This is a genomic window from Mycobacterium sp. IDUB_17 (genome assembly GCF_055419465.1).
Genome location: NZ_JBVAXS010000008.1, coordinates 55,275 through 285,960, shown reverse-complemented (window position 1 = coordinate 285,960; position 230,686 = coordinate 55,275). Strand labels below are relative to the sequence as shown.

184 protein-coding genes, 1 tRNA gene and 1 pseudogene (2 of these 186 only partly in view) are annotated in these 230,686 nt (G+C 65.6%); 105 read left to right on the top strand and 81 right to left on the bottom strand.

The window, feature by feature from the left end; genetic code table 11:
- A protein-coding gene (locus ACZYZ7_RS29405) for an HNH endonuclease signature motif containing protein (protein ID WP_463742354.1) crosses the window boundary here: on the top strand, nt 1–140 show its 3' end. 1,390 nt of this gene lie to the left of the window's left edge; only the last 140 of its 1,530 coding nucleotides appear in the window; the start codon falls outside the window, past its left edge; its stop codon occupies nt 138–140.
- A gap of 10 nt (nt 141–150) precedes the next feature.
- Here ACZYZ7_RS29405 and ACZYZ7_RS29400 read toward each other — a convergent pair whose 3' ends face one another.
- Genes ACZYZ7_RS29400 through fadD3 form a run of 5 tightly spaced genes read right to left on the bottom strand, consistent with a single transcriptional unit; the run spans nt 151 to nt 5,869 of the window.
- Entirely contained in the window at nt 151–1,308 is a 1,158-nt protein-coding gene (locus tag ACZYZ7_RS29400; RefSeq protein ID WP_463742353.1) for a pyridoxal phosphate-dependent aminotransferase, read from the bottom strand.
- Nucleotides 1,309–1,318: 10 nt separating this feature from the next.
- Nucleotides 1,319–2,254: an acyl-CoA dehydrogenase IpdE2 gene (ipdE2, locus tag ACZYZ7_RS29395; protein WP_135458810.1), complete on the bottom strand. Its 936-nt coding sequence runs from the start codon at nt 2,252–2,254 to the stop codon at nt 1,319–1,321.
- Nucleotides 2,251–3,207 carry an acyl-CoA dehydrogenase family protein gene (locus tag ACZYZ7_RS29390; RefSeq protein ID WP_463742352.1) on the bottom strand — a complete coding sequence of 319 codons (957 nt, stop codon included), beginning with the start codon at nt 3,205–3,207 and terminating at the stop codon, nt 2,251–2,253. Before ACZYZ7_RS29390 ends, ipdE2 begins: the two co-directional genes overlap by 4 nt.
- Nucleotides 3,204–4,334, bottom strand: coding sequence for an acyl-CoA dehydrogenase family protein (locus tag ACZYZ7_RS29385; protein WP_463742351.1), 1,131 nt, complete (start codon nt 4,332–4,334; stop codon nt 3,204–3,206). The genes ACZYZ7_RS29390 and ACZYZ7_RS29385 overlap by 4 nt, the downstream gene beginning before the upstream one ends.
- Nucleotides 4,325–5,869, bottom strand: a complete 1,545-nt coding sequence (fadD3, locus tag ACZYZ7_RS29380) for a 3-((3aS,4S,7aS)-7a-methyl-1,5-dioxo-octahydro-1H-inden-4-yl)propanoate--CoA ligase FadD3 (RefSeq protein ID WP_463742350.1) — start codon at nt 5,867–5,869, stop codon at nt 4,325–4,327. The genes ACZYZ7_RS29385 and fadD3 overlap by 10 nt, the downstream gene beginning before the upstream one ends.
- Nucleotides 5,870–5,916: 47 nt before the next feature.
- Between fadD3 and ipdE1 the strand changes: the two genes are divergently transcribed.
- Both ipdE1 and ipdF read left to right on the top strand, forming a co-directional pair.
- Complete coding sequence (ipdE1, locus tag ACZYZ7_RS29375) at nt 5,917–7,065, top strand: acyl-CoA dehydrogenase IpdE1 (RefSeq protein ID WP_368572524.1); 1,149 nt, start codon at nt 5,917–5,919, stop codon at nt 7,063–7,065.
- Between the two features lie 2 nt (nt 7,066–7,067).
- Nucleotides 7,068–7,859 carry a (5R,7aS)-5-hydroxy-7a-methyl-1-oxo-2,3,5,6,7,7a-hexahydro-1H-indene-carboxyl-CoA reductase gene (gene ipdF / locus ACZYZ7_RS29370; protein ID WP_135458799.1) on the top strand — a complete coding sequence of 264 codons (792 nt, stop codon included), beginning with the start codon at nt 7,068–7,070 and terminating at the stop codon, nt 7,857–7,859.
- A 38-nt stretch (nt 7,860–7,897) separates the two neighbouring features.
- On the opposite strand, the gene ACZYZ7_RS29365 is transcribed toward ipdF, so the two are convergent.
- Entirely contained in the window at nt 7,898–8,755 is an 858-nt protein-coding gene (locus ACZYZ7_RS29365; protein WP_463742349.1) for a helix-turn-helix transcriptional regulator, read from the bottom strand.
- Nucleotides 8,756–8,846: 91 nt separating this feature from the next.
- On the opposite strand from ACZYZ7_RS29365, the gene ACZYZ7_RS29360 reads away from it, so the two are divergent.
- The 5 genes from ACZYZ7_RS29360 to ACZYZ7_RS29340 all read left to right on the top strand — a co-directional run bounded on the left by ACZYZ7_RS29360 (nt 8,847) and on the right by ACZYZ7_RS29340 (nt 14,410).
- Complete coding sequence (locus tag ACZYZ7_RS29360) at nt 8,847–9,521, top strand: DNA alkylation repair protein (protein WP_135458777.1); 675 nt, start codon at nt 8,847–8,849, stop codon at nt 9,519–9,521.
- A gap of 38 nt (nt 9,522–9,559) precedes the next feature.
- Nucleotides 9,560–10,162 carry a TetR family transcriptional regulator KstR2 gene (gene kstR2, locus ACZYZ7_RS29355; RefSeq protein ID WP_135458775.1) on the top strand — a complete coding sequence of 201 codons (603 nt, stop codon included), beginning with the start codon at nt 9,560–9,562 and terminating at the stop codon, nt 10,160–10,162.
- 17 nt (nt 10,163–10,179) lie between these two features.
- Nucleotides 10,180–11,328: a steroid 3-ketoacyl-CoA thiolase FadA6 gene (gene fadA6, locus ACZYZ7_RS29350; protein WP_135458773.1), complete on the top strand. Its 1,149-nt coding sequence runs from the start codon at nt 10,180–10,182 to the stop codon at nt 11,326–11,328.
- Between the two features lie 143 nt (nt 11,329–11,471).
- Complete coding sequence (locus tag ACZYZ7_RS29345) at nt 11,472–13,775, top strand: FdhF/YdeP family oxidoreductase (protein WP_450072938.1); 2,304 nt, start codon at nt 11,472–11,474, stop codon at nt 13,773–13,775.
- Nucleotides 13,775–14,410: a DUF1345 domain-containing protein gene (locus ACZYZ7_RS29340; RefSeq protein ID WP_450072939.1), complete on the top strand. Its 636-nt coding sequence runs from the start codon at nt 13,775–13,777 to the stop codon at nt 14,408–14,410. The genes ACZYZ7_RS29345 and ACZYZ7_RS29340 overlap by 1 nt, the downstream gene beginning before the upstream one ends.
- Nucleotides 14,411–14,427: 17 nt before the next feature.
- On the opposite strand, the gene ACZYZ7_RS29335 is transcribed toward ACZYZ7_RS29340, so the two are convergent.
- The 5 genes from ACZYZ7_RS29335 to echA20 all read right to left on the bottom strand — a co-directional run bounded on the left by ACZYZ7_RS29335 (nt 14,428) and on the right by echA20 (nt 18,661).
- Nucleotides 14,428–15,099 carry a class I SAM-dependent methyltransferase gene (locus ACZYZ7_RS29335; RefSeq protein WP_450072940.1) on the bottom strand — a complete coding sequence of 224 codons (672 nt, stop codon included), beginning with the start codon at nt 15,097–15,099 and terminating at the stop codon, nt 14,428–14,430.
- A 96-nt stretch (nt 15,100–15,195) separates the two neighbouring features.
- Nucleotides 15,196–16,266: a (3aS,4S,5R,7aS)-5-hydroxy-7a-methyl-1-oxo-octahydro-1H-indene-4-carboxyl-CoA dehydrogenase gene (gene ipdC / locus ACZYZ7_RS29330; protein ID WP_135458766.1), complete on the bottom strand. Its 1,071-nt coding sequence runs from the start codon at nt 16,264–16,266 to the stop codon at nt 15,196–15,198.
- A gap of 3 nt (nt 16,267–16,269) precedes the next feature.
- Complete coding sequence (gene ipdB / locus ACZYZ7_RS29325; protein WP_450072941.1) at nt 16,270–17,019, bottom strand: cholesterol ring-cleaving hydrolase subunit IpdB; 750 nt, start codon at nt 17,017–17,019, stop codon at nt 16,270–16,272.
- On the bottom strand, nt 17,016–17,903 hold the full coding sequence (gene ipdA / locus ACZYZ7_RS29320) for a cholesterol ring-cleaving hydrolase subunit IpdA (RefSeq protein WP_450072942.1): 888 nt from the start codon (nt 17,901–17,903) through the stop codon (nt 17,016–17,018). Before ipdA ends, ipdB begins: the two co-directional genes overlap by 4 nt.
- Complete coding sequence (gene echA20 / locus ACZYZ7_RS29315) at nt 17,903–18,661, bottom strand: (7aS)-7a-methyl-1,5-dioxo-2,3,5,6,7,7a-hexahydro-1H-indene-carboxyl-CoA hydrolase (protein WP_135458761.1); 759 nt, start codon at nt 18,659–18,661, stop codon at nt 17,903–17,905. The genes ipdA and echA20 overlap by 1 nt, the downstream gene beginning before the upstream one ends.
- Nucleotides 18,662–18,720: 59 nt before the next feature.
- Here echA20 and ACZYZ7_RS29310 point away from each other — a divergent pair, with 59 nt between their 5' ends.
- A complete protein-coding gene (locus tag ACZYZ7_RS29310) occupies nt 18,721–19,500 on the top strand; it encodes an SDR family oxidoreductase (RefSeq protein ID WP_135458758.1) in 780 nt (259 codons plus the stop codon).
- A gap of 12 nt (nt 19,501–19,512) precedes the next feature.
- Complete coding sequence (locus tag ACZYZ7_RS29305) at nt 19,513–20,418, top strand: SDR family oxidoreductase (RefSeq protein WP_029108221.1); 906 nt, start codon at nt 19,513–19,515, stop codon at nt 20,416–20,418.
- 150 nt (nt 20,419–20,568) lie between these two features.
- Here the strand turns inward: ACZYZ7_RS29305 and ACZYZ7_RS29300 are convergent, their stop codons facing one another.
- The 5 genes from ACZYZ7_RS29300 to ACZYZ7_RS29280 all read right to left on the bottom strand — a co-directional run bounded on the left by ACZYZ7_RS29300 (nt 20,569) and on the right by ACZYZ7_RS29280 (nt 26,079).
- Nucleotides 20,569–21,948, bottom strand: a complete 1,380-nt coding sequence (locus ACZYZ7_RS29300) for a histidine phosphatase family protein (protein WP_450072943.1) — start codon at nt 21,946–21,948, stop codon at nt 20,569–20,571.
- Between the two features lie 478 nt (nt 21,949–22,426).
- Nucleotides 22,427–23,863, bottom strand: a complete 1,437-nt coding sequence (locus ACZYZ7_RS29295; protein WP_463742348.1) for a histidine phosphatase family protein — start codon at nt 23,861–23,863, stop codon at nt 22,427–22,429.
- A gap of 200 nt (nt 23,864–24,063) precedes the next feature.
- Entirely contained in the window at nt 24,064–24,543 is a 480-nt protein-coding gene (locus tag ACZYZ7_RS29290; RefSeq protein WP_450072945.1) for a nitroreductase family deazaflavin-dependent oxidoreductase, read from the bottom strand.
- Nucleotides 24,544–24,553: 10 nt separating this feature from the next.
- Entirely contained in the window at nt 24,554–24,928 is a 375-nt protein-coding gene (locus ACZYZ7_RS29285) for a hypothetical protein (RefSeq protein WP_450072946.1), read from the bottom strand.
- Nucleotides 24,928–26,079, bottom strand: a complete 1,152-nt coding sequence (locus ACZYZ7_RS29280; protein ID WP_135458751.1) for a steroid 3-ketoacyl-CoA thiolase — start codon at nt 26,077–26,079, stop codon at nt 24,928–24,930. The genes ACZYZ7_RS29285 and ACZYZ7_RS29280 overlap by 1 nt, the downstream gene beginning before the upstream one ends.
- A 167-nt stretch (nt 26,080–26,246) precedes the next feature.
- Here ACZYZ7_RS29280 and ACZYZ7_RS29275 point away from each other — a divergent pair, with 167 nt between their 5' ends.
- From ACZYZ7_RS29275 to ACZYZ7_RS29235, 9 genes are all read left to right on the top strand, one after another.
- Nucleotides 26,247–27,497, top strand: coding sequence for a cytochrome P450 (locus ACZYZ7_RS29275; RefSeq protein WP_135458749.1), 1,251 nt, complete (start codon nt 26,247–26,249; stop codon nt 27,495–27,497).
- Between the two features lie 35 nt (nt 27,498–27,532).
- Nucleotides 27,533–28,537, top strand: a complete 1,005-nt coding sequence (locus ACZYZ7_RS29270; protein ID WP_450072947.1) for an acyl-CoA dehydrogenase family protein — start codon at nt 27,533–27,535, stop codon at nt 28,535–28,537.
- Complete coding sequence (fadE29, locus tag ACZYZ7_RS29265; protein ID WP_135458745.1) at nt 28,537–29,700, top strand: acyl-CoA dehydrogenase FadE29; 1,164 nt, start codon at nt 28,537–28,539, stop codon at nt 29,698–29,700. Before ACZYZ7_RS29270 ends, fadE29 begins: the two co-directional genes overlap by 1 nt.
- Before the next feature lie 15 nt (nt 29,701–29,715).
- Nucleotides 29,716–30,687, top strand: a complete 972-nt coding sequence (locus ACZYZ7_RS29260; protein WP_463742347.1) for a bifunctional MaoC family dehydratase N-terminal/OB-fold nucleic acid binding domain-containing protein — start codon at nt 29,716–29,718, stop codon at nt 30,685–30,687.
- The gene (locus ACZYZ7_RS29255; protein WP_167858004.1) at nt 30,684–31,091 is read left to right on the top strand and encodes a MaoC family dehydratase; all 408 of its coding nucleotides are present in this window, start codon (nt 30,684–30,686) and stop codon (nt 31,089–31,091) included. The genes ACZYZ7_RS29260 and ACZYZ7_RS29255 overlap by 4 nt, the downstream gene beginning before the upstream one ends.
- A complete protein-coding gene (locus tag ACZYZ7_RS29250) occupies nt 31,091–32,248 on the top strand; it encodes a lipid-transfer protein (protein ID WP_090518404.1) in 1,158 nt (385 codons plus the stop codon). The genes ACZYZ7_RS29255 and ACZYZ7_RS29250 overlap by 1 nt, the downstream gene beginning before the upstream one ends.
- Nucleotides 32,249–32,331: 83 nt before the next feature.
- Nucleotides 32,332–33,444 carry a hypothetical protein gene (locus tag ACZYZ7_RS29245; protein ID WP_135458739.1) on the top strand — a complete coding sequence of 371 codons (1,113 nt, stop codon included), beginning with the start codon at nt 32,332–32,334 and terminating at the stop codon, nt 33,442–33,444.
- A 47-nt stretch (nt 33,445–33,491) separates the two neighbouring features.
- A complete protein-coding gene (locus tag ACZYZ7_RS29240; RefSeq protein ID WP_463742346.1) occupies nt 33,492–34,256 on the top strand; it encodes a hypothetical protein in 765 nt (254 codons plus the stop codon).
- A 603-nt stretch (nt 34,257–34,859) separates the two neighbouring features.
- Nucleotides 34,860–35,708, top strand: coding sequence for a LuxR C-terminal-related transcriptional regulator (locus ACZYZ7_RS29235; RefSeq protein ID WP_450072950.1), 849 nt, complete (start codon nt 34,860–34,862; stop codon nt 35,706–35,708).
- Nucleotides 35,709–35,744: 36 nt separating this feature from the next.
- Here the strand turns inward: ACZYZ7_RS29235 and ACZYZ7_RS29230 are convergent, their stop codons facing one another.
- Both ACZYZ7_RS29230 and ACZYZ7_RS29225 read right to left on the bottom strand, forming a co-directional pair.
- Nucleotides 35,745–36,482, bottom strand: coding sequence for a GAF and ANTAR domain-containing protein (locus tag ACZYZ7_RS29230; protein WP_450072951.1), 738 nt, complete (start codon nt 36,480–36,482; stop codon nt 35,745–35,747).
- Between the two features lie 57 nt (nt 36,483–36,539).
- Nucleotides 36,540–37,184, bottom strand: a complete 645-nt coding sequence (locus tag ACZYZ7_RS29225) for an ANTAR domain-containing protein (protein ID WP_450072952.1) — start codon at nt 37,182–37,184, stop codon at nt 36,540–36,542.
- 778 nt (nt 37,185–37,962) lie between these two features.
- Between ACZYZ7_RS29225 and ACZYZ7_RS29220 the strand changes: the two genes are divergently transcribed.
- The 19 genes from ACZYZ7_RS29220 to ACZYZ7_RS29130 all read left to right on the top strand — a co-directional run bounded on the left by ACZYZ7_RS29220 (nt 37,963) and on the right by ACZYZ7_RS29130 (nt 61,342).
- Nucleotides 37,963–38,838, top strand: coding sequence for a LuxR C-terminal-related transcriptional regulator (locus ACZYZ7_RS29220; protein WP_450072953.1), 876 nt, complete (start codon nt 37,963–37,965; stop codon nt 38,836–38,838).
- A 187-nt stretch (nt 38,839–39,025) separates the two neighbouring features.
- Nucleotides 39,026–40,762: a glutamine--fructose-6-phosphate transaminase (isomerizing) gene (glmS, locus tag ACZYZ7_RS29215; RefSeq protein WP_450072954.1), complete on the top strand. Its 1,737-nt coding sequence runs from the start codon at nt 39,026–39,028 to the stop codon at nt 40,760–40,762.
- Between the two features lie 71 nt (nt 40,763–40,833).
- A complete protein-coding gene (locus ACZYZ7_RS29210) occupies nt 40,834–42,414 on the top strand; it encodes an AMP-binding protein (RefSeq protein WP_463742345.1) in 1,581 nt (526 codons plus the stop codon).
- A complete protein-coding gene (locus ACZYZ7_RS29205; RefSeq protein WP_135458730.1) occupies nt 42,411–42,632 on the top strand; it encodes an acyl carrier protein in 222 nt (73 codons plus the stop codon). The genes ACZYZ7_RS29210 and ACZYZ7_RS29205 overlap by 4 nt, the downstream gene beginning before the upstream one ends.
- A complete protein-coding gene (locus tag ACZYZ7_RS29200; protein WP_450072956.1) occupies nt 42,629–44,017 on the top strand; it encodes a flavin monoamine oxidase family protein in 1,389 nt (462 codons plus the stop codon). The genes ACZYZ7_RS29205 and ACZYZ7_RS29200 overlap by 4 nt, the downstream gene beginning before the upstream one ends.
- Entirely contained in the window at nt 44,014–45,459 is a 1,446-nt protein-coding gene (locus tag ACZYZ7_RS29195) for a KamA family radical SAM protein (RefSeq protein WP_135458725.1), read from the top strand. The genes ACZYZ7_RS29200 and ACZYZ7_RS29195 overlap by 4 nt, the downstream gene beginning before the upstream one ends.
- Nucleotides 45,460–45,621: 162 nt before the next feature.
- A complete protein-coding gene (locus ACZYZ7_RS29190) occupies nt 45,622–47,067 on the top strand; it encodes a sugar transferase (RefSeq protein WP_167858192.1) in 1,446 nt (481 codons plus the stop codon).
- An 8-nt stretch (nt 47,068–47,075) separates the two neighbouring features.
- A complete protein-coding gene (locus tag ACZYZ7_RS29185; RefSeq protein ID WP_450072957.1) occupies nt 47,076–48,362 on the top strand; it encodes a glycosyltransferase in 1,287 nt (428 codons plus the stop codon).
- Nucleotides 48,344–49,369 carry a GDP-mannose 4,6-dehydratase gene (gmd, locus tag ACZYZ7_RS29180; protein ID WP_135458718.1) on the top strand — a complete coding sequence of 342 codons (1,026 nt, stop codon included), beginning with the start codon at nt 48,344–48,346 and terminating at the stop codon, nt 49,367–49,369. The genes ACZYZ7_RS29185 and gmd overlap by 19 nt, the downstream gene beginning before the upstream one ends.
- Before the next feature lie 16 nt (nt 49,370–49,385).
- Nucleotides 49,386–50,000 (top strand): LbetaH domain-containing protein, encoded by a 615-nt coding sequence (locus ACZYZ7_RS29175; protein WP_450072958.1) that lies wholly within the window; start codon nt 49,386–49,388, stop codon nt 49,998–50,000.
- Nucleotides 49,990–50,928, top strand: a complete 939-nt coding sequence (locus tag ACZYZ7_RS29170) for a GDP-L-fucose synthase family protein (protein WP_135458713.1) — start codon at nt 49,990–49,992, stop codon at nt 50,926–50,928. The genes ACZYZ7_RS29175 and ACZYZ7_RS29170 overlap by 11 nt, the downstream gene beginning before the upstream one ends.
- Nucleotides 50,929–50,942: 14 nt before the next feature.
- Entirely contained in the window at nt 50,943–51,680 is a 738-nt protein-coding gene (locus ACZYZ7_RS29165) for an acyltransferase (protein WP_463742344.1), read from the top strand.
- The gene (locus ACZYZ7_RS29160) at nt 51,677–52,816 is read left to right on the top strand and encodes a glycosyltransferase (protein ID WP_135458709.1); all 1,140 of its coding nucleotides are present in this window, start codon (nt 51,677–51,679) and stop codon (nt 52,814–52,816) included. The genes ACZYZ7_RS29165 and ACZYZ7_RS29160 overlap by 4 nt, the downstream gene beginning before the upstream one ends.
- A gap of 1 nt (nt 52,817) precedes the next feature.
- Nucleotides 52,818–53,591: a hypothetical protein gene (locus tag ACZYZ7_RS29155; RefSeq protein ID WP_463742343.1), complete on the top strand. Its 774-nt coding sequence runs from the start codon at nt 52,818–52,820 to the stop codon at nt 53,589–53,591.
- Nucleotides 53,592–53,596: 5 nt separating this feature from the next.
- Nucleotides 53,597–56,446, top strand: a complete 2,850-nt coding sequence (locus ACZYZ7_RS29150) for an MATE family efflux transporter (RefSeq protein ID WP_450072962.1) — start codon at nt 53,597–53,599, stop codon at nt 56,444–56,446.
- 154 nt (nt 56,447–56,600) lie between these two features.
- Nucleotides 56,601–57,194: an SGNH/GDSL hydrolase family protein gene (locus ACZYZ7_RS29145; protein WP_167858001.1), complete on the top strand. Its 594-nt coding sequence runs from the start codon at nt 56,601–56,603 to the stop codon at nt 57,192–57,194.
- Entirely contained in the window at nt 57,191–58,498 is a 1,308-nt protein-coding gene (locus tag ACZYZ7_RS29140) for a hypothetical protein (RefSeq protein ID WP_463742342.1), read from the top strand. Before ACZYZ7_RS29145 ends, ACZYZ7_RS29140 begins: the two co-directional genes overlap by 4 nt.
- 31 nt (nt 58,499–58,529) lie before the next feature.
- On the top strand, nt 58,530–59,795 hold the full coding sequence (locus ACZYZ7_RS29135) for a Wzz/FepE/Etk N-terminal domain-containing protein (RefSeq protein ID WP_450072964.1): 1,266 nt from the start codon (nt 58,530–58,532) through the stop codon (nt 59,793–59,795).
- 104 nt (nt 59,796–59,899) lie between these two features.
- Entirely contained in the window at nt 59,900–61,342 is a 1,443-nt protein-coding gene (locus tag ACZYZ7_RS29130; RefSeq protein WP_463742341.1) for an endo-1,3-alpha-glucanase family glycosylhydrolase, read from the top strand.
- Between the two features lie 22 nt (nt 61,343–61,364).
- Here the strand turns inward: ACZYZ7_RS29130 and ACZYZ7_RS29125 are convergent, their stop codons facing one another.
- Nucleotides 61,365–62,225: a MaoC family dehydratase gene (locus ACZYZ7_RS29125; RefSeq protein ID WP_135458694.1), complete on the bottom strand. Its 861-nt coding sequence runs from the start codon at nt 62,223–62,225 to the stop codon at nt 61,365–61,367.
- Between the two features lies 1 nt (nt 62,226).
- Entirely contained in the window at nt 62,227–63,912 is a 1,686-nt protein-coding gene (kstD, locus tag ACZYZ7_RS29120; RefSeq protein WP_463742340.1) for a 3-oxosteroid 1-dehydrogenase, read from the bottom strand.
- A 73-nt stretch (nt 63,913–63,985) separates the two neighbouring features.
- Between kstD and ACZYZ7_RS29115 the strand changes: the two genes are divergently transcribed.
- The 4 genes from ACZYZ7_RS29115 (at nt 63,986) to ACZYZ7_RS29100 (ending at nt 68,982) form a co-directional block, all read left to right on the top strand.
- The gene (locus tag ACZYZ7_RS29115) at nt 63,986–64,771 is read left to right on the top strand and encodes a 2-keto-4-pentenoate hydratase (RefSeq protein ID WP_450072968.1); all 786 of its coding nucleotides are present in this window, start codon (nt 63,986–63,988) and stop codon (nt 64,769–64,771) included.
- 24 nt (nt 64,772–64,795) lie between these two features.
- Nucleotides 64,796–65,713 (top strand): acetaldehyde dehydrogenase (acetylating), encoded by a 918-nt coding sequence (locus ACZYZ7_RS29110; RefSeq protein ID WP_463742339.1) that lies wholly within the window; start codon nt 64,796–64,798, stop codon nt 65,711–65,713.
- Nucleotides 65,710–66,762, top strand: coding sequence for a 4-hydroxy-2-oxovalerate aldolase (gene dmpG, locus ACZYZ7_RS29105; protein WP_450072970.1), 1,053 nt, complete (start codon nt 65,710–65,712; stop codon nt 66,760–66,762). The genes ACZYZ7_RS29110 and dmpG overlap by 4 nt, the downstream gene beginning before the upstream one ends.
- A 144-nt stretch (nt 66,763–66,906) precedes the next feature.
- On the top strand, nt 66,907–68,982 hold the full coding sequence (locus ACZYZ7_RS29100) for a RecQ family ATP-dependent DNA helicase (protein WP_463742338.1): 2,076 nt from the start codon (nt 66,907–66,909) through the stop codon (nt 68,980–68,982).
- Between the two features lie 439 nt (nt 68,983–69,421).
- On the opposite strand, the gene ACZYZ7_RS29095 is transcribed toward ACZYZ7_RS29100, so the two are convergent.
- Nucleotides 69,422–69,925 (bottom strand): DUF2505 domain-containing protein, encoded by a 504-nt coding sequence (locus ACZYZ7_RS29095; RefSeq protein ID WP_463742337.1) that lies wholly within the window; start codon nt 69,923–69,925, stop codon nt 69,422–69,424.
- Nucleotides 69,926–70,127: 202 nt separating this feature from the next.
- Between ACZYZ7_RS29095 and ACZYZ7_RS29090 the strand changes: the two genes are divergently transcribed.
- From ACZYZ7_RS29090 to ACZYZ7_RS29080, 3 genes are read left to right on the top strand one after another with little or no spacing between them, the layout of a single operon-like run.
- Nucleotides 70,128–70,358: an MbtH family protein gene (locus ACZYZ7_RS29090; RefSeq protein ID WP_135458681.1), complete on the top strand. Its 231-nt coding sequence runs from the start codon at nt 70,128–70,130 to the stop codon at nt 70,356–70,358.
- Between the two features lie 49 nt (nt 70,359–70,407).
- Nucleotides 70,408–93,174, top strand: a complete 22,767-nt coding sequence (locus tag ACZYZ7_RS29085; RefSeq protein ID WP_463742336.1) for a non-ribosomal peptide synthase/polyketide synthase — start codon at nt 70,408–70,410, stop codon at nt 93,172–93,174.
- Nucleotides 93,171–104,588, top strand: coding sequence for an amino acid adenylation domain-containing protein (locus ACZYZ7_RS29080; protein WP_463742335.1), 11,418 nt, complete (start codon nt 93,171–93,173; stop codon nt 104,586–104,588). Before ACZYZ7_RS29085 ends, ACZYZ7_RS29080 begins: the two co-directional genes overlap by 4 nt.
- A 10-nt stretch (nt 104,589–104,598) precedes the next feature.
- Here the strand turns inward: ACZYZ7_RS29080 and ACZYZ7_RS29075 are convergent, their stop codons facing one another.
- The 4 genes from ACZYZ7_RS29075 to pks2 all read right to left on the bottom strand — a co-directional run bounded on the left by ACZYZ7_RS29075 (nt 104,599) and on the right by pks2 (nt 115,109).
- Complete coding sequence (locus tag ACZYZ7_RS29075) at nt 104,599–105,933, bottom strand: WS/DGAT/MGAT family O-acyltransferase (RefSeq protein WP_450071225.1); 1,335 nt, start codon at nt 105,931–105,933, stop codon at nt 104,599–104,601.
- 80 nt (nt 105,934–106,013) lie between these two features.
- Nucleotides 106,014–107,906 carry a molecular chaperone HtpG gene (htpG, locus tag ACZYZ7_RS29070; protein WP_463742334.1) on the bottom strand — a complete coding sequence of 631 codons (1,893 nt, stop codon included), beginning with the start codon at nt 107,904–107,906 and terminating at the stop codon, nt 106,014–106,016.
- Between the two features lie 9 nt (nt 107,907–107,915).
- Nucleotides 107,916–108,734: a GAP family protein gene (locus ACZYZ7_RS29065; RefSeq protein ID WP_286175170.1), complete on the bottom strand. Its 819-nt coding sequence runs from the start codon at nt 108,732–108,734 to the stop codon at nt 107,916–107,918.
- Between the two features lie 48 nt (nt 108,735–108,782).
- Nucleotides 108,783–115,109 (bottom strand): sulfolipid-1 biosynthesis phthioceranic/hydroxyphthioceranic acid synthase, encoded by a 6,327-nt coding sequence (gene pks2, locus ACZYZ7_RS29060; protein ID WP_463742333.1) that lies wholly within the window; start codon nt 115,107–115,109, stop codon nt 108,783–108,785.
- Nucleotides 115,110–115,445: 336 nt separating this feature from the next.
- Here pks2 and ACZYZ7_RS29055 point away from each other — a divergent pair, with 336 nt between their 5' ends.
- The 6 genes from ACZYZ7_RS29055 (at nt 115,446) to ACZYZ7_RS29030 (ending at nt 124,980) form a co-directional block, all read left to right on the top strand.
- The gene (locus ACZYZ7_RS29055; protein ID WP_463742332.1) at nt 115,446–117,188 is read left to right on the top strand and encodes an AMP-binding protein; all 1,743 of its coding nucleotides are present in this window, start codon (nt 115,446–115,448) and stop codon (nt 117,186–117,188) included.
- Nucleotides 117,189–117,210: 22 nt separating this feature from the next.
- Entirely contained in the window at nt 117,211–117,990 is a 780-nt protein-coding gene (locus ACZYZ7_RS29050) for an alpha/beta fold hydrolase (protein ID WP_463742331.1), read from the top strand.
- A gap of 356 nt (nt 117,991–118,346) precedes the next feature.
- The gene (locus tag ACZYZ7_RS29045; RefSeq protein WP_463742330.1) at nt 118,347–118,766 is read left to right on the top strand and encodes an MmpS family transport accessory protein; all 420 of its coding nucleotides are present in this window, start codon (nt 118,347–118,349) and stop codon (nt 118,764–118,766) included.
- Nucleotides 118,763–121,651: an MMPL/RND family transporter gene (locus ACZYZ7_RS29040; protein ID WP_463742329.1), complete on the top strand. Its 2,889-nt coding sequence runs from the start codon at nt 118,763–118,765 to the stop codon at nt 121,649–121,651. The genes ACZYZ7_RS29045 and ACZYZ7_RS29040 overlap by 4 nt, the downstream gene beginning before the upstream one ends.
- 31 nt (nt 121,652–121,682) lie before the next feature.
- Complete coding sequence (locus ACZYZ7_RS29035) at nt 121,683–124,565, top strand: MMPL/RND family transporter (RefSeq protein WP_463742328.1); 2,883 nt, start codon at nt 121,683–121,685, stop codon at nt 124,563–124,565.
- 85 nt (nt 124,566–124,650) lie between these two features.
- Nucleotides 124,651–124,980 carry a hemophore-related protein gene (locus ACZYZ7_RS29030; protein WP_450071217.1) on the top strand — a complete coding sequence of 110 codons (330 nt, stop codon included), beginning with the start codon at nt 124,651–124,653 and terminating at the stop codon, nt 124,978–124,980.
- 11 nt (nt 124,981–124,991) lie between these two features.
- Here ACZYZ7_RS29030 and ACZYZ7_RS29025 read toward each other — a convergent pair whose 3' ends face one another.
- Nucleotides 124,992–125,897, bottom strand: a complete 906-nt coding sequence (locus ACZYZ7_RS29025) for an IclR family transcriptional regulator (RefSeq protein WP_450071216.1) — start codon at nt 125,895–125,897, stop codon at nt 124,992–124,994.
- A 100-nt stretch (nt 125,898–125,997) separates the two neighbouring features.
- Between ACZYZ7_RS29025 and ACZYZ7_RS29020 the strand changes: the two genes are divergently transcribed.
- From ACZYZ7_RS29020 to ACZYZ7_RS29005, 4 genes are all read left to right on the top strand, one after another.
- Nucleotides 125,998–127,125, top strand: coding sequence for a hypothetical protein (locus ACZYZ7_RS29020; protein WP_463742327.1), 1,128 nt, complete (start codon nt 125,998–126,000; stop codon nt 127,123–127,125).
- A 3-nt stretch (nt 127,126–127,128) separates the two neighbouring features.
- A complete protein-coding gene (locus ACZYZ7_RS29015; RefSeq protein WP_450071214.1) occupies nt 127,129–127,911 on the top strand; it encodes an SDR family oxidoreductase in 783 nt (260 codons plus the stop codon).
- Nucleotides 127,912–127,942: 31 nt separating this feature from the next.
- Entirely contained in the window at nt 127,943–129,088 is a 1,146-nt protein-coding gene (locus ACZYZ7_RS29010) for a sulfotransferase family protein (protein ID WP_450071213.1), read from the top strand.
- 81 nt (nt 129,089–129,169) lie between these two features.
- A complete protein-coding gene (locus tag ACZYZ7_RS29005; RefSeq protein WP_463742326.1) occupies nt 129,170–130,192 on the top strand; it encodes a TIGR03617 family F420-dependent LLM class oxidoreductase in 1,023 nt (340 codons plus the stop codon).
- 8 nt (nt 130,193–130,200) lie between these two features.
- On the opposite strand, the gene ACZYZ7_RS29000 is transcribed toward ACZYZ7_RS29005, so the two are convergent.
- The 3 genes from ACZYZ7_RS29000 to ACZYZ7_RS28990 form a co-directional block, all read right to left on the bottom strand.
- Complete coding sequence (locus tag ACZYZ7_RS29000; RefSeq protein WP_450071212.1) at nt 130,201–130,683, bottom strand: hypothetical protein; 483 nt, start codon at nt 130,681–130,683, stop codon at nt 130,201–130,203.
- On the bottom strand, nt 130,683–131,846 hold the full coding sequence (locus tag ACZYZ7_RS28995; protein ID WP_450071211.1) for a Rieske 2Fe-2S domain-containing protein: 1,164 nt from the start codon (nt 131,844–131,846) through the stop codon (nt 130,683–130,685). The genes ACZYZ7_RS29000 and ACZYZ7_RS28995 overlap by 1 nt, the downstream gene beginning before the upstream one ends.
- Nucleotides 131,847–131,953: 107 nt before the next feature.
- Nucleotides 131,954–132,589, bottom strand: a complete 636-nt coding sequence (locus tag ACZYZ7_RS28990) for a hypothetical protein (RefSeq protein ID WP_450071210.1) — start codon at nt 132,587–132,589, stop codon at nt 131,954–131,956.
- Between the two features lie 61 nt (nt 132,590–132,650).
- Between ACZYZ7_RS28990 and ACZYZ7_RS28985 the strand changes: the two genes are divergently transcribed.
- Nucleotides 132,651–133,175: a gamma carbonic anhydrase family protein gene (locus ACZYZ7_RS28985; protein ID WP_450071242.1), complete on the top strand. Its 525-nt coding sequence runs from the start codon at nt 132,651–132,653 to the stop codon at nt 133,173–133,175.
- On the opposite strand, the gene ACZYZ7_RS28980 is transcribed toward ACZYZ7_RS28985, so the two are convergent.
- From ACZYZ7_RS28980 to ACZYZ7_RS28960, 5 genes are read right to left on the bottom strand one after another with little or no spacing between them, the layout of a single operon-like run.
- Nucleotides 133,172–133,591 carry a nuclear transport factor 2 family protein gene (locus tag ACZYZ7_RS28980; protein ID WP_450071207.1) on the bottom strand — a complete coding sequence of 140 codons (420 nt, stop codon included), beginning with the start codon at nt 133,589–133,591 and terminating at the stop codon, nt 133,172–133,174. The two genes, ACZYZ7_RS28985 and ACZYZ7_RS28980, sit on opposite strands and share 4 nt — an antisense overlap.
- A 1-nt stretch (nt 133,592) precedes the next feature.
- Nucleotides 133,593–134,471: a TIGR03619 family F420-dependent LLM class oxidoreductase gene (locus tag ACZYZ7_RS28975; RefSeq protein ID WP_450071206.1), complete on the bottom strand. Its 879-nt coding sequence runs from the start codon at nt 134,469–134,471 to the stop codon at nt 133,593–133,595.
- Between the two features lie 5 nt (nt 134,472–134,476).
- Nucleotides 134,477–135,661, bottom strand: coding sequence for a thiolase domain-containing protein (locus ACZYZ7_RS28970; protein WP_450071205.1), 1,185 nt, complete (start codon nt 135,659–135,661; stop codon nt 134,477–134,479).
- Nucleotides 135,661–136,722: a thiolase domain-containing protein gene (locus ACZYZ7_RS28965; protein ID WP_135458631.1), complete on the bottom strand. Its 1,062-nt coding sequence runs from the start codon at nt 136,720–136,722 to the stop codon at nt 135,661–135,663. Before ACZYZ7_RS28965 ends, ACZYZ7_RS28970 begins: the two co-directional genes overlap by 1 nt.
- Nucleotides 136,723–136,730: 8 nt before the next feature.
- The gene (locus ACZYZ7_RS28960; protein WP_463742325.1) at nt 136,731–137,720 is read right to left on the bottom strand and encodes a Zn-ribbon domain-containing OB-fold protein; all 990 of its coding nucleotides are present in this window, start codon (nt 137,718–137,720) and stop codon (nt 136,731–136,733) included.
- 58 nt (nt 137,721–137,778) lie between these two features.
- Between ACZYZ7_RS28960 and ACZYZ7_RS28955 the strand changes: the two genes are divergently transcribed.
- A complete protein-coding gene (locus ACZYZ7_RS28955; RefSeq protein ID WP_463742324.1) occupies nt 137,779–138,816 on the top strand; it encodes an LLM class F420-dependent oxidoreductase in 1,038 nt (345 codons plus the stop codon).
- A gap of 22 nt (nt 138,817–138,838) precedes the next feature.
- Here the strand turns inward: ACZYZ7_RS28955 and ACZYZ7_RS28950 are convergent, their stop codons facing one another.
- Entirely contained in the window at nt 138,839–139,669 is an 831-nt protein-coding gene (locus ACZYZ7_RS28950; RefSeq protein ID WP_463742364.1) for a class I SAM-dependent methyltransferase, read from the bottom strand.
- 280 nt (nt 139,670–139,949) lie between these two features.
- Here ACZYZ7_RS28950 and ACZYZ7_RS28945 point away from each other — a divergent pair, with 280 nt between their 5' ends.
- From ACZYZ7_RS28945 to ACZYZ7_RS28930, 4 genes are all read left to right on the top strand, one after another.
- A complete protein-coding gene (locus ACZYZ7_RS28945; protein ID WP_463742363.1) occupies nt 139,950–140,657 on the top strand; it encodes an acetoacetate decarboxylase family protein in 708 nt (235 codons plus the stop codon).
- A complete protein-coding gene (locus ACZYZ7_RS28940; protein ID WP_463742323.1) occupies nt 140,654–141,859 on the top strand; it encodes a cytochrome P450 in 1,206 nt (401 codons plus the stop codon). Before ACZYZ7_RS28945 ends, ACZYZ7_RS28940 begins: the two co-directional genes overlap by 4 nt.
- A gap of 103 nt (nt 141,860–141,962) precedes the next feature.
- Nucleotides 141,963–142,802: a hypothetical protein gene (locus ACZYZ7_RS28935; protein WP_463742322.1), complete on the top strand. Its 840-nt coding sequence runs from the start codon at nt 141,963–141,965 to the stop codon at nt 142,800–142,802.
- A gap of 184 nt (nt 142,803–142,986) precedes the next feature.
- On the top strand, nt 142,987–143,328 hold the full coding sequence (locus ACZYZ7_RS28930; RefSeq protein WP_463742321.1) for a hypothetical protein: 342 nt from the start codon (nt 142,987–142,989) through the stop codon (nt 143,326–143,328).
- A 79-nt stretch (nt 143,329–143,407) separates the two neighbouring features.
- Here the strand turns inward: ACZYZ7_RS28930 and ACZYZ7_RS28925 are convergent, their stop codons facing one another.
- A complete protein-coding gene (locus tag ACZYZ7_RS28925) occupies nt 143,408–144,208 on the bottom strand; it encodes a crotonase/enoyl-CoA hydratase family protein (protein WP_135452291.1) in 801 nt (266 codons plus the stop codon).
- Nucleotides 144,209–144,241: 33 nt separating this feature from the next.
- Between ACZYZ7_RS28925 and ACZYZ7_RS28920 the strand changes: the two genes are divergently transcribed.
- From ACZYZ7_RS28920 to ACZYZ7_RS28910, 3 genes are all read left to right on the top strand, one after another.
- Nucleotides 144,242–145,927, top strand: coding sequence for an acyl-CoA synthetase (locus ACZYZ7_RS28920; RefSeq protein WP_210115463.1), 1,686 nt, complete (start codon nt 144,242–144,244; stop codon nt 145,925–145,927).
- Complete coding sequence (locus ACZYZ7_RS28915) at nt 145,927–147,048, top strand: NAD(P)H-dependent flavin oxidoreductase (protein WP_135452295.1); 1,122 nt, start codon at nt 145,927–145,929, stop codon at nt 147,046–147,048. Before ACZYZ7_RS28920 ends, ACZYZ7_RS28915 begins: the two co-directional genes overlap by 1 nt.
- 108 nt (nt 147,049–147,156) lie before the next feature.
- Entirely contained in the window at nt 147,157–147,993 is an 837-nt protein-coding gene (locus ACZYZ7_RS28910; RefSeq protein ID WP_463742320.1) for a class I SAM-dependent methyltransferase, read from the top strand.
- A 53-nt stretch (nt 147,994–148,046) separates the two neighbouring features.
- Here ACZYZ7_RS28910 and phaZ read toward each other — a convergent pair whose 3' ends face one another.
- From phaZ to ACZYZ7_RS28895, 3 genes are read right to left on the bottom strand one after another with little or no spacing between them, the layout of a single operon-like run.
- Nucleotides 148,047–148,853 carry a poly(3-hydroxyalkanoate) depolymerase gene (gene phaZ / locus ACZYZ7_RS28905; RefSeq protein WP_463742319.1) on the bottom strand — a complete coding sequence of 269 codons (807 nt, stop codon included), beginning with the start codon at nt 148,851–148,853 and terminating at the stop codon, nt 148,047–148,049.
- Nucleotide 148,854: 1 nt separating this feature from the next.
- On the bottom strand, nt 148,855–150,543 hold the full coding sequence (locus ACZYZ7_RS28900; RefSeq protein WP_463742318.1) for a PHA/PHB synthase family protein: 1,689 nt from the start codon (nt 150,541–150,543) through the stop codon (nt 148,855–148,857).
- A gap of 2 nt (nt 150,544–150,545) precedes the next feature.
- The gene (locus ACZYZ7_RS28895; RefSeq protein WP_463742317.1) at nt 150,546–152,063 is read right to left on the bottom strand and encodes a long-chain-fatty-acid--CoA ligase; all 1,518 of its coding nucleotides are present in this window, start codon (nt 152,061–152,063) and stop codon (nt 150,546–150,548) included.
- A 144-nt stretch (nt 152,064–152,207) separates the two neighbouring features.
- Between ACZYZ7_RS28895 and ACZYZ7_RS28890 the strand changes: the two genes are divergently transcribed.
- The gene (locus ACZYZ7_RS28890; protein WP_463742316.1) at nt 152,208–153,395 is read left to right on the top strand and encodes a PucR family transcriptional regulator; all 1,188 of its coding nucleotides are present in this window, start codon (nt 152,208–152,210) and stop codon (nt 153,393–153,395) included.
- 1 nt (nt 153,396) lies between these two features.
- Here the strand turns inward: ACZYZ7_RS28890 and ACZYZ7_RS28885 are convergent, their stop codons facing one another.
- Both ACZYZ7_RS28885 and ACZYZ7_RS28880 read right to left on the bottom strand, forming a co-directional pair.
- Nucleotides 153,397–154,509, bottom strand: coding sequence for an agmatine deiminase family protein (locus ACZYZ7_RS28885; RefSeq protein WP_463742315.1), 1,113 nt, complete (start codon nt 154,507–154,509; stop codon nt 153,397–153,399).
- 9 nt (nt 154,510–154,518) lie between these two features.
- Nucleotides 154,519–156,072, bottom strand: coding sequence for a succinic semialdehyde dehydrogenase (locus ACZYZ7_RS28880; RefSeq protein ID WP_463742314.1), 1,554 nt, complete (start codon nt 156,070–156,072; stop codon nt 154,519–154,521).
- A 127-nt stretch (nt 156,073–156,199) separates the two neighbouring features.
- Between ACZYZ7_RS28880 and ACZYZ7_RS28875 the strand changes: the two genes are divergently transcribed.
- Entirely contained in the window at nt 156,200–156,595 is a 396-nt protein-coding gene (locus ACZYZ7_RS28875; RefSeq protein ID WP_463742313.1) for a VOC family protein, read from the top strand.
- Here the strand turns inward: ACZYZ7_RS28875 and ACZYZ7_RS28870 are convergent.
- Nucleotides 156,532–157,257 carry a DUF6597 domain-containing transcriptional factor gene (locus ACZYZ7_RS28870; protein WP_463742312.1) on the bottom strand — a complete coding sequence of 242 codons (726 nt, stop codon included), beginning with the start codon at nt 157,255–157,257 and terminating at the stop codon, nt 156,532–156,534. The genes ACZYZ7_RS28875 and ACZYZ7_RS28870 overlap by 64 nt on opposite strands.
- Before the next feature lie 42 nt (nt 157,258–157,299).
- Here ACZYZ7_RS28870 and ACZYZ7_RS28865 point away from each other — a divergent pair, with 42 nt between their 5' ends.
- On the top strand, nt 157,300–157,854 hold the full coding sequence (locus ACZYZ7_RS28865) for a helix-turn-helix domain-containing protein (protein ID WP_463742311.1): 555 nt from the start codon (nt 157,300–157,302) through the stop codon (nt 157,852–157,854).
- Here the strand turns inward: ACZYZ7_RS28865 and ACZYZ7_RS28860 are convergent.
- Nucleotides 157,840–158,814 (bottom strand): NAD-dependent epimerase/dehydratase family protein, encoded by a 975-nt coding sequence (locus ACZYZ7_RS28860; protein ID WP_463742310.1) that lies wholly within the window; start codon nt 158,812–158,814, stop codon nt 157,840–157,842. The genes ACZYZ7_RS28865 and ACZYZ7_RS28860 overlap by 15 nt on opposite strands.
- A gap of 37 nt (nt 158,815–158,851) precedes the next feature.
- Here ACZYZ7_RS28860 and ACZYZ7_RS28855 point away from each other — a divergent pair, with 37 nt between their 5' ends.
- A complete protein-coding gene (locus ACZYZ7_RS28855) occupies nt 158,852–160,015 on the top strand; it encodes an NADH:flavin oxidoreductase (RefSeq protein ID WP_463742362.1) in 1,164 nt (387 codons plus the stop codon).
- Here ACZYZ7_RS28855 and fadD17 read toward each other — a convergent pair.
- The 3 genes from fadD17 to ACZYZ7_RS28840 are packed head-to-tail and all read right to left on the bottom strand — an operon-like array spanning nt 160,012 to nt 163,815.
- Nucleotides 160,012–161,523: a long-chain-fatty-acid--CoA ligase FadD17 gene (fadD17, locus tag ACZYZ7_RS28850; protein WP_463742309.1), complete on the bottom strand. Its 1,512-nt coding sequence runs from the start codon at nt 161,521–161,523 to the stop codon at nt 160,012–160,014. The genes ACZYZ7_RS28855 and fadD17 overlap by 4 nt on opposite strands.
- 2 nt (nt 161,524–161,525) lie before the next feature.
- Entirely contained in the window at nt 161,526–162,623 is a 1,098-nt protein-coding gene (locus ACZYZ7_RS28845) for an acyl-CoA dehydrogenase family protein (RefSeq protein ID WP_463742308.1), read from the bottom strand.
- Nucleotides 162,624–162,636: 13 nt separating this feature from the next.
- A complete protein-coding gene (locus tag ACZYZ7_RS28840; protein WP_463742307.1) occupies nt 162,637–163,815 on the bottom strand; it encodes an acyl-CoA dehydrogenase family protein in 1,179 nt (392 codons plus the stop codon).
- A gap of 165 nt (nt 163,816–163,980) precedes the next feature.
- Between ACZYZ7_RS28840 and ACZYZ7_RS28835 the strand changes: the two genes are divergently transcribed.
- The 14 genes and pseudogenes from ACZYZ7_RS28835 to ACZYZ7_RS28770 all read left to right on the top strand — a co-directional run.
- A complete protein-coding gene (locus ACZYZ7_RS28835; protein WP_064933094.1) occupies nt 163,981–164,172 on the top strand; it encodes a ferredoxin in 192 nt (63 codons plus the stop codon).
- Between the two features lie 14 nt (nt 164,173–164,186).
- Nucleotides 164,187–165,104 (top strand): 3-oxoacyl-ACP reductase, encoded by a 918-nt coding sequence (locus ACZYZ7_RS28830; RefSeq protein ID WP_135452324.1) that lies wholly within the window; start codon nt 164,187–164,189, stop codon nt 165,102–165,104.
- Nucleotides 165,105–165,376: 272 nt separating this feature from the next.
- Nucleotides 165,377–166,141 (top strand): MlaE family ABC transporter permease, encoded by a 765-nt coding sequence (locus ACZYZ7_RS28825; protein ID WP_135452326.1) that lies wholly within the window; start codon nt 165,377–165,379, stop codon nt 166,139–166,141.
- On the top strand, nt 166,138–166,980 hold the full coding sequence (locus tag ACZYZ7_RS28820; protein ID WP_135452328.1) for an ABC transporter permease: 843 nt from the start codon (nt 166,138–166,140) through the stop codon (nt 166,978–166,980). The genes ACZYZ7_RS28825 and ACZYZ7_RS28820 overlap by 4 nt, the downstream gene beginning before the upstream one ends.
- A gap of 15 nt (nt 166,981–166,995) precedes the next feature.
- A complete protein-coding gene (locus ACZYZ7_RS28815; protein ID WP_135452330.1) occupies nt 166,996–168,201 on the top strand; it encodes an MCE family protein in 1,206 nt (401 codons plus the stop codon).
- Nucleotides 168,201–169,250 (top strand): MCE family protein, encoded by a 1,050-nt coding sequence (locus tag ACZYZ7_RS28810; protein ID WP_450071190.1) that lies wholly within the window; start codon nt 168,201–168,203, stop codon nt 169,248–169,250. Before ACZYZ7_RS28815 ends, ACZYZ7_RS28810 begins: the two co-directional genes overlap by 1 nt.
- Nucleotides 169,243–170,301 carry an MCE family protein gene (locus tag ACZYZ7_RS28805; protein ID WP_135452335.1) on the top strand — a complete coding sequence of 353 codons (1,059 nt, stop codon included), beginning with the start codon at nt 169,243–169,245 and terminating at the stop codon, nt 170,299–170,301. Before ACZYZ7_RS28810 ends, ACZYZ7_RS28805 begins: the two co-directional genes overlap by 8 nt.
- Entirely contained in the window at nt 170,298–171,683 is a 1,386-nt protein-coding gene (locus ACZYZ7_RS28800) for a virulence factor Mce family protein (protein WP_463742306.1), read from the top strand. Before ACZYZ7_RS28805 ends, ACZYZ7_RS28800 begins: the two co-directional genes overlap by 4 nt.
- The gene (locus ACZYZ7_RS28795; protein ID WP_463742305.1) at nt 171,680–172,876 is read left to right on the top strand and encodes an MCE family protein; all 1,197 of its coding nucleotides are present in this window, start codon (nt 171,680–171,682) and stop codon (nt 172,874–172,876) included. Before ACZYZ7_RS28800 ends, ACZYZ7_RS28795 begins: the two co-directional genes overlap by 4 nt.
- Nucleotides 172,876–174,576 carry an MCE family protein gene (locus tag ACZYZ7_RS28790; RefSeq protein ID WP_463742304.1) on the top strand — a complete coding sequence of 567 codons (1,701 nt, stop codon included), beginning with the start codon at nt 172,876–172,878 and terminating at the stop codon, nt 174,574–174,576. The genes ACZYZ7_RS28795 and ACZYZ7_RS28790 overlap by 1 nt, the downstream gene beginning before the upstream one ends.
- The gene (locus ACZYZ7_RS28785) at nt 174,576–175,274 is read left to right on the top strand and encodes a mammalian cell entry protein (RefSeq protein ID WP_463742303.1); all 699 of its coding nucleotides are present in this window, start codon (nt 174,576–174,578) and stop codon (nt 175,272–175,274) included. Before ACZYZ7_RS28790 ends, ACZYZ7_RS28785 begins: the two co-directional genes overlap by 1 nt.
- Nucleotides 175,274–175,759, top strand: a complete 486-nt coding sequence (locus ACZYZ7_RS28780) for a mammalian cell entry protein (protein ID WP_135452347.1) — start codon at nt 175,274–175,276, stop codon at nt 175,757–175,759. The genes ACZYZ7_RS28785 and ACZYZ7_RS28780 overlap by 1 nt, the downstream gene beginning before the upstream one ends.
- 499 nt (nt 175,760–176,258) lie before the next feature.
- Complete coding sequence (locus ACZYZ7_RS28775) at nt 176,259–177,647, top strand: cytochrome P450 (RefSeq protein WP_463742302.1); 1,389 nt, start codon at nt 176,259–176,261, stop codon at nt 177,645–177,647.
- A pseudogene (locus ACZYZ7_RS28770) lies at nt 177,644–179,806 on the top strand (aminotransferase class III-fold pyridoxal phosphate-dependent enzyme); the annotation flags it as partial. The gene ACZYZ7_RS28775 and the pseudogene ACZYZ7_RS28770, both read left to right, overlap by 4 nt.
- Here ACZYZ7_RS28770 and ACZYZ7_RS28765 read toward each other — a convergent pair.
- On the bottom strand, nt 179,711–181,132 hold the full coding sequence (locus ACZYZ7_RS28765; protein WP_463742301.1) for a wax ester/triacylglycerol synthase family O-acyltransferase: 1,422 nt from the start codon (nt 181,130–181,132) through the stop codon (nt 179,711–179,713). The pseudogene ACZYZ7_RS28770 and the gene ACZYZ7_RS28765 overlap by 96 nt on opposite strands.
- 301 nt (nt 181,133–181,433) lie before the next feature.
- On the opposite strand from ACZYZ7_RS28765, the gene ACZYZ7_RS28760 reads away from it, so the two are divergent.
- Nucleotides 181,434–181,835: a nitroreductase family deazaflavin-dependent oxidoreductase gene (locus ACZYZ7_RS28760; RefSeq protein WP_463742300.1), complete on the top strand. Its 402-nt coding sequence runs from the start codon at nt 181,434–181,436 to the stop codon at nt 181,833–181,835.
- Here the strand turns inward: ACZYZ7_RS28760 and ACZYZ7_RS28755 are convergent.
- The 6 genes from ACZYZ7_RS28755 to ACZYZ7_RS28730 all read right to left on the bottom strand — a co-directional run bounded on the left by ACZYZ7_RS28755 (nt 181,832) and on the right by ACZYZ7_RS28730 (nt 186,256).
- Complete coding sequence (locus ACZYZ7_RS28755) at nt 181,832–183,151, bottom strand: cytochrome P450 (RefSeq protein ID WP_463742299.1); 1,320 nt, start codon at nt 183,149–183,151, stop codon at nt 181,832–181,834. The genes ACZYZ7_RS28760 and ACZYZ7_RS28755 overlap by 4 nt on opposite strands.
- Nucleotides 183,152–183,306: 155 nt before the next feature.
- Nucleotides 183,307–184,782 carry an alpha,alpha-trehalose-phosphate synthase (UDP-forming) gene (locus ACZYZ7_RS28750; RefSeq protein WP_450071182.1) on the bottom strand — a complete coding sequence of 492 codons (1,476 nt, stop codon included), beginning with the start codon at nt 184,780–184,782 and terminating at the stop codon, nt 183,307–183,309.
- On the bottom strand, nt 184,783–184,947 hold the full coding sequence (locus ACZYZ7_RS28745) for a hypothetical protein (protein WP_090426445.1): 165 nt from the start codon (nt 184,945–184,947) through the stop codon (nt 184,783–184,785).
- Between the two features lie 45 nt (nt 184,948–184,992).
- Entirely contained in the window at nt 184,993–185,382 is a 390-nt protein-coding gene (locus ACZYZ7_RS28740; protein WP_135452355.1) for an intersectin-EH binding protein Ibp1, read from the bottom strand.
- Between the two features lie 95 nt (nt 185,383–185,477).
- Complete coding sequence (locus ACZYZ7_RS28735; RefSeq protein ID WP_450071180.1) at nt 185,478–185,816, bottom strand: hypothetical protein; 339 nt, start codon at nt 185,814–185,816, stop codon at nt 185,478–185,480.
- Between the two features lie 56 nt (nt 185,817–185,872).
- On the bottom strand, nt 185,873–186,256 hold the full coding sequence (locus tag ACZYZ7_RS28730) for an intersectin-EH binding protein Ibp1 (protein ID WP_135452357.1): 384 nt from the start codon (nt 186,254–186,256) through the stop codon (nt 185,873–185,875).
- Nucleotides 186,257–186,512: 256 nt separating this feature from the next.
- Here ACZYZ7_RS28730 and ACZYZ7_RS28725 point away from each other — a divergent pair, with 256 nt between their 5' ends.
- Both ACZYZ7_RS28725 and ACZYZ7_RS28720 read left to right on the top strand, forming a co-directional pair.
- Nucleotides 186,513–187,421 (top strand): enoyl-CoA hydratase, encoded by a 909-nt coding sequence (locus tag ACZYZ7_RS28725; protein WP_135452359.1) that lies wholly within the window; start codon nt 186,513–186,515, stop codon nt 187,419–187,421.
- A 2-nt stretch (nt 187,422–187,423) separates the two neighbouring features.
- Nucleotides 187,424–188,257, top strand: a complete 834-nt coding sequence (locus ACZYZ7_RS28720) for an SDR family oxidoreductase (RefSeq protein ID WP_135452362.1) — start codon at nt 187,424–187,426, stop codon at nt 188,255–188,257.
- A 65-nt stretch (nt 188,258–188,322) separates the two neighbouring features.
- Here ACZYZ7_RS28720 and ACZYZ7_RS28715 read toward each other — a convergent pair whose 3' ends face one another.
- Both ACZYZ7_RS28715 and ACZYZ7_RS28710 read right to left on the bottom strand, forming a co-directional pair.
- On the bottom strand, nt 188,323–189,210 hold the full coding sequence (locus tag ACZYZ7_RS28715; protein WP_450071179.1) for an NAD(P)-dependent oxidoreductase: 888 nt from the start codon (nt 189,208–189,210) through the stop codon (nt 188,323–188,325).
- A 64-nt stretch (nt 189,211–189,274) separates the two neighbouring features.
- A complete protein-coding gene (locus ACZYZ7_RS28710; RefSeq protein ID WP_450071178.1) occupies nt 189,275–189,754 on the bottom strand; it encodes a MarR family winged helix-turn-helix transcriptional regulator in 480 nt (159 codons plus the stop codon).
- Between the two features lie 205 nt (nt 189,755–189,959).
- Here ACZYZ7_RS28710 and ACZYZ7_RS28705 point away from each other — a divergent pair, with 205 nt between their 5' ends.
- From ACZYZ7_RS28705 to ACZYZ7_RS28695, 3 genes are read left to right on the top strand one after another with little or no spacing between them, the layout of a single operon-like run.
- A complete protein-coding gene (locus tag ACZYZ7_RS28705; RefSeq protein ID WP_450071177.1) occupies nt 189,960–190,442 on the top strand; it encodes an MmpS family transport accessory protein in 483 nt (160 codons plus the stop codon).
- The gene (locus tag ACZYZ7_RS28700; RefSeq protein ID WP_450071237.1) at nt 190,421–193,291 is read left to right on the top strand and encodes an MMPL/RND family transporter; all 2,871 of its coding nucleotides are present in this window, start codon (nt 190,421–190,423) and stop codon (nt 193,289–193,291) included. Before ACZYZ7_RS28705 ends, ACZYZ7_RS28700 begins: the two co-directional genes overlap by 22 nt.
- 1 nt (nt 193,292) lies before the next feature.
- Nucleotides 193,293–193,751 carry a hypothetical protein gene (locus ACZYZ7_RS28695; protein WP_450071176.1) on the top strand — a complete coding sequence of 153 codons (459 nt, stop codon included), beginning with the start codon at nt 193,293–193,295 and terminating at the stop codon, nt 193,749–193,751.
- On the opposite strand, the gene ACZYZ7_RS28690 is transcribed toward ACZYZ7_RS28695, so the two are convergent.
- From ACZYZ7_RS28690 to ACZYZ7_RS28675, 4 genes are read right to left on the bottom strand one after another with little or no spacing between them, the layout of a single operon-like run.
- The gene (locus tag ACZYZ7_RS28690) at nt 193,737–194,243 is read right to left on the bottom strand and encodes a (2Fe-2S)-binding protein (RefSeq protein WP_450071175.1); all 507 of its coding nucleotides are present in this window, start codon (nt 194,241–194,243) and stop codon (nt 193,737–193,739) included. The two genes, ACZYZ7_RS28695 and ACZYZ7_RS28690, sit on opposite strands and share 15 nt — an antisense overlap.
- Complete coding sequence (locus ACZYZ7_RS28685) at nt 194,236–195,120, bottom strand: FAD binding domain-containing protein (RefSeq protein WP_450071174.1); 885 nt, start codon at nt 195,118–195,120, stop codon at nt 194,236–194,238. Before ACZYZ7_RS28685 ends, ACZYZ7_RS28690 begins: the two co-directional genes overlap by 8 nt.
- Nucleotides 195,117–195,821: an SRPBCC family protein gene (locus ACZYZ7_RS28680; protein WP_450071173.1), complete on the bottom strand. Its 705-nt coding sequence runs from the start codon at nt 195,819–195,821 to the stop codon at nt 195,117–195,119. Before ACZYZ7_RS28680 ends, ACZYZ7_RS28685 begins: the two co-directional genes overlap by 4 nt.
- Before the next feature lie 2 nt (nt 195,822–195,823).
- Nucleotides 195,824–198,193 (bottom strand): xanthine dehydrogenase family protein molybdopterin-binding subunit, encoded by a 2,370-nt coding sequence (locus ACZYZ7_RS28675; protein WP_450071172.1) that lies wholly within the window; start codon nt 198,191–198,193, stop codon nt 195,824–195,826.
- A gap of 101 nt (nt 198,194–198,294) precedes the next feature.
- On the opposite strand from ACZYZ7_RS28675, the gene ACZYZ7_RS28670 reads away from it, so the two are divergent.
- The 3 genes from ACZYZ7_RS28670 to ACZYZ7_RS28660 all read left to right on the top strand — a co-directional run bounded on the left by ACZYZ7_RS28670 (nt 198,295) and on the right by ACZYZ7_RS28660 (nt 200,974).
- Complete coding sequence (locus tag ACZYZ7_RS28670) at nt 198,295–198,948, top strand: M15 family metallopeptidase (protein WP_450071171.1); 654 nt, start codon at nt 198,295–198,297, stop codon at nt 198,946–198,948.
- A 99-nt stretch (nt 198,949–199,047) separates the two neighbouring features.
- On the top strand, nt 199,048–199,749 hold the full coding sequence (locus ACZYZ7_RS28665) for a cutinase family protein (RefSeq protein ID WP_463742298.1): 702 nt from the start codon (nt 199,048–199,050) through the stop codon (nt 199,747–199,749).
- Nucleotides 199,750–199,894: 145 nt separating this feature from the next.
- The gene (locus ACZYZ7_RS28660; protein ID WP_463742361.1) at nt 199,895–200,974 is read left to right on the top strand and encodes a glycoside hydrolase 5 family protein; all 1,080 of its coding nucleotides are present in this window, start codon (nt 199,895–199,897) and stop codon (nt 200,972–200,974) included.
- A gap of 7 nt (nt 200,975–200,981) precedes the next feature.
- Here ACZYZ7_RS28660 and ACZYZ7_RS28655 read toward each other — a convergent pair whose 3' ends face one another.
- A complete protein-coding gene (locus ACZYZ7_RS28655) occupies nt 200,982–201,785 on the bottom strand; it encodes an enoyl-CoA hydratase/isomerase family protein (RefSeq protein WP_463742297.1) in 804 nt (267 codons plus the stop codon).
- 140 nt (nt 201,786–201,925) lie between these two features.
- On the opposite strand from ACZYZ7_RS28655, the gene ACZYZ7_RS28650 reads away from it, so the two are divergent.
- Nucleotides 201,926–202,294: a DoxX family protein gene (locus tag ACZYZ7_RS28650; RefSeq protein ID WP_463742296.1), complete on the top strand. Its 369-nt coding sequence runs from the start codon at nt 201,926–201,928 to the stop codon at nt 202,292–202,294.
- Here the strand turns inward: ACZYZ7_RS28650 and ACZYZ7_RS28645 are convergent.
- From ACZYZ7_RS28645 to ACZYZ7_RS28635, 3 genes are all read right to left on the bottom strand, one after another.
- Nucleotides 202,291–202,695: an HNH endonuclease gene (locus ACZYZ7_RS28645; RefSeq protein WP_463742295.1), complete on the bottom strand. Its 405-nt coding sequence runs from the start codon at nt 202,693–202,695 to the stop codon at nt 202,291–202,293. The two genes, ACZYZ7_RS28650 and ACZYZ7_RS28645, sit on opposite strands and share 4 nt — an antisense overlap.
- A 46-nt stretch (nt 202,696–202,741) precedes the next feature.
- Nucleotides 202,742–202,816: transfer RNA gene (locus tag ACZYZ7_RS28640), tRNA-Thr, on the bottom strand.
- A gap of 27 nt (nt 202,817–202,843) precedes the next feature.
- On the bottom strand, nt 202,844–203,659 hold the full coding sequence (locus ACZYZ7_RS28635; protein WP_450071166.1) for a hypothetical protein: 816 nt from the start codon (nt 203,657–203,659) through the stop codon (nt 202,844–202,846).
- 96 nt (nt 203,660–203,755) lie between these two features.
- Between ACZYZ7_RS28635 and ACZYZ7_RS28630 the strand changes: the two genes are divergently transcribed.
- Both ACZYZ7_RS28630 and ACZYZ7_RS28625 read left to right on the top strand, forming a co-directional pair.
- Nucleotides 203,756–204,475, top strand: coding sequence for a response regulator transcription factor (locus ACZYZ7_RS28630; protein ID WP_135452394.1), 720 nt, complete (start codon nt 203,756–203,758; stop codon nt 204,473–204,475).
- Between the two features lie 29 nt (nt 204,476–204,504).
- Nucleotides 204,505–205,938 carry a sensor histidine kinase gene (locus ACZYZ7_RS28625; RefSeq protein WP_463742294.1) on the top strand — a complete coding sequence of 478 codons (1,434 nt, stop codon included), beginning with the start codon at nt 204,505–204,507 and terminating at the stop codon, nt 205,936–205,938.
- On the opposite strand, the gene ACZYZ7_RS28620 is transcribed toward ACZYZ7_RS28625, so the two are convergent.
- Complete coding sequence (locus tag ACZYZ7_RS28620; protein WP_450071164.1) at nt 205,898–206,314, bottom strand: HIT family protein; 417 nt, start codon at nt 206,312–206,314, stop codon at nt 205,898–205,900. The genes ACZYZ7_RS28625 and ACZYZ7_RS28620 overlap by 41 nt on opposite strands.
- Nucleotides 206,315–206,468: 154 nt before the next feature.
- Here ACZYZ7_RS28620 and ACZYZ7_RS28615 point away from each other — a divergent pair, with 154 nt between their 5' ends.
- Nucleotides 206,469–207,437, top strand: a complete 969-nt coding sequence (locus ACZYZ7_RS28615; RefSeq protein ID WP_135452401.1) for an acyl-ACP desaturase — start codon at nt 206,469–206,471, stop codon at nt 207,435–207,437.
- A 7-nt stretch (nt 207,438–207,444) separates the two neighbouring features.
- Here ACZYZ7_RS28615 and ACZYZ7_RS28610 read toward each other — a convergent pair whose 3' ends face one another.
- From ACZYZ7_RS28610 to ACZYZ7_RS28570, 9 genes are all read right to left on the bottom strand, one after another.
- Complete coding sequence (locus ACZYZ7_RS28610; protein ID WP_450071235.1) at nt 207,445–208,272, bottom strand: SDR family NAD(P)-dependent oxidoreductase; 828 nt, start codon at nt 208,270–208,272, stop codon at nt 207,445–207,447.
- Nucleotides 208,273–208,301: 29 nt separating this feature from the next.
- Entirely contained in the window at nt 208,302–208,727 is a 426-nt protein-coding gene (locus ACZYZ7_RS28605; RefSeq protein ID WP_463742293.1) for a nuclear transport factor 2 family protein, read from the bottom strand.
- 74 nt (nt 208,728–208,801) lie between these two features.
- Nucleotides 208,802–209,935 (bottom strand): NDMA-dependent alcohol dehydrogenase, encoded by a 1,134-nt coding sequence (locus tag ACZYZ7_RS28600; protein WP_135459823.1) that lies wholly within the window; start codon nt 209,933–209,935, stop codon nt 208,802–208,804.
- 93 nt (nt 209,936–210,028) lie between these two features.
- Nucleotides 210,029–210,568 carry a nuclear transport factor 2 family protein gene (locus ACZYZ7_RS28595; protein WP_463742292.1) on the bottom strand — a complete coding sequence of 180 codons (540 nt, stop codon included), beginning with the start codon at nt 210,566–210,568 and terminating at the stop codon, nt 210,029–210,031.
- A 2-nt stretch (nt 210,569–210,570) separates the two neighbouring features.
- Nucleotides 210,571–210,777: a ferredoxin gene (locus ACZYZ7_RS28590; RefSeq protein WP_135452408.1), complete on the bottom strand. Its 207-nt coding sequence runs from the start codon at nt 210,775–210,777 to the stop codon at nt 210,571–210,573.
- A gap of 10 nt (nt 210,778–210,787) precedes the next feature.
- Complete coding sequence (locus ACZYZ7_RS28585) at nt 210,788–212,146, bottom strand: cytochrome P450 (RefSeq protein WP_463742291.1); 1,359 nt, start codon at nt 212,144–212,146, stop codon at nt 210,788–210,790.
- An 8-nt stretch (nt 212,147–212,154) separates the two neighbouring features.
- Nucleotides 212,155–212,964 carry an SDR family oxidoreductase gene (locus ACZYZ7_RS28580; protein ID WP_450071160.1) on the bottom strand — a complete coding sequence of 270 codons (810 nt, stop codon included), beginning with the start codon at nt 212,962–212,964 and terminating at the stop codon, nt 212,155–212,157.
- A 26-nt stretch (nt 212,965–212,990) separates the two neighbouring features.
- Nucleotides 212,991–214,193 carry a cytochrome P450 gene (locus tag ACZYZ7_RS28575; protein WP_463742290.1) on the bottom strand — a complete coding sequence of 401 codons (1,203 nt, stop codon included), beginning with the start codon at nt 214,191–214,193 and terminating at the stop codon, nt 212,991–212,993.
- Nucleotides 214,190–214,801 (bottom strand): TetR family transcriptional regulator, encoded by a 612-nt coding sequence (locus ACZYZ7_RS28570; RefSeq protein ID WP_135452418.1) that lies wholly within the window; start codon nt 214,799–214,801, stop codon nt 214,190–214,192. The genes ACZYZ7_RS28575 and ACZYZ7_RS28570 overlap by 4 nt, the downstream gene beginning before the upstream one ends.
- Before the next feature lie 188 nt (nt 214,802–214,989).
- On the opposite strand from ACZYZ7_RS28570, the gene ACZYZ7_RS28565 reads away from it, so the two are divergent.
- The 5 genes from ACZYZ7_RS28565 (at nt 214,990) to ACZYZ7_RS28545 (ending at nt 219,806) form a co-directional block, all read left to right on the top strand.
- Nucleotides 214,990–216,459 (top strand): aldehyde dehydrogenase, encoded by a 1,470-nt coding sequence (locus ACZYZ7_RS28565; protein ID WP_463742289.1) that lies wholly within the window; start codon nt 214,990–214,992, stop codon nt 216,457–216,459.
- A gap of 78 nt (nt 216,460–216,537) precedes the next feature.
- A complete protein-coding gene (locus ACZYZ7_RS28560; protein ID WP_135452422.1) occupies nt 216,538–217,290 on the top strand; it encodes an SDR family oxidoreductase in 753 nt (250 codons plus the stop codon).
- Nucleotides 217,287–218,135, top strand: coding sequence for an NAD(P)-dependent oxidoreductase (locus ACZYZ7_RS28555; protein WP_463742288.1), 849 nt, complete (start codon nt 217,287–217,289; stop codon nt 218,133–218,135). Before ACZYZ7_RS28560 ends, ACZYZ7_RS28555 begins: the two co-directional genes overlap by 4 nt.
- 11 nt (nt 218,136–218,146) lie before the next feature.
- Nucleotides 218,147–218,590: a carboxymuconolactone decarboxylase family protein gene (locus ACZYZ7_RS28550; protein WP_039325318.1), complete on the top strand. Its 444-nt coding sequence runs from the start codon at nt 218,147–218,149 to the stop codon at nt 218,588–218,590.
- The gene (locus ACZYZ7_RS28545; RefSeq protein ID WP_463742287.1) at nt 218,580–219,806 is read left to right on the top strand and encodes a hypothetical protein; all 1,227 of its coding nucleotides are present in this window, start codon (nt 218,580–218,582) and stop codon (nt 219,804–219,806) included. Before ACZYZ7_RS28550 ends, ACZYZ7_RS28545 begins: the two co-directional genes overlap by 11 nt.
- 4 nt (nt 219,807–219,810) lie before the next feature.
- On the opposite strand, the gene ACZYZ7_RS28540 is transcribed toward ACZYZ7_RS28545, so the two are convergent.
- Genes ACZYZ7_RS28540 through ACZYZ7_RS28525 form a run of 4 tightly spaced genes read right to left on the bottom strand, consistent with a single transcriptional unit; the run spans nt 219,811 to nt 221,716 of the window.
- Nucleotides 219,811–220,302: a hypothetical protein gene (locus ACZYZ7_RS28540; protein WP_450071155.1), complete on the bottom strand. Its 492-nt coding sequence runs from the start codon at nt 220,300–220,302 to the stop codon at nt 219,811–219,813.
- 9 nt (nt 220,303–220,311) lie between these two features.
- Nucleotides 220,312–220,770: a hypothetical protein gene (locus tag ACZYZ7_RS28535; RefSeq protein WP_450071154.1), complete on the bottom strand. Its 459-nt coding sequence runs from the start codon at nt 220,768–220,770 to the stop codon at nt 220,312–220,314.
- Nucleotides 220,771–220,784: 14 nt separating this feature from the next.
- Complete coding sequence (locus ACZYZ7_RS28530; RefSeq protein ID WP_450071153.1) at nt 220,785–221,405, bottom strand: sensor domain-containing protein; 621 nt, start codon at nt 221,403–221,405, stop codon at nt 220,785–220,787.
- Complete coding sequence (locus tag ACZYZ7_RS28525; RefSeq protein WP_463742286.1) at nt 221,402–221,716, bottom strand: EspA/EspE family type VII secretion system effector; 315 nt, start codon at nt 221,714–221,716, stop codon at nt 221,402–221,404. Before ACZYZ7_RS28525 ends, ACZYZ7_RS28530 begins: the two co-directional genes overlap by 4 nt.
- A gap of 118 nt (nt 221,717–221,834) precedes the next feature.
- Between ACZYZ7_RS28525 and ACZYZ7_RS28520 the strand changes: the two genes are divergently transcribed.
- On the top strand, nt 221,835–222,542 hold the full coding sequence (locus ACZYZ7_RS28520) for a M15 family metallopeptidase (RefSeq protein WP_463742285.1): 708 nt from the start codon (nt 221,835–221,837) through the stop codon (nt 222,540–222,542).
- Nucleotides 222,543–222,556: 14 nt separating this feature from the next.
- Here ACZYZ7_RS28520 and ACZYZ7_RS28515 read toward each other — a convergent pair whose 3' ends face one another.
- Together ACZYZ7_RS28515 and ACZYZ7_RS28510 are read right to left on the bottom strand one after the other, a co-directional pair.
- Entirely contained in the window at nt 222,557–223,186 is a 630-nt protein-coding gene (locus ACZYZ7_RS28515; protein ID WP_450071150.1) for a TetR/AcrR family transcriptional regulator, read from the bottom strand.
- Nucleotides 223,187–223,235: 49 nt separating this feature from the next.
- Nucleotides 223,236–224,462, bottom strand: coding sequence for a cytochrome P450 (locus ACZYZ7_RS28510; RefSeq protein ID WP_463742360.1), 1,227 nt, complete (start codon nt 224,460–224,462; stop codon nt 223,236–223,238).
- Between the two features lie 109 nt (nt 224,463–224,571).
- Here ACZYZ7_RS28510 and purD point away from each other — a divergent pair, with 109 nt between their 5' ends.
- Complete coding sequence (purD, locus tag ACZYZ7_RS28505; protein WP_463742284.1) at nt 224,572–225,840, top strand: phosphoribosylamine--glycine ligase; 1,269 nt, start codon at nt 224,572–224,574, stop codon at nt 225,838–225,840.
- Here purD and ACZYZ7_RS28500 read toward each other — a convergent pair.
- A complete protein-coding gene (locus ACZYZ7_RS28500; protein ID WP_450071233.1) occupies nt 225,837–226,670 on the bottom strand; it encodes an alpha/beta hydrolase in 834 nt (277 codons plus the stop codon). The two genes, purD and ACZYZ7_RS28500, sit on opposite strands and share 4 nt — an antisense overlap.
- Nucleotides 226,671–226,795: 125 nt before the next feature.
- On the opposite strand from ACZYZ7_RS28500, the gene ACZYZ7_RS28495 reads away from it, so the two are divergent.
- Together ACZYZ7_RS28495 and ACZYZ7_RS28490 are read left to right on the top strand one after the other, a co-directional pair.
- Nucleotides 226,796–227,434 carry a TetR/AcrR family transcriptional regulator gene (locus tag ACZYZ7_RS28495; protein WP_450071148.1) on the top strand — a complete coding sequence of 213 codons (639 nt, stop codon included), beginning with the start codon at nt 226,796–226,798 and terminating at the stop codon, nt 227,432–227,434.
- 10 nt (nt 227,435–227,444) lie between these two features.
- The gene (locus ACZYZ7_RS28490; RefSeq protein ID WP_135452445.1) at nt 227,445–228,884 is read left to right on the top strand and encodes an APC family permease; all 1,440 of its coding nucleotides are present in this window, start codon (nt 227,445–227,447) and stop codon (nt 228,882–228,884) included.
- Here ACZYZ7_RS28490 and relZ read toward each other — a convergent pair.
- On the bottom strand, nt 228,881–230,605 hold the full coding sequence (gene relZ / locus ACZYZ7_RS28485) for a bifunctional ribonuclease/(p)ppGpp synthase (protein WP_463742283.1): 1,725 nt from the start codon (nt 230,603–230,605) through the stop codon (nt 228,881–228,883). The two genes, ACZYZ7_RS28490 and relZ, sit on opposite strands and share 4 nt — an antisense overlap.
- Nucleotides 230,606–230,655: 50 nt before the next feature.
- On the opposite strand from relZ, the gene purB reads away from it, so the two are divergent.
- Nucleotides 230,656–230,686, top strand: partial view of an adenylosuccinate lyase gene (gene purB, locus ACZYZ7_RS28480; protein WP_135452449.1) — the start only. It continues 1,388 nt past the right edge of the window; only the first 31 of its 1,419 coding nucleotides appear in the window; its start codon is at nt 230,656–230,658; its stop codon lies off the right edge, out of view.

The window sequence follows — 230,686 nt, the reverse complement described above, 5'->3', positions numbered from 1 at the left end:
GCCAAACCCGCGAACAAGACCGCCGAGACCGGATCAACGCCGAACGACGGCTACGCGCCGAACTCAACAACGACCTCGAAATCGAACGCCAATATCAGGCCTGGCTCGCCGAAGAATACGGACCACCCCCACCCTTCTGAGGGACGGGCGTCAGCCCAACCACGCACCGATCCGGCGCAGCGCCTCTTCGATATCGCTGGTCGGCCCGGCGAAGGACAGCCGGACATAGGAGCCGCCACGCACGGTGTCGAAGTCGATGCCGGGCGCGATGGCGACTCCGGTGTCGGTCAAGAGCTTCGAGCACCAGGCCAAGGAGTCGTCGGTGTACTGGCTGACATCGGCGTACACGTAGAAGGCGCCGTCGGTCGGGGCAAGCCGGTCGATGCCGATGCCGCGCAGCCCGTCCAGCAGCAGCGTGCGGTTGTCGCCGTAGTGAGAGAGCAGGCCGTCGGCCTCGGCCAGTGACTCCGGGGTGAACGCGGCGACCGCGGCATGCTGGGCCAGCGCGGGCGGGCAGATGGTGAAGTTGCCGGTGAGCCGGTCGACCGCGCGCTGCAGTCCGGTGGGCACCAGCAGCCAGCCCAGCCGCCACCCGGTCATCGCGAAGTACTTCGAGAAGCTGTTGACCACAACGGCATTGCGCGAGGTCTCCCACGCGCAGCTGGTCTCGGGCGCGCCGGGGTAGACCAGGCCGTGGTAGACCTCGTCGCTGATCAACCGCACACCGGAGTTGTCACACCACGTCGCGATGGCGGCCAACTCGGCGGGCGGAATCACGGTGCCGGTCGGGTTGGCCGGGCTGGCGACGATCACACCGGCCACCGGGGGATCGAGCGCCTCGAGCATCGCGACCGTCGGCTGGAACCGGGTCTCGGGGCCGCACGGGATCTCGACCACCTCACAGCCCAGCGCAGTGAGGATGTTCCGGTAACAGGGGTAGCCCGGGCTGGCGATCGCCACCCGATTGCCGGCGTCGAAACATGCCAGGAAGGTCAGCAGGAATCCGCCCGACGATCCGGTGGTGAGCACCACCTCGTCGACGCCGACCTCGACGCCGTACTTGCGGTACGACGCGGCGATCTCGGCGCGCAGCTCGGGGAGACCGAGCGCGACGGTGTAACCGAGCGAGCCCTGGTTCAGCGCGGCGACGGCGGCGTCGCGCACCGCCGTCGGTGCCCCGGCACTGGGCTGCCCGGCGGACAGGTTGACCAGGTCGCCGTGCGTGCGCTGGCGTTCGTCCGCGGCCAGCCACACATCCATGACGTGGAACGGCGGAATCCCGGCTCGCAGTGCGACGTGATCAGTCATGTCCTGGAGGCTAGAACACTTCGGCTTCGAGGCGGCGCAGCTGCTCGCGCGGCGGCCCCAGCAGCTGGGCGCTGCCGTGCGCCCGCTTGAAGTACAGCTGGATGTCGCTCTCCCAGGTGATGGCGATACCGCCGTGCAGCTGGACCGCCTCGGCGGCCACCGCCGACAGCGCCTCACTGGCGAAGTAGCGGGCCAGGGAAGCCGTGGTGGGCGACGGAGCGGCGATGGCGTCGTTGACGACGGCGCGCGCCGAGGACACCTTGACGTACAGGTCGGCCATCCGGTGCTTGAGGGCTTGGAAGCTGCCGATCGCACGTCCGAACTGCACCCGGTCCTTGGTGTAGGCGACCGTGAGGTCCAGGCAGCGTGACGCGGCACCGATCTGCTCGGCGGCCATCAGCAGGGCGGCGGTGTCGGCCAGGCCGGGATCGGCGCCGAGGACGACGGTGTCACCCGGGATCACCGCGGACAGCCGGCGGGTCAGATCCATGGTGGATTTCGGGGTGGCCGTGAACGTGGTCCAGCGGGTCAGGTTCTCCCCGTCGGCGGCGATGACGACATCGGCCACATCACCGTTGATGACGTAGTCGGCGTCGAACGCCACGGTGCCGATGGACGCGCCTTCGGCCAGCCCTTCGAGCGGCTCGTGATCGTCGACGGCCAGCAGGGCGAGTTCAGCAAGCGTGGTGCCGAGCAACGGGGTCGGCACCAGGGCCTTGCCGAGCTCTTCGAGAACCACTGCGGCATCGGCGAGTTCGCCTCCGGCGCCGCCCAGTTCCTCCGGGACCACCAGAGCGGCCGCGCCGACCTGCTCACACAGCAGGCTCCACAGTTTCTCGTCGTAGCCGCGTTCGGATTCCATCGCCGCACGCACGGCCTCGGGGGAGGCGTGTTTGTCCACCAACGCGGCGACGGTTTCGCGCAGCAGTTGCCGTTCTTCACTCACGAGAGGACCTCCAGCAGTCGACGACGGTGCAGAGTGGGATCGCCCCAGGCGCTGCGCAATGCCTGCACGCGCAGCAGTGAGAGGGACAGGTCGTGTTCCTGGGTGAACCCGATGGCCCCGTGGGTCTGCAGCGCAGAGCGGGCGGCCAGCAGCGCGGCGTCGGCGGCGGCCACCTTGGCGGCGCTGATGTCCCGTGCGGTGTGGGGTGACCCCTCGGCTAGCGACAGTGCCGCGCCGTAGACCAGCGGGCGGGCCAGTTCGACGGCGATGAGCACGTCGGCCAGCTTGTGCTTGATGGCCTGGTACGAGCCGATGATCCGGCCGAACTGGGTGCGCTGCTTGGCGTATTCGACGGACTGGTCGAGCATGGCCTGCCCGGCGCCGACCAGTTGGGCGGCGGTGGCGAGGACACCGAACTCGTAGGCCCGCGCGGTGTCGGCGGACTGGGTGTCGCCAGATGCCGTGACGTCGAACAGCTTTCGGGACGGGTCGACGGAATCGTGTGCAGCGCCGACGGTGGCGTCACCCACCTGACCGTCGGTGGCCAGCAGGGTCAGGCCTGCGACGTCGGCGTTGACGGCGCGCGGCACCTGCGGAGGCATGGCGACGGTGGCGATCAGCTCGCCGGAGGCCAGTGCTCCCGCCCGCTCGTCATCGGCGAGCAGAATCGGTGCGACGGCGATGGATTCGGTCACCGGACCGGGTACGGCCCAGTAGCCCAATCGCTCCAGGGCGACGACGAGGTCGACCGGGTGGGCTTCGATGCCGTCGTACTTCTCGGGCACCAGCAGTGCGGTCACCCCGAGGTCGGTCAGCTGTGCCCACACCTTGCGGCCGGGTGCGGTGTCCCCGTCACCCCAGGCGCGCACGGCGGCCGGGACATCAGCGGCGCCGAGCGCCGCGTCGATGCTGGCCGCGAAGTCTCGCTGCTGTTCGTCAATCTCGAAGTTCACTTCGGCTCCCGGGGCAGGCCAAGAAGGCGCTCGGCAATGATGTTGCGCTGGATCTCGTTGGTGCCGGCGTAGATCGGGCCGCCCAGCGCGAACAGCAGACCTTCGGTCCAGTGATCAACCAACTCGGCGTCGGGACCCTGCATGTCCAGTGCGGTCTGGTGTAGGGCGACGTCCAGGTCGGACCAGAACACCTTGGTCACCGAGGACTCGGCGCCCAGCTCACCGCCGTTGGCCAGCCGGGTGACGGTGCCGAAGGTGTGCAGCCGGTAGGCCTGGGCCTTGATCCAGGCGTCCGCGACGCGGTCGGTGAACACCGGATCGGGGTTCGACTTCCACTGCGCGACAAGCCGTTCGGCGGGGGCCATGAAGCGGGCCGGGCTGCGCAGCGACATGCCGCGCTCGTTGCTCGACGTGCTCATCGCCGCGCGCCAGCCCTCGTGCACGCCGCCGATCACATCGTTGTCCGGCACGAACACGTCGTCGAGGAAGATCTCGCCGAAACCGGTGTCTCCACCCAACTGGGCGATCGGGCGCACGGTGATCCCGGGCGCCTTGAGGTCGAACATGAAGTAGGTCAGACCCTTGTGGCGCTGGGCCTCCGGGTCGGAGCGGAACAGGCCGAAGCCGCGCTCGCCGAACGGTGCGCGTGAGCTCCAGATCTTCTGTCCGTTGAGCTTCCAGCCGCCGTCGACCTTGGTGGCCGTCGAGCGCAGGGAGGCCAGGTCGCTGCCCGACTCGGGCTCGGACCAGGCCTGGGCCCAGATCTCCTCGCCACTGGCCATCTTCGGCAGCACGCGCTGGAGTTGCTCTTCGGTGCCGTGCGCGAACAGTGTCGGCGCCAGCATTGCGGTGCCGTTGGCGCTGGCCCGGCCGGGCGCGCCGGCGTGGAAGTACTCCTCCTCGAACACCACCCACTGCAGCAGGGTGGCGTCGCGGCCGCCGTACTCCTTGGGCCAGGCGATCACCGACAGTCCGGCGTCGAAGAGCACCTTGTCCCAGCGGCGGTGCTGTTCGAACCCCTCAAGGGTGTCGTACGACTTCGTCGGGAAGGACTCCCGGTTGGCCGTCAGGAAGTCGCGGACCTCGGCCCGGAAGGCCTCGGTCTCGTCGTCGAATGTCAGGTCCATTGCACCCCTTCTCGGGTCCCTCTGCTGCGCAGCACCGGTTTGATCACCTTGCCGCCCGGATTTCGCGGCAGCACATCCAAAAACTCAACTGATCGCGGCGCTTTGAAGTTCGCCAGATGCTCACGTGCGTAAGCGATCACGGCGGCCTCGTCGAGCGTCGTGCCGGGCTTGAGCACAACGTAGGCCCTGCCGACTTCGCCGAGACGCTCGTCGGGCACGCCGATCACCGCGGACTCGGCCACCCCGTCCAACCGGGCCAGAACCTGCTCGATCTCGGCCGGGTACACGTTGAACCCGCCGCTGATGTACATGTCCTTGAGGCGGTCGGTGATGGTCAGGTTGCCGCGCGCATCGAGCGTGCCGATATCGCCGGTGTGCAGCCAGCCGTCGGCGTCGATGGTCGCCGCGGTGGCCTCCGGGTCGTCGAGGTAGCCGAGCATGACGTTGGGTCCGCGCAGCAGCACCTCGCCCGAATCATCCAGGCGCAGTTCGAAATCGGCGATGGGACGGCCGCAGGTGGTGGCCACGGTGACGGCGTCGTCTTGCGCGCGGCACATGGTGCCGAATCCGGCCGCCTCGGTCAGCCCGTAGGCGGTCAGCACGATGTCGATGTCGAGTTCGGACTGCATCCGCTCGATCAGGACCACCGGGACGACGGCGGCGCCGGTCACCGAGAAGCGCAGCGAGGACAGGTCGTAGTCGGCGCGCGTGGGCTGGTCCAGCAGGGTCTGGAAAATGGTCGGCGGGCCGGGCAGAACGGTAATACGCTGTTCGGCAATGGTTTTCAGCACCTGCTCGGGCTTGAATGTGAGCACCGGGTACAGCGTCGCGCCGGTCTGAAGGCAGGCCAGGATGCCGGCCTTGTAGCCGAAGTTGTGGAAGAACGGGTTGATGCACAGGTAGCGGTCGGAGCTGGTGACCTGCCCGCACTCGGCCCAGGCCGCCGATCCGTCGAGGGACTGCCGGTGCGCGCACCGCACACCCTTGCTGCGTCCTGTGGTGCCGGAGGTGAACAGGATGTCGGAGACGTCGTCGGGCTGCACCGCGGCGGCGCGTGCATCGACGGCGTCGAGGTCGGTGCCGCGGGCGACGAACTCGTCCCACGTTCCGTCCTGCTTCTCGATCGGCACCCGCACGATGTGGCGCAACGCAGGCAGCGCGTCGCGATCCAGTTCGGCGGCGCGGTCGGAGCCGAGGAACTCGCCCGAGGCGATCAACAGTGGAGCCTCGGTGCGGGCCAGGATGTCGGAGGCCTCGCTGGCGGTGTAGCGGGTGTTCAGCGGCACCATCTGCGCGCCGGCGTAGTGCGTGGCCAGGCAGGCCACCACCCAGTGCCAGGTGTTGGGCGACCAGATCGCCACCCGGTCGCCGGGTTCGACGCCGAGGTCGATCATGGCCGCGGCGGCCTGGCGTACGTGCGCGCGCAGTTCCGAATAGGTGAGGCGCTGATCGTCACTGACCAGGGCTTCATGGTCGGAAAACTGCACGGCAACCCGGTCCAGCACCGCTGGAACGGTGCGGCGATCGCTCGTCATCGATGCTCCCTTAACAAAGCAAGTGCTTGGTAGGTTAGCCTACAGGGGTGATAGAGGTCCAGGAGTTCCGGGCCGAGGTCCGGCAGTGGCTCGCAGACAATCTTGTAGGCGAATTCGCAGCGCTCAAGGGCCTGGGTGGACCGGGGCGTGAACACGAAGCCTTCGAAGAACGTCGGGCGTGGAATCAGCATCTGGCCGCGGCGGGATTGACCTGCCTCGGCTGGCCGGTGGAGCACGGCGGCCGTGGGCTGTCGGTCGCGCATCGCGTCGCCTTCTACGAGGAGTACGCCCGCGCGAACGCTCCCGACAAGGTCAACCACCTGGGCGAGGAACTGCTCGGGCCGACGCTCATCGAGTACGGCACCCCCGAACAGCAGCAGCGGTTCCTGCCCAAGATCCTCGACGTCACCGAGCTGTGGAGCCAGGGCTACTCCGAGCCCAACGCCGGCAGTGACCTGGCCAACGTCGCGACGACGGCCGAGCTGGTCGGCGATGAGTGGGTCATCAACGGTCAGAAGGTGTGGACGTCTCTGGCCCACTGGGCGCAGTGGTGCTTCGTGGTGGCGCGCACGGAGAAGGGCTCCAAGCGGCACGCCGGACTGTCCTATCTGCTGGTGCCGCTGGATCAGCCGGGCGTCGAGATCCGCCCGATCATCCAGCTGACCGGAGACTCCGAGTTCAACGAGGTATTCTTCGACGACGCCCGCACCGACGCATCGCTCGTGGTCGGTCAACCCGGCGACGGCTGGCGCGTGGCGATGGGCACGCTGACCTTCGAGCGCGGCGTGTCCACGCTCGGCCAGCAGATCCGCTACGCCCGTGAGCACTCCAACCTCGTCGAGCTGGCCAAGCGCACCGGCGCGGCCGACGATCCGCTGATCCGTCAGCGGCTGACCGAGTCGTGGACCGGCCTGCAGGCCATGCGTTCCTACGCGCTGGCGACCATGGATGTCGAACAGCCCGGCCAGGACAACGTGTCGAAGCTGTTGTGGGCCAACTGGCATCGCGAGCTCGGCGAGATCGCCATGGACGTGCAGGGGATGGCCGGACTGACGCTGCCTGATGGCGAGTTCGACGAGTGGCAGCGGCTCTATCTGTTCTCGCGTTCGGACACCATCTACGGCGGGTCCAACGAAATTCAGCGCAACATCATCGCCGAGCGGGTGCTCGGTCTACCCCGAGAGGCCAAGGGCTGAGCATGAGTGATCTGTCCGTAGCTCCCAAAGAGGTTGAGGGCCACGGCCTGCTGAAGGGCAAGGTCGTCCTGGTGACCGCCGCCGCCGGTACCGGCATCGGCTCGTCCACCGCGCGCCGAGCGCTGCTGGAGGGCGCCGACGTCGTGGTGTCCGACTACCACGAGCGGCGACTGAACGAGACCCGCGACCAGCTGGCCGAGCTCGGCCTTGGTCGGGTCGAGGCCGTGGTCTGCGACGTCACCTCCACCGAGGCGGTTGACGCCCTCATCGCCCGGTCGGTCGAAAAGATGGGCCGCCTGGACGTTTTGGTGAACAACGCCGGCCTCGGCGGCGAAACCCCGCTGATCGACATGACCGACGACGAGTGGGACCGGGTCCTGAACGTCACGCTGAACTCGGTCATGCGAGCCACCCGCGCCGCCCTGCGCTACTTCCGGGACGTCGAGCACGGCGGCGTGATCGTCAACAACGCCAGTGTTCTCGGCTGGCGCGCGCAGCACTCGCAGTCGCACTACGCCGCCGCCAAGGCCGGCGTCATGGCGCTGACCCGTTGCAGCGCAATCGAAGCCGTCGAATTCGGAGTGCGGATCAACGCGGTCTCGCCGAGCATCGCGCGGCACAAGTTCCTGGAGCGCTCGGCCGATGCGGCCCTGCTGGACCGGCTGTCCTCGGACGAGGCGTTCGGCCGCGCCGCCGAGCCGTGGGAGATCGCGACCACTATCGCCTACCTGGCCAGCGACTACTCGAGCTACCTGACCGGCGAGGTCATCTCGGTTTCCAGCCAGCGGGCCTGACCTGGTTCCTACCTGGTGGTGATCCTGCCGCCGCAAACTCAACGACCGAGGCGGTACCGGCGTGGCGTGACGCCGACCCTGCGGCCGAACGCGGCGGCAAAGTGACTCGGGTTCGAGAACCCCACCGCTGTGCCGATTTCTGTGATCGACAGCGAGGTCGTCAGCAGGAGAGTCTTGGCCTGCTCGATCCGGCGATCCAGCAGGAACTGGTACGGGGTGGTGTGGAACGCCCGCCGGAAAGCGTTGACGAACACTCCGGCCGGCATCCCGGCCACTTGCGCCAGTGAATCCAGGTTGATGTCGGCATCCAGGCTGTCGTTGAGGTACTCGACGATCGCAGTTTGGGTGGCGGTGTCCAGCGTGTGTCGTTCGTGCCGATGCCGAGGCGGCGTCACCATGTGGGCGTCGATGGTCAGCAGCCGCAGTGTTTCTGCCACTGACTCCTTGAGCAACTGCGCAACGGTGTCCTCACGACCGGCGACGCTGCAGATCTCTTCGACCAGGTAGTGGACCAGAGGGTTCCGGTACTTGACCCGAGGGATCAGCGCCGGATCGCCGATCGCGTGACCGGGAATGGCGATCTCGCAGTATCCCGCCGTGTCGCCTTGCATCAGTACGGATGACGCGACGCCCGCGGGCTTCCACCAGATGTCGCCCGGGCTGGGAGGGGTTCGACCGGACGGCCCCCAGTCGAGCAGCGACTCCATCGAGTGAATCGCACCGTGTCGATACACGTACAACCAATGGTGGTCGCTCTCGGCGCTGCACCAATCAGTGGGTGCGGAAATGCGCTCGGTGACGAACGTGAAGGCGAGTCCGCGAGCAGCAACCTTCTTCTGCTCAACGAACGTGCGCTGGGTCTGGGGCCGATCCCCATTCCACGGCTTCATAGCCACGGGCGGGAGTGTAGCCACGTGGACCGGCGGGCAATGGGAAAATGAATGCATCAGTCGTCCGGCCGGTGCAGCTGAGGAACGGGAGGCGGATGTGGCCGAGATCGAGCTCGCCGACGTCGTGGCCGAGTTGGCCGGGCTCGAAGACCCGAAGATGCGCGAGGTCAACGAGAGACATGGCGATGACCATGGCGTGAACCTCGGCAAGCTGCGCGCACTCGCGAAGCGACTGAAGACGCAGCCGGAACTCGCACAACAGCTCTGGGCGACGGGCGACACCGCGGCGAGACTCCTGGCGCTGCTCATCTGTCGACCGAAGGCGTTCGGGCGTGACGAGCTGGACAGCATGATGCGCGAAGCCCGCGCGCCCAAGGTTCAAGACTGGCTCGTGAATTACGTGGTGAAGAAGAACCCGAACGCCGAAGACCTGCGCGTGGCCTGGTCCGTCGACCCGGATCCCGTGGTCTCCGGCGCCGGCTGGTCCTTGACCGCCGATCGGGTGGCGAAGAAACCCGACGGTCTCGATCTCGAGGCGTTACTCGATGTCATCGAGGCGGAGATGAAAGAGGCCCCGGATCGCCTGCAGTGGGCGATGAACAACTGCCTGGCTCAGATCGGGATCGAGCACGCCGGGCATCGCGCGCGTGCGATCGATATCGGGGAGCGTCTGGCGGTGCTCAAGGACTACCCGACGTCACCGGGATGCACATCTCCGTACGCACCCACCTGGATCGCCGAGATGGTGCGTCGGAAGTCGGAATCCGCCTGAATGTGACCTAGCAAGCGCTTGGTTGCTATGCTGTGACGATGGCGCCGGATACGCCCAGCCAACCGGCAAGCAGACGCGACGAGCTTCTGGACCTTGCCGCGACGATGTTTGCCGAACGCGGCCTGAAGGCGACGACAGTCCGCGATATCGCTGACTCCGCAGGAATCCTGTCGGGCAGCCTGTATCACCACTTCAAGTCCAAAGAGCAGATGGTCGAGGAAGTGCTCAAGGACTTCCTCGACTGGCTGTTCTCGCGGTACCAGGAGATCCTCGACCAGGAGGCCAGCCCGCTGGGCCGGCTCACCGGCCTGTTCATGGCGTCCTTCGAAGCCATCGAGCACCGGCATGCGCAGGTGGTGATCTACCAGGACGAGGCCAAGCGGCTCTCGTCGATCCCGCAGTTCGACTTCGTTGACGAGCGCAACCGCGAACAGCGCAAGATGTGGATCGACATCCTGCAGCAGGGCATCTCCGACGGCTCGTTCCGTCAGGACATTGACGTCGACCTGGTGTACCGGTTCATCCGCGACACCACCTGGGTTTCGGTCCGCTGGTACCAGCCGGGCGGACCGCTTTCGGCCGAAGAGGTCGGCCGGCAATACCTCGCCATCGTCCTCGGCGGAATCACCGCCGCCCGTTAGGTCAAAGGAGACAAACAATGCCTGAGGCATACATCGTCGACGCGGTGCGTACGCCGGTCGGAAAGAAGAACGGCTCGCTGGCCGAGGTTCATCCGATCGATCTCGGCGTGCACGCGTTCCGTGCCATCTTCGACCGCGTCGACGTCGACCCGGGTGCCGTTGACGACGTCATCGTCGGCTGCGTCGACGCCATCGGCGGGCAGGCCGGCAACATCGGCCGGTTGACCTGGCTGGCCGCCGGCTACCCCGAGGCCGTCCCCGGCGTCACCGTCGACCGGCAGTGCGGTTCCAGCCAGCAGGCCATCTCGTTCGGCGCCCAGGCCATCATGTCCGGCACGGCCGACCTGATCCTCGCCGGCGGCATGCAGAACATGAGCTGGATCCCGATCTCCTCGGCCATGGTGGTCGGCAAGGAGTTCGGATTCACCTCGCCCACAAACGAATCCAAGAGCTGGCTGCACCGCTACGGCGATCAGGAGATCTCGCAGTTCCGCGGTTCGGAAATGATCGCCGAGAAGTGGGACATCTCCCGCGAGGAGATGGAGGAGTTCGCCTACAACAGCCACCAGCGGGCGTTCGCCGCGATTCGGGCCGGGCATTTCGACAACGAGATCGTCCCGGTCGGCGACTTCGGCATCGACGAGGGACCGCGTGAATCGACGCTCGAGAAGCTGGCCTCGCTCAAGCCCCTGGTCGAAGGCGGCCGACTGACTGCCGCGCTGGCGAGCCAGATCTCCGACGGTGCGGCGGCGGTGCTGCTGGCCTCTGAAGAAGCGGTCAACAAGTACAACCTCAAGCCCCGCGCCCGTATCCACCACATCAGCGCGCGTGGCGACGATCCGGTGATGATGCTGACCGGCCCGATCCCGGCCACCCAGTACGCGCTGGAGAAGACCGGCCTGTCCATCGACGACATCGATACCGTCGAGATCAACGAGGCCTTCGCGCCGGTCGTGCTGGCCTGGCTCAAGGAGACCAAGGCCGATCCGGCCAAGGTCAACCCGAGTGGTGGCGCCATCGCCCTGGGCCACCCGCTCGGCGCCACCGGTGCCAAGCTGTTCACCACCATGCTCAACACCCTCGAGCGCACCGGCGGCCGCTACGGCCTGCAGACCATGTGCGAGGGCGGCGGCACAGCCAACGTCACGATCATCGAGCGCCTCTGATCTGACGGAGTCTCTGCGCGAGCAGACGCAAAGTGCCCTGAAACACCAGTTTCGGGGCACTTTTGCGTCTGTTCGTCAGGCCTTCGAAACTCTGCGCAAACATTCCTTGGACGCGGCTGTTCGTCCGCGCGCAGACTTGACTCATGACAGACCGGGGCACCGAGCAGCGCACCGACGCCGAGGGGCATGACCAACCGGAATTCCACCCCTACCATCACCCCGCGGCCGGATGGGGCGCGGCGAAGAGCGTCACCAGATTGCTGATCCGCGAGCGCGAGCCCATCGACGGCCCCCGCGCGATCATGAAGATGAACCACGAGAACGTCGGCTTCGACTGTCCGGGCTGCGCTTGGCCCGACGACATGAAGGGCCTCAAACTCGACATCTGCGAGAACGGCATCAAACACGTCACGTGGGAGATGACGCACAAGCGCTGTGGTCCGGAGTTCTTCGCCCAGCACACCGTCTCCGAGCTGGCGACCTGGAGCGATTTCGCCCTCGAAGACCAGGGGCGCCTCACCGAGCCGATGGTCTACAACTCCGAGACCGATCACTACGAACCGATCGGCTGGCGTGATGCGTTCGATCTGGTGGGCAAGGCCCTGGCGGATCTGGACGACCCGGACCAGGCGTCGTTCTACACGTCGGGCCGGCTGGGCAACGAGGCGACCTTCCTGTACCAGCTGATGGCCCGCGAACTCGGCACCAACAATCTGCCGGACTGCTCCAATATGTGCCACGAGGCGAGCGGTCGCGCCCTGACGGCCTCGCTGGGTACCGGTAAGGGCACGGTCGACCTCGAAGACTGGGAGACCGCGGACGCGCTGTTCATCATCGGTGTCAACGCGGCCTCCAACGCGCCGCGCATGCTCACCGCACTCGCCGAGGCCTACCGCCGCGGCGCGCAGGTCGTGCACATCAACCCACTGGTCGAGGCCGGTGCCACCAAGACGATCATCCCGCACGACTTTCTGCGGATGGCCACCTTCAAGTCCACCAAGACCAGCACGTTGAACCTGCAGCCCCGGATCGGCGGGGATATGGCGCTCATCCGTGGCATCGCCAAAGCCGTTCTGGAACAAGCGGAAACCGACCCCAAGGCGCTGGACGCCGAGTTCATCGCCCGCTACACCGCGGGATTCGAGAACTACCGTGCGGTCTGTGAGGCCACCTCATGGGACGAGATCGAGTACAAGTCCGGTGTGCGCCAAGCCGATATCCGCAAGGCGGCCAAGGTCTACTGCGATGCCGACCGCAGCATCATCAGCTGGTGTCTCGGCGTCACCCAGCACGAACACGGCGTGGACAGCGTGCGGGAGATCGTCAATCTGCTTCTGCTGCGCGGCAATCTGGGCCGTGAAGGCGCCGGGCCGTCGCCCGTCCGGGGACACAGCAATGTGCAGGGCAACCGCACCTGCGGTATCGATCACCGGCCGGCCGGGGCCTTCCTCGACCGGCTTGCCGAGGTGTGCGGGATCGACCCGCCGCGCGAGCACGGAATGGACACCGTGCACACCATCGAGGCCATGCACCGCGACGAGATAAAGGTGTTCGTCGGGATGGGCGGCAATTTCGCCAGTGCCGCCCCGGACACCACGTACACCTTCGCGGGACTACAGAAATGTGATCTCACCGTTCAGGTGAGCACCAAGCTCAACCGCAGTCACGTGATCCACGGTCGTCGCGCCCTGATCCTGCCGTGCCTGGGCCGTACCGAGAAGGACCATCAGAAGGCCGGGGTTCAGTCCACCTCGGTCGAGGACTCGATGAGCATGGTGCACCTCTCGGTCGGGATGAAGAAGCCCGCCTCGCCGCACCTGAAGTCGGAACCGGCGATCATCGCCGGGATCGCGCAGGCCGCGCTGCCCGCCAGCGGCACCCCGTGGAGCTGGTACGTCGAGGACTACGACCGGATCCGAGACACGATGGCCAAGGTGCTCAACGGTTTCGAGGATTTCAATCGGCGGGTCCGGCTTCCGCTGGGATTCCGCATCAAGCAGCCCGCGCGGGAACTGATCTTCCTGACCCCGTCCGGTCGGGCCGAGTTCTCGGCGGTCGACCTACCCGACGGCAGCACCGAGTCGGGCACACTGATCCTGGCTACGCTGCGCTCACACGATCAGTGGAACACCACCATCTACTCCGACAATGACCGCTATCGGGGCGTAAAGAACCTGCGCACACTGATTTTCATGAATGCGCAGGACATGGCCGAGCGCGGGATCAGAGAATTCGACGACGTCGACATCGTCGCCACCGCGCGGGACGGCAGCACGCGGTCGCTGCAGCGCTACAAGGCCATCCCGTACGGCATTCCGCACGGCTGCGCCGCGGGGTACATGCCCGAGATGAACGTGCTGTGCGCCATCGGCGATTACAGCACCCAGAGCGACCAGCCCATCATGAAGAACGTCAAGGTGCGTGTGACGCTGTCGGCGCCCGCCTGATGGCAGCACCGTGGTTGCTCTCTCCGGTCACTCGGCTCGGGGGCTCGGTGATCGTCGGTGTGCTCGCGGGCCAGATAACCGGATCGCTGACCGACGCGTCTCTCGGGGTTCTGGTCGGGATCGCCTGCACTGGAGCAGTTTTCGTCGCGGGTGGATGGCTGCTGCTGTGGCCCATGGATGCCGGGGCCACCCGAGACCATGCGCGCCAGGAAGCCTTCAACCCGGTGGTCGAGGAGCTGGTGATCGTGGCGGCCGCGCTCGGTGCGTTGGTCAGCATCGTCGTCATGCTGGTTCGCGGCGGTTCGCACAGCGATCCGAGTGCGGCCACCGCGGCGCTGGCCGGGGTCTTCATGGCGTGGGCCGGTATGCACCTGATGTACGCCGCCCGCTACGCGTATCTCTACTACACACCGAAAGCCGGTGGCATCGACTTCAATTCCGACGAGCTGCCGGCGTTCCGGGATTTCTTCTACTTCAGCTACAACCTCGGCATGACCTATCAGGTGTCGGACACCGGCGTCACCGATTCGACGATCCGCGCGGTGGCGCTGCGACACTGTCTGCTGTCGTACCTGTTCGGCACCGTGATCCTGGCGACCACGATCAACCTGGTCGTCGGCATCGTGTCCAGCTGAAACCCCGTCCGGGCAGTTCAGCCGGGTTTCGTCCAGCAGATGGTGTGCCGGAACGCCAGCCGACGGCGCATCGCGGCGCCCGGCATGACTTGATGGGCAACAGCTTGAAGCTCATCGAAGCTGAGCTGAGGATCGCGGACCGGGAACGGCGGGGGTACCGGATCACCGGGCACCGGGCGCGGATGTTTGATCAGGCCGATGATCGGGTTGGTCACCGCGGACGCCAGATCCCATGCGGTGTCACTGATCGAGGCGGGCGCGGCCAGTCCGACGGCCAGAAACCGTCCGCCCGGGCTCAGCAGCCGTCGGACCTCGATCAGCGCTTGCTCGACGTCGAGGTGGTGCAGCACTGCCACCATGGTGATGACATCGACCGGTCCGTCGAGGTGGGCGAGTTGGCTGTCGTCGATGGTGACGTTGGCCAGGCCGGCGCAGCGCTGGGCCGCTTCGGCGCGCATGCCCGCATCAAGATCCGTACCGCGGACATGTGTGAACCGAGCGGCCAGTTGAGCCACCAAAGCGCCCTGGCCGCATCCGATGTCGATCGCGCTGCCGCGGTGTGCGGGCAGGTTCGCCAGGATCCAACGGTGGAAATGGTCGTTGTGACTCCACGGGTGCCTGCTGTTGAAGTTGTGCAGCCCCTCGGCGGCTCGCCTGACCACTGGGTGTTCGACGCGACGGATGTCCATGCCTCCACTGTGCCCGGCGTTCTCCCGTGAGCAGACAAAAAACTGCCCCTCTTCACGTGAAAAGGGGCAGTTTTACGTCTGCTCGCGCAGGGAAGGTTACTGAATGTAGGACGACGCGGACTGCAGGTGTGCGACGGCGTCGTCGACGATCTTCTCGACCAGCTCAGCACACGACGGCAGGTCGTTGATGATGCCCGCCACCTGTCCCGAGGCCAGCACGCCGGCGTCGGTATTGCCCTCCACCAGGCCGGCTTTGAGCAACATCGGGGTGTTGGCCGCCATCACGACCTGCGACCAGGTGAGCTCCTTGCCGTGCCGCATCGCGAGGCCGTCCTTGACCATCGACAGCCACGTCATGCCCGAGAGCTTCTTGAACTTCTGGGCGTTGCCGATCGCGGCGGCGAAACCGCGTGCCCGCGAACCGCTCTCCAGCTTCTCGACCAGACCGGTGCGCAGCACCCGGTGCGGCATGCCGTCGACGCGGGTGGACACCACGGTGCCGTCCAGCGCGGACTGCAGGTACCGCTCCTTGACCGCGTCGGGCACGGTGGAATCCGAGGTCAGCAGGAACCGGGTTCCCATGGCAACCCCAGCGGCACCGTAGGACAGTGCGGCAGCCAGGCCGCGGCCGTCGAAGAAACCGCCGGCGGCGATCACCGGCATGCCGGTGTCCTTGACGGCATCGAGCACCGAGGGCAGCAGGAGCGTGGTGGCGACGGGACCGGTGTGGCCACCGCCCTCCCCACCCTGCACGATCACCGCGTCAGCGCCCCAGCCGGCCACCTTCTTGGCGTGCTTGGCCGCACCGACCGACGGGATCACCACGACACCGGCATCTTTCAGCTTGGCGATCAACTCGGGCTTGGGAGCTAGAGCGAAGGAGGCGACTTTGACTCCTTCGCGGATCAGGAGGTCGACACGCGCACCGGCATCGCCCGCGTCGGCACGCATGTTGATGCCGAAGGGTTTGTCGGTGGCGGCCTTGACCTTGGTTACGGCGGTCTGCAGTTCCTCGAGCGTCATCGTCGCTGACGCCAGGATGCCGAGCCCGCCGGCATTGGAGGTTGCGGCGACCAGTCGTGCACCGGCCACCCAGCCCATTCCCGTCTGCACGACGGGATGCTCGATACCGACCAGTTCGGTCAGCGGAGTCTTGAGCTTGCCCATTCTTTAGACCTTGACCTCTTTGTCGCGCAGCGACTTCGGATCGATGACCTCGCGCAGGAGCCTGAGCTCCTCATCGGTGGCCAACCGGGTGGTCTCGGCCTCCTCTAGGCCGTGCACCTCGAAGGAGGTGTTGTCGGCGACCTGATCGGCCTCGACGCCGGGGTGCAGCGAGACCGCCCGCATCTGGTGGTCGGGGCCGTTGAAGTCGAACACGCCCAGGTTGGACACCACGCGGTAGATGTTCGCGAAGCGGTAGGCCGGATTCTCCGGATCGACCTTGTCCCAGCCGATTCCGGACACGATGTCCACCGAGTCGCAGAACACGCGCTTGGAGTGGTTGCCCACGAAGTAGCTCGTGGCGTGGTTGATGCTGTTGCCGGGCGCGCCGCGGACTCCGAACATCTGCCGGGTCGGCTGCTGGATCGGACCGAACGCCGACAGGTTCTGGTTGCCGTAGCGGTCGATCTGGTTGGCGCCCATCACCACATGGCGCTTGCCCCAGGCCAGGGTCTCGAAGACCCGGTTGAACGGCATCCAGCCCTCGACGGTGAAGGGGGCGCCGATGGCCGGGGTGTCGGCCAGGATCCGGGCCTCACCGTCGGTCAGCACAATGTCGGGGGAGAAGGTCAGCCGGGCCAGCCGGGCACCGATCTGGACGACGGTGGTCATCGGGCTGGCCATGATCTCGCCGGCGTCGCGGAACAGTTCGGCGCAGGCGACGGCGCACACCTCAGCACGGGTCACGGCAATCACTTGCTGGCCTCCTGATCTTCCTTGAACTTCCGCACGGCCGCCTGGTAGTCGGCTTCGCTGCCGGACAGATACGTCTTGACGAACTCGGCCCAGGTCTCGTCGGAGCCGGCGGCCTCTGCGTAGTGGCGCTGGAACTTCTCGTCGCGCCGGTAATCGGGCTCGTTGGTGGTGAAGTGGGCGCCGTTGGGGGCTTCCACCACGGAATCGACCATCATCCGGTTGATCAGCAGGGCCTGCGTCGGGACGGCCTTGACCAGTTCCTCGGTGGTCACCACGCGCTCGACCGAGAGGAAGCGGCGCTGCGCCGACATCAGGAACAGGTCATCGAAGTACGGGTCGATACCGGTGTAGGCCGCATTGCCCTGGGCATCACCGAGATTCATGTGCACAAACGCCGCGTCGAGGTTCAGCGCGGGCATCGCGATCAGTTCCTCGTAGGCACCGTCGGTCGGGTACGGGGACTTCACGGTCTTGAGCTCGTCGCCCCAGAACGTCCGGACATCGCTACCGAGGCCGGCGCGGATCGGCAGGAACGGCAGCCGCTGGGCGGCAGCCTGCAGGCCGCAGCGCAGCATGCCCTCGTCCATCTCGCGGGCCTCGATGGCACCGGTGGTGCGGGCCTTGGCGAACCACGGGTCGTAGAACGGCGGCGAGTCCAGGGACACGAAGCCGTAGTAGACGCGCTTGACCTTGCCGGCCGAGCACAGCAGGCCCAGATCGGGACCGCCGTAGGTGACCACGGTCAGGTCTTTGACGTCGGTGCGCAGCAGGGCGCGGACGAAGGCCATCGGCTTGCGCCGCGAGCCCCAGCCGCCGAGGCCGATCGTCATGCCGCTCTCGATCGAGGCGACCGCCTCGTCGAGAGTTGTTCGCTTGTCTGCCATTACTTCGTGTCTCCCTTTGAGGTTCCGGCGAAGGCGTCGCGGTGCTCGTCGGACACACCGGACAGGTTGAGTTCGAAGGTGAAGCCCTGCTCCATGCGGTAGCGCGCGTTGACTGGCTGCACGTCGATGAAGTTCAGCGCCTCTTTGGCCGCCCGGATCACCCGGGTGTCCTTGCTGGCGATGTCGCGGGCGACGCGCAGGGCGGCCTCGTCGAGATCCTCACGCGGGACCACCTCGTGCACCGAACCGAAGTGGTGCAGCGTTTCGGCGGGAACGGTGGCGGCGGTGAAGAACAGCCGGCGCATCAGGTGCTGGGGGACCAGCCGGGACAGATGGGTGGCGGCTCCGAGCGCGCCGCGCTCCACCTCCGGGAGTCCGAACTTGGCGTCATCGGAGGCGACGATCACGTCGGCGTTGCCGACCAGGCCGATTCCGCCGCCGACGCAGAAGCCGTTGACCGCCGCGACGACAGGGACCTCGCACTCGTACACGGACTTGAACGCGTGGTAGCAGCCGCGGTTGGCGTCGATCAGCGCGCCGAAGCCCTCGGTGTTCTGCATTTCCTTGATGTCCACACCGGCGTTGAAGCCACGGCCCTCGGCTCGCAGGATCACGACGTGCGTGCTGCGGTCGCGGCCTGCCGCGGTGATCGCATCGCCGAGTTCGAACCAGCCGGCCGACGGGATGGCGTTGACGGGCGGGTAGTTGACGGTGACCGAGACGATGCCCGGCTCGACTGTCTTGGTGGTGATCGTCATCAATCCACTTCCTGAAGGGGTCGCTACCTAAGCAAGCACTTGCTTGGTACGCTAGCACAGTGACCGATACGCCAGAAGCCGGTGCCATCAATTTGGGTTTGACCGGCAAGGTGGTCCTGGTGACCGGCGGAGTGCGAGGGGTTGGCGCTGGAATCAGCGCGGTTTTTGCTGGTCAGGGCGCCACTGTGGTGACCTGCGCACGCCGTCCGGTCGAGGGGCTGCCCTACGAATTCCACAGCTGCGACGTCCGTGATGACGACTCGGTGGCCGCGCTCATCGAGGCCATCGTGGCCAAGCACGGCCGGTTGGATGCCGTGGTGAACAACGCCGGCGGATCGCCGTACGTGGCCGCCGCAGATGCGTCGGCCAAGTTCAGCACCAAGATCATCGAGCTCAACCTGCTCGGGCCGCTCTCGGTCTCCCAGCACGCCAACGCCGTGATGCAGAAGCAGGAGACGGGCGGGGTGATCGTCAACATCTCCAGCGTCAGTGCGCACCGGCCCACCCCGGGTACCGCCGCCTACGGCGCGGCCAAGGCCGGTATCGACAACCTGACCACCACGCTGGCCGTGGAATGGGCGCCCAAGGTGCGGGTGAACTCCGTGGTGGTCGGCATGGTCGAGACCGAGCAGTCCGAACTGTTCTACGGCGACGCCGAGTCGGTGGCCGCGGTGGCCGCCACCGTCCCGCTGGGCCGGCTGGCCAAGCCCACCGATATCGGCTGGGCCGCAGCGTTTTTGACCTCTGACGCGGCGTCCTACATCAGTGGGGCGGCGCTGCAGGTGCACGGCGGTGGTGAACCGCCGACCTACCTCGACGCCTCAAACGCCAATAAATAAGGAGATACAGGTATGGGATTGCTCGACGGCCGCGTGGTCATCGTGACGGGTGCCGGTGGCGGTATCGGGCGTGAGCACGCGCTCGCGTTCGCTGCCGAAGGCGCCCGCGTCGTGGTCAACGACATCGGGGTCGGCCTGGACGGTTCGCCCGCCGGCGGCGGCAGCGCCGCGCAGAATGTGGTCGACGAGATCGTCGCTGCCGGAGGCGAAGCCGTCACCAGTGGCGCCAACGTCGCCGACTGGGCGCAAGCCGAGGGCCTGATCCAGACCGCCGTGGATGCCTTCGGCACCCTGGACGTGCTGGTGAACAACGCCGGCATCGTGCGCGACCGGATGTTCGCCAACGCCACCGAAGAGGAGTTCGACGCCGTCACCGCCGTGCACCTCAAGGGGCACTTCGCCACCATGAAGCACGCCGCCGCGTACTGGCGGGCCAAGTCCAAGGCCGGCGAAACCGTTGACGCGCGCATCATCAACACCAGCTCCGGCGCCGGCCTGCAGGGCAGCGTCGGCCAGGCCACCTACAGCGCCTCGAAGGCCGGCATTGCCGCGCTGACGCTGGTGGCCGCGGCCGAGATGGGTCGCTACGGCGTCACCGTCAACGGCATTGCGCCCTCGGCCCGGACCCGGATGACCGAGACCGTCTTCGCCGACATGATGGCCACCCAGGACCAGTCCTTCGATGCCATGGCCGCGGAGAACATCTCCCCGCTGGTGGTGTGGTTGGGCAGCGTCGAGTCCAAGGACGTCACCGGCAAGATGTTCGAGATCGAGGGCGGCAAGATCCGCATCGCCGAGGGCTGGGCCCACGGTCCGCAGATCGACAAGGGCGCGAAATGGGATCCCGCCGAGCTGGGCCCGGTCGTCAACGACCTGCTGGCCAAGGCTCGCCCCGCGGTCCCGGTTTACGGCGCGTAATTTCTTCTTGTTTCGTCGAGACTGCGCTCAGATCGTGAAATCCGCCGGATTCGCGATCTGAGTGCAGACTCGTTGTCCTAGAAGCAGACTCGAATACAAAAGGTGCCCCAGACCAATTGGTCTGGGGCACCCCTTGAAAATGCCGACTGGTCAGGCGGCGTCCTTCTTGCCAGCGGTGTCGCTGCCGGCACCGTCGTTGTCACCGGCCGACTTGCTCGGCTGGCCGGTGGCCTTCTTGACGGCGTCGCTGAGCTTCTTGATCGACGACGACACCTGGTCCTGGGTTTCCTTGACGGCGGTCCGGACCTGCTCGCTGCTACGGTTCAGCGACTTCGTGACGCCCGGCAGAGCCTTGTTCCCATCGGACAGATCGGTCGCGCCACGGGGCTTGACGATGCCGTCGACAGCGGCCTTGAGCTTCGACTTCGCCCCCGCGAGGGATGCGGAATCAGCCGGTTTCGTTGTGTCCGAGGCGGTCTCCGTCTCCGGAGCGGACTGAACCTTCTGCTCGATGCTGTCCTTGGTCACGTTCAGCGTGCTCTTGACGTCCTCGACCCCGGTGGACACCTTGTCCTGCAGATCGTTGGTCTTGCTCGGGAATGCATCGCTGACGCGCTTGATGATCTCCGCGTTGACAGCACGGTTGAACTTGGTGACCGAGAAGGTTGCGTCGGCGACACTGTGGTTGATGGCCGTCGCGATGGTCACGAGGTCACCCGTCTTGAAGGCCTCCTTGACCTGATCCGCAGCGGCGGTCAGCTGGCGGGTCAGCGTCCGGAGCTGGAGTTTCACTTCGTATCCGAAGGTCCGTTCCGGGCTGAACTGCTGGCCGTTCCAGTTCACCAGGGTCCAGCCGTCCTCGTTGTTGCCCTCGATGACGACGTAATCGGTGTTGTTCAACTGGGCTGTCTGCAGCAGCTGGAGCTTCTGCATCACGGTGATGTTCTCAACGTTCATCAAGGTCCAGAACATGATGGTGCCGCCGTGCGAGAACACCACGGCGTTGCGGTCGCCGTTGTCGTACATGGTCTGCAGCGCGCCCCGGACCCGTTCGTCGAACACGTATCCGTTGACGTTGGTACCCGGCATGTACGTGCCCTTGTTGAACGGGATCTGCGGGATCACGCCCGGGAGCGCCCATGCGATCGGATACAGGCCGTACCCGCTGGAAGCGTTCGCTTCCGGGGTGCCCTCGAAGACACCGGCCTCGATCTCCTGCAGGCCGGGAAGCACCTGGATCGGCAGGCCGAGGCGCTGCGACATCGGTGCGGCGGTGAGCTGCGTGCGCACCATCTGGGACGCGTAGATGGCGTCGTAGTTGTTGTCGCCCAGCTTGTCGGCTACGGCCTGGGCCTGCTGCTGGCCCAGGGGGGTCAGCACCGGACCCGGGGTCTTGGTGTCGATCAGGCCGGAGGCGTTGCCCTCCGATTGCGCGTGACGTATGAACGTCACACGCATGACCTCGGCGGCATGGGCGACGGGCATCGCCAGGAAGAAGGCGAGGAATGCCAGGGCGACGCCCCCGAGCATTGTTCGTTTTCGTGGCGCAGGTGCGCCGCGTCTGAGGTGAATCATGTACTTTCGCCCTTTCGTTTGGTGTTCAACGGTTTTGTCTTGACTCATGGAAAAAGGGATGTTCGAGTGACCTCCTCTTCGAGAGGAAGCGGACCGACTCAGGCCCGCGGTTAGGCTTCTGGCACTGGCGATTTCACGCGGCGGGGCTCAGCAAGGATCAATGTCCTTGCCGCCGAACTTCTTTGCTGCGCCGCGAATGCTGCCCGTCATCCTGGCCCCCCGGTTCTCAGTGGATTATCAGCGATATTCGCTTGACAGTCAGATGCATTCTGCGGTTGGGGGTAGACGTCGATGCGTAGCTATCCCACTGTGTGGGAGGGTATTTGACAGATTTGAGGTGCTGCTCTAACCGGGTGCAGACACGACTCAGTCCCCCTCCCGATGCGAGGAGGGGGACCGACCCGGTTGGTATTACCTTGCGCTACACGCTATTTCACGCGGCATCTTTCGATGCGGTCTTCGGTTTGCTGGTGCTGCTGGCCTTGTCGGCCTTGTCGGCCTTGTCGGCGCCGGTGAGCTTCTTGACGTTGTCACTCGCCTGCTTGACCGAGGACTCAACTCCGCTGCGCACGTCGTCTGCAGCCTGCTTGACCCGGTCGCGAACCGCCGACACAGCCTTACCCGGTTCTGCCTTGTTGCCGTCGGTCAGCTTGGTTGCGCCGTTGGCGGTACGGGCGGCGGTGATCTTGGCCTGCACCGGCTCGGTCACCTTCTCGACGGTGGAGCCGGCGTCCTCGGTGGCGTTCTCGACGGCAGTCTTGACGACGGCGAGATCCTTGACCGACGGGGTGTCGCCGACGGCGGTCTTCTCCGTGCTGAGCTTGGAAACCTGGTTCGTCGGCTGCCCCAGCGAGCCCGGGATGCCGGTGATCGCGTTCACGGTGTCGGTGATCGAGTCCTTGACGAACTTCACGCCGGCGTTGGCGACGTCCTGCACGCCCTGCGCCCCGGTGGTGACGATGCCCTGGGCGTCCAGCGACAGGACCGGGATGCGCATGTTGTAGACGGCCTTCTGCGGCGCGACGATCAGATCCCGGAAGTTGACGAACATCTGGGTCGGGTAATTGGCCGCGCCGACCTCTTGGCCGGCCCATTCCTTGAGGGTCCAGCTGCCGTCGGCGTTCTTCTCCACGACCACCGTGTCGGTGTTGTTCAACGGATGCTGCACGATCAACAACAGGTTCGGGTTGTCGACGTTCATCATCGTCCACATCATGATGGTGGCGCCGTGCGAGAACACCGCGGCGTCGACCTTGCCGTCGCCGTTGGTGTCGGAGGTGCCGGACTCCACGTCGGCAAGTGCATTCGTCACGCGCTCGTTGAACTCCAGGCCGCTCTCGCCGCCGGGAACCGAGATGAACTGCAGGCCCAACGTCCAGGCCAGCGGCGCGAGGATGTAACCGATGCGGCCGATGCCCTCACTCTCGGGCAGGCCCTCGAAGATGCCGGCACTGATTTCCTGCACACCGGAGTTCCGCTGCGGGTTGGCCGGGTCGAACTGACCGAGGATCGTGACCGGCAGCCCGCGCTTGGCGGCGAACGGCGCCGCGGTCTCCTGGGTGCGAATCATGGTCGAGGCATAGAGCGCGTCGTACTTGGTGCACGAGGCGGTGGGGCACTGAGTGTTGGCCCAGTTCTGCGCCTGCTGCTCGCCGGTCTCGCCACCGTTCTGGTTGATCTGGTCATTGGTCAGGTGCGGCCCCGGGGTGCTGGTGTCGATGTACCCCGAGGCGTTGCCCTGCGACTCGGCGTGCCGGATGAACGTCACGGTCATCGCCGCGGCGGGCAGCGTCGCTGCCGCGAACAGAGAGCACGCCGTCAGGGTTGTTGCGGCGGCACCGGCAACCCGGCGTCGGTTGGGTCGTTGCATAGGGTCTCCATCGGTTCACGAAATCGTGGGCTGCCGCTCACTTGCCGTTCAACTGTGTGCGTGCTCACAGAACATAATCAAAATTCTGTTCACCCGTCAATTCTGCTACCGAGAGTTGCGTAATTGGCCGGCTCCAGGACACCTGGCAACGCAAAACGCCCCCGACCTCAAGGTCAGGGGCGTTTCGGGTGAAGGTCAGGTCATGCCGGGTCGCAGATCACGATCGGGATCTTGCGGTCGGTGTAGGACCGGTAGTTCACGAAGTCGGCATACATGGCGTCCAGCTTGGGCCAGTACACGTCGCGCTCGGCGTCGGTGGCGTCGCGCGCGGTGAGCTCCAGGGTCTCGCGCTTGGTCTGGAACCTCACCCGGGGATTGGCCACCAGGTTCAGGTACCACATCGGGTTGGTGGCCCGGCCGCCCTGCGAGGCGACCAGCACGATGCGCTTGCCTTCCTGCAGGAACAGCAGCGGGCTGTCGCGCTCCTCGCCCGACTTGCGCCCGATCGTGGTCAGGATGCCCACTTCCGCGCCGCGCAGGAACTTGTCGCCGAAGCGCCCGCCCGTCTTCTTGAAGATCCAGGTCTGGGCGCGCGACATCCACTTGATGGCGGTGCCGGTCGATTTCGCGTTGAGCCGTTCGACCTGTTTGGGGTTCAGCGGGCGCGGGGTGTTGGCCATGCGGTGGACCTTAGCGGCTGATGAACGGGGTCAGGGAGGCGCGGATGTGGTGGATCTTTCCGTCGGATGCCGGGATCAGGAACGTCTCGTCGACGTGCGAGCACACCCGCCACCCGAACAGGCGCGGCTTGGTGAGCACGTCGAACCGAGCGCGGACCTGATCGCCGTCGACGGTGAATTCCGGCGTCGTCGTCTTCTCGATCAACTTGAACTGCGGGCCGCTGTTCAGGCTGCGCCGCAGATGATCTCCGGAACGGCCGGTCTTCAGCCCCATCTCGATGCGGATGCAGTCCGGTGTGAACGGGACTGCATCCGCCTGATGGCTCACCAGCGCATCGATGTAGGCCTGTGCGGCCGCGATGCGCTCGGCGTCGCTGAAGGTCACTAGATGCGCTCGATGATCGTGCCGGTAGACAGCGCGCCGCCGGCGCACATGGTGATCAGCGCCGTGCTCTTGTCGGTGCGCTCCAGCTCGTGCAGGGCCGTGGTGATCAGGCGGGCGCCCGTCGATCCGACCGGGTGGCCCAGCGCGATGGCGCCGCCGTTGACGTTGACCTTGTCCATGTCGGCGCCGTGCACCTGAGCCCAGGACAGCACGACAGAGGCGAAGGCCTCATTGATCTCGACGAGGTCGATGTCGCCCATCTTCATGCCGGCCTTCTCGAGGACCTTGGCGGTGGACTGCACCGGGCCGTCGAGGTGGTAGTAGGTCTCGGCGCCGACGTTGGCCTGGCTGATGATGCGGGCGCGCGGCTTCAGGCCGAGGGCCTTCGCCTTGTCCTCGTCCATCCACAGCACCGCCGCGGCGCCGTCGGAGATCTGCGAGGACGTACCGGCAGTGTGGATGCCACCTTCGATCACCGGCTTCAGCCCGGCCAGGCCCTCAGCGGTGGTGTCGCGCAGACCCTGGTCGCGGCTGACCGTGTTCCATTCGGCGGTCGGCTGCTTGTTCTCGTCGATGACCGGTGCCTCGATCGGGGAGATCTCGCGGTCGAAACGACCCTCGGCCCAGGCCTGTTTGGCCTTCAGCTGCGACGCCAGGCCCAGCGCATCCACATCGGCGCGGGTGATGCCGCGGCGCTTGGCGATCCGCTCGGCGGCCTCGAACTGGTTGGGCAGGTCGATGTCCCAGGACGCGGCGCGGGCGCCGCCGCCGTTGGCGCCGAGCCCGACCCGGCTCATCGCCTCGATGCCACAGGCGATGCCGATGTCGATGGCGCCGGTGGCGATCAGGCCGGCGACCAGATGGTTGGCCTGCTGGGCGCTGCCGCACTGGCAGTCGACGGTGGTGGCGCCGACGTGCTCGGGCAGCCCGGCGACCAGCCAGGACTGCCGGGTGACATTGTTGCCCTGCTCGCCGAACTGCGTGACGCAGCCACCGATGAGCTGCTCGACGCTGCCGGGGTCGATTCCGGCCTTCTCGATGAGGGCCTTCTGGACGGCTCCGAGAAGCTCGGTGGCGTGCAGGCCGGACAACCAGCCGTTGCGCTTGCCGATGGGGCTGCGGGTGGCTTCGACGATGACAGGGTTACCCATGAAGCCAGGCTAGAACACGTTTCATTACTCTGACAAGCGCGGATGTATCACTGCCTTTGATCTGCGGTCAAGCCGTGTTTCAATGGTCACAATTGGTACTAGACCACGTTGTTTCAAGCATCGCTGGCTACCCGCACGGCTTGCTGCAGACACTAGGAGTTAGACACATGGGCTGCCCCAACATCCCCAAGGAATTCGACTTCCTCGATTCCGAGCTGAACCTCAAGGGCCTGCCGGTCGAGGAACTCGCCGAGCTCCGTAAGGCCGAGCCGGTCCGCTGGGTCGACGTCCCGGGCGGCACCGGTGGCTTCGGAGACAAGGGCTACTGGTTGGTCACCCGGCACGAGGACGTCAAGGACGTCTCGCTGCGCAGCGACGTGTTCTCCAGCTCGATGAACGGCGCGATCCCGGTCTGGCCGCAGGAGATGACCCGCGAAGCGGTCGACCTCCAGCGCGCCGTCCTGCTCAACATGGACGCACCGCACCACACCCGTCTGCGCAAGATCATCTCCCGTGGCTTCACCCCGCGTGCGCTCTCGCGGCTCGAGGACGAGCTGAACAACCGCGCGCAGCAGATCGCCAAGAACGCCGCCGCGTCCAACACCGGCGATTTCGTCGAGCAGGTCTCCTGCGAGTTGCCGCTGCAGGCCATCGCCGAACTGCTCGGTGTCCCGCAGGACGACCGCGACAAGCTGTTCCGCTGGTCCAACGAGATGACCGCCGGCGACGATCCCGAGTACGCCGACGTCGATCCGGCCATGTCCTCCTTCGAGCTCATCTCCTACGCCATGAAGATGGCCGAGGAGCGCGGCAAGAACCCCACCGACGACATCGTCACCAAGCTGATCGAAGCCGACATCGACGGCGAGAAGCTCAGCGACGACGAGTTCGGCTTCTTCGTCATCATGCTTGCGGTCGCGGGCAACGAGACCAGCCGTAACTCCATCACGCACGGCATGATCGCGTTCTCGCAGAATCCCGATCAGTGGGAGCTTTTCAAGCGGGAGCGGCCGAAGACCGCCGTCGACGAGATCATCCGTTGGGCCACGCCGGTTTCGGCCTTCCAGCGCACCGCCAGCGAGGACACCGAGATCGCCGGTGTCAAGATCAAGGCCGGTGAGCGCGTGGTGATGTCCTACCGTTCGGCGAACTTCGACGACGCGGTGTTCGAGGACCCGTTCACGTTCAACATCCTTCGCGATCCCAACCCGCACGTCGGCTTTGGCGGCACCGGGGCGCACTACTGCATCGGCGCCAACCTGGCCCGCCTGACGATCAACCTGATCTTCAACGCCGTCGCTGATCACATGCCCGACCTCCAGCCGACCGGCGATCCCGAGCGGCTAAAGTCCGGATGGCTCAACGGCATCAAGCACTGGCCGGTCGATTACACCGGGCAGTGCCCGGTCGCGCACTGAGCTACTGACCGCCTAACGGATCAAGGAGGATTCGGGTGGATTTCACACCGAACCCAGAGCAGCAGGCTGTTGCCGATGTGGTGACCTCTGTTCTGGAACGCGACAACACTTGGGATGCACTGGTTTCCGGTGGTGTCGCGGCGCTGGGAGTACCGGAACGACTCGGCGGTGACGGTCTGGGTCTGCCCGAGCTGTCGACCGCGTTGACCGAGATCGGTCGGCACGGCACCATCGGCCCGGCGCTGGCCACCGTGGGCCTCGGTCTGGTGTCGTTGCTCGACCTCGCCTCCGACGCGCAGCAGGACCGGTACCTCGCCGATGTCGCGACGGGTGCGGTGCTCTCGGCGGCGCTCAACGAGCCCGGACAGTCGCTGCCGGAGCGTCCCGCGACCAACTTCGCCGAAGGCAAGCTCAACGGCACCAAAGTCGGTGTGCCCTATGCCGAGACGGCCAAGTGGCTGGTGGTGACCGCCGACAGCGCAGTGGTGGTGGTCTCGCCCGCGGCCGACGGTGTGACGGTCACCAAGACCCCGACCTCCAACGGTTCCGACGAGTACGCGGTCACCTTCGCCGACGTCGCGGTCGACGCGGCCGACGTGCTCGACGGCGCGAGTGCTCACCGGGTCAACCAGTTGGCGCTCGCTGCCACCGGGGCGTTCGCCGCCGGTCTGGTTGCCGGCGCGCTCCGGTTGACCGCCGACTATGTGGCCACCCGTGAGCAGTTCGGCCGTCCGCTCTCGACCTTCCAGACGGTGGCCGCACAGCTGTCCGAGGTCTACATCGCCTCGCGGACCATCTCGTTGCTGTCCACCTCGGCGCTGTGGCGGCTGTCCGAAGGCCTTGACGCCGACGAGGATCTGAACATCCTGGGCTACTGGCTCAGCTCGCAGGCCGCTCCGGCCATGCGGCTGTGTCATCACCTGCACGGCGGTATGGGTATGGACATCACCTACCCGATGGACCGCTACTACTCCTCGATCAAGGACCTGACCCGCCTGTTGGGTGGTCCGTCGCATCGCCTCGATTTGGTGGGAGCGTAATGTTCATCGACCTGACGCCCGAGCAGCGCGCGCTGCAAGCCGAGCTGCGAGAATACTTCTCGACTCTCATCACGCCCGAAGAGGCCGCGGCGATGGAGTCCGACCGGCACAACGAGGCCTACCGTGCGGTGATCAAGCGCATGGGCAGCGACGGCAAGCTCGGCGTCGGTTGGCCCAAGGAGTACGGCGGCCTGGGCTTCGGCCCGGTCGAGCAGCAGATCTTCATCAACGAGGCCAACCGGGCCGACATCCCGCTGCCGATGGTCACGTTGCAGACGGTGGGCCCCACCCTGCAGGCGCTCGGCACCGAGGAGCAGAAGAAGAAGTTCCTGCCCGGAATTCTCGCCGGTGAAGTGCATTTCGCCATCGGGTACTCCGAGCCCGACGCCGGAACCGACCTGGCGTCCCTGCGTACCACCGCGGTCCGTCACGGTGACGAATACATCGTCAACGGACAGAAGATGTGGACCACCGGCGCGCACGACGCCGACTACATCTGGCTGGCCTGCCGTACGGACCCCACCGCGGCCAAGCACAAGGGCATCTCGATCCTGATCGTCGACACCAAGGATCCCGGCTATTCCTGGACCCCGATCATCCTTTCGGACGGGGCGCACCACACCAACGCCACGTACTACAACGATGTGCACGTGCCCGCCGACATGCTCGTCGGTGAGGAGAACGGCGGCTGGAAGCTCATCACCACCCAGCTCAACCACGAACGGGTCGGCCTCGGGCCCGCCGGCCGTATCGCCGGCATCTACGACCAGGTGCACACCTGGGCATCGAAGCCCGGTTCGGACGGTGTCCCACCGATCGAGCAGAACGAGGTGAAACACCTTCTGGGGCAGATCAAGTCGATCTGGCGGATCAACGAACTGCTCAACTGGCAGGTCGCGGCCTCCGGCGAGACCATCGCCGTGGCCGATGCCGCCGCGACCAAGGTGTTCTCCACCGAACGGCTGCAAGAGGTTGGCCGGTTGGCCGAAGAGATTGTCGGCGGTTACGGCAACCCGGCGGACTCGGAGACCGCCGAACTATTGGTCTGGCTGGACAAGATGACCAAGCGCAACCTGGTCATCACCTTCGGCGGTGGCGTCAACGAGGTCATGCGCGAGATGATCGCGGCGTCGGGCCTGCGGGTGCCGAGGGTGACCCGGTAACAGCGAGGGATTGAGATGAGCGTGAATCTGCAGGCCGGTATCGACCAGATCATCGCGTCCGGGACGAGCAAACCGACGGTGGCTCGGGACCCGGTGAATCAGCCCATGATTCACCACTGGGTCGACGCGATCGGTGACAAGAACCCGATCTACGTCGACGCGGAAGCCGCTAGAGCTGCGGGTCATCCCGGCATCGTGGCGCCGCCGGCGATGATCCAGGTCTGGACCATGATGGGGCTGGGACGCACCCGGTCCGACGATGATCCGCTGGGTAGGGCGATGAAGTTGTTCGACGATGCCGGGTATGTCGGTGTCGTCGCCACCAACTGCGACCAGACCTACCACCGCTACATCCAGCCTGGCGAACAGGTGGTGATGAGCGCCGAGATCGTCGGCATCGTCGGTCCCAAGCAGACCGCACTGGGCGAGGGCTACTTCATCAATCAGAAGATCCGCTGGCATGTCGGTGACGAGGAAGTCGCCGACATGGACTGGCGCATCATGAAGTTCCTCCCCGCCGGTAAGCAGGCAGCCGCGGAAGACTCTGAAACCAACGAGATCCCAGAAGATCTCGACCCGGACAAGCTGATGCGGCCGTCCTCGTCGCGGGATACCAAGTTCTTCTGGGACGGTATCAATGCCCACGAGCTGCGGATCCAACGCCGCCCCGATGGCACCTTGCAGCACCCGCCGGTGCCCGCGGTGTGGGCCGACAAAGATGCCCCCGTCGATTATGTCGTGGCCTCCGGCAAGGGCACGGTGTTCAGCTACGTCGTGCACCATGCGCCCAAGGTGCCCGGACGCAGTCTGCCGTTCGTGATCGCCCTCGTTGAACTTGAGGAGGGGGTCCGGATGCTCGGCGAGCTGCGCGGGATCGCTGCCGACCAGGTGAAGATCGGAATGCCGGTCACCGCAACCTATATCGACTTCCCGGACAGTGAGATCAGCCCGGCCTGGACGTTGTACGCATGGGAGCCACAAGCATGAGCCTGACTGTCTCCGACGTTCGGGTCGGCACCAAGTTGCCCGAACTCAAGATCTACGGCGACCCGACGTTCATCGTCTCCACCGCCATCGCGACGCGCGACTACCAGGATGTGCACCACGACCGGGACTTGGCGCAGGCCAAGGGGTCCAAGGACATCTTCGTCAACATCCTCACCGACACCGGGCTGGTCGGTCGGTACGTGACCGACTGGGCCGGTCCGAACGCGTTCGTCAAGTCGATCAAGCTGCGCCTCGGGGTGCCCTGGTACGCCTACGACACCATCACCTTCACCGGGGAGGTCACGGAGATCGAGGGCGACCTGGTGACACTGAAAGTGGTGGGCAGCAACAGCCTTGGCAACCACGTCATCGCCACGTCCACACTTACTTTGGGGGACAACTGATGCTCTCCGGCAAGGCAGCCATCGCCGGTATCGGCGCCACCGACTTCTCCAAGAACTCCGGTCGCAGTGAACTGCGTCTGGCCGCCGAGGCGGTGCTCGACGCACTCGACGACGCCGGCCTCAAGCCGTCCGACGTAGACGGTCTGGTGACGTTCACGATGGACTCCAATCTGGAGACCGCCGTGGCCCGCTCCACCGGGATCGGAGATCTCAAGTTCTTCAGCCAGATCGGTTACGGCGGCGGTGCCGCGGCCGCGACCGTCCAGCAGGCGGCTCTGGCCGTCGCGACCGGTGTGGCGGAAGTCGTTGTGGCCTACCGGGCGTTCAACGAGCGCTCCGAGTTCCGGTTCGGCCAGGTGATGACCGGCCTGACCGTCAACGCCGATTCGCGCGGCGTGGAGTACAGCTGGTCCTACCCGCACGGGCTGAGCACCCCGGCCGCCTCGGTGGCGATGATCGCGCAGCGTTACATGCATGAATACGGCGCCACGAGCGCGGATTTCGGCGCGGTGTCGGTGGCAGACCGCAAGCATGCCGCGACCAACCCGAAGGCGTTCTTCTACGGCAAGCCGATCACCATCGAGGATCACCAGAACTCGCGGTGGATCGCCGAACCGCTGCGGCTGCTGGACTGCTGCCAGGAGAGCGACGGCGGCGTGGCCATCGTCGTCACCACCCCCGAGCGGGCCAAGGACCTCAAGCACCGGCCGGCGATCATCGAGGCCGCCGCCCAAGGTGCCGGCACCGACCAGTTCACCATGTACTCGTACTACCGCGACGAGCTCGGGCTTCCCGAGATGGGTCTGGTCGGCCGTCAGCTCTGGCAGCAGAGTGGCCTGTCGCCCGACGACATCCAGACCGCGATCCTCTACGACCACTTCACCCCGTACACGTTGATCCAGCTCGAGGAGCTCGGTTTCTGCGGTAAGGGTGAGGCCAAGGACTTCATTGCCGGGGGCGCCATCGAGCTCGGCGGACGGCTGCCGATCAACACCCACGGCGGTCAGCTCGGCGAGGCCTACATCCACGGCATGAACGGCATTGCCGAGGGCGTGCGCCAGTTGCGGGGGACCTCGGTCAACCAGGTCGAGGGCGTCGAGCATGTACTGGTCACCGCTGGAACCGGTGTGCCGACATCCGGATTGATCCTCGGATAAAAGGTGCATCGCCACCCCTGATTGGCACGGTAATGTTTGCTCCGGATGTGCATCATCACGGGTAGATAGGGGGGGGCCGCGGCATGGCGATAGAGCGCGACAGTAGCCCGTACGGGTCGCAGACCTTGCTCGGGCCGGGTTGGCCGAGCGTCGACGAGGAACAGCTGACCGCGGCGGCGGCGTCGTATCAGAAGATCGCCGCCAAGATCAGTGGCACAGTCGTCCCGCAACAGACCAGCCAGCTCTCGAAGCTGCAGGGTTCGTGGGAAGGCGGCGCGGCGTTGGCCGCCTCGGGTGAGGCGACCACGATGATCGGCGGACACGAGGCCAATGGTCTACAGGCGCAGGCCATTTCCACCGCGTTGATGAAAATGGCAGCGACCGTGGCGGAGACCAAGACGATCGTGAATGCGGCCGCGGAAGAGGTCCAGCAGGAGGTCATGGGCATTTTGGCCCTGGGGCCGCTTGCCGGCCCCAATGCGCAGGCGCTGATCGAGAGCCGGGTCAAGGCAGGTTTGGCGCAGAACACCGCGACCGTCTCGGCCGCCTCCGCGGAAATGGCGGACAGCCTCAGCACGGTGGCCAACCTCCCGCAGGTCGGCACCCCGCCGACGGCGCAAGCTCAGCAGGCGGCCCAGAAGGGCGCCGATTCGATGATGCAGCTGATCAGCCAGCTGCCGCAGATTCTGGGCCAGTTGCCGCAGATGGCCGGCCAGATTCCGCAGCAGCTCTCCCAACCGCTGCAGCAGTTGTCGCAGCCCCTGCAGCAGCTGACGTCGATGTTGGGTTCGGGTGGCAAGGGCACCGGCGGTGGGCCCAGCCCCTTCTCGGCGTTCTCTAACCATCCGGCGGCCGGCGGCTCCGGTCCCAGCAGTGGTGCGGGCATGGTCAAGGCCGCGGGTCTGCCCGGGGGCTCCGGTGGCGGCAGCCCGCAGACGCCCTTGCTGGCGAAGATGGTGGGCGGTGGCAGCACCGCACCGGTCTCGGTCGACCCCGGTGCCAGCGCCGCTGTGGTCGGCGGTGTCGCCCCGGTGGCAGCGGCCAATGCGACGGGCGGCGGCATGGGCGGCGGCATGGGCATGATGGGCGGCGGCCAGCGTGCCGGTGGCGGTGGGGGCACCGCGACCGGACTGGCGGTCCCGGCTCCTTTGGAACACGACACGGGGGATGGTGGCGATGACTATGACGATTGGTGATCGGTCTCGACGGGAAGGGGACAACCGTGAGTAGCCCGGGAAGCCCGATGTCAATGAAAGGTCCGCTCAGCTGGGACGCCGCGTCGTTGAACCTGCCTGACATGCCGCCGATTCAGCCCGGTGAGGATGCGATGAGCATGACCATCGCCGGCATCGTGCCGACCCTGGCGGCCTCGCTGACCACGAATGTGACGGCGTTGTCGGCCAAGGAAAACATGTTCAACGCCAAGCTGTCGGATGCCCAGGGGGCCTACGAGAAGGCCGACGACTCCGGCGGTCAGGGCGTGGGTCAGCTCAGCCAGATGATGGGGCAGCTGGGACAGATGGGCCAGATGGCCAGTGCGCCGTCGCAAGCTATGGGCCAGATGGGCGGGCAGTTCGGCTCATTGATGGAGCCGCTGATGAAGGCCATGGAAGGCGCCAAGGGCGGCGGCTCGGAGAACGGCGGCGCACCGGGTGCCGGCCAGCCCGGCGGCCCGGGTGGTCAAGGTGGCCCGAATCCGCAACAGCAGCAGGAAGAGCGCGAGGCCAAGCTCAACGATCGGGACAAGCAGCAGGACGATCGCGAGACGGCGCAGAACGACCGCGACGTTGCGCAGGACCGACGCGAAGCCGGCCTGGATGCGCGGGAGACGCAGATGAACGCCCCGTCCGGTGGGGCGGCGTCGGCGGCTCCGCACTCGGCGCCCCCGGTCACGCATTCGGCTCCACCCGCTGCGTCGGCACCGCCTGCCTCCGCGCCCAGCCCGGTTCCGGTGGCACCCGAGGCCCCCCGTCATTCCGGCGGGGACGATCTCTGGAAGCGGATGTAGGCGGCTCCCCGCACCGCGCCTTGATGTGTCAGCAAATTTTGGTTTGTTGACTCGGCATATTCAAGATCATTGCCAGTTTTGCATCTCGCGGAGATTCTTCAACAGTCGTGATGTGCTGAACGGTGTCCTGTGAAGCGCGTTCGCAGCGTATTCCCAGACTGGCAGCGTTCGGGGCCGGGTCGGAAAACCGACTTTGGGTACGAAAATACGGGTTCAATTCGACTGAACGTTTGCTGAACTCGCGCTAGCAGGGTCGATGCCTTCAGGGGTTTCCCATGGCCTGCTATTCCTACCCAATGTGCTCTTTTGATCGCAATCTTTGCCGTCGACCGCCGTCCAGAACGGTTGACCGTGAACCTAGCAAATGCATACCATCGGCCAAACTCTGGGACACAAGTGCTAGACGCGCAACCTGTCCGGAGGAAGGGCTGGACACTATGCGATTGATTGGGCGTGCGACAGGACCGGCCTCGGGATCTACGGGGACGGTGCGCCCCTCCGTAGCGTGCGATTGAACAGATCACCGTCATGGATGAGATTTCAGTTCGTCAATCAATTTCGTCATCTCGGAGCGCGGTGGCGTTGACGGATGATGGAGAGCCCGTGGTGACGGTCGTCGCCGACCGGGGCAACTCGGTCTACGGTCCGGGGAGGGGCAACGGCAACGGTCACCACTCGGGAAGAACCCCGACATTTCCGATGCAGCTCGACGAATTGCATGAGTGGGAACGTTCGTTTGCCGTTGGCGGACGACTCGACCCATATAGCGCTATGGTCGATGGACGCGGTTTGCTCCGGGATGCGGAAGTTCTCATCGTCGATGACTGCACGTTGTACCGCGACTATCTCGTCGCAGTCCTGCTGTCGCATGGCGCGGTGTCCCCCGGGGTTGCCTGGGATGTTCCCTCCCTGATCGCAGCGTTCGAGGCGAGGCTGCCTCGAGTTGTAGTGCTGAACATGGGGACTCGCGACAGTGCGATTCTGCTAAGGCGCGCGTTGAGCTTGGGGCCGCAGGTCCGAGTGGTGGTTCTGGGCGTCTCCGAGGACGACGAATCCGAGATTGTTGCGTGTGCTGAGGCCGGAGTGGCCGGATACCATCTGCGCACCGAAACGCTTCAGGATCTGATCACATTGCTGCACAGGGTCGCTGCGGGGGAATCGCTGTGTTCGCCGCGGGTTTCGGCGATCCTGTTGAGGCGACTATCGGCGCTCGCGTCCCAGCGCCCGTCGGCCGCAAGGGAATTGGTCCTCACAGCCCGGGAGGTGCAGGTCCTCAGGATGCTGGAACTTGGGCTTGCGAACAGGGATATCGCCGACGAGCTGTGCATTGCGGTCCATACCGTCAAGAATCACGTGCACAGCCTGCTGACCAAGCTCGGTGTCAGCACTCGCGCACAGGCAGCGGTGGTGGCCCGGACCATCGTGGCCGCTGAAGACAGGCCAGGGGCCTAGTCCGGGATTCTGGGCCATCGTTGGTCGCGAATCGGGCTATTGCTCGGACCGAGGTCGGATGTTGAGAATCTCGGAGGTGTCCGCTCCCGCGACCACGGCGCGAGCCAGGTCGGCCAGTCGCTGATTGGTCTTCCTGGCGTACGTGCGCAGGAGGTTGAACGACTCGTCCATCCCCATCCCCCCGCGCTCTGCAAGCACCCCTTTGGCCTGCTCGATGATCGTCCTGGTGTTGAGGGCGCCCTGTAGCTGCTGATTGATGATCTCGGCACGGGTGATGATGCGCTGGTGAAGTATCCCCACGGCAGCTACATCGGACAGCCCTTGTCCCACTGCGATATCGCTGTCTGACATTTGACCAAGTTCAGTTCTCAGTAGATTCACTGCGCCGATTCGTTCGTCGCGCAGCCGAAGCGGCAACGCGAACGCCGAACTGAACCCGTACTCCGCGGCGCGTTGGGCGAACGCGGGCCAGCGCTCCTGCTCTCGCTGGATATCCGGCACCAGCACGGTCTCCCGGGTGAGGTAGGCCTCCAGACACGGCCCGGAGTTGGCTTCGATCTGGAGCAGTTCGAGTAGCCGGGTGTGCTCGCTGCTGGACGCGAACACGTGCAGGCGTCCGTGCGCGTCTCCGAGCATGATTCCGGCCGCGGTGACCGGCAGCAACGTCGTCAGGTCGCCAACGAGGCGTTGCGCGAACTCAACGACGTCGTAGTCGGCGACGAGCGTGTCCGCCAGCCCGACGAATGCATTCGCGAGTTGTTCATAGCGGTTCATCATGTCCCCCTTGCATAATGAAGTCTTCCCTCGATGTTTGCGTTGGTCAACGTTCGCTCACGACGTCACCGAGGAACCCGGGGTCGCGCCCTCGCCTGGGTCTGCGTTGGGTTCCGGCGCGAACCTGAGTCGCCGGTGTACGACGTCGTGGGCGACTTCACTGAGCAGACGTCCATTGGCATAGGCGTATGCCTGAAGGCGGACATAAGCTTCGCGGGCGCCGACCCCGAGTTGTGCAACGACCATCCCGGTCGCCTGATGCACTTCGCGACTACCTAGGGCCTGGTCCCATAGTGAATTGAGCGACTCGACGGGCACATCGCCCAGTCCTGCGCTGAGCAACATCGACGTGATCATCTCGGCGATGGCGATGGCATCGGCGAAGTCGAGTGCCGTCAGTTCGGGGGGTGCATCGCGATACAGATCGAGGACACCTACCTGGATGGCACCAACTTGCAGCGGAAATGCGTACATCGCGGATACGCCGGAGGTGACCGCCTCGCTGGCGAACATCGGCCACTGCTCGTCGGCCTCGGACAGTTGCGCGACCATCACCGGCGTGCCGGCCGAGATCGCATCCACGCCGGGCCCCTCTCCGAGGGTGGCCTGGGTCCATTCCAGTCGTTCGGCGATGTTGTCGCTGGAAGCGAGAACATCGATGCCTATGCCCTCCACGTTCACTGAGATGCCTGCGCGTGTCACCGGGAGAACCGATACGCACGCCTTACACAGGCGTGCTGCGTCATCCGGGTCTGCGGCGCTCGTGCGGACTGCCTCGAGAAACCTGGTCCGCACACTCCGCGGATCAGACTCGTTCACGGGACGCTCCACTCTGTGCATCGAGTCGGATTTATGCACAACCACTGCTTGGGCGCTGCCGGGGCTGATGTGGTGCGAGGTCTCGATGATCGGTGGATTGTGCCCGTGACAGGAGACTACCGCGAGCATGGCGCGGGTGAGGCAGCACGCGCGTGATTGACGCGTGGGAAATATATTTCCTGAGCAAGGATTGTGTTTGCCAAGACTGCTGCCAGATACGAATATTTCAGCGTGGTCAACAGGTGTCACGGCATGCGCCAAGGTGTCTGACGGCAAACATGTCACGCCGCGTGAGGCGTGCAATCGGCGGGGTGTCCCCTGATCGGATATCGCGGTTCTCGCCTGCTTACTGCGGAAACTGTGGCCGGAATGGCCTGGATGGCCCCCTCGACTGCTAGCTACTTGCGGAGGGGAGGGCTTTGCTCAAACTTGGCGTGACCTTTGCTTCGGGGTGGTCGCTCCTTGGAAGTCCCTGAATTTTACGCGCGCGATGGCAAACTTCATTAAGTGTGCTAGTTTCGCGTCCACGGCCCTTCGTGACCTATGGCAGCTGAGAAGGGGATGTTCGTCGCCAGGACCCCGCGACAGGTGAAGTGCGGCGGTTTGAGCGAGCGGAGTCGGGGGGCATGGTCGTGGTAGCTGATTTGCTCAGGTGGACGTGTTGACCGCCGACCCGGCCGTTTCCTCCGACGGCGTGATTGAGCCGGATCTGTCAGTCGATGCGGATGCCGATCTGGCTGCCGTGGATCGCCGCCATACGGTCGGGTCCGGACGCCGCCTGTCGAACTCCCGGTCGTTTTCGGCTCTACCGGGCGGACTGGCTGACTGGCGCACGCCGTCGACGAGCGCCGGTGATTCGGGACTGCTCCGGGATACGCGGATCCTGATTGTCGATGACAGCACGCTCTGTCGCGAGTTCCTGGCGGGGGTGGTCACCGCCCACGGCGTGCTGGCACCGGGCCTCGCCTGGGATGTGCCTTCGCTGACCGCGGCCCTCGAGAGCACGTTGCCGCGTGTTGTCCTGCTGAATATGGCGACTCGCAACAAGGCGGTGTTACTGCGTCATGCCCTGGAATTCAGTCCGTCGGCGCGGGTAGTCGTTCTGGGCGTATCCGAGACCGACGAATCCGAGATTGTCGCGTGCGCGGAGGCCGGTGTGGCCGGCTACCACCTGCGTAACGAATCGCTCGATGACCTACTCATATTGATACACAACGTTGCTGCGGGGGAGTCGCTTTGTTCGCCGAGAATTTCCGCAATCCTGCTGCGCCGATTGTCGGCGCTGGCTTCCCAGCGGCAACCGGCGGTAAGAGAACTAGTCCTTACGTCCCGTGAGGCCCAGATCCTCAGGATGCTGGAATCAGGCCTTTCGAACCGGGACATTGCAGCAGAGCTGTGTATCGCTGTCCACACTGTCAAGAACCACGTGCACAGTCTGTTGAACAAACTCGGTGTCAGCTCGCGTGCGCAGGCTGCCGCACTCGCCCGCACCATCCTGCACGCCGATAGCGCTCCCGGGGACCAGTCGGGGATCTAGTCCGCGATCCAGACCGCGGTCTAATCCAAAAATCGATCTATCGGTCCATGTACCAACGGCTTTCGGCCATCGATAGTGATTGCATGTTTACGGGGGTTAGCTCAAGGCCAGGCGAAGGCATCGCTGGCGATCGAGTTTGCGGGTCCGGTTCGACGGCAATCGCTGTCGCTGCTTCGGGAATGGTCTGATGTGCGGCATCATCGCCTGCCGGACAGATCGCCCCGCAGTCGACTACCTGCGAGTGGGACTACGCCGGCTCGAGTACCGCGGGTACGACTCGGTCGGAGTCGCCCTGCAGACCACAACCGGCCCCGTCGTCCGTCTGCGGACGACGGGGCGTGTGGCGGCCCTCGAAGGGCTGCTGGACCAGTGGCCCGGCCCGCAGTTCAACGGGGTGGGAATCGGCCACACACGCTGGGCGACCCGCGGTTCGGTGACCGAGGGCAACGCCCACCCGCACATCGACTGTCGAGGGCAGATCAGCCTGGTGCACAACGGAACGATCGAGAATGAGGCCGGGCTGCGGACGGAGCTGGCCAGTACCGGGCACGAGTTCGCGACGACGGTCGACAGCGAGGTGTTGTGCCACCTGATCGAGGATGAGCGGTATCGCTGCGGGGATCTGGTTCTGGCTGTGCGGAATGCCCTCGCCAGGGTTGAGGGATGCTGGGCTCTTGCCGCGCTGGAGCAGGGCACGGGCCGAATCGTCGTCGCTGCCAAGGGGTCCCCACTGCTCGTTGCGCACACCGCACACGGCGACTTTGCGGCAAGTGACATCGCGGCGATCGCCGACTGGGTCGACGAGTTCCGGATACTCGACGACGGCGACGTCGTCGAGCTGACGAATGCCGGTCGGTGGCGCGGCCGCGAGGTGGAACTGAATGGCTACACCGACGACATGGCCAAGGAGATCGACGAACAGCCGCAAGCGGCCGCTCGGATCTTCGATGACCTGGTGGACGGAATCGCGACCGGGCGGGTCTGGAACCAACTCGGGCTGCCTCCGTTCGAACGTCTGAAGGTGATCGGCTGCGGAACATCGCTGAACGCAGGCAAGGCGATCGGCAACCTGGCGCGAGAACTCGGCGGAATACCGACAACTGCCATCGCCGGGAGCGAAGCTGCTGCCGAGGTCCCTGATGAGTGCCAGCTGTGCATCGCCGTCAGCCGGTCAGGTGAGACCACCGATGTGCTGCGCGCGGTCGAGGGTCCCGCCATGGGTGACTCGCCATTGCTCGCACTCACCAGCAACTCGCATTCCACACTGGCCCGGCTGGCAGATGCCGTCATCGGCTTTTCGGCCGGGTCTGAGACCGGTGCCGCAGCCACCAAGACATTCGTGTGTGAGGTGGTTGCCGGTGTGGCTCTGATGATCTCGGCGCTTGTAGCTATGAAGCGCCTGCCCACCGCTGCGGCAACTGGACTCGTCGACGATCTTCGCCGACTGCCGGATCAATTGGCCGCGGCCGGTGCGATCGCCAAGTGCGTCATACCGCCGATCGCAGACGAATTCGTATCCAGGGGCGGGTTCATCTTCATCGCACGCGGATCGGGGCTACCGTACGCCGCCGAAGGTGCCCGCGAGGTAACGGAACTCACCCATCTGTGGGCCGGGCATTACCCGGCCGGCGAGTTGAAGCATGGACCACTCGCGTTGGTGCGCGACGGAACCCCGGTCGTGGTCGTCGGCCATGGAGACCATGAGCTCGTCAGGGATGTCGGGGACGTGCGGGCCCGCGGCGGTCGGGTCATCTCGATCGGGCCGGCGGGTAGCGATGTGCCGGTAATCGGCAACCTGAATGCGCCGTGGGGCCCGATCGAGGCAATTGCCCCGATGCAGATTCTGGCCCGCACCCTGGCCAAGGAGCTGGGACGCGATGTCGACAAGCCAGAACATGACCTGAAGGCGGTGATGGTCGAGTAAACCCGGGGGACTCGTCGCCCACGCAAAACAGATCAAGGACCCAACCGGTCCTGCTCACCACATAGGAAATTATGGCTCAGACTGCTTTTCCCAACGCCGATATCTGGCCGCGTGAGGCCGATATCGACCCCGGCGGTGACGTGGTTGCGGACTTCGCCGCGGTCGTCCGAGCTTGGCCACACCGCGCAGCCATCATGCACAACGGGACTGTCATCACCTATCGTGACCTCGCCGACCGGGTCCGTCGTACTGCATTGCACTACAGGGCAACTCGATTCGGTGACGATGAAGACTCCCGTCTGATCGGTGCGGTGGTTGCACACGTACCCGCTGTGGTTGATCTTCTGCTCGGAAGTCTGCAGGCTCGGGCGGCCTATTGCCCGATCGACGCTGCGCTTCCGGCGGCCCGCAAGCAGGCGCTCGCTGCGGCACTCGGCGTGGATCGACTGTTTGCGGTAGCCCGGGACCCGGACGACTCGACGGACCTTCGGATCGAAACGCTCGACGAGGACCCGGTTCTTGTGGACACGGATCTGCCTGAGCCGAGATGTCGCCCCAGTGATCCGGCGTATGTGCTGTGCACCTCGGGTTCCACGGGGAAGCCGAAGCCGGTGGTGGTTTCGCGACGTGCCCTCGCGGCCACGGTGAGGGCACTACGTCACCTTTTCGGGATCACGCCCGACGACCGAGTGCTTCAATTTGCGTCGCTCGGCTGGGATACCTGTTTGGAGGAGATCCTCCCTGCGTTAACAGCCGGCGCGACATTGGTTTTCGACGATGCCGCCCATTCTGTTGCGTTGCCCCGCTTTGTCCGCATGTTGGCAGAACGAGAAATCACCGTACTCGACCTGCCGACGGCGTTCTGGCACGAGCTGGTGCTGTTTCTCCACGAGGAGCAGGCGTCATTGCCGGCCTGTGTCCGGCTGGTGGTGATCGGCGGCGAACGGGTTGATCCAACCCGACTACGGCAGTGGCGCGATGTCGATGCTGGGCACGTCAGGTTGCTCAATACCTACGGATGCACCGAGACGACGATGGTGACTCACGCGGTGGACCTGTGCGGACCTGACACCGAACCGGAAGTGGCGAGGTGCGACGGCGAGATTCCGATCGGGCGTGCATTGCCCCATGTGCGCGATCACGTCACCGACGAAGGGGAACTGCTGGTGTCGGGACCGGGCCTCGCCACTTGCTACCTCGGGTTGCCGGAGCTCACCGAGTCCGGATTCCCCGTCGCCGACCACGGCTCCGGTCCGACCCGGTGGTTCCACACCGGAGATCTGGTTGCCCGCGGTGAACGGGGGCTCCTGTACTCGCGCGGCCGCACTGACGAACAGGTGAAAGTCCTTGGAGTGCGGGTGCATCCGGCGGAGGTGGAGGCTCAGCTGAACACCCACCCCGCAGTCGGGGGTGCCGTCGTGACAGGTGAACGGCTACTCGGCCGCACCGCACTGACGGCGTACGTAGTCCCGGTCGGGACGATTACCCAGGTTGAGCTGAAGCGTTACCTGGGCCAGCGCTTACCCGCCCAATTCGTACCCAGTCGAGTGAGATTCGTTGACTCACTGAGCTATACGTCCAGCGGAAAAATTGATCGGGCGGCAACACGTCGCGCCGCAAGAGACCACGACGGCAAAGGAGCGGGTCAATGAGTGCCGGCCACATCGTCCAGATCTTTCGTAGGGTCCTCAACACTCCTGAGGTGAAGACGGACTCCGACTTCTTCGAACTCGGCGGCGATTCGCTGTTGGCGACCAGGGTGCTCAGTGCGATCGCCCGGGACTTCGGGACGGAATTGTCGTGGGAGGACTTCATCGAAAGACCTTCGGCAGAGGGCCTGTTCGCAAAAGTCTGTGCTGTCGTGCCATGAGCAGGGAAAACATGCGTGTCGTCGTCGTCGGGGCCGGCCTGGCCGGGCTGACGGCTGCTCTCGACCTGAAGGCCGCGGGTGCGGACGTCACCGTGCTCGAGGCGCGTGATCGGGTAGGTGGACGGATGCACGGCGTCCCGATATCCGGGTCCGTGGTCGCCGACGGGGGTGCTGCCTATCTGGGCGTGCGGCACACCGAGCTACGTGCATTGCTACGGGAGCACGGACTCGATGTGGCTTCCACGGGGATGGCCGGCGACAGCACGTTCATGCTCTCGAACCGCCGGACGACAACTTCGAGTCGGGTCCCTCCGTTGGATGTGGTGGCACTTGGCGACTTGTTCGACCGGCTGGAGGAACTCGTCGCGCGGATACGGCCGGATGCGCCATGGCTGAGCCCGCAAGCCGGCGACCTCGACCGACTGACTGCCGCGCGCTGGCTTGCCGATGAGGTCAAGCATCCGGACGCGCAGACATTCTTCCCGCTCTTCATCGGCGAGATGATGGCGGCCGATCCCGAAGCGGTTTCGGTACTGCACATGGCTTTCTACCTGCGTTCTGGCGGCGGCATCCGCTATCTCAACGCCTTCGAGGGTGGAGCCCAGCAATGGCGGATCGATGGCGGCGCCCATCTGCTGTCCGAGGCGCTCGCTGTACAACTTGGGACGCGGGTGCGGTTGGGTCATCCGGTATGCGCGATCGATCAGAGCGCCGACGAAGTGGTGGTGCAATGCATTCCGCACAGCGATGGCATGCTGTCCGAGTATCGAGCCGATCGGGTGGTTGTCGCGATACCGCCAATACTCGCGCAGCGGATCGAGTTTCGGCCGGCGCTGAGCGCGCCGCGCGCGACTGCGGCCACCGGCCGGGGTTGCGCGGTCAAGGTACACCTGGGATATCCGACTCCGCTGTGGCGCGAGTACGGCCTGTCCGGTTGGTCGGTGAGTTCCAACGGGCCGTTGCTGTCGACGGTCGACGATTCTCCGCCGGATGAATCAGCAGGTGTGCTCACCGGATTCGTCACAGGCGCCGAGGCAGCGACGTTCTCGGCGATGTCGGCGGCTGAGCAGTACGAGGCGGCGCTGAACCATGTCGGACAGCTCTTTCCTCAGCTGCCCCCGCCGACTCAGTACACCGTCACCGACTGGTTGACCGAGAAGTACAGCAAGGGATGCTATTCCGCGCTGTTCGGCCCCGGCGACTGGTTGCGGCTCGGACCGACACTGACCGAGCCTCATGGCCGCGTTCATTGGGCGGGCACCGAAACCAGCTTGGAATTCTTCGGGTTGATGGAGGGGGCGATCAGGTCCGGCCGACGGGTCGCGGACGAATTGATCCACGCCGATGAACCGGCAACCGCCTCGCGAAAGGTGCTGTCACGATGACAACGCTCAGTGAACGCAGCCAGGCCAGATCCACTGTGGTCGATGACCAGCCGTATACCTACGTGCGCACAGAGTTGACCGAGCCGGATTGGCGGCGCTACCCAGGATGGGCGACGGTCACGGCATCCGATTGGCGAGATCCGCAATGGCAGCGCGCGCACTCCGTCAAGAACATCGCGCAACTGCGTGCTGTGGTGGGGGACCTTCTCGACGAACGATTCTATGCCGACCTGCTCGCCGACCAGCAGCGGGAGGCGACCATGTCGATGTTGATGCCGCCGCAGATGCTGAACACCATTGCCCCCCACTGCACATCGGGCCGCCGCAGCCTCACGGAGGCGTTTTATGCCGATCCGATTCGGCGTTACATGCTGCCGGTGTTCACCGATCGTGACCGCAGATGGCGCTCACACCCTTACGCCGAGCGAGATTCGCTGCACGAAAGCGACATGTGGGTGGTCGAGGGGTTGACTCATCGGTACCCGACCAAGGTCCTTGCCGAAATGCTCTCGACCTGCCCGCAGTACTGCGGGCACTGCACCCGGATGGATCTGATCGGCAATTCGACGCCCGCGGTGAGCAAGGCCAAGCTGACCCTGCGGCCGGCGGACCGGCAGGAGCGCATCCTCGAGTACTTGCGCGCCACACCGACCGTAAGGGACGTCGTGGTTTCCGGTGGCGACGTGGCCAACATCCCGTGGCCACGGCTGGAGTCCTTTGTCATGAAGCTGCTCGAGATCGACACCATCCGGGATATCCGCTTGGCCACAAAGGCACTGGCGGCGTTGCCGCAGCACTGGCTGCAGCCGAAGGTGGTCGAAGGCGTCAATCGCGTGGCACAGGCCGCCTCCGCCCTCGGAGTCAACCTGGCGATGCATACCCACATCAACCACGTGCAGTCGGTGACACCGCTGGTCGCGGAGGCGGGGCGAGCCCTGCTCGCCGCCGGGCTGCGGGATGTTCGCAATCAAGGTGTGCTGATGCGCGGCGTGAATGCGACGACTGAAGACCTTCTCGATCTGTGCTTTGCGCTTCAGGGCGAAGCCAACATTCTCCCGTACTACTTCTATATGTGCGACATGATCCCCAACGCCGAACATTGGCGCACCCCACTGTGGCAAGCCCAAGAGTTGCAGTTGGCGATCATGGGGTACCTGCCCGGGTTCGCGACTCCGCGCATCGTCTGCGACGTCCCCTTTGTCGGAAAGCGTTGGGTCCATCAGGTAGTCCGGTACGACCGCGAATTGGGCATCTCCTACTGGAGCAAGAACTATCGCACCGTACTCGACAAGGCGGATCGTGACGCGTTGAACCGTGTCTACCCGTTCTACGACCCGATTGACACCCTGCCGAGGTCCGGGCAGCGATGGTGGCTCGCGACACGCGAATATCCAAGTACTGCAAAAGTTTCAGTGCAGGTGTCCCAGTACGTGGACCCGTGAGTTGGGGGTAACGCCATGCAACAAGACGAGATCCAGACCGTCACCCGTCGTTCCCATCCGAACAATGGGAGCGGGTGGCTGACCGCGGTCGGCGACACCGCCGCAGGTCCGCCGAAACCTGAGACAACCAGCGGTCGGGTTGCATTTGCCGCACAGAATCTGATGCCGAGCGAGGTGTTCGAGCGCACCACCTGGCAACGGCGTTACGCGGCGAAGATACGGCTGACGGACACCATGGTCGTCTGCTTCGCTGTGGGCCTGGCGCAGTACATCCGATTCGGAACCAACCACTCCGCAGACGCGCAATTCAAGTATTTCGTCCCGGGTTTCTCGGTCGCGTTCATCGTCGTGTGGCTCACCGCGCTGGCTGGATCGCACACTCGGTCGCCGCGAATCATCGGTTCCGGCATCGACGAGTACCGGCGGGTGATCGCGGCATCCTTCTGGACTTTCGGAGCGATCGCGATCATCACGTTGCTCCTCAAGATCGACGTGGTGCGAGGGTATCTGGCGGTCGCGCTCCCCACCGGGATCATCTGTCTGGTTCTGGGCAGGTCGTATTGGCGTGGAAAATTGGCGCATTGCCGTGCGTCGGGCAGGAACCAAACCGCCGTCCTGGCCATCGGAGAGCCCGGCGCGGTGCAAAGCCTGGGGAACGAGCTGACCCGAAATGAGTCGGACGGCTATCGCGTAGTGGGCGTCGGCGTTCCGGGCTATGGCCCTCCGCGGGGCGAGCAGATCACCATCAACGGTAGGGAAATTCCGATCATCGGCGGGGAGACACAGGTTCTGGAGGCCATCCGGACGTGTGGCGCGGACACCGTCGCCATTGCCGGTACGGAACACTTCGGCGTCCGAGGCATCCGGCGACTCCTGTGGGATCTCGAGCCGCTCGGAGTCGACCTCGTTGTCTCCACCGGGGTGATGGACGTCGCGCTTTCTCGTCTCGTGATGCGTCCCATCGCCGGACTTCCATTGCTGCACATAGAGAAACCGCAGTATCTCGGCGCCAAGCGATTTCAGAAACGGGCGTTTGACGCATGTTTCGCATCGGCAGCGCTCATCGCGACGCTGCCCATCTTGATCGCCACCGCCATTGCGATCAAAGTCGGAAGTCGGGGACCGGTCTTCTATCTGTCCGAACGGATCGGTATCGACGGCAAGCCGTTCTCGATGGTGAAGTTCCGCACCATGGTGAAGGACGCCGACAAACAGCTGGCAGGGCTGTTGAGCGCCAACGAAGGCGGCGGCTTGTTGTTCAAGATTCATGACGATCCGCGCATTACCCGTGTCGGTCAGGTGTTGCGGCGCTTCAGCATCGACGAACTTCCACAGTTCCTCAACGTGTTGCGGGGGGAGATGAGCGTCGTCGGCCCGCGGCCACCGTTGCGCCGTGAGGTGGAGGCATACGACTGCGACGTGTTGCGCCGGCTGCTGGTGAAGCCGGGCGTGACAGGCCTGTGGCAGGTGAGCGGACGATCCGATCTCTCCTGGGAGCAATCCGTTCGCCTGGATCTCTCGTACGTCGACAACTGGTCGATGATCGAAGACGTCCTGATCATCATCAAGACCTTGCGAGCGGTTTTCCGACGCACCGGGGCCTACTGAGGTTTGCCATGAGCGATCAGACAGCGGTCACGGTTCTCGGGATCAACTACTCTCCGGAACCCTTTGGCATCGCGCCATATACGGCAGGACTGTGTCGCGGACTCGTCAGCAGAGGCTACCGGGTCAACGTGGTCACCGGAATGCCCCATTATCCCGAGTGGAGGCTGCCCGAGGAATACCGCTGGAAGTGGACGTCGAGTGAAGCGATCGACGGTGTGTCCGTGAAGCGGGTACGACATTCGATTCCGGCAAGGTCGTCGAACGTTCGCCGCCTTCTCATGGAGGTGACCTTCGGTATCCGGGCCGCAGCATCGCGGTGGAACCGACCAGACGTCGTTATCTGCACAACTCCGGCACTGATCTCGACCGCGGTTCAATGCCTGCGACTTCGCGGATCGATCGGGCACAGGCCGGCACTGGGTGTCTGGGTTCAGGATCTCTACTCGGTCGGCCTGAGCGAAACTCAGAACCCGGCCGCCAACGCTGCCGGACTTGCCCGCCGACTGGAAAGCTGGGTCATGCGGGAAGCTGATGGCGTCGTGGTGGCGCACAATCGATTCCGATCCCAACTTGTCCGGAGCATGCAGGTTGACCCCGCCAAGATCACGACGATCGGGAACTGGACTCACGTTCAGTCCGCCGGCGCGAGTGACCGTATTGCGAGTCGCAGATGTCTCGGTTGGTCAGACAACGAGACCGTGGTCCTGCATGCCGGAAGCATGGGTGTCAAGCAGGGGCTCGAGAACGTCGTGCGCGCTGCGCAGATCGCCGACAAACAGAATCTGAACCTGCGTTTCGTTCTCATGGGCGATGGGAATCAACGAAGTGCGCTCGAGGCGATGGCGCGTGAAACCACTCGCCTGGAGATCCGTGACCCGCTTCCGCAGCAGGATTTCGTCGCGGCGTTGAGGGCTGCCGACATCCTGCTGGTCAACGAACGGCTCGGGGTGGCTGAGATGTCGATACCGAGCAAGCTCACCTCGTACTTCCAGAGTGGCACTGCAGTGTTGGCCTCGACGAGCCCTGAAAGTACTGCAGCGCAGGAGATCAGAAAGTCAAAGGCCGGAGTTCTGGTCGCCGGAGGAGATCCGGGAGGGCTTGTTGAGGCCGCCGCGGCGCTCGGTAGGGACGCAGATCTGCGGATGAGGTTGGGAGCGAGCGGAATCAGGTACGCCGCCGCTGAACTCAGTGAAAAGGCATCGATAGACAAGTTCGACAGTTGGATCCAGCACATGTTGGCAACGCAAGGCGTTGAGGAATCGGCAAGGGGGCGGCGATGCGCAAGCTGGCACTGATTACCGGGATCACCGGGCAGGACGGCTCATATCTGGCGGAGTTGCTGTTGGCCAAGGGATATGAGGTTCACGGCCTCATCAGACGGGCCTCGACATTCAACACGGTCCGTGTCGAGCATCTCTACCAGGACCCGCACCTCCCCGACGCCAGGTTGTTCCTCCACTACGGCGACATGTCCGACGGTGCCAGGCTGTCGATGTTGTTGAGCAAGATCAATCCTGACGAGGTCTACAACCTCGCAGCGCAGTCACATGTGCGGGTGTCGTTCGATGAGCCGGAGCACACCGGCAGCGTCACGGGTGTGGGCTCTGTCCGCCTGCTCGAAGCGGTGCGGCAAGCCGGACTGTCGTGCCGGTACTACCAGGCGTCGAGCTCTGAGATGTTCGGTGCCTCCCCACCCCCGCAAAGCGAAAGCACACCGTTCTATCCACGGTCTCCTTACGGGGCTGCGAAGGTGTATTCGTACTGGGTCACAAAGAACTACCGCGAAGCCTACGGAATGTTCGCGGTCAACGGGATCTTGTTCAACCATGAGTCACCTCGACGCGGCGAGACGTTTGTGACCCGGAAGATCACGCGCGCCGTGGCCCGGATCAAGGCCGGCATACAAGACGAGCTGTTCCTGGGCAATCTTGATGCCGTGCGGGACTGGGGGTACGCGCCGGAGTTCGTGGAGGGAATGTGGCGGATGCTCCAGGCACCTGAGCCGGACGACTTCGTACTGGCGACCGGACAGGGATGTACCGTGCGTGACTTCGTCCGAATCGCGTTCGATCGAGTGGGGTTGAACTGGCGCGACCACGTGAGGTTCGACCCGAATTACGTGCGCCCCACCGAGGTTGATGCACTCATCGGAGATTCATCAAAGGCCGCCCGACTGCTCGATTGGAAAGCGCAGGTGTGCGCCCCCGAACTCTCGGCCATCATGGTGGACGCCGACATCGCTGCGCTCCGGTGTGAAGGAAAGCCGTGGGTGGACAAGCCGGCCCTGGCCGGCTGGGAATAGCCGAGAGGCCACAACCATGACCGTCGCAGAGCCTTCCGGAGACATCCGATCTGTGGATGCCGGCAATCGCTTCCGTCTCAGTGCTTTTTCGGGGCACGGATACCGTCGCGGCCGTCCGGTGCCGATCCAGGTGCTGTGGCTGATGTCGCGCGGCCTGTTGATGCAATGGTGGTGTCCGAACGGGGTCCGCATCGGGGTATTGCGGCTGTTCGGAGCGAGAATCGCTGCGGGAGTGATCGTTCGACACGGAGTCAAGATCCACTGGCCCTGGAAACTGGTGATCGGAGACAACTCCTGGATCGGCGAGGAGGCCTGGATCCTGAACCTCGAACAGGTGCGGATCGGATCGAACACGTGCATCTCGCAGGGAGCGTTCCTGTGCACCGGGAGCCACGACAGGAGAAGCGCGACATTCGAATTCGACAACGGCCCGATTGTCGTCGGCGATTCGGTGTGGGTTGCGGCACAGGCGACGGTGCTGCGCGGTGTCTGCATCGGAGACGGCGCGACCGTCGGGGCAACGGCGATCGTGACTGACGACGTTCCCGCGGGGGCGACGGTGCTGGCGGCTCGCCCCCAGGTGCAATGGCCCCGAGAACCCCACCCAAACGGAGACTTTCATGGAGACTGATTCCCTCATCTACGTCGCCGGTCACCGCGGCATGGTCGGTTCCGCAATCACGCGTCGCCTGCATGACACCGGTTACCGGAATGTTCTGACTCGCACCCACGGTGAGCTTCCGCTCGACGACTGTGGGGCGGTGGAAGAGTTCTTTGCCTCGCAGCGTCCTGAGTACGTGGTGCTCGCCGCGGCGAAAGTCGGTGGAATCATGGCCAACTCGACCGAAGGCGCCGACTTCATCCGGGAGAATCTCAAGATCCAGACCAACGTGATCGATGCCGCATACCGCCACGGCACACGTAAGTTCCTGTTCCTGGGGTCGAGCTGCATCTATCCCAAATTCGCTGAACAGCCGATCGTGGAGGAGGCGCTTCTCTCCGGCCCGCTGGAAGAAACGAATCTGCCGTACGCAATCGCGAAGATCGCCGGAATCACGATGTGCGAAGCGTATGCACGGCAATACGGCTTCAACACATTCGCGGTGATGCCCTCGAATGTGTACGGGGTGGGTGACAACTTCCATCCGGAGCATTCTCATGTGATCGCAGGTTTGATGCGCCGATTCCACGAAGCCAAGCTGTCGAACCTGCCCGAGGTGGTGGTGTGGGGGACAGGTTCGCCGCTGCGGGAGCTGATCGACGCCGACGACCTCGCCGACGCCTGCGTCTTCCTGCTACGGCACTACGACGCCGGGGGAATCATCAATGTCGGTTCCGGACAGGAGATCTCGATCCACGACCTGGCGCTGATGATGAAATCGGTCGTGGGTTTCGAGGGTGAGGTGACGTTCGACTCGACCCGGCCGGACGGTACTCCGCGCAAGATCATGGACAACAGCAAACTGCGGGCAATGGGATGGCAGCCCACCCTCACCATCGAAGCAGGACTGAAGAAGATGTACGCCTGGTTCGTCGGGTCGCAGGCCGACGAGCATTGAGTAGGGGGACCACCATGAGGTTGATCGAGACGTTGGTGTGGCTTCTGCCCGGCAGGGCGGTGAAGAACTCCTTGCTGCGGATGTTCGGCCACCGCATCTCGCGGTCCGCGCGGATCGGTCCGGTAGTGGCATTGAATGTGGGCCGCGCCGTCATCGGAGAAGGCGTAACGATCGGGGCTCTGAACCTCTTCCGGTCTCTTCGGCTACTGGAGATGGGCGATGGCGCGACGATCGGTTCACTCAACTCGATCTCGGCGCACCCGGCCTATCAGGCGTTGCACGCGGATGTCGGAGCTCTTGTGATGGGCGAGGGTGCTGCGATCACCAGTCGACACAACGTCGACTGTTCCGGGGTGGTCCGGATCGGCGACATGTCCGCCATCGCCGGCCAGCGGACAACGATTCTGAGCCACGAGATCGACATAACGCTCAACATCCAGTCGGCGGGGCAGGTCATCATCGGTGAACGCTCGGCAGTTCTGACCAACTGCCTGGTCTTGAAGGGTGCCGTCCTCCCAGCCCACTCACTGCTCACGGCGAACTCGATGTTGATCCGGAGCAGGCAGCTCAATCCCGCCCCGGGTATCTACGGAGGTTCTCCCGCCACGTTCATCAGGTCCAATCCTCCCGAGGATGGGAGTTGGTTCGAACGGCAGAAGTGCGCCACCACCCAATTGCGGATCGATCTGCCTCGTTGCCGAAGTGCCCGAGGAGACGGTGCCTCGGACCATGTGGAGGCGATCCTCCTATGAGGGTCTTGCAGGTGCTGACACTGGTGTCGCCGGACGGTGCGTATGGCGGTCCGGCCCGGGTGGCACTGAATCAATGTGCCGCTCTGGCGAAGGCCGGTCATGAGCCGATCTTGCTGGCCGGGGCGCGCGGCTATTCGGTACCGCCGCAACTGATCGACGGCGTCCCGGTCCGACTCCTTCCGGTTCGGCGAGTACTGCCGTGGGTGGGCTACGCCTCGACGTGGTCACCTGCCATGGTCGGTTGGCTCAAGCGCCACGCATCCGCGTTCGATGTGGTGCACGTTCACCTGGCGCGTGACCTGGTGACCATTCCGGCGGCGCGGGCTGCGCTGCAAGTCGGGCTACCCGTCGTCGTGCAGACGCACGGGATGATCATCACTGGTACGCACCCACTTTCGCCGCCGGTGGATGCACTGTGGACGAAGAAGCTGCTGCGGGCGGCCGGCGCGGTCTTCTACCTGGATGATGCCGAACGTGCTGAACTCGGTGCCATCGGTGGCCCTGGCCTGCGGCTGGTTCCATTGACAAACGGTGTCCCGGTGCCTGCGGAAGCCCACGCGGACACCCGTTCCACCCCTCCGGAAGTCCTGTTTCTCGCGCGTCTACACGAGCGGAAGCGGCCGGAGGTTTTCGCCGCGGCGGCACTTGAACTGCTGCGCAAGGGTATCGACGCGCAGTTCACCCTCGTGGGTCCGTCGGAAGGGGCCGAGGCAGCGGTCGACCGGGTCATCGCGGAGGCGCGGGCGGACGGCTTCGGCAAGTCACGCCTGCGCCGTGAACCTGCGGTATCTCCCGGGCAGGTGGCCGAGCGGATGAGTGCGGCCTCCGTGTACGTGCTGCCTGCCGTGCGTGAACCGTTCGGGATGTCCATCATCGAGGCCCTCGCCGAGTCTGTGCCGGTAGTGATCAACGCCGACGGTGGTCTCGCCGGCTTCGTGGAACAGAGCGGTTGCGGTGCGGTTGTGGCGGGTGGCCCGCACGACTACGCGGGCGCCATCGCGAGCCTGCTCGCTGATCCGGTGGCCGCCCGAACTCAGGGCCAGGCAGGCCGAGTGGCGGTGCGCGAAATGTACGGCATGGCGCGAGTGTGCCGGCGACTTGAAGACGTCTACGAATCGATCATGGTGCGAGGGTGAGATGAGCAAACGAACTACCCGCGGTTCTCTTCGGCTGGGTCTACAGGTTGTCTGGGCGGTGCTGCTCGCCGTCGTGGTGACAGGCGCACTGTGGTGGGGGTTCGTTCGTGGACGCGTTTCCGTTGCCGCACAGGGGATCAGCGTCGAAGCCACCTTTGCGGACCAGCCCAATGGGCCCGCGCCGGGCAGGTTCGACGGTGGTCAGCCGGCCCTGGTCACGGGCACCCCGGGAGACCCGGGCGCCCGTCCCCGGCTGGTCGATGGGCGACTCACCTATCAGCCCACCGAGCCGGACAGTGCGGCAGGATTCTTCAGTACGCCGGACCTGGGTGCACCCCTGCGGTCGATGGGGGCACGGTTCGTATTCCGGCCGGGTAACGGCACCAAGGGAGCTATGGCGTTCGTCGTGTCCCGCGGCGTCGACTCCAGCTTCCCGCCGATGGTCCGTCCGCTGCCGGTGCATTTCGTGTTGACCCCGGTGAACTGGAACGTCAGTGTGTCGCATTCTGCCGGAGACCCTTTGGATGTCATAGCGGCGGGCGAATTCCCGGCGCCGTTGGCTGAAGATGGGGCCACGCCCTACGAGGCGCGGCTCACACTCAATGGTTCCGATCTGACCCTGGATCTACCGGGGGACGTGCATCGGACCATCTCAGATCCCCGGATCTCGGAATGGCGAGGCAGTTTTGGAAATTTCGAACTGTTCGCCAATCACGGCTTGACGGATTCACTGCCCGCCTTGGAGAAGGTGTGGGCGTCGGCGGCCGAGGGGTAGCGGACATGGAGCGGCCGTCGGCATTCAGCAAGACGCGGGCAATGGCCGGCGGGATGGATCAGGTGTTCTCCAGCCTGAGCAACGGCCTGATCATCTATGCGATCGCCGTTGTGACGTCAGTCGCGGACTTCGGGCGGATCGGCCTGGTGATGACGCTGCTGGCGGCAGCTATCGGCGTGTTGCGCGGGGCGCTGGGCACGCCGCTCCTGCTCAGGTCAGCGAAGTCCGCCGGCGATATCCGTCAGGAAGGTGGATATGCCGTAACCACGGCGTTGCTCATCGCACCCGTCGTCGGAATCGCGATGGTTGCCGTCGGCGGTTCGGCGGTCCGTACCGAGGCAGTTCTGCTGCTGTTGGCCGTGCCCGTAGTGCTCGTGCAGGATGTGTTGCGCTACATCGCTATTGCTGAGGGCCGCTCGCAGATCGCGGCCATCTGGGACGGTGTGTGGTTTGCCGGCTCGGCACTGCTGCTGGCGGGCGCCTGGCTCAAGCTGCCCTACATCACGGCCACACTGCTGGTGTGCGCCTGGGGTCTGCTGGCGCTCGTCGCCCTGGTCGGCCTGGCCGTCAACGTCCGGGTGGGCCCGCGGCTCACGAGCTATCGCGAATGGATGTCCGACGGTTGGCAACACCGCGTCCGATACGGCACTGAGGCAGGACTGGAGCAGGCCACGGTTTTTGCGGTGTTGTTGTTCGTCACGCTGGTGCTCGGTCCGGCAGTCACGGCCGCAATTCGGGGGGCGACGGCGGTTTTGGCTCCCGTGGCCATCCTGGCCGGCGCGGTGCCGCTGATCGTGATATCCGAGGGCGCGCGCGCGACGATGCGGCCGATCCAGGTGTGGCGCAACTTGGTCCGCATCATGTCGGTGATGTCGCTGGCCGCCGCCACATTGGGTATCGCCTTGTTTTTTCTGCCGCTGAAGTGGGGGGAATTTCTTCTCGGTGCGACGTTCGGCGCGACGCAACAGATCGTGCCGATCATTGCGTTTGAGTACGCCCTCGGCGGCTGGGCGACCGCAGTTGCCATCTACCTCCGCACCTTCAACCGCAGTCGTGAAGCGCTCGGATTGAAGGTCGGCTATGTGGCAGTGGTACTCCTGACTTCACTCGGAGCGGCAGTGTGGACTCGCACGGCATCCGGGGTGTCACTCGGCATGGCCGCCGCATCGACTTTTGCGGCGGCGATGGCTCTGCTGTGGTTCCGCCCGTGGGCCGAGGACGTCGCCGTGAATCCCCGAATGCCGCAGCTGCGTTCGCCGGCTGACCCGAAACGACGGGTGTTGCGCCTTACCGTTGATCCGGTTGCTCGACGCCCGCTGCCGAACACGGTCGCCGTGCGCCTGGCGTCGCGCGTTCAGACCTCCAGCGGGCTCCTGACGTTGTGGGTCGGCGCAATACTCGTGGTCTTCGGCCCGGTGGCGATCATCCGATACACGGGAGCTCCGGACAACCGACTCTGGATGTGGTCGCTGCCGGTGATCGTCGTGGCAGGCCTCAGATTCGCATGGTTGATCGGAACCGGTGAGCGTCGACTCTTCGAAATGATGTACTGGGCCTTCGCTTACGCGTTCTTGGGGCTCGCCCCGATGGCCCAGCTTCGGCTGGACGCCTTCCCTTCCACAGTTCCCCGAATGGATCACAGCTTGGTCGGAGTGGGGGCGCTCATCGCGATCGTCGGCTGCGGCACCTTTTTGCTCGGCGCCCTCGCGGATAACGCACTTCTGTTGCGTGGCAAGGCAGAAACGGTCGGGCAGGCGGGGCGGGTTTCTCGCGTGTTCACCATCGATCACCCGCGCCTGTTGTTGTTGGTGGCGTTCGCGGTCGTGTTCAACGCCTACTATCTGTCCAAGGTCGGGTGGATCCAGTTCACCCGAAGCCGTGACGAATCTTTCGCTGCGTATAACGCGATATGGCAACCCGGCACGTTGGGGTCCATGGTTCGTGGCTGCTCCTACATGGCGCTGCTCGTGGCTTTTGTTGCGCTCGTTCGGTTTCGTCGAGAGTTGAAGCAGTTTGCCGGGTTGGGATTCCCAGCCTCCGGCAGTGTGCTCAGGCTGAATCTCGCGCTCATCTTGCTGACCGGCGTGTTACTGGCCAACAGCATGAACCCCATATCGAATGCCCGGTATCTCTCTGGCACGGCCATCCTGGGCGCAGCGACTGCGTTGGGATTGGCTTCGACCAGAACCAGATTCCGAATAATGGCGGCGTCTTTCCTGGCGGGTCTCCTCGTCGTGTTTCCGCTGGCCGACGCATTCCGATACGGCCGCCAGGCCGATTTCAAGGCGGCAAATCCGATCGAGGCATTGATATCCCCCGATTATGATTCGTTCGCGCAGTTGGCAAATGGATATCTCGTGGCCGAGCGCGACGGAATAGTTCCCGGCAGGCAGATGCTCGGTGTTTTCCTGTTCGCCGTTCCCCGGAGCTTTTGGACCGACAAGCCCGTTGATTCGGGGATTCTCATCGCAAACGTACGCGGCTACCCCTTCACGAACCTCTCGGCGCCGCTCTGGATCGAGTTCTACCTGAACGGCGGTTGGGTCCTGCTGATACTCGGGATGTTCGGTCTCGGGTGGTGGTTGCACCGCGTCGATACGGGAATCGAACGACAGTTCAACACAGTGGGTATGCCGACTCTGCTCAGTTGCGTTCTGCCGTTCTACATGATGATCCTGTTGCGCGGCTCGCTCCTCCAGGCGGCTTCGTACCTGTTCTTCATCCTGGTGTTTGCGACCTTCTTGCGGACATCCTCGGCACGGAAAGAACCGATCGGTGGTATCGACCGAAGACCGGACGATACCGATGACCTTGAAGTGCCCCCTCGGCCGAGGGGGAACCATGTTCGGGTTTAGCGGGAAGTCGGCCGGCGCGGCGCGTGCGTCAGCGGGGCTGTTCTGTGTGGCCCTCCTGGCCTGTATTGGAGGTGCCGGATACGTGCAATGGCTGCGAAACGATGTGTCTACCCATAGGCAGGCATCTGGTTCCACTGTGTCCTCGATCGGGTCGATGTTCGACTACAAGCCGACGCTGCTGGTTGTCGGCGATTCCTTCGCCGGTGGTACCGGCGATCCGACGTTCCGCACGTACCCGTATCTGCTCGGCGATCGGCTCGGCTGGAGTCTCACCGTGGATGCGCAGGGGGGTACCGGATTCATCAACGTGGCGGGGGGTCCGGAGACGCACCGTGTCCCCTTCATCGATCGTCTCGCCAGGGATGAACAGGAATACAACGCGGACTACGTTCTGATCGACGGCGGTCGTAACGATCTCGGACTGCAACCCGCCGACGTCGTCGTCGCTGCCGACGAATACATAAAGAAAGTGCGTGCCACGTGGCCGAATGCCAAGATCATCGTGGTCCTGCCGTCTTATGTTTCGGCACAGGAGGCGTCGAACTTTCCCGCAGTTTCCAGTGGCATGAGGCGCAGTGCCGAAGAGGTGGGTGCGTACGTCATCGATCCCGTAGCGGAAGGCTGGTATCGCGGGAAAGACCTCGCGCCCTTCCTCTGGAAGGATGGCGTTCACCTCAATGGCGAAGGTAATGCGTATTACGCCGATCGGATCATCGGCAGCCTGAGGGCGATGGGGTTGGCGAAATGAAGAGTATCGGCACCCTGCTCGCGATTGCCCGGCGTAATTTTCTGGCGATGCTGTGCTGGGCACTGCTCGGCGGTGCCGCCGCCGGCGCCTTTACCTTCACTCTGCCGGTGGAATATCAGGCGACTGCCCGCGTGATGATCGTGGCGCCGTACTGGAACGATTCGACGGCCATCGCCGACCCCAATATCAGCGGTGCCGTGCTGGCTTATGGCGACGAGTTCACTCAGCAGAGGCTGGCGAGCTACGCACGCCTGGTCGAAACCCCGTTCATCACCGGGCCGGTGAGTGAACGTCTGGGTCTGGGGATCTCGGCGGGGGACCTGAGCCGCAAGGTGACCACGCACGTGATACCGGATACCGTCATCGTCGAGGTAGAAGCGATCGACGGGTCTCCGACGAGGGCAGCACTGATCGCCGACGAGACAGCCGAGCAATTGGTCGGCGCGGTCAAAGAAGTCGAGCGACCGCCCTTCACGCGGGTGTCACCGGTCCAGCCGTTGTTGGTGGACTCGGCCTCGGTTCCCGACCGGCCGGTGTCACCTCGGACAATCCTCATTATCGGATCGGGATTGCTGCTGGGGTTCCTGATCGGATTGACCTATGTCGCGATGCGGGAAGGCCGGGCAATTGCGGAGCTCGTGGGCTCTGCGGGCGACGCCGACGACGTACTCGGGATTCTGTCGGCGGATGAATCGGGTACCGACGTCGTCGACAGGGACGCGGGGCTGGTCGGTCTCCAGATCGAACGCTTGCGCGGTGATGCGTCGGCGCCTTTGGTTTTCGCTGCGCCCCGGGGTACGCCGGCCGTCACGTTGGCTGCCCGGCAGCTCGCCGCGGCCATGTCGGCCGACCGGGATCGGCACCCGATCGTCGTCGTTGCCGATCCGTCGGTGGTTGCCGGAGCAGCGGGGCGGCCGGGCCTTCTGGACGTGGCTGCGAATCGGTCGGCGCTCGATGACGCGATCATGTTCGACGACGTCGGGGGATTCGACTGGCTGCCGTTCGGAGGCTCGAGCGAGCCGGAGGTGCGTCCGCCTTGCGACGTACTGAACGGTGTGATCAATCTGCTGGCCGCCACGCGCGAGGTGATCGTCATTGCGCCGGCGGTGCTGGAATCGGTTGACGCGGTCGATCTCACGGGCTCCGGCACTGTGAACGTGCTGGTGACCGAGGCACCGGGAACGTCGAATTCCGATGTGCAAGAGGCTGAACGGCTGCTGCGATTGGGCCGGGGACGTTACCTGGGGCGCGTCATCGTGGCCGCGCCTGCATTGGCGCACAACGCCCTTGCCGACAGGTTGTAGGCGGCACTACGAAACGAAGTCCGGGGAGATCATGGAACTGTTGAAGCGCTGGTGGATCGTATTACGTCGACGTTGGCTGGTCGTTGCCATCTGCTCGGTCATGGCGTTGGTGGGGATGAGTGCCTATAACGTCACGGCCCACAGGCAGTACACGGCCTCTACTGAACTGTTCCTGCGGGCGCCCGACGTCAAGACTTCGGCTGGTGCATACCAGGGTGACCTCTTCTCGCGGCAGCGTGTGCAGACGTACGCGAAGATGTTCAAGAGTGACGACCTCGCCCAACGTGTCATCGACCGGCTGAAGTTGACGTTGTCCCCTCAGGAGCTGGTCAGTCAGGTATCCGCCTCGACGGTGAAAGATACTGTCCTGATGGTGGTTTCGGTGACCGATGCGAGTCCTGAGCGGGCAGCCAATATCGCCAACGGTTACGGAGACGTGCTCGATTCCTACGTGGCAAAGATCGAGTACATCGACAACAACCCCGATATACCACCGTTGGTTCAGGTGGTGGCTCGGGCGAATCCGGCGACGGCGGTTGCGACCGGGTTTCCGTTGTGGCTGGTAGGCGCTGCTGCGCTTACTTTCGGCTTGAGCGTGGCGCTGGCGTTGATTCAGCTCCTGGAACGCTTCGACACGAAGGTGCGGTCTCGTCGCGCTGTCGAGGACATCACCGGTAGCGAGGTGATCGGCCAATTCGCGCGCGACAAGGTACTCGCCCAGAGTGGCGATGTGGAGGCTGTTTTCGACACCGACGAGGGTTTCCGGCAGGCCGCGTTGCGCCTCAGCGTCAACGTCGAATCGGTTCTGCACCGTCTTCCCGACCTGAGCAAGCCACCGGTGTTGGCGGTAGTAGCCCCGCGTAGTGGGGATGGTGCGACCTTCGTGTCGAGAACGCTCGGTCGAGCGTTCACCGAACGCGGAAGATCCGTTGCGGGGGTTCAGTTCGGGTTGGAAGATGCGGTGTTCCAGCCGCAGCATTCGGATGGCGGTTCCACGACTACGACGACGGTCAGCTCCACGTCCTTGCTCGCCGCTGAAAGCTTCGACTTCCGCATGGACGCCGCGAAGGAAGGTGCTGACATCGTCATCGTCGATTGCCCGGCATTCACGGATTCCGTTGAGGCACAGGTGTTGGTCGGGGCGGCGGATGTCGTCGTCCTGGTGGTCGATGCCGGTGCGACGAAGCGTTCCTTGACCGAGACTGTGGCCGGCGTAAGGGTCATCGGTACCCCCGTCGTCGGAGTGGTTGTCAACTTCGCTCAAGGATCCACGACGGTCGACGGCCGCTATATGTGAGGGCGAGGTCGACTGGAAGCCGTGCAGAGACGACGCGAGCGATGGGCGCCATGACTAAAAGCAGGATCGCGGTGCAGGTCACCCTGGTCCTCGCGTTCGTGCCGGTGCTCGTGGCCACGAGCCTCGTTTTCACGCATCCGAATCCTCAACAGTCGCAGTCGCAGTCGCAGTCGCATCCCGAACGCGCTGTCACCGCGTACCTGCCGTTCGAATTGCCCAGCCGCCCGACGCCTCGCAAGGTATTCGCCCACTACGTACCGAACTTCCCTATTTCCATCGACAACAGGGACGGCGACAGTGACTACTACCAGCTCCAATATCTCTCCCCGGACGGCGAGGGGGGAATTCACGCTGACTACGGCGGACTGCTCCGAGACCGGCCTCTGCCTCGCAAACATATCGATCAACCAGATTGGCAGACAGAGGATTTCACCACAGAGATAGGTCAAGCCAAGTCGGTGGGCATCGATGGATTCGCGATAGATGTCATCAAGCCGCGGGCGGAGTCCGACATCGTGGACAAGCTGCTGGCGGCTGCTGCCCTGAATGCCGGCTTCGACATCCTCGTCACCGCCGATATGTCCGGTCCCCTGTTGGATCTTTCCGTCGACGAGCTCGTCGCAGATCTCTCGACGTATCTCGCTGCGCCTGCGGCATATCGGCTCGCGGATGGTCGTCCTGTGCTCAGCGCGTTCGCCGCCGAGCGCCGTCCGCCCCAGTGGTGGGCAGCAGTCTTGGCAGCCCTGAGCGCGAGATTGCATTCCGAGATTGCGTTCGTCCCCGTCTTCGTCGACGTCTCGAACATCGCGGCATACGATTCGATCTCCTACGGGTTGTCCGCCTGGGGCGGGAGGAACCCCCGCGGAATGGCGCCGACGGATCACGTCGATGGATCGCCTGGTGACCTGATCAAGCAAGCGCATCTTCGCGGGAAGATCTGGATGCAATCCGTCCCGTTCCAGGACAGCCGGCCACGGAACGGCATCTTCGAGGAGTCGTTGAACGGAACGACCAATCGAATGGCGTGGCAGCTTGCGATCGAGAAAGGGGCCGAATGGGTTCAGCTGATCACATGGAACGACTACGCCGAATCAACAGCAATGGCTCCATCGATTGCCCACGGATGGCGAATGCTCGATCTCAACGCGTATGACATCACCGTGTTCAAGTGGGGCGAGATTCCCAGAATCGTCCGTGACTCGATTGTTGTCTCGTACCGTACGCAGCCCGTCGCAGCTCTTCCGACATATCCCGAAACGCTCCTGATGCGTCCGGTGCCCCACACCACCGAACCGCGTGACGCCGTCGAGGTGGTCAGTTTTGCCGCCGCACCCAGCCGAGTCGAGATCGCTGCCGGCGATCAGAAGACGTCGTGTTTCGCCGGCACCGGCCGCGGGGTATGCGTGGCGCCGCTGCGCCCCGGATCTTTCACGGTGACGATGTCACGCGATGGCGTCGTGGTGGCGTCAGCGGACGCGGATGTCCCGGTGGTCGAGCAACCGTTCATTCAGGACCTGCAATACCGACTGGTTGGAGGCTTACGCTAGCGGCAGCGCCCGTCCCGACGGCCTAGGCCGGGACGAGCTCCACTCCGGACAGCACGACGGCGTTGTCCCGCGACGGTGCCGTGAGCACGCCGATGAACTTGCCGTCTTCCTTCCAGATGTTGGCCTGCAGCGTCTCGCCGGGGATCACCACGCCGGCGAACCGGGCACCGTAGGAAGCCACCTGGGAGACGTCGCCGTCGAGCAGGTTGTCGACGATGGCCTTGCAGCCGATGCCGTAGGTGCACAGCCCGTGCAGGATCGGCCGTTCGAAGCCCGCCGCCGCGGCGAAGGCCGGGTCGGAGTGCAGGGGGTTGCGGTCACCGCACAGCCGGTACAGCAGCGCCTGCTGCGGCAGCGTCGGCAACGAGATCTCGATATCCGGTGCGCGATCGGGCAATTCGGCGGACGTCGCGGGTCCGCGCTCACCGCCGAATCCACCCTCGCCGCGGGCGAAGATCGACCGCTTGGTGGTCCACAGAACCTTGCCGGATTCATCGGTCACCGTGGATTCGCTGACGATGACGGCGGCCTTGCCCTTGTCCCAGATCTCGGTGAAGCGCTGCACCGACTTCGCGGTTCCGCTGGTCGGGATCGGGCCGGGCACGCTGACGGCCTCGCTGGCGTGCAGCACCTTCGACAGCTCGATGTCGATGCCGGGGAACTGAACCTTGGGCGGCTCGGTCATGTGGAAGCTGACCGCGACATTGCCGAACGTCGGCAGCACCTGTGGGGTGTCGTCGACGAGATAGCGCAGCTCGCGGGCGTCCATCGGGTCGGCGCCGGCGCCGAGGCCCAGGTGGTACAGCTGGATGTCGCTGCTGGTCCAGGAGAACTCGATGGGTTCCAGCTCGGCGCCCAGCGCCTTGTCGAGATCGATCGGCATGTCAGGCCTTTCCAGCCGCGGCGATGTCGAGTGCCGCGAGGTATCCGAAGGTCATGGCGGGGCCGATGGTCCCGCCCGGGCCGGGGTAGGTGTGACCCATCACCGGTGAGCTGACGTTACCTGCGGCGTAGAGGCCCTCGATCGCGGAGTCGTCGTCGCGTAGCACCCGGCCGACGAGGTCGGTGCGGACACCGCCCTTGGTGCCCAGGTCGCCCGGCACCATCTTGGCCGCGTAGTACGGGCCGTGCTTGATCTCGCCGAGGTTGGGGTTGGGTTTGTTCGTCGGATCGCCGTAGTAGCGGTCGTAGGCGCTCTCGCCGCGGTGGAAGTCCTCGTCCACCCCGGAGCGGGCGAAACCGTTGAACCGGTCGATGGTCGCGGCGAACCCGTCGGCGGGCAGACCGGTCTTGGCGGCCAGCTCCTCGAGCGTGTCGGCCTTGACGATGACGCCAGACTCCAGCCACTTCTTCGGAATACGTTGTCCGGGTTGCAGACCCGCGAAGATGAAGCGGTCGCGATATTGCTGGTCGAAGATGAGCCAGGCCGGGATGTTCTCGCCGGGGCCCGCGCCCTGGCCGTACTCGCCGCCGTACATGTGGTGGCAGGCCTCGACGTACGGCATCGATTCGTTCATGAACCGCTTGCCGGCCATGTTGACGATGATCGAGCCGGGGGAGTTGCGCTCGGACAGGGCGAACCACGGCGAGTCGGTCAGCGGGACCGTCGGGCCCCACCACGAGTCCTCCATGAATTCCAGTGCAGCACCCTGCTTTTCGGCGGCCAGGATGCCGTCGCCGGTGTTGGCGACCGCGCCCACGGTCCACTCGGTGGTGATGGGGGCGCGCTGGTACTTCACCCGCATCTGCTCGTTGTGCTCGAATCCGCCCGAGCCGAGGATCACTGCGCGGCGTGCGCGGATCAGTTGCGGCTCGGCGGAAGCGTCGCGGGGATCGACAACGTAGACGCCGCGGACGGCGCCGTCCTCGACATAGAGATCGGTCAGTGCGGTGTTCAGCTGGACCGGGACTCCGGCCTGCTGCAGGCCGATGCGCAGTGGCGCGATCAGCGCTCGGCCCATGCCGACCAGGTTCTTGCCGGTGGCGTTGGCCCACACGGAGCGGACTCCCACCTTGATGCTGCGCAGAACGCCGCGGGGATGACGCTTGAGCTGGTTGAGCCGGACGTAGTCCTGCTGCATCACCACCATGTTCATCGGGACCTTGCCGTACGGCGGCTCCAGGCCCTTCTCGTCAACCCCGAGCTTCTTGGCGTTGAACGGCTTGGGCTCGACCGAGCGGCCGGTGGGCTTGCCGCCGGGAGTCTCGGGGTAATAGTCGGAGTATCCGGGCACCCAGCACAGCTTGAGCGGGGAGTTCTTCAGGACGAACGACAGCATCTCCGGCGAGCGGTCGAGGTAGGTGTCGATCTTCTCCGCCGGCACCACGTCACCGATGATTTTGTGCAGGTAGGTGCGGGCGGCCTCGGGGGTGTCTTTCACGCCGTCGCGTTTGAGAATCTCGTTGTTCGGGATCCACACCCCACCACCTGACCGCGCAGTGGAACCTCCATAGTGCGGCGCTTTCTCTACGACTACTGTCGAGAGGCCCTGATGGGCTGCGGTGAGGGCGGCGACCATGCCGGCAGCGCCGCTGCCGACCACGACAACGTCGTACTCCTGTCCAGTCATGTAGAACACGTTATAGAATTGACCGGCAATCCAACAACCGCCCCGGTCAAAGAAGTGAGGGGAATTCACCAGAATGCTTAGCGACGAGGTACGCGCCCAGTTGGCGGCCGACCTGGCCCAAGCCGAGCGCAGCCGGGTCCCGATGACTCCGTTGACCGACGGCCACCCCGACATCGATGTGGTTGATGCCTACGAGGTCCAGCTGATCAACATCCGTCAGCGGGTCGCCGAGGGCGCCCGGATCGTGGGTCACAAGGTCGGACTGTCCAGCAAGGCGATGCAGGACATGATGGGTGTCGACGAGCCCGACTACGGCCACCTTCTCGACGAGATGCAGCTTTTCGAAGACAAGCCGGTCAAGTCGTCTGAGTACCTCTACCCGCGAGTTGAAGTCGAGCTCGCATTCATTCTGGCCGACGACCTGCCGGGGGCGGGCTGCACCGAGGAGGACGTGCTCGCCGCCACCGCCGCGTTCGCCCCTGCGATCGAGCTGATCGACACCCGCATCACCAACTGGCAGATCAAGTTGTGCGACACGATCGCCGACAACGCCTCGAGCGCCGGTTGGGTGCTCGGGGAAACGCGCGTCTCGCCCAAGGACATCGACGTCAGCAATATCGACGCAGTGTTGACCAACCGGGGTGAGTTCGTGGCCCAGGGGAACAGTGAGGCGGTGCTGGGCAATCCGGTCACCGCGGTGGCCTGGCTGGCCCGCAAGGTGGAGAGCTTCGGGGTGCGCTTGCAGGCCGGTGACGTCGTGTTGCCGGGGGCGTTCATGCGTGCGATAGATGCACCTCCGGGCAGCGATTTCGTCGCCGAGTTCACCGGGTTAGGTTCTGTACATCTTTCCTTCGAATGATGTTTCGAGTAATAGGGAGCCAATATGGCTGATAAGGCATCTGTCGCGATTGTCGGGTCGGGCAACATCAGCACCGACCTGCTGTACAAGCTGTTGCGTTCGGAGTGGCTGGAGCCGCGCTGGATGATCGGCATCGATCCGCAGTCTGAGGGGTTGGCCCGGGCTCGCAAGCTGGGCCTGGAAACCAGCCACGAGGGTGTGGACTGGCTGCTGGCCCAGGACGAGAAGCCGGACCTGGTGTTCGAGGCCACCAGTGCCTATGTGCACCGGGACGCGGCCCCGCGGTACGCCGAGGCCGGCATCCGGGCCATCGACCTGACCCCCGCTGCCGTCGGGCCCGGCGTGATCCCGCCGGCGAACCTGCGCGCGCACCTCGACGCCCCCAACGTCAACATGGTCACCTGTGGTGGCCAGGCCACGATCCCGATGGTGTACGCGGTGAGCCGAGTGGTGGACGTTCCTTACGCCGAGATCGTCGCCTCGGTGTCGTCGGCCTCGGCCGGTCCGGGCACCCGGGCCAACATCGACGAGTTCACCAAGACCACCAGCGCGGGTGTGCGCGACATCGGTGGGGCCCGCAACGGCAAGGCGATCATCATCCTCAACCCGGCCGAGCCGCCGATGATCATGCGCGACACCATCTTCTGCGCGATCCCCGAGGACGCCGACCACGCCGCGATCACCCAGTCGATCAAGGACGTGGTGGCCGAGGTGCAGACCTATGTGCCGGGCTACCGCCTGCTCAACGAACCGCAGTTCGACGAACCGTCGGTGGTCAACGGTGGAAATCACCTGGTCACCGTGTTCGTGGAAGTGGAGGGTGCCGGTGACTACCTGCCGCCCTACGCTGGAAACCTGGACATCATGACCGCGGCGGCGACCAAGGTCGGCGAGGAGATCGCCAAGGAGTCGCTGGCGGTATCGGGAGGTGCACAAGCATGAGTGACGTTTTCTTCAATTCCGCATGGGACGTCCGGATGACCGACACGTCGTTGCGTGACGGGTCCCATCACAAGCGGCACCAGTTCACCAAGGATGAGGTCGGCGCGATCGTCGCGGCCCTGGATGCCGCCGGTGTGCCGGTCATCGAGGTGACCCACGGCGACGGCCTGGGCGGGTCGAGCTTCAACTACGGGTTCTCCAAGACCCCGGAGCAGGAGCTGATCAAGCTGGCCGCCGAGACGGCCAAGGAAGCCAAGATCGCCTTCCTGATGCTGCCCGGTGTGGGCACCAAGGAAGACATCAAGGAAGCCCAGGGCAATGGTGGCTCGATCTGCCGTATCGCCACCCACTGCACCGAGGCCGACGTGTCGATCCAGCACTTCGGGTTGGCCCGCGAGCTGGGCCTGGAGACCGTCGGGTTCCTGATGATGAGCCACACCATCTCTCCGGAGAAGCTGGCCAAGCAGGCCCGCATCATGGCCGACGCCGGCTGCCAGTGCGTCTATGTCGTGGACTCCGCGGGAGCCCTGGTGCTCGAAGGTGTCGCAGACCGGGTGTCGGCGCTGGTCGCCGAACTCGGCAACGATGCGCAGGTCGGTTTTCATGGCCACGAGAACCTCGGCCTGGGCGTGGCCAACTCGGTCGAGGCCGTGCGCGCGGGTGCCAAGCAGATCGACGGCTCATGCCGCCGGTTCGGCGCGGGTGCGGGCAACGCACCGGTCGAGGCGCTGGTCGGGGTGTTCGACAAGATCGGCGTCAAGACCGGCATCGACTTCTTCGACATCGCCGATGCCGCCGAAGAGGTCGTCGCCCCGGCGATGCCGGCCGAGTGCCTGCTGGACCGCAACGCGCTCGTGATGGGCTACGCGGGGGTGTACTCCAGCTTCCTCAAGCACGCGGTGCGCCAGGGTGAACGCTACGGCGTGCCCGCCCACGAGCTGTTGCTCCGCGTCGGCCAGCGCAAGCTGATCGGCGGTCAGGAAGACCAGCTGATCGACATCGCACTCGAGATCAAGCGCGAACAGGAAGCGGAAGCCGCCAAGGCCTAGCCTTCGGGTCGTTCGAAAAGCATTGCCACGCTGGGCCTTCCGGGATCGGAGGGCCCAGCGTGCATTCTGTGTCGGTGTGGTGGCCGGCGGGCGATCCGGTATGGGGTGATCACCCTGTCGGCGCAGACCGGCACGATAGGACGTATGGCAACCCGCGAGCAGGCCCAGTCGATCCTCGAACAACTGGCGGGGTCCACCGCGGTACTGCGCGATGACCAGTGGGCTGCCATCGAGGCCCTCGTGGTCCAGCGGCGCCGCGCGCTTGTGGTGCAGCGGACCGGGTGGGGCAAGTCCGCGGTCTACTTCATCGCGGCCAAGCTGCTGCGCGCCTCCGGTCGCGGGCCCACGGTCATCGTGTCGCCGCTGCTGGCGCTGATGCGCAACCAGGTATCCGCGGCGGAGCGGGCCGGGGTGCGGGCCGCCACCATCAACTCCGGCAATGTCACCGAGTGGGACGCGATCCATCAGCAGGTTGCCGAAGGCGAACTCGACGTACTGCTCGTCAGCCCCGAACGGCTCAACAATCCCGACTTCCGTGACAACGTCCTACCGGCACTGGCCGCCGATGCGGGGCTGGTGGTGGTCGACGAGGCGCACTGCGTTTCGGACTGGGGACACGACTTCCGGCCGGACTACCGCCGGATCCGTACCCTGGTCGCCGAATTGGGTTCTCAGGTACCGGTTCTCGCCACCACGGCGACCGCCAACGACCGGGTGGTCGGTGACGTCGCGGCCCAGTTGGGGGTGGGCGGGTCGGATACCTTGGTGCTGCGCGGCGGCCTGGACCGCGAGTCGTTACGGCTGTCCGTGGTACAGGCTGGCACCCCCGCGCAACGCGCCGCCTGGATCGCCGCGCAACTGGATGCCCTGCCCGGCTCCGGCATCATCTACACCCTGACCGTGGCCCAGGCGCACGACGTGGCGGCGCTTCTGTCCGAGCACGGCCACAAGGTGGCCGCCTACACCGGGTCCACCGACACCACCGAACGCGAACAACTGGAATCCGACCTGCTCGACAATCGGGTCAAGGCGCTGGTGGCGACGTCAGCGTTGGGGATGGGCTTCGACAAACCCGATCTGGGGTTCGTCGTGCATCTGGGGGCGCCGTCGTCTCCGATCGCCTACTACCAGCAGGTGGGGCGCGCTGGGCGCGCGACCGAGAGCGCCGAGGTGATCCTGCTTCCCGGCACCGAGGATCAGGACGTCTGGAGGTACTTCGCGTCGGTGGCGTTCCCGTCGGAATCAATGGTGCGCCACGTCATCGGTGCACTGGAGACCGACCGTGCACAGTCCACCCAGGCGCTGGAACCGCTGGTCGACCTCAACCGGTCGCGCCTCGAGATGGTGCTCAAGGTGCTCGACGTGGACGGTGCGGTCCGCCGGGTGAAGGGCGGCTGGATCGGTACCGGAGAGCCCTGGAGTTATGACGAGCCCCGCTACCGCGCGCTCGACGAGGCACGCCGCCGGGAGCAGCAGGCGATGCTCGACTATCAGGCTACGGACGGCTGCCGGATGGTGTTCCTGCGTGGCCAGCTCGACGATCCCGAGCTGGTGCCTGACACACGCTGTGGCCGATGTGACAACTGCACCGGCCGGCGCTACGAGGCCGCGGTGGCGCAGGACATTCTCACCGATACCGCGCAACGGTTGTCCCGGCCGGGCGTCCTGGTTGCCCCGCGCAAGCAGTGGCCCTCCGGACTGGCTGCGCTGGGTGTGCCGTTGTCCGGCCGGATCGCCGACGGTGCCGCGCCGGGCCGGGCGATCGGCCGACTCACCGATCTGGGCTGGGGAGCGCGGCTACGGCGCCTGCTGGCCGAACCCGACGGCGAGGTACCCGACGACGTGATCGGGGCGGCCATCGAGGTGCTCAAGGCATGGGATTGGGATCAGCGGCCGGCTGCGGTCATGGGGCTGGACTCTCAGGCACATCCGGCGTTGATCTCTTCGACGGTGGCGCGGCTGGCGCAGATCGGACGGCTGACAAACCTGGGCGTCCTGTCCTACACCCCGCACCATCGGCCCGTCACCGCCGCGAATTCGGCCTATCGGGTGGCAGCGTTGGATGGCGCGTGGGCACAGCCACGACTCGATTCGAAGGGTCCGGTGTTGTTGGTCGACGACATGACCGACACCGGATGGACCTTGACGATGGCCACCCGCGTGCTGCGCGACGCAGGTGCGAGCGAGGTCTTGCCGTTCGTGCTGGCAAGCGTCAGTTGAGGGTTGCAGACCGATTCTGGAAACCTCAATCAAGATCTGAATAATTGCGCGACGAATTCCGTACATGGCCATTTATTTCACTTGTCAACAATTAATGATCGACGCACGGCGAATGTTTGATATTGATTGTGATCTTCCTGGCAGCGGTCTGTTAGCCAGGGTGGCCCGTGTTTGCAATCGCAAATTTTGCGACTGGTGATCTTGGCCTGCATTATTCGAGACAATGCGGCGCCATCATGGCTAACTCAATGTCCGCCGCCAGCGGCTGCAGAACCCGCGGACTAGCAGTATTGCAGCCCATGGCCATGGTTTGCTGATTAGTTGCGCGGTTATGCATCTGCGACTCGCTACCGGGCTTCGGCAGGTTCATCTGGCCAGGGGACAACGCGCCCCGTTTCGCTGGATTGAACTACACGGATGTCGTGCAGGGTGGGTTCGGTCAGACGTGGCTCGTGATCCATTCGGCCGTGAAGCGCTGCACGACGGAGATGTTCTGCACCAACATGCGGCCCATCAGGCCCTCGATCTTCCCGCCGATCAGCGGGACCTTGAACTCCGCGGTCGCTGCACACTTCAGCTGCGACCCGTCCGACCTGGGTGTTATGAGTGCCGTACCGACCCAGGACCCGGGCGCCCCGTGCGGCACGACACTGACCTCGCCGCGTACCCGCCCACCGCCGATCGCACGCCACTTCTCGTTCTGGACTATCTGCCACTCGCTGGGGAAGAACTTCGTGAAAGGTGCTGGTAGGCCATCTGGGCGCAGGTTGTGCACGACGACGGCGGTGATGGAGCCATCGGTATCCACGCTCAACGTGTCGAGCCGGCCGAGGCTGCCGAACTTCGTCAGCCGTGCAAGCCAGTAGTCCCGTTCGCCGAATGCAAAATGGATTTGCTCAACTGTGGCTGATGAGTCGACCGTGAAGTCGAATGACCGCGACACAGCAACAGGATATGCCCGGATCTTCGATTTCTACACCCCCGTGAAGAGAAGTCGATATGCTGGCGCCCTGCAACTAGGTACGGCATAGCTGGAGTGGGCCAAAGAAACAAAAACAACGCGGGCGTAGGTGTGGGGTAATGCAGTCCTGCCTCCGGAACGTTGCGACGCTTTTCCTGGTCCACTAGACGGTGGGGAGGACCAGATGAGCATCAACCCTTTCGACGATGACAACGGTCGTTTTCTCGTCCTGATCAACGACGAGGAGCAACACAGCCTGTGGCCGACCTTCGCCGACGTTCCAGCCGGCTGGAAGGTGGCCTTCGGCGAAGCGGATCGCGCCGCGTGTCTGGACTACATCGAACAGAACTGGCCGGACATCCGGCCGAAGACGCTGCGCGACAGGCTGGCGCAAGGTCAGGCCTCTGATACGTAGACGGGCCCGGGGGGGGGGCTCGCATGACATCTCGCGGTGGGAGATTCCGATGCAGCAGGATCAACAATCGCTGCCGGTAACGCGCGCACAGCTCGACATCTGGCTGGCGCAAGACATGGCTCGCTCCGGTACGGAGTGGCAACTCGGACTGTTCGTGAGAATCGCAGGCACGGTAGAGCGCGACGTCCTTGAGTGGGCGATCTGTCGGGTGATCCGTGAGGCCGAACCCGTACGGGCCACGTTCTTCGAAGTCGACGGTCAGGTTTTCCAGAGAGCGGTCGACTATTCGAATGTCGCGCTGGACTTCTATGACGTCCGGAACGCGGACGACCCCGTTCAGGAAGCCCGCGACCTGGCGGCGGCAATCCAGCGCACACCAATGCCGTTGACCGGGCCGCTGTTCAGGTTCGCACTCTTCCAGACCCGTATCGATGAACACTTCCTGATCGCGTGCTTCCACCACATCGTGGTGGATGGCACCGGGCTCGCGCTGATCGGCCATCGCGTTGCGTCCGTCTACTCCGCAACTGTCACCGGCGCTCCCATCTCATCCGACTTGTTCGGCTCGTTGTCCGATCTGGTCGACTCTGAATCGGACTACGAGGCCTCAGGGGACTACCTCGACGATGAGGCCTACTGGGCCGGAAACCTTCCCCCTGACGACGAGCAGCAGTATCCACTGCCTGTGGCCACGGACGAGCACGACCCGTACTGGTCTTCTGCGCCGGTGCAATTGGATCCCTCGGTTCTGCGCCGTGTTGAGCAGTCCGCCCAACTGAAGAGTCTCCCGCGATCGTCGGTCCTCACCGCGGCCTTGGCGCTGTTGGTCCGCGGTTGGCGTGCGCAAGGCGCGACCGTGGTTCTGGATTTTCCGGTCAGCCGGCGAGTGAGCCCTGAAGCGCGAACCATTCCCGGGATGGTGGCGGGGGTTGTGCCACTGGTACTGGATGCGTCGCCGCAAACGTCGATCACCGATTTCTGCGAACAAGCTGACAGCCGGATTCGGGAAGCGTTGCAGCATCAGCGTTTCCCGGTGCGCGGGCTTGAGCGCAAGGTCAACTCGCGCGGGTCGGGCCAGTTGGCGAACCGGGTCAGCGTCAACTTCCTTCCGTCGACGTTCACCCTGGACTTCGGCGGTGCGGAGGCATCCGCGACCTTGACCAACGCCGGTGTTGTGGGTGGCTTCGGGTTGATCTTCTCGGGCGCCGGCGACCAGCTCTTCCTCAGCGCCATGGGTTCTGGGCAGCCGTTCTCGAACTTCGAGATCGCTGAACTGGCCGTCCGGTTGGAGCGGGTGCTGGTGGCGATGACGGCCGATCCGTCGCGCGCGTTGTCAACGGTGGATGTGTTGGATCGCGATGAGTGTTCGCGCCTCGGAACGGTCGGCCATTGGGCGGTCTTGCGGCAGCCAGTGGACGAAGAGTCGATTCCGGGATTGTTCGCGGCGCGGGTGGCGCAGGCCCCAGACGCGGTGGCGATCAGCTTCGACGGTCGTTCAATGTCCTATCGGGAGTTGGATGAGGCCTCGAATCGGTTGGCGCACCTGTTGGTCGACCAGGGTGCGGGCCCGGGTACCTGCGTGGGTTTGCTTGCCGAGCGCTCGGCTGATGCGGTCGTTGCCATCTTGGGTGTATTGAAGTCGGGAGCGGCGTATCTGCCGATTGATCCGGCGGTGCCGGACGCCCGGATCGAGTTCATGGTGGCAGATGCCGCACCGGTGGCGGTGCTGACCACGGCGGCGTTGGTCGAGCGGCTGGACGGTCGTGCCGTGGCGGTCATCGATATGGCTGATCCGCGGATCGCCGCGCGGCCGGCGACGGCCCTCGCGGTCCCGTCTGCTGACGACGTGGCACACATCATCTACACATCGGGGACGACGGGAACGCCGAAAGGCGTTGCAGTCACGCATCAGAACGTGACCCGGCTCTTCGATGGTATGGACGTCGGTGTCGAGATGGGTCCGGGCCAGGTGTGGGCTGCGTGTTCGTCGTTGGCTTTCGATTATTCGGTGTGGGAGATCTGGGGGGCGTTGCTGCACGGCGGGCGACTGGTTATGGTGCCCGAGCAGACCGCCCGGTCGCCCGAGATGCTGCAAGCGCTCCTGGTCGGGGAGCGGGTGACGGTTCTGAGCCAGACTCCCTCTGCTGTAAGTGTTTTGGATCCCGCGCAGTTGGATTCAGTGGCGGCGCTGATGGTGGCTGCCGAGGCGTGTCCGGTGGATGTGGTGGATCGGTGGGCGCCGGGCCGGGTGATGATCAACGGCTACGGGCCGACGGAGACGACGGTATATGCCACGATCAGCGCTCCGCTGGTGCCCGGTTCGGATTCCGTCCCGATTGGTGTGCCGGTGCCGGGCGCTGCGCTGTTTGTTCTCGATCAGTGGCTACGCCCGGTGACTCCGGGTGTGGTGGGTGAGTTGTACGTGGCGGGCCGGGGTGTGGGTGTGGGTTATGTGCGCCGTCCGGGGTTGACTGCGTCGCGGTTCGTCCCGTGCCCGTTCGGTGGTGACGGATCGCGGATGTATCGGACCGGGGATCTGGTGTCGTGGGGTCCTGATGGGCAGTTGCGGTATGCCGGGCGGGCTGATGAGCAGGTCAAGATTCGTGGGTATCGGATCGAGTTGGGCGAGATTCAAACGGTTTTGGCTGGTGTGGATGGGGTCGATCAGGCGGTGGTGATCGCCCGTGAGGACCGTCCGGGTGAGAAGCGTCTGGTGGCTTATCTGACCGGTGTTGCGGATCCGGTGCAGGTGCGGGCTGTGTTGGCGCAGCGGTTGCCGAGTTATATGGTGCCTGCGGCGGTCGTGGCGCTGGAGCAGTTGCCGTTGACGGTTAACGGCAAGCTGGACAAGCGGGCCCTGCCGGCACCCGAATACGTCGGTGACGGGTATCGCGCCCCGACCAACGCGGTCGAGGAGATCCTGGCCGGCATCTTCGCTCAGGTGTTGGGGTTGGATCGGGTGGGGGTGGATGACTCGTTCTTCGACCTCGGCGGCGACAGCATTCTGGCGATGCGTACGGTCGCGGCGGTCAACACCAGTCTGGATGCCGGGCTTGCCGTGCGCACCTTGTTCGATGCACCGACGGTGGCCCAGTTGGCACCTCGCGTCGGCGAAAGCGTCGACCGGCGCGCACCATTGGTCGCCGGTGAACGCCCCGAAGCTATTCCACTGTCGTTTGCACAGGGCCGGCTGTGGTTCCTCAACCGGTTCGAGGACGGGGCCGCGACCTACAACATGCCGACGGCGTTCCGGATCAACGGTGCCCTCGATGTGGAAGCGCTCTCATCGGCCCTCGATGACGTGATCTCCCGGCACGAGTCACTGCGCACGGTGTTTCCTCAAGTCGACGGCTTGGCCTTCCAGAAGGTGCTGCCTGCCGAGCCGGGATTGTGGCGGCGCGGCGGGCCCGCGGTGGTACGGGTGCCGGAGGTCGATCTGGCCGGCGAGCTGATGGCGTTGGCGGCGTACCGGTTTGATCTGGCCGCCGAGATCCCGATCAGGGCGCAGATCTACGAGTTGGGCCCCGAACGGTATGTGCTCGGAATTGTGCTGCATCACATTGCTTTTGATGGTTGGTCAATGGCGCCCATGGCCCGGGATGTGGGCGTGGCATATCGGGCCCGGCTCCATGACCAGGATCCGGACTGGGTGCCGCTGCCGGTGCAGTACGCCGACTACACGTTGTGGCAACAGGATTGGCTGGGCGCGGAGTCGGATCCTGACAGCGTGATCGCCAGCCAGTTGGGATACTGGCGCCAGGAGCTGGCGGAACTTCCCGAGGTAGTGTCGCCGCCCGCGGATCGTTCCCGCCCGCCGGTACCGAGCTATCGCGGAGATGCGGTCGAGATGAGCATCGCCCCGCCGGTGTGGGCGGGGGTCAAGGCGGTTGCCGCGGCGCACAACGCGACGGTGTCGATGGTGTTGCAGGCCGCGATGGCGGTGGCGCTTCAGCGGGCCGGGGCCGGCGAGGACATCGCGCTGGGTACGCCGATCGCCGGACGCAACGATCAGGCGCTCGACGAGCTGGTCGGGTTCTTCGTCAACACCTGGGTGCTGAGGGTGGCTGTCGAGCCCGCACTGCGGTTCGGCGAGGTGTTGGAGCGGGTGCGGCAGAAGGCGCTGGACGCCTATGCCAATCAGGATGTTCCGTTCGAGTTGCTCGTGGAGCGGCTCAACCCGACGCGCTCCACCTCGCACCATCCGTTGTTCCAGGTGGCCCTGGCCTTCCAGAACAATGTCCGCCCGGAGATCGCGTTGGACGCGCTGAGCGTCGAGCCGTTGACCGCCGACATTCGTACCGCCCGGTTCGACCTCGAGTTCGATCTTCGAGAGCTACCCAGTGGGGATGCGTGTGCGCTGTTCGATCTGAAGGCAACGCCCGCCGAGGGGCTCGGTGCGCTGATGGCGGCCGGCACGGTGGCCTATGCCACGGATTTGTATGACCGGTCCAGTATCGAGCGGTTGGTGGGTTGGTTCGGTCGGGTGCTTGAGACCGTGGTGGCTGACTCGTCAGTCGTGGTGGGCGAGGTGGCTCTGCTGGAACCAGATGAGCGGGATCGGTTGTTGCGCAACTGGTCTGGCTCGGGTGTTGGCGCTCCGGTGGGTTTGGGTCCGGAGTTGTTGGCGGCGGCGGTGGCTGCGGATCCGGATGGTGTGGCGGTTGTCGACGGGGAACGGGTCCTGTCGTATCGAGAGCTGGATGAGGCATCGAACCGGTTGGCTTGGGGGTTGATCGGTGCGGGGGTGGGTCCGGAGCGTGCGGTGGGCGTGGCGATGGGCCGCTCTTTGGAGTTGGTGGTCGCGTGGTGGGCGGTGCTCAAGGCCGGCGGGGTGTATGTACCGGTGGATCGGTCGCATCCGGCTGAGCGGATCGCCACGGTACTCGACACCGTCGGCGCGGCCTGCGTTCTGACCCTCGGTGCTGACAGTGTCGACGGGTCCGGAGTGCGTCCGGTATTGGACATGGCCGCATTGGACCTTTCGGAGCAGTCTTCTGAACCGATCACTGACGTGGATCGGTTGGCGCCGTTGAGTATTGACAATGCCGCCTACGTGATCTTCACGTCCGGCTCCACCGGCACGCCCAAAGGTGTGGCGATCAGCCATGCCGGTGTGTTGGGGGTGGCTGCGGCGCATCGTGAGTTGTTCGGGGTGCGCCCGGGCGCGCGGGTGCTGATGGTGGCCGCACCGACGTTCGATGCCTCGGTGTTCGAGTGGTTGTGGGCGGTGTCCTCGGGCGCTGCGCTGGTGGTGGCTCCTCCGGATTCCTATGCCGGTGAAGCGCTGAACGAGGTCTTGCACCACCAGCGGGTTGATGCCGCGTTGATCACCCCGACGGTGCTGGCGACGCTCGACCCGGCCCGCGTCGACGGACTGGACACGCTGGTCACCGGCGGGGAGGCGTGCCCTGCGGAGCTGGTGGCGGCGTGGGCACCCGGACGGGCGATGTTCAACGCCTACGGGCCTACCGAGGTCACCATCTGGTCGACCTGGAGTGCTCTCTCGAGTGGCGAACCGGTACGGATCGGCGCCCCGGTTCCCGGCACACATGCGCTTGTACTCGATACGCGGCTGAATCCGGCGCCGGTCGGGGTGATCGGTGAGCTGTATCTGGCCGGCCCGGCGGTGGCTCGCGGTTATGTCGGCCGGCCCGATCTGACGGCGGACCGGTTCGTGGCCAACCCGTTTGGGGCACCCGGAACCCGCATGTATCGCACCGGAGACCTGGTGCGCTGGACCCCGGCGGGAAGCCTCGAGTACCTGGGCCGGGCCGACGCGCAGATCAAACTGCGCGGTCAGCGGCTGGAACTAGGGGAGATCGAGAACACGATGCTGGCCTGCCCCCAGGTCACCCAGGCGGCGGCGACGATACATCGCAGCAGTACCGGGGTCGATCACCTCGTCGGTTACATCGGTCTCGAACAGACCAGCACCGCCGGTCACGACGCCGAAGTCGTCGACCAGTGGCAGAACATCTACGACGAGCTGTATGACGCCGATCTCCAGGTGGTGGAGTTCGGCAACGATTTCCGGGGTTGGAACAGCAGCTACACCGACGATCCGATTCCGTTGCCGGAGATGGCCGAATGGCGTTCGAAGACGGTCGACCGGATCCTGGCTCTGCAACCGCGACGGGTGCTGGAGGTCGGCGTCGGCTCGGGGCTGATGCTGTCGCAGATTGCCCCGAAGTGCGTGGAGTACTGGGGCACAGACTTTTCCGCGCCGACGATCGCCAAGCTGCAGGCTGAGGTTTCCGGGCAGTCGTGGGGCGATCGGGTGCAATTGTCGACCCGACCCGCGCACGTCACCGAGGGGCTTCCGCAGGAGCACTTCGACGTTGTGCTCATCAACTCTGTGGTCCAGTACTTCCCGAGCGCCGGATATCTGGCGGAGGTCATCGACAAGGCAGTGGAGCTGCTGGCCCCGGGCGGGACGTTGTTCGTCGGCGATGTGCGCAACCACAGTCTGCAGGGCGCATTCCAGACGGGCATCGCCCTGGCGCGCAGCGGTAGCGGAACCGACACCGACGACATCCGTCAACGCGTGCAACGCGCAACGGTGGGCGAACACGAATTGCTGTTGTCCCCAGAGTTCTTCACCAGCTGGGCAGCTGAGCACCCTGCGGTCGGTGGTGTGGGTATCCACGTCAAACGTGGTGAAGCCGACAACGAGCTGACCCGGTACCGCTACGACGTCATCATTCACAAGGCGCCGGCGCAGGTGTGTTCGCTGGCCGGTGCGCCCGACTGGGCGTGGACAGAATGCGCGGGTCTGAGTGGGTTGAGCGCCGAGTTGACGGCTCGACGTCCGTCCACCGCGCGGGTCAGTTCGATTCCCCGCACCGGGGTGATCGCCGATGTCGCCATCGAACAGGCACTCGCCGCCGGGCTCCCGCTCGCCGAGGCGCTCGTCCATGCCAACACGATCGCCACTGCCGAGGATGTCGTCACCCCCGAGCAGCTGTACCGGCTCGGCGAGGCCGCCGGATATCACGTCGGGGTCACCTGGGGCACTCAGCCCGGCACCCTGGACGCCGTCTTCATCCGGGCGTCCGACGGCGAGGCGATGCCGGCGCTCACCGATCTCTACCAACCCGCCACCGATGCCCGTCAGCACGGCGGATACGCCAACGACCCCCACACCAATGCCAAGGTCGGTGAGGTGCGCCAGTGGTTGGCCGAACAGCTGCCCGAATACATGGTGCCGGCCCAGATCGTTGTGCTGGAAGAGTTCCCGCTGACCTCCTCAGGGAAGATCGACCGCAAGGCGTTACCCGAACCGACGTTCACCGCCACGTCCTTCCGGGCCCCGCAGACCCAGACCGAGAAGATCGTCGCCGAGGTGTTCACCGAGGTGCTGGGGCTCGGCAGGGCCGGCCTCGATGATGATTTCTTCGCCCTCGGCGGCGATTCGTTGATCGCGATTCGCGTCAGCGCGAGGCTGCAGTCGTCGCTCGGTTGGGATGTGCCGGTGCGGTACCTGTTCGATGAGCCCACCGTCGGAGGGCTCGCCGACTACCTGGACCGGCATCGGGACAGCGCGGCTCGCCCGCCGTTGAGCGTGCAACCTCGTCCCGAGGTCCTGCCGTTGTCGTATGCCCAACAACGGTTGTGGTTCCTGGAACAGCTGCAGGGTCCCTCGCCGATCTACAACATGGCTGTCGCGCTGCGACTTCGGGGGCGACTGGACGCCGACGCGCTGGGTTCGGCCTTCATCGATGTCATCGCTCGTCAGGAAAGCCTGCGCACGCTGTTCACCGCGGTCGACGGTGTCCCACGACAGCTTGTGGTGCCCGCGGGGCAGGTTGACTTCGGCTGGGAAGTGGTCGACGCCGGCCTGTGGTCAGGCGATCGGCTGAATGAGGCCATCGGTGCGACAGCGCGGTACAGCTTCGACCTGACGAAAGAAATTCCGTTGCGGGCCAGGCTGTTCCGAATCAGTGCCGACGAGCACGTGATGGCGGCAGTCGTGCACCACATCGCCGCCGACGGCTGGTCGGTGGCTCCGCTGGTGGCGGATCTGAGTGTGGCCTATTCGAGCCGGTGCGGGGGCAGGGCACCGATCTGGGCGCCGCTGCCGGTGCAGTACGTGGACTACACGTTGTGGCAGCAGGAGTGGCTGGGTTCGGACTCTGATCCCGACAGCGTGATCTCAGAGCAGGTGGCCTACTGGGAGGATGCGCTGGCGGGCCTTCCCGAACGTCTGGAGTTGCCGACGGACCGGCCATATCCACCCGTCGCAGACTACCGGGGCGCCAGCGTGGCGGTCGACTGGCCGGCCGAGTTGCAGCAGCAGATCGCCCGGGTCGCAAGGGAACACAACGTCACCAGCTTCATGGTGGTGCAGGCCGCGCTGGCCGTGCTGTTGTCCGAGCACAGCGGTAGCACCGATGTGGCGGTTGGGATCGCGACGGCCGGTCGTGGCGAGTCGGCCCTCGACGAGCTGGTGGGATTCTTCGTCAACACACTTGTCCTGCGGGTCGATCTGACCGGAGATCCGACGGTGGCCGGCCTGCTGGCGCAGGTGCGCCGGCGCGCCCTGGGTGCCTATGAGCATCAGGATGTGCCCTTCGAAGTGTTGGTGGACCGGCTCAATCCGACCCGCAGTCTCACCCACCACCCGCTGGTGCAGGTCCTGTTGACCTGGCAGAACCTGCCGTGGCGGCACAGCGATCCGGCCGCCGGACTGGCGTTGGGTGACGTCGAGGCCACCCCGCTGGAGGCCGAAACCCAGACTGCCAGGACAGATTTGGTGTTCTCACTGGCTGAGCACTACAACAGCACGGGTGCACCCACCGGTATCGCCGGGATGGTGGAGTTCCGCACCGACGTGTTCGACGACGCCAGTATTCAGACTCTGATCGACCGGCTGCAGCGGGTGCTGGTGGCGATCACGGCCGACACCACGCAGCGGTTGTCTGCGGTCGACCTGCTGGTTGTCGCCGAACTGGTGCGGCTGGACGAGTTGGGGCACCGGGCGGTACTGGCGCGGGCGGTGGTCGAGGACTCGATTCCGGGATTGTTCGCGGCGCGGGTGGCGCAGGCCCCAGACGCGGTGGCGATCAGCTTCGACGGTCGTTCAATGTCCTATCGGGAGCTGGATGAGGCCTCGAATCGGTTGGCGCACCTGTTGGTCGCCCAGGGCGCGGGTCCGGGCGAATGTGTGGCGCTGTTGTCGGATCGGTCGGCGTCTGCGGTTGTGGCGATTCTGGGAGTCTTGAAGTCCGGTGCGGCCTATCTGCCGGTTGATCCGGTGGTGCCGGATGGGCGTGTCGAGTTCATGTTGGGTGATGCCAAACCGATTGTGGTGTTGACCAGTGCGGAGTTGGCTGAGCGGGTTCGTGGGTGTGGTGTCGCGGTCATCGATGTGGACGATCCACGGATTGATCGCCAGCCCAGCACTCCGTTGCCGGTTCCGGATGCCGATGATGTTGCGCACGTGATCTATACGTCGGGGACGACGGGTGTACCGAAGGGTGTGGCCGTTGCGCATCGGAATGTGACGCGGCTTTTCGATGGTCTTGACGTCGGTGTCGAGATGGGTCCGGGCCAGGTGTGGGCTGCGTGTTCGTCGTTGGCGTTCGATTATTCGGTGTGGGAGATCTGGGGGGCTCTGCTGCATGGTGGCCGCTTGGTGGTGGTCCCGGAGCAGGTGACGCGTTCGGCTGAGGATCTACATTCGCTTCTGGTTGAGCAGCGGGTGACAGTGCTGAGTCAAACTCCTTCTGCGGTGGGGATGTTGGCGCCGGAGGGTTTGGAATCGGTATCGACGTTGATGGTGGCTGCCGAGGCGTGTCCGGTGGATGTGGTGGATCGGTGGGCGCCGGGCCGGGTGATGATCAACGGCTACGGGCCGACGGAGACGACGGTATATGCCACAGTCAGTGGTCCGCTCGAGGTGGGTTCGTCGGTGGTGCCGATCGGGTTCCCCGTGCCGGGTGCGGCGTTGTTCGTGTTGGATCGGTGGTTGCGCCCGGTGCCGCCCGGTGTGGTGGGTGAGTTGTATGTGGCTGGCCGGGGTGTGGGTGTGGGTTATGTGCGCCGTCCGGGGTTGAGTGCGTCGCGGTTCGTGGCGTGTCCGTTTGCGGGCAACGGGTCGTCGGGCCAGCGGATGTATCGGACCGGGGATCTGGTGTCGTGGGGTCCTGATGGGCAGTTGCGGTATGCCGGGCGGGCTGATGAGCAGGTCAAGATTCGTGGGTATCGGATCGAGTTGGGCGAGATTCAAACGGTTTTGGCTGGTGTGGATGGGGTCGATCAGGCGGTGGTGATCGCCCGTGAGGACCGTCCGGGTGAGAAGCGTCTGGTGGCTTATCTGACCGGTGTTGCGGATCCGGTGCAGGTGCGGGCTGTGTTGGCGCAGCGGTTGCCGAGTTATATGGTGCCCGCGGCGGTCGTGGCGCTGGAGCAGTTGCCGTTGACGGTCAACGGCAAGTTGGACAAGCGGGCCCTGCCGGCACCCGAATACGTCGGTGACGGGTATCGCGCCCCGACCAACGCGGTCGAGGAGATCCTGGCCGGCATCTTCGCTCAGGTGCTGGGGTTGGATCGGGTGGGGGTGGATGACTCGTTCTTCGACCTCGGCGGCGATTCCCTGTCGGCGATGCGCCTCGTCGCGGCGGTCAACACCAGCCTGGATGCCGGGCTTGCCGTGCGCACCTTGTTCGATGCACCGACGGTGGCCCAGTTGGCACCTCGCGTCGGTGAGAGTGCCGACCGGCGCGCACCATTGGTCGCCGGTGAACGCCCCGAAGTCATTCCACTGTCCTACGCACAGAAGCGTATGTGGTTCCTCGATCAGTTGCAGGGGCCGTCGCCCATCTACAACATGGCCGTGGGTCTGCGGTTGACGGGGAGTCTGGATGCGGATGCGTTGGGCGCGTCTCTGGCTGATGTCATCGCCCGGCAGGAGAGCCTGCGGACGCTGATCGTCGCGGCCGATGGTGTGCCGCGGCAGGTGGTGGTACCGGCAGAGCAGGCCGATTTCGGTTGGCGGGTCGTCGCCGCCGGTGATTGGCCGGCAGACCGGCTGGAGGAAGCCGTCAGCGCGGTGGTATGCCACAGCTTCGATCTGTCCACCGAGATTCCGTTGCGGGCAACGCTGTTCCGTGTTTCCGAGGATGAACATGTGCTGGTGACGGTGGTGCACCATATCGCTGCCGACGGCTGGTCGGTGACACCGTTTGTGGCGGACCTGGGCATGGCCTATACCAGTCGCGTCGCCGGGCAGGCCCCCGATTGGATGCCGTTGCCGGTGCAGTACGCCGACTACACGTTGTGGCAACAGGATTGGCTGGGTGTGGAGTCCGATCCCGACAGTGTGATCGCCGGTCAGCTCGCGTATTGGGAGCAGGAGTTGGCCGGGCTTCCCGAGCGCTTGGAGTTGCCGACGGATCGGCCGTACCCGCCGACCGCGGACTACCGCGGTTCCAGCGTGGCGGTGGACTGGCCGGCGCAGTTGCAGCAGCAGGTCGCCCGGGTGGCTCGCGAACACAACGTCACCAGCTTCATGGTGGTGCAGGCCGCATTGGCGGTGCTGTTGTCGAAGCACAGCTCCAGTTCTGATGTGGCCGTGGGATTCCCGATTGCCGGCCGTGGTGAGTCGGCGCTCGACGAGTTGGTCGGATTCTTCGTCAACACGCTGGTCCTGCGGGTGGACATCGCCGGAGATCCCACCGTGGCCGACCTGCTGGCGCAGGTGCGCCAGCGGGCCCTGGGTGCCTACGAGCATCAGGATGTGCCCTTCGAGGCGCTGGTGGACCGGCTCAACCCGACCCGCAGCCTGACGCACCACCCCTTGATCCAGGTCATGCTGGCTTGGCAGAACTTTGGTGGGGATCCGGCGGCTGACCTGACGTTGGGTGACCTGCGAATCACGCCGCTGTCGTCTGAAACAAATACTGCCCGTATGGACCTGGCGTTCTCGCTGGCTGAGCAGTGGACCCCCGAGGGCGAGCCGGCCGGCATCTCCGGGGTGGTGGAGTTCCGCACCGATGTCTTCGACGCCACCAGCGTCGAAACCCTGGTCGAACGCCTGCAACGGGTACTGGTGGCGTTCACCGCTGATCCGTCGCGGGTGGTGTCGTCGGTCGACGTGCTCGATCAAGATGAACATTCCCAACTGGATCAGGTCGGCAATCAGGCCGTACTGAACCAGACGGATGCGGCAATGTCGATCCCGGCGTTGTTCGCCGCCCAGGTGGTTCGGGCCCCCGATGCGGTCGCAGTGAGTTTCGAAGGCTGTGCGCTGACCTACCGGGAGCTCGACGTCGAATCAAATCGATTGGCGCACGCGCTGATTGCTGCCGGGGTGACGTCCGGTGACGCGGTGGCGTTGCTACTCGATCGTTCAGCACGAGCGGTCGTGGCGATGCTGGCGGCGCTCAAGGCCGGAGCGGCGTATCTGGCGATCGACCCGGTGGTGCCCGACGAGCGGATGCAGTTCATGCTGGCCGATGCGGCTCCGGTCCTCGTGCTCACCACGGGCGGGTTGGCGCAGCGGCTGGACGGGTCTGATGTGGCGACCCTCGATATCGATGATCCCCGGCTGTCAGCCGGCCCGGACACGGCGAGGTCGTCGCCGGGGTTGCCCACTCCTGACGACCTCGCCTACCTCATCTACACCTCGGGGACCACCGGCACCCCGAAGGGTGTGGCGGTCACGCACCGCAACCTGGCTCACGTCGCCGACTCGATGCCCGCCTCCCTACCGGTGGAACAGGTGTGGACGCAGTGCCACTCGTACGCGTTCGACTTCTCGGTGTGGGAGATCTGGGCCGCGTTGCTGACCGGTGGCCGGTTGGTGGTGGTGCCCGAAGCGGTGACCGCATCGCCGAACGATTTCCATGCCCTCCTGGTGTCCGAACGGGTCAATGTGCTGACTCAGACCCCGTCGGCGGTGGCCGCGCTCTCGCCCGAGGGCTTGGATTCGGTGGCGTTGCTGCTGGGTGGTGAGGACTGCCCCGCCGATGTGGTGGACCAGTGGGCACCGGGGCGCGTCGTGATCAACGCCTACGGCCCCACCGAGGCGACGATCTATGCGTCGATGAGTGCGCCTTTGGAGAAGATCCGGGGAGATGGGCCCAACGTCGTCCCGATCGGTGCGCCGGTATCGACGGCGGCGTTGTTCGTGCTGGATCAGCGGCTGTGCCCGGTGCCTCCCGGGGTGATCGGCGAGCTGTATGTGGCCGGCCGGGGTGTGGGTGTGGGCTACCTGCGCCGCCCGGGGTTGACCGGGTCCCGATTCCTCGCGTGTCCGTTCGGCGGGGCCGGAACCCGCATGTATCGCACCGGCGATCTGGTCTCCTGGGGCCCCGATGGGCAGTTGCGGTACCTGGGCCGCGCCGATGAACAGGTGAAGATCCGCGGATACCGCATCGAACTCGGTGAAGTGCGCGCTGCCCTGTCTGAAGTGGCCGGGGTGCAGCAGGCGGTGGTCCTCGCTCGTGAGGACCGTCCCGGTGACAAGCGGCTCGTCGCCTACATCACGGGTACGGCGGATCCGGTCCAGGCACGGGCCGCGTTGACGCAGCGGTTGCCGAGCTACATGGTGCCGGCCGCAGTGGTGTTGCTCGACGCACTGCCGTTGACCGTCAGCGGCAAGTTGGATGCGCGGGCCCTGCCGATACCCGAGTACCAGGGCGCCGCCCTGTACCGTGGCCCGTCCGGCCCTACCGAAGAGATCCTGGTCGGCATCTATGCCCAGGTGCTGGGGTTGGAGCGGGTCGGGGTGGACGACTCGTTCTTCGATCTCGGCGGTGACTCACTGCTGGCGATGCGGGTGATCGCGGCGATCAACACCAGTCTGGATTCCGGGCTGGCGGTGCGGACGTTGTTCGATGCGCCCACGGTGGCGGAGTTGGCCCCCCGGATCGGTGAGGGCTCCAACACGCGAAAGGCTTTGGTGGCCGGCGAACGTCCCGCGGTCGTCCCGTTGTCGTTTGCGCAGAGCCGGTTGTGGTTCCTCAACCGGTTCGAGGACGGGGCCGCGACCTACAACATGCCGACGGCGTTCCGGATCAACGGTGCGCTCGACGTCGAGGCGCTGGGTGCAGCCCTGGACGATGTGATCGCCCGACATGAGTCGCTGCGTACCGTCTTCCCCGACATCGACGGGGTCGCTTTCCAGAAGGTGTTGCCCGCCGAGGCGGGGTTGTGGCGCCGTGGTGGTCCTGCGGTGGTGTCGGTGTCGGAGACCGATGCCGCCTCCGAGCTGGTGGCGTTGGCGGGGTACCGCTTCGACCTGTCGGCCGAGATCCCGATCCGGGCCCAGATCTATCAGATGGGTCACGAGCAGTACCTGCTGGCGATCGTCTTGCATCACATCGTATTTGACGGCTGGTCGATGGCCCCGATGGTGCGGGATGTCGGAGTGGCTTACGCGAGCCGGTGTGCCGGACAGGCTCCCGAGTGGGCGCCGTTGCCGGTGCAGTACGCGGATTACACACTGTGGCAGCAGGAGTGGCTGGGTTCGGAGTCCGATCCCGACAGCGTGATCGCCGCGCAGTTGGGGTACTGGCGCCGGGAGTTGGCCGACCTGCCCGAGGTGGTGTCGTTGCCGGCCGACCGGCCGCGTCCGCCGGTACCCAGCTACCACGGCGACCGGGTACCGATACACATCGACCAGGAACTGTGGGCCGGGGTCAAGGCGGTTGCCGCGGCGCACAACGCGACGGTGTCGATGGTGTTGCAGGCCGCGATGGCGGTGGTGTTGCAGCGGGCCGGCGTCGGCGAGGACGTGGCGCTGGGCACCCCGATCGCCGGGCGGACCGACGCCGCGCTCGATGAGTTGGTCGGGTTCTTCGTCAACACCTGGGTGCTGCGCGTGAGGGTCGGTTCGGGGCTGCGCTTCAGCGATGTGGTGGAGCAGGTGCGCCAGAAGGCGCTGGACGCCTACAGCAACCAGGACGTGCCCTTCGAGCGGCTCGTGGAGCGGCTCAACCCGACGCGCTCCACCTCGCACCACCCGCTCTTCCAGGTCGCGATGGTGTTCCAGAACAACGTGCGCCCGGACGTTGCCCTGGCCGGTGCCGAGGTCGAGGCACTGGTGGCCGAAACCCACACCGCCAAATGGGATCTGGACATCGATCTGCGTGATGTGCCCGGCGAAGGTGCTGCCGGGATGGTCACCTATGCCACGGATTTGTACGACCGGTCCAGTATCGAGCGGTTGGTGGGTTGGTTCGGTCGGGTGCTTGAGGTTGTTGTGGCGGACTCGTCAGTCGTGGTGGGTGAGGTGGGTCTGCTGGATCCTGCCGAGCGGGATCTGGTGTTGCAGAACTGGTCTGGTTCGGGTGTGGGCGCTCCGGTCGGGTTGGGTTCGGAGTTGTTGGCGGCGGCGGTGGCGGCGGATCCGGATGGTGTGGCGGTTGTCGATGGGCAGCGGGTGTTGTCGTATCGGGAGCTGGATGAGGTGTCGAACCGGTTGGCTCGGGTGTTGATCGGTGCGGGGGTGGGTCCGGAGCGTGCGGTGGGCGTGGCGATGGGCCGCTGTGCTGAGTTGGTAGTGGCGTGGTGGGCGGTGCTCAAGGCGGGTGGGGTGTATGTGCCGGTGGATCGGTCGCATCCGGCTGAGCGGATCGCCGCGGTGTTCGACACCGTCGACGCCGTGTGTGTGCTGACTCGCGACACCGACACGCTGTCCGGCGCCGGGACACGACCCGTGCTGCGGACCGATGATATCGATCTGTCGGGCTGGTCGTCCGAGCCGATCACCGACGTGGATCGGTTGGCGCCGTTGGATATCGACGATGCCGCCTACGTGATCTTCACGTCCGGCTCCACCGGGACGCCCAAGGGCGTGGCGATCAGCCATGCGGGTCTGCAGGGTGAAGCCGCGGCACATCGCGAATTGTGGGGGGTGCCCCCGGGCGCGCGGGTGCTGATGGTGGCCGCACCGACGTTCGATGCCTCGGTGTTCGAGTGGCTGTGGGCGGTGTCCTCCGGCGCCGCGCTGGTGGTGGCAGCGCCGGATTCCTATGCCGGAGAAGCATTGACCGCCGTGATCGAGGATCAGCGCGTTGATGCCGCGTTGATCACCCCGACGGTGGTGGCGACGCTGGACCGGACCCGACTGGACGGGTTGACCACCCTGGTCACGGGTGGCGAGGCGTGCCCTGCGGAGCTGGTGGCGGCGTGGGCACCCGGACGGGCGATGTTCAACGCCTACGGACCGACCGAGGTCACCATCTGGTCGATCTGGAGTGCGCTCAGATCCGGAGAACCCGTGCGGATCGGCGCCCCGATCGCGGGTGTGTGTGCACAGGTGCTGGATGCGCGGATGCACCCCGCACCGGTAGGGGTGGTCGGTGAGCTGTATCTGGCCGGCCCGGGGGTGGCTCGCGGTTATGTCGGCCGGCCCGACCTGACGGCGGACCGGTTCGTGGCCAACCCCTTTGGAGCTCCCGGAACCCGCATGTATCGCACCGGAGACCTGGTGCGCTGGACCCCGGCGGGAAGCCTCGAGTACCTGGGCCGGGCCGACGCGCAGATCAAACTGCGCGGCCAGCGGCTGGAACTAGGGGAGATCGAGAACACCCTGCTGGCCTGCCCCCAGGTTGCCCGGGCCGCCGCCACCGTCTTCCACAGCGAGGCCGCTGATCATCTCGTTGCCTACGTCAGCCTGGATCACACGAGCACCGCCGATCACGAGGCGGAAGTCGTCGATCAGTGGCAGCAGATCTATGACGAGCTGTATGACGCTGATCTCGAGGTGGTCGAGTTCGGCAGTGACTTCCGAGGTTGGAACAGCAGCTACACCGGGCAGCCGATCCCCTTGCCGGAGATGGCCGAATGGCGTGCGACGGCCGTGGATCGCATCCTCGGCCTGAAACCGCGGCGGGTGCTGGAGATCGGTGTCGGCTCGGGCCTCATGCTGGCGAAGGTGGCCCCCCAATCCGTGGAGTATTGGGGCACAGACTTTTCCGCACCGACCATCGCGAAGCTGCAGGTGGCCGTCGCCGGCCAGCCGTGGGGCGATCGGGTGCGGCTGCAGGCGCAGCCGGCCGACGTGATCGATGGATTGCCGCTGGGCCACTTCGACACGATCATCATCAACTCGGTCGTCCAGTACTTCCCCAACGCCGGATATCTGACCGAGGTGATGGACAAGGCCGTGGAACTGTTGGCGCCCGGGGGTGCCCTGTTCATCGGCGACGTGCGCAACCACAGCCTGCAGGGCGCATTCCAGACCGGAATCGCGCTCGCCCGCAGCGATGCGGATGCCGACACCGACGAGATCCGCCAGAAGGTGCAGCGCGCGGTGCTCGGTGAGCCCGAGTTGCTCTTGGCTCCTGAGTTCTTCACCAACTGGGCGGCCGGGAACGGCGCAACGGCCGGGGTGGGCATCGAAGTCAAGCGCGGTATGGCCGACAACGAGTTGAGCCGGTACCGCTACGACGTCGTCGTCCACAAGACGCCGACGGCGATGTGCTCGCTCGCCGGTGCGCCGGTGTGGATGTGGGAGCACTGTGCGGGCCTGATCGGGTTGCACACCGAATTGACGACGCAACGTCCGGCGGCCGTGCGGGTCGCCGCGATTCCGCGCGGCGGGGTGATCGCCGATGTCGCCATCGAACAGGCCCTGGCCGCCGGCAGGTCGGCGGGTGAAGCCCTCCCCACCCCCGATGACGCGGTGACCCCGGAACAGTTGTACCGGCTCGGCGAGGACGACGGCTATCAGGTCGCGGTGACGTGGGGTGCGGAACCCGGCACCGTCGACGCGGTCTTCATCGACACCACCCGACGGGGGCACCGTCGGGTGCTGACCGACCTGTACCTGCCTGCGGCCGAGTCCCGGCAGCGCAGCACCTACGCCAACGATCCCGACACCAACAGCAAAGTCAGCGCGGTACGGCAGTGGTTGGGTGCACGGTTGCCCGAGTACATGGTGCCGAGCCAGATCGTGGTGCTCGAGGAGTTCCCGCTGACCACGTCCGGCAAGATCGACCGTAAAGGCTTGCCGGAGCCGGTGTTTGCCGCCACGGTGTTCCGGGCTCCACAGACTCCGACCGAGAAGACCGTCGCCGAGGTCTTCACCGAGGTGCTCGGCCTGGACCGGGTGGGCCTCGATGACGACTTCTTCGCCCTCGGCGGTGACTCGTTGATCGCCACCCGGGTGTGCGCACGGTTGCAGTCGGCACTGGGCAGGGACGTTCCGGTGCGGTACCTCTTCGACGCTCCCGCCGTCGGACGCCTGGCCGACTACCTGGACCGCAACCAGGGGCGGGCGGCCCGGCCACCGATTCAGGTGCTGACCCGCCCGCAACGCATCCCGTTGTCCTACGCCCAACAGCGCCTGTGGTTCCTCGAACAGCTGCAGGGGCCGTCGCCGATCTACAACATGGCCGTGGGGCTTCGGCTGAACGGCCACCTCGATGCCGATGCCCTCGGAGCGGCGCTGGCCGATGTGGTGGGTCGACAGGAGAGCCTGCGCACGATGTTCCAGTCGGTCGACGGGGTTTCCCGGCAGGTCGTGGTGCCCGCCGAGCAGGCCGATTTCGGTTGGCAGATCGTCGATGCCGGTGGATGGTCGGCGGACCAGCTCGATGACGCCATCGGCGCGGCTGCCCGTCGCAGTTTCGACCTGGGGCACGAAATTCCGTTGCGGGCCACTCTGTTCCGCACCCGTGCCGACGAGCATGTGCTGGTGGCGGTGGTGCACCATATTGCCGCTGACGGCTGGTCGGTGGCACCGTTGGTGGCGAATCTCGGGGCTGCCTACGCCAGCCGAACCTCGGGACGGGCTCCCGATTGGGAGCCGCTGCCCGTGCAGTACGTGGACTACACGCTGTGGCAGCGTGCACAGCTCGGTGATCTGGAGGACACCGACAGCCGGATCACCGAGCAGTTGGCCTACTGGGAGCAGGAACTCGCCGGGCTCCCCGAGCGTCTGGAGTTGCCGACGGACCGGCCGTACCCGCCGGTGGCGGACTACCGTGGGGCCAGCGTGCTGGTGGAATGGCCGGCACAGCTGCAGCAGCAGGTCGCCCGGGTCGCCCGTGAACACAACGTCACCAGCTTCATGGTGGTGCAGACCGCGTTGGCCGTCCTGCTGTCGCAACTGAGCGCCAGCTCGGATGTGGCCGTCGGAATCACCATCGCCGGTCGCGGTGAGCCCGAACTCGATGAACTGGTCGGCTTCTTCGTCAACACGCTGGTACTACGGGTCGACCTGGCCGGGGATCCCACCGTGGCCGACCTGTTGACGCAGGTGCGTCGGCGCGCGCTGGGCGCCTATGAGCATCAGGATGTGCCCTTCGAAGTGTTGGTCGATCGGGTCAATCCGACCCGCAGCCTGACCCACCACCCGCTGGTACAGGTCATGCTGGCCTGGCAGAACCTGCCGTGGCAGCACAGCGATCCGGCCGCCGGACTGACGTTGGGCGATGTGCAGGTCAGCCCGATTGCGGCGGAAACTCACACGGCCCGAATGGATTTGGCTCTGTCTCTGTCCGAGCGTTGGACATCCGACGGTGAGCATGCGGGGATCTCCGGGATGGTGGAGTTCCGCACCGATGTGTTCGACACCGCAAGCATCCACATCCTGATCGATCGGTTGCGGCGGGTGCTGGCCGCGGTGACCGCCGACCCGGCCCGCACGGTGTCCTCGGTGGACCTGCTCGACGAAGGCGAACGCTCGCGACTCGGGGAGCTGGGCAACCGCGCGGTGTTGGCCCGGTCGGTGTCGGGTTCTGCGTCGATTCCGGCGTTGTTCGCGGTACAGGTGGAGCGGGTTCCGGATGCGGTGGCGGTGTCGTTTGCGGGTCGTTCGGTGTCGTATCGGGAGTTGGATGAGGCGTCGAATCGGTTGGCGCACTTGTTGGTTGCTCAGGGTGCGGGTCCGGGTCGGTGTGTGGCGTTGTTGGTGAACCGGTCGGTTGAGGCGATCGTGTCGATTCTGGCGGTGCTCAAGTCTGGTGCGGCGTATCTGCCGATCGATCCGATGCATCCCGATGCGCGGGTCGAGTTCATGCTCACTGACGCCGCCCCGATCATGGCGATCACCTCGGCGGGCTTGGCCGACCGACTGCACGGGCGCGATGTGCCGGTCATCGATGTCGACGACCCCCGCATCGAGATCTACCCGGCCACAAAGCTGCCGGAGCCGGCCTCCGATGACATCGCGTACCTGATCTACACCTCAGGCACCACCGGTGTGCCCAAGGGCGTGGCGATCACGCATCACAACGTGACCGAACTGCTGGAGTCGCTGGATGCCGATGTCGAGCGTGCCGGTGTGTGGTCGCAATGCCACTCCTATGCCTTCGATTACTCGGTGTGGGAGCTCTGGGGCCCGCTGCTGGCCGGCGGCCGGCTGGTGGTGGTTCCCGAGGACGTAACCCGCTCGCCGCAGGAACTGCACGCGCTGTTGGCGACCGAGCAGGTCACCGTGCTCAGTCAGACCCCGTCCGCGTTCTACGCCCTTCAGGTCGCTGACACTCAGCAGCCCGACCTGGGCCGGCAGCTCAAGCTCGAGACCGTGGTGTTCGGTGGTGAGGCACTCGAACCTCAGCGGCTCGAGCCGTGGCTGTCCAGCCATCCCGCCGGGACACCACGGATGATCAACATGTACGGGATCACCGAGACGACCGTGCACGCCTCGTTCCGGGAGATCTTCGACGGTGACATCGGCAGGGCGGTGAGTCCGATCGGTGTTCCGCTCGCGCATCTCGGGTTCTTCGTGCTGGACAAGTGGTTGCGTCCGGTACCCCCGGGCGTGGTGGGTGAATTGTATGTGGCCGGAACAGGTCTGGGCGTCGGATATGTGCGCCGCGGTGGTTTGACCGCCGCGCGGTTCGTGGCCTGCCCGTTCGCCGGCAACGGGTCGTCAGGACGACGGATGTACCGCACCGGCGATCTGGTGTCCTGGGACACCGCCGGTGAGTTGCGTTATGCCGGGCGCGCCGATGAGCAGGTCAAGATCCGTGGCTACCGGATCGAGTTGGGTGAGATACAGACCGCTCTGGCGGATCTGGACGGCGTGGAGCAGGCGGTGGTGATCGCCCGTGAGGACCGTCCGGGTGACAAGCGTCTGGTCGGTTACCTCACCGGTGCCGCGGATCCGGTGCAGGTGCGCGCTGCGCTCGCGCAGCGGCTGCCCGGCTATATGGTGCCCGCGGCGGTCGTCGCACTCGAGCAGCTACCGCTGACCGTCAACGGCAAACTCGACAAGCGCGCCCTGCCGGCTCCGGACTACGCCGATGGTGACGGATACCGCGCCCCGACCAACGCGGTCGAGGAGATCCTCGCCGGAATCTATGCGCAGGTGCTGGGGTTGGAGCGGGTCGGGGTCGATGATTCGTTCTTCGACCTCGGCGGTGACTCGCTGTCGGCGATGCGGCTGATCTCCGCGGTCAACACGAGCCTCGATGCCGGCCTCGCGGTCCGCGCGGTGTTCGACGCCCCATCGGTATCCGAGCTGGCGCCGCGGATCGGCGAGAGTTCGGGCCGCCGTACCCCGTTGACGGCGCAACAACGGCCCGAAGTGGTGCCGTTGTCCTATGCGCAGCAACGGTTGTGGTTCTTCAACCAGTTGCAGGGGCCGTCACCGGTCTACAACATGCCCACCGCGTTGCGGATCACCGGGGTGTTGGACGTGGAGGCCCTGGGCGCGGCGCTGGCCGATGTGGTGGGCCGCCAGGAGGGCCTGCGCACGTTGTTCCCGGCTGTCGAGGGGATCCCCCGACAGGTGGTCGTGCCGGCCGAGCAGGCCGACTTCGGTTGGCAGATCGTCGATGCGGCCGGATGGACTGCCGAGCAGCTGTCGGCGGCCGTGCACGCCGCGGTGTGCCACACCTTCGATCTGGCCACTGAGATCCCGCTGCGGGCAACGCTTTTCCGTATGGGGCCCGACGATCACGTATTGGTGGCGGTCGCGCACCATATTGCCGCTGACGGCTGGTCGGTGACCCCGCTGGTGGCCGACCTCGGGGTGGCGTACGCCGGCCGATGCGCCGGTCAGGCCCCGGACTGGGCACCGCTGCCGGTGCAGTACATCGACTACACGCTCTGGCAACAGGATTGGCTGGGATCCGAGGAGGATCCCGACAGCGTGATCTCCGGACAGTTGGCGTACTGGCAGGAGGCGCTCGCCGGGATGCCCGAGCGCCTGGAGTTGCCGACGGATCGGCCTTATCCGCCGGTGGCGGACTACCGCGGGGCAAGCGTGACGGTCGACTGGCCGGCCCAGCTGCAGCAGCAGGTGGCCCGGACGGCTCGGGAGCACAACGCGACCAGCTTCATGGTGGTGCAGGCCGCCCTGGCGGTGTTGCTGTCGCAGCTGAGCGCCAGTTCCGATGTGGCGGTTGGGATCGCGATAGCAGGTCGCGGCGAGCCCCAGCTCGATGAGTTGGTCGGTTTCTTCGTCAACACGTTGGTGCTACGGGTGGACCTGTCGGGAGACCCCACCATCGACGAACTGTTGAGTCAGGTACGCCAGCGCAGTCTGTCGGCGTTCGACCACCAGGATGTGCCGTTCGACGTGCTGGTGGAGCGACTCAACCCGGCCCGGTCGCTGGCGCGTCATCCGCTGGTGCAGGTGCTCCTGGCGTGGCAGAACTTTGCCGGGGACCCAGCGGTCGATGTCGCGCTGGGCGATGTGCAGATCGCGCCGCTGTCTGCCGAAACCCATGCGGCCCGGATGGATTTGGTGTTCTCCCTGTCCGAACGGTGGACCCCCGACGGTGAGCCGGCCGGTATCGGTGGCGGAGTGGAATTCAGAACCGATGTCTTCGACGCCGCCAGCATCGACAAGCTGGTCGAGCGGTTAAGGAGAGTACTCATGGTGCTGACCGCAGAACCCGGGGGGCAGGCATGACCGCGGATCTCACCCGGCGCTTGTCGTCGATGGACCTGCTCGACGAGGGCGAGCACTCCCAGCTCGATGATTGGAGCAACCGTGCAGCCCTGAACCGGCCGGCGACCCGCTCGGTGTCGGGTTCTGCGTCGATTCCGGCGTTGTTCGCGGTACAGGTGGAGCGGGTTCCGGATGCGGTGGCGGTGTCGTTTGCGGGTCGTTCGGTGTCGTATCGGGAGTTGGATGAGGCGTCGAATCGGTTGGCGCACTTGTTGGTTGCTCAGGGTGCGGGTCCGGGTCGGTGTGTGGCGTTGTTGGTGAACCGGTCGGTTGAGGCGATCGTGTCGATTCTGGCGGTGCTCAAGTCTGGTGCGGCGTATCTGCCGATCGATCCGATGCATCCCGATGCACGGGTCGAGTTCATGCTCACTGACGCCGCACCTGCCGTGGCACTCGTGACAGGTGGGTTGGCCGCGCGGTTGGCCGGGTGCACAGACCTGGTGGTCATCGGCGTCGAAGATTCCCGCATCGATGACCAGCCCAGCGCGCCGCTGGATGCGGCGCCTGCCGCCGATGACATGGCGTACCTGATCTACACCTCGGGCACCACCGGTGTGCCCAAGGGCGTGGCGATCACGCATCACAACGTGACCGAGCTGCTGGAGTCGCTGGATGCCGATGTCGAGCGTGCCGGTGTGTGGTCGCAGTGGCATTCCTATGCGTTCGACGTTTCCGTGTTCGAGATCTGGGGCGCACTCCTGGCCGGTGGCCGGTTGGTGGTGGTCTCCGAGGAGGTGACCCGCTCGGCAGCGGACCTACTCGCGCTGTTGGTGACCGAAGAGGTCACCGTGCTCAGCCAGACCCCCTCGGCGTTCTATGCGCTCCAGGCAGCGGAGGCCCAGCAGCCCGACCTGGGCCGGCAGCTCCAGCTCAAGACCGTGGTCTTCGCCGGCGAGGCGCTCGAACCTCAGCGCCTGGAGCCATGGCTGGCAAACCATCCCGCGGGGTCGCCGCGCCTGCTCAACCTGTACGGAACCACCGAGACGACGGTGCACGCCTCGTTCCGGGAGATCGTCGAGGCTGACACCGCCAGCGTGGTCAGTCCCGTCGGGGTGCCGCTGACCCATCTCAGTTTCTTCGTGCTGGACAAGTGGCTGCGCCCGCCGCCGGTCGGGGTGGTGGGGGAGTTGTATGTGGCAGGCACCGGCCAGGGCATCGGGTACTGGCGTCGGCCCGGACTGAGCGCATCGCGGTTCGTGGCCTGCCCGTTCGCCGGCAACGGGTCATCAGGACAACGGATGTACCGCACCGGGGACCTGGCGTCGTGGGGGCCCGACGGGCAACTGCGGTATGCCGGGCGTGCTGACGAGCAGGTCAAGATCCGCGGGTACCGCATCGAACTCGGTGAAGTGCGGGTGGCGCTGTCCGAGGTGGCCGGGGTGGAGCAGGCGGTGGTGATCGCCCGTGAAGACCGGCCGGGTGACAAGCGTCTGGTCGGCTATGTCACCGAATTGGTCGCCGGGGCAGTCGATCCGGCCGCGGCGCGCGCCGCGCTGGCCGAACGGCTGCCGAGCTACATGATCCCCACGGCTGTGGTGGTACTCGAGGCCTTGCCGTTGACGGTTAACGGCAAGCTCGACAAGCGAGCTCTGCCGGCACCGGAGTACACCGATGGTGACCGGTACCGGGCCCCGTCCAGTCCCACCGAGGAGATCCTGGCCGGGATTTACGCCCAGGTATTGGGTTTGGAACGGGTCGGGGTCGATGATTCGTTCTTCGATCTCGGGGGTGACTCGCTGTTGGCGATGCGGGTGATCGCCGCGGCCAACACGAGCCTGGATTCGGGGCTTGCGGTCCGTGCGATCTTCGATTCGCCGACGGTGGCCCAGCTGGCACCACACATCGGCGAGGGGTCGGGCCGCCGTACCCCGCTGGCAGCCAGAGAGCGGCCCGAGGCGGTGCCGCTTTCCTATGCGCAGCAACGGTTGTGGTTCCTCAACCGGTTCGAGGACGGGGCCGCGACCTACAACATGCCGACCGCGCTGCGGATCAACGGACCGTTGGATGTCGATGCGCTGGATGCCGCGATCGATGATGTGATCGCCCGGCACGAGGCGCTGCGGACCGTCTTCCCGGACACCGACGGGGTGGCCGTCCAGAAGGTGTTGCCAGCCGAGGCGGGGATGTGGCGGCGTGGTGGCCCGGCCGTCATACCGCTGCCGGAGTCCGATGTGATGGGCGCGCTCACCGCGCTGGCCGCGTACCGGTTCGATCTGGCCACCGAGATTCCGATCCGGGCCCAGATCTACGAGGTGGGCCCGCAGCGGTATGTGCTGGCGCTCGTGCTGCATCACATCGCTTTCGACGGTTGGTCGATGGCCCCGATGGTGCGCGACGTGGGGGTGGCCTATGCCGGCCGCAGTACCGGCCGGGCTCCCGAGTGGGCGCCGTTGCCGGTGCAGTACGCGGATTACACTCTGTGGCAACAGGAGTGGCTGGGTTCGGAGTCCGATCCCGACAGTGTGATCGCCGGTCAGCTGGACTACTGGCGTCACGAGTTGGCGGACCTGCCCGAGGTGGTGTCGTTGCCGGCGGATCGGCCCCGTCCGCCGGCACCCACCTACCGTGGCGAGGCGGTTGACCTGAGCATCGACCCGCAGCTGTGGGCCGGGGTCAAGGAGGTTGCCGCAGCGCACAATACGACAGTCTCGATGGTGTTGCAGGCTGTCACGGCGGTGGTGTTGCACCGCGCCGGCGCCGGTGACGACGTGGCTCTGGGAACCCCGATCGCCGGACGGATGGACCAGGCGCTCGACGAGTTGGTCGGATTCTTCGTCAACACCTGGGTGTTGCGGGTCGGGGTGAAGTCCGGGCTGCGCTTCGGCGAGGTACTTGAGCAGGTGCGGCAGAAGGCGCTGGATGCCTACGGCAATCAGGACGTGCCGTTCGAGCGGTTGGTCGAGCAACTCAACCCGGCGCGTTCCACGTCGCATCACCCACTGTTCCAGGCCGCCTTGGTGTTCCAGAACAACAAGCGCCCCGAGGTTCTGGACATCGACGGAGTCACCGTCGAGGGGCTGGCGGCCGATATCCGGACCGCGAAGTTCGACTTGGACATCGACCTGCGGGAGGTGCCCGGCGAGGACCCGGACGCGCCGATGGCCGCCGGCATGGTGACCTATGCGATGGATCTGTACGACCGTTCCAGCATCGAGCGGTTCGTGGTTTGGTTCGGGCGGGTGGTCGAGGCTGTCGTGGCCGACTCGTCGGTGGTGGTGGGCGACGTGAGCCTGCTGGACCCCGATGAGCGGGACCAGATGCTGTACAGGTGGTCCGGCGCTGAGGTCAATGCGGCCGTGGGTCTGGGTGACCAGTTGTTGGCTGCGGCGGTCACAGCCGCTCCGGATGCCCCGGCGATCGTCGACGGTACCCGCCAGCTGTCGTATCGCGAACTGGACGAGGCGTCGAGCCGGTTGGCGCGGGAGCTGATCGCGATCGGAGTGGGCCCGGAACGCACGGTGGGTGTGGCTGTCGCCCGGTGCGCCGAATTGCTTGTGGCGTGGTGGGCGGTGCTCAAGGCCGGTGGGGCTTATGTACCCGTGGATCCGGGGCACCCGGCTGAGCGGATCGCCACGGTCCTCAACACCGCTGAGGCCTCCTGCGTGCTGATCTGTGGAGCGGACACCCTGGAGGGCACCGGGAGCCGCCCGGTGTTGCGCCTCGACACCCTGGACGTGTCGGGACACAGTGCCGCCCCGATCACCGATGCGGACCGATTGGCGCCGTTGACTGTCGATGCCGCCGCCTATGTCATCTTCACCTCGGGGTCCACGGGCACTCCCAAGGGCGTGGCGGTCAGCCACGCAGGTCTGTGGGGAGTGGCGGCGGCCCACCGAAAGTGCTTCGCGATACGTGCGGATTCGCGGGTGTTGACGGTGGCCGCACCGACGTTCGATGCCTCGGTGTACGAGTGGCTGTTGGCCGTGGACATGGCTGCCGCGCTGGTGGTGGCACCGCCTGATTCCTACGCCGGCGAAGCACTGACTTCCGTGATCGCGGATCAGCGCGTCGATGTGGCGGTGTTCACGCCGACGGTGCTGGAGACGCTGGACCGGGCCCGGCTGGACGGGTTGAAGACGGTGATCACGGTCGGGGAGGCCTTGCCGGCGGAGTTGGTCGCCGCCTGGGCACCGGGCCGGCTGATGTACAACGGATACGGGCCTACCGAGATCACCATCTGGGCCAGCTGCACACCGGCGCTGACGGCGGGACAACCGGTGGACATCGGCACCCCGATCACCGGGGTTCGCACGCTGGTACTCGATGCGCGGCTGAACGCGGCCCCCGTCGGAGTGGTGGGCGAGCTGTATCTGGCTGGTCCGGCGGTGGCGCGCGGTTACGTGGGCCGGGCGGACCTGACCGCAGATCGATTCGTGGCCAACCCCTTTGGCGGGCCAGGGTCGCGGATGTACCGCAGCGGCGACCTGGTGCGCTGGACGGCCTGGGGGGCACTCGAGTATCTGGGGCGCGCCGACGCCCAGGTCAAGCTGCGCGGGCAGCGCATCGAGTTGGGGGAGATCGAGAACACCCTGTTGGCCTGCCCGCAGGTCGGCCGGGCCGCGGCGGCGGTGCACCACACCGACACGGCCGATCACCTGGTCGCCTACGTCAGCCTGGAGCGCTCGAGCACCGCCGACCATGAGGCCGAGGTTGTCGATCAGTGGCAGCAACTGTATGACGAGCTCTATGACGCCGGGGGCGAGGCGGAGGAGTTCGGCAGCGACTTCCGTGGTTGGAACAGCAGTTACACCGGGCAGCCGATTCCACTCGATCAGATGCGGGAGTGGCGGGCGGGGGCCGTCAGTCGGATCCTGGCTCTGCGCCCGCGTCGGGTGCTGGAGATCGGTGTCGGTTCAGGCCTGATACTCGCGCAGGTGGCCCCCGAGTCCGAAGAATATTGGGGCACAGACTTTTCCGCGCCGACCATCCAGACGTTGCAGAGGGCCGTGGCCGGGCAGCAGTGGGGGGACCGGGTGCGGCTGCAGGTGCAGCCGGCCGATGTCGTCGACGGCTTGCCGGCGGGGCATTTCGACACGATCATCATCAACTCGGTGGTCCAGTACTTCCCCAACGCCGGATATCTGACCGACGTGATGGACAAGGCCATGGAACTGCTGGCACCCGGTGGGGCGTTGTTCCTCGGCGACGTGCGCAACCACAGCCTGCAGGGCGCCTTCCAGACTGCCATCGCCTTGGCGCACGTTGACTCTGCCGATACCGACGAGGTTCGGCAGCGGGTTCAGCGGGCTGTGCTCGGTGAGCCTGAGTTGCTTTTGGCTCCAGAGTTTTTCACGGCCTGGGTGGACGGTCATGCGGCAGTGAGTGGCCTGGGTATCGAAGTCAAACGTGGTGAAGCCGACAACGAGTTGACGCGGTATCGCTACGACGTCGTCATCCACAAGACTCCGGCCGCGGTGTGCTCGCCGGCGGATGCACCCGTGTGGGCGTGGGCGGATTGTGCGGGTGTGAGCGGGATGCACAGCCGGCTCATATCGGAACGTCCACCGATCGTGCGCATCAGTGCCATACCCCGCGCCGGCGTGATCGCCGATGTGGGCATCGAGCAGGCCCTGGCTGCCGGAGGGCAGGTGGTGGATGCCCCACCCGACGCCGATGCCGTTACGCCCGAACAGTTGTATCGGTTGGGTGAGCAGGCGGGGTACCGCGTCGCGGTCACCTGGGGTGCCGAGCCCGGCACGGTCGAGGCGACGTTCATATCGGCTGACCACCCCGGCTACACAACAGCACTCACCGATCTGTATCGGCCGGCGTCCGGGGTGCAGCAGCGCAGCAGCCTGGCCAACGATCCCGATGCCAACAGCAAGGTCAGCGCGGTGCGGCAGTGGTTGAGTGCGCGGATGCCCGACTACATGGTGCCGACCCAGATCGTGGTGCTGGACGAGCTCCCGGTGACGTCCTCGGGCAAGATCGACCGCAAGGCTCTGCCCGCACCGGTGTTCACCGTTACCGCGTTCCGCGCGCCGCGGACCCCGACCGAGAAGACTGTTGCCGAGACCTTCGCCGAGGTGCTGGGCCTCGGTCGGGTCGGCCTCGATGACGACTTCTTCGCTCTCGGCGGCGATTCGTTGATCGCCACCCGGGTGTGTGCCCGACTGCAGTCGGCTCTCGGTCGCGATGTGCCGGTACGGTCCCTCTTCGATTCGCCCACCGTGGGTAGCCTGGCCGGTTACCTCGACCGGAACCAGGGCCGGGCCAGCCGGCCTCCACTGCAGGCAATGCCACGGCCACAACGTATTCCGCTGTCCTATGCGCAACAGCGGATGTGGTTCCTCAACCGGTTCGAGGGTGGGGCCGCGACCTACAACATGCCGAACGTGTTGCGGATCAACGGGCCGTTGGATGTGGACGCGCTGGGCGAGGCGCTCGACGATGTGATCGTCCGGCACGAGTCGCTGCGTACGGTCTTCCCCGACACCGACGGGGTGGCCTTCCAGGAAGTGCTGCCTGCCGAGGCCGGGATGTGGCGAGGTGGGGGCCCGGCAGTGGTGCCGCTGTCGGAGTCGGACGTGGCGCGCGAGTTGATGGCCCTGGTGGAACATCGGTTCGATCTGGCCACCGAGATCCCGATTCGGGCGCAGATCTACGCGCTGGGTCCCGAGCTGCACGTACTGGCGATTGTGGTGCATCACATTGCTTTCGACGGCTGGTCGATGGCCCCGATGGTGCGCGACGTGGGGTTGGCCTACGCCAGCCGGTGCGGGGGAGGGGCCCCCGAATGGGAACCGTTACCGGTGCAGTACGCCGATTACGCGTTGTGGCAACAGGAGTGGCTGGGTTCGGAGTCCGATCCCGACAGCGTGCTCGCCACGCAGCTCGGCTACTGGCGCCACGAGTTGGCGGAGCTGCCCGAGGTGGTGTCGCTGCCGACGGACCGGCGCCGTCCACCGGTGCCCAGCTATCGGGGCGACGAGGTGCCGCTGCACATCGATCCGCAGACCTGGGCAGGGGTCAAGGCGTTGGCCGACGCGCGTCATGCGACGGTGTCGATGGTGCTGCAGGCCGCGATGGCGGTGGTGCTGCACCGGGCCGGGGTCGGGGAGGATGTCGCACTCGGCACCCCGATCGCGGGACGAACCGACAAGGCGCTCGATGAGTTGGTCGGGTTCTTCGTCAACACCCTGGTGATGCGGGTCGGGGTGAACCCTGCCCTGCGGTTCGCCGATGTGGTGGAACAGGTGCGCCAGAAGGCGCTGAATGCGTACAGCAATCAGGATGTGCCGTTCGAATTGCTGGTGGAGCAGCTCAACCCGGTGCGCTCCACCTCGCACCACCCGCTGTTCCAGGTACTCATGGTGTTCCAGAACAACATGCGGCCCGACGCCTTGGAGATCAACGAGGTCAGTGTCGAGGCGTTGCAGGCAGATACGAGCACAGCCAAGTTCGACCTGGACATCCATCTGAGCGAGGTGCGCAACGAAGCTTCGGGTGCACCGATGGCTGCCGGCATGGTGATGTACGCGACCGATCTGTACGACCGCGCCACGATCGAGCGGTTCGTGGGTTGGTTCGGTCGGGTGCTCGAGGCGGTGGTAGCCGATTCGTCGGTGGTGGTGGGCGACGTGGATCTGCTCGATCCCGACGAGCGGGAACTGGTGCTGCACGAGTTGTCCGGCGCTGACTTGACGGCCCCGGTGGGGTTGGGGGATCAGCTGTTGGCCGCGGCCGTCGCCACGGATCCGGATGCTCCTGCGATCATCGACGGGCAGCGGATCCTGACGTATCGCGAGCTGGATGAGCTCTCCAGTCGGTTGGCCAGGGTGTTGATCGATGCCGGGGTGGGGCCGGACCGCGCGGTGGGTGTGGCGATGGGCCGCTCAGCCGAATTGGTGGTGGCATGGTGGGCGGTGCTCAAGGCCGGCGGCGTGTACGTCCCGGTGGATCGGGCTCATCCGGAGGCGCGGATCGCGACCCTGCTCGACACCGTCGACGCCGTCTGTGTCCTGAGTCGCGATGTTGATGCTGTCGGTGGCGCCGGGCAGCGTCCGGTGCTGCGCTTCGACGCCCTCGATCTGTCCCGATGGCCCGCGGATCCGATCACTGATGCGGATCGGTTGGCGGCGTTGGACATTCATGATGCCGCGTACGTGATCTTCACGTCGGGATCCACCGGAACCCCGAAGGGGGTGGAGGTCAGCCATGCCGGTCTGCTCGGTTGGGCGGCGGCGCAACGGGAGATGTTCGGACTGGGTTCCCGGTCGCGGGTCTTGATGGTCTCCGCACCCACCTTCGATGCGTCGGTCGGTGAGTGGTTGCTCGCGGTGGCCTCGGGCTCCGCCCTGGTGGTGGCGCCTCCGGATTCGTATGCCGGTGAAGCACTGACCGAGATACTCGCCGGTCAGCGCGTCGACGCGGCGGTGTTGACCCCGACGGTGCTGGCGACGCTGGACCGTGCCCGGCTGGACGGGTTGGGCACGGTGATCGCGGTGGGTGAGGCCGTGCCTGCTGAGTTGGTGGCTGCCTGGGCGCCGGGCCGGCGGATGTTCAACGGCTACGGCCCCACCGAAACCACGGTGTGGGTCACCTGTGCGCCGCTGTCGGCGGGACAACCGGTGAGTATCGGAGCCCCGATCCGCGGCGTGTGCGCGCTGGTGCTCGATGCGCGGTTGAACCCGGTTCCGGTAGGCCTGGTGGGGGAGTTGTATGTGGCCGGGCCTGCGGTGGCCCGCGGCTATGTGGGCCGGCCGGAACTGACTGCGGAACGGTTCGTGGCCGATCCTTCCGGCCTGACCGGTGTGCCGGGGGCCCGGATGTACCGCACCGGCGACCTGGTGCGCTGGAACGCCGTGGGACTGCTGGACTACCTGGGCCGGGCCGATGCCCAGGTGAAGCTGCGCGGTCAACGCCTGGAGTTGGGTGAGATCGAGAACGCCCTGCTGGCCTGCTCGCAGGTGAGTCGTGCCGCTGCGGCGGTGCACCGTGGCGATACCGCCGACCACCTGGTTGCCTACGTGACGCTGGAGGCGGCGAGCTTCGTCGGCGACGGAGCCGACATCGTCGACCCGAGGCGCGGCAGCCGTGACGAGTTGTATGACGCCGAACTGGAGATGTCGGAGTTCGGCGGCGACTTCCGGGGTTGGCGCAGCAGTTACACCGGGGAACCGATTCCCTTGCCGGAGATGGCCGAATGGCGTTCGGCGGTGGTGGACCGCGTCCTCGGGCTGCGGCCGCGGCGGGTGCTCGAGATCGGTGTGGGCTCCGGGCAGATCCTGTCCCAGATCGCCCCGGAGTGCGAGGAATACTGGGCGACAGACTTTGTCGCGCCGCGCATCCAGACGTTGCAGGCGGCGGTGGCGAGGCAACCGTGGCGGGACCGGGTGCACCTCCTGACGCAATCCGAGCACGTCACCGGCGCACTTCCGCAGGGGCACTTCGACACCGTCATCCTCAACTCGGTGGTCGGGAAGTTTCCGAGTGCGGGCTACCTGGCCGAGGTCATGGACAAGGCAGTGGAACTGCTGGCTCCCGGCGGCGCGGTGTTTGTCGGCGACGTGCGTAACCTCGGGTTGCAGGACGCATTCCAGACCGGCATCGCGTTGGCGTGCGCCACTACCGAGGACGGCGACGAGATTCGTAAACGGGCACATCGTGCCGTCGTGGACGAGCACGAATTGGTCCTGGCGCCAGAGTTTTTCACCACCTGGGCGGCCGGCCGGCCCTCGGTGGCGGGGGTGGACATCCAGGTCAAGCGCGGTGTGGCCGACAACGAGCTCACGCGGTACCGCTATGACGTCGTCATCCACAAGACGCCCGCGGCCGTGCGCTGCCTGGCGGAGGTGCCGACGTGGGCGTGGACCGACTGTGCGGGTGTGAGCGGGATGCACAGCCGGCTCATGTCGGAACGTCCACCGATCGTGCGCATCAGTGCCATACCCCGCGCCGGGGTGTTCGCCGATGTGCGCATCGAACAGGCCCTGGCCGCCGGTCGGTCCGTTGGGGAAGCCGCCGCCGCGGCTTCCACCTCGACGCCCGACGGCACCGTCACACCCGAGCAGTTGCACCGCCTCGGAGAGGCGACCCGATATCGGGTGGCGGTCACCTGGGGTGCCGAGCCCGGCACCGTCGATGCGATCTTCATTGCGTTGACCGAGATCGAGCACGGCGGGGCGCTCACCGATATCTATCTGCCCCACAACGGTGCCGGGGACCGCGGCAGCCTGGCCAATGATCCGGCCACCAACACCAAGATCAGCGTGGTTCGCCAGCAATTGAGCACGCGGTTGCCCGAGTACATGGTGCCGACCCAGATCGTGGTGCTCGACGAGTTCCCGTTGACCTCATCGGGAAAGGTGGACCGAAAGGCGCTGCCGGAGCCGGTATTCGCCGCCGCGACGTTCCGAGAGCCGCAGACCCCGATCGAAAAGTCCGTCGCCAAGGCGTTTGTCGATGTGCTGGGTGTGGAGCGGGCGGGGCTCGATGATGACTTCTTCGCCCTGGGCGGGGACTCGCTGACGGCGATGCGTCTGATCGCGGCGATCAAGACCGCACTGAACATCGATCTGTCCGTGCCCACGGTGTTCGAAGCACCCACCGTGATGAGCCTCAGTGAGCGGCTGCAATCGGACACCATCGGTGTGCAGGAAGTGATTCCGGTTCAACCGCTGAAGCAGGGCACCGGCGTGCCGTTGTTCTGCATTCACCCGGGGTCCGGTATGAGTTGGGCCTACTCCACGTTGGGCAACTATCTGGACTGTCCGATCCTCGGAGTGCAACAGACCCTGGACAGCGGCGAAAGCTGGCCCGAGTCGATTCGCGACATGGCGAAGAACTATGCGGACAGGATTCAGAAAGTCCATCCCGCCGGTCCGTATGACCTCCTCGGACTGTGCTTCGGCGGCGTCGTCGCCCATGAGATCGCCATCGAACTGCAACGACGCGGATGCGTCGTCCGACGGCTGATTCTTCTCGACGCCCAGCCGGAGGACGACGCCAACATCCCGAACCGCCTCGTCAAGGAGGAGGACGTCCTCGAGGAGATCCTGCGATTCGCGGGCATCGGTGCGCAGGACTCGGACGAGCCTCTCACCTATGAGCGGGTCGAGGAACTCGTGCGGGAACTGACCGGCGTCGAGTTCTCCCGCTATAAACCGCTTTTGGACATGACCGTCCTAAATGTAAACACCAATGTGGCGTTGTATCAGACTCACGAGCCGGGCCTGTTCGACGGTGACATGGTCATCTTCTCGGCCTTGCGCAGGAAAACGGCTCCCACGTCGTCCGCCGAACAGAACTGGCGCCCCTATGTGGTCGGCGATATCGCGGAGTACTTCGTCGACTGCACGCATGAGGACATGCTGACGGCTCCGGCGGTCAGCACGTACGGCGAACAGCTCAGGCAGGTCTGCGTCGACAGTTGATCAGGCGTGTTCAGAGGTACGTGCCGGTCAGTGAAAAATCGCTCAGCGCACTCGAAAGATCTTGCTGTAGAGCCATATTCGAGTTAGCCCGGCCGGGCCGGTAAGAAACCGCGGAGACGAAGACCTTTCCGTGGGATGTTCCGGAGAGGAACGACTGCACCCCGCCGAACCGTTGCAGCATCGTCGTGGTCACGCCGGTGTGGAGGATCTTCAATGCGAAGACATCGGCGTCGGTGCCATCTGCCCGGCCGGCGGCTGGGCAGATGACGCCGACATTGGATGCGCCGACCAGGTTGGGTGCGGCGACACTGTTCGCCAGGCCGGCCGCCCTCAGAATCCGCTTGGGTAACAGGGGAACCAGGGCGTTCACCGCGTATTCGTCGTCGGACGCCTCGTGGTGGCGGATCAAGGCCTGCTTGATTGCGGTGCGGATGTCGCCCAGATTCGTCGTTGCCTGTGCCGGGTCCACCGTGACGCCCACATTCCCGATCGCATTGGCGCGCGTATCGTCCGGAGTCCGCTCGCTCACCGGCATCATCACGATGACGGAGCCGTCTGCACCGATCCGCCCCACGTGCTGAGCGAGTCGCGCCGCCAATCCCACCAGCAACGCGTTTGTGGTCCCGCCGAGTGACTGTGCGCGAGCCTCCCACTCATCGGCGTCGACGAAGACCGTCGCCATCGGGAGCGCGATCGACGGCTCGGTTCCAGGAGGCAGTATCCGGGACTTGGGCGTCAGCGGGGTCCCGATTCCGTCGCCTTTGCGGGCACGCCGGCCCAACCGGGCGGCGGCGACCATGGCGCGGCCCACGGCCGGGATGTCGCGTGCGCACTGGCGGACATCCGCGCGCAGGGCCTGCCACCGCCGGCGGGATGCGGCGGCCGGCCATCGGACCGGGTCTTCGCGGCCCTCCGTCGCGTCCGCCAGCGCGTGCCACAGTCCGACGCCGTCGATGAGGCAGTGCGGGACCACCAGGCTCACCCCGGTGCCGCCGTCGGTGAACGGCAGCACCGCAAGGCGCCATCCGGGCCCGTGCTCGCAATCCAGTGGGGCGCCGGCCTGCTCGTCGAGCCAGTCGTCGAATTCCTCGCGTGGCCGTGCCGACGCGACTTCGATGTCGGAGAAGTTCCGGGGTGCGACCCAGCGGTGGCGACCGAACGGCAACGGAGACTTCTCGATACACCGAGATAATCGTCCACGTTGAAGATTGGTGTGGAACCGTCGTAGACCGTCGACGTCGATCGGGTGGTCGTATACCCAGACGCCCTGCATGAGACTGTTTGCCCCGGTGGCCCGTCCGACGTCGAACGTGGTCTGGTCGAGCAAATCGAGTACGTTGCTCATTCTCCGAACGGTACGTGCCGAATCGTCAATTCGGTCGAAAATGCCAGCGTTGCTGCCGAAGCGGGCCGCGACGGCGGGCGTCAGACCGTGCGAGCCAGCCGGTCGGCGAGCAGGCCGGCGAACCTGGCCGGGTCCTCGGGAATCTCGCCCTCAGCGAGAAGTGCTGTGCCATAGAGCAGTTCGGCAGTTTGAGCCAGCTGGTTCAGATCGGTACCGGCGCCTGGCCGGTAGGCCTGACGTAGGCCGGTGACGAGCGGATGCACCGGGTTGAGCTCGAGAATCCTCTTTCCGACCGGAACCACCTGTCCGGACGCCTGGTACATGCGGGCCAGCGCCGGGGTGATGCCGAATGCGGGTGTGATCAAGCAGGCCGGAGACTCCGTCAGCCGGCTGGACAACCGCACCTCCGATACGTGATCACTCAGCGTTTCCGTCAGCCAGGCCAGCAGGTCGGCGAACTCTTTCTCCTGCTCGGTGCGCTCAGCGTCGTGTGCCGACTTCTCCTCGTCGGAGTCGAGGTCCACCTCGCCCTTGGCGACCGACTGCAGCGGCTTGCCGTCGAACTCCGGTACCGACCCCACCCAGATTTCGTCGACCGGGTCCGTCAGCAACAGCACCTCATACCCTCTGGCCTTGAACGCCTCCAGGTGCGGTGATTTCAGGAGCTGCTCGGTCGAGGGTCCGGTGGCGTAGAAGATCTGGTCCTGACCGTCCTTCATGCGCTCGACGTACCCGGCCAGCGTGGTGAGCCCGTCTTCGTCTGCTGTGGGGGAGACGGTGGACGCGAAGGACGACACCCGCAGCAGCGTGTCCCGGTTGTCCGGGTCCGACATCAGGCCCTCCTTGAGCACGGCGCCGAACTGAGTCCACAACGTGCGGTAGTCCTGCGGCCGCCCCGACTGCAGATCGGCGATCGTCGACAGGACCTTCTTGGTCAGCCGCCGGCGGATCGCGGTGACCTGCCGGTCCTGCTGGAGGATCTCGCGGGAGACGTTGAGTGACATCCCTTGTGCATCAACCACTCCCTTCACGAAGCGCAGGTAGGCAGGGATGAGCTCGTCGCAATCGCCCATGACGAAAACGCGTTTGATGTACAGCTGCACCCCGACCCTGGCGTCCCTGGTGAACAGGTCGAACGGGGCGTGGGAGGGGATGAACAGCAGGGCCTGGTACTCGAAGGTGCCCTCGCCCCTCATCGGGATGACCGCGAGCGGGTCGTCCCACGCATGGGCGATGTGCTTGTAGAACTCGCTGTACTCCTGCTCGGTTACCTCGTCCTTGGGCTTCGCCCACAGCGCCTTCATCGAGTTGAGCGTCTCGTCGTGCATCCGGATCGGCCAGGCGATGAAGTCGGAGTATTTTTTGACGAGCTCTCTGATCTTCGGCTCCGCGGCGTAGTCGTACAGCTGATCCTCGGCGTCCTCGGGCTTGAGATGCAGCGTGACCGAGGTGCCCTGGGGAGCGTCATCGACGGATTCGATGGTGTACGTGCCGTCACCGCTGGACACCCATCGGGTGGCGCCGCTCTCGCCGGCCTTGCGGGTCAGCAACTCGACCTGGTCGGCCACCATGAACGTCGAGTAGAAGCCGACACCGAACTGGCCGATCAATTCTTCTGAGGCGGCCGCATTCTTGGCCTCGCTCAATTGCTGACGCAGCTCGGCGGTACCCGATTTGGCGAGAGTGCCGATCAGGTCGACCACTTCCTCATGGGTCATGCCGATGCCGTTGTCGCGCACGATCAGTGTTCGCGGCTCCTGGGATACCTCGATCTCGATGTGGAGGTCGGAGGTGTCGGTGTTGAGGTCCTTGTTCCGCAGAGACTCGAGCCTCAGCTTGTCCAGGGCGTCGGAGGCGTTCGAAACCAGCTCCCGTAGGAAGGAGTCCTTGTTGGAGTACACCGAGTGGATCAGTAGTTCCAGCAGTTGGCGCGCCTGGGCCTGAAATTCCAAGTGCTCGACCTGTGGTGGCATGTGAAGAGCTTAGAGACCGCCCATGCCGCGGGCCACCAGCGAGACGCCGACGACTGCGAGGATGGCGGCCGCGAACTTCCGGTGATGGGTACGCGCCCAGTCGTGTAGTCGCTGCAAGGCTGCTTGCGTCCTCGCCGGCGCGGCCACGTTGCTGATCAGAATGATCTCCTCCACGGCCAGCACGCCGATGACGAACGCGATCGCGGCGCCGACCTGGACGCCGAGTACGGCGCCCGAAGCCACGATGATCGCAAGGGCGAACACCACGCCGTCGAGAGGCGGCAGCACGATGATGCCGATGACGAACGAGATCCACGGCGCCCCGTCCCGCCAGGCAGCGCGGATCCGGCCGAACAGCCGACGGGTTGGTGATTCGCCTTCTTCCGCTGCAGCCGCCGCAGCCGAGTGCAGTAGACGCGAGATCGCCGGTGGTGCCGATGAATCGAGCAAAAGTGTCGATACGCTTCCGGTGCCGTCGGGGTCCGCCACCGCCTGCTGACCGTGCGGGGCCGGGCTTCGCATCAATGAACGTGCCAGCATCACCACGGCGATCACCAGCAGAGCCACACCGATGGTGATCGCAGTCCGTTGGGCAGCGGGGTTCGCGGTCGGGTTGGCGAAATCTCTGGCAAAGGATGCCGAGCTCGGCGCGGCGTGAAGCGCAATCAGCGGAACGATCAGGGTGGTCAGCCCGATGATCGCCGCGCCCGACCAGTAGGCGACCAGGTTCCGCAGGGGCCGGAGCCGGGACAGCACCACGAGGATGATGCCGAGACGCACGGGGTTGATCGACGTCAGAAGTGCCAGTACCAGCAGTGACCCCCACATGGTTGTCTCCCCCGTCCGATTGTGATGTCAATCTGTCGATCGTGTGCCTCACGAAGCTTTCGCGGGAATGAGGTTCGCGCACAACAGTTTCGTCAAGTCATGAATGGTCGTGATACCGGTGGCGGGAATCCGCACGCCGGTCTCGGTTTCGATTCGGGTGCGTAGTTCGAGCGCCCCCAGTGAGTCCATGCCGTATTCGGACAGCGGACGGTCGGGGTCGACGCTGCGGCGCAGGATCAGGCCGATCTGGGTCGAGACCGCCTGCTGCACCCGGACGGGCCACTCCTCGGCCGGAATCTTGTCGAGCTCGGCGAGCAGTTTGCTCGTGCCCGAGTGGTTTTGGCCGGTGGACCGGAACGCCTCGGCGAAAGGTATCCGCTCGGCGAAGGTGCTCAACCACGATGTGCCGGTGATCGGCGCGTACCCGGTGTAGGCGCGGTTGTGACGCAGCAGCGCTTCGAACGCGTACGCACCCTCGTCGGGCGTGATGGCGATGCCGGCCCCCTCGGCCAGATCGGTGCCGCGGCCGATCTGTCCCCAGGCTCCCCACGCGATCGCGATGGCGGGCAAGCCCTGAGCTCGGCGCCACAAGCTGAATGCGTCCAGCCAGCTGTTGGCCGCTGCATAGGCGCCCTGACCGGGTGAGCCGACCAGTGCGGCGGCCGACGAGAACGAGCAGAACCAGTCCAAGGGCTGGTCGGCGGTGGCGGTGTGCAGATTCCAGGCGCCGTAAACCTTGGGGGCCCAGTCCCGCTCGATGAGCTCGTCGGTGATGTTGGTCAACGCCGCGTCCTCGATCACCCCGGCCGCGTGCAACACACCGCACACGGGAAGCCCACCGGCAGTCGCAGCGGCCACCAACCGCTGCGCGGTGCCGGGCTCGGCGATGTCACCGCACTCGACCACGATGTCGGCGCCGGTCGAGCGGATGCGGTCGATGGTCGTCAGCGCCTGGGCACTCGGCCGTGACCGGGAGGACAGCACGATGCGCCCGCAGCCGTTCGCGGCCATCTTCTCGGCCACGAACAGACCGAGCCCGCCGAGACCACCGGTGACGATGTACGCGCCGTCGGGGCGGAACACCCGCACCTGTGACGGTGGAACCACCAGCCGGCTGGAGCCGGTGTGCGGGATATCGAGCACGAGCTTGCCGGTGTGCCGGGCGCCGCCGATCGTCCGAATGGCGTTGGCGGCGTCGGCAAGTGGATACCGGGTGATCTCCGGCATCGGCAGGTCGCCCTCCGCGGTCAGCAGGTACACCGTGGCCAGCAACTCGCGTAGCCGGTCGGGGTGACTGACGGACATCAGCGCCAGGTCGACGGCATGGAACGAGAGGTTGCGCCGGAAGGGAAAGAGACCCAGTCGGGTGTCGCCGTAGATGTCCCGCTTACCGATCTCCACGAATCGCCCACCGAATGCCAGCAATTCGAGGCCGGCCCGCTGGGCGGCGCCGGTCACCGAATTCAGCACGATGTCTACGCCGTACCCCTGGGTGTCCTGGCGGATCTGATCGGCGAACTCCAGAGTCCGCGAGTCGTAGACGTGCTCAACACCCATGTCGCGCAACAACTGCCGTCGTTGCTCACTGCCGGCCGTGGCGAAGATTTCCGCGCCTGCGGCACGGGCGATGGCCATCGCCGCCTGGCCGACCCCGCCGGTCGCCGAGTGGATCAGCACCTTGTCGCCCGCTCTGATGCGGGCCATGTCGTTGAGCCCGTAGTACGCGGTGGCGCTCGCGACTGTCAGCGCCGCGGCCTCGACGTCGGACAATCCGGCCGGCAGGGTGGTGGCCAGGCGGGCGTCGCACGTGACGAACGTGCCCCAACAACCGTCGGCGCACAGACCGCCGACATGATCGCCGACCCGGTGGTCGGTCACGTCGGGCCCGACCGCGGTCACCACCCCGGCGAAGTCGATGCCGAGCTGCGGAAGCCGGCCGTCGAAGGCGGGATATCGGCCGAAAGCGACCAGCACGTCGGCGAAGTTGATGCTGGACGCGGTGACGGCGACCTCGATCTGTCCCGGACCCGGCGGAAGGTGTTCGCAGGCGACGAGTTCCATCGACTCGAGGTCGCCGGGTGTGCGGATCTGCAGCCGCATCCGGTCACGCTCATGGTCGGCGAGGGTGGTCTGTCGCTCCTCTGGGCGCAGCGGGGCAAGACACAACCGGGCGGTGTACCACTGGCCGTCACGCCAGGCGGTTTCGTCCTCCTCGGACCCGCTGAGCAGTTGCAGCGCCAATTGCTCAGCGCCGGTGGCCTCGTCCACATCGATCTGGGTGGCCACCAGGTGCGGATGCTCGGCGCCGATCACCCTGATCAAACCCCGCAACTCAGCCTGCTCGAGATTGGCCACGTCGCCGGCCACCACGGTCTGGGCACCGCGGGTCACCACGTAGAGGCGGGGCAGTTCGCCCGGTATCTCGGGCAGTTCGCGGGTGATGTGCACCAGGTGGCGAACGTAATCGCGGCCCCGCAGCGGGAACTGGTCACCGGCATCGCCGCTCTTCGGTTCCGCCAGGATCACCACACCGGTGAACTGCCCGCCGCGCAGTCGGCTGCTGAGCTCGCGCCCCGTCGACGGGTCATCGTCTCGGCTGGGCCAACTCATGGTGGCGCACTGTGCACCATGGGCGGTCAGGACATCGCCCAAGCTCGCCGTCACGGCATCGGCGGCGGCCGTGGCACTGATCAGCAGCCAGGATCCGGCGTCGGCATACTCCGCCTCCGGCAGGTCACGTTGCTGCCACTCCACGGCCAGCAGTCGCTCGCTGAGAACCTGATCGTCGTGGGCGCTTCCGGAGACACCGGTGCCGAGTCGTAGCCCCTGGGCCCTGAGCAGGACCGAGCCGTTCTCGTCGAGCACATCGATGTCGGCCTCGAGCTCCGCGGTGTCGGCATGGATCAACCGGGTGTAGCAGTAGCGCGCGTTGCGGACCGAGCCGTAGCTCCGTAGGCGACGGACGCCCAGTGGCAACGCCAGCACGTCGCCGCCGAGGGCCTGCACGTCGGGGATGGCCTCCACGGATTGGAAGCACGCGTCCAGCAGCGCCGGGTGCACGACGTAGGCGTCCTGTTGTGACCGGATCGAGCGGGGCAGTGCCACCTCGGCGAGCACGGCCTGGGTTGCCCCGGTGTGCACGGCGACCATGCCGGCGAATGCCGGACCGTACTGAATACCGTGCTCACTCACACGATTCCGGACCTCGTCACCGCTCTCGTCGCCGGGGAGTGCAACCAGGAGCGCCGACAGATCGTAGGCGGGTGGCTGCACATCATCGGCGGCCTGCAGTACCGCGCTCGCGTGGCGTGCCTGGTCGCCCTCGTGATTCGTATCCACGGTGAAGTCGACGACCCCCGGCGACGCCACCAACGCCGACGCGCCGACCCATGTCTGCTCGTCCAACAGCAGTGCCTGCTCGAAGTGGACGTCCCGGACCTCGGAAGCCGCGCCCAACACCGAGTTCGCGGCCGCCAGCGTCATCTCGCAGTACGCGGCTCCGGGAAGCACGGCAACGCTGCGGATCTGGTGGTCCGCGAGCCAGGGCTGGGCGGCCGTGCCGACATCTGCCTGCCACACGTGGTGCTCAGGCTGCTCCTGCAGGCGCACACCGGGGCCCAAGAGCGGGTGAACCGCGATGGTGCAACCGCCGTGCGTCGGAGAATCGTGGCCGCCCCCGTTCAGCCACAGTCGGCCGTGCGTCCAGGTAGGAAGTGGCGCATCGACCAACCGCCCGCTCGGGGAGAGCGCCGTGAAATCGACTGCCGCGCCTGCGCTGTGCAGATCGACCAGGAACCCACGCAACCCGTTCGGCAGGGCCTGTTCACGGCGCATCGCGGCCAGGGCGGCCATCGGCGTCTCGCGACTGCGCGCCGTCTGTTCGAGGGCCCGGGTGAGCAGCGGGTGCGGCGACAATTCGGCGAAGACCCGGTGCCCGTCCTCCAACGCCGCTTGTACCGCGGTGGCGAACCGAACCATCCGGCGCATGTTGGTCACCCAGTAGGCGGCGTCGCACACCGGTTGCTCGCGGGGATCGAACAGGGTCGCGGAGTAGAAGGGGATCTCCGGTGGCATCGGCTTCAGGTCGGCGAGGGCCGCGGTCAGGTCACTGACGATCGGCTCGACCAGAGGCGAGTGGAAGGCGACATCGACCGGGACCTCACGAGCCATCACCCCACGCTGTTCCCAGTCGGCGACGAGCTCGCGAACCGTCTGTGTGGCACCGGCCACGACGGTGGATTCCGGAGAGGCCACGACCGCCACCACGACATCGCTGACTCCGCGTCCGGTCAGCTCGGAAAGTACCTGCTTGGCAGGAAGTTCCACCGCGGCGGTGGCGCCAGTGCCCGCGATCCGGGACATGAGTTGCGACCGGCGGCAGATCAGGCGTAGACCGTCCTCCAGCGAAAGCGCCCCTGCGACAACGGCGGCCGCGCCTTCGCCCAGGGAATGGCCGATCACCGCGGCGGGGTGCACCCCGTATGCCCTCATGGCGGCGGCCAACGCGACCTGCATGGTGAACAGCGTGGGCTGCAGCCGGTCCTGACCGGTGACCGTCTGTGCCGCCGACATCGCCTCGGTCACCGAGAATCCGGACTCGGCGGCGATGATCGGCTCGGCCTGGGCCACGGTGGCGGCGAACACCGGTTCGGTCGCCAGGAGCTCGGCACCCATTGCCGCCCACTGTGATCCCTGGCCGGAGAACACCCAGACCGGACCTCGGTCGTTGCGCCCGACAGCGGCTTGGTGGGGGGTATCGCCGTCGGCGATCTCACGTAACGCCGCGGTGAGTTCCGCGCGGGTGCGCGCGTTGACGGCGGTGCGTACCGGTCGGTGCACGCGTCGGCGCGCCAGGGTGTACGCCAGATCAGGCAGGGCGGCATCGTCGTGCGCCTGTACCCAGTCGGCCAGCCGGGCGGCCGTGTGACGCAGCTCTTCTGTCGAAGTGGACGACAGCGGGAACAACATCGGTGCCGCGTCCGGCGCGGGCGGCGCTTCGGCCCCGGTGAGTTCCGGCGCCTGCTCGGGTGCCTGCTCCACGATGGCGTGCACGTTGGTCCCCGACAGCCCGTATGACGAGACCGCCGCCCGTCGGGGATGCTTCCCGTTGGTGGACCACGGTGTGGTCTCTCGGGGCACAAAGAGATTGGTCTCGATCTGGGCGAGTTGATCGGGTAGGCGGGTGAAATGGAGATTCTGCGGAACCACACCATGGCGCACCGCGAGAACGGCCTTCATCAGGCCGAGCGCGCCGGAGGCCGCCTGGGCATGCCCCAAGTTGGTCTTCACCGAGGTGAGGGCGCAGCGGCCGTCGACGCCGTACACCTTCGCCAGGCTGGCGTATTCGATCGGGTCCCCGACCGGGGTGCCCGTACCGTGCGCTTCGACCATCCCGACCGTGTCGGGATCGATATCGGCTGAGGCCAAGGCCATTCGGTACACCGCGGTCTGTGCGGTTTCCGACGGCGTGGCGATGTTCACGGTGTGGCCGTCCTGATTGGCGGCCGTGCCACGGATCACGGCCAGGATCCGATCACCGTCGCGCACTGCGTCGGGCAGCCGCTTGAGCAGCACGACAGCGCAGCCCTCGCCCGAAACGAACCCGTCGGCCGCGACGTCGAAGGCGTGGCAGCGCCCGGTTGGTGAGAGCATCCCCTCAGCTGACCCGGAGGCGAACTTGCGCGGGTCCAGCACCAGGGTGACACCGCCGGCGAAGGCAAGGTCGCTCTCGCCCTCGTGCAGGCTGCGGCAGGCCAGGTGCACTGCGGCCAGCCCGGAGGAGCAGGCCGTGTCGATCGTGAGCGCGGGACCGTGGACCCCCAGCGCATAGGCGACCCGTCCGGACGCCAGGCTGAAGTTGGTGCCGCTGTACCCGTACGCGGCCTCCAGGGCCTCGGCGTCAGCGGCCAGCATCACGTAGTCGCCGTGCGTCAGCCCGACGAAGACACCGGTGCTCGAGTCCGTCAGATCGTCCCGGGAGACGCCGGCATTTTCCATGGCCTCCCACGACGTCTCGAGAAGAATCCGGTGCTGAGGGTCGATCGCGGCGCCCTCGCGCTCGTTGATCTCGAAGAACTCGGAGTCGAAGCCGGCAACATCGTCGATGAACGCACCCCACTTCGACACCGATCGTCCGGGCACCCCGGGTTCGGGGTCGTAGTAGTCGTCGGCATCCCAGCGGTCGGGCGGCACCTCGGTGACCAGATCATCGCCGCGGATCAACGCCTCCCAGAGTCGTTCGGGGGAGTCGATACCGCCGGGAAGCCGGCAGGCCATCCCGATGACCGCTACCGGGGTGACCGGTTTGCCGCGCGAGGGCCGCGGGGTGGAACCGGGATCCGAACCCGGCAATCTGTCATGCGTGCTCTCGGTCATAGCCAAGTGCCCTCCTCCCCGAGGCCGGTTGGCGGACTGGCCGCTACCGGTTCGGATGCCCGGCGCCGTACGGTGAGCCGACGCAGTTACGCCGGTGTTCGCCCACCGCCGTCGCCGGCGCGGGGTCCTCAGCGGGCGGTTACCTTCATTCACGCTAGATTCGCTGGGGGGAGTTGTCCCACGATCTGAGCAATCAATCGGATGTATACAAACGAATGCAAATAGTTTGCGCGACGGTACTGCCAAATGACATAACTGTGACGCACACTTGGTGCAGTTGAAGTTTGCCGCGCTTTTCAGATATGCGGCCGCGGCCGCGGCGTTACCCTGATGCCCGTGGGTGATACGTCCATTCTGACGTTGCTGAACGAGCGTGCCGGTCTTCAAGGTGACGAGACCGCGGTTACTTTTATTGATTACGAAAATAATTGGGATGGAGTTCCGGAGAGCCTGACGTTCGCGCAGTTGTATCGCCGGACGCGGAACCTGGCACGACACCTCGAACAGTGCGGGGCGCCGGGTGACCGGGCCCTGATCCTGGCCCCGCAGGGAATCGACTACATCGTGGCCTTTTTCGGCGCGATGCAGGCGGGGCTCATCGCGGTCCCTCTGTCGGTGCCTCTGGGGGGCGCCACCGATGACCGCGTCGGATCTGTGCTGCAGGATGCTGCGCCGACCGTCATCCTCACCACCTCTGCGGTCGCAGGCGTGGTAGCCGACTACGTGTCCTCCCAGCCCGGCGGATCGGCTCCGTCGATGGTCGAAGTCGACCTGCTGGATCTCGATGCCCCGAAGGGGCCATCCGGAGCCGGGATCGACGATCACCCGGACACCGCGTATTTGCAGTACACGTCGGGATCCACGCGGAACCCGGCCGGGGTGATGATGTCGCACAAAAACCTGATGGCCAATTTCCGGCAACTGTTGCCCGGCTACTTTTCCGCCTTCGGAAATGTCATTCCGCCCGGCGCCACCGTTGTGTCGTGGCTGCCGTTCTACCACGACATGGGTTTGTACCTCGGAGTTTGCGCGCCGGTGCTGACGGGAGTTCCCGCTGTGCTCACCAGCCCGATGGCGTTTCTGCAACGACCGGCCCGGTGGATGCAATTTTTGGCAAACAATAGTCGTGCCTACACCGCCGCGCCGAACTTCGCCTTCGAATTGGCCGTGCGAAAGACATCCGACGAAGACCTGGCCGGCCATGACCTCTCCGATGTGCTGGTCATCATCACCGGCGCCGAGCGGGTGCATCCGGCAACGCTTGAGCGCTTCACCGACCGCTTTGCGAGGTTGAAGCTGAACCCGGCGGTGATCCGCCCGTCGTACGGGCTCGCGGAGGCAACCGTCTACGTGACGAGCAACCCGCCCGATCGACCACCGACCGTCGTGCGTTTCGAATCCGACAAGCTGACCGCCGGCGTGGCACGGCGTTGCGAAAACAGCAGCGGCACACCCCTGGTCAGCTACCAGATGCCGCAGTCACCGATGGTCCGCATCGTCGACTCCGATACCTGTGTGGAATGCCCGCCCGGTTCAGTCGGCGAGATCTGGGTGTACGGCGACAACGTCGCGACCGGCTATTGGGGCAGACCCGCAGAGAGCGCGGCCACGTTCGGCGGACAGCTCGTATCGCCCTCGGACGGCACCCCCGAGGGGCCCTGGCTGCGCACCGGGGACCTCGGCTTCGACTCCGGCGGCGAGCTGTTCGTGGTCGGCCGCATCAAAGACCTGCTGATCGTGTACGGGCGCAACCATTCTCCCGACGACATCGAGGCGACAATCCAGGAGATCACCCGGGGCCGGTGCGCCGCCATCGCGGTTCCGGACGGTCGCACCGAGAAGCTGGTCGTGATCATCGAAGTCAGAAAGCAGGGCGACTCTCACCAGGAGACCATGGACAAACTCTCCGCCGTCAAGCGTGAAGTGACCTCGGCGATATCCCACTCGCACAGCCTCGGTGTCGCGGATCTGGTTCCGGTGCTGCCCGGTTCGATCCCGATCACCACGAGTGGAAAAGTCCGACGATCGGCCTGTGTCGAGCATTATCGGCACGGCCAGTTCGTCCGGCTGGACGCGTAGCCGACAACGCGGGGCGGGGAGAATGAATCTGGCCTACGAAGACCGCGGCCACGGTGAGGCGGTGCTGTTCATCGCCGGCCAAGGGGGTCTCGGACGCACCTGGGATCTTCACCAGGTGCCCGCATTCCGTGCCGCCGGGTACCGCGTCATCACGTTCGACAACCGGGGTGTCGGTGCCACAGCGAATACCGATTCGTTAACCACCGCGACGATGGTGGCCGACACGGCCGAGTTGATCGAGCGGCTCGGCGTCGCTCCGGTCCGGCTCGTCGGTGTCTCGATGGGCTCCTACATCGCACAGGAACTGATGCTGTCCCGGCCGGAACTGGTGAGCCAGGCGGCGTTGATGGCCACGCGTGGCCGCAACGATCGGGCGCGGGAGTTCTTTCGGCAGGCGGAACTGGAACTTGCTGGTGCAAACGTGCGTGTCCCGCCGGCATATGAAGCGAAACTTCGTTTGCTGGAAAGCTTTTCGCCAAAGACTCTGAACGATGACGACTCGGTTCGGGACTGGATCGACACCTTCACGATGTGGCCCACCAGGCCGACCAGGGGAGTCCGCGCCCAGTATGACGTCGGCCCGGAGCGGGATCGGCGGCTCGAATACCGTTCGATCGCCACATCGGTGCTGGTGATCGGTTTCGCCGACGACCTCGTGATGCCCCCACACCTCGGTGCGGAGGTGGCAGAGGCCCTTCCGAACGGCCGGTATCTCGAGATCGCCGACACGGGGCACCTGGGATTCCTCGAACGGCCGGATGCCGTGAACTCGGCGATCCTGGAGTTCTTCGCCAATGCCTGAGAGTCGGTGTATGTCCCACGGCGACAACAACGTTGACCGTATGTCCGGACCGTCGGCGACGGAAGTGCCGGAGCGGGCCCGGTCGACAGCTGATACGCAGCGAATGTCCAGCCGGCGCCGATCGGTAGCAACGGTAACTTCCGTTCCACATCGTGCACCCGCGGTTTGCATTACGATCCCGTATCACGTTGGGAATAGACCGATATGGAGGTCGCCTGAATGCTGTACTTGTCAGGTTCGGATCCTGCCCGAATCGCAGCGTGTTCGCCGTGACCCCTCCGCACGGCTGGTTCGGGGTGCCGACGGCAACCGAATCGGCGGGCTAGACGCGGATGGGGGTTCGTGATTTGGGGGTCATGAAGCGGCTGTGGATTCCGCTGCTCATCCTCGCCGTCCTCGGCGCCGGCGGATTCACGGTGCTGCGGCTGCACGGTGTCTTCGGTTCCGAGATTCGCCCCGCGTATTCCGACACCGAAACCGAGGCACGCAAGCCCTACAACCCGAAGCAGCTGGCGTACGAGGTGTTCGGCTCTCCGGGCACGACGGCGAGCATCAGCTATTTCGATGTCGACGCGGAGCCGCAGTTCATTGAAAACGCAAGCTTGCCATGGACGTTGAAGTTTCCGATGTCCGAGACGACGGCGATGGTCAACATCATCGCGCAGGGCACTGGTAACACCATCGGCTGCCGCATCACCGTCGATGGCAAGGTCAAGTCGGAGCGGACGGGGCAAGGGACGAGCGCGTTCACCTTCTGCACGCTGAAGGCCGCATGAGCAGCCAACCCACCGCCGACAAGCCGCCGTTCATCCCGCGGATGATCCGCAAGCTGGCGGTGCCGATCATCCTGCTGTGGTTGGTGATCGCCTACATCCTCGGTGCGGCCGTCCCTCCGCTCGAGCAGGTGGAAAAAGAGCACTCGGTATCGATGATTCCCAACGATGCGCCGTCCTTCGAGGCGATGCAGCGCATGGGACAGAGCTTCCAGGAATCCAACTCGAACAGCGTGGCGATGATCGTCCTGGAGGGGCAACAGCCGCTCGGCGACGATGCGCATCGCTATTACGACGACTTGATCCGTCAGTTGAAAGCCGATACGGCGCATGTGCAGCACATCCAGGATTTCTGGGGTGACCCGCTGACGGCGGGTGCGGCGCAGAGCGCCGACAACAAGGCCGTCTACGTGCAGATGAGCCTCACCGGTGACCTCGGTCAGACCGCCTCGACCGATTCCTTGGAATCCGTCCGCAACATCGTGAAGAACACCCCGCCACCGCCGGGGGTGAAAGCCTACGTCACCGGGCCGGTCGCCCTTGTTGCCGATCTGAGCCAGAGCGGCAACAAGACCGTGCTCCTGGTCACCGGCCTGAGTCTCACGGTCATCCTCGTGATGCTGCTCTTCTTCTTCCGTTCGATCGTCACCGCACTGCTGCTGCTGCTACTGGTGGGAACTCAGCTCCAGGTGGCTCGAGGAGTCGTCGCATTCCTGGGCGATCAAGGGGTGATCGGGCTTTCCACTTACGCCGTGAACCTGTTGGTCACGCTCGGAATCGCGGCGGGAACCGACTACGGCATCTTCTTCGTCGGCAGGTATCAGGAGGCGCGTCAGGCCGGCGAGGACCGGGAGAGGGCCTTCTATACGACCTATCACAGCGTCGCCAAGGTGGTCCTGGCCTCGGGTCTGACCATCGCCGGCGCGGTGTACTGCCTGAGTTTCACCCGGCTGCCGTATTTCCAGACCCTGGGCGTCCCGTGCGCGCTGGGTATGGTCGTCGCCGTTGCGGTCGCCCTGACGCTGATTCCGGCGGTCCTTGTCCTCGGCGGGCGTTTTGGACTGTTCGAACCCAAACGCAAGATCATCGTGCGTCGTTGGCGGCGCCTGGGTACCGCGATCGTCCGCTGGCCCGCACCGATTCTCGTGACGGCATTGGCCGTATCGCTCATCGGATTGCTGGCGCTACCGAAATACCAGCCTGGTTACAACGACCAGAATTATCTGCCGAAGAATATTCCGGCCAATGAAGGGTATGCAGCGGCCGACCGGCACTTCCCGCAGTCGCTGATGACGGCTCCGGACATCTTGTATATCGAGGCCGACCACGACCTGCGCAACCCGGCCGATTTTCTGGTGCTGAACAAACTGGTCAAGGGGCTTCTCGCGGTTCCGGGCGTCGCGAGGGTACAGGGGGCCACCCGTCCTGAGGGAACCCCGCTGAAGCACACGACGATCCCGTTCCTCATGAGTTCGGGCAACGCAAGTCAGTTACAGCTCTTGCCGTTTCAGAAGGCCCGGATGAACGACCTGGTCACCCAGGCTGATGAGCTGCAGAAGACCATCGGCACGATGCAGCGGATGTACGGCTTGATGCAGCAGCTCGCCATTACGACGAATGCGATGGTCACCAAAACCCATGAGTTGGAGGACGTCACCAACGAATTGCGTGATCACATGGCAGACTTCGACGATTTCTTCAGACCCCTTCGGAATTACCTGTACTGGGAACCGCATTGCTTCAACATCCCGGTCTGTTGGGCGTTGAAATCGCTGTTCGAAGCGCTTGACGGCGTTGATCGGCTCACGTCGACGATGCACCAGCTCGTGGGAAACCTCGATCAGTTGAATCTGCTCATGCCGCAGATGCTCGCCCAGTTCCCGGCCATGATCGCGACGATGGAGAGCACCCGGACCATGATGCTGACGATGCACAGCACCATGGCCGGAATCTTCGGTCAGATGGAGGAAAACGGCAACAACGCCACCGCCATGGGCAAAGCGTTCGACAATGCCCAGAACGACGACTCCTTCTACCTCCCTCCCGAAGTTTTCGACAATGAAGACTTCAAAAAGGTTCTGGACGTTTTCGTCTCGCCCGACGGGAAGTCGGCGCGCATGCTCATCACGCAGCGGGGCGATCCGGCGTCGCCCGAGGGCATCGCCCGGGTCGAACCGTTGAAAACGGCGGCGGAGGAAGCGCTCAAGGGAACACCACTGGAAAGCGCCAAGATCTATCTCACCGGTAGCTCGGCGATGGCAAAGGATCAGGTGGATGGTTCTACCTACGATCTCATGATCGCGGGGGTCGCGGCGCTCTGCCTCATTTTCATCATCATGTTGATCATGATCCGGAGCCTGGTGGCCGCGCTCGTCATCGTGGGTACGGTCGCGCTTTCGCTGGGTGCGGCCTTCGGGCTGTCGGTGCTCATCTGGCAGCACATTCTCGGAATTCAATTGAACTGGCTCGTGCTCGCGATTTCGCTGATCATTCTTTTGGCAGTCGGTTCCGATTACAACCTGCTGCTGGTATCGCGCATGAAAGAGGAGATAAAAGCCGGGATCAATACCGGCATCATCCGTGCGATGGCCGGTAGCGGCAAGGTGGTCACCGCCGCCGGGCTGGTGTTCGCGTCCACCATGATGTCGATGCTTGCCAGCGACGTGCGCACGATCGGTCAGGTGGGTTCGACGATCGGTATCGGCCTGCTGTTCGACACCCTGATCGTGCGCGCGTTCATGACGCCGTCGATCGCTGCGCTGTTGGGTCGCTGGTTCTGGTGGCCGCTGAGGGTCCGGCAGCGTCCGGCCAGTGCACTGCTGCGGCCGACCGGCCCCCGCCCTCTGGTCCGGTCTCTTCTGCTGTTACCGGACGAACGCGGCTCCTGATGATGGTGTCCTTCTGCGTGAGGACAGCCGCATGAGCGAGCAGTCGACGCCCAGCGATCCGCCGTTCGTCGCGCGGATGATCTATCGGCTCGCGGTACCGATCATTCTCGGCTGGCTGGTGATCGTGGCAGTCCTGACCTTCGCTGTCCCGTCACTGGAGCAGGTCGGACGGGAGTACTCCGTATCGCTGGTCCCCAAGGATGCCCCGTCATTCCAGGCGATGCAGCGTATGGGCCGCAGCTTCGGTGAGTCTGATTCCGACAGCGTGGCGATGATCGTCCTGGAGGGACAACAACCGCTCGGCGACGATGTGCACAGGTACTACGACGACCTGGTGCGGCAGCTGAAAGCCGATACGAAGCATGTGCAGCATGTGCAGGACTACTGGGGGGACAAGCTCACCGCCTCGGGTGTGCAGAGCCCGGACAACAAGGCTGTCTACGTCCAGCTGAATCTCGCGGGCAACCAGGGTGAATCCCTGTCCACCGAATCGGTGGAGGCGGTCCGGGACATCGTGCAACGGTCACAGCCGCCGGCCGGGGTCAAGGCCTATGTCACCGGCTCCGCGCCGCTTGCGTCGGACATGAACCACGCCGGCGACAAATCCATCATCAAGATCACCGCCGTCACCCTCGTGGTGATCCTCACGATGCTGCTCTTCGTCTACCGTTCGGTGGTCACGGCAGTTCTTCTGCTGGTCATGGTGGGCATGCAGGTCCAGACGGCGCGAGGTGTCGTCGCACTGCTCGGTGATCACCAGATCATCGGGCTCTCGACGTTCGCCGTGAATCTGCTCGTATCGCTCGGGATCGCCGTCGGTACCGACTACGGCATTTTCTTCATCGGCCGGTATCAGGAGGCGCGGCAAGCGGGTGAGGAACGCGAGCAGGCGTTCTATACGACGTATCACAGCGTGGCCAAGGTGGTGCTGGCCTCAGGCCTGACGATTGCCGGTGCGATCTTCTGTCTGAGTTTCGCCCGGCTGCCGTACTTCCAGACGATGGGTATTCCCACCTCTGTGGCCATGGTCGTCGCGGTGGCAGTGGCACTGACCCTGATCCCGGCTGTTCTGGCGCTGGGGGGACGCTTCGGTTTGTTCGAGCCCAAACGCAGGATCATCGTCCGACGCTGGCGGCGCCTCGGTACCGCGATCGTCCGCTGGCCCGCGCCAATCCTCGCCGCGGCAATGGTGGTGGCACTGATCGGCTTGTTGGCGCTGCCTGCGTACAAGACCAGTTACAACGACCGGTTGTATGTGCCCAGCAGCATTCCGGCGAATGTCGGATACGCCGCCGCCGAGCGGCACTTTCCGCCGTCGCGCATGACACCCGACATTTTGTTGGTCGAGGCCGATCACGATATGCGTAACCCGTCGGATTTCCTGGTGTTGAACAAACTCGCGAAAAGCGTATTCGCCGTGCCCGGGATTTCACGGGTCCAGGGAATAACGCGTCCCGAGGGCACCCCGATCGACCGCACTTCGATTCCGTTCCTGCTCAGCATGCAGAGTGCAACTCAGGTGGAGCTCCTGCCGTTTCAGAAGAATCGCATGAATGACCTGGTCAAACAGGCCGACGACATGTCGAAGATGATCGCGAACATGCAGCGTCTCTACGCCGTGACACAGAAGCTCGTCACCATGACCCACGGCTTGGTGAAGAACACCCACGAGATGGAGGATGTGCTGAAGGAGGTACGGGACCATATTGCGGATTTCGATGACTTCTTCCGGCCCATCCGCAATTACCTGTATTGGGAGCCGCATTGCTTTGACATCCCGTACTGCTGGGCCATGAGGTCCTTTTTCGACGCGATGGACGGCGTCGACGCGGTTGCCGACAAGACTCGAGACCTTGTCCGGAACCTCGACCAACTGGATGCGCTCATGCCGAAGATGGTTGCCCAGTTCCCAGCGATGATCGCCTCCATGCAGATGATGCGGACCATGATGCTGACGATGCACAGCACCATGGCCGGAACGCTCGCCCTGATGGATGAGAACAGCAAGAACGCCGCCGTCATGGGCCGGGCCTTCGACGCCGCGCAGAACGACGACTCGTTCTATCTGCCTCCGGAGGTCTTCAACAACGAGGACTTCAAGCGAGCGATGAACCTGTTCTTCTCGCCCGACGGAAAGTCGGTGCGGTTGATCATCTCTCACCGCGGAGACCCCGCCACGCCGGAGGGTATCGCGCGAATTGACAAGGTGGTCAGAGCCGCTGAAGAGGCCCTGAAGTTGACTCCTCTGGCGAGCGCCAAGATTTACATGGCGGGAACCGCGGCGACGTACCGGGACATGCGCGACGGGGCCACCTACGATCTGCTGCTCGCGGGAGTCGCCGCGCTCTGCCTGATCTTCATCATCATGTTGATCGTGACGCGCAGTCTGGTGGCCGCGCTGGTAATCGTTGGCACCGTTGCGCTTTCGTTGGGCGCGGCCTTCGGGTTGTCGGTGCTCATCTGGCAACACATCCTGGGCATCTATCTGCACTGGCTCGTGCTCGCGATGTCCGTGATCATTCTGTTGGCGGTAGGTTCCGACTACAACCTGCTGCTGGTGTCCCGGATGAAAGAGGAAATCGGCGCCGGGATCAACACCGGCATCATCCGGGCCATGGGCGGTAGCGGCAAAGTGGTGACGGCCGCGGGTCTGGTGTTCGCGTTCACCATGATGTCGATGGTGGTCAGCGACCTCCGAATCATCGGACAGGTGGGTTCCACCATCGGGATCGGCCTGCTGTTGGACACCCTCGTGGTCCGCGCACTCATGACTCCGTCGATCGCCGCACTGCTGGGACGCTGGTTCTGGTGGCCGCAACGCGTGCGTCCCCGCCCCGCCAGCGCACTACTGCGGGACACCGGCCCACGGTCACTGGTGCGTACTTATTTGCTGAAGCAAGAAAACCCCGAGTGAACGACTATGTGGACATTAGCGAATCGCGGTCCAGGGGCAATGTGATCGAGTAGAGTTTCGGGCCTCGGGGGGAGGAGGTCGTGACATGTTAGAGCTAATGCCGGTCAAACTGGCTGTCGCAGTGGGTGGATTGGCGATGATGGTGGCCACCGGGGCCGGTATCGCGTCGGCAGATCCGCTGGATTCGATCGTGAACACCACCTGCAGTTACCCCCAGGTGATGGCTGCGGCGAATGCCCAGGATCCGGCGGCGGCCGCTCAATTCGAGGCGGACCCGACGTCCCAGGCTTACCTGCACCAGTTCCTGTCCGCGCCAAGGGCTCAACGGCAACAGATGGCCCAGATGATCCTGAGCTCGAACGGCCAATACCTAGGGTTGATGCAGCAGATCTTCGGGACCTGCAACAACTTCTGAGCTCAGGTTCGTCAGTACGCCGGCTTCGTCCCACCGAGCTGCTTCGTCAACGCGTCGGCTGTCGCCACCAGTGCTTTGGCCCGCTCGCTGATCTCCTTGTTCGTGAGGGCCGTCCCGATGTGCAGTGAGGCCGCCATGACCTGGCGCCGGTAGTGGTCGAACACCGGCGCGGAGATGACGCTGATGTCATGTGGCATTCGGCCGCTCGGTCCCTCGTCCCGCAGATACACGCGCTCGCCGATGTCGGACACCAACTCACTCAGCAGGGCGCGCAGTTCGTCGGGCAGGTTGGTCGACATCCCCGCCATCAGCGCGTAGAGCCTGCGGCCCCCGGGGGTCAGGCGTTCCACGAGATATCCGTCGGCGCGACAGTTTTCGATCACCCGCTGTAGCCGCGCGGATTCGGTGCGCAGCGGAATCGTCGGCGCCTTGGCCAGCCAGGCCCGCAGCGCGTCGTCGTCCCACAGCACGAACATCAGGCCGACCGGCGGTGCGAACGGATAGCTCTGCCCGACCCGGACGCCAGGGTCGCGGCCGGGCGGGCCGACCACCTCCAGCACCGTGATCCGGTCATCGACCACGGCGGTCAGGCCCGCGGAGGTGTCGAAAGCGGCTGACAGCGCGTGCAACTCGGCTCGGGCCGCCGGGTTGACGCGCATCGACTCTTGCGCCGCGTGGCCGAGCGAGATCAGGCTCGGACCAAGGCGGTACGTCTTGTCTCCGCTGTCCCGGATCAGGTAGCCCGATTCGGTGAGTGAGCTCAGGATCCCCAGGCACGTCGGCTTGGTCAGTCCGACTCGGCGGGTGAGTTCGGAGAGCCCGAACCGCTCCTGCGGGTGGCGGGACAGGAAATCCAGGATGGCAACCACCCGGGCAGTCGGTGGTGAGGCGCGGCCGGCCGGCTCGGCGTCTGGCATCGATCCTCCTGGGCGTTGACTCGAATTGGAACGCGTTCTAGTGTCGGGTAGGAAACTCTACCACTGCGGTCCAATATTGGACCGAGAGAGCAGATGCTGGATGTACTCACAACCACTGGCCGATGCCATAGCCGAGGCGGAACGCCTGGTGACCGCCGCGCCCTTTATCTCCTCGGAAGCGGATCTCCTTGAGGGGCTGCAGTACCTGGCCGGATGCATCGCGGCGTGCACGCACGTCGCGTTCGACTACGACCGCGACCATCCGTTCCTGCACAGTGGAACGGGGCCGTTCACCAAGATGGGCCTGGACAACCCCGACACCATGTACTTCGGCACTCGGGTCCAACCCGGACACGAGTATGTCGTCACCGGAAAGCGGGGCACGACCACCGACGTCAGCTTCCAGTTGTTGGGCGGGGAGTACACCGACGAGAACGTTCCGGACAGTGAGACCGCGTTCGATGACCGCAAGCTCGACATCGCCGCCGACGGCACCTTCGAATGGCGGTTCACCCCGGCTACCCCCGCGCAGCTGGTGATCCGGGAGGTCTACAACGACTGGTCGGCGCAGCGCGGCTCCTTCGCGATATCGCGTACGGACACCGCCGGAACGGCGCCGGCGCCGTTGACCCGCGAACTCATCGAGAAGCGTTACGCCACAGCCGGTAAGCAACTCGTTCAGCGGGTCAAGACGTGGCTGCAGTTCCCTAAGTGGTTCTACGACAACTTGCCCGTCAACACGCTGACCGCACCGCGTCTGACACCCGGCGGGCTCGCCACCCAGTATTCGTCGGTCGGTCACTACGACATGACGCCAGACCAGGCGATGATCATCACGCTGCCGGTGTCGGATGCGCCCTACCTGGGCTTCCAGCTGGGTAGCCTCTGGTACATCTCGCTGGACTACATCAATCACCAGACCTCGCTGAACGGCACTCAGGCGCAAGCCGATCCGGACGGCAAGATCCGGATCGTGGTGTCCGAGGCCAATCCCGGGGTGACCAACTGGTGCGAGACGCTGGGGCATCTCAAGGGTTACCTGCAGTTCCGCTGGCAGCGGGTTTCGCGTGAGTTGAGCGCCGAGAACGGGCCGACCGCAGAATTGGTCGACATCGGCGCTGTGGCGGAGAAACTGCCGTATTACGAGAACAACAAGATTTCCGATGATGATTGGCGAGCGCGGATTGCGCTTCGTCAGAAGCTAATTGGCGAAAGGATGGTGGGCTGACCGATGTCAGGACTGCTGGAGAACAAGGTCGTCGTCATCAGCGGGGTCGGCCCCGCGCTGGGCACCACGCTCGCGCGGCGCTGTGCCGAGGCCGGAGCTGATCTGGTGCTTGCGGCTCGCACCGTGGAGCGGCTCGACGAGGTGGCCAAGCAGGTGACCGATCTCGGCCGTCGCGCCATCTCGGTCGGCACCGATATCACCGACGAGGCCCAGGTGAACAATCTGGTCGACGCCTCGATCGAGGCGTACGGCAAGGTCGACGTGTTGATCAACAACGCGTTCCGGGTGCCGTCGATGAAACCCTTCGCCAACACCACGTTCGAGCACATGCGCGATGCCATCGAGCTGACGGTGTTCGGCGCGCTGCGGATGGTGCAGGCCTTCACCCCGGCCCTGGCCCAGAGCAAGGGTTCCGTCGTCAACGTGAACTCCATGGTGGTCCGGCACTCACAGGCCAAGTACGGCGCCTACAAGATGGCCAAGTCGGCCCTGCTGGCCATGTCGCAGACCCTGGCAACCGAACTCGGCGACCAGGGCATCCGGGTGAATTCCATTCTGCCCGGCTATATCTGGGGCGGCACGCTGGAAAGCTATTTCGCCCATCAGGCGGGTAAGTACGGCACCACCGTCGACGAGATCTACAAGGCGACGGCGGCCTCCTCCGACCTCAAGCGGCTGCCGACCGAGGATGAAGTCGCCTCGGCGATCCTGTTCATGGCCAGCGATCTGTCCAGCGGTATCACCGGCCAGGCCCTCGATGTGAACTGCGGGGAGTACAAGGCATGACCTGGCAGCGAGAAGCGAAGGCGGATCGCGCATGAGCGGACGCACCGATGTCGGCACCATCGAGGATCTGCATGCCTCGGCGGTAAAGGCCTGCGGCCTGGATGATTTCGGTACCGACGACGACAATTACATCGAAGCGCTCGGAGTGCTGCTGGAGTCCTATCAGCGTGATGCCGATCTGACCGAGCTCGGCAGCAAGATGCAGCGCTTCTTCACCCGCAATGCGCTGGTTGCCCGCCTCGTCTCGGAAGCTGCGTTCAAGCAGTACCCGCAGCACGTCGACGTGCCGATCGAGCGGCCGATCTTCGTCACCGGTCTGCCGCGCACCGGGACCACGGTGATCCACCGGTTGCTGACCGCCGACCCGATGCATCAGGGTTTGGAGATGTGGCTGGCGGAGTTCCCGCAGCCTCGGCCGCCGCGGGAAACCTGGCCGGACAACCCGGTCTTCAGTGCGCTCGATGCCCGATTCAAGAAGGCGCACGAGGAGGACCCGGATTACACGGGCCTGCACTACATGACTGCGGACGAGGTCGAGGAATGCTGGCAGCTGCTGCGGCAGTCGTTGCACTCGGTCTCGTACGAGACGCTGGCTCACGTCCCGACCTACGCGCAGTGGCTGGCCCGCCAGGACTGGACCAAGTCGTACCAGAGGCACCGGAAGAACCTGCAGCTGATCGGTCTCAACGAGCCCGAGAAGCGTTGGGTGCTCAAGAACCCCAGTCATCTGTTCGCCCTGGACGCACTGTTCGCGACGTATCCGGACGCCCTGGTCGTCCAGTGTCACCGCCCGGCAGAGACCATCATGGCCTCGATGTGCTCGCTGGCGCAGCACACCACCGCCGGTTGGTCCAACACGTTCACCGGGAATGTGATCGGCGAAGACGCCATGGAAACCTGGTCGCGCGGGCTGGAGTTGTTCAATACCGAACGGGCCAAGCATGATCCGGGTCAGTTCTGCGACGTGGACTACTTCGAGTTCGTCAAGGACCCGATCGGCGCGGTCGAGGGTATCTACCGCACGTTCGGGCTGGACTTCACGGACGCCGCCCGGCAGGCGATGGTCGACAGCCACGAAGCCAGCAAGCAGGGGCCGCGTGCGCCGAAGCACACCTACTCACTGGCCGACTACGGACTGTCCTCTGAGGCGGTCCAGGAGCGATTCAAGGGGCTGTAGTAGTAGCCCCGCGAGCAGACGCGAATGACCCGGAAATGTTGATTTCCGGGTACATTCGCGTCTGCTCGTGAGGGGGAGATCATGAAGGTCTATCTGGCGCTCGACCCGCGTACGCCGCTGACCGCAACCGCCGGCTATGCGCGGCGGGCCGAGCGACTGGGCTGCGACGGCCTACATGTCGCCGAGACCCTGCACGACTCACTGGCGGTCTCGTTGCTGGCCCTGGAGCACACATCGCGCATCACCGTCCGCACCGCCGTGACACTGGCATTCGTGCGCAGTCCCACGCTGACGGCGTACACCGCCTGGGATCTGTCGGTACTCTCGGGCGGTCGGTTCGAGCTGGGGCTCGGGACGCAGATCAAGCAGAACATCCGGGACCGCTACGGCATGCCGTGGAGCGATCCGATTGCCCGGCTCAGGGATTACGTGGGTGCGCTCGATGCCCTGTTCGATGCGTTCCGCACTGGGGGCACAGTGCACTTCGAGAGCGAGAACTACCGGCTGACCCGCATGCAGCCCTACTTCAATCCCGGCCCGAGCGAGGCCGTCCGCCCGCCGATCTGGCTGGGTGCGGTGAACGCCGGTATGTGGGAACTCGCCGGCGGGGTCGCGCGCGGAATCGTCACGCACTCGACCAACTCCGATCCCGACTACCTGCGCGACGTGGTGCGCCCGGCGTTGGCCCGTGGCGCCGAAGCGGCAGGCAGGACAGACGCACCGCGCATCGTCGCCTCGACGGCGATCGCCACCGGCCGCACCGATGAGGCGGTCGCCATGGAACGGGAACGGCAGCGCCGGATGCTGGCATTCCTGTATTCGACACCCGCATATGCGACAGGCCTGACCCGCCGCGGCCTTACTGAACTCCCGGAGCGGTTGCGGTCCCTGGTCCGAACCGAGCTGTGGGACGAATTGCCCTCGGTGCTAACCGATTCCATTCTGGACGAGCTGGTGGTCTGTGGACGTCACGATGAGCTGCCCGGCTTGCTGAAGGCGAGGTTCGGGGACGTGGCCGACGGCATCGTGCTGCCGCCGCTGGGCGGCGACGGAGACGACGAGTCGCTGGGTGCCTGCGTGGCCGAGCTGAGGACCGGGAACTAGCGGGCGAATCAGCCGTCGCCGGGGGAGGGGGCCGAAGACACCTCTTCCAGGCACCCTTCGGCAACCGCATGCTTGATGCTGTCGGTCAGCCGCGGGCATGACCGCGCCCGGGCCGGATCTCCGCCGGTGGAGCGGATTTCCTCGAAGGTCGCGCAGCGTTCCACCGCTTCGGTAGACCACTGCACCGAAGTGTGTTCGGCGCTCAGCTTTTTCACCTGCACCGAGACATGGCAGAACCGGCAGTCCACCGACACCAGGCCTGAGGTCAGATAGCGTTCACGGTCGCGCGCGCTGGCCTCGCGGACCGCCGCGGCCAGTTGCGGATCGGACGCGAAATTCGGTGCCTTGGCCCATGATCCGGCGGTCGAACCGGTGCCTGCGCCGCTGCCGGCGTGATGATCGTCATCCTCATGCACGCCGTGCAGCAGCAGCATCGAGCGGGCCAGGTCGTCGACATCTGGCGCCTGGCTCCGCTCGTTGCGTGTCGTCATCAGCTGGACTGCAGTGTTTCCGTCTGAGCCGACTTCTCAGCCGCCTTGATCTTCAGGTTCTCCTCGACCTCCACGTGCCACTTCTCGTTGGCCGCGGTGGTGTCGATCTCCATCTCGAACCGGTCCGTCATGTCGGGGCTGATGTCCGCGACATCGACGTAGAACTGCTGGTACCAGCGGCGCATCTGGTAGACGGCGCCGTCCTCCTCGACCAGCAGCGGGTTGTCGATGCGGGTCTTGTGCTTCCAGATCTCGACGTCCTGCATGAAGCCCTTGCTCACGCCGTCCGTCATCGCGTCGGCCAGCTTCTGGGTGGTCTTTTCGTCCATGCCCTTGGGCTTCTCGACGATGACGCCCCACTGCAGCATGAAGGCGTCCTGGCTCACCGGGTAGTGGCAGTTGATCAGGATCGACTCGGCCTTGTAACCGGCGTAGTTGTTGTGCAGCCAGTTGATCATGAACGACGGCCCGAAGTAGGAGGCCTCCGAGTCCAGGTGCGACTCGCCGTACTGGGTGCCCATGCCGCCGATGTCCTGACGGCCGACGTTGTGCAGATACTGCGAGGCGATGTGCCCTTCGAAGACGTTCTTGAAGTACGTCGGCAGGCCGTAGTGGATGTAGAAGAAGTGCGCCATGTCGGTGACGTTGTCGATGATCTCGCGGCAGTTGCTGCCCTCGATCAACAGCGAGTTCCACTGCCACTCGGTCCACTCGTCGCTGGCCGCCTCGGGGATCTCAGGGATCCGGACCTCGGGCTGGGGGTCGTTGCCCTCGTGGTCGTGCCAGACGAACAGCAGGCCGCCGCGCACGTCGGTGTGCCAGGCCCGGGTGCGGGCCAGACGCGGGGTGCGCTTGGCGTAGGGGACGAGCTTGCACTTGCCGTCACCGCCCCAGCGCCAGTCGTGGAACGGGCAGGCCACGGCGTCGCCCTTGATGGTGCCCTGCGACAGGTCGCCGCCCATGTGCCGGCAGTAGCCGTCGAGGACCTTCAGGTCGCCCGCCGAATCGGCGAACACCACCAGCTTGGTGCCGAATGCCTCGACAGAGTGCGGCTGACCGTCAAGGAAGTTCTTGACGGGTCCCAGGCAGTGCCAACCCCGCGCGTAGCGGTCTGGCAGGGCGCCGGTGTCGATCTCTCTGATGCCGGCATGTTCGGTAGTCACGGTGGGCCTCCCGTATCGGTGCTCTTAACTAGAACACGTTACAGTTTTTTGAGCCCGGATGGCAATAATTCAGGCGTGACCTGGGGCATACCCGTCGTGACCGGGACCTACTCCCGCTCCGGAAGGCCGATTCTCAGGGCGATCTGTTGCATCCGGCCCACACTGGCCACTGTCTGCGGTGACACCGGATCATTCGGAGTGCTGTCGAACTCCAGGCGGACCACCGCGCGTCCCTGGTTGTACATCAGCAGCGTCACGGCCTTGGAGCCGTCCGGTGCGGTGCCCGAGATGACGGTGCCGTTCAAACCGACCGGCACCGGGTGCGGTTCGCCACCGGTCACCATCGTGCTCACGGCGGCCGAGGCCTGTTTGAGCGTCGCCGCCGCGGTCGCCGCGTCCGGGTAGATCAGGATCGTGTCGGCGATTGCCCGGGTGTCGTCGGCGTTGACGAACAACGCGCTGGCCCCGGACTGGCCGTCGGGGTTGACATTGTTGGACCTGACGGTGAACGCGTCCGGCGGAATGCTGACATCCTCGGCCTGTAGTAGCAGGTGGCTGTAGTCGGAAGCCTGCGATTTCGGCGATTTCGGCGCGGCAGCCGACGGCGAGGTAGACGGCGTGGCAACCCACGGCGTAGTCGGTGACTGGTCGGCTGGGGTGCACGCGCCGACCGTGCCGATGACGGCTGCGGCAAGGCCGATGGTGATCAAGAACCTGGGGCGGATGGTTGTCGTGAGCGACATAGTTACTGTTCAGGGTACGCGTCGCTGCGCCGGGGGCCGGTTCCTGCGGTATATGTGGACGATGCCGCTGTATTCGTTCGAGGGCCGGGCGCCCGTGGTTGACCCAAGCGCATTCGTGGCCCCGACGGCAACACTGATCGGCAACGTGACGGTCGAGGCCGGTGCCTCGGTGTGGTTCAACACCGTGTTGCGGGGCGACTTCGCCCCGATCGTCATCCGCGAGGGCGCCAACGTGCAGGACGGTTCGGTGCTGCACGCGCCACCGGGGATCCCGGTCGACATCGGTCCGGGCGCGACGGTCGCCCATATGTGCGTCGTGCACGGTGCACACGTGGGCGAGGAGGCGCTGATCGCCAACCACTGCACGGTCCTCGACGGGGCGGTGATCGGCCGGCGCAGCCTGATCGCGGCGCATTCCCTGGTGGTCGGGGGCACAAAGATTCCCGACGAGGTGCTGGTCACCGGTGCACCCGCGAAGATCCGGGGACCTATCGCGGGCACCGGTGCACAGACCTGGGTGCAGGCCAATCCGGCGGCGTACCGGGAGCTGGCGCAGCGCTACCTGACGGGGCTCGTCGAGCTCTAGCTGTCGATCTTCTCGGCGCTCGCGCGGTCCACTTCCCAGTAGGCCCGCAACGCCACCAACTGTCCCGCGTCATTCGCCCGGTAGGTGAAGACACCCGGAGTGGTGATGCGGTGCCCGCCCATCGTGGTGACGATGCTGCCGACGTTGGCTTCCTCGCTGCCGCACTGGAACGTGTCGAGGAAGTTGAACTCGAGGTTGTCGGTCGGGGCGATGGCCTTGTCCCAGAACGCCGCGATGGCTTCCTTGCCCTGGTGGCCCAAGCCTGCGGGGTCGAAGAACGACGGCCCGATGGGGTCCTGCACGATCGCGTCGTCGGCGAAGTTGTCCAGCCATGCTTGCTTATCCCGGGCGGCAACCGCATCCCGGGATCGCTTGCCTGCCAGGTGAGCTGGGTGCTGAGTATCGGTGACGGTCATGTCAGTCCTGCCAGCCGGAGTGGATGTAGGTGTCGGCGAACCGCTTGAGCGAGTCCTGCTTGCGCTCCAGCGGAGCGTCGAAGCCCAGACCTTCGAGCATCCACGGGATGACGATGTTGTCGGTGATACCGGCCTCGGCCAGCGCACGGTGCCCGTCGAGATCGAACTTGTCGATGCACACAGACTGGAACTCGAACGGCTCATCGGCCCGGCCGTATTCGGCCCGCAGCTTGTTGATCGCCGTCACGGTCTCGGCCAGCTGTGCGCACGTCATCATCGCGCTGGTCCAGCCGTCACCCACGCGGGCGGCACGCTTGAGTGCCACCGGTGTGTGCCCGCCGACGTAGAACGGCACCGGCTCCGACGGCGCCGGGCTCATCTGCAGACGCTCGAAATCGTAGAACTCGCCATGGAACTCGACCATGCCGCCGCCGAGCACGAGCTTGAGCACCTCGATCATCTCGTCGACGCGCGCCCCACGCTTGGCGAACGGAACTCCGCACCATTCGAATTCCTCTGGTGCCCAGCCGATCCCGACGCCGAAGCCGAACCGGTTGTTGGTCAGGTTGGCCACCGAGCCGACCTGGCGGGCCAGCAGCAGCGGATTTCGCGATCCGAGCTTCATCACGTTGGTGTAGAACCGCAGCGTCGAGGTCGCCGCACCCATCGAGGCCGCCGCGATCAGCGGATCAACCCACGGGGTCTCGGCGTTCCACATCCGCGACCCGTCCGGGGTGTACGGATAGTCCGCGGCCTGCTTCTCCATGTAGAACAGCGAGTCGGGCAGGGCGATCGAATCGAACCCGACTTCCTCTGCGGTGCGGGCCAATCCGGTCAGATGCTCCAGCGGGCCCATGGCCACGCTGAGGGTGTACTTCATGCGCGTCATGATGCGGGCTCGCCCGGTTTGTCAGAGCCCACAACCCACATGGAGTAGTACTGCGCGCCACCGCCGTAGGCGTGCCCGAGCGCCTTGCGGGCGCCCTGGACCTGATGGTCGCCGGCCTTGCCCATCACCTGGATCGCCGATTCGGCGAACCGGATCATGCCGGACGCACCGATCGGGTTCGAGCTCAGCACGCCACCGGAGGCGTTGAAGGGAATCTTCCCGCCGATGGCCGTCTCGCCGGCCTCCGTCAGCTTCCAGCCCTCGCCCTCGGCGGCAAAACCGAGGTTCTCCAACCACATCGGCTCGAACCAGGAGAACGGCACGTACACCTCGGCCACATCGATCTCGTCGATCGGGCTGGTGATGCCGGCATCGCGCCACAGTGCCGCCGCGGCGTCGCGACCGGCCTGCGGGTTGACCTGGTCACGGCCGGAGTACGCCAGCGGCTCGGTCCGCAGCGCCGTCGCGTGGATCCAGGCGACCGGGTGGCCTTCGGCAATCCGCGCGTCGGCGGCGGCCTCGTCACCGATCACCATGGCCGCGGCACCATCTGACGACGGACAGGTCTCGTCGAAACGGATCGGGTCCCACAGCATCTGCGAGGCCATCACCTTCTCCAGCGTGATATCGGGCTGGTGCAGGTGAGCCAACGGGTTCTTGGCACCGTTGAGCCGGTCCTTGACCGCCACCATCGCGCCGATGTGGTTCGGGGCACCGGAGCGCCGGATGTAGGCGCGCACGTGCGGCGCGAAGTAACCGCCGGCACCCGCGCCGACCGGCTTGGTGAAGGGCACCGGAATACTCAACGCCCACATGGCATTCGACTCGGACTGCTTTTCCCACGACATGGTCAGCACGCGGCGGTACTTGCCGGATTTGACCAGGCTGGACGCGACGATCGCGGTCGATCCGCCCACCGAACCCGCGGTATGCACACGGATCAGCGGCTTGTTGGTGGCGCCGGTGGCGTCGACCATGAACAACTCGGGCATCATCACGCCCTCGAAGAAGTCCGGTGCCTTGCCGACCACCACTGCGTCGATATCAGCCATCGTCGAGCCGGAATCGGCGAGCGCCTTGTCGATGGCCTCGCGCACCAGCCCGTTCATCGATACGTCGTGACGCTTGGCGACGTACTTGGTCTGCCCGGTGCCCAGGACCGCGGCGAGATTCTTAGCCATTATTTGCCCTCCAGGACCGCGACCAGATTCTGTTGCAGCGCAGCGCCACTGGTGGCGTGCGCGAGCACGCGCCCGGCCGAGCCGGAGAAGATGTGCTGCGCGGCGAAACCGATGCGCTCCAGGCCGGCCGAGAACATCGGGTTGGCGGCCAACGCGCCGCCCGACGGGTTGATCTTCGTATTCTCGCCCAGCCCGATCGCCTCGGTGAGGATCAGCTGCTGGTGAGTGAACGGGGCGTAGATCTCGGCAACCTCGATCGAGCTCACGTCACCGCCGGTGGCGGCCTGTGCCGAGGCGGCGGTCGAGGTCGAGACGGTCAGATCGCGCGCACCCAGCACCGGGGTCTCGATGCGGTGCTCGAATCCGGTGATCCAGGCCGGGTTTTCGCGCAGTTCGCGAGCCCGGTCGCCGGCCGCCAAGACGATGGCCGAGGCACCGTCGGTGATGGGGGCGATGTCGTGGCGGCGCAGCGGGTCGGCGAAGAACGGGCGGTCCAGCAGCTCGGCAACAGAGGCAGCGGATTCCACCGAGTCGACGCGGTCGGCTGCGGCGAACGAATCCAACGCCACCTGGGCCATCTGCTCGGCAGTCCACTTACCGGCATCGAGGCCGAACCGGGCCTGAAGTCCGGCCAGCGACACCGCATCCGGCCACAGCGGCGCGACGGTGTAGGGATCGGTCTGCAGGGCCAGCACCCGGCGCAGAACACCCGCCGAGGACTTGCCGAAGCCGTAGACCAGTGCGGTATCCACCTCGCCGGTCAAGATCTTGATGTAGGCCTCGTACAGCGCCCAGGCTGCGTCCATCTCGACGTGTGACTCGTTGATCGGCGGCACAGCGCCGATCGAGTCGATCGCCGAGATGAACGAGAAGGCGCGGCCGGCAAGGTAATCGGACGATCCCGAGCACCAGAAGCCGATATCGGTCTGTTGCAGGCCGAGCTCTTCATAGAGGCTTGCGAAACATGGCATCAGCATCTCGACGCCGTTGGTGGTGCCATCTGTGCGGCGCACATGCGGGGCATGCGCGAAACCGACGACGGCTACGTCACGAAAAGTCATGTGATCCCTTACAGGTGGTGCTTGTAGCTGTCGTAGCCGGCGTCGGGTTCACCCGTCGGCCGGAAATGCGAGATGTTGTCGATGCCGAGGCCCCATTCCTCCTGGGGCTTCCATACCGCCTCGACCCGCATGCCCATCCGCACCTCGGACGCATCGATGTCGGTCACCAGATGCAGGAACGGGATGTCGGCACCGTCGAGCAGCACGTAGGCCGCGACGTACGGCGGCTTGATCCGCTGGCCGGCGAACGGGATGTTGATGATCGCGAACGTGGTGATGGTGCCCCGGTCGGGCAGCTCAACGAACTCGGTGAGTTCCTGGCCGGTGGCCGGATCGGCTTCCTTGGGCGGGAAGTACACCTTGCCGTCTTCGCCGGTGCGCGCGCCGAGCAGCTTGCCGTCGCGCAGACCCCGCAGGTAGGTGCTCTCGGGCCGCGAGGCCGTGTGCTGGATCTCGATGGACGAGGGCGCCACCAGCATGGTCACCGGGTCACGGTCATCGCTCACCGGCGGAACATCCTCGGGGGTCTCACCCGGGACGAAGTACGCGATGTCGGTGATCGCGCCCACCGGCTCGTCGACCCAGTGCACGTGCACCCGGGCACCGCTGCTGAGCTCGCCTTCCTTGACGTCCACGGCGTGCAGCAGTGGGGTGTCGGCACCGTCGAGCTTGATCAGCGCCCAGGCGAACGGCCGGTCCAGCGGCTGACCTTCAAGCGGTTCGGGCTGCCAGGTCCAGGACACCACTGTCCCGACGCTGGATACCGGAACCACCTCGGTCAGAGCCTCGTAGGTGACCGGGTCATACTCAGCGGGTGGCACGTGCACCCGTCCGTCGGACCCGCGCACGCCGACGATCCGGCGCTCGCGCAGGGCAGTAAAGAACTGACTGAGCAGTGAACCTACTGAACGGGTGTAGTCAAACGACAGTTTCAGTGGCGCGGAAAGTGGCGGCTCACGGTGATCTGTCGAGGCCGGGCGGCTTTGGCTGGCTGTCACACATCGAGTAGAACAGGTTCTAACAATCGTGGCAAGGACACGTGGGAAGGCGATCTAAATGAAGCTCGGTCTGCAACTCGGATACTGGGGCGCACAGCCGCCGACCAACCACGCCGAACTCGTCGCTGCCGCCGAAGCGGAGGGCTTCGACACCGTCTTCACCGCGGAGGCCTGGGGCTCGGACGCCTACACCCCGCTGGCCTGGTGGGGGCGGGAAACCACCCGCATGCGGCTGGGCACCTCGGTCATCCAGTTGTCCGCCCGCACCCCGACGGCGTGCGCGATGGCCGCGCTGACCCTGGATCACCTCTCCGGTGGCCGCCACATCCTGGGGCTCGGCGTGTCCGGGCCGCAGGTGGTCGAGGGCTGGTATGGCGCGAAGTTCCCGAAGCCGCTGGCCCGCACCCGCGAGTACATCGACATCCTGCGTCAGGTCTGGGCGCGTGAGGCCCCGGTCCACAGCGACGGTCCGCACTACCCGCTGCCGATTACCGGCGAGGGCACCACCGGCCTGGGCAAGAACCTCAAGCCGATCACCCATCCGCTGCGCGCCGACATCCCGGTAATGCTCGGTGCCGAGGGACCCAAGAACGTCGCGCTGGCCGCCGAGATCGCCGACGGCTGGCTGCCGATCTTCTACTCGCCGCGCATCGCCGGCATGTACAACGAATGGCTGGACGAGGGCTTCGCCCGCCCCGGCGCGCGGCGTACCCGCGAAACCTTCGAGATCTGTGCCACTGCGCAGGTCGTGGTCACCGACGATCGGCCCGCGATCATGGAGCTGATGAAGCCGCACCTGGCGCTGTACATGGGCGGAATGGGGGCCGAGGGCACCAACTTCCACGCCGACGTGTATCGCCGGATGGGGTATGCGGAGGTGGTCGACGACGTCACCAAACTGTTCCGCAGCGACCGCAAAGACGAAGCGGCCAAGATCATTCCCGACGAACTGGTCGATGATTCGGCGATCGTCGGCAACCTCGACTTCGTCAAGGAACAGATCAAGGCCTGGGAGGCCTCCGGCGTGACCATGATGGTCGTCGGGGCCACCTCCGTCGAACAGATCAAGGATCTCGCGGCCATGGCTCAGGGCTGAGCCGGCACTGCTGTCAGCCTGTCTAGCCGAAATCCAGCAGGGTCGTCACCGGCAGGGCCGAATTCAGCAACGGAACCCGCTGCGCCGTCCGCAGCAGCCCGTTGAGGATTCGGCCCCGGCCCTCCGGCGTCGGCAGGTTGTGTACTGCCCGGACGCCTGGCACGGAGTTGACGAGATCGGCCGCCCGCGACGGGGACATGCTGAAGGGCATCGGCGGCATCCGGTAGCCCTTTGAGGTCCGCACGCCCTTGCGCGCCCAGGCGGCGAGCCAGGCCGGTGGCAGGTCGAACAGCATCTGCCCGCCCGCGAAACGTTGTGCGCACGCCCGAATCAGCCCCATGGCTTCTTCGGGCTGTAGGTACATCAGCAGCCCCTCTGCCGTGACGAACACGCCGTCGGCCGGGTTCACCTCGTCCATCCAGCTGAAGTCCAGCGCCGAGCGGGCGCACACGGTGATCCGGTCCGAAGCCGGCAGCAGCTTCCGGCGGACCTCGATCATCGGTGGCAGATCGACTGTCAACCAGCGGAAGTCGTGGCCGACGCCAGCGGCATCAAGCCGATGGAAGCTGGTCTGCAAACCCTCCGCGAGTGCCACCACCGTGGCTTTCGGATGGTCGCGAAGGTAGGTGATCGTGGACGTGTCGAAGCGCAGTGCGCGCAGCGCCACATCCTGGCGCCGGCTCGACCCGAACTTGGCGAAATCGAAATCGATCGAGTCGAGCAGCTGCACCGCCATGGGATCTTCGATGATGCTGTCGGGGCGGCGTGCCTCCTGCGCTCGCATCTGCAGCGTCAGCAGCGCCGTCTCCGACACGCCAGACAGGTCGACCGTGGTCCGCGGGGCCGATGACAGATTCTCGATCACCGGCCCGAATCTACCTCACCCGGATCAGCGCGACGCCTTCTCCGACGTGCGGAATCTCCTGGCGCCGAACTGTTCCCGCCGAATCGGTCGATGATTCAGCGATCGTCGGTAACCTCACTACGTCAAGGAGCGGATCAAGGATCCACTGCGCTGACTCAGGCCCGCTGTAGACACTTCTTGAAATCTGTCTACTGCAGGGGTTAGATTCAACGATGTGAGTGACACCACTCCTGCCTCGCAGCACAATGTGCTCGGCACCGTGTTGACGATGCCGGTGCAGATCCGTGCCGCCGAACAGCACATGGCGGTGTACTCAGTGGACGCCGACGCCGCGCAGCGCATGATCGATTACAGCGGCCTGCGCGTGTACCGGTACCGGCCGCACCGCGCGATCGTCGTGTTGATGCTGATGCACTACATCGACGGTGATCTGGGGGAGTATCTGGAGTACGGCACCAACGTCATGGTGAACCGGCCCGGATCGGCGGAGTCGGGGCTACGTGGCCTGGGCTCGGCGAGCGCCTTCATACATCACCTTCCCGTCGACGGTGAGTTCACGCTGCAGGCCGGGCGGCAGATCTGGGGATACCCGAAAGTCTTGGCGGACTTCACCGTCCGCGGTGCGGACAATGGGGCCGGGGTTCGTGAGGGCAATCCGTTCGGCTTCGAGGTGAGTATCGACGGCCGGCTGGCCGTGGGCATGGAATTCAAACCCGGGCTTCCGGTTCCATCGCGGTTCACCGCCAAACCCCGGGTGCAGTCCACCTATTCCTACCTCGACGGCGTGCTGCGTGAAACCGAGGGCCGGATGAGCCTTTCCGGGGCGCGATACCGCCCGGGCGGGGTCCGGATCCGGCTGGGTGACCACCCGTACGCCAAAGAACTCGCGGCCCTGGGCCTGCCCAAACGGGCGTTGTTGTCCAGCTCGGTCCGCAATGTACAGATGACGTTCGCTGACTCCAAGGAGATTTCGTGACCCAGGTACTGCTCAAGCCCGATGTCGACCTGACCAACGGCAACTTCTATGCCGACGGTGGCGCTCAGGAGGCCTACCGATGGATGCGGGCCAACGAGCCGGTGTTCCGCGACCGCAACGGACTGGCCGCGGCCACCACCTATGCGGCCGTGCTCGATGCGGAGCGCAATCCCGAGCTGTTCTCCAACGCCGGTGGGATCCGCCCCGATCAGCCCGGCATGCCGTACATGATCGACATGGACGATCCGGCACATGTGTTGCGCCGCAAGCTGGTCAACTCCGGCTTCACGCGCAAGCGGGTGATGGACAAGGTGCCGTCCATCGTGAATCTGTGCGACACCCTGATCGATGCGGTCTGTGAACGTGGGGAATGCGATTTCGTCCGCGATATCGCCGCACCACTGCCGATGGCGGTGATCGGCGACATGCTCGGCGTGCTGCCCACCGAGCGCGAGATGCTGCTGAAGTGGTCGGATGACCTGGTCTGCGGGCTGAGTTCGCATCTCGACGAGACCGCCATCGGAATGTTGATGGAGACGTTCGCCGCCTACACCGCGTTCACCATGGAGGTGATCGCCAAGCGGCGCGCCGAGCCGACCGATGACCTGTTCTCGATCCTGGTGAATGCCGAGGTCGAGGGGCAGCGGATGAGCGATGACGAGATCGTCATGGAGACGCTGCTGATCCTGATCGGCGGTGACGAGACCACGCGGCACACGCTGTCGGGCGGGACCGAGCAACTGCTGCGTAATCGTGATCAGTGGGAACGCCTGGTGGCCGATCAGTCGTTGCTGCCCGGCGCCATCGAGGAGACGCTGCGCTGGACCTCGCCGGTGAAGAACATGTGCCGCACGCTGACCGCGGACACGGTGTTCCACGGGACCGAGCTCAAGGCAGGCGAGAAGATCATGCTGATGTTCGAGTCAGCGAACTTCGACGAAGCTGTTTTCGAGAACCCTGACGAGTTCCGGATCGACCGGAACCCCAACAGCCACTTGGCTTTCGGTTTCGGAACGCACTTCTGCCTCGGTAACCAGCTGGCTCGGTTGGAGCTGCGGCTGATGCTCGAGCGGCTGCTCACCCGGCTGCCCGACCTGCGGTTGGCCAACGGCGACGCGATTCCGCTGCGTCCGGCCAACTTCGTCAGCGGGCCCGAGGCCATGCCCGTCGTCTTCACTCCGACGGCACCGGTGGGCGCCTAGCTTCTGCCGCCGCCGAGTGTGGATCTGTTGCGAGTTCTCGGCCGAAATCTCGCAACAGATCCACGCTCGCGGGCTTGTCGGTGGCTGGCGGCACACTCCGCCCATGGGGGAGCCATTCATCGGTAGTAAAGCTGTTGCGGCCGGCCGGTTGACGCCCTATCGGCTGCGCAGTCGCTACTTCGCGGTCTTCCCCGGAGTTCATGTATCCCGCGGAACCGAGTTGACCGCAAAGGCCAGGGCTCAGGCGGCATGGCTGTGGTCGGGAGGCCGTGGCATCGTCGCGGGGCGGTCGGCTTCGGCCCTGCACGGCGCCAAGTGGCTGGATGCTCGTCGGCCGGCCGAGTTGATCTACGGCAATCGCTATTCTCCCAGGGGAATTCGCGTATGGAGCGATACCTTCGGCGACGACGAGATCGAATTGATCAACGGCATGCGGGTGACCACACCTGCCCGCACCGCACTGGACCTGGCCTGCAGATACCCCATCGACGAGGCGGTGGCGCTGATCGACGCCCTGGCCAACGCCACGGGATTGACGACGGCCGACGTGGAACCGCTCGTCGACAGGTACTGCGGACGCCGTGGAATCAGGAACGCGCGTCGAGCGCTCGACCTTGTTGATCCGGGCGCCGAATCCCCTCGAGAATCCTGGTTGCGCCTACTGGTCGTCCGCGCCGGATTTCCGCGGCCGCGGACGCAGATCCCGGTTTACGACGAATTCGGGGTATTGGTAGGCGTTTTCGACATGGGCTGGGAGGACGTCAAAGTGGCCGCCGACTACGAGGGCGATCAGCATCGCACCGACCCTCGCCGGTTCAATCGCGACATCCGCAAGGCGGAAGCGGTCACCCGTCTGGGGTGGACCGATATCCGGGTGACCAAGATCGACGGGGACGCCGACATCATCAAGCGGATTGCGGCCGCCGGCGTGCCGCGAGTGTGAACTGGTTGCGAGGTTTCGGCCGGGACCTCGCAGTGGTTCCACACTCGGCTCAGCTGACTGTGTATCACTATGTCCTAGTTAAGTGTTCGCTGTGCAAGGTCGTTCACAGGTTTCGCATAGCCCATCTAATTAGATAGTCTCGCAATATCGGGGGATGTGACGAGACGATTGAAGGGTGCACGTGATGGCACGACATTCAACTGGGCGAACTCTGATGAGTGGGGTGGTGCTGGGTGGGGCGCTGCTGGCCGGAGCGATCGGAATCGCCGGCCAGGCCGGTGCGGCACCGGTCGGGGCGCCGACGAGCCTGCAAGCCGGGGGGCCGGCCCCGCTGTCTTCGATGCCCGCGCCGCCGTTGCGGCCGTGGGGTCCGCCTCCTCCGCCGCCCCCGCCACCCTTCTGGGGGCCACCACCCCCACCTCCGCCGTTCTGGGGTCCGCCGCCCCCGCCTCCGCCGTTCTGGGGTCCGCCGCCCCCGCCGCCGGGGCGTTGGGGTCCGCCGCCGCCTCCCGGGCATTGGCGTTAGCGCGCTGAGAGCCCGAAAAGAACTGAGGCCCTGCTCGAAACATCGAGCAGGGCCTCAGTTTTGCCTTCGGGGGCGACGACTACTTCATCTGGAACACCGGCGCGCGCTTCTCCTTGAAGGCCAGCGGGCCCTCCTTGGCGTCGGCGGACAGGAACACCGGGATGCCGTTGGCGGTGTCGGGCTTGAATGCGTCGTTCTCGTGCATGCCCTCGGTCTCGCGGATGGTCTTGAGGATGGCCTGCACGGCCAGCGGGCCGTTGTTGTTGATCACCTCGGCGATCTCCAGAGCCTTCTCCAGCGCGGTGCCGTCCGGGACGACGTGACCGATCAGGCCGTACTCGAGCGCCTGGGCGGCGGTGATGTGCCGTCCGGTCAGCAGCATGTCGCACGCGATGGTGTAGGGAATCTGGCGCACGAGGCGCACGGCCGAACCGCCCATCGGGTACAGGCTCCACTTGGCCTCGGAAATGCCGAACTTGGCACTCTCGCCGGCGACGCGGATGTCGGTGCCCTGCAGGATCTCGGTGCCACCGGCGATGGCGGGGCCTTCGACCGCGGCGATCAGCGGCTTGGTGAGCCGGCGGCCCTTGAGTAGGCCGTCGATACGTGACGGGTCGTAGCTGCCGTCCTTGAAGGAATCACCCGGCGGCTTCTTGGTCGCGCCCTTGAGATCCATGCCGGCGCAGAAGTACCCGCCGGCGCCGGTGAGGATGCAGGTGCGGATCTCCGGATCGTTGTCGACGCGGTCCCAGGCCTCGACCATGATCGAGAGCATCTCGGTGGAAAGCGCGTTGCGCGCCTCGGGCCGGTTCAGCGTCAGGATCAGGGTGTGTCCGCGCTGCTCAATGAGGGCGTCGGGCCCCTTTTCGGTATCGCTCACGGGTGTCAGCCTCTCTGCATTTTCGACCCAGACTTGTATCGAAATGTAACACGTTCTAGTTTAGGTTCTGTGGCTCTGAATATTGCCGATCTTGCCGAGCACGCCATCGACGCTGTGCCTGACCGTGTCGCGCTGATTTGTGGCGACGAACAGCTGACTTATGCGCAGTTGGAGGAGAAGGCCAACCGCCTGGCCCACTACCTGATCTCCCAGGGCGTCAAGAAGGACGACAAGGTCGGCCTGTACTGCCGCAACCGCATCGAGATCGTGATCGGGATGCTGGGCATCGTGAAGGCCGGGGCGATCCTGGTCAACGTCAACTTCCGCTACGTCGAGGGCGAGCTGAAGTACCTGTTCGAGAACTCGGACATGGTCGCGTTGATCCATGAGCGCCAGTACTCCGACCGCGTCGCGAACGTGCTGCCCGAGTTGCCGTTGCTGAAGACGATCCTCGTTGTCGACGATGGGTCCGACAACGACTTCCAGCGCTACGGTGGCGTCGAGTTCTACTCGGCGATCGCCGACAGCTCGCCCGAGCGTGACTTCGGCCCGCGCAGCGCCGACGACATCTACCTGCTCTACACCGGCGGCACCACCGGTTTCCCCAAGGGCGTCATGTGGCGTCACGAGGACATCTACCGGGTTCTGTTCGGCGGCACCGACTTCGCCACCGGCGAGCCCATCGCCGACGAATACGACCTGTCCAAGCAGGCCGTCGCCAACCCGCCGATGATCCGGCTCCCCATCCCGCCGATGATCCACGGCGCGACCCAGTCGGCCACCTGGATGGCTTTGTTCACCGGCCACACCGTGGTGCTGATGCCGGAGTTCGACGCCGACGCCGCGTGGCGGATGATCCACGAGCACAAGATCAACCTGCTGTTCTTCACCGGTGACGCGATGGCCCGGCCGCTGCTCGATGCGTTGTTGGCCCACCAAGATGCGGGGAACGAGTACGACCTGTCGAGCCTGTTCCTGCTCGCCAGCACCGCGGCCCTGTTCTCGACGAGCCTCAAGGAGAAGTTCCTCGAGCTGCTGCCCAACCGGATCATCACCGATTCGATCGGCTCCTCGGAGACCGGTTTCGGCGGTACCAGCATCGTGGCCAAGGGCCAGTCGCACACCGGCGGTCCGCGCGTCACCATCGACAAGACCACCAAGGTGCTCGACGAAGACGGCAACGAGGTCGTCCCGGGCTCGGGCGTGCGCGGCATCATCGCCAAGTGCGGCCACATTCCGGTCGGCTACTTCAAGGACGAGAAGAAGACGGCCGAGACGTTCCGGACCTACAACGGTGTCCGGTACGCCATCCCCGGCGACTACGCCGAGGTCGAGGCCGACGGCAGCGTGACCATGCTGGGCCGCGGCTCGGTGTCGATCAACAGCGGTGGCGAGAAGATCTACCCCGAAGAGGTCGAGGCCGCGCTCAAGGGCCACCCGGATGTGTTCGACGCGCTCGTGGTGGGCGTGCCCGACGAGCGCTTCGGCCAGCACGTCGCCGCTGTCGTGCAGCCGCGCGACGGGGCTCGCCCGACCCTGGCCGATCTCGACGCGTTCGTGCGCAGCGAGATCGCGGGATACAAGGTGCCGCGCAGCCTGTGGCTGGTCGACGAGGTCAAGCGCTCACCGGCGGGCAAGCCCGATTACCGGTGGGCCAAGGACACCACCGAGGAGCGGGCCGCTGACGAGGTGCACGCAAACCACGTGGGAGCGAAGTGATGAAGACTGATCTGTGCGAACGGTTCGGGATCGAATACCCGATCTTCGCGTTCACGCCGTCGGAGAAGGTGGCCGCCGCGGTCAGCCGCGCCGGCGGCCTGGGTGTGCTGGGCTGTGTGCGGTTCAACGATCCCGACGAGCTGGAAAACGTGCTGTCCTGGATGGACGCCAACACCGACGGCAAGCCGTACGGCGTCGACATCGTGATGCCCAACAAGGTCCCCACCGAGGGCAGCGCCGTCGACATCGACAAGCTCATCCCGCAGGCTCACCGCGACTTCGTCGCGAAAACCCTTGCCGATCTTGGTGTTCCGCCGCTCCCCGCGGAGGGTGAGCACAACACCGGTGTGCTGGGCTGGCTGCACTCTGTGGCGCGAACCCATGTCGAGGTGGCGTTGCGCCATCCGATCAAGCTGATCGCAAACGCGCTGGGCTCACCGCCCAATGACGTCATCGAGCAGGCGCATGCGGCAGGCGTTCCGGTGGCCGCGCTGGCCGGCAGCGCGAAGCACGCGCTCAGCCACGTCGCCAACGGGGTCGACATCGTGATCGCCCAGGGGCAGGAGGCCGGCGGGCACACCGGTGAGATCGGCTCGGTGGTGTTGTGGCCGGAGATCGTCGACGCCGTCGACGGTAAGGCCGCGGTGCTTGCCGCCGGCGGGATCGGCAGCGGCCGGCAGGTGGCCGCGGCCCTGGCGCTCGGTACTCAGGGTGTGTGGATGGGTTCGGCATTCCTCACCGCGGCCGAATACGACCTGGGCGTGCGTCGCGAGTCGGGTGCCTCGGTGATCCAGGAGGCATTGCTGAACGCCACCTCCGCCGACACCGTGCGCCGAAAGATCTACTCCGGCAAGCCCGCCCGGATCCTGAAGAGCCGCTGGACCGACGCCTGGGACGCACCGGACGCCCCCGAAGCGCTGCCGATGCCGTTGCAGAACATCCTGGTCGGCGAGGCGCATCAGCGGATGAGCCTGTCCGATGACCCGACCGCGGTCGCGATGCCGGTCGGCCAGATCGTGGGCCGGATGAACGAGATCCGCCCGGCCGCCGACATCATCGGCGAGCTGGTGAGCGGTTTCGAGGCGGCCACCAAGCGCCTCGACGGTATCGCCGGAAGCTGAGTCTGCGCGTAGCGCGCCGAGCCTGCGTCCAGATCGCGATTTCTCCGGATTTCGCGATCTGACCGCAGGCTCGATGTGTGTCTGGTGTCCGCCGGTAGGGTCGAGGCGGTGAATGATCAGGACGCGCTTGCCGCGAACCGTGCCAACTGGGACGACCGGGCCGATGTCCACGCCCGGTCCCAGATGTACGACGTGGCAGGGTTTCTGGCCGACCCCACCGATATCTCGCGGGTCGTGCTCAACGACCTCGAGGTGCTCGCGCCACACCTGCCGGACACCGGCGTGAAGGGTCGGTCCCTGCTGCACCTGCAGTGTCACATCGGCACCGACACCGTGTCGTGGGCGCGGCTGGGAGCCCGCGATGTGCACGGCGTCGACCTGTCGCCGAACTCGTTGCGGCACGCGGCCAGGATCGCCGAGGCCGACGGCCGTGAGATCACCTGGGTCGAGGGCGACGCGCGGTTCGCGTCGACGTTGATCCACCGACGCTTCGAGACCGTGGTGACCAGTGCCGGGACCATCGTGTGGCTGCCCGAACTCGCCAACTGGGCCCGGTCGATCCACGATCTGCTCGAGCCGGGTGGAGTGTTCCTGATCCGCGACGACCATCCGATCCTCGGTGCGATGGACTTCGAGCCGTGGGATATCACCGACGACTACCTCAGCGGCGGCGGAGTCCGAACGTACGACGACCCAGGGACATACACCGAAGACTCGGCCGGTCAGGTTGCCCATGTGCGCAACCATGAATGGCGCCACGACCTGTCCGAAGTCGTCACGGCCTTGCTGCAGGCCGGGCTCGTCATCGAGTCGTTCGCCGAGCTGCCCTACATGGACTGGCCGGCGTTCCCCGCTCTCGTGCCGTGCACCGAAGGCTGGACCCTGCCGCCCGGGGTGCCACGGATCCCGCTGAACTTCGCGGTCGTCGCACGACGTCCCCGGTAGCCGCTCCGCCCGGCCCGTGGGTTACACCGTGGTGCCGGCCATTTTGTGGGGTCTCAGGCTCTCTCGCCGGGTTCGGTCAAGAAGGTGTCGATCACCGGGGCGAGTTCGGCTGCGTTGGTGACCAGGTCGATGTGTCCGCCCGAGTGCAGGTGCAGCCGGGAGTGGCCCAGCAGGCGGTTAAGGATGTGCGCGTTGACCACCGGGATGATCGGGTCATCGGTGCCGGCCATCACGAGGGCGGGCTGGCGGATCGCCGGGAGTGCGAACAAGCTGGTCCAGACCGATCCGGCGAGCAACTGGTGCAAGTAGCCCACTTTGGAGCCGGCGTGCAGCTGGCTGCCGAAGATCTTGGCAACGTCGTAGCCGTGCTCGCGCACGGTGCCGCCGTACAGGTCGCCCGCGATCGAGGCGATGTAATCGGGATCGGTGAACCGCTTGGGCGTCAGCATCTTTGCCAGTACCCGTGGGTGCGCCGGCACCATGATCACCCCGGTTCCGGTGGAGACCAGGACGAGCCTGCGGCACCGGCGCGGATTCTGGAAGGCGAACTGTTGGGCCAGGGCCCCGCCCCACGACAGGCCCAGGACATCGACCACGCTGTAGCCCAGCTTTGTCAGCACCCGGCCCAGAACCCAGGCCAGATAAGGGAACCCGTACGGCAGCACCGAAGTCGGGGACCCGCCCGTGCCGGGCACATCGAACCGGATCACGGTGCTGTCCGGGTTGAGGTGGGTGACAAGCGGTTCCAGGACATCGAGGCTGGCGCCGATGCCGTTACACAGCACCAGTGGCACCCCGGTACCTTGCCGGACGTCCACGCGGATGCGTTGTCCGCCGGCGGCCACGTATGTCTCTGCCATGTCAGCTCTCGTGGACGTAGGTGCCAGGGGCGGGGCACAGCGGCGGGAAGCCCGGCCCACCGAGGGCCTGTGGTGCATCGACCTGTCCTCCGCTGCGCTCGGCCAGCCAGGCCGAATAGTGCGGCCACCACGAGTCTTTGTGCGGATCGTTGTCGGCAGCCCAGTCATTGGCCTCGGTCTCGTCGACCGGTCCGGCGCGGAACGTCGCCTTCGGATTGCCCGGCGGGTTGACGAGGGCCGCGATGTGTCCGCTGGTGGACAGCACGTACGTGTTGTCCTTGCTGCCGAGCAACTGGGCACTGCGGTAGGTGGCCTGCCACGGGCAGATGTGGTCGGCGAGGCCGCCGATCACGTAGGCGTCGTTGGTGATCTTGCCGAGGTCGATCTTGCTGCCGAGCATGGTGACCGATCCCGCCTTCGTCAGCGAATTGTGCACGCCCATCAACACCATGTCCCGGTGCAGTGCGGCGGTCATCCGGGTGGTGTCGGCGTTCCAGAACAACACGTCGAATGCGGCAGGGGTGCGGCCCTGGACGTAGTTGTTCACCCAGTACCGCCACACCAGGTCGGTGGGGCGCAGCCACGCGAACATCTCGGCCATCGCGCGGCCGTCGAGGTAGCCCTGCCGCTCCGATGCGCGGATGGCGGCGTGGGCGGCGCGCTCGCTCATGGCAGCTGACGCGAAGCCGGCCTGATCCTGGTCGAGCACGGTCACGCCCAACGTCAGCCCGGCGATCTTGTCGCCCTCGCCGATCTCGTTCAGGTGCGCGGCCACCATCGAAGCGAGGATGCCGCCCGAGCAGGTCGCGAAGAGGTGGGCGCTGTCGGTATCGGCAATCGTGCGAACCGCGTCCAGTGCCTCGATGATGGCGGAACCGTAGGCATCGAATCCCCAATCCTTGTGCCGGGCAGAGGGGTTGCGCCACGAGATGGTGAAGACTTGATGGCCTTGCTCGACGAAGTACTCGATCATGCTGCGGCCGGGAGCGATGTCCATGATGTAGTACTTGTTGATCACCGGCGGCACCATCAGCAGCGGGACCTTGTGCACGGTCGGGGTCTGCGGCGTGTAGTGGATCAGTTCGAACATCCGGGTCTTGAGCACCACGGCGCCGCTGGTGACCGCGACCGTCTCGCCGACCGCGAACGCGTCCGGGCCGACCATCGCGGGAACTCGCGGCTTGGCGGACATGTCGCGGGCAAACGCCTTGAGGCCACGGACCGCGGACAGACCGCCGGTGTCGACCAGGGCCTTCCAGCCCAGCGGGCTCATCACCGGGTTGTTGCTCGGGGAGATCCCCTCGACCAGGTTGTCCAGCACGAAACGCATCTTGTCGCGGTCACGCCAATCCAGATCGGCTGCCTCGAAGAGCTTTTCGGCGGTCTCGGCGGCCGCCAGGTAGGACTGCATGGCGCGCTGCATCAGTGGATTGCCCTGCCAGGCCGGATCGCTGAACCGCTTGTCGGCGCGGGCCGGGGCGCGGTCGGAGTTGCCCGCGGCGATCGAGGCCAGTTCCCGGGCCAGCAGGCCGACGTGACCGACCACCGTGCGTGGCTTACCGGCCAGGCTGCGGCCCATCCGAGCCCACGATGCGTTCGGCATCATCCGGCCGGCGAAGCTGCGGGTCGAGTTGATCAGCAGCAGGTCCAGAGGTGCTGCCAGTTCGTCGAATCGGGTGTTCTCGGGCATGTCTATCGTGTGCTTTCTTCGGGAGTGGCGGGGACTGTGATGTCGCGGCGCTGGATCTTTCCGGTGGGCCCCTTGGGAAGGGCATCGACGATCCAGACGCGGCGGGGGTACTTGTAGGCGGCGACCTGTCGCTTGACGAAGTCGCGCAGTTCCTCTGGTTCGGCCTCGGCACCGGTCTTGAGGGCGACGGCCGCACCGACTTCCTCGCCGAGGGTGTCGTGCGGGATGCCGATGACGGCGGCCTCGGCGACCGCCGGGTGTTCGTAGAGAACCTCTTCGATCTCGCGCGGATAGATGTTCAGCCCGCCGCGGATGATCAACTGCTTCTTACGATCGACGATGTAGAACAGGCCGTCGGAATCGGTCTTGCCGATGTCGCCGGTGGAGAACCAACCGTCGGCCGAGATCGCCTGGGCGGTCGCCTCGGGCAGGTTCCAGTAGCCCTTCATGACGTTGTGGCCGCGGACCTGGACTTCGCCGGCCTCACCCGCAGGAAGCTCGCGCCCGTCGTCGTCGACGACGCGCATCTCGACACCCTCGATCGGGGTACCGATCGAACCCGCCTTGCGGACCTTGTCGGGATGGTTGAAGCACGCGACCGGAGAGGTCTCGGACAGTCCGTAGCCCTCCAGAACCTGGCAGCCGAACCGCTTCTCGAAATCGGCCAGCACCTGCACCGGTAGTGCGGCGCCGCCGGAAGCGCAGACCCGTAGGGTCGCGGTGGCCGACTCGGGGTACTCCGGTGCCACCGCGAGTAGCGCCGAGTACATCGTCGGCACACCTTCGAAGACGGTGACGCCGAAGCGCTCGATCATCTGAATCACAGCGTCCGGGTCGAACCGCGGGATCAGGGCCAGAGTCGCGCCGGCCAGGACCGCGCACTGCAGACCGCACGTCAGGCCGAACACATGGAACAGCGGCAGGGCGCCCATGATGACGTCGTCTTGGCCGATCTGGACCAGCGTGCGCATAGTCACTTCGGCATTGCGGTGCAGCCCGCCGTGGGTCAGTTCGGCGCCCTTGGGCTTTCCGGTGGTGCCCGAAGTGTGGAGCACGACCGCGGTGTCGTCGTCCTCGCGGGAAACCGGGACGGCCTGCTCGGGCAGGCCCTCGATCAGTTCGTCCAGCGAAGCGTCGTCGACCAGCCAGACGGTGGCCGCTGCCGCGACGGCACCCGTGGTCGCCTCCCCGGCGAAGGCCGGTGTCGCGAACAAGGCCTTGGCGCCGGTGTTGGACAGGTAGAACTCGATCTCGCGGGCTTTGAGCAGTGGGTTCATCGGCACCGCGACGGCGCCGCGGCTCATGATGCCGTAGAAGATCAGCGCGAATGCCGGGCTGTTCGGCAGCATGATGCCGACCCGGTCGCCGGGTTCGATGCCGGCCCGGTCGAGGAAGGTAGCTACCCGGGCAGCGGCACTGGCGAACTGGGCATAGCTCGCGGTGGTCTCCCCGCACCGCAGTGCGGGGCGTTGTGGCACCCGCTGCGCGGCGGCCACGAGATTCAGGCTGAGGTTGGACAAGGCTGGCTCCGTTGATCTGGCGGTTTTCCGATAGATCAAGCGTGGAGCCGGCGAGGTGTGAACTCCATGGGGCCGGCCACAACGTTGAGGTCGTTGTGGTGTGAGCGCCCACATCACCGGGCCCGGTGGTCTTATCGTGGCGTTATGGCTGTTGTGCCGCTCGATCCGCACATCGCGCTGCTCGTCAAGACCATGGTCGCGCGTGCCGACGAACTGGCCGACGCGATGGGCGAGGCCATCCGTGAAGCAGTCAGCTTCTACGCCACGAACGCCGGGATAGTGACGTCTGACGAGCTGCACCGCAGTTGCCTGTTGCAGATGTCCTACATGTTGGAAGCGCTGACTGGTGCCGGTGATGCCGACGTGTCCGCCGCCGAGGACGTGGGCGTGCAGCGCGCCGTCGCCGGCGTGCCGCTCGTCGCGGTGATGTCGGCCTACCGGGTGGGCTTCCGTTTCATCTGGGAGGCGTCACTGGCCGAGGCGAAGAAGCTCGGCATACCCGCGGAGTCCATCTTGGCCGCCGCATCCCAGATCCTCATCGCGCAGGAGACCTTCACCCAGGCGATGACCGGGGCCTACCGACAGGAGCTCGCCCGGCAGGTGCTCGGCAAGGAGGAGGAGCGCTCGGCGTTGGTCGAGGCGATCCTCATGGGCCGGATCACCGACACCCAGAATCTGTGGGATGCCGCCGACATCCTGCGCCTTCCCACGACCGGGCCGTATGTCGTTGTGGCGGCGCAGGTTCCGAGTATCGGCCGGACCGGATTGCCCGAGATCGAGAATCGCCTGGACGCCCGCGACATCAAATCGGCCTGGAGGCTGTTGCCGGATCTGCAGGTGGGCATCGTTCATCTGCGCAGGCCGTCGGCACACGAGGACCTGCTGGAGGTGCTGCGGGGGCTGGCGTCGGCACGGGTCGGCGTGAGCCCGTCGTTCCGCGACCTGTCCGAGACGGGGGAGGCGTTGCGGTTCGCCCGACTGGCGATCGCAGGCAAGGTTTCCGACGACGGCCTGGTCCGGGTTTTCGACGATTCGCCGCTGGCCGTGGCGGCGGTCGCCGCCCCTGACGTCATGCAGCGGATCAGCCGCGACATGCTCGGCGCGCTCGACGGCCTGCCCCCTGAAGAACGGGCCACGCTGACCGAGACGTTCGAGGCATGGCTGGACGCCGGCGGCTCCACGAACGAGACCGCAGCCAGGCTCTTCGTCCACCCCAACACCGCGCGGCACCGCTTGCACCGCATCGAGGAACACACCGGCAAGTCCCTGAACCGGCCGCGGGACATCGCCGAACTGTGCCTGGCGTTCGAGGTGTACCGCCGGTTGCCCTGACCTAGTCGGCAGGCTCCTGTTGCGTGGTGCAGTGGATGCCGCCGCCGCCGGCCGCGATGCCGTCGATGTTGATCTGCACGACACGGCGGTCGGGGAAGAGCTGCTCCAATTTCTGCCTGGCCGCGGTGTCGGCTTCCGGATCGCCGAATTCAGGGGCGATCACACCGCCGTTGCAGACGTAGAAGTTGATGTAGCCGGCCGCGAAGTCGTCGGATTCGAACTCCGGCCGGACCGTATCGGGGCCATCGATGACCACGACGTCGAGTGGCCGGCCTTTCGCGTCGGTCGCTTGCCTGAGGATGTCGAGATGGCGTGCGGTCACGTCGTGGTCCCAGGATGCCGGGTCCGGATCGAATCCGGCAACGACCACCCCGGGCCGGGCGAAGCGCGCATAGAAGTCGGTGTGGCCGTCGGTGATGTCCTTGCCCGCGATGCCGGGCAGCCAGATGATCTTGTCGAGCCCGAGCAGCGGCCGTAGCTCGTCCTCGACATCGGCTTTCGACCATCGTGGGTTCCGGTTCGCATTGAGCACGCAACTCTCCGTGATCAGTGCGGTGCCGTCGCCGTCCACCTCGATGCCACCGCCCTCGAGGACGAGGTCGGTGGGTAGCGCCTCGACACCGGCCCGGGCCGCCACGAAGTCGGCAACATCGGCGTCGTGATCGAAGTCCTGCTTCTCGCCCCAGCCGTTGAAGTTGAAGTTGACGCCGGCCTTCGTCCCGTTGCCCGTCACGAATACCGGTCCGGTATCCCGCATCCACAGATCGTCGAGCGGTGCCTCCACCAATTCCACAGTGGGCCCGACAATCTCGCGTGCCAGATCGCGGTCCTCGGCGCGGACCAGCATGGTGACCGGCTCGAACTGTGCGATCGTCCGGGCGATCGTCCCCAGGTTGCGGCGTACCTCGGGCAGCAGCGCGGCACCCCAGATCGCCTCGCTCGCGCCGAAAGCCATCCAGGTCCGTTTGTGCGGGTCACCCTCGTCGGGCATCCGCCAGGTGCGTTGATCCCCGCCGGCGGGGTCACTCTCCTGGCGGGCGGGTTCGGTGCACCCCGTCGCCAGGGCCGCACCGATCACGGCCGCGCCTGACCGGAAGAACTGTCGCCTGAGCACCGGCGTCGTCTAGCGACCGGGCAGCTTCTGCAGCGCCCGGATCATCGGGGTGAGCGCCTTCTGCCACACCGTCTGCGAGATCCCCAGCGGCGGATCAAGGTTGATCACCCGCGCGGTGGAGACGGTCTGGGATTCGGTGTACTTGAGGATCCCGTCGGCGCCATGGCGGCGTCCGACACCGGAGGCCTTCATACCGCCCATCGGGGCCGCGGTGCTGCCGAACGCCAGGGCGTAGCCCTCGTCGACATTGACCGTGCCGGAATTGATCCGGGCAGCGATCGCCTCACCCTCGGACTTCGATCCGGCCCACACACTGGCGTTGAGGCCGTACTCGGTGTCGTTGGCCTTCTCGACGGCCTCGGCAACGGAGTCGACCGGGTAGATCGACACCAGCGGGCCGAAGGTCTCGTTGCGCGCGCATTCCATCTCGTCGGTGACACCGGTCAGCACGGTCGGCTCGAAGAACAGCGGGCCGATGTCGGGACGCGCATTGCCGCCGGCAACCACCGTGGCGCCCTTGGCTTTCGCATCATCGACATGACCGGACACCGTCTTGATCTGATCTTCGGAGATCAGGCTGCCCATGTCGGCGGTGAAGTCGTAGGCCGCCGACAGGTTCATGTTGCGGACCTGCTCGGCGAACTTGGCGGTGAACTCGTCGGCGACGGCTTTCTCGACGTAAATCCGTTCGATCGAGATGCACAGCTGACCGGCATTCGAGAAGCAGGCGCGGGTGGCGGCCTTGGCGGCCACCTTCAGGTTGGCGCCCTTGGTGACGATCATCGGGTTCTTGCCGCCGAGTTCGGCGGAGAACCCGATCAACCGGCGGCCGCACTGCTCGGCGAGTGCCCGCCCGGTGGCCGTCGAACCGGTGAACATCATGTAGTCGCAGTTCTCGACGATCGCGGTGCCGACCACCGAGCCCGGCCCGGGCACGACCGCGAACAGGTCGCGCGGCAGCCCGGCCTGATACAGCAGTTCGGCGTTGGCCAGCGTGCAGTACGGGGTCTGGCTGTCCGGCTTGACCACCACCGCATTCCCGGCCAGCAGGGCCGGGATCGAGTCCGAGATCGACAGGGTCATCGGGTAATTCCAGGGCGAGATCACGCCGATGACGCCCTTGGGGTGGTGGTTGACCACGGTCTTGACGAACCCCGGCAGTAGGCCCTGCACCCGCTTCGTGGACAGCAGCCGAGACGCCTCACGGGCGTAGTAGCCCGCGTTCAAGATCATGTCGACGATCTCTTCCTGCGCGGCTGAGCGGGCCTTGCCGGTTTCCGCCTGGGCCACATCCATCAGGAAGTCGCGATTCTCGGCCAGCAGTGCGCCGAAACGCTTGATGATGGCCGCGCGCTCCTTGACCGGGCGCTGCGCCCACTGTGCCTGCGCGGCGCGGGCTTTGGCGAAGGCCGCAGTCACGTCCTCGGCGGTGCCGACCGGGATGGTGGTCAGCTCCTTGCCGGTGAACACCTCATCGATCGGCTTGGACTGCCGGGCTTCGACGTCTTCGATGGCGACGAGCGCGCGCAGGCGGGCGAAGTCGGCGGCGGACGGAGCGGGCATCGGGGACTCCCTACTGGCAAGTAACTAACAGTCAGGCCCAACCTACTCGGTACCGGCAGTCCGACAAAGGCACAGCTTGTCCGATCTGTTCACGACTCACGGTGGTCCTGCGTTCTAACCTGCGGGTATGTCGTTGAACCTGAACTCGGTCGTCATCGAGATCGTCACCGGAGACCTGTCCCGATCCCTGGACTTCTACCGGCTCCTCGGACTGGCGGTTCCCCAGCCGGACGGGCCGCACGTCGAGGTGGCGTTGCCCGGCGGAAGCCGGCTCGCGTTCGACACCGAGGAGGTGATCGCCGGAATGCATCCCGGCTGGACACCTCCGACCGGGGCCGGAAGGGTTGCGTTGGCCTTCGGGCTCGACGCTCCCGCCGACGTCGACGAGCTCTACGAGCGGCTCACCGGTGCCGGGTACCCGGGAACGCTCAAACCGTTCGACGCGCCCTGGGGGCAGCGTTATGCCACCGTCGAAGATCCCGACGGGACCTCGGTGGACCTGTTCGCGGCGTTGGGAAGCTGACGGAGCTGGCGTAATCCGACCCCGGCCAGGGCGCGGACCTCGCGGTGCAGGTGTGGCTGGTCGGCATACCCGGCCTGTGCCGCGACCGTGCCGGCGCTCAGACCGGTGCCGATCAGCCCGACCGCGCGACGGAACCGGAGAATGCGGCGCAGCGTCGCCGGCCCGTAGCCGTAGACGGCCGCGCACTGCCGCTGCACCGTCCGGTTCGACCAGCCGACGTGCCGTGCTGCCGCGGTGACCGATTCGCCGGCCGCCAGCCGGCGCGTGATGTCGTGAAGCGCCGGCAGCGGCCACGGCGCGGTCTCGCCTCGGGGCGGTTGGGATGCCAGCGTTTCGGCAATCTCTTCGAGTGTGCCGCCCTGGTCGATACTGTGCAGTTCCCGCAGGTCGACCCGGGTGTCGCGCAGCTCGGACGCCGGGACGCCGAGTAGCCGAGGCAGCGCCCCTGGCCGAAACCGCAACCCCTGCACCGGATTCCGTCCGCCCGCGGCGATGAACGCCGTGGTGTCGGGGCCGGCGACGACGATCGTGCCGTCCATCTGGATCAGGTCCATGCACCCGTCAGGCAGAACCCGGCCGGGTGCTGCCGCGCCGGTGCGGACCCACCGGCATTCCACGAGTTCGCCGAGGCGCGGCGGCGGATGGTGTTCGCGGTAGCCCACGTCCTCGACGCTACCCGCGCGACCATGCGGTTGAATCGGGGAATGGCCGGGCGACCACGCGACACGTCGATCGACGAGCGGGTGCTCGCGGCCACGCGTGGGCTGCTGGTCGAGGTGGGCTGGGACGACCTGAGCATCCGCCTGGTCGCGGCGCGCTGCGGGGTGGGCAGGTCCAGCCTGAACCGGCGGTGGGCGTCGAAAGCCGAATTGGTGCTGCACGCGATACTCGGCGAATCACCCGATATGTCACCGTTTTCCGGTACCGATCTGGCCGGCTGGATCGACTGGGTGGTGCGCGGCAGTCATCAGCTGTTCGTCCGTCCCGATGTGAGTGCGGCGGTGCCCGGGTTGCTGCTGGCGCTGCGTGAGAACGCCGCGCTGCGCAAGGCGCTGTGGGACGGGTTCAGCGGGCCGGCTATCGAGATGTTCGCCACCAGGGGATACGGATCGGAGTCCGAAGCCAGGGCTGCGCTGTCGATGGCGGCCGGGGCGGCGCTGTTCACCACCACGGTGGCGACCGACGACGATTCGCCCGAACTCCAGCAGCAGCTGGTGCGGTTGCTCAGCCGGGCCCTGGGTGTCTCACCGGCCGAATGAGGCCAAGATGGCTTCCTGCGGCGAACGCCACGCCTCGATACCCAGATCGGCGAGTGTGCTCCTGTCGTCGGTGGGGGTGGCTGCGGTCAGCAGCAGCGCCGCTTCGTGGCTGATCCCGTCACCGAGCGGCAGCACCCCGCCGAGCAGATCCGAGCACCAGCCGATGCCGCGGAAAACGCTCCCCGGCAGCGGGATTCGTCGGATCTTGCGCCCGGCGCCTCGTTCGAGCACATCGATCATCTCGTTGAACGACACCATCACGCCGCCGCACACATAACGCTTGGGTCCGCGTCCCGGCGCCATCAGCCGCTCGTGCACCAGCGCGACATCACGCACGTCGATCATCTGCATGCCGCCGGTCATCCGGGGCGCCAGACCGGCTTTGACGATCGGCGCCCACCCCCGCTCGGTGACCCCGGCGGCGGTGAAGTAGGCCGGGCCCACCACGCTCGACGGGTAGGTGACCACGACCGGGGCCCCGGCATCTTGCAGTCGTCGGGCCACCCGATCGGCATAGGCCTTGGTCTGGGCGTAGGGGCTGCGGCCCGGCGCCGGCGGGGTGTCGGCGGAGATCACCCCGTTCGGCGGTGGGAATAGTGAGCTGTAGCTGCTGACCGAGACGATGGGGTCGAGCCCGGCCTCGACGGCGCGGTTCAGCACGGCCTCGGTGGCGTGCGCGTTGATCTCCCACATCAGCTGCTCGCGACGCCGATCGGTCCCGACGATGCCCGCGGCATGGATCAGGGCGTCGCAGCCCGACAGCAGCCGCCCGACCGTATCGCTGTCTCGGATGTCGCCCTCGAGTACGGACATCTCACCGAGTGCGGCGAGGTGGCCGATCACCTCGTCGTCACCGCAACCCGGTGCGACCAACAGGCGGATGCGATGGCCCGCCTCCAGCAGGCGTCGAACGGTGTGGGCCCCGAGATAGCCGGTGCCCCCGGTTACTGCGATATGCATGATCCGTCTCCCGCGTGGCTGCTATATTTCGATGCCAATGGTATCGAAACCGTTCACACCGATGCAGCTGGGGCCGTTGACCCTCAAGAACAGGTTTATCAAGGCCGCGACGTTCGAGGGCGTCATGCCCCGCGGCCAGGTAACCGATGACCTGATCGACTTCCACACCGAGGTGGCCCGCGGCGGCGCGGCGATGACCACCGTCGCCTACTGCGCGATCTCGCCCGGCGGCCGGGTGCATCGCGACACCGTCGTCCTCAACGTCGAGACGGTGCCCGCGCTGCGGCGGCTCACCGAAGCGGTGCACCGGGAGAAGGCACTGGTCTGCGCCCAGATCGGACACGCAGGTCTGGTCGCCAATACGCTGTCCAACCGCGCGCGCTCGCTCGCACCGAGTACCCGGATCAGTGCGCCGGCAATGGGGCTGGTGAAGGCGGCCACACCGGAACAGCTCGACACCGTGGTCGACCAGTTCGGCGTGGCCGCCCGCAACGCTGTCGAGGCGGGGTTCGACGCTGTCGAGATCCACATGGGCCACGGCTACCTGCTGAGCTCGTTCTTCAGCCCCAACCTCAACAAACGCCGCGACAAGTACGGCGGCAGCACCGCCGGACGCGCAGAACTGGCCCGCCGCGTCGCCGAGCGGGTCCGCGCCGAGGTCGGCGAGTCCATCGCGGTAACCGCGAAATTCAACATGGACGACGGTGTGCGCCGCGGCTTCTGGCTCACCGGCAGCCTGCCCACTGCGAAGCTGTTGCAGGCCGACGGGCATCTGGACGCCCTGCAACTGACCGGTGGCAGCTCCCTGCAGAACCCGATGTACTACTTCCGCGGCGATGTACCGCTCGACGAGTTCATCGCCTCCCAGCCCACGGTGGTGGGGTTGGGCCTGCGGGTGCTCGGACCGCGGCTGTTCAAGACCTATCCCTTCGAAGAGGCGTTCTTCCTGCCGCTGGCTCGCCAGTTCCGTGAGGCGCTGACCATGCCGCTCATCCTGTTGGGCGGCATCAATGAGCTGGCCACTGTGCAGACGGCACTCGACGAGAGCTTCGAGTTCGTCGCGATGGCCCGGGCGCTGCTGCGAGATCCCGCTCTGGTCAACCGATTTCAAGACGGCACGGCGGCCGCCGGGCTGTGTGTGCACTGCATGAAATGCATGCCGACGGTGTACAGCGGCACCCGCTGCGTGGTGCGTGGTTAGCGGGAGATGGGCCAGACCGGGTCGGCGCACTCGGTGCCCTCGGCGGTCAACTGCCGCTTGATCACCTTGAACGTCTCGGTACGCGGCAACGCGGGGCCGATCCGGACATACGACGGCCACTGCTTGGGGCCCAGATCGGATTGCTCGGCCAGGAACGCCCGGAACTTGCCTGCGTCGAACACCGCATCCCCGGCCAGCACCAGCGCGGCCATCACCTGATCGCCCACGTTTGGGTCAGGAATCGGATACACCGCCACCTCGGCGACATCGGGGTGGCGCAACAGGATCCGTTCGATCGGCGCGGTTCCCAAGTTCTCGCCGTCGACGCGCATCCAGTCGCCGAGGCGCCCGGCGAAGTGCGCGTAGCCGTTCTCGTCGACGTAGGCCAGGTCTCCGGTGTGGTAGACGCCGCCGGCCATCCGGTCCGCCTCGGCGTCGGGATCGTTGTAGTAGCCGCGGAACCAGCCCGCGCCGGTCGGGTTCACCAACTCGCCGACCACCCCGGGCGGGCACGGCTCGCCGGTGTCCACATCGACGATCGCCACCTGGTCGGTGAGCGGGCCGAGGGCGCCTTCGGGGGTGTCGGGGGTGCGGGCGATCGCGACACCGCCCTCGCTGGAACCGAATCCGTCGACCACGGTCACCCCGAACCGCTCGGCGAACCGGCCGATATCCCGCTGCGCGCCCTCGTTGCCGTAGAGGATTCGTAGCGGATTGTCGGCATCGTCGGGGGCCGGTTCGGTGGCCAGGATGTAGGACAGCGGCTTGCCGACGTAGTTGGCGTAGGTGGCGCCGTAGCGCCGGATGTCGGGCATGAAACCGGATGCGGAGAACTTGCGCCGCAACGCAATCGACGCGCCGGCCGCGGCGGCGACGGCCCAGCCGGCCATGATCGCGTTGGAGTGGAACAGTGGCATCGACAGGTACACGGTGTCGGCCGGACCCAACCCGAACCGGTCGGCCAGCATCCAGCCGGGAAACGCCACCTTGTCGTGGGTGACCCGAACGGCCTTGGGGTCGCCGCTGGTTCCCGAGGTGAAGATGAGCATGAACAGGTCGTCGGCCGACAACTCGGCGAACGTCACCGGGGTGTCCCGATACGACGCGAGTTCGGCTGCCCAGTCGGCAGATTCGACATCGATGAAATCCACCCCGGGCGGGACCGCGTCGGGATTGTCGGTCAGCACCAGCTGACAATCGGCCTTGGCGATGTCGCGGGCGAGTGCCTCACCGCGGCGGGTCTGGTTGAGCCCGACGGGTACCAGCCCGTTCAGGCCCGCGGCCACCAGCAGGCTGGAGAAGAACGTGGTGTTGCCGAGTAGCGCCCCGACGTGCGGGGGTTTGGTGGGGTCCAACCGTGCCCGCAGCGCCGCGGCCAGTTGTGCACCGGCGGCGATGTGGTCGGCCCAGCTGACGAACGAATCCTCTTGGTAAAGGCCATGATCGGTGACCTCGGCCAGCGGGACCAGCAGCTCGGTGACGGTCGGCCTGGCGGTTGGACCCCCCATCCCTAGACCGGGGTGTCCGCGAGTTCGCGGCCGATGCGCAGCAGCTGCCCGGTTGCCCCGCCGACACCGAACTCGGTCTGCTTGGCGGCCAGGAAATACCGGTGCACCGGGTGGTCCATGTCGATGCCGACACCACCGTGCACGTGCACCGCGGTGTGCGCTACGCGATGGCCGGCCTCGGCCGCCCAGAACGCCGCACTGGCCACATCGATGTCGGCGGGCAGGTCCTCGGACAACCGCCAGGCGGCCTGGGTCAGCGTCAGGCGCAGACCCTTGACGTCGATGTAGCCGTCGGCCAGCCGAGCCGAGACGGCCTGGAAGCTGCCGATCGGCCGGTCGAACTGCTCGCGCTCACGGGCGTACTCGGACGTCAGTTCCAGCGCCCGCTCCACCACACCGAGCTGGAAGGCGCTGTGGCCCAACGCCGAATGCGTGGTCAGCCACTGCAGCACATCCGCGCCGCCGACGAGGCGGGCGGCGTCCACCGTGGTGCCCTGCAGCTCCAGATGGGCGACGCTGCCCTTGCCGGTGGTGCTCAGCACGCTGACCGTCACCCCGGGATCATCGCCGGAGACCAGGAAAACGCTGACGCCGGACTCGGTTTCGGCCGGAACCAGGAACGCGTCGGCCACCGGCCCGTAGTTCACCTGGGTACGGGTACCGGTGAGCTTGTAGCCCGAGCCGTCGGCCGTAGCTTGCACCGGGCCCTGGCCCATCTCGCCGTCGAGGGCGATCGCCAGGATCTTGTCGCCGGCCACCGCAGGCTGGGCCCACTGGGAACGCAGCGCCTCGGATCCGAACGCGGCAAGTGCGCCCGCGCCCAGTACCACGGAATCCAGGTAAGGCACGGCGGCCAGTTGGCGACCCAGCGCGGTCAGCACGGCGGTCTGCTCGAGCACGCCCAACCCGCCGCCGCCCACCGACTCCGGTGCCGCGGCCGACAGCACGTCGGCCTCGACCAGCTTGGCCCACAGATTGGCGTCGAAGCGTTGCTCGAGCCCGTCGAGCTCACGCTGGCGTTCGGGCGTGCACACCGACTCGGTGATCGTGCGCACCAGGCCGCCGAGATCGGTGGCCTCTTCAGTCGTCTTGAAATCCATTGGTGTGCCGTCCTTACCGGTTGACCCTGGGCAGGCCCAAAGCGACCATGCCGATGATGTCACGCTGAATCTCGTTGGTGCCGCCGCCGAAGGTCAGGATCAGCGCCGACCGGTGGAACCGCTCGATGCGGCCACGCAGCAACGCGCCCTTGCTGTCCGGGCGCAGCGTCGCCGCGGTGCCCAGCACCTCCATCAGCAGGCGGTAGGCCTCGGTGGCCAACTCGGTGCCGTACACCTTGGCCGCCGACGCGTCCGCGGGCGAGGGGGCGGAAGTGGCAGAGGCCAGCTCCCAGTTGATCAGCTTGAGCACTTCGGCCTTGGCGTGCACCCGGGCCAGGTTCAGCTGCACCCACTCGGAGTCGATCACCCGCTTGCCGTGCACGTCCTTGGTGTTCTGGGCCCACTCGCGGACCCCGTCCAGCGCGACGTAGATCGGCTGCGACGACACCAGTGCGACGCGCTCGTGGTTGAGCTGGTTGGTCACGAGCTTCCAACCGGCGTTCTCCTCGCCGACCAGGTTGGTGGCCGGGATGCGCACGTCCTGGTAGTAGGTGGCGCTCGTGTCCACGCCGGACATGGTGTGCACCGGCGTCCAGGAGAAGCCCTCGGCGGTGGTCGGCATGATCAGCATCGAGATGCCGCGGTGCTTCTTGGCCTCGGGGTTGGTGCGCACGGCCAGCCACACGTAATCGGCGTAGGCGATCAGGCTGGTCCACATCTTCTGGCCGTTGACCACGTAATCATCGCCGTCGCGCACCGCGGTGGTCCGCAGCGCGGCCAGGTCGGTGCCCGCGCCCGGCTCGGAGTAGCCGATCGCGAAGTGCAGCTCGCCTGCGGCGATCTTGGGCAGGAAGAACTTCTTCTGCTCCTCGGTGCCGAAGTGCATGATCGTCGGCGCGACGCTGTTGATCGTCAGGAACGGCACCGGGGCGCCGGCGATCGCTGCCTCGTCGGTGAAGATCAGCCCGTCCATCGGCGGCCGGGCCTGGCCGCCGTATTCCTTGGGCCAGCTCAGCGTCAGCCAGCCGTCCTTGCCCATCTGCGCGACGGTGTCGCGGTAGACGTTGCCTCGCCCCATCTCGCCCTCGGACGAGCTGAGAGCCTCGACGCGCTCGGGCGTCATCAACTTGGAGAAGTACGCGCGCAACTCGCGGCGCAGCTCCTCCTGCTCGGGGGTGTAACCGATCCGCATTCCGTTGCATCCTCACTGCTTGGTAGACCTGAGTTCTCACCTGGTTGTAACACGTTCTAGTCTTAGGATCCAGGCCGGTGTCGGACTGGTATCCGTCAGGTGTGGTCGTATTCTGTGGCTGCGCGCACGCAGCCCCGTGTGCGCACACGTTGTGAGGAGGTCGCCATGCGAGTTGAAGTTGACCGTGATCGCTGCGAAGGCAATGCGGTGTGCGTGGGTATTGCCCCCGATTTGTTCGATCTTGATGACGACGACTATGCCGTGGTCAAGGCCGATCCGGTGCCTGCCGACCAGGAGGATCTGGCCGAGCAGTCCATCGCCGAATGCCCCCGGGCAGCCCTGATCCGAAAAGACTAGAGGTATTCATAAATATGACTGACGACGCTCAGATTGATCTGTCCGGAAAGGTGGCCGTGGTCACCGGTGCGGCCGCAGGCCTGGGCCGCGCCGAGGCCATCGGCCTGGCCAAGGCCGGGGCCACCGTGGTGGTCAACGACATGGCCGGTGCGCTGGATGCCTCTGACGTCCTCGACGAGATCGCGGCCGCCGGCTCCAAGGGTGTCGCGGTGGCGGGGGACATCAGCCAGCGCTCGACCGCCGACGAGCTGGTCGCGACCGCCGACGGTCTGGGTGGTCTGAGCATCGTCGTCAACAACGCGGGCATCACCCGCGACCGGATCCTGTTCAACATGAGCGACGAGGAGTGGGACGCGGTCATTGCCGTGCACCTGCGCGGCCACTTCCTGCTGACCCGCAATGCCGCGGTCTACTGGCGCAACAAGGCCAAGGCGGGGGATGGCACCGTCTACGGCCGGATCATCAACACCTCGTCGGAGGCCGGACTCTCGGGTCCGGTCGGCCAGCCCAACTACGGTGCCGCCAAGGCGGGCATCACCGCGCTGACGGTGTCGGCGGCCCGGGCCCTGGAGCGCTTCGGCGTACGGGCCAACGCGATCGCGCCGCGGGCCCGCACGGCCATGACCGCCGGCGTCTTCGGCGACGCGCCCGAGGCTGCCGACGGCCAGGTAGACCCCCTGTCGACCGACCACGTCGTCACTCTGGTCCGATTCCTGGCCTCGCCTGCGTCCGAAGCCGTCAACGCTCAGCTGTTCATCGTCTATGGTCCAACTGTCACGTTGGTCGCGCCGCCCACAGCGGAGAAGCACTTCACTGCGGACTCCGATGCCTGGAACCCGGCAGACCTCAGCGGGACACTGCACGATTACTTTGCTGATCGTGACCTGGGACGTGGATTCTCGGCCACCGAACTGATGGCCTCACGAGACTGACGGTCTCGTTGAGGGTGGTTTAACGCAACTGGAACAAGTTCTAGTTGCTAGTGCATCTAACGTGTCCTGAGCTGGGAAAACCGCTGTTGAAGCTAATAATTTGAATTCTTTGACAGTGCGAACATGTTCTAGTTAATATGATCCGGCTCACTAAGAGCGCAATAAGACCAAGGGGTGGGAGGGCAGCCACGACATGTGGCCGTCAATTTTTCGCTAACGCGAGTTTCCGCAAAATTTTCCCCCATCCGAGTACCCCGAGAACGGAGCCCAGGTTGATCGAACAGCTTGCGGTTCCGGCCCGGGCCGTGGGCGGCTTCGTCGAGATGTCCTTGGACACCTTCGCCAAGATGTTCCGTCGACCGTTCCAGTTCAGGGAGTTCCTGGATCAGACCTGGATGATCGCCCGGGTCTCGCTCGTGCCGACCCTGCTGGTCGCCATCCCGTTCACGGTCCTGGTCGCGTTTACGCTCAACATCCTCCTTCGCGAGATCGGTGCTGCCGACCTGTCCGGCGCGGGCACCGCCTTCGGCACCATCACCCAGCTCGGCCCGGTGGTGACCGTGCTGGTGGTGGCCGGTGCAGGCGCCACGGCGATCTGCGCCGACCTGGGCGCCCGGACCATCCGCGAAGAGATCGATGCCATGCGGGTGCTTGGCATCGATCCGATCCAACGGCTCGTCGTCCCCCGCGTGCTGGCGTCGATGTTCGTCGCGCTGTTGCTCAACGGCCTGGTCTGTGCGATCGGCATCGCCGGCGGCTACGCCTTCTCGGTATTTCTCCAGGGGGTGAACCCCGGCGCCTTCATCAACGGCCTGACCGTGCTGACCGGGCTCGGCGAGCTCGTGTTGGCCGAAATCAAGGCACTGCTGTTCGGCGTGGTGGCCGGCCTGGTCGGCTGCTACCGCGGGTTGACCGTCAAAGGAGGCCCGAAGGGTGTCGGTAACGCAGTGAACGAAACGGTGGTCTACGCATTCATCTGCCTGTTCGTGATCAACGTGATCATGACGGCTATCGGGGTCCGGGTGCTTGTGCGATGAGCTATGACGCCACCCTCCGCTTCAGGCGGCTGTTCCGCAGTGTGCCCAAGACCGTCGACAACATCGGCGAGCAGGCACTGTTCTACGGCGAGACCATGCGGTACCTGCCCAACGCGGTCAACCGCTACCGCAAGGAGACCATCCGGCTGGTAGCCGAGATGACCATGGGCGCAGGCGCCCTGGTCATGATCGGCGGAACCGTCGGTGTCGCGGCGTTCCTCACCCTGGCCTCCGGTGGCGTGATCGCGGTGCAGGGTTACTCGTCGCTCGGCAACATCGGCATCGAGGCCCTGACCGGCTTCCTGTCGGCGTTCCTCAACGTGCGCATCGTGGCACCGGTGATCGCCGGTATCGCCCTGGCCGCCACGATCGGCGCGGGCGCCACCGCTCAGCTCGGCGCGATGCGGGTGGCCGAGGAGATCGACGCCGTCGAAGCGATGGCGGTCCATGCGGTGTCCTATCTGGTCTCGACCCGACTGCTGGCCGGCCTGATCGCGATCGTGCCGCTGTACTCGCTGTCAGTGCTGGCCGCGTTCTTCGCCGCGCGGTTCACCACGGTGTTCATCAACGGTCAGTCGGCGGGTCTGTACGACCACTACTTCAATACGTTCCTGATACCCAGCGACCTGCTCTGGTCGTTCCTGCAGGCGATCGTGATGGCGATCGCGGTGATGCTCGTGCATACCTATTACGGCTACAACGCATCCGGCGGGCCGGTTGGTGTGGGCATTGCGGTCGGTCAGGCCGTGCGCACCTCACTGATCGTCGTCGTCACCATCACGCTCTTCATCTCCCTGGCCGTATACGGCGCGTCCGGCAACTTCAACCTTTCCGGGTAGGTGGCAGGAATTCCTATGGCAGACGCACCCTCCAAGCACCGTCGTCATGTCAGAATCGCCGCTGCGATCCTGGCTGCGATCGTGGCCGCCGCAGTGGTCTTCACCTACCTGTCCTACACGGCGGCCTTCACGCCGACCGACACCGTCAGCCTGACCGCGCCGCGGGCCGGCCTGGTGATGGAGCGCGACGCCAAGGTGAAATACCGCGGCATCCAGATCGGCAAGGTCACCGACATCGCCTACGCCGGTAATGAGGCGAAGCTGACGCTGTCCATCAAGCGCGGCGAGATGCGCTACATCCCGTCCAACGCCACCGTGCGGATCGCGGGCAACACGATCTTCGGTGCGAAGTCGGTGGAGTTCCAGCCGCCTGCGCAGCCGCAGCCGACCTCGCTGCGCCCGGGTAGCACGGTGGCTGCCAAGGACGTGCAGCTCGAGGTGAACACGCTCTTCCAGACGCTGTCGGATGTGCTCAACAAGATCGACCCGGTCAGCCTGAACGCCACCCTCACCGCACTCGGCGAGGGCTTGCGCGGCCATGGTGACGATGCGGGCGCGGCCTTGTCAGGCTTGAATTCTTACCTGCAGCAACTGAACCCGAAGTTGCCGACGCTGCAGGAGGACTTTGCCAAGGCCGCGGTGGTGGCCAACATCTACGGCGACGCCGGACCGGACCTGGCCCGGATCGTCGACAACGTGCCGGCGCTGAACAAGACGATCGTCGACGAGAAGACCAATCTCAACGCCACGCTGCTGGCGGCCACCGGGCTGGCCAACAATGGCACCGCCACCCTGGAACCGGCGGCTGACGACTACATCGCGGCGATCCAGCGGTTGCGGGCACCGCTTAAGGTCCTCGGCGACTACTCCCCGGAGTTGGGTTGCCTCCTGAAAGGCATGGCAATCAGCGTTGATCGGTTCGCCCCGATCATCGGCGGTATCCGCCCAGGACTGTTCGTCAACTCCAACTTCCTGCCGGGGTCCCCGGGCTACACCTATCCCGAGAGCCTGCCAATGGTGAATGCCTCCGGCGGACCGAACTGCCGCGGCCTTCCCGACGTGCCCACCAAGCAGTACGGCGGTACCTGGTATCACAGCCCGTTCGTGGTCACCGACAACGCGTACGTTCCGTACCAGCCGAACACCGAGGTGCAGTTCGACGCACCCGCGACGCTGCAGTTCTTGTTCAACGGCGCGTTCGCAGAAAGGGACCGATTCTGATGGCGTCCGGCGCGGGTACTGATCGGACCATGCTCAAGGTCGGCATCTTCACGGTTGCGATGCTGCTGGTGGCGGCCATGCTGGTGGTGGTCTTCGGCGAGTTCCGCTTCGCCGCGGCCCACGGTTACCACGCCACGTTCAGCGAGGCGTCGCGGCTGAAGGCCGGGCAGGACGTCCGCATCGCCGGGGTTCCGGTGGGCAAGGTCAACGCGGTGAAGCTCAACTCCGACAACACCGTTGATGTCAGCTTCGACGTCAACAAGCGGTATCAGCTCTACACGTCGAGCCAGGCCAAGGTGCGCTACCTGAATCTCGTCGGCGATCGTTTCCTGGAGATCACCTCGGGCCCAGGGGAACTGCGCAAGCTGGCGCCCGGCGGGACAATCCCGGCCCAGAACACCCAGCCGGCCCTGGACCTCGATGCGCTGTTGGGCGGATTGCGGCCGGTGCTCAAAGGACTGGACGGCGCGAAGGTCAACGAGATCTCCAATGCGGTGATCGAGATGCTGCAGGGCCAGGGCGGCGCGTTGGCGAACATGCTGACCAGCACCGGCGCTTTCACCCAGAACCTGGCCGCCCGCGATCAGCTCATCGGCGACGTGATCACGAACCTCAACACCGTGCTGAGCACCGTGGACGAGAAGGGCTCTCAGTTCGACACCAGCGTCGACGAGCTGCAGAAGCTGATCACCGGTCTGGCCGAGGGGCGCGATCCGATCGCCGGTGCGATCGCACCGCTGGCCTCGGCCGAGAACGACCTGACCGACATGCTGGAGAAGTCCCGCCGTCCGCTGCAGGGGGTCATCGAGAATGTCCGCCCGCTTGCGCAGCGCCTGGACGAGCGGAAGGGCGATGTCAACAAGGTCATCGAGCCGCTGGCCGAGAACTACCTGCGGCTCAACGCACTCGGAGCCTATGGCTCGTTCTTCAACATCTTCTACTGCTCGGTTCGGTTGAAGGTCAATGGACCGGCAGGCAGCGACATCCTGATTCCGTTCGGCGGCCCGCCGGACCCGTCCAAGGGGAGGTGTGCGCCGACGAATGAGTAGTTCGCGTGAGTCGAATCCCGTGCGCACCGGGATTCTCGGCATCTTCGTGGTGGCGTGTCTGGTCCTGGTGTCGTTCGGCTATACCGGCCTGCCGTTCTTCCCGCAGGGCAAGCAGTTCGAGGCTTATTTCAGCGACGCCGGTGGGATCTCGCCGGGCAACGACGTCAACATCTCGGGCATCACGGTCGGCAAGGTCACCGGGATCGCCCTGGCCGGCGACGCGGCCAAAGTCAAGTTCACCGTGGACCGCAACATCAAGGTCGGCGACCAATCGCTGGTGGCGATCAAGACCGATACGGTGCTCGGCCAGAAGTCGCTTTCGGTAACTCCGAAGGGCGTCGGTACGTCGACGGTTATCCCATTGGGACGCACCACGACTCCGTACACGCTGAACACTGCGCTGCAGGATCTCGGGCAGAACGTCAGCGAGTTGGACAAGCCGAAGTTCGAGCAGGCGCTGCAGACGCTGACCGACACGTTGCGTGACGCCACCCCGCAGTTGCGCGGTGCCCTCGACGGCGTCACGAACCTGTCCCGCACCATCAACAAGCGGGACGAGGCCCTCGAGGGGTTGTTGACCCACGCCAAGCGGGTGTCGGATCTCCTGGCCAAGCGAGCCGGGCAGGTGAACCAGCTGCTGACCGACGGCAATCAGCTGTTCGCCGCGCTTGATGAACGCCGACAGGCGCTGAGCAACCTGATCGCCGGTATCGACGATGTGTCGCGTCAGCTTTCGGGATTCGTCGCCGACAACCGCAAGGAGTTCAAGCCGGCGCTGGAGAAGCTCAATCTGGTGATGGACAACCTGCTGGAGCGGCGCGAGCACATCGGCGAGGCGCTCAAGCGCTTGCCGGGGTATGCCACCGCGCTGGGCGAGGTCGTCGGCTCCGGTCCGGGCTTCCAGATCAACCTGTACGGCCTGCCGCCGGCCGGGATGGCCGAGGTACTGCTGGACACGTACTTCCAGCCGGGCAAACTGCCCGACAGCCTGTCCGATATGTTGCGCGGCTACATTTCCGAGCGGACGATCGTTAGGCCGAAATCGCCATGACCCAACAGAATTCGGTATCCGGTCGCAACCGGTGGTTGCGCATTGCGCTGGCCGCAGTGCTGCTGGGGGTCCTCGCCGTCGGCGTGTACCAGGTGTGGCCGTCACGCACCGGGCCCAAGCTCACCGCGTACTTCACCAACGCTGTCGGGTTGTACCCCGGCGACGAGGTGCGGATCGTCGGCGTGCCGGTGGGCACGATCGACTCCATCGAACCGCGGCCTTCGGATGTCAAGATCGAGATGACCCTGGACCGCGGCGTCAAGGTGCCTGCCGATGCCAAGGCGCTGATCCTGTCGCCGAACCTGGTGTCGGCCAGGTTCATTCAGCTGACTCCCGCCTACACGGAGGGCGACGTGATCGCCGACGGCGCGTCGATCGGACTCGATCGCACCGCCGTGCCCGTCGAATGGGACGAGGTCAAGGAGCAACTCACCCAGCTCAGTTCGCAACTCGGACCGCAGGCCAACTCGGTGCAGGGCCCGATCGCGGCGTTCGTCGACCAGGCCGCGACGACGTTCGACGGCAACGGCGACTCGTTCCGCAATGCGCTGCGTGAGTTGTCCCAAACCGCTGGGCGGCTGGGAGATTCGCGTACCGATCTGTTCGGCACGGTGAAGAACCTGCAGATCCTCGTTGACGCGCTGTCCAACAGCAACGAACAGATCGTGCAGTTCACCAATCACGTGGCGTCGGTGTCGCAGGTGCTGGCGGACAGTGCCAGTGGTCTCGACGAGACCCTTGGCACGCTGAATCAGGCCCTCGGTGACGTCCGCGGTTTCCTGAACGAGAACAACGATGCGCTGATCGCCCAGGTGGGCAAGCTGGCCGACTTCACCCAGATTCTCACCGACCACAGTGACGACATCGAACAGATCCTGCACGTCACGCCCAACGGCCTGGCGAACTTCTACAACATCTACAACCCGGCGCAGGGCACCGTTGGTGGGCTCCTGACCCTGCCGAACTTCGCCAACCCCGTGCAGTTCCTGTGCGGCGGCAACTTCGACACCGGCACCACCCCGGACAACTACAAACGCGCCGAGATCTGCCGGCAGCGGATGGGTCCGGTGCTGCGCCGCATCACGATGAACTATCCGCCGGTGTTGTTCCATCCGATCAACAGCATCACTGCCTACAAGGGGCAGATCCAATATGACACCCCCGAAACTGAAGCAAAGTCGGAGACGCCGGTGCCTTACCTGCAGTGGCAGAACGCTCCTGGCGTCACCCCGCCGCAGATCCCGCCGGACGCGACGCTGAGCTCGTTGATCCTGCCACCGGATGCACCGGCGCCCGCAGCCGGAACTGGGGTAGGACCCGCACCTGGACCCGCGCCGGCGCCTGCCGCGTCTGCACCCGCTGAGGCTGGTGCCGGCGGATGACGAAGGGTAAAGCATTGAGGGGCAAGGCATCACGGATCGGTGGCCGCACGCTGGCGATCGGCAGCGGCGCGGTGCTGCTGGCCGGCTGCCAGTTCGGCGGACTCAACTCGCTGAACATGCCGGGTACCGCCGGGCACGGGCCCGGTTCCTACACCATCACCGTGCAGTTGCCCGATGTGGCGACCCTGCCGCAGAACTCGCCGGTGATGGTCGACGACGTCACCGTCGGCAGCGTGTCGGGTGTGGATGCGATCCAGCGCTCGGACGGCACCTTCTATGCGGCGGTGCAACTGTCGCTGGATGGTGACGTGAAGCTCCCGGCGAATGCCGTTGCGCGCGTTGCCCAGACATCGCTGCTCGGCTCCCAGCACATCGAGTTGGCCGAACCTGTCGATCGACCGGCCGAGGGGCGCCTGGTTCAGGGTTCCAACATCTCGCTGTCCCAGAGCGATCGTTATCCGACCACCGAGGAAGTGCTCTCATCGCTGGGCATGGTGGTCAACAAGGGCAATCTCGGTGCGCTGCAGGACATCACCGATGAGGCCTACGCGGCGGTCGCCGGGCGGGCCGGCACCTTCGCCGATCTGATCCCGCGGCTGGCCGAGTTGACTTCCTCGTTGGATCGGCAGACCAACGACATTATTGCCGCGGCCGACGGGTTGAACCGGTTTGCTTCGATCCTGGCCCGGAGCCAGGACAGCCTGGGCCGCACGCTCGACACGCTGCCCGGCGCGCTCAAGGTGCTCAATGACAACCGGTCCAACATCGTCGATGCCTTCACCGCGCTGCGCGGCTTCGCCCAGGTCGGCTCGCGGATTCTGTCGCAGACCAAGGACGATTTTGCGGCCGATATGAAGGATCTCTATCCGGTGATCAAGGCGCTCAACGACAACGCTGACGACTTGATCAAGAACCTGGAGTTCATTCCGACGTTCCCGTTCCACTACAAGTATCTGCGCCAGGCGGTGCGAGGCGACTACTTGAACGTGTACGTCACCTTTGACCTGACCCTGCGCCGGTTCGGTGAGTCGATCTTCACCACCGGGGGCTTCGACCCGAACATGAAGCACCTCAGTGAGGTGATCAATCCGCCGGACTTCCTGACCGGGGCGATGGCCAACCTGTCCGGTCAGGCCGCCGATCCGTTCAAGATCCCGGCCGGAACTGCCACCCAGCACGAGGAGAAGCCGTAATGATCGACCGGCTCACCCGTATGCAGCTGATGATCTTCGGGGTCGTCACCGTCCTGACCGTCGGTGCGATTTCGCTGTTCTATCTGCACCTGCCCGCTGCGGTGGGAATCGGCACCTATCACGTCAACGCCAACTTCCTGGCCGGTGGCGGGATCTACCAGAACGCCAATGTCACCTACCGCGGTGTCACGGTGGGACGGGTGGATTCGGTGGGCCTGGCAACCGATGGCGTGGTCGCCAGGATGCAGCTGAACAGCAACACGGCGATCCCGGACAATGTGACCGCGACAGTGAAGAGTGTCTCGGCCGTCGGTGAGCAGTACATCGATCTGATCCCGCCGGAGTCACCGTCGACCAACAAGCTGCGCAATGGCGCCACCATCGAACAGCAGAACACCCGGGTCGGCCAGGACATCGCCGGGTTGCTGCACGAAGCCGACACCCTGGTGAGCAGCATCGGCAACAGCCGACTGCAGGATCTGCTGCGTGAGACATTCAAGGCGTTCAACGGGTCGGGGCCGGAGCTGGCTCGGCTGATCGAATCGTCACGGCTGCTGATCGACGAGGCCAACGCCAACTACGGTCAGACCACTCAGCTGATCGACCAGGCCGGGCCGTTCCTGGAAGCGCAGATACGCAGCGGCGACAACATCCGGTCGTTGGCCGACGGGTTGGCCCGTTTCACCGGCGAGGTCAACAAGGCCGATCCGCAGCTGCGCACCACCCTCAAGACTGTTCCGGGCGCCACCGAGGCTGCCAATACCGCGTTCACTGGTATCCGGCCGACGTTCCCGGTGCTGGCGGCCAACCTGGCCAACGTCGGCCGGATCGGCGTGATCTACAGCAAGTCGATCGAGCAGGCGCTGGTGATCTTCCCGGCGCTGATCGCTGCGCTGCAGACCGTGGCCGGCGGGGCACCTGCCGACGAGGGCGCCAAGCTGGACTTCAAGATCGACCTGCAGGACCCGCCGCCGTGCTCGACAGGCTTCATCCCGGCGACCTCGATCCGGTCACCGGCCGACGAGACGCTGCGCGAGCTTCCGTCCGATCTGTACTGCAAGACCGCGCAGAACGATCCGGCAGTGGTTCGCGGTGCGCGTAACTACCCGTGCATGGAGTTCCCAGGAAAGCGGGCACCCACCATCCAGCTGTGCCGCGATCCCAAGGGCTATGTGCCACTGGGCAGTAACCCCTGGCGCGGTCCGCCGGTGCCCTACGGGACACCGATCGAGGACGGGCGCAACATCCTGCCGCCCAACAAGTTCCCGAACATCCCGCCGCAGGTCGATCCGGATCCGGGCCCGCCGGCGGTGCAGTTGCCGCCCGGGGTTCAGCCAGGTCCGGGCCCGGCGCCGCACGCGCCGTTCCCGCTACCGGTGCCGCCCAACAAGCCGGGAACACCGCCGCCGCCGTGGCCGTACTTCGCGCCGCCGGACCAGATCGTGCCGCCGTACGGCCGGACGCCTCCGGGAGCACCCGAAGCCGCACCGGCGCCGGAAGCGCCGGCACCGGCTCCTGAAGCGCCCTTGCCGGCCGAGGCACCACCTCTGGCCAGCGCTCCCGGGATCGGCACCTACGATCAGCACAGTGGGGTCTTCGCAGACGCCGAAGGAGGCACCGGTGTGTACGCAGCCGGCGCCGACAAGTTGGCACCCGCGGAGACCTGGGTAGACCTGATGCTGGATCCAAGGCAGGCTTGATGACGGAAGAAACGGCCTCGAACCAGAGGCCGGTGCGTAGGCGCGCGTCCAGGGCGGCCGGCCCGACCGGGGCCGCAACCGCCGTAGAGGTGACGACATCCACCGTGGTGGTCGATTCATTGACCACCACGGTGACCAGGTCGCCGCAACCGACGCCACTCAAGGCGCCGCCCCGGCGGCGTGCCCACGGCAGCCTGGTGGCGTTGGTGACGGTCCTGGTCCTCGCGGTGTCCACCGCGGCGCTGGGAGTGCTGGCCTACGTCATGCGCGATCAGCAGCATGCGGTGGATGCCGTGCAGGCCCGCGATGAGAACTTCGTCGCCGCCGGTAAGCAGACCGTGATCAACATGTTCAGCTACACCCAGGACACGATCGACGAGAGCGTCAACCGCTTCATCGACGGCACCAGCGGCCCACTGCGCGACATGATGAGCCAGGGGAGCAACGCCGACAACCTCAAGGCGCTGTTCCGCGACACGAATGCGAGCTCGGAGGCGGTGATCAACGCCGCGGCGCTGGAGAAGGTCGACGAGATCGCCGGGAACGCCTCGGTGCTGGTGGCGGTGCGCGTCACGGTCACCGACGTGGACGGCGTCAATTCTCCGACCCGGCCGTACCGCCTGCGGGTGATCGTTCACGAGGACGACAACGGGCACATGACCGGATATGACCTCAAGTACCCCGACGGTGGAAACTGATGCGCTCGAAGCTCTTTGGCCTGCTGATCGGTCTTCTGACGGTGGCGTTCGTCGCGCTGGGAGCAGTCGGCGGATCGCTGTACTGGAACCGCGTCACGCAACGCGGCCAGGAGGCCACCCGGGCCGAGTTGCCCGCCGTGGCGGCCGATCAGATCCCCAAGGTGTTCGGCTACGACTATCAGACCGTCGAGCGCAGCTTGATGGAAACCTATCCGCTGCTCGCCCCGGACTTCCGGCAACAGTTCGAACAGGACGCGACCGCCAAGGTCATCCCTGAGGCACGCAAGCGTCAGCTCGTCGTCCAGATCAGCGTCGTCGGCATCGGCGTCATGACCGCAGAACGCGAGTCGGGATCGGTGCTGGTGTACATGAACCGCACGGTGACGGATCAGTCTCGCCAGCCGTTGTACGACGGCAGCCGGTTGAAGGTCGACTACCGCAAGATCGGCGGGGACTGGCTGATCAACGCGATCAACCCGATCTAGACATTCGACGGTAACTGGACACGTCGGGGCGCTCACCCGCTCGACGTGCAACTCGCGCTGCACTGAATCGGCGCAGGCGGCATCGCCGCCACGGGGAGTTTGGTCCCCGCCTTCACTCCCGATGTGACCGGACGTCATCCGGTACAAGTTTCCGGGGATTCTTCTGATGTACGCGCCGTCGCTGGGCTTGTTCGGCGTTTCTCCTGCGTTTGGTTCACGCCATGCGTCCGCTGTGGGTACGTGTCCGTACCGGATGGTATATATTGGCGGTTGTCGTAATTATTGAGCCGGTAACCGCAGGTTGATCGCCGAAGTGCCGGGTACTGATTCGCGGAGTCGCGGCTGGCCCAGCGCGACGTACCGGCGTGCCGCGTTGCGGAAAGGTGCGCCTCCGGACGGGCCGGGACCGGTCACCGATGTACGGCACGGCGCCTCGATGTGAATGCAAATTCTGTCAACTATTGGGCCCGGGTAATGCCGTTCTGTGCAAGGAAGGCTTATGGAGAAATCGCACGCCACACCGACGGTCAAGGGCCTACCCGTGCTGGGGAACACCGTGCCGATGTACTACCAGCTACCCCAGTTCCTGACCCGCTGTTATAGCGAATACGGCCCGGTGTTCCGGGTTCGGGCACTGAACAACCGGTACGTGGTGCTCGCCGGACCGGATGCGGCGATGTTCGTCGGATCGGCCGAGGGCCGGGAGTGTCTGGAGTCCAAACCGTCCTGGTCGAGGATGATCGCCGAATACGGCGCCGACAAGTCGGTGGTGAGCGACGACGGCGATCTGCACACCTGGTTTCGCGACCTCATGCGGCACGGCTATTCGCGGCATGCGCTGGACGGTCGCTATGACCGGTTGATCGAGATCATCGACGACTGGCTGGCCGACGGCTGGCAGCCCGGCAGCGTCGTGCCCGCGGTGAAGTCCGTGCAGCGGATCGTGATTCGGCAGATCAGCATCGCGGTCGCGGACCGGGTGTTCTTCGACGACGTGGACCAGTTGCGCACGTTGGTGCATTGGTCGACCAATGTGTGTCTGCTCGGGCGGTGGCCGACCTTCATGCTCAAGCTTCCGCGATACCGCTCGGCGAAGGCGCGGATGCACGCCATCGCCCAGGAACTGCTCACGGTGTTCCGGGCCCGTTCCGACGATGGCCAGATCGATGACTTCGGCCGTCGACTGCTCGATGACCTGGTCGAGGCCAACCGAACCCATCCGGACAAGATGACCGATTACGAGCTGCCGCTGAACCTTTTCGTTCCGTTCATGGCCGGGTTGGACACCGCATCGAACACCATCTCGACGATCCTGTATCTCCTCACGCAGCGGCCGGACCTCTACGAGACGGTGACGGCGGAGGCGGACCGGCTTTTCGCACTCCCCGAACTCAACGAGGAAGCGCTGTTCGAGGCCACGCCGGTACTCAATGCGGTGCTCAAGGAGACCATGCGGTTGTACCCGTCGGTCCCCGTCCTGATGCGCCATGCCCGAACAGATTTCGTCTACAAGGGTCATCCGATCCGGGCGGGCGAGCGCGTCATGATCGCCACCAGCGTGTCGCACTTCATGCCGTCGTTCTTTCCCGACCCTCACCTCTTCGATCCGGGCCGCTATCTGGATGGCCGCAAGGAACACCTGCAGCCCGGCGCGTACTCGCCCTTCGGCCGTGGGCATCACCTGTGCATGGGGAAGCGGATCGCCGAGGTGATCATCCCGCTGACGGTCGCCCGGATCGTCCATCAGCGGCGGTTCACCGTGTCCGACGACAACTTCTCGCTCACCGACAACTTCGCGTACGGCGTGGACCTGGCGTTGAACCTCAACCTGGGCGTCGCCGGGGTGCGCTGCGCCGACCTGGTGAGTTCCGCGCGACCCAACCAATGACAACCGAGGAGTCTCCAGTAGTGGACTACCAGCGCTATACACCGGCCCGCGAATCCACGATCGCCACGATCCGCGATCTGAACCGGCGCAAGCGGCCCAATATCCTGTTCGCGGGGTTGGCTATCACCATCGAGTGCGCGCAGGTCGGCTACCTGCTGGACGCACTGCACGGGCCGCAGGCCGACCGCGTCACGTACTTCGGGAACTCGCTGGAGGAGGCAGTGTCCGGAGCGATCCGCTTGGTGCGCCAGACCAGCAAGGTCGACGACTTCCGCTCGGCGGACAGCTGGATCCTGGTGGTGGACAACGACGGACGCCTGAGCCACTACTTCGACCCGCTCGCCGAGGGCGGGGAACGCGCGCTGGCGCGGCACCTGAGCTTTGTGCCCACCACCGCCGACGCACTGGCCGCCCTGGACGATCGTCCGTGGTCAGCGGTGCTGGTCCTCGCCGACGGTGGCGAGAACCTCGACGAACTGCTGGCGGCCGCCGCGGACCGCCGAATCATGCGGATCGTCTGTGACACTCGCCCGTTGCCGCCCGCGGGGGATTGGTGGCCAGGTCGCACCGACGCCGACGTGTACGTCTACGGCGAGAACATGACCGACTACCAGGTGCCGTTCGGCTGCTACGTCATGACGCCTGACGCGTATCGAGTCTGGAACAACCCCGTCGACGCCATGGCGCAGACCTCCACCTTCGCCGCCGGCGCCACCGCGCTGACACTGGTGGTGAACACGTTGCGCGACAAGGGATACGTAACCGCCGATCAGGAGCGGATACTCGCCAAGATCGAGACTGACCGCAAGACCCGCAACGAATACTTCCGGCGCTACGTGAATCCGAGCGCAGCCGACATGATGGAGGCGTTCGGCCTCGACTTCGATTTCGACCGCGCGGATGGCATGCAGATCAGCCTGCGGGACGGTCGGTCACTGCTGGACTGCGCCTGCGGCACCGGCGCGAACCTGCGCGGGCACAATCTGCCCGATCTGGACGAGGCGCTGGCTGCCCACGACCCGGACATCGACTATGTCGGTCAGCTCGCCGGGTTCCTCTGTGATCGAAGCGGATTCGACGACGTATTCCCCGCGGTGAGCGGCGCCACGAGTGTCGAGAACGCCCTCGTGCTGGCGCGCCTTGCCCGGCCCGACCGGCCCAGAATCGTGACCTTCTCGGGCAACTTCTCGGGTAAGACCATTGCGACGTTGAACGTCAGCCGATACGGACCACAACGCTCGGCCAGCCTCCCGGGGGCCTTCGAGCCGTACTACTCCGACGTGGTGTTCGTCGATCCGTTCTCGCCCAACGCCGCCCGGGATTTGCGCAGCGCGCTCGATGATCCGCAGGTCGGCTTGTTCTGGGGTGAACTGATTCAGGGCACCACCTGCGAGATCATCCCGCCGGAATTGCTGCGCCTCGTTGCGGAGGCCAAGGCCACGAGGGGCTTCATCGTCGGAGTCGACGAGGTGCTCACCGGTGTGTGGCGAAGCGCCGACACCTTCCTGTACCACCAAGGTGTGCTGGGCGACGTCGTTGACATCGTGACGCTGGCGAAACCGCTGTCGGACATGACCATTCCCGTAGCGGCCACGCTCGCCCGTGCCGGGGTGGTTGCCGATGCCGAGGCGACGAACATGGCGGCGGTGCAGCGGCTGCGCGGCCGCTATCACAACAACCTGGGCGCGCACATCGCTGTGAATGCCTTGCGGGCGGTTGATAATCCGGCATCGCATGAGCAGCGGCGAACGGAACGAGAGACCCTGCTGCGCGGCCTGCAGGCGCTGACTGCCGAGTCGCCGCTGATCCGGTCGGTCGAGGGGACCGGCGCGCACGTGCGGATCGACATCGACCGGCGGTACTTCCCGTTCCGCGAGAACACGGTGTTGTCCGAGATGATCGATCAGTCGATCGAGGACCTCATACTCCGACGCTGTGGCGTGATCCTCGGCCGCGGGCGATTCTTCCCGCCGATATTCCCGCCGGCCGGTGCAATGGCGGAGGTGGTGGACCGCCTGCAACGCGGATTCGGCGGGTTCACGGTTACTACCGTCTACGCCAACCTAGTTCGCAACATAGCTGCCTTCGCTTCCTTCGGTGTCCGCCGCCAGGTTGGCGCGCTCGTCGAGCGCGTGGCGCAGCTCGGCAAAGGCGGCGAGGTACCCGTCAGCGATGCCGTCGAGGTCCGGAACGATCTCCGGGCACGCGATCAGGCCGATGTTTAGCTGATCTTCGATGCTGGCGACACCGACGAAGATGGCACCGCCGTCGAACAGGGAGCCGAATGGGAAGAAGTCGATCACCCGCGCACCAGCGAAGTACAGATCACGGTGTCGGCCACCCATGTTGGACACCACGATGTTCTGCATCACGGCGTGACGATCGGCCAGGCGGAGCCGGGAGTACCACCGCAGAAAGGTGCCCCAGTACCGGCCGGCCAACTCGAACCAATCGTGGAACAGGCTGGGGCCCAAAGCTGCTGCGTGTTCCTTGGCTGCGTTGGTGCTCGCCGCGATCGCCAGCGCGCGATCGACCGGGTCGGTCATCCCGGACTCCAGGCTGGTCAGTAGACCGGTGGTCTGGTTGCGTCCGTGCTGGCCGGGCATGTCGTGCACGGAGACGGGGACAAAGGCTTGAAGTGGTGTGTCGGGCAGTTCGTTTCGGCTCAGTAGGTAGTTGCGCAAGGCGGCGGAGGTGAGCGCAAGGATGACGTCGTTGAGGGTGACGCCGAGTTCGCGCTTGACCTGCTTCATCTCGGCCATCGGAAAGGTGGCCCAGGCGACATTGCGGTTCTCGGTCAGGGTGGTGTTGAACGAGGTTCGCGGCGCCGAAAGGGATTTGGGGACACCATCGGGCAACTGCGGCGTCTTCTTCATCGCCTTGTCCACCAGCGATTTACCAAGGAGCCGTGCCAGTTTCACGGGCTTGGCGGCGAATTCCTTGAGGCCGGACCGGGCGATCGCAGCCGGCTGCGCGGGCCCGGCATTGCGGACTATCGAGTACTCGGTGGCTTCGTTGCCGCACAGCTGTCCCAACTGCGAATTACCGCTCACACCATCGAGACTCGCGTTGTGGCGCTTGAGGATCACCGCGACATTGCCGTCGTCCAGCCCGTCGACGATCGTCATCTCCCACAGCGGAAGCGCAGGGTCCAAAGGCTTTCCGCAGATCTCACCGATGATCTCTGCCAGCTGTTCTCTGGAGCCGGGCGCCGGCAGGCTCCGGTGGTGCACGTGGCGGTCCAGGTCGAATGATTCATCGGCCGCCCAGACCGGATGGCCGAGGTTATACCATGGGTCATAAGCCTTTTCGGCATAGATCGGGATGCCGGCCATCCGCTCGGCCAGCCAATTCCGGATGGTGTCGAAGCTGTAGCCGCCGGGCATGGGCGAGGGATCGAGGACGATGAGGCCAACGCTTTGGTGGTAATGCGTGGGTGTCTCGAGGTAGAGGAAGCTCGCATCATGACCGGTCAGACGTTCCATAGGTTGACCCTACCTGGGATGCCGCCGTCGATGGAACACCAACGTACCAACCTGACCGAAAATGGGTGAGGTAAGTGTTGAGCCGCGGCCGCGGAGGGCGCTGCCGAGCACGACTTTGATGGGTTTGGTTGGGGGATACATCTATGGCCCCGACCAGGTTTGACAACGGAAGAGGAGAACGCACATTTCAACTCACGACGAATGGACGGAAGCCGATGGTGCTCGCGCGGGCGCGATCGGCATCGTGCGCGACCGCGTCCGGGCAATTGGCCACAGCGAGCGTGCCTGGCCGGTCCGCCGGATGACGGTCGCGTCCGATCGGTTGCTCTACCGACTCACCCGTGGGCGTTGGACCACCACGTCGGTATCGCGCATACCGTCGCTCACCCTGCTCGTCACGAGGAGCAATGGAGACCGGGCTGTGGTGCCCCTGCAGTATGTCTCGATCGACGGCGGTATCTACGTTCTCGGCACGAACTGGGGCCAGCCGAAGCACCCGCTGTGGACCGGTTGGCTGCTACGGAACAGCGAGTGTGCGATCAATGTCAACGGCCGCGAGCGCAACTGCGCCGCAGTGCATATCGAGGACGCCGAGCGCGACGAAATCTGGCAGCGGGTCTTGCATATCTCGCCCTACTACGGGCAGTGCCAGGATCGCGCGCAACGTGAACTGAGGATCTTTCGTCTCGACCCCCGGGACTAGCGTCGGGTGCCGGCGACCTCGACGAAGAACCTCTGCGAGGGGGTGGTCGACGCCAACCGCTTCTTGAGCTGGTAGCCCGGTGTCAGCCGCAGGTCCAGCCGATACAGCAGGCGGGCCAACGAGATCTGCATGAGGGCTTCGGCCAGACCCTTCCCGATGCACATGTGGGGCCCGCGCCCGAACGGTGAGTACGCACCGGCGACACGATGTTCGGCGTTGCGGCCGTGGTACCGGTCCACGTTGAACGTGGTCGGATCGGTGAAGCAGTCGTCGAGGAAATGAGGCACCGAGGTCGCGACGAAAACCTTGTCGCCCTCGCGGATTCGGTGGCCGTTGAACTCGAAGTCCTTGGCCGCCACCCGCACCATCGTCGCGGCGACCGGATGCAGCCGCATCGCCTCCATGATCGCGCCGTTCAGGGTGGGCGTGGTGTCGAACAGTCGCTCATGGGTGATCTCACCGGAGAACAGCTCGTCGACCTCGGAGTGGATGCGCTCCAGGACATCTGGATGTTTGAGAATGAGGTACAACGCGTAGGTCGCGGTGGCGGACGTCGTCTCCACACCGGCGAAGTACGGAAGCACCGCGTTGAAAACCATGTTGTTCCGCTTGACCGGATCGGGATTGTCGGCGTGCGACGACACGATGTCTTCGATGAGGGTCGATTTGGCTCCGCAGCCCTGGAGTCCGGTCGAAGTGCGGGTGTGGTCGATCGCATGTTTGGCGATCTCGACCACCCGGTTACGCGCCGTCAGGAAGTTGCGCCGGCGCAACAGTGTCTTCGGGATCTGTTGCACCGGGGCGATTTTGAGTACCTGGCTGGCGACGAACCCGACGTCGGCCACGTACGCGTCGTTGGGTTGCACTCCCGCCGCGAACACCCCCACCTGCGAGATCGACAGGGCCTGCATCGAGGGTAGGACCCGCACGCGTGACCCTGGTGCCCAGTCCTTGGCGATCGCCTTGTCCACCAGATCCACCGCTTCGGGATAACGGCCCATGATCGCGTCGCGCGAGTAGCCACGCTGGAGCATCCCGCGCAGTTCCTTGTGCTCTTTGCCGTCCACGGTGACCAGCGATTGGCTTGCGTCGAACTGCTCTTCGACGAAACGCCACGAATCACCGACGCTGAGGCACTCCCGGCCCTCGCGACTGCTCATGAACGCCGATGCTTCGACGCCGGCCAGCACCGTGTAGGTCTGATACAGCGTGTTCAGCTGCGACACCGGGCCGTGCTGCTTGTACTTGTCGACCAGGTAATGCGTCGGGTCGAACATCATGCCCAGCGTGTCGCCGATCCGTGGTATCACAGTCATTTTGCGCGCCAGACGGATTCGCTTCGGGGTCACGTAGGATGCCACGCCGACAGCCTACCCAGGGATTCGGAGGCTCGAATACACGAATCCCTCACGCGGACAAGAAAAGCGGTGCCGTGGCGGCGCAATGCCTCACTGCCGCCGTCAGTGTCGCGTTACGAGTTGTTCGTGAGGGTGTGTTCGGCCGTCTTAGCCGTGGCCAACGCGTCGAGGAAGGCGCGTGCCCACCGGTCGACGTCGTGGGCCAGCACCTGCCGGCGCAGCGCGCGCATCCGGCGCTTGCCCTCCTCGGGGCTCTGTTCCAGCGCCGCCTCGATCGCATCCTTGACACCCTCGAGATGGTGCGGATTGGTCAGGTAGGCCTGGCGCAGCTCGGCCGCCGCACCGGTGAACTCGGAGAGCACCAGTGCACCCCCGAGGTCGCTGCGGCACGCCACGTACTCCTTGGCCACCAGGTTCATTCCGTCCCGCAGCGGGGTGACCAGCATGACGTCTGCGGCGACGAAGAACGCGATGAGCTCGTCGCGGGGCACCGGCCGATGTATGTAGTGCACCACGGGGTGCCCGACCTCGCCGTACTCGCCGTTGATGTGCCCGACCTGACGCTCGATGTCCTCGCGCATCACCTTGTAGCTCTCGACGCGTTCTCGGCTGGGGGTGGCCAACTGAACCAGGACGGTGTCGTCGCGTTTCACCCGCTGCTCTTCGAGCAGTTCGGAGAACGCGCGCAGCCGCACGTCGATGCCCTTGGTGTAGTCGAGCCGGTCGACGCCGAGCAGGATCTTGCGCGGGTCGCCGAGCTCGGAGCGGATCTGCCGGGCGCGTTGCCGGATCGACCGGTTGCGGGCCTTGGCGTCCAGATCGGCCGAGTCGATCGAGATGGGGAAGGCCCCGACCGTGATGGTGCGGAAGCCGTAGGAGACCTCACCGAAGCGTGAACGCACGCCGATCGAGGCGCGTGAGGTGTTGGCCCCGACGAGGCGCCGGGCCAGGACGAGGAAGTTCTGTGCACCTCCGGCCAGGTGGAATCCGACCAGATCGGCGCCGAGCAGGCCTTCGACGATCTCCGTGCGCCACGGCATCTGCATGAACAGTTCGACCGGCGGGAACGGGATGTGCAGGAAGAAGCCGATGGTGACGTCGGGACGCAGCATGCGCAGCATCTTGGGGACGAGCTGCAGCTGATAGTCCTGGATCCAGACCGTGGCGCCGGGTGCGGCGGCCCGGGCCGTGGCTTCGGCGAAACGCCGGTTCACGTCGACGTAGCTGTCCCACCACTTGCGGTGGTACACGGGTTTGACGATCAGATCGTGGTACAGCGGCCACAGGGTGGCGTTCGAGAATCCCTCGTAGTAGTCCGCGACGTCCTGCGCGGACAGTTCCACGGGGTAGAGCTGCACGCCCTCTTCAACGAAGGGTTCTTCGCCGCTGTCGGGGATGCCGGCCCAGCCGATCCACGCGCCACGCCGTTTACGCAGCAGCGGTTCCAGTGCGGTCACCAGTCCGCCGGGGCTGCGCTTCCATGTCGTGCTGCCATCCGGCAACCGCTCCATGTCGATGGGCAGCCGATTGGCCACCACGACAAAGTCGGAGTTACCGGAGGCGGCCTTTGGGCCGCCCTCCGGACTCACTTACGCCTCGGTTTTCGAGGGCCCAATGCCGAGCATGGACAGGAACATCCGGCACTCGTCGGCGTCGGTCGCATAGGTCGCCACGACGCGGCGGGCCTGGCTGGCGGTGCTGTCGGCGAGTGGCTCGACGTCGTCGATCTCGGCGGTATCAGTTTTCGCAGGCATGACACAACTGTAGGCGACCGGGAGATCCCCGGTCGCCTCACGCTGTCAGCCGATGGAGCCGTGCACGGTCGGGCTGCTGTCGACGGTGGACTCCGGGACCGGCTGCGGGCCCTCGGACTGCGCTTCCTCGGCCAGGCCGATGCACTCGCCGGAGTTGGCGCCGGTGCAGGGGATGGAGCCGCCGCCGCTGGGCAGGTTCACCGAGGGCAGATCGGGGTTGGCCGCGTTGCTGCTGAACGAGCCGGGGGAGTTCGGCACGGTGTGCGGGACACAGTTGCCGGTGTAGAGGTCCTCCTCCTCGCCCGTCGGGCAGGCCACCGCCGGGCCGGTCGACATGGGTACGGCGAAGGCTGCGATCGCCGGGGCGGTGGCTGCGGCGACCGCAAATCCGCCGGCAAAGATCAGTCGTCGCATCGAGATCGGGAAGGTCGCCATCGTCATTCTTTCTCTAGGTATTCGATTGTTCGTTCGGTGGGATTGTATGGAGGCTGTGAGAGATCTGCATCAGATCTACCAGTTGGCTGGGAGTTCTACGGGCTGGCGCTGATGGTCGACCGGGGAATTGCCCGCGGCCCCTCGGCCTCGTCCTCCTCGGCCAGGCCGATGCACTCACCGGCATTTCCTCCGGTGCAGGGGATGGCTCCGCCTCCGCCGGGGAGGTCCACCGCCGGCAAATCCGGATTGCCGGGGATCGCGCTGAACGGCGACGGTGAATTCGGCACCAGAAAAGGGGTGCACGTGGTCGTGTAGACGTCCTCTTCCTCACCGGACGTGCACGTCGCATGTGCGATCGGCGCGCCCAGCCACAGGGACAGTGCGTAACCGGCGCCGGCGGCAGTCAGCACGACGGGCGCGACAAGAGATTTCACCTCAGCAGTCTAGGACTACTGAGGGTTTACTGTGGGATCTCTGCAGTACGGCTGGGTCAGCCGATGGAGCCGTGCACGGTCGGGCTGCTGCCCACCGTCGACTGCGGAACAGGTTCAGGCCCTTCGGCCTGCTGCTCTTCGGCCAGGCCGATGCATTGGCCGGAGTTGGCGCCGGTGCAGGGGATGGAGCCGCCACCATCGGGCACGTTCACCGACGGCAGGTTCGGGTTGCCTGCGGTCGGGCTGAAGGCGTTCGGAGAGTTCGGCACGATGTCGGGGACGCACATGTTGGTGAAGGTGTCCTCGGTTTCCCCGTTGGGGCACGAGGCCAGTGACTGAGAGGGTGTCGACAGCACCGTCAGGGTGGGGGCCGCGGCCATGGCTGCTGCGATGCCTGCCGCGACGGCGAAGCGACGGATGCTGGATGGGGAGATAGCCATTGTCATGCTTTCTCTTGAGGGCCTTGGAAGATTTGCTGATGATCCGGCCGAAGTGGTCTGGCGACGGTTGTAGATGATGTCGTTGCCTATCGGCATCCTACTCTTTACAAGGGAAAATAGCTGCGTAATTAGCCCGGGTTCGACGGTGCCGGACGTCCCGCTGTGAAGTAGCTGTGATCCCGGTGTGAGCCCGGTTGCGCGATACACGTAGTGTGCAGTCCGTAACGTACTTACTCTGCCTAAGAGGTGGTCCGAAATGGTCAGTGCCGACGACACAGCCCGCCAGGTCGAGTACGAGACACTCGATGACGGACGCATCGCCCGGATCTGGCTGAACCGTCCGGACGCGCAGAACGCCCAGTCCCGGACACTGCTGGTGCAACTCGACGAGGCGTTCGGCCGGGCCGAGGCCGATGACGCGGTCCGCGTGGTGATCCTGGGTGCGCGTGGCAAGAACTTCTCGGCGGGCCATGACCTCGGTTCCGAAGAAGCGTTGGCCGAGCGTCAGCCGGGACCGACCCAACACCCGACGTTCCGCTCCCACGGTGCCACCGCGGCCGGCGTCACCGAGCGAACCTATCTGCAGGAGTGGCACTTCTACTTCGAGAACACCCGGCGGTGGCGTGATCTGCGCAAGATCACCATCGCCCAGGTGCAGGGCAACGCGATCTCGGCGGCCCTGATGCTGATCTGGGCCTGCGACCTGATCGTGGCCGCCGATGACGCCAAGTTCAGCGACGTCGTCGGGGTGCGGATGGGGATGCCGGGCGTCGAGTACTACGCCCACCCGTGGGAGTTCGGGGCCCGCAAGGCCAAAGAGCTACTGCTGACCGGTGATTCGATCGATGCCGATGAGGCCTACCGGTTGGGCATGGTGTCCAAGGTTTTCGCGCGCGACGAACTCGAAGACAAGACACTGGAATTCGCGCGGCGCATCGCCGAACGGCCGACGATGGCAGCGTTGCTGATCAAGGATTCCGTCAACGCGGCCAGCGACGCGATGGGCTTCACCGAAGCGCTGCGCCATGCCTTCCACATTCACGAACTCGGGCACGCGCACTGGGCGTCGGCCAACGAGAACCGCTGGCCGGTGGGCATGCCGCCCGATGTTCCCGACTGGCGGACGTTGGGGGCTCCCAAGCCCGCTCGGCGTGATACACCATGACCATGCACATTTCGTTAGAGGATCGAACTTATCTTGTCACCGGTGGTGGTAGCGGCATCGGCAAGGGCGCCGCGGCTGCCATCGTCGCCGCCGGCGGTAATGCCCTGCTGATCGGGCGCAATGCCGACAAGCTGAGCGCGGCCGCTGAGGAGCTCGGTGCCCAGGGACCCGGATCGGTGCGCTACGAACCTGCCGACGTCACCGACGAGGACGAGGTCCGCCGCGCGGTCGACGCGGCCACCGCCTGGAACGGCCAGCTGCACGGTGTGGTGCACAGTGCCGGTGGGTCGCTGACCATCGGTCCGATCACCCAGATCGACTCCGAACTGTGGCGCCAGACGGTCGATTTGAATGTCAACGGAACGATGTACCTGATCAAGCACGCCGGCCGGGAGATGGTCCGCGCCGGCGGCGGTTCGTTCGTCGGCATCTCGTCGATCGCCTCGACCAACACCCACCGGTGGTTCGGTGCGTACGGCGTGAGCAAGGCGGCGTTCGATCATCTGCTCAAGCTGGCCGCCGACGAGCTCGGGCCGTCCTCGGTGCGGTTCAACAGCATCCGGCCCGGCTTGACCCGCACCGAGATGGTCGGCCCGGTCTTCGAGCTCCCGGAAGCTCGCGACGACTACAAGGCCTGCACGCCGATGCCGCGGTTCGGTGAGGTCGAGGACATCGCCAACCTGGCGGTGTTCCTGCTCAGTGACGCCGCGGGCTGGATCACCGGTCAGTCCATCGGCGTCGACGGTGGGCACAGCCTGCGCCGTGGTCCCGACATCTCGGGAATGCTGGAGCCGCTGTACGGCGTCGACGGCCTGCGTGGCGTCGTCGCCGAGTAACTCAGGACGGACATTGTGCCGGGGATTGCGGTCGGTACTGGCCGCAATCCCCGGCATTGTCATATCTAGGCCGGGTGCGCTGAGCCGGCCTCCCACGCGCTGAGTGCGCCAACCGCGGACCAGTCGAGATCTCCGCCGCCGGTCGCCAGCAGGGTCAGGAACCGGTCCCGCAGTAGGCTGGCGACGGGAAGCGGTACCTGTAGGTCCTCACCCGCACTCAGTGCCAGCTTCACGTCCTTGAGGCCGAGCGTGGCGGCGAATCCGGCCGGGGTGAATTCCTCACGGGCCAGCAAACCCCCGTAGGTGCGGTACACCGGAGCGTCGAACAGCGTCGAGGTCAGCAGCTCCACGTACTGCTGTCGGTCCACTCCGGCCTTGCCCACGAGTGCCATTGCCTCACCGAGGGATTCGATCACCGAGGCGATCAGGAAATTGCCGCTGATCTTGACGAGGTTCGCGGCTTGAGGGTCCTCGCCGAGGACGAATGTGCGCTGCCCGATGGCATCGAAAATCGGCGACACCTTCTCGACTGTGGCCGGGGCGCCTGCCGCAACGACGAACAACTTGGCCGCCGCGGCGGCCTCGGGCCTGCCGAACACCGGGGCGGCGACGAAACCCTGGCCCGCCGCGGCATGGGCTTCGGTGAGGCGCTCGGCCAGGGCGGTGCTGACAGTCGACGACGAGACATGGACGGCGCCTTCGGACAGCGAGGCGAGGATGCCGTCGTCGCCGAATGTCACCGCCTGCACCGCGTCGTCGTTGGCCAACATGGTGACGACGACGTCGCCCTGACAGGCGTCGGCCACCGAGGCGGCCGGTTGTGCCCCCTGGGCGGCCAGTGCGGTCACCTTGTCGGGGGAGCGGTTGTACGCGGTGACCTCGTGACCGGCTTTGAGCAGGTTGGCGGCCATGGCCGCACCCATGTTGCCCAGGCCGATGAATCCGATCTTCATGACTCCACTCTTACCGGGTTGGTTCGAACTATGGCGGAAGTCGAAGTTCTCGGCGGCCGTCCGATCAGGCAACGCCCTCGGATTCGGCATCTGCCGGAGTATCGGCGATCTCGCGCATCTGGTCGACCAGTCGCGCCGCGACCTGTGCGGCGAGCCACAGGGTCACCTGGTCGTCATCCGACAGTCCGGCGAGGAGCGTGGCGATGCGCTGCTTGCGGATGTCGGCGCGCTCTTCCCACAACTGCCGGCCGCCTTCTCCGACCTTGACCAGGCATGCCCGTCCGTCGTCGGGATCGTCGCACCGCTCCACCAGCCCCTGCTGTTCCAGTCGCTGAACAAGCTGCGTCATGCCCGATTGGCTCGCACCTTCCGCCTCGGCCAGTGCGGTGACCCTCATGGGCCCCTCGCGGTTGAGGCGCACCAGAACGAGTGTTGCGCTCGCACTCAGGCCTTTGCGGTCAGCGAGATGTCGCCACATCAGATCAGCGCTCGAGACGAGCATGGCCGAGATCGCTTCCACTCTGCTGCTCGGCGTATCGCTCACGAGGTATTTATATCACTTGCAGGAAGTAATGCGCCGGAAACTGAGGGGCGTGGGCTTGGGCTGATGTGGCGTGGGTTCACGCGCTAACGGTTGACCATTATTGCTAATTCGCGGCGCACAGCGAAGTCGCAGACTCGCCGTACGCTGCGGATTGGTGGTCATAGGGGTTGATAGATAGTTCCTATATGCGATATATCTAGCCGTCATGATCGTTGACCAGCCGGCGAATGAGCGTGGCGACCGAGCGACCCGACGGCCACTCGACGGAACCTTCCTGCAGAAGGGCTGGCTCCCCTTGGTCACCGTCATCGCGGTCGGTATCGGATCGGTCGCCGTGTGGAAGGTGCATCAGATGTCGGAGCCGGGGCCCGTCCCGTCGGTCCTGACCGCTCAGGCACCCGAGCAGTTCACCCCGAAGCGGCTCACCTATGAGTTGTTCGGGACCGTCGGCAACGGTGGGATGTTGAGCTACATCGACATCAACGGCCACCCGCACAAGGTCGACATCACCGAGCTGCCGTGGACGCACACGGAGACGACGACACTCACCGTCGTGTCGGGCAGCATCTCGGCGCAGGTCGACGGCGGCAACGTGGGCTGCCGGATGCTCGTGAACGACGTTGTGCGCGATGAACAATCGTCGACCCATGCGGATGCGGACGTCACCTGCCGGGTGAAGTCCGCATGAGCGCACACCGGGCGAAGGGGCAGGCCGTCGCCCGTGCCGTACGCGTGTTGGCGGTGCCGATCATCGTCTTCTGGGCCCTCCTCGCCGTCAGCACCAACACGTTCATCCCGCAGGTGGAACGCGTTGCCGAACAACTCGCAGGCTCGATGATCCCGAGTTACGCACCGTCACAGGTCGCGATGCTGCGCATCGGCGAGAAGTTTCAGGAGTCCACCTCCACCAGCCTGACGATGCTGGTGCTGGAAGCCGACCGGCCGCTCGACGACGGCGATCACCGGTACTACGACGACCTGATGAGCCGGCTCAAGCAGGATCCGGAGCACGTGCAGTACGTCATGGACCTGTGGGGCAAGCCGATCACCGCGGCCGGCGCCCAAAGCGTCGACGGTAAGGCGACATTCGTCCTGCTGCGACTCGCCGGCAACATCGGCCAGCTCCAGGCGAACGAGTCGGTGAACGCCGTCCGCGACCTCATCGCCAACGACACTCCGCCACCCGGGCTGAAGGTCTACGTCAGCGGGGCCGCACCACTGGCCGCCGACACACTGACGATCGCCAACTCCAGCCTCAACGACATCACCATCCTGACGATCATCCTGATCGTGATCATGCTCCTGGTGGTCTACCGCTCGGTCTCCACCCTGCTGGTACCGCTCGTCAGCGTCCTGATCGAGATGCTCGTCGCCAAGGGCGTCATCGCCACCCTCGGGCACTTCGGCCTCATCCCGTTGTCGTCGTTCGCGGTGAACATCGTCGTGGCGCTGACCCTGGGCGCCGGAACCGATTACGGCATCTTTCTGCTGGGCCGCTATCAGGAGGCCAGGCAGGCCGGCGAAAGCCGGGAAGGCGCGTTCTACACCGCCTATCGCAGCGTCGCCCCGATCATCATCGGCTCCGGGCTGACCATCGCCGGCGCCTGCTACTGCCTGAGCCTGGCGCGTCTCGACTACTTCCACACCATGGGCCCGGCCGTCGCCATCAGCATGCTGTTCACCATCGCCGCCGCCCTGACGCTCGCACCGGCGATACTCACCCTCGGCAGCATGTTCGGCCTGTTCGATCCGAAACGGGCGGCCAAGGGACACCTGTACCGACGGATCGCGACGAGTGTGGTGCGGTGGCCCAAACCCGTCTTCGTCGCCAGTTGCGCGGTCGTGATGATCGGGGCGGTGTTCGTTCCCACCTACCGGGTCAGCTACGACGACCGCTCGTACCAACCTGCCGATGGCTCAGCCAATCTCGGTTTCGAGGCGTCGGACCGGCACTTCTCGCAGAGCAAGCTGTTCAGCGAGATGCTGATGATCGAGAGCGATCACGACATGCGTAACTCGGCGGACTTCATCTCGCTGGACCGGGTCGCGAAGAGCCTCATCCGCCTGCCCGGTGTGGCCATGGTGCAGAGCATCACCCGTCCCTTGGGCCGGCCGTTGGAGCACGCGACGATCCCGTACCTGTTCACCACGCAGGGCAGCGGAAGCGGTCAGCAACTGCCGTTCAACGAGCAACAGAACGAGAACACCGACAAGCAGGCCGAGATCCAGGCGCGTTCGGTCGAGGTGCTGCAGCAGGTGATCGGGCTGACCCAGAAGATGTCCGACGAACTCCACTCGACGGTGCTCACGTTGGAGAACCTCAAACAGGTCACCGATGACATGAACGCCGGCATCTCCAACCTCGACGACTTCCTGAGGCCGCTGAAGAGCTACTTCTACTGGGAGCCGCATTGTTTCGACATCCCGGTGTGCTGGGCAATGCGATCGCTGTTCGACTCGCTGGACGGCATCGACAGCCTCGATGCGCAGATCACCAACGCCGTCACGTCGTTCGAGGCCATCGACCAGCTGCTGCCGCAGATGATCTCGCAGTTGGAACGCATGCTGGGCGACACCCGGTCCCTGCTCGGCGTGATCACCAACAACTACGGACCTGCGCACCTGCAGTCCACGCAGACCGATCAGACGTTCTCCGATCTGATCAACGTGGGCAACGACTTCGACCAATCCCGAAGTGACGACTTCTTCTACATCCCCAGAGAGGCGTTCGACAACGAGGACGTCAAGACGGGTATGCAGCTGATGATGTCGCCGGACGGCAAGGCCGCCAGGTTCATCGTCACCCATGAGGGCAACGCCATGGGCCCGGAGGGAATCGACCACGTCGAACAGTTCCCGGACGCGATCAAGGCGGCACTCAAGGAAACCTCACTGGCCGGCGCCAAGATCTACATCGGCGGCGCGGGGTCGAACAACAAGGACATCAAGGCCTACGCCGCGTCCGATCTGCTCATCGTGGCGATCGCCGCGATCGTGCTGATCTTCTTGATCATGCTCTATCTGACCCGAAGTCTGGTGGCGGCCTTCGTCATTCCCGGCACGGTGGCGTTCTCGTATGCCGGAGCGTTCGGGCTGTCAATCCTGGTGTGGCAGCACCTGATCGGCCTGCACCTGCACTGGCTGGTGCTGCCGCTGACCTTCATCATCCTGGTCGCGGTCGGCTCGGACTACAACCTGCTGTTGATCTCCCGGGTCAAGGAGGAGACCGGCGCCGGATTGAACACCGGGCTGATCCGGGCGCTCGGCAGCACGGGTGGAGTGGTGACCTCCGCGGGTCTGGTGTTCGCGTTCACGATGCTGGCGATGCTGATCAGTGATCTGCGCACCATCGGTCAGGTGGGATCGACGGTCTGCATCGGCCTGCTGCTCGACACCCTGATCGTCCGGTCGTTCATCGTGCCGTGCCTGCTACGAATGCTCGGACCGTGGTTCTGGTGGCCGACCTTCATCCGACAGCGACCACTACGGCAGCGCTCGCCACAGCCGGGTCCGCTGCGGCAGGAAGCAGAGGTGTGACATGACGACCTCCACTCTCTTCGGCCTGTTGTCGATCGTCTTCTTCTCATTGATCTGGGTGTTCGCGATCATCGCGTTCGTGTTCACGAGGCGGTCGATGAGCAAGCCTCACGTCACGTCGAAGCTCGACATCGGCGTCCTGCAGGCGACTTTGCGCAAGGTGCGTAAACGGGAGGCGCTCTCGGACGACGAGCTGACCTTGGCGCGTGAGGTGCTCTCCGTCCGTGGCAGCGTCCTGGCGTTCGCCGTTCCGGCCACCCTGTTCTGTATCGGATGCTTCTACGTCTTCGGCAGCCTCGAGCAACTCCACGGGCATACCCCGTCGGAACGCACGTTCCTCGGCGTCTTTCCGATGCTGACCTCCACCAACATGGCCGTCCAGATACTCAGGAGCGTGCGACTGAAACGGCGGCTGCCGAGACCCGGGCCCGGCGCATCGCGAAAGTCATTGCTGAGCTAGAGGCTTGAGCTCGGCGTCGTTGTCGGCGTGTTCGCAGACCCGGTGCACCGCGTTGACGATGCCCTGGTAGCCAGTGCAGCGGCAGAAGTTGCCCGAAAGCCCCGCGCGGATCTCCTCGTCGCTGGGATTCGGGTTGTCGCGCAGCATCGCGGTGATCGACGTGACGAATCCCGGTGTGCAGAAGCCACATTGCAGGCCATGGCACTCCTTGAGCGCGGCCTGTACCGGGGACAGCTGCCCGTCCGGGCCGGCGATGCCCTCGACCGTGGTCACTTCCTGGCCGTCCACCTGAACCGCGAACACCAGACATGACCGGACCGCCTGCCCGTCCAGCAGGACCGTGCAGGCGCCGCAGGCGCCGTGCTCGCAGCCGAGGTGGGTACCGGTGAGACCGCAGTTGTCCCGGAGGAAATCGGCCAGCGTGACGCGCGGCTCGACCACACCCTGGTAGTCGCGCCCGTTGACCGAAACCGCAACCGGCAGTTCATGCATTGAGGGCCTCCTCGGCGTGCGTGGTTGCCTGGGTCCAGGCTCTGGAAACCATGGCGGCCCCGACCCGGGCCCGGTACGACGCCGTGCCCTGCAGATCGGAAGGAATGTCGGTGAGCTCGGACATCGCGAGCCGGCCGATCTCGTCGGCGGTGAGGCCGCCGATCGGGGTCCCGATGACCGCCGACTCGGCCGGGGTGGCTCGCAGCGGGGTAGAGCCGAGTCCGAGCAGGCCGATACCGCAGCGCGTGATCCGGTCGTCCTCATCGAGCTCGAATCCGACCACAGCGCCGGCGATCGCGAAATCGCCGTGGCGTCGGGCGAATTCGGCGATCCCGAAGCCACTGCGGCCCGATGCGACCGGGAAGCGTACTGCGGTCAGGATCTCGTCGGAGTCCAGCGCGGTCTCCCACAGGCCGGTGAAGAACTCAGCGGCCGGGATCTGACGGGTGCCACGCGCCGAGGTGGCCTCGATCGTCGCATCGAGCGCCAGGGCGACGGCCGCATACTCGGCCGCCGGATCGGCGTGCGCGATCGCGCCGCCGAGCGTGCCACGGCTCCGGATCTGGAAATGACCGATGTGCGGCGTGGCCAGGGTCAGCAGCGGTACCGAATCGGCGATCTCGTCGTCCAGCCCCACCATGGCGTGCGGTGTTGCCGCACCGATCCGAACCTCGTTGCCCTGCAGGGTGATGTCGTTCAGCTCGGGCAGCCGCGAGATGTCGATCAGGTTGTCGAAGTGCGTCAGGCGCATCGCCAGCATCGGCACCAGGCTCTGGCCGCCGGCCAGGACCTTGGCGTCTTCGCCGTACTCGCCGAGCATGGCCACCGCCTCGGTGACCGTGGTGGGCCGGTGGTATGCGAAAGGGGCGGGCTTCATGACACCAACCGCAGCAGCGCGGCGTGCAGATCCTCGGTGGTCAGCCCGCTGCTCTTACGCTTGTTGCGACCCGCTCGGCCGAACAGGAAGCCGAGCACACCTGCGGCCGCGACCGCGCCGATGGCCGGCGCGAACCGCTTGGCCATCGGCACCGCCATCACCTTGGCCAAGGCGAGTGCGTTGATCGGCGCAGCTTCATGTGGTGCCTGCTCGGGTGACCCTGCGGTGGAACCGGTTTCGGCCGCCGAGGCCGTCCCGCCGAGGAGTTCGGCCTCCAGGCTGCGGGCGAACTGGTCGATCAGGCTGCCCGCCACGTCCGCCAGCACGCCGCGGCCGAACTGGGCGGCCTTGCCCGAGATGGCCAGATCGGTGGTGACGACCACGAGCGTGGAATCGGCGCCCTCGTCTTTGAGTTGGGCGGTCACGACGGCCGACGCGGTGCCGTTGCCGCGGGTCTCCTTGCCGTTGGCCTTGAGGACCACCCGCTGCGCGGCCACGTCCTTTTCCTGGAACGTCGCATCGCCCTTGTAGGACACCGTGATCGGGCCGACCTTCACCTTGACCGCGCCGGTGAAATCGTCGCCGTCGACGCTCAGTAGGGTGGCGCCGGGCAGGCAGGGCGCCACGCGCTCGACGTCGGTGAGCACCTCCCAGGTTTTCGCCGCAGGTACCGCGACCCGGAATTCGTTGTTGAGCTCCACGATCAGTGATCCCTTCCTTGGTTCTCCTGCGAGCGGGGTTCCTGCGCCTGCTCGATGGCTTCGACGATGGCCGACGGGGTGGCGGGCAGGGTGGTCAGGGTGACGCCGAGCGGGGCCAACGCGTCGTTCACCGCGTTGATCACCGCGGGCGTCGAGCCGATGGCACCGCCCTCGCCCGCACCTTTGTAGCCGCCGACGCCGGGGCCGGGGATCTCGACGTGGCCGTACTCGATCGTCGGGACCTCGGTGGCGGTGGGTAGCAGATAGTCCACGAATGTTGAGGACAGCGGGTTTCCGGCGTCGTCGTAGGAGAGCTTCTCCAGCAGCGCGCCGCCGATGCCCTGGGCGGTGCCGCCGGCGATCTGGCCTTCGACCACGTTGGGGTTGATCATCGGGCCGACATCCTCGCTGACGATGTAGCGCGTGAGGGTGACGTGCCCGGTGACCACGTCGACCTCACACGTACAGGCGTGGGTGGCATTGGCCCAGTGGATCGGGGCGGTCGGCGGTGCGGTGTAGCGGGCGGTGGCCTCCAATGACGCTGACATGCCCGGCGGCAGCATCTGCGGCTCGTAGTGGGCGCGGAAGGCCAGATCGGCGAAGCTGACACTCTTTTCGGGATTGTTGCGCGCAATCGCCTTCGACCCGCCGAGTTCGATCTCGGATTCCTCGACGCCCAGGCGTGCGGCGGCCATCGCGACCAGTTGGTTGCGCAGGATGGTGCCGGCCTCGTTGACCGCGCCCGCGGTCATCGGGGCGCTGCGGCTGCCCTGGGTGCCTGCACCGTAGGGGGTCACCGCGGTATCGCCCTGGATGGTGGCGACGTCGTCGATGTCGGCGCCCAGAGCGTCGGCGGTGAGCTGGATGACGGTGGTTTCCAAGCTGTTTCCGGTGGATCCGCCGTTGACGTACACGTTGATCTTGCCGGTCGGCTCCATCCGGATCGTGCATCCCTCGCTGGCCAGGTGCCCCGTGGCCGCACCAGTCGGCTCGATGTAGGCCGAGAAGCCCAGCCCGAGGTAGCGGCCCTGGGCCAGCGCCTCGGCCTGCTCCTTTCGGAAGCCCTCGTGGTCGAGGATCTTGACGGCCTGCTCGAAGGTCTCGATCGGGGCGACGTGGTCATAGGGCATGCCGTTGGGGTTGAAGTACGGCATCTCGTCGCGGCGCAGGAGATTCTTGCGCCGCAGGTCGACGGGATCCATGCCCATCTTGCGGGCGGCGATGTCGAGAAGTATTTCGCGGGTGAGGGTTTCGTACTGCCACGGCCCGCGGTAGGCGTGCAGGCCCGCGGTGTTGGAGAACACCGTCTTGTAGCTGAAGCTGGCCTTGGGCACCCGGTACGGGCCGGGGAAGAACATGCCGATGGCCGCGGTGGTCAGCACGGGGTACGGGGTCGGGTACGAGCCGACGTCCTGAATGAAGTCGATGTCGGCCGCCAGGATGGTGCCGTCGTCATCGAAAGCCATGCGCACGTCGCCGTCGACGTGGCGGGACTGACCGGCCGACATCAGGTTCTCGCGGCGGTCCTCGATCCACTTGAGCGCCGTGGGAACTTTGCGGGCGGCCAGCATGATGCACATGTCCTCGCGCATCGGGACGACCTTCTGGCCGAATCCGCCGCCGGTGTCGCGCATGATGACTCGCACATGTTGGGCCGGGATGCCGAGCAGCCGGGCCGCGAAGGCTCGCAGTTCGTGCGGGGTCTGAGTGGAGGCCCAGATGGTCAGCTCGCCGGAGGTCGCCGACCATTCGGTGACCATGCCGCGCGTCTCGATCGGCACCGGCACGTGCATCTGCTGGTAGACGTGCTCTTTCACCACATGCGCGGCGGAGCCGAAGACCTCTTCGTCGGGCGGCATGCCGGCCAAGCCGCCGGCGTTGTTGTCGGGGAAAGCCTCGTGAACGGACACCTCGGAGGTGAGGGCCTGCCGGAAGTCGGCGATCGCGGGCAGTGGCTCGTAGTCGACGTCGACCAGATCGACCGCGTCCTCGGCGATGTAGCGGTTCTCGGCGATGACGAGCGCCACCGGATCCCCGACGAACTTGACCTCGCCCTCGGCCAGGGGTGGCCGTGGGGTGTCGGCGACATCCTTGCCCGCGACGGCATGCCAGGCCTCTTTGACCTCAGGGTTCAGGTCGGCGGCGGTGAGCACCGCATGTACGCCGGGCAGCGCCAGGGCTGCGGCGGCATCGATGACGGTGAACTTCGCATGCGCGTAGGGGCTGCGGACGAAGCAGGCGTGCAACATGCCGGGCCGTGTGATGTCGTCGACGTACGTACCGCGTCCGGTGAGCAGGCGGGTGTCTTCGACCCGCTCGACCCGTCTGCCGGCATAGCGGGTTGCGACGGTCTCCGGTACGGCTGACGCCATAGGATCGCTCCAATCCGTCGGTTACTTCTGCGCGTAAGTAAATGGCCGCCGGAGGCTCCGACGCTGAATAAGAGTGTGGTTATCGTACATCGGAAAGCAACATGCCTGAAGAAGAGAGTGTCATTTCCGCACGGACCCGGCCGCTGGCGGCGGCGGTGCTGACGACCGCCGCCATCGCCGTCTCGGTCGCCTCGGCGCCGGCGTCGTTCGCCAGGCCGGCGGCCGAGGCGGGCCTGGTCGACGTGCGCTCAATCGTCCCCGACGCGGTGATCGACCTGCGGTACGCGACCAGCGACAACTTCGTCGGCCAGAGGCTCTATCCGCCCGGGGCGCCGTGTCTGGTGCACGAGTCGATGGCCTCCGGGCTGGCGGCCGCTGCGGCCGCGCTGCGACCGCAGACCCTGGTGTTCTGGGACTGCTATCGGCCACACGAGGTGCAGGTCAAGATGTTCGAGGTGGTGTCCAACCCGAACTGGGTGGCCCGGCCGTCAGCGTATGCACGCAGCCACGAGGCAGGCCGCTCTGTGGACGTGACGATCGCCGGGGCTGACATGGGCACCGGGTTCGACGACTTCACTCCGCGCAGCCTGGCCTACGCCACCGACGGGGTGAGCCCCTCTGCGCAGGCCAACCGGGCCCGGTTGCGTGAGGCAATGGGTGCCGGCGGGCTGACGGTGTACTCGGGGGAGTGGTGGCATTTCGACGGCCCGGGCGCGGCCGATCCTCGGCCCTATCTGGACGTACCGCTGGGATAGGTCCCCGTCAATATTTGCGGACCCTGTCATCCAGGTTTCGGATGTGCCAGCATGGGGAACTGAAAACGTTCGAACGATCCGGTTCGCGTGGAGTCGCAAATGAACGTCTTGAAACTGGTCCAGGGTGCGGTGCTGATCGCCGCCTGCGCCGTCCCGATCGCACCACTGCCCGCTGCATCCGCGCAGCCGTGCCCCGACGTCGAGGTGGTGTTCGCCCGCGGCACCTACGAGCCGCCGGGCGTCGGCGGACCGGGACAGACGTTCGTCGACGCGCTGCGTGCGCGTGCCGGGCAACGCTCGGTCGAGGTGTATCCCGTCAACTATCAGGCCAGCGGGAATTTCGGTGACCGCATCGAGTTCGCCAGGACGGTTGTCGACGGCATCCGGGACGCGTCCGGCCACATCGAGGCCACGGCCAGGGACTGTCCCAACACCAAGGTGGTTCTGGGCGGATACTCCCAGGGCGCGGTGGTAGCGGGCTACACCACCGCGGCCGCCATTCCTGACGGCATCCCGCCCGAGTACAAGCAGTTCATCCCCCAACCCATGGCTCCCGCCGTGTCCGACCATGTGGCCTCGGTGGTGCTGCTCGGCACGCCGTCCGACGAGTTCATGCGCGATATCGGTGCGCCGGCGATGGTGATCGGCCCGCGGTACAAGGGCAAGACCATCGAGTTGTGCGAGCCCGGCGACACCATCTGCGACGGAACACCGGCGGGGGTCCCCAACTTCGCGCACAGTGCCTACCTGCTCAACGGCATGCCCGGCCAGGCCGCTGACTTCACCGTGGGCCGGCTCTGAGGGTGCCGAGTTGATAACGATCTGAAACCTCAATGGTTGCAATGTCATCCGTGAGCGAAGGTTCTTTGCTGAGCCCCACTATGTTCACTAAGTGCACCGTCGAACGGCCCTGAAGATCCCGCTGGCACTGGCCGCATCCGCGGCTTTGAGCACACTTCCCGTGATCCCTCGCGCGACGGCGGCAGCGGGCCAGTGGCCGGTTGAGCGTGCCAACGCGTGGTATCAGGCGCAGGGTTGGCTCGTCGGCACCAACTTCATCACGTCGAACGCGATCAACCAGATCGAGATGTTCTCGCCGGGCACCTACGATGCGCGGCGCATCGACAGTGAGCTGGGCGCGTGCCGGCTCCTCGGGTTCAACACCGTACGGGTCTTCCTGCACGACCTGCTGTGGGCGCAGGACCGAGCCGGATTCCAAAGCCGGCTGGCCCAATTCGTCGGGATCGCGGCGCGTCAAGGAATCAAGCCGCTGTTCGTCTTCTTCGATTCGTGCTGGGATCCGCACCCCCAGCTCGGGGCACAGCGGGCGCCGACGCCCGGCGTGCACAACTCTGGCTGGGTGCAGAGCCCGGGCGCACAACGTATCGACGACCCTCGCTACCGCCCCGCTCTGCGCGATTACGTGGTCGGGGTGATGAGCCAGTTCCGCAACGACAACCGGGTCCTGGGCTGGGACCTCTGGAACGAGCCGGACAATCCTGCGAAGCAATACCGCAAGGTCGAGCGCAAGGACAAGATCGACGCCGTCGGAGGTCTGCTGCCCCAGGTGTTCGGTTGGGCGCGTTCGGTCAATGCCGTGCAGCCGTTGACCAGTGGTGTGTGGCAGGGCAGCTGGGATCGCGGAAGCCGCAGCGAGATGGACAACTTCCAACTCGACAACTCCGACGTCATCTCCTTCCACTCCTATGCGGGCCCCGGCGAATTCGAGGCCCGCATCGCCGAACTCGCCCCGCTGGGGCGGCCGATCCTGTGCACCGAGTACCTGGCCCGGGATCAGGGCAGCACCGTCGAAGGCGTGCTGCCGGTTGCCAAGCGGCACAACGTCGGTGCCTACAGCTGGGGTCTGGTGGCCGGAAAGACCCAGACCTATTTCCCGTGGGATTCGTGGGACAAGCCCTACACCAAGGTTCCGAACGTGTGGTTCAGCGATCTGCTGCAACCCGACGGGCGGCCCTACAAGGACAGCGAATACCAGACACTTCGGAAGCTGACCACCCGGGTTTGACCGCCCGTCAGCGCAATGCCGATCCGCTCGGTCGAAGGACGCCCTTGAACTCGTCCGAGGCGAGGCATCGAGCCTGTGCGGCGACGGCCATTCGCAGACTGGTCGCAGAATCCAGGCGCCAACCGGCATCGATGGCTGCCCGCGCGCCGTGCACCGCCGTCGGCGGTTGGGCGGCCAGTCGCTCGGCGAATTCGTTCACCGCAGAACCGAGTTGGCCATCGGGGACGATGCGATTGGCCAACCCGATCCGGAATGCCTCGGCGGCGTCGATGATCTCGCCGAGCAGGATCAATTCCCGCGCTCGACCCTCACCGATGATGCGCGGCAGCCGGAAGGTGGCACCCATGTCGGGCAGCAGGCCGTAGCGCCCCTCGATGAGGCCGACGCGTGCGCCTTCGGCAAAAATCCGGAAGTCGCAGGCCAGGGCCAGTTGCAGGCCCGCGCCATAGGCGTGGCCGTGGACGGCGGCGACGCTGGGGCACCGCAGTTCTGGGATGAACTCGAAGACGCCTGCCACCTCGAGGCCCAGTTCGATGGTTTCTTCGTCGTCGGGGTCCCGGTCGGCGAACCGGGCCAGCGTGCCCGTCATCGCCTCCGCCAGATCGAGCCCCGCCGAGAACGACCTGCCCGCACCCGCCACCACCAGGCAGTGCAACCCATCGTCCTCGGCCAGCCGTACACCGAGATGGCCGAGTTCCGTTCGCATTTGCGGATTCAGGGCGTTGAGCTTGGCGGGCCGATTCAGCGTCAGGGTGCCGACGTGCGCCCGGCGGGTGTAGCGGATCGTCTCGTAACCGGCGTTGTCTGCCATGGCATCTCCCCGAAGGTGGTTTGTCCCTCACTCCTTCAGACGATGCGCGGCGGTCATGTGTGACACCGGCCATGTGGTGTCACATCCGGGCACCGTCCTTCGTCAACGGTCTAGATGCCCAAAACAGAAGGGACACCACCATGAACATCACGCTATGGGCCGCCCAACTGGTATTGGCCGCGGTATTCGCCGTATCCGGCACCGCCAAACTCACGATGACCCGCGAGAGGCTGTTGGACACCGGCCAAACCGGGGTGGCCATGTTTCCCATACCCGTCGTCCGCTTCACCGCCTCGATGGAACTTCTCGCGGTGATCGGGTTGATCGCGCCTGGGCTCACCGGAATCGGTGCGGTACTGACGCCGCCGGCCGCCGCCGGGTTGTGCGTGGTGATGGTCGGCGCGGCGTGGGCGCACAGCCGACTACACGAACCCCGCAACGTGCTGGCCAACACCGTGCTCTTCGCCCTGGCTGCCTTCGTGATGATCGGCCGGGGCCTGGTCTCCTAGAACGACTGGCCGTTGGCGTAGCGCTCGCGGCGGAAGTGTCGCCCCCTGCCACGGTTGCGAGCCTTGTACGTCGGCAGCTGGGAGTCACAGTTCGGGCAGACCAGGCGCAGATTCTCCCGTCGATTGTTCGTCGAGTCCCCATCGATGTGGTCAACCACCAATGTCAGCAACAGACCTTGCCAGGTGCTGGTTCCGCCACAGATTGCGCAGCAGCCTGACTGAGCGTCGGCCAGATACAGCCGAACGTAGTGCCCCGGGTGGCCGTCGATCCACGCTTCCCCGGAATCGAGCCAGCGCTTTGTCATGGCTTCTCGTCGGGCAACAGCCTGACACGCATTACCGCAATAGGTTCTTTGGCTGCGCTTCGAAAGCGGTGCACCGCAAGCGCGACACAGTCTCATGGATTGAAGCTACGAGCAGGCACCGACAAACGGCCGATGCCAAAGCTGGAGCCTCCTATCGGGATTGAACCGATGACCTACATATTACAAGTATGTTGCTCTACCACTGAGCTAAGGAGGCGGGTGGAACGCGCCCTAGCTTAACGGGTCAGTCGTCGGCGTCGATAATTCGCTGTGAGGCGACCGGCCGCGGGGAGGTCCGCCGCGACGAACGGCGAGGCAGCGGAATGCGGTCGGCGATGTTGCTCAGTGGATTGACCACCTGGCTCAGCGTGATGACCGCGTCGTGCAGCGCGTCGATCGTGGGGGCCAGGGCCTCGAGCCCGGGCGCCAGTCGATTCAGGGTGTCGGCGACGTCGGCGAGTTTGAGCAGCGGGCCGTCGGGATCGGTCAGGGTGTCGAGCAGGCCGCCCTCGGCCAGCAGGCGGTCGGCCACCCCGTCCTCGCGCAGCACCCGCTCGAACAGTCCGTCGTTGGCCAGCAGCTGATCGGCCAGCCCGCCCGGCGCGATCACCCTGGACACCGCGCCGTCCTCGGTGGTCAGCCGGTCCAGCAGGCCGCCCTCCAGGGTGACCTGATCCACCAGGCCTCCGGGGGCCACCGCCCGGGCCACCGCGCCGTTGTCTGCGGTCAGCCGGTCCAGCAGGCCGCCCTCGGCAGTCAGCTGGTCGACCAGCCCGCCCGGCCGCAGCAAACGGTTGATCGGGCCGTCGGGCGCCAGTGCCCGACCCAGCGGGGCATCGTCGTCCAGCAGCCGCGCCAACCGGTTCGCGCGCTCCACCGCATCGTCGATACCGAACAGTGAGGCCATCGATGACCTGCCGTTGAGTGGGTTCGCATCGGTGAAGCTGCGCTGCACCGCATTGAGGGTCTCGTTGGCGATGCCGAGTCCGGCGTCGGCCACGGCCAGCCCGATTCGCACGGGCGCGGTAGCAACCTGGACCAGCGTCTTGCCGAGGTTCATGGGCGTCAGTGTAGTTACCCGCGTCACAGCTAAACTCACAGGAAGTGCACAGCGTGCATGCAGGTTGAGTTCAAGAGGCACCATCAACATCAGGGAATGGCCATGCCTGCAGTTCCTGAGAGCGTCCCCGAAGCCCGGATCCTCGTCGTCGACGACGAGGCCAACATTGTGGAGCTGCTGTCCGTCAGCCTGAAGTTCCAGGGTTTCGAGGTCCACACCGCATCCAATGGCGCCGCTGCCCTCGACAAAGCGAGGGAAGTCCGCCCCGACGCGGTGATCCTGGACGTGATGATGCCCGGCATGGACGGCTTCGGGCTGCTGCGCCGGCTGCGCGCCGACGGCATCGACGCGCCCGCGCTGTTCCTCACCGCCCGCGACAGCCTGCAGGACAAGATCGCCGGCCTGACCCTCGGTGGCGACGACTACGTGACCAAGCCGTTCAGCCTCGAAGAGGTCGTCGCTCGGCTGCGGGTGATCCTGCGCCGGTCCGGCCGGGGCGTCGAGGAACCCCGCAACGCCAAGCTGTCGTTCGCCGACATCGAGCTCGACGAGGACACGCACGAGGTGTGGAAGGCGGGCGAGCCGGTCTCGCTGTCGCCGACCGAGTTCACCCTGCTGCGCTACTTCATCATCAACGCGGGCACGGTGCTGTCGAAGCCCAAGATTCTCGACCACGTGTGGCGCTACGACTTCGGTGGCGACGTCAATGTCGTCGAGTCCTACGTGTCCTACCTGCGCCGCAAGATCGACACCGGCGACAAGCGCCTGCTGCACACGCTGCGCGGGGTCGGTTACGTTTTGCGTGAGCCGCGCTGAGGTCCGTTCATCGGCGGCATACTTTTGGAGTGTTTGACCGGGTAGAGCGGCACGGTGTGCCGTTGCGGGTCGGACTGGTGGCCGTCGCACTGGTTCTGGTGGCGTGCGGACTGCTGGCCTCCGGCGTCGCGGTGACCTCGATCATGCGGCACACCGAGGTGAGCCGCATCGATCAGACGCTTCTCGACGCCGCCGGAAGCTGGGCCCAGGAGCCGCGCCAACTGCCCATGACCCCCCTGGAGGGGCCGAACCCGGCACGCCCGCCGTCGAACTTCTACGTCCGCGGCGTCGATCAGGACGGCCGGACCTGGATCGCGATCAACGACCGCGAGGCCGAACCCGCACTGCCCGACGACAACAACGTCGGTCCGGCGCCGGTGACCGTCAAATCCGTCGGCGATTCCGACGTGCAGTGGCGGGCCATGACGGTGGAGGGCCCCAACGGTGAACTCACCACGGTCGCGATCGACCTGTCCGACGTGCAGTCGTCGGTACGCGCGTTGATCTGGTCGCAGGTCGGCATCGGCACGGTGGTGCTGGTGGTCCTCGGCATTGTCGGCTACGCCGTCGTGCACCGCAGCCTGCGCCCACTGGTCGAGGTGGAACGCACCGCCGCGGCCATCGCGGCCGGCCAGTTGGATCGTCGTGTCCCCGAACGGGATCCGCGTACCGAGGTGGGGCGGCTGTCTTCGGCACTCAACGGCATGCTCGCGCAGATCCAACGGGCGATGGCGTCGTCGGAAGACTCCGCCGAGCAGGCGCGCACCTCCGAGGAACGGATGCGCCGCTTCATCACCGACGCGAGCCACGAGCTGCGCACCCCGCTCACCACGATCCGTGGATTCGCCGAGCTGTACCGCCAGGGGGCCGCCCGCGACGTCGAGATGCTGATGGGCCGGATCGAGAGCGAGTCCCGGCGGATGGGCCTGCTGGTCGAGGATCTGCTGCTGCTGGCCCGCCTGGACGCGCAGCGGCCGCTGGATCAGCATCGGGTCGACCTGTTGACCCTGGCCACCGATGCCGTGCACGACACGCAGTCGATCGCCCCGAGCCGTCGGGTGCGCATGGAGGTGTTCGACGGCCCCGGGACCCCCGAGGTGCTCGGCGACGAGGCCCGGTTGCGCCAGGTGCTCAGCAATCTGGTCGCCAACGCGGTGCAGCACACCCCGGAAACTGCCGGGATCACGGTGCGGGTCGGCACCGACGACGACCACGCCATCATCGAGGTGTGCGACGAAGGGCCCGGCATGAGCCAGGACGACGCGCGCCGGGTATTCGAACGGTTCTACCGCGCGGATACCTCACGCACCCGCGCGAGCGGCGGCACCGGGCTTGGCCTGTCGATCGTGCATTCCCTGGTGCTGGCCCACGGCGGCACGGTCAAGGTCACCACGGCGCCCGGTCAGGGCTGCCGGTTCACCGTCAGCTTGCCGAGGATTGCAGAGCTGCCAGCGCGGCTTTGATCTTCGCCTGCGCCGCGTCGAGGGATTCGGCCGACGGGTTGTGATCGACGTGAGCGAAACCGAAGTCGGCGAGGTTGTAGGCCGGGAACACGTGCACGTGCAGGTGCGGCACCTCGAGGCCGGCGATGATCACGCCGGCACGTTGGGCACCGAACGCCTGGCACACGGCCTTGCCGATCAGCTGTGACACCTCCATCACCCGGCCGAACACCGCGGGTTCGACGTCCTGCCAGTTGTCGATCTCGGCCCGGGGAACCACCAGCGTGTGGCCCTGCGTCATCGGTGCGATGGTCAGGAACGCGACGATCTCATCGTCTTCGTAGACGAATCGCCCGGGCAGTTCTCCGTTGATGATCTTTGTGAAGACGGACGCCATGGTCGCAAGCATAGTGAGCGCCCGATCTGGGCCCGCCGAGAGTTTCGCGCTGCCCGTGGAGTCGTCGTTGAGGCCGATCGTGCTCTATCTTTGCTGAATGGGCGGGGGATTTTAGCTAGTCCGATGTGGTCACATATCGGCTTTAAGGGGATTCATGCAGCAGGAGCTGACCGATGCGGTTTTGCAGGCTGAGCTGGAGCAGATAGCCGAGGTAAACCTCAACCGCCACCTGGCCACCACCAAGGACTGGTATCCGCACGATTACATCCCGTGGGAGTCGGGCAGCAGCTTCGCCGCCGCCGGTGGCAAGGACTGGGATCTAGAGCAATCGCAGCTGAGCGACGTGGCCCGGGCGGCGATGATCACCAACCTGCTCACCGAGGACAACCTGCCGTCGTATCACCGTGAAGCCGCCGGAAGTTTCTCCCAGGACGGACCCTGGGGAGCCTGGGTGAATCGCTGGACCGCCGAGGAGAATCGGCACGGCATCGCGATTCGGGACTATCTGGTGGTCACCCGCGGCGTCGATCTCGTCGCGCTGGAGCAGGCCCGCATGGAGCACGTGACCAACGGCTTCACGTCCACGGACGAAGAGCGGGCGATGCACAACTCCGAATTCCTGATGTCGGTCGCGTACGTGACCTTCCAGGAGCTGGCCACCCGGGTCAGCCACCGCAACACCGGCAAGGTCTGTGACGATCCGATCGCCGACCGGCTCCTACAGCGCATCGCAGCGGACGAGAACCTGCACATGATCTTCTACCGGAACATGTGCGAGGCCGCCCTCGACCTTTCGCCCGACCAAGCCCTGGACGCGGTCGGCGCTGTCGTCGAGAACTTCCGGATGCCGGGACAGGGGATGCCGGACTTCCGCCGCAACGGTGTGTTGATGGCCAAGCACGGGATCTACGACCTGCGCCAGCACCTCGAAGAAGTGGTCATGCCGAACCTGCGCAAGTGGCGGATCTTCGAGCGCGATGACTTCAGTGCCGCCGGTGAGGCCCGTCGCGATCAGCTGGCGGCGTTCCTGGAAGACCTGCAGACAAAGGTGGTCAAGTTCGAGGAGCAGCGTGATCGGCTGCTCGCGCGCGAGGCCGCCAAGCGCGAGCGCGAAGCTTCCTGAACTCCGGTCACGTCCCGGAGATGGTCTCGTGCAGTTCCTCGACCGTCCACGGCGGCGTGCTGTTGTGGTCCCGGAACCCGATGAAACCGGTTGAGGGCCGGGCGAATTCGCCGATGAACCCGCCCGCCGCGATGAAGATGCGGCCGGTCACATCCTTGGCTTCGTCGCTGACCAGGTAGGCGTACGTCGGGGCCACGTACTCCGGCGGTGCCGCGTCCAGCGCGCCCTGCATGCTGACGTCGTCGAGCAGCCCGCGCCGGTTGAGTTCGGTGATGTGCTGCTCGTAATCCGATCCGGTGGACAGCCGGGTGCGGGCACCCGGGCACACCACGTTGGCCCGGACCCCGTGCTCCTTGAGCTCCGCGGCGATGGCCAGCGTCAGTCCGTTGACCGCACCCTTGCCCGCCGGATAGCCGCTGCCCCCGTAATCGCCGAGGAAGGCGAAGGAACTGGTGTTGACGATGGTGCCGCCCCCTTGGGCCACCATCTTCGGTGCGACCGCACGGCAGGTCTCGAACACCGTGCCCAGGTGCGCGTCGAGCAGCTCGCGAAATTCGGTGCTGGTGACATTCAGAATGGAAGACCCGGCCGGTTCTGCGGTACCTGCACAGTTGACCAGGATGTCGACGCGGCCGAACTCGGTCACACAGGTGTCGACGAGCGCGTCGGCCACCTGCGGGTCGGCGGGTGAACCGGCGTGGGGGACACCGGAAATCCGCTGTGCGGCAGCGTGTGCTGCGTCGGCGTCGCGTCCGTTGACCACCACACCCGCACCCTGGGAGGAAAGCAGTTCGGCAACGGCCAGGCCGATGCCGCGGGTGCCGCCGACCACGATCGCGCCGCGGCCGGCGAGCGCGCCGCTGGTCAGTTCTCTTCCTGCGCGAAGACCATGGCTTCCAGGTTCCAGTAGCCGCGCAGGTTGGTGATCAGGCCTTCGTCGTTCACCTTGTAGGTGAAGACACCACGCACGGTGGCGGTGAACCCGTTGGGAAACTTGGTGCGCAGCACCAGGATGTAGGCGATCTCGCTCGGCGAGCTGGACGGGAACGTCTCCTCGCACGTGACGGTCAGCTCGTTGGGCCCGATGTTGGCGTCGTAGAAAGCGCCGAGGGCTTCCTTGCCGCGCACGCCGGTGCCGTCGGGGTTGGTGACGGCCTCGCCGATCGGGTCCTCGACCAGGATGTCATCGGCCATGAGGGCCAGCCAGCCCTCGCGGTCACCGGATTGCACGCATTTCCACGACGACCGCGATGCGACGACGACAGGTGTCTCAGTGGATGTCTCGGTCATGTGTTCCTTTCACACCGAGTTGTGGAGCCGCAGCCGTTCTCGCTACGGCTGCGGCTCCACAAAACGCAGAGTGGTTACCGATCGGCGTCCGTGTAGCGGATGACGCCGCGGATGTTGCGACCCTCGAGCATGTCGGCGTAGCCGTCGTTGATCTGCTCGAGCTTGTACTGCCGGGTGACCATGTCGTCGAGGTTCAACCGACCCGCCTTGTACATGCTCAGCAGCTGCGGGATGTCGTGGTGCGGGTTGCCGCCGCCGAAGATGGTGCCCTGCAGGCGCTTCTGCAGCAGCGTCAGCATCGACAGGTTGAGCTTCACGTCGTTGCTGGCCATGTTGGCGACCGCGGTGGCGACCACGGTGCCGCCCTTGGCGGTGATGTTCATGTAGTGGTCGATGTCCTCGCCCTTGAGCTCACCGACGGTGACGATCGTCTTGTGCGCCATCCGGCCGTGGGTGACCTCGGCGACGCCTGCCATCGCCGAGAAGATGTCGGGGTAGGCGTGGGTGGCACCGAACTTCAGCGCATTGTCACGCTTGAACTCGACCGGGTCGACGGCGAAGACGTTGCGTGCACCGGCGGCCAGCGCACCCTGGAGGGCACCGGTGCCGACACCGCCGACACCGACGATCACGACGTCGTCGCCGGGGCGGACGTCACCGCTGCGCACGGCCGAGCCGTAGCCGGTGGTGACACCACAACCCACGAGGCAGGCCACCTCGAACGGGATGGACGGATCGATCTTCACGACCGAGCTCTTGTGCACCACCATGTACGGGCTGAACGTGCCCAGCAGAGTCATCGGGATGACGGGCTGGCCGGTCTTGACGGAGTGGATGCGATGGGTGCCGTCGGAGACGGCGGTGCCGGCCAGCAGACCTGCGCCCAGATCGCACAGGTTACGCAGGCCCTCCTGACACGCCGGACATTCACCGCAGGACGGGATGAACGACAGCACGACGTGGTCGCCGGGCTGGATGTGGTCGACGCCCGGGCCGACCTCGGTCACGATGCCGGCACCCTCGTGGCCGCCGAGCACCGGGAACCCTGCCATCGGGATGTCGCCGGTCACCAGGTGGTGGTCGGAATGGCACATGCCCGAGGCTTCCATCTGAATCTTGACCTCGTCCTTGACGGGGTCACCGATCTCGATCTCCTCGATCGTCCACGGTTGGTTGAACTCCCAGATGAGAGCGCCTTTTGTCTTCATCGACATGTGCCTTCCACTAGAGCCGGTGATCACAGACTAGAGCCATTAGTTGCATGCGTCACACCCACCCCCAAGCAACCGCTTGGCAAGGGACTACCAGATCTTCACCGGGGCTTCGCCGAGCGGGTAGTAACCGGGCAATTTCTCGCCTGCCACCGAACGCTCGATGCGCTTCTGCATGGTGGGGGTGAGATCGCCAGAGGTGATCAGATCCATGAACGCCTTCTGGACGTGGCCGAAATCGAAGAAGTCCCGCTGCCACTCGATCAGCAGCTGATCGTTGAGCCGGAACCAGCTGCCGCCGATGCCGTAGATCTCGCTCGTGGTGCCGTCGCCCTTGTTGGCGATCTGTTTCCAGAAGCCGACGATCTCGTTCTGCTTCTCGTCGATCAGCACCCGCTGGTACTCGTAGACCCAGTTCTCCAGGCCCTCCATCTCCAGGCCCAGCGCCACGTCGCGGATCTCGTCGCGCCCGACGCACATCACGTCTTCCTTGGGGCCGATGTTCCAGCCGTAGGTGGCATCTTCGGTGTAGAAGTCGGCCAGCGGCTTCCAGTCACCGGCCTTCTCGGCCTCCTGGTTGGCCTTGAGCCAGCGATCCGACCAGGCTTCCAATTCTTCGCGTGACGCCATTGTCATTCCTTCTCTTTGATGAATAGTGCTTGGGTGGGACACATCTCGACGGCCATCTCGACGGCTCCACGGAGCTCGTCGGGTGGCTCATGATCGAGGATCTCGACGGTGCCGCGTTTGGGAACCCGGAACACGTCCGGGGCTTCGAGCTCACACATGGCGTGGCCCTGGCACAGATCCTCATCGACCTCAACGCGGTAGCAACCCATGGGTGCGCTCCTAAACCCGCTTCCGGTAGCGAACCTTGGCCGGCCGGGCCAGCTGCACCACCATCTTCGAATGGTCGTTCTGGTAGGTCTCGGGCGGCTGTGCCATCTCGAACTCGTACTCGCGCAACAGGACCGAGAAGATCGCCTTGATCTGCATCTGGGCGAACGCCGCCCCGACGCAGCGGTGCTTGCCGGCCCCGAACGGGATCCAGGTCCACCGGTTGATGAGGTCTTCCTGGCGCGGCTTCTCGTACCGGTCTGGGTCGAAGGCATCCGGGTCGGGGAAGTCCTCGGGGATTCGGTTGGAGATCGCCGGTGAGGCCGCCACCATCTGGCCCTTGTGGATCGGGTGTCCGGCCACCTCGAACTCGTCCTGGGCCACCCGCATCAGGATGATCAGCGGGGGATGCAGCCGCAGGGTCTCCTTGAGCGCATTGTCCAGGTTCGGAATCTGGCGCAGCGCATGGAAACTCACCTCTTGGCCGTCGGCGTAGAGGTCGTCGAGCTCTTGTTGGACCTTGGCGTAGAAGTCCGGATGGCGCAGCAGTTCGATCAGCGTCCAGGACGAGGTCCCAGAGCTGGTGTGGTGGCCGGCGAACATCAGTGAGATGAACATGCCGGTGACTTCATTGGCCGAGAAGCGCGGATTGCCCTCCTCGTCCTTGATGGACACCAGCACGTCGAGCAGGTCCCGATCGCTCTTGTCGGTGGGCGGATTGGCGATCCGGCCGTTCATCACCTCCTGCACCAGCTCCACCAGGTTGGCCCGGGCCTCGTCGCGGATGCGGAAGCTCTCGATCGGCAGGTAGGGGTCGACGTAGCACAGCGGATCGGTGCCGCGCTCGAGCAGGTGGTAGTAGTTGGCGAACCGCGAATCGAGCTGGTTGCGGAACTTCTCGCCGATCAGGCAGGCCGTCGAGGTGTAGATGGTCAGCTCGGCGAAGAAGTCGAGCAGGTCGATTTCGCCGCTGTCGCCCCAGTTCTCGATCATCCCGCGGACCTGCCGCTCGATCGTCGCGGCGTGGCCCTTCATCTGCTCGCCACGCAGCGCGGTGTTGTGCAGCATCTCGGCCCGGCGCTCGGGATCGGCGTCGAACACCACGCCCTCGCCGAAGATCGGGGTCATGAACGGGTAGGCCTCGGCCTGGTTCAGATCCGAATCGCTGGAGCGGAAGAAGAACTCGTTGGCCTCCGCGCCGCTGAGCAGCAGCACCTGCTTGTCGGCGAGCTGGAACCAGCCGACGTCACCGCACTCCTCGCGGATGCGCTTCATCAGACCGATCGGGTCGGTGCGGAACTCTTCGAGGTGGCCGTGTTCCTCGGCGCCTCCGGAGACCCGTTGAACTTCCTTGAGTTCTGATCTCGTCATTGTCGTTCTCAGCCTTCCACTCTCAGCTTCTGGCGATCCTCGACGTCGGACAGCGGCGCCTCGGGCTGAATCTCCAGTTCGGCGATGAAGCCGCCGCGGGGGGTTTCCGCGACGAAGGTGATGGCCCGCGCGAGATCGGCCGCGCGCAGGAAGTAGTCATGCCGGGCCTGACCCCACTTGGCCCAGTCCTCCAGCATCTCGCCGACCTTGTCCATCGGCGCGCTCCAGCCCATGGCGGTCTTGGTGGGCCCGGGATGGACGACGGAGGCGCGCACACCGGTGCCCTCCAGTTCCATCTGCAGGGTCTTGGCCATGCCCAGCAGGCCGGCTTTGGCGGCGCCGTAGCCGCCCATGTACGGCCGCGGCCGCAGGGACACATCAGAGCCGACGAAGATGATGTCACCGCGGCGGCGCTCGACCATGCCCGGCAGCACTGCTGTGGCAAGGCGGTTGGCGCCGATGAGGTGAATCTGGATCTGATTCTCGAACTCGTCGGTGCTGATCTCGTGGAGTTGGCCGAAGAAGGTGTCACCGGCACCGGCCACCAGCAGCTCGATGTCGCCGAGCGCCTCGGTGGCGCCGTGCACGAATGACTTGACCGACTGGGCGTCGGTGACGTCGAGTGGGAGCGCGATCGCCTCGCCACCGTCGGCTTTGATCTTCTCGACCAACTCCTGGCATTTCTCGACGCGGCGTGCACCGAGGGCGACCGGGAAACCGTGTGCGGCCAGTTCGGTCGCCGTGGCGGCGCCGATGCCGGACGACGCGCCGGCCACGATGGCCGGTCGGCGGTCGGGATGGGGTTCGAAACGGGCCATTTAACGTGCCTTTACTGTGATGGGCTTCAGCGGTGGGACACCGCGATGGGCAGGTGAGCGAATCCGCGGACACTGCTGGAGTGGACGCGGACGGCGTTGGCCTCGTCGACCTCGTATCCGCGGATTCGCTTGAACAACTCGGTCAGCGCCACCCGTGCCTCCATGCGGGCCAGGTGCGCGCCCAGGCAGAAGTGTGCGCCACTGCCGAAACTCACCAGCTTCGACCCGATGTCACGACCGATCTGGTATTGGTCTGGGTTTTCGAAGACCCGCTCGTCGCGGTTGGCCGAGCCGGCCAACAGCACCAGCACATCTCCTGCCGGGACCGTGGTGTCGTAGAACGTCATGTCCTCGACGACCGCCCGGGCCAGGATCTGACTGGACGTGTCGTACCGCAGCGTCTCCTCGATCCACGGCTGGATCAGGTCGTGGTCGTCGAACACCGGGGCCAGCTGATCGGGGTTTTTGAAACCCCAATATGCAGCATTGGCAAGCAGTTTCGTGGTGGTCTCGTTGCCGGCGACTACCATCAGGAACAGGAACGCCATGATCTCGTCGTCGGTGAGCTTGTCGCCGTCGATCTCGGCCTCCACCAGCGCCGAGGTCAGATCGTCGGTGAGCCGCTTGCGCCGTTGTTTGACCATGTCGGCGTAGTAGACCAGCAGCTCGCCCGAGGCCGCGATGGCCGATTCGGGCACGTCGGCGATACCGTCCTCGCGGTGCATGACACCGTCGGCCAGCGCGCGGATGCGCACCCGGTCCTCTGCGGGCACACCCATCAGCTCGGAGATGACGTCCATCGGCAGCTTGCCCGCGAAATCGTCGACGTAATCGAAGCTGTTGCTCTGCAGCGCCTCATCCAGATGCTGCACGGCGATCTCGGTGACCCGGCCCTCCAGCTCGCGGATGCGACGCGGGGTGAAGCCCTTGGACACCAGGGTGCGAAGCCGCAGGTGGGCCGGATCGTCCAGCGCCAGGAACGACATGACCCGGTGGGCCTCGTCGTTGCGTGAGATCGGGTCCAGGGCGACACCGTGCTTGTTGGAGAGCGCGACGCTGTTACGGAATCCGGCGACCACGTCCTTGTGCCGGGACAGGGCCCAGAACTTCAGCTCGTCGTTGCGGTAAAGCGGGGCCTCGTCGCGCAGGCGGCGGTAGTACGGGTACGGATCTTCGTGGAAGTCGTAGTCGTACGGGTCGAGGATCAGCTCGACTTCTCTCAAGGTCATTTGTCTTCTCCCAAGACGAGTCCGACCACGTAGGTCAATCGGTCGGCGATCTGGTGGTAGGTGAAGGCGCCGCTACCGGCATTGACCAGCGCGCCGAAGAACGTCATCTCCAGGGCGGAGACGATCCGGGAATCGGCATCAGGCCCGACGGCCGAACGGATGCGTTTGTGGATCTCGGCGCCGATGCGGTCCCGCACCTTGCGTACCGCCGGATCGGTGCCGCCGCCCAGCAGGGCTGTGGTGCAGGCGGCGGCCACCTCGGGTTCGTCGGCGACGACGAGGGTCAGTGCACGCAACGCCTTGTCGACGCGGGTGGTCATGGAGTCGTTCACGTCGGTGAAGTACGGGCACTGGCGGACCAGGTCCAGGTACATCTCGGCGATCAGGTGGTTCTTCGACGAGAAGTACGTGTAGGCCGTGGCGGGTGCGACCCCGGCGCGTGCGGCGACCGCACGCACCGTCAGATCGGCGTAGGACGATTCGCGCAGCATCTCGGTTCCGGCGGTCAGGACCTTGCGGAAGGTCTCCTCCTGCCGGCGGTTGCGCGGGGCCTCCTTGCCTGGCTCCGGAGCTGGTTCTGTGACTGCGGACACCGTATCGCTGGACACATGTCCAAGTTATCGGACGATGCCGCAGTTGGGCAAGTGTGGACCGTGGAAGGCCATAATGAACTGCGTGTTCTGGTGTCGTCTGCGGTCCGATGGGGTACGCCCTTGCGGCTCGACATTGTCTGCGGCTATCGTTCGAGGCGAGACAGCCGGACAGTTGTCCAGAATTCGTGAAGTGGAGTTCACCGATGCCGGTACTGGCCGATCGCCAGAGTCAACTGCTGATCGACGGCAAGCTCGTCGCCGGCGGTGGCGGAGCATTCGAGACCGTCAACCCCGCCACCGAGGAGGTGCTCGGCGTTGCCGCCGACGCCAACACCGAGGACATGGGCAATGCCATCGAGGCGGCGCGCCGTGCGTTCGACGACACCGACTGGTCGACGAACACCGCGCTGCGGGTGCGCTGCCTGCGGCAGTTGCGTGATGCGTTGCGCGAAAATGTCGAGGAATTACGGGAATTGACCATCGCCGAGGTGGGTGCCCCGCGCATGCTCACGGCCGGCGCGCAGCTGGAAGGTCCGATCGACGATCTGGCGTTCTCGGCCGACACTGCCGAGAGCTACGAGTGGACAACCGATCTCGGCTACGCCACGCCGCAGGGCATCCCGACCAACCGCAAGATCGCCCGTGAGGCCGTCGGTGTCGTCGGCGCGATCACCCCGTGGAACTTCCCGCACCAGATCAACCTGGCCAAGGTCGGCCCGGCGCTGGCCGCAGGCAACACCCTGATCCTCAAGCCCGCCCCGGACACGCCATGGGCGGCCGCGGCCATCGGTCAGATCATCGCCGAGCAGACCGACTTCCCGGCCGGCGTGATCAACGTCGTCACCTCCAGCGATCACTCGGTGGGCGCGTTGCTGTCCAAAGACCCGCGGGTGGACATGGTTTCGTTCACCGGGTCGACCGCTACCGGACGTGCGGTGATGACCGACGCGGCACTGACGCTCAAGAAGGTGTTCCTGGAGCTGGGCGGCAAGTCGGCGTTCCTGGTGCTCGACGACGCCGACCTGGCCGGAGCCTGCTCGATGGCGGCCTTCACGGTGGCCATGCACGCCGGGCAGGGCTGCGCGATCACCACGCGGCTGGTGGTGCCGCGGGCCCGCTACGACGAGGCTGTCGAGGCCGCGGCAGCCACATTGGGCGGGATCAAGCCCGGTGACCCGAACAGCAAGCGCACGGTGTGCGGCCCGCTGATCTCTGCCCGCCAGCGCGACCGGGTGCAGTCCTATCTGGATCTCGCTCTGCAGGAGGGCGGCCGGTTCGCGTGCGGCGGTGGGCGTCCCGCGGACCTGGACACCGGGTTCTTCATCGAGCCGACCGTCATCGCCGGCCTGGACAACGACGCCCGGGTGTCCCGCGAAGAGATCTTCGGGCCGGTGCTGACCGTCATCGCGCATGACGGTGACGACGACGCCGTGCGGATCGCCAACGATTCGCCGTACGGCCTGTCGGGCACCGTGTTCTCCGGCGACGACGCCCGCGCCCAGGCGGTGGCCTCGCGGATGCGCGTTGGCACCGTCAACGTCAACGGAGGCATCTGGTACTCGGCCGATGCACCGTTCGGCGGCTACAAGCAGTCCGGAGTCGGCCGCGAGATGGGCCTGGCCGGCTTCGAGGAATACACCGAAATCAAATGCGTCGCGACTTTGGCCAACTAGATGCCGAGCGGCCAGTTATGACACGCAATCTCGCGAAGACCGTGCAATAACTGGCCAGTCGGCCGGAAAGGAATAGACATGGGACAGTTCGACAACAAGGTAGCCATCGTCACCGGGGCCGGTGGCGGTATCGGCCAGGCGTACGCCGAAGCGCTGGCGCGTGAGGGCGCGGCGGTCGTGGTGGCCGACATCAACACCGAAGGTGCCCAGAAGGTCGCCGACGGCATCAAGGGTGAGGGCGGCAACGCGCTCGCGGTGCGGGTCGATGTCTCCGACATCGACTCGGCCAAGGACATGGCGGCGCAGACGCTTTCGGAGTTCGGCGGCATCGACTACCTGGTCAACAACGCCGCGATCTTCGGCGGCATGAAGCTCGACTTCCTGCTCACCGTCGACTGGGACTACTACAAGAAGTTCATGAGCGTGAACCTCGACGGCGCGCTGGTGTGCACCCGCGCGGTGTATCGCAAGATGGCCAAGCGGGGCGGCGGCGCGATCGTCAACCAGTCCTCGACCGCGGCCTGGCTGTACGCCAACTACTACGGCCTGGCCAAGGTCGGCATCAACGGCCTCACCCAGCAGCTGTCGCGTGAGCTCGGCGGGCAGAACATCCGCATCAACGCGATTGCCCCCGGCCCGATCGACACCGAGGCCAACCGGACCACCACCCCGCAGGAGATGGTCGCCGACATCGTCAAGGGAATCCCGTTGTCCCGCATGGGCCAGCCGGAGGATCTGGTCGGGATGTGCCTGTTCCTGTTGAGTGATCAGGCCAAGTGGATCACCGGCCAGATCTTCAACGTCGACGGCGGACAGATTATCCGGTCATGACTCAGCAGCGATACGGCTACATCGGTTTGGGCAACATGGGTGCCCCGATGGCCAAGCGCCTGGCCGAATGGCCTGGCGGGTTCACGGTATTCGATGTGCGCACCGAATCCATGGAGCCATTCGCGGAGCTCGGCGCGACGCTGGCGGACGACGTCACAGGTGTTGCCGATGCGGACATCATCAGCATCACGGTGCTCAACGACGAGCAGGTGCGTTCGGTGATCGCGGACCTGGCGCCAAAGGTCAAGCCGGACACCGTGATCGTGATCCACTCGACGATCAGCGACACCACCGCGGCCGAGCTGGCCGAGCAGTACCGGTCGCAGGGCATTCACATCGTCGATGCCCCGGTCAGCGGTGGGGGCGCGGCCGCCGAGAAGGGTGAGCTGGCCATCATGGTCGGTGCCGAGCGGCCCGTCTACGAGCGGATCAAGCCGGCGCTCAAGCAGTTCGGCTCGATGGTGATCCACGCCGGTGAGCCCGGCGCAGGCACCCGGATGAAACTGGCCCGCAACATGCTGACCTTCACCTCGTACGCAGCGGCATGCGAGGCGATGAAGCTGGCCGAGGCGGCCGGGCTCGACCTGGGTGCGCTAGGTCGGGTGGTGCGTCATACCGATGCGCTGACCAGCGGGCCGGGCGCCATCATCGTGCGCGACAACATGGCCGAGCTGACCCCGGACCACTGGCTCTACGATGCGTTCACCCACACCCGCGGACTGGGGGAGAAGGATCTGAGCCTGGCCCTCGGCCTGGGTGACGTTGTGGGTGTGGACCTTCCGTTGGCCCAGGTGGCCTTGCAGCGGCTCGCAGAGGGCCTCGGCGTACCGCACAAGAACGACTAGGAGAACTTGCGATGGACGAGTTGCGCGCCAAGGGCCTGGCCAAGATGAACGAGGTCTACGGCTGGGAGATGCCGAACATCGAAGGGGATCCGTACTTCGATCTGACCGTCGACCACTTGTTCGGCACCATCTGGACCAAGCCCGGACTGTCGATGCGTGAGAAGCGGCTGATGACGTTGTCCGCGGTGACCGCCGTCGGCTCGCAGGATCTCGCCGAGATCCAGGTGAACGCCGCGCTGCTCAACGGTGAGTTCACCGAGGAGGAGCTCAAGGACATCGCCATTTTCCTCACCCAGTACCTCGGCTTCCCGCTCGGGTCCGGGCTCAACGGAACCGTGTCCAAGGTTGTGGCCAAGCGTCGCAAGGCCGCCGAGAAGGGGCTTGACGAGGACCGGCGCGCCAATGTGAACGCCGCGGTCAAGATGAACACCGGGAGCGAGCTCGATGACAAGTAGGTATGCCTCGCTGACCCGGGACGAGTTGGTCAAGCTGGTACCCGAGTTGCTGCTCATGGGCCAGATGATCGACCGGTCCGGGATGGCCTGGTGCATCAGCAATTTCGGCCGACCGGAAATGCTCCAGATCGCGATCGAAGAGTGGGCGGCGTCCAGCCCGATCTATACCCGGCGGATGCAGAAGGCGCTGCGGTACGAGGGCGTCGACGTCATCACCATTTTCAAAGGACTGCAGCTCGACATCGGCGCCCCGCCGCAGTTCATGGATTTCCGCTACACGATTCATGACCGCTGGCACGGCGAGTTCCACCTCGATCACTGCGGTGCGCTGCTCGACGTCGAGCCGATGGGCGAGGACTACGTGCGTGGCATGTGCCACGACATCGAGGACCCGACCTTCGATGCCACCGCGCTGGCCACCAACCGTAAGTGCCAGGTCCGTCCGATTCACCGGCCGCCCCGGACCCCGGCAGACCGTCAGCCGCACTGCGCCTGGACGGTGATCATCGACGAGTCGTACCCGGAGGTCGATGACATCCCGGCGCTCGACGTGATCGGCCGGACCCAGGCTGCGCGAACGGTTCTGGACCCGATCGATCCCTCCGACGAGGGGGCGTCCGACTACTCGGGGCCGCTGGTGTCGGACCTCGACTTCGCGGCGTTCTCGCACTCGGCGCTGGTCCGCATCGCCGACGAGGTGTGCCTGCAGATGCACCTACTGAACCTGTCATTCATTCTCGCGGTGGGTGCCCGGGCTGGGGCGAACACCGCACTGGCCACCGAGATCTGCACCAAGCAGCTGATCGGCGTGGCCGGACTGGGCGCCGAGCGTATTCACCGTGCGCTCGATCTGCCCGGTGGCATCGAGGGGGCTATGCGGGTCCTCGAGCTGCATCCGTTGTTCAATCCCTCGGCGTACATCGATGCCGAGTTCGGTCCGGACACGGTGTCGGTGCGGCGCTCGCCGGCGCACGAGGACGGGTCCTGGGTGGCGCTGACCGGGCCGGCCGAGACCCGGCCGCTGCAGGCTGTCGTCGCCGCCGTCAACCCGCATCTGTCCGTCGAGGTTATCGGCTCGGATGCGGAATGGACCGCCCGGGTGATCGAAACCGAGACCGCGGCAAAGGAATTCGATGAGGTTGCGGTGACGAAGTTCAGCGGCGGTGCGTCATTCGTGTTCGAGCCGCGGAAGTCGTTGCCGTTGACCGTCGTGTAAGTCACTATGTGGTGTACACGCTCAGGTGGACAAAGCGGGTAGTGGGTTCGCGCTCGTCAACGATGACGTTGCGATATACCGATTTCCCTTCAGCGTTGCGATAGCGATCCTGAGCACCGACCACCGACGGAGAACTCGCGAGGGGCGGACCGGCGATGATCGGGTCAAAGGGGGGATGGACCCGGGTGAGTGGCTTGTCGAAATGCGATTCAGCGAGGAGGTCCTGCAGGTCGGCGGACGGCATTTTCAGCGCCAGTTGATATCTGGTGTCGATCGCGCCGTCTACGCTGGCTTGCAGCACCTCTGCTCCCGCCGGTATCACGACCCCACCGAAATCGCTTGCCTTTTTGATCAACTCGGGATTGTTCGAGGTCTCGGCACGGGAGCCGAGCGTGCGGCCGACCGCGTCGTCAGGTGAGGTGCAGGCAACAGCCATGAACAGCGCCACCGCGGCAAGTCCGAACATGGACCGACGCTTCGTCTGCATGAGGTTCATCAAGGTCTCCTAGCTCGCGGGCACAGTCAGCATGAGATATCCCCCGCCTTGCGGTCGCAGCATCACGTCGGTCGGCCAGGTCACCCGGAAATTCTCACCGCGTAGGTAGTCGCCGCTGATTCCGGCGGCCTTGACGGGTTTCCCGTTGAGCTCGAAGATCAGCAGGCTGGCCTTGGAATCGTAGAAATCATTCTTGATCACCGGCGCGCCGACGGTGTCCTCGATGAATTCCCGTTCAGAGTATTCGTGGAACAGATGCACCTCGTCCCAGTCCCAGCTGGTGAAGTCGCTGAGATTTCCTGACTTCTGTTGATGCAGAAGCCTTTCCAGGCCATCGTTGAGCTTCTGGTCGTTGTAGTCGACATCCATCGACGGCCTCATCGCCTGCCTGACCAGATCGCAGCCGCCCAGGGAGAGGCAGAGAAACACAACGATCAGTGCGGTTCGCGTGGTCCTGACGATGTTCATTCGCTGTGCGCCCACTAGTGTTCCGCTTGTTCGAGACCATCGAGTACCTCAAGAGCGACCCGCTCGCTGTCTGGGAGGCCGAGCGCGTTTGAGTTGATCAGCGCAGTACCGGTGAGCCGATAGGCGCTGTGGGCCCCGTCGGCGTGTTCACTGTTGAGTAGCAGGGTGTTTGGGTCGGGGCTCTCCGCTGTGCGGCGGTAGTATCCGGTGCCCGTCCTGATGCAGCCGGGTACCGCCGCAGCGAGCCGGTCAAATGTTGCCTGTGCGGTCGCCACGTCCGGGTAGACAGCAATCGCCTGGCGGACATCCGCCATGATGGGGAGCGCCGGCGCGTCAATCAGCGTGGCATAGCCGACGGTGCGGAACTGCCTCCAGTCAGTGCCGAAGACTGCGGGCGGGTCGAACACCGGACGACACGCTTCTGGGGTGTTCGGGGTCGGAGAAGGGGCGGAAGCGGCCAGTTCCGGTACTTCATGAAATCCGGCGATCCCGGAGATACTTTGTACCTCTTCGACGGAAAGTACAGCTGGTCCAGCATCACTCCGTGCCGGCGACGGTGATGTCGACGAGTCCGTAGCGCAGGCTGTGGTCAGCAACGTGAGGCCGCAGAAGACAGCTGCAAAAGTGCGATTCACCGAGGTCGCCGTCCCTGATCTGGTATGCCATGAGACAGGCAGTGCCCAGCAGTTCGATCCCGGGTCTGTTCGAGATTCTGCCGACCGGCGCTGACCACCCCGGCTGCCCGGGTGACCTCTGCGGCCATGCGCTGATCGAGATCAGCGAGCTTGCCGTAGACGGCGGCATGTTCGGCGTTCTTGGCGGCGTAGGCCTGCGCGACCGTGCCCTGCCATCGGTCGTCAAACGCATCGCCCGTCGTCGGAGCACCCTCACCGAACGTGGTGCGTGCCTGCGACCACGTCGTGTAGAACGCGTCGAGTGCCCCCACGGCTCACCCCCGGCTGGATCGAGGTCTCAAGTCTAGATCTCGGCAAACCCCACCTGGGGCGCTAATTTCGCCCCCGGGCTGACTGTCTGCCTCCAGTTTCGCGATCTACAGTCGCGGGGTGGGCATCTCAACCGTCCGCGTATGTGCCCTGGTGGTAGGCCTGTTCACCGGGTGCACGGCGGCGTGTGCCGGTGGCGCGCCGGATGCGGTGCCGGCTCCGCGACCTGCCGCTACCGTGCCGCAGGTCCCGCAGCCCAATGCGAAGCCGGAGCAACCCGCGCGGGTCCAGCCGGTGGACGCTGCCGCGCTGGGTGCCACCTGGCGGCCGGGATGCCCGGTGCCGCCCACCGATCTTCGCCGGATCACCCTGTCGTACATCGGCTTCGATGGTCGTTCGCATCGCGGTGAGCTGGTGGTTCACCGCGATGCGGTGAGCGACGTGATCGGGATCTTCGGGGACCTGTACTCGGCGCGATTCCCGATCGAGAAAATGCGCACGGTGGACAACTATCCGGGTGCTGCCGACGAGCTGTCGATGGAGGACAACAACACCTCGGCGTTCAATTGCCGGCCGTTGCCGAGTGGATCGTGGTCACTGCACGCCTACGGTCGTGCCGTCGACATCAACCCGCTGATCAACCCGTACATCTCGGCTTCCGGTGACTTGCAGCCCATCACTGCGCGGGCGTACCTGGATCGCACCCGTACGGACCAGGGGATGATTCGCGATGGTGACGTAGTGGTGCGGACCTTCGCGCAGCGTGGCTGGCGATGGGGCGGGGATTGGCGTGACCCGGTCGATTACCAGCATTTCGAGCGGCGCTGACGCCCAAAAAGCCTCTACACCCCGGCCGGCGGCCTCTCGGACGCCACATGTCCGCCCGCCACCGCCGAACCGACCCACCGCGTCAGGTAGCTGCGCAGCGCTTCTCCCGTGCGTGGTGGACGGCCAGGATCGATGACGAAGGACTGGATGATCCGCAGCACGTGCTCGGCGAGCTCGTCCAGTTCGGTGTCGGTGTATCCCACCTCGGTCCAGTCGACATCCATCTTGTGCAACATGGCCCGGGCAAAGTCGACCGCGACATCCGAGGTCACCGACTCCGTGTGCGCGTTCGCGCGTCCGGGAGCCACGAGCAAACCGATGTGTTTGTCCTCGGGTAACCACTCCAGGGAGGTGGCGATGGACTCGGTGACCGCCTCCACCGGATCGGTCATGCCTTTGATGTGGGCGGCCAATCGGTCCAGGAAATCGCCGGCCGCATGGACCGCGGCCGCCACCAGCAGAGCGTCGGTGCTCGGGAAATAGCGGTACACGGTCTGGCGGGTGACGCCGAGGGTGCGGGCCACATCGGCGATCGAGAAGTCCGCTCCCCGCTCATCGATCGCCTTCCCGGCCGCGGCCAGGATGCGGGCAATCGCCTCGTCATCGGTGGCCGGCGCCGAGCCGGACCACCCGTGCGTTCGCATGGGCGAATCCTAGAACAACCAACGGAACACGCTGCTGGTCAACCAGCGGTCAACGGTGGTAGGAGACCGGCAGGTCCTTGACGCCGTTGATCCATCCGGACCGCAGGCGTTGCGGCTCAGCGAGTTTGGCGATGTCGGGGATCTGATCGGCGATCTCGTTGAACATCAGCTTGATCTCCATCCGTGCCAGATTGGCGCCGATGCAGTAGTGCGCGCCGTTGCCGCCGAAAGCCAGGTGAGGGTTGGGATTGCGCAGGATGTCGAAGGTGAAGGGCGACTCGAAGACTTCTTCGTCGTAGTTGGCCGAGCTGTAGAACAGGCCGACGCGCTGCCCGGCTTTCACCGTCACATCGCCGATCTGGGTGTCGACCAGGGCGGTGCGCTGGAAGCAGTGCACCGGGGTGGCCCAGCGGATGATCTCGTCGACCGCGGTCTCCGGGCGTTCGCGTTTGAAAAGCTCCCACTGGTCCGGGTTTTCGAGGAATGCGTTCATGCCGTGCGTCATGGCATTGCGGGTGGTCTCGTTGCCGGCCACGGCCAGCAGGATCACGAAGAACGCGAATTCCACCTCGCCGAGCGAGTCTCCGTCGACGTCGGCCTGCACGAGTCGCGTCACTATGTCGTCGGCCGGGCACTGCCGGCGCTGCTCGGCCATGGTGTAGGCGTAGCCCATCAGTTCGGCGTTGGCCATCGTCGGATCGGCGTCGAAATCGGGATCGTCGGTGTTCATGATGGCGTTCGTCCAGTGGAAGAGCTTCTCGCGGTCTTCCTCGGGCACGCCGATCAGGTCCGCGATGGCCAGCAGCGGCAGGCTCATCGCGATGTCATCGACGAAATTGCCGCTGTCCTTCTTGGCCGCCGCCGCCACGATGTCGCGGGCCGCCACGGCCAGCTTCTCCTCCAGGGCTGCCACCGAACGCGGGGTGAACAGACGCGACACCAGCTTGCGCAGTCGGGTGTGCTCGGGCGCGTCATGGTTGATCAGCAGCGCCTTGGTGAGGTCGAGTTGTTCGGAGGTCACCCCTTCGGGCAGGCGCATGACGGCGCCCTTGGCGTTGGTCGACCACACCGCACCGCCGTCGCGGGAGATGGTCTTGATGTCCTCGTGGCGGGTGATCACCCAGTAGCCGCCGTCATTGAAGATCGATTCATCCTGCTCGTTCCACCACACCGGCGCGGTCTTGCGCAGTTCGGCGAACTCGCGCACCGGGATTCCGCGGAGCAGGACATCGGGATCGGTGAAGTCGTAGCCGGCGCCGAACGGGCAAGCACTCATGGTGGTCAAGCCGGATCATCTCCTCGTGTGACGGCGAGCACATTTCTGCTGTCGACCATACACTGTGGCGTCAAGTGTATGCCCACAGGTTTCCCGCTACGCTACGACCGTGCGCGTCCTCGTTATCGGATCCGGTGCCCGTGAACACGCCCTGCTGCTGGCCCTGCGCCGCGACCCGCAGGTCGACGAGTTGGCGGTGGCACCCGGCAACGCCGGTACCCAGTCCATCGCCGATCAGTACGACGTCGACATCACCTCCGGCGAGGCCGTGGTGAAACTGGCCCAGCGCCTGGAAAGCGACCTCGTGGTGATCGGCCCGGAAGTCCCACTGGTGCTCGGCGTGGCCGACGCCGTGCGGGCCGCCGGCATCGCCTGCTTCGGCGCGAGCAAGGACGCTGCCCGCATCGAGGGCTCGAAGGCCTTCGCCAAGGACGTCATGGCCGCAGCCGGGGTGCGTACCGCGAGCAGTGAGATCGTCGACAACCCGGCCCACCTCGACGCCGCGCTGGACCGCTTCGGCCCGCCTGCCGGTCAGGCCGCTTGGGTGGTCAAGGACGACGGTCTGGCCGCCGGTAAGGGCGTGGTGGTCAGCGCCGATCGCGACGCCGCCCGGGCGCATGCCGCCAGCCTGCTCGACTCGGGGCACCCGGTGCTGCTGGAGTCGTTCCTCGACGGTCCCGAGGTGTCACTGTTCTGCGTGGTCGACGGCGCCACCGTCGTGCCGTTGCTGCCGGCGCAAGACTTCAAGCGGGTCGGCGACGGAGACACCGGGCCGAACACCGGTGGCATGGGTGCCTACGCCCCGTTGCCCTGGTTGCCGGATTCGGTGAAGAACCAGATCGTCGACGAGGTCGTCAAACCTGTTGCCGCAGAACTGGTTGCGCGGGGCAGCTCGTTCTCGGGTCTGCTCTACGCCGGTTTGGCGATCACTTCGAACGGTCCGGCTGTGGTCGAGTTCAACTGCCGCTTCGGAGATCCGGAAACGCAATCTGTTCTGGCCCTGCTTGATTCGCCACTTGGTCAGCTGCTGAACGCCGCGGCCACCGGCGAACTCGCCGCATTCGGTGACCTGCAGTGGCAAGACGGCTACGCCGTGACGGTCGTGGTGGCCGCGGAGAATTACCCGGGCCGGCCGCGCGTCGGCGACGTCATTCATGGATCGGAAGCCGACGGGGTGCTGCACGCCGGCACCGCGCGCCGCGAGGACGGCGAGGTGGTGTCCTCGGGCGGCCGGGTGCTCTCGGTGGTCGGCACCGGAGCGGACCTGCCCGCCGCGCGCGATGCGGCATACGCGCTCGCCAAGTCGATCCGGTTGCCGGGCAGCCACTTCCGCACCGATATCGGTCTGGGCGCGGCTGAAGGGCGGATCACGCTCTAGGCGACGAGTAGCGGTGCCATCCAAGCGATCTCGGCGGGCAGCTGCGAACTCCAGAAGCTGCCGTCATGCCCGCCGGGGGAGAAGCCTCCGGCCGGGGGATTGGGCAGCTCGGCGATGAACTGCTTTGTGGCCGAATAGAACGGATCACTGTTGCCGCAATCGATCCGGATCGGGATCGATCCCAGCGCGGGCTGAGCCCAGACGCTGTTGGCGGCGTAATCGGCTGCGCTGTCGAAGGCGCCGGGTGCAGCGGCTCCCGATGACGTCCAGAGCGCCGGGCTGACCGCGCAGATCGCCGCGGTGCGTGCCGGCCCGAGCCGGGCACCCAGCAGCAGCGCTCCGTAGCCGCCCATGGACCAGCCCAGGAATCCCACCCGCGAGGTGTCCAGGCCCTGATCGGCCAGCATCGGGATCAGCTCGTCGAGGACCATCGCACCCGAGTCCTCACCGGATGCTCTTTTGTGCCAATAGCTTCCGCCGCCGTCGACCGCGACCACGGCGAACGGCGGCAGCCCGGCCGCCACCGCCTCGGCCAAGCCCTGTTCGACTCCGCCGGCCATCACGCCGGCGGCATCCTGCCCTTTGCCGTGCAGGGCGATCACCGGCCGGAGTTTGCCGGTCTGTCCTGGCGGCCGCGCGATGGCCCAGTTGGTGCTCGTCCCGCCACGCGCCGACGATGCGAACGAGCCGCTGGTGAACGTCGGGGCGGGCGCGGGGCCGGCCGATGAGACAGGGGCAGAGGCGAGGGCTACAGCACCGGCGGCGCCGGCAGCCGCACCGACGCCGAGGCGCAGGACTGCGCGACGGGTCAAGTTGGGCATGCGGGCCATCTTGCCATCGCCCGACAATGGCATCGGCCAGTGGCATTGTTGCGGTGGTAATTACGGCCGGGAAAACCTGAGTAGAGCCTGATGATTGGCCGAAAGCCCGATGTGGAGGGTGCCCGGCTGGCACGATGCTAAAGGTGACGGCAGCGGTCACTCCTAAAGGGGAGCGTCGGCGGTACGCCCTCGTCAGGGCGGCCGCTGAGTTGCTCTGTGAGGGCGGTTTCGACGCCGTCCGGCACCGGGCCGTGGCTCGTCGTGCCGGCCTCCCGCTGGCCTCCACGACGTACTACTTCTCCTCACTCGACGACCTCATCGCGAAGGCTGTCGAGTACATCGGAACCCAGGAAGCCGAACATCTCAGCGCCGGTGTAGCCGCGCTCTCACGGCGGCGTCGCGGTGCCGAATCGACCGCCGACGTCCTTGTCGATCTGTTGCTCGGGGAATCCACGGAGCGTCGCGGAATCGAGGAACTGATCTCGCGCTACGAGCGCTACATCGCATGTGCCCGGCAGCCCGGGCTGCGCGACATTCAACGCCGCATCTTGCAGCAGCGCACCGACGCCGTGGTCGAGGTGGTGGAACGCTCAGGCCGCTCGGTGCGCGCCGAACTGGTCACCGCGCTGGTGTGCGCCGTCGACGGGGCCGTTGTGGCATCGTTGGTCGACGAAGGGGAGGGGCCCAGGGCCAGCGCCCGCGCCACACTGATCGACGTCATCGACGTGCTGGCGCCCGTCGACGAACGGGCGGGTACGCGTCTGACCGGCTGATGGAGGGGGAATGTCGCAACCCGCAACCTCGAAGGAGCCACAGCTCAAGCGGGTGATGGGGCCCGGACTGTTATTACTGTTCGTAGTCGGCGACATCCTCGGCACGGGCGTCTATGCGCTGACCGGGCAGGTGGCCAAGGAGGTCGGCGGCGCCGCGTGGCTTCCGTTCCTTGCGGCGTTCCTGATCGCCACCATCACCGCGTTCAGCTACCTCGAACTGGTCACCAAGTACCCGCAGGCAGCCGGTGCTGCTCTCTACGCGCACAAGGCTTTTGGCGTCCAGTTCGTCACCTTCCTGGTGGCGTTCATCGTGATGTGTTCCGGAATCACCTCGGCCTCAACGGCTTCCCGCTTCTTCGCGGCGAGCTTCTTCAAAGGCCTTGAGGTCAACTTCGACTACACCCCCAGTTGGGAGAAGCTCGGCATCATCGCGTTCGCATTGTTCTTCATGGCCATGATCGCCGTGGTGAACCTCCGTGGGGTCAGCGAAAGCGTCAAGCTCAACGTGTTTCTCACCTTCGTCGAGATCACCGGCCTGCTGCTGGTGATCCTGGTCGGGCTATGGGCCTTCACCGGTGGCAGCGCTGAAGTCGACTTCGGCCGGGTCGTCGCATTCGAGACTCCCGATGGCAAGAACGCGTTTCTCGCCGTCACCGCCGCCACGTCCCTGGCGTTCTTCGCGATGGTGGGCTTCGAAGACTCGGTCAACATGGCCGAGGAGACAAAGGATCCGGTACGGATCTTCCCCAAGGTGCTGCTATCGGGTCTGGGCATCGCGGGACTGGTCTACGTCCTCGTCTCGGTCATCGCGGTCGCGCTGGTGCCGGTGGGGACACTGGCCGCCAGCAAGTCCCCGTTGGTCGAGGTGGTTCACGCCGGTGCGCCCGGCCTGCCGATCGACAACATCCTGCCGTTCATCTCGATGTTCGCGGTGTCCAACACCGCGCTGATCAACATGCTGATGGCCAGCCGCCTCATCTACGGGATGTCGCGCCAGCACGTGCTGCCTCCGGTGCTGGGTGTCGTGCACCCGCGGCGCCACACCCCTTGGGTGGCAATCACGTTCACGACATTGCTGGCGTTCTGCCTGATCTTCTACGTGTCGACCTTCGCCAGCGAGGACGCCATCGCGGTGCTGGGCGGTACCACGTCGCTGCTGTTGCTCGCGGTGTTCGCCATGGTCAACGTGGCGGTCCTGGTGCTGCGTCGCGATGTGCGAAAAGAGGGCGGGCACTTCAAGACTCCGACTGCGCTACCCGTCATCGGATTCGTGGCCTCGCTCTATCTGGTGCTGCCCACCTCCGGACGACCGTCCGAGCAGTACATCCTGGCACTGGCACTCGTCGTCACCGGCATCGTCCTGTTCGGCATCACCATGCTGATCAACCGGCAACTCGGCATTCGTGGGGCAGGCATCACCGACCCGACCCACCTCGGCGACGCGCCCTAGGAATCTTTACGCAGCTTTTCAATCCGGTTCTGCAGCAGAGCGATCCGGTGCGCGTTCCCATCCAGCTCGATGTAGCGGTCGTCGAAGACGGCCAACAACGCGTCGTCCAGGCGGCGGACCGCGCCCGGCGGGTAGCGGTAGTCCATCAGCCGGTTGATCTCGTCGGTGTCCACCGAATCCAGCACGCCCGTCAGCGCATCCAGCGAGGTGATGCCGAGCTCGAGCAACAACCCCGAGATCCAGCTGTAGTGGTCCGTGCGCGACCAGCCGGCATCGGGGAAGCGGTTGCCCAGGTAGGTGGCCAGCACCGGGGTGGCGATGCGCGCGTCCCTGGAGAATCCCGCGGACTCGACCTCCTCCTCTTCGGTCATGGTCAGCCGCAGCCGTTCCCGGATCTCGGTGAACTCGCGGTCGGCCAACTCCAGAAGCCCGGCCGCCAACGTGAACCGGCGGTCCAGTTCGCTGACGTGTTCGGCTGGGATCGAACCCTTGTACCGCACGTCATGCTCGAACTCGGCCCACGCGTGCTGCAGCACGGTACGTACCTGGATGGACGCCGGATACTGCTCGCCTTCGACCCCGAACAGCAGGTGCCGGCTCGCATACCCCCACCGGCCCTGACGGGCGGTCTGCAGACCCATGTCCTGGTCGTCGAGCAGCCGCATCTCCTCGGCCAGCAGGTTGGCCACCGCGTCGACATCCTCACGCAGATAGGTGATGACGCGCAGGCCCACCTGATCGGTGATCTCCACCAGCGGATCGGTGTACATCCGCGTGCCGTCGACCGCGCGCCGGTTGGCTTTCTCGGCGAACGAGTCGACGCTCTTGGTGCGGGCCGTGATGCTCAGGTAGTTGATGCCCGCCTCGTCGAGCAGCCCGGTGACCCGCTTGAGGTACTGGTCGGTGGCGGCCACCAGGTCCGGGCGCCGGGCAGCGTATTCGGCCACAGCCGTCGAGGGTGCCTCCTCGCGGGCAGGTGCCGGGCGCGGTCGGGAGAGTCGATCAGCGGGCAGGGACGGCGTGACGATGTACCCCGACGCGAAGTCGCCGTAGATCGTCACGTCCTCGGGCCGGTGGTACCAGTACAGCGCGATGTAGGCGCAGAGCATGGCGTCGACGGGGTCCTCGTCGCGGTCGAGCTGGCCCGGTCGGGTGGCCGCTTCGATCCGCTTGCGCAGTTCGACCCAGCTGACATTGCGGTTCGCCCGCAGCCTCGGCGTTGCCGTGTCGAGCTCCTCGATGCACGTCATCAACCTCAGCAGTTCGCGCTGACGGTCGCCGAACGCGCCGCGCTTGTACTTCAGCGTCTTGTCGAGCCCGAACAGGACGACGCTCGCCGGGTGCGGATAGACCTCGATCGCGCGACGGTTCGACAGCGACGACGGATCCATGTCCAGACCCAGCATCGACGCGATACGCGCCCCACGCGGATGCTTGAACTCGGGTCGCTCGGTGAACGCTGGGCGTGCCCCGGCGTCGAACCGCTGGAAGTCCCGGTTGAGATCCCGCTCGCACGGCCGGTGGCCCGTCGGGTTCTTCACGATGAGCGGCGCATCGATGGCGACCAGGCAGTCGCCGCTGACATAGGGCTCTATGGCCGCCGCGATGTCGTCGTCGTCCTGCGCGACGCCGACGTGTAGGACCCGCCCACCGGAGTCGATGGCAGCCACACCCGTCTGGTTCTTCTCGCCCCACGCGAGGTCGAGTCCGACGAAGTACATCCGTCCACTGTCTCATTCGTCGTCCCGCCCGGGCCGTAAGCTGTGTGTTCGTGACGATCCCGAATGTTCTGGCCAACCGCT

Coding starts and splice junctions, on each gene's coding strand:
- ACZYZ7_RS29230 (WP_450072951.1), bottom strand. CDS start 36,482: ATGAACCGCTATGAACAACTCGCGAATGCATTCGTCGGGCTGGCGGAC.
- ACZYZ7_RS28655 (WP_463742297.1), bottom strand. CDS start 201,785: ATGGCAGACAACGCCGGTTACGAGACGATCCGCTACACCCGCCGGGCG.
- ACZYZ7_RS28945 (WP_463742363.1), top strand. CDS start 139,950: ATGCCGGTGCAGATCCGTGCCGCCGAACAGCACATGGCGGTGTACTCA.
- kstR2 (WP_135458775.1), top strand. CDS start 9,560: ATGGCGCCGGATACGCCCAGCCAACCGGCAAGCAGACGCGACGAGCTT.
- ACZYZ7_RS29135 (WP_450072964.1), top strand. CDS start 58,530: ATGGAACTGTTGAAGCGCTGGTGGATCGTATTACGTCGACGTTGGCTG.
- ACZYZ7_RS29010 (WP_450071213.1), top strand. CDS start 127,943: ATGAGCGGACGCACCGATGTCGGCACCATCGAGGATCTGCATGCCTCG.
- ACZYZ7_RS28590 (WP_135452408.1), bottom strand. CDS start 210,777: ATGGGTTGCTACCGCGTTGAGGTCGATGAGGATCTGTGCCAGGGCCAC.
- ACZYZ7_RS28865 (WP_463742311.1), top strand. CDS start 157,300: ATGGCCGGGCGACCACGCGACACGTCGATCGACGAGCGGGTGCTCGCG.
- ACZYZ7_RS29245 (WP_135458739.1), top strand. CDS start 32,332: ATGGCGATAGAGCGCGACAGTAGCCCGTACGGGTCGCAGACCTTGCTC.
- ACZYZ7_RS28740 (WP_135452355.1), bottom strand. CDS start 185,382: ATGGCGACCTTCCCGATCTCGATGCGACGACTGATCTTTGCCGGCGGA.
- ACZYZ7_RS28855 (WP_463742362.1), top strand. CDS start 158,852: ATGGTATCGAAACCGTTCACACCGATGCAGCTGGGGCCGTTGACCCTC.
- ACZYZ7_RS28630 (WP_135452394.1), top strand. CDS start 203,756: ATGGCCATGCCTGCAGTTCCTGAGAGCGTCCCCGAAGCCCGGATCCTC.
- ACZYZ7_RS28675 (WP_450071172.1), bottom strand. CDS start 198,193: ATGGCGTCAGCCGTACCGGAGACCGTCGCAACCCGCTATGCCGGCAGA.
- ACZYZ7_RS29185 (WP_450072957.1), top strand. CDS start 47,076: ATGAGCGATCAGACAGCGGTCACGGTTCTCGGGATCAACTACTCTCCG.
- ACZYZ7_RS28775 (WP_463742302.1), top strand. CDS start 176,259: ATGGAGAAATCGCACGCCACACCGACGGTCAAGGGCCTACCCGTGCTG.
- ACZYZ7_RS28725 (WP_135452359.1), top strand. CDS start 186,513: ATGGTCAGTGCCGACGACACAGCCCGCCAGGTCGAGTACGAGACACTC.
- gmd (WP_135458718.1), top strand. CDS start 48,344: ATGCGCAAGCTGGCACTGATTACCGGGATCACCGGGCAGGACGGCTCA.
- ACZYZ7_RS28585 (WP_463742291.1), bottom strand. CDS start 212,146: ATGACGAGATCAGAACTCAAGGAAGTTCAACGGGTCTCCGGAGGCGCC.
- relZ (WP_463742283.1), bottom strand. CDS start 230,605: ATGTACTTCGTCGGACTCGACCTCGCGTGGGGCGAGAAGAACCAGACG.
- ACZYZ7_RS28495 (WP_450071148.1), top strand. CDS start 226,796: ATGCTAAAGGTGACGGCAGCGGTCACTCCTAAAGGGGAGCGTCGGCGG.
- ACZYZ7_RS28705 (WP_450071177.1), top strand. CDS start 189,960: ATGATCGTTGACCAGCCGGCGAATGAGCGTGGCGACCGAGCGACCCGA.
- ACZYZ7_RS28695 (WP_450071176.1), top strand. CDS start 193,293: ATGACGACCTCCACTCTCTTCGGCCTGTTGTCGATCGTCTTCTTCTCA.
- phaZ (WP_463742319.1), bottom strand. CDS start 148,853: ATGGCAGAGACATACGTGGCCGCCGGCGGACAACGCATCCGCGTGGAC.
- ACZYZ7_RS29250 (WP_090518404.1), top strand. CDS start 31,091: ATGCTCTCCGGCAAGGCAGCCATCGCCGGTATCGGCGCCACCGACTTC.
- ACZYZ7_RS28765 (WP_463742301.1), bottom strand. CDS start 181,132: ATGGAACGTCTGACCGGTCATGATGCGAGCTTCCTCTACCTCGAGACA.
- ACZYZ7_RS28490 (WP_135452445.1), top strand. CDS start 227,445: ATGTCGCAACCCGCAACCTCGAAGGAGCCACAGCTCAAGCGGGTGATG.
- ACZYZ7_RS28760 (WP_463742300.1), top strand. CDS start 181,434: ATGACGGTCGCGTCCGATCGGTTGCTCTACCGACTCACCCGTGGGCGT.
- ACZYZ7_RS29305 (WP_029108221.1), top strand. CDS start 19,513: ATGGGATTGCTCGACGGCCGCGTGGTCATCGTGACGGGTGCCGGTGGC.
- fadE29 (WP_135458745.1), top strand. CDS start 28,537: ATGTTCATCGACCTGACGCCCGAGCAGCGCGCGCTGCAAGCCGAGCTG.
- ACZYZ7_RS29100 (WP_463742338.1), top strand. CDS start 66,907: ATGGCAACCCGCGAGCAGGCCCAGTCGATCCTCGAACAACTGGCGGGG.
- ACZYZ7_RS29140 (WP_463742342.1), top strand. CDS start 57,191: ATGAAGAGTATCGGCACCCTGCTCGCGATTGCCCGGCGTAATTTTCTG.
- ACZYZ7_RS28500 (WP_450071233.1), bottom strand. CDS start 226,670: ATGGCCCGCATGCCCAACTTGACCCGTCGCGCAGTCCTGCGCCTCGGC.
- ACZYZ7_RS29075 (WP_450071225.1), bottom strand. CDS start 105,933: ATGAGCAACGTACTCGATTTGCTCGACCAGACCACGTTCGACGTCGGA.
- ACZYZ7_RS29165 (WP_463742344.1), top strand. CDS start 50,943: ATGAGGTTGATCGAGACGTTGGTGTGGCTTCTGCCCGGCAGGGCGGTG.
- ACZYZ7_RS29255 (WP_167858004.1), top strand. CDS start 30,684: ATGAGCCTGACTGTCTCCGACGTTCGGGTCGGCACCAAGTTGCCCGAA.
- ACZYZ7_RS29190 (WP_167858192.1), top strand. CDS start 45,622: ATGCCGAGCGAGGTGTTCGAGCGCACCACCTGGCAACGGCGTTACGCG.
- ACZYZ7_RS29160 (WP_135458709.1), top strand. CDS start 51,677: ATGAGGGTCTTGCAGGTGCTGACACTGGTGTCGCCGGACGGTGCGTAT.
- ACZYZ7_RS28615 (WP_135452401.1), top strand. CDS start 206,469: ATGCAGCAGGAGCTGACCGATGCGGTTTTGCAGGCTGAGCTGGAGCAG.
- ACZYZ7_RS28875 (WP_463742313.1), top strand. CDS start 156,200: ATGTCGTTGAACCTGAACTCGGTCGTCATCGAGATCGTCACCGGAGAC.
- ACZYZ7_RS28935 (WP_463742322.1), top strand. CDS start 141,963: ATGGGGGAGCCATTCATCGGTAGTAAAGCTGTTGCGGCCGGCCGGTTG.
- ACZYZ7_RS29040 (WP_463742329.1), top strand. CDS start 118,763: ATGAGCAGCCAACCCACCGCCGACAAGCCGCCGTTCATCCCGCGGATG.
- ACZYZ7_RS28880 (WP_463742314.1), bottom strand. CDS start 156,072: ATGCCCGCTCCGTCCGCCGCCGACTTCGCCCGCCTGCGCGCGCTCGTC.
- ACZYZ7_RS29240 (WP_463742346.1), top strand. CDS start 33,492: ATGTCAATGAAAGGTCCGCTCAGCTGGGACGCCGCGTCGTTGAACCTG.
- ACZYZ7_RS28580 (WP_450071160.1), bottom strand. CDS start 212,964: ATGGCCCGTTTCGAACCCCATCCCGACCGCCGACCGGCCATCGTGGCC.
- ACZYZ7_RS29145 (WP_167858001.1), top strand. CDS start 56,601: ATGTTCGACTACAAGCCGACGCTGCTGGTTGTCGGCGATTCCTTCGCC.
- ACZYZ7_RS28980 (WP_450071207.1), bottom strand. CDS start 133,591: ATGACCGTCACCGATACTCAGCACCCAGCTCACCTGGCAGGCAAGCGA.
- ACZYZ7_RS29080 (WP_463742335.1), top strand. CDS start 93,171: ATGACCGCGGATCTCACCCGGCGCTTGTCGTCGATGGACCTGCTCGAC.
- ACZYZ7_RS28890 (WP_463742316.1), top strand. CDS start 152,208: ATGGCTGTTGTGCCGCTCGATCCGCACATCGCGCTGCTCGTCAAGACC.
- ACZYZ7_RS29205 (WP_135458730.1), top strand. CDS start 42,411: ATGAGTGCCGGCCACATCGTCCAGATCTTTCGTAGGGTCCTCAACACT.
- ACZYZ7_RS28515 (WP_450071150.1), bottom strand. CDS start 223,186: ATGCGAACGCACGGGTGGTCCGGCTCGGCGCCGGCCACCGATGACGAG.
- ACZYZ7_RS29340 (WP_450072939.1), top strand. CDS start 13,775: ATGGCAGCACCGTGGTTGCTCTCTCCGGTCACTCGGCTCGGGGGCTCG.
- ACZYZ7_RS29045 (WP_463742330.1), top strand. CDS start 118,347: ATGAAGCGGCTGTGGATTCCGCTGCTCATCCTCGCCGTCCTCGGCGCC.
- ACZYZ7_RS28810 (WP_450071190.1), top strand. CDS start 168,201: ATGGCGTCCGGCGCGGGTACTGATCGGACCATGCTCAAGGTCGGCATC.
- ACZYZ7_RS29170 (WP_135458713.1), top strand. CDS start 49,990: ATGGAGACTGATTCCCTCATCTACGTCGCCGGTCACCGCGGCATGGTC.
- ACZYZ7_RS28730 (WP_135452357.1), bottom strand. CDS start 186,256: ATGGCTATCTCCCCATCCAGCATCCGTCGCTTCGCCGTCGCGGCAGGC.
- ACZYZ7_RS28745 (WP_090426445.1), bottom strand. CDS start 184,947: ATGCCTGCGAAAACTGATACCGCCGAGATCGACGACGTCGAGCCACTC.
- ACZYZ7_RS28930 (WP_463742321.1), top strand. CDS start 142,987: ATGGCACGACATTCAACTGGGCGAACTCTGATGAGTGGGGTGGTGCTG.
- ACZYZ7_RS29200 (WP_450072956.1), top strand. CDS start 42,629: ATGAGCAGGGAAAACATGCGTGTCGTCGTCGTCGGGGCCGGCCTGGCC.
- ACZYZ7_RS29090 (WP_135458681.1), top strand. CDS start 70,128: ATGAGCATCAACCCTTTCGACGATGACAACGGTCGTTTTCTCGTCCTG.
- ACZYZ7_RS29155 (WP_463742343.1), top strand. CDS start 52,818: ATGAGCAAACGAACTACCCGCGGTTCTCTTCGGCTGGGTCTACAGGTT.
- ACZYZ7_RS28795 (WP_463742305.1), top strand. CDS start 171,680: ATGACGAAGGGTAAAGCATTGAGGGGCAAGGCATCACGGATCGGTGGC.
- ACZYZ7_RS28665 (WP_463742298.1), top strand. CDS start 199,048: ATGAACGTCTTGAAACTGGTCCAGGGTGCGGTGCTGATCGCCGCCTGC.
- ACZYZ7_RS28805 (WP_135452335.1), top strand. CDS start 169,243: ATGAGTAGTTCGCGTGAGTCGAATCCCGTGCGCACCGGGATTCTCGGC.
- ACZYZ7_RS28790 (WP_463742304.1), top strand. CDS start 172,876: ATGATCGACCGGCTCACCCGTATGCAGCTGATGATCTTCGGGGTCGTC.
- ACZYZ7_RS28800 (WP_463742306.1), top strand. CDS start 170,298: ATGACCCAACAGAATTCGGTATCCGGTCGCAACCGGTGGTTGCGCATT.
- ACZYZ7_RS28690 (WP_450071175.1), bottom strand. CDS start 194,243: ATGCATGAACTGCCGGTTGCGGTTTCGGTCAACGGGCGCGACTACCAG.
- ACZYZ7_RS28560 (WP_135452422.1), top strand. CDS start 216,538: ATGGGACAGTTCGACAACAAGGTAGCCATCGTCACCGGGGCCGGTGGC.
- ACZYZ7_RS28635 (WP_450071166.1), bottom strand. CDS start 203,659: ATGAACCTCGGCAAGACGCTGGTCCAGGTTGCTACCGCGCCCGTGCGA.
- ACZYZ7_RS28540 (WP_450071155.1), bottom strand. CDS start 220,302: ATGAACCTCATGCAGACGAAGCGTCGGTCCATGTTCGGACTTGCCGCG.
- ACZYZ7_RS28955 (WP_463742324.1), top strand. CDS start 137,779: ATGAAGCTCGGTCTGCAACTCGGATACTGGGGCGCACAGCCGCCGACC.
- ACZYZ7_RS28720 (WP_135452362.1), top strand. CDS start 187,424: ATGCACATTTCGTTAGAGGATCGAACTTATCTTGTCACCGGTGGTGGT.
- echA20 (WP_135458761.1), bottom strand. CDS start 18,661: ATGACGATCACCACCAAGACAGTCGAGCCGGGCATCGTCTCGGTCACC.
- ACZYZ7_RS28830 (WP_135452324.1), top strand. CDS start 164,187: ATGACTGACGACGCTCAGATTGATCTGTCCGGAAAGGTGGCCGTGGTC.
- ACZYZ7_RS28565 (WP_463742289.1), top strand. CDS start 214,990: ATGCCGGTACTGGCCGATCGCCAGAGTCAACTGCTGATCGACGGCAAG.
- ACZYZ7_RS29280 (WP_135458751.1), bottom strand. CDS start 26,079: ATGGGTAACCCTGTCATCGTCGAAGCCACCCGCAGCCCCATCGGCAAG.
- ACZYZ7_RS29295 (WP_463742348.1), bottom strand. CDS start 23,863: ATGCAACGACCCAACCGACGCCGGGTTGCCGGTGCCGCCGCAACAACC.
- ACZYZ7_RS28535 (WP_450071154.1), bottom strand. CDS start 220,770: ATGAACATCGTCAGGACCACGCGAACCGCACTGATCGTTGTGTTTCTC.
- ACZYZ7_RS29335 (WP_450072940.1), bottom strand. CDS start 15,099: ATGGACATCCGTCGCGTCGAACACCCAGTGGTCAGGCGAGCCGCCGAG.
- ACZYZ7_RS28650 (WP_463742296.1), top strand. CDS start 201,926: ATGAACATCACGCTATGGGCCGCCCAACTGGTATTGGCCGCGGTATTC.
- ACZYZ7_RS29210 (WP_463742345.1), top strand. CDS start 40,834: ATGGCTCAGACTGCTTTTCCCAACGCCGATATCTGGCCGCGTGAGGCC.
- ipdC (WP_135458766.1), bottom strand. CDS start 16,266: ATGGGCAAGCTCAAGACTCCGCTGACCGAACTGGTCGGTATCGAGCAT.
- ACZYZ7_RS29025 (WP_450071216.1), bottom strand. CDS start 125,897: ATGCCAGACGCCGAGCCGGCCGGCCGCGCCTCACCACCGACTGCCCGG.
- ACZYZ7_RS29085 (WP_463742336.1), top strand. CDS start 70,408: ATGCAGCAGGATCAACAATCGCTGCCGGTAACGCGCGCACAGCTCGAC.
- ACZYZ7_RS28605 (WP_463742293.1), bottom strand. CDS start 208,727: ATGACCGAGACATCCACTGAGACACCTGTCGTCGTCGCATCGCGGTCG.
- ACZYZ7_RS29065 (WP_286175170.1), bottom strand. CDS start 108,734: ATGTGGGGGTCACTGCTGGTACTGGCACTTCTGACGTCGATCAACCCC.
- ACZYZ7_RS28970 (WP_450071205.1), bottom strand. CDS start 135,661: ATGGCTAAGAATCTCGCCGCGGTCCTGGGCACCGGGCAGACCAAGTAC.
- ACZYZ7_RS29030 (WP_450071217.1), top strand. CDS start 124,651: ATGTTAGAGCTAATGCCGGTCAAACTGGCTGTCGCAGTGGGTGGATTG.
- fadD3 (WP_463742350.1), bottom strand. CDS start 5,869: ATGACGAGCGATCGCCGCACCGTTCCAGCGGTGCTGGACCGGGTTGCC.
- ACZYZ7_RS28715 (WP_450071179.1), bottom strand. CDS start 189,210: ATGAAGATCGGATTCATCGGCCTGGGCAACATGGGTGCGGCCATGGCC.
- ACZYZ7_RS28620 (WP_450071164.1), bottom strand. CDS start 206,314: ATGGCGTCCGTCTTCACAAAGATCATCAACGGAGAACTGCCCGGGCGA.
- pks2 (WP_463742333.1), bottom strand. CDS start 115,109: ATGACCGAGAGCACGCATGACAGATTGCCGGGTTCGGATCCCGGTTCC.
- ipdF (WP_135458799.1), top strand. CDS start 7,068: ATGAGTGATCTGTCCGTAGCTCCCAAAGAGGTTGAGGGCCACGGCCTG.
- ACZYZ7_RS28985 (WP_450071242.1), top strand. CDS start 132,651: ATGCCGCTGTATTCGTTCGAGGGCCGGGCGCCCGTGGTTGACCCAAGC.
- htpG (WP_463742334.1), bottom strand. CDS start 107,906: ATGCCACCACAGGTCGAGCACTTGGAATTTCAGGCCCAGGCGCGCCAA.
- ACZYZ7_RS29050 (WP_463742331.1), top strand. CDS start 117,211: ATGAATCTGGCCTACGAAGACCGCGGCCACGGTGAGGCGGTGCTGTTC.
- ACZYZ7_RS28815 (WP_135452330.1), top strand. CDS start 166,996: ATGGCAGACGCACCCTCCAAGCACCGTCGTCATGTCAGAATCGCCGCT.
- ACZYZ7_RS28575 (WP_463742290.1), bottom strand. CDS start 214,193: ATGACCTTGAGAGAAGTCGAGCTGATCCTCGACCCGTACGACTACGAC.
- ACZYZ7_RS28780 (WP_135452347.1), top strand. CDS start 175,274: ATGCGCTCGAAGCTCTTTGGCCTGCTGATCGGTCTTCTGACGGTGGCG.
- dmpG (WP_450072970.1), top strand. CDS start 65,710: ATGAGTGACGTTTTCTTCAATTCCGCATGGGACGTCCGGATGACCGAC.
- ACZYZ7_RS28550 (WP_039325318.1), top strand. CDS start 218,147: ATGGACGAGTTGCGCGCCAAGGGCCTGGCCAAGATGAACGAGGTCTAC.
- ACZYZ7_RS29385 (WP_463742351.1), bottom strand. CDS start 4,334: ATGGACCTGACATTCGACGACGAGACCGAGGCCTTCCGGGCCGAGGTC.
- ACZYZ7_RS28900 (WP_463742318.1), bottom strand. CDS start 150,543: ATGCCCGAGAACACCCGATTCGACGAACTGGCAGCACCTCTGGACCTG.
- ACZYZ7_RS28755 (WP_463742299.1), bottom strand. CDS start 183,151: ATGACTGTGATACCACGGATCGGCGACACGCTGGGCATGATGTTCGAC.
- ACZYZ7_RS29175 (WP_450072958.1), top strand. CDS start 49,386: ATGACCGTCGCAGAGCCTTCCGGAGACATCCGATCTGTGGATGCCGGC.
- ACZYZ7_RS28860 (WP_463742310.1), bottom strand. CDS start 158,814: ATGCATATCGCAGTAACCGGGGGCACCGGCTATCTCGGGGCCCACACC.
- ACZYZ7_RS29110 (WP_463742339.1), top strand. CDS start 64,796: ATGGCTGATAAGGCATCTGTCGCGATTGTCGGGTCGGGCAACATCAGC.
- ACZYZ7_RS28510 (WP_463742360.1), bottom strand. CDS start 224,462: ATGAGTGCTTGCCCGTTCGGCGCCGGCTACGACTTCACCGATCCCGAT.
- ACZYZ7_RS28915 (WP_135452295.1), top strand. CDS start 145,927: ATGAAGACTGATCTGTGCGAACGGTTCGGGATCGAATACCCGATCTTC.
- ACZYZ7_RS29290 (WP_450072945.1), bottom strand. CDS start 24,543: ATGGCCAACACCCCGCGCCCGCTGAACCCCAAACAGGTCGAACGGCTC.
- ACZYZ7_RS28965 (WP_135458631.1), bottom strand. CDS start 136,722: ATGACTTTTCGTGACGTAGCCGTCGTCGGTTTCGCGCATGCCCCGCAT.
- ACZYZ7_RS29035 (WP_463742328.1), top strand. CDS start 121,683: ATGAGCGAGCAGTCGACGCCCAGCGATCCGCCGTTCGTCGCGCGGATG.
- ACZYZ7_RS28555 (WP_463742288.1), top strand. CDS start 217,287: ATGACTCAGCAGCGATACGGCTACATCGGTTTGGGCAACATGGGTGCC.
- glmS (WP_450072954.1), top strand. CDS start 39,026: ATGTGCGGCATCATCGCCTGCCGGACAGATCGCCCCGCAGTCGACTAC.
- ACZYZ7_RS28670 (WP_450071171.1), top strand. CDS start 198,295: ATGCCTGAAGAAGAGAGTGTCATTTCCGCACGGACCCGGCCGCTGGCG.
- ACZYZ7_RS29400 (WP_463742353.1), bottom strand. CDS start 1,308: ATGACTGATCACGTCGCACTGCGAGCCGGGATTCCGCCGTTCCACGTC.
- ACZYZ7_RS29020 (WP_463742327.1), top strand. CDS start 125,998: ATGTACTCACAACCACTGGCCGATGCCATAGCCGAGGCGGAACGCCTG.
- ACZYZ7_RS29300 (WP_450072943.1), bottom strand. CDS start 21,948: ATGCTCGGGGGCGTCGCCCTGGCATTCCTCGCCTTCTTCCTGGCGATG.
- ACZYZ7_RS28600 (WP_135459823.1), bottom strand. CDS start 209,935: ATGAAGACAAAAGGCGCTCTCATCTGGGAGTTCAACCAACCGTGGACG.
- ACZYZ7_RS28595 (WP_463742292.1), bottom strand. CDS start 210,568: ATGGCGTCACGCGAAGAATTGGAAGCCTGGTCGGATCGCTGGCTCAAG.
- ACZYZ7_RS28835 (WP_064933094.1), top strand. CDS start 163,981: ATGCGAGTTGAAGTTGACCGTGATCGCTGCGAAGGCAATGCGGTGTGC.
- ACZYZ7_RS28990 (WP_450071210.1), bottom strand. CDS start 132,589: ATGTCGCTCACGACAACCATCCGCCCCAGGTTCTTGATCACCATCGGC.
- ACZYZ7_RS29260 (WP_463742347.1), top strand. CDS start 29,716: ATGAGCGTGAATCTGCAGGCCGGTATCGACCAGATCATCGCGTCCGGG.
- ACZYZ7_RS29115 (WP_450072968.1), top strand. CDS start 63,986: ATGCTTAGCGACGAGGTACGCGCCCAGTTGGCGGCCGACCTGGCCCAA.
- ACZYZ7_RS28685 (WP_450071174.1), bottom strand. CDS start 195,120: ATGAAGCCCGCCCCTTTCGCATACCACCGGCCCACCACGGTCACCGAG.
- ipdA (WP_450072942.1), bottom strand. CDS start 17,903: ATGGCAGACAAGCGAACAACTCTCGACGAGGCGGTCGCCTCGATCGAG.
- ACZYZ7_RS28645 (WP_463742295.1), bottom strand. CDS start 202,695: ATGAGACTGTGTCGCGCTTGCGGTGCACCGCTTTCGAAGCGCAGCCAA.
- kstD (WP_463742340.1), bottom strand. CDS start 63,912: ATGACTGGACAGGAGTACGACGTTGTCGTGGTCGGCAGCGGCGCTGCC.
- ACZYZ7_RS28975 (WP_450071206.1), bottom strand. CDS start 134,471: ATGAAGTACACCCTCAGCGTGGCCATGGGCCCGCTGGAGCATCTGACC.
- ACZYZ7_RS28820 (WP_135452328.1), top strand. CDS start 166,138: ATGAGCTATGACGCCACCCTCCGCTTCAGGCGGCTGTTCCGCAGTGTG.
- ACZYZ7_RS29345 (WP_450072938.1), top strand. CDS start 11,472: ATGACAGACCGGGGCACCGAGCAGCGCACCGACGCCGAGGGGCATGAC.
- ACZYZ7_RS28545 (WP_463742287.1), top strand. CDS start 218,580: ATGACAAGTAGGTATGCCTCGCTGACCCGGGACGAGTTGGTCAAGCTG.
- ACZYZ7_RS29150 (WP_450072962.1), top strand. CDS start 53,597: ATGGAGCGGCCGTCGGCATTCAGCAAGACGCGGGCAATGGCCGGCGGG.
- ACZYZ7_RS29125 (WP_135458694.1), bottom strand. CDS start 62,225: ATGCCGATCGATCTCGACAAGGCGCTGGGCGCCGAGCTGGAACCCATC.
- ACZYZ7_RS28785 (WP_463742303.1), top strand. CDS start 174,576: ATGACGGAAGAAACGGCCTCGAACCAGAGGCCGGTGCGTAGGCGCGCG.
- ACZYZ7_RS29005 (WP_463742326.1), top strand. CDS start 129,170: ATGAAGGTCTATCTGGCGCTCGACCCGCGTACGCCGCTGACCGCAACC.
- ACZYZ7_RS29015 (WP_450071214.1), top strand. CDS start 127,129: ATGTCAGGACTGCTGGAGAACAAGGTCGTCGTCATCAGCGGGGTCGGC.
- fadD17 (WP_463742309.1), bottom strand. CDS start 161,523: ATGGGGGGTCCAACCGCCAGGCCGACCGTCACCGAGCTGCTGGTCCCG.
- ACZYZ7_RS28845 (WP_463742308.1), bottom strand. CDS start 162,623: ATGGATTTCAAGACGACTGAAGAGGCCACCGATCTCGGCGGCCTGGTG.
- ACZYZ7_RS29275 (WP_135458749.1), top strand. CDS start 26,247: ATGGGCTGCCCCAACATCCCCAAGGAATTCGACTTCCTCGATTCCGAG.
- ACZYZ7_RS28840 (WP_463742307.1), bottom strand. CDS start 163,815: ATGCGGATCGGTTACACCCCCGAGCAGGAGGAGCTGCGCCGCGAGTTG.
- ACZYZ7_RS29000 (WP_450071212.1), bottom strand. CDS start 130,683: ATGACGACACGCAACGAGCGGAGCCAGGCGCCAGATGTCGACGACCTG.
- fadA6 (WP_135458773.1), top strand. CDS start 10,180: ATGCCTGAGGCATACATCGTCGACGCGGTGCGTACGCCGGTCGGAAAG.
- ACZYZ7_RS29195 (WP_135458725.1), top strand. CDS start 44,014: ATGACAACGCTCAGTGAACGCAGCCAGGCCAGATCCACTGTGGTCGAT.